Consider the following 230,686-nt stretch of genomic DNA (forward strand, 5'->3'; position numbering starts at 1 on the left):
TCCCGCAACTTGGTTTTGGTCTTTGGGAGGTTCCCAAGGACATGACCGGCGATGTCGTTCAGCAGGCCTTGAAGACCGGCTATCGGTTGCTTGATGGCGCGGCGATCTATGGCAATGAAGTCGGGCAGGGCGAGGGACTGCGCGCGTCCGGCCTGCCGCGCGACGATGTGTTTGTCACCACCAAGGTGTGGAACGACAACCAGGGCCTCGACAGCACGTTGCGGGCCATCGATGCGAGTCTGGATCGTCTCGGTATGGATGCCGTCGATCTCTGTCTCATCCATTGGCCCTGCCCGGAAAAGGGGCTCTATGTCGACACGTGGAAAGCCTTCATTCGTGCCAAGGAGGAGGGCAAGCTGCGCTCCATCGGTGTGTCGAATTTCGCGCCGGACCATCTTGAGCGGATCATCGGCGAAACCGGCGTGACGCCGGTTCTCAACCAGATTGAGCTGCATCCACGGTTTCAGCAGACTGAGCTGCGTGCGTTCCACGCCGAGCACGCCATCATCACGCAGAGCTGGACGCCGCTGGGCAAATCCAAAAGCTTTGATGATCCGGTGATCACATCCATCGCTGACCGTCTTGGCAAAACACCCGCGCAGGTCATTCTGCGTTGGCATGTTCAGCTTGGCTGCTCGGTCATTCCGCGCTCCACAAACGCCGACCGCATGGCGCAGAACATGGCGCTGTTTGATTTCGAACTTACCACCGATGATATGGCGGCCATTGCTGGTCTTGATGCTGGCGATCGGTTGGGTCCCGATCCGGCGACCTTCGCCTAAGGAGGTCGCGCGATGCAGGGCTTTGGCATCCACTCTTCGATCTGGACCATGCGCTGGACGCCGGAAGCTGCCGAGAAGGCCGTCGGTGAGGCGGTGCGCAATGGTTTTGATTTTGTCGAAGTGGCGCTGCTGGACCCAGCCATTGTCGATGCCACCCACAGCGCCAAACTGTTCGAGACGTCAGGCGTGAAAGCCGTCTGTTCGCTGGGCCTGCCGGAGGCGTGCTGGCCATCGCGTGATCCCCAGCCGGGCATCGACTTTCTGAAAGTGGCGCTCGACAAAACCGCTGCCATGGGCGCTGAGGCGCTGACCGGGGTCACCTATGGCGGGATCGGCGAGCGCAGTGGTGAGCCACCTACCGAACGGGAATTGGACAATGTGGCGCGCTGCTTGGAGGCCACCGCCAAGCACGCCAAATCGTTGGGCATCGCCTTTGGAATCGAACCGGTGAACCGTTATGAAACGCACCTGATCAACACCGGCTGGCAGGCGGTGGAAATGTTGGATCGGGTGGGGGCCGAAAGCCTCTTCATTCACCTCGACACCTACCACATGAACATCGAGGAGAAGGGTGCAGCCAACGGCATATTGGCGGCGCGCGACCACCTCCGTTACATCCACTTGTCGGAATCCGATCGCGGCGTGCCCGGCAAAGGCACCTGCGACTGGGACGAGATCTACGCAACGCTTGCTGCCATCGAGTTCAAGGGCGGCCTTGCGATGGAAAGCTTCATGAACATGCCGCCGGAAATCGCCTTTGGGCTTTCGGTCTGGCGGCCCGTTGCCGACAGCACCGAAGAGGTGATCGGCGAAGGGCTGCCGTTCTTGCGCGGCAAAGCACGCCAATACGGCTTGATCGATTAACCGGCAGATGCCTTGAATTTCATTGACTTAGGCCTGGCGATGGTCCACCAGTCGCGCAAGCCTAGCTTGACGTTTCACCGGCGCATCGCCAGATAGACATCAACGCCACGGCGTTTTGCCCAAAGATTTAATGGTTCTTGGGCATAATCCCCCTGAAGCATACAGACGATCCGTATGCGAGCACCGGCTGCGCTTGAGATTTCGATCCTTGGCGCACTTTTCGTGCTCACCAACGAGTACGACCCGGTGTTCCACGCGCTGTTTGCCCGACTCAAGGCGCAGCGGCGCCAACCCACTTGAAAGAACAGATTTGACACAGTTTTCGGACCTCGGCCTCGCCGAGCCCATCCTTCATGCCGTTTCGGGTGAAGGATATTCCACCGCAACGCCCATCCAGGGCCAGGTGATCCCCTCTATGTTGGCCGGGCGCGATGTGCTTGGCATTGCCCAGACCGGCACCGGCAAGACGGCGGCGTTTGTGCTGCCGCTGCTGCACGCGCTGGCGCTTGAAAAAGCCGAGTTGAAGCAAGGTGAATTGAACGATAAGCGCGTTCACAAAGCCTTTGTGCCGCGCAAACCTAAAACCGCCAAGGCACTGATCCTGGTGCCGACGCGTGAATTGGCCCAGCAGATTTCCGTCGCGGTGAAAACGTATGGACGCAATCTGAAGCCCGTTGTGGCTGTGATTGTTGGCGGCGCCAGCGCCTCGGTGCAGGCCAAAGCCATGGCCGATGGCGTCGATATTCTTGTCGCCACGCCGGGTCGTTTGGAAGACCATATGCGCACCGGTGCGGTTCGCCTCAACGACACCGATCTGGTGGTGCTTGATGAAGCCGATCAGATGCTCGACATGGGCTTCATTCCCGCCATGCGCCGCATTTTGGGTGCCGTGGCAAGCCCGCGTCAGACAGTGCTGCTCTCGGCCACCATGCCCAAACCGCTCGCGGCTCTGGCCAAAGATTTCCAGGAGAACCCTGAGAAAATTTCGGTTGCGCCACAGTCCAAACCGATCGACCGAATCGCGCAGTCGGTGCTGCATATTCCTGCAGCGCAGAAGCGCGACAAACTGCTCGATCTTCTGGCCCCCCTGGATGTTGAGCGTGCGATCGTTTTCACGCGCACCAAGCATGGCGCCGACAAGGTGGCGAAGTTTCTGACCTCCTATGGGCTGAAGAACGCCGTCATCCACGGCAACCGCAGCCAGGGTCAGCGCGAAAAGGCATTGCAGGCGTTCAAGCGCGGCGACGTCAAAGCGCTGATTGCCACCGATGTGGCAGCGCGCGGCATCGATATCGATGGCGTGTCCCACGTGGTGAACTTCGAGCTGCCCAATGTGCCTGAAGCCTATGTGCACCGCATCGGACGTACCGCACGGGCTGGCGCCAGCGGCATTGCGATCTCGCTGGTTGATCCGGCCGAGCGCAAATTGCTGCGCGACATTGAGCGTCTCATCAAACAGAGCGTGCCAGTGCATGGCGATGTGGATGAGGTGGAGCGCGTGAAGGTTGAGGTTGCCACGCAGCCGCAGGCCGAAAGAGGCGGGAAGAAAAAAGACCGTCATCGTGATCGCGTGAACCCGAAGGACAAAGGTAAGCGCCGGGTTGCAAGCGATGAAAACCGTCGCGATGCTCAGGTGACCAAGCCGTCGATGAAAAAAGGCGGCAAGCGGGAAACCTTTGGCTTTGATCCGCTGAACCCGACCGAAGTGGCCGCTCAGGGCAAAAAGCCATCTCGTCAGGAGCGCAAAGCCAGTGGTCCAGCTGGCCGTGCTGGCGATGGGTCATCCGGTGCGGTGAAATGGTTCAACAACCGCAAGGGCTACGGCTTCTTGGCGCAGGATAATGGCGGCCCGGACGTGTTCGTCCATATCAGCGCCGTGGAAAAAGCGGGCCTCAAAGCCGTCAATGAAGGTCAGACGTTCCATTATGAACTGGCCGAAGAAAAGCGCGGTAAGCTCACAGCCGTGAATTTGCGCGCCGCCTAATCGGCGTCTCAAAAAAGCTGGGTCGCCATCAAGATGGCGGCCCCGCCCAACCCCGTATAGAGCGCGCACCAGAGCACCGTGCGGGCGAGCACGCTCCCCTCTTTACCGACAAGTCCGACCGTCGCCGCCCCTGCAATGATGTTGTGGGGCGCGATGATGTTGCCGATAGCCGAGCCAAAACCCTGGGCCGCGACCATGGTCGTGATCGGCAGGCTGAGAGCCTCTGCCGCCGAAGCCTGAAGCTCGGTGAAGAGAATGTTCGACGTCGTTGCTGACCCCGTGATGAACGTGCCGAGCACGCCGACGGCAGGCGCAAAGAGCGGCCAGAACGTGCCGGTGGTCGCTGCCGCATCGGCCAGCGTGGTGATCATGCCCGATTGCACCATCAGACGCGACAGGGCGAGCATTACGAACAACGCCATGGCAACAGCGATCAATCGCTTCAAAGCCTCGCGCGTTGCAGGCCATATCGCGCCGGTCCGGCTCGTAATCAGTGCTCCGAGGACAAGCCCGCCCCAGAGCAGCGTGCCAGGATGATAGAGCGGTGCGAAGCTTCCGGAAAATTGGCCGAATAGCGACCAGGAGAGCGCTGCCTCGCTGGTCGCGGCGCGCAGTGGCTCGATCAATCGCGTCGCAAGAACCAATCCGACAATAATGAGATAAGGCGTGAGGTCAGCGGACAAAGACCGCAGATCGATGGACGCCTTGGCGCCGCGTCTGCGCAACAGCGTGACAAAGACTGCCGTGCCGATCAGGGCGCCTGCCAATGAGGGCAGTTCCGGCCCGGCCAAAAAGGCAAGCGCCAAAAAGGGCAGGAAGAAGCAGATACCGGCCAGCAGCGTCCAGCCGATTTCGGAGCGGGTCACCGGCCCATCATCGGCAAGTCGCACCATGGCAAAAAGCAGGATCCAGCCAAGGCAGGCATGGAGAAGCGCGACATGGCCTGCCAGCGCTTCGGCACCGATACCGGTTAACTCCAATTGTGCCAGGGTCGGTGTCCCGACCGCGCCGAAGGAAACACCCGCCGCATGGCCCAGCAGTGCCAGCGTGACGGCGCGGATGGGCGAGTATCCAATGCCGAGCAGCAAGGGTGCCGCGAGCGCTACAGGTGTTCCGAACCCCGCTGCGCCTTCGATGAAAAGACCGAAAAACCAAGCGATTAGCAGCGCCTGGATGCGCTTGTTGTCGGTGAGACCGGCCAGCGCATCGCGAATACGATCAATGGCGCCGACGCGGCTTTGATAAGCGTAAAGCGCAAGCGCTGGGAAGATGATCCAGAGGATGGTGCCGGTCGAATGCGCGGCTTCGGCGAGTGTCCCCGCCGCGGCCGACCCCAAGGGAAGGCCCAGGGCGTCGGCCAGATTGAAAGGCCCGAAAAGCGCCAATCCGGCGGCGATTGCAAAACCCGCCAGCCCGGCAAGGATCGCCGAAGTGTGCAGCACCGCCATGCCGATGAGCACGCAGACAAGGGGCAGGGCAGCAAGCAAAACAGGCACGGGCAAACTCTATGGCCGGGGGGATAGGGCCCAGCGATAGCGCAGCCACGCCCCGCCCATCAAGCAACCTTCGATGGCAGCGCGAGGAGCGAGGCGAGTTCGGACAACCGAAAGCTCAGACCCAGGGACGGTCTGCTTCCATCTGGCCTTCAAAGCTGTCGATGTGCGGCGCTTTTTCCATCGTCAGGCCGATATCATCCAGACCGTTCATCAGGCAGTGTTTGCGGAACGGATCGATTTCAAAATTGATCGTACCACCATCTGGGCCTTTGATGGTCTGGCCTTCAAGGTCGATGCTCAGCGTTGCGTTGGAGCCGCGCTGCGCATCGTCCATGAGCTTATCCAGCTCCTCCGGCGTGACCACGATGGGCAGAATGCCGTTCTTGAAGCAGTTGTTGTAGAAAATATCGGCGAAGCTGGTGGAGATCACGCAGCGAATGCCATAGTCGAGCAGTGCCCATGGCGCGTGCTCACGGCTTGACCCACAACCGAAATTGTCGCCGGCGACCAAAATGTTGGCGTCGCGATAGGCGGGCTTGTTGAGCACGAAATCGGCGTTTTCGGTGCCGTCCTCGTTGAAGCGCATTTCGTAGAAAAGGCTTTTGCCAAGGCCGGTGCGCTTGATGGTCTTCAAGAACTGTTTGGGGATGATCATGTCGGTGTCGACATTGATCACGGGCATGGGCGCGGCGACCGAGGTCAGCGTTGTGAACTTTTCCATTAGACGCAAATTCTCCTGATAGGCCGTCCTGTTAGCAAGGCCGACACGGCGCCACAAGACTGTACCGTAGGTTGCTTGACCGGGCCTCACGTCTCTGACACTGGCACTGTATGTCCGATGCTTCTTCGACTGCTGGAAATGGTCTGCGTTTCACCGCCCATGGTTTGGTGCGTGGGGGGCAAAGACTGTTGCCTGTTTCGGTGTTTGTTTTGCCGTTTGGCGTTGCCTATGGGGCCGCCGCGATTGAGAGCGGTCTTTCGGCTGATCAGGCTATCGTCATGAGCCTGGTGGTGTTTGCAGGTGCCTCCCAGTTTGCTGCGCTCGATCTCTGGCAAAGCCCGCTACCGTTCCTCTCGCTGGCGCTGGTGGTGCTTGCGGTGAATGCGCGCCATTTCATCCTGGGCGCGGCGATCTCGCCCTATGTGAACCCTTTGCCGGCGCGCCACTGGTTTGGGTCTTTGATGATGTTGTCCGACGTCAATTTCGCCGACAGCTATCAGGCCATGAAGGACGGTGAGCGCGACGCTGCTCATATTCTCGGTGGTGGGCTGGTGCTCTGGGCCGTCTGGGCGGTGGCCACGACCGTCGGCGTTTTCGCCGGCACGCTGCTTGGCGAGTTGGAGCGTTTCGGCGTCGATGTTGTTATGGCAGCGTTTTTCGGCGCACTGGCCGTTGGGATGGTGCCGAATTTGAAGGCCGCTCTGCCGGTGGCTGTTGCCTGCGTTGTCGCCTTTGTCACGCTGCCGATCCTACCGACCGGCTGGAATATCATCGCTGCTGCGTTGGCGGGCGGCCTGATTGGCGCGGCCTTTCCCGCCAAGAGCAAGGCGATGCCCTGATGGTTGATGCGCCCACCGCCTATCTTGCAATCGCCATGATGGCCCTGGTCACGCTCGGCACCCGGCTTGGCGGCGCTTTCGTTATGAGGTTCGTGACCCTATCGCCACGTGTGACAAGCTTTCTGGAAGCGATGTCGGCGTCGGTACTCGCGGCGATTGTTGTGACGTTTATCGTCAATAACGGGGCGCGCGAAGCGATCGCCGTCGGCGTTGCCATTCTGGTGATGTTGGCAACCCGCAGCGCGGTGTGGGCGATGTTCGCTGCGATGGCGTTTGCCGCCGGATTTACGGTGTTCTTGGCCTAAGGGCTCTCCGCCTCGATGCGATCCATATCGTCATCGGACAGGCCTATATGATGTCCCATCTCATGAATGAAGACGTGGCGGACGACGGCTCCCAGCGTCTCTTCATGTTCAGCCCAATAATCGAGAATCGGGCGGCGGTAGAGCCAGATAGCATTGTCCAATTGTCCGGACTGCGTCAGCGCACCACCTTGCGCGATGCCCTCGCCGACGAAAAGGCCGAGCAGTTCAAAGGGCGACTCCATGTCGAAATGGGCAAGCGTTTCGGCGTCGGCGAAATCATCGATGCGCACGGCCACCTGCTGAGCCAAATCGGCAAACGGTGCCGGAAGCTCTCGCAGCGCATCGCGGGCCATCGCCGCAAAATCATCCAGGGTCGGCGCCATGGCATCGGCCCAGCGATTGGCAGGGAAATCTGGAAGCTTCTGGCCCATGACGGTTCCGATGTTGGCGGTCAAACAGACTGATAGGCCAGCAGGCTATCAGTGCGATCAGCTGTTTACGCCTCACAAGGCTACATAAAGACGTGATTGGGGCGCTTCAACCGCACTTCAACTGCGCTGTGAGGAACTTGGCGTCTCGACAGGGTTCGCGGCTTCGTCAATAGTCGCGACCAGGAACCAGCGCCGAGGGAATCAAAGCGGTGCAAAAGACAACAACAAAGCGTTCCCCATGCCCGCGGCGGGCAGAAACGTGACGCTCGGCAAATCGGGAGGGGATGTGCCATGAGCCAATCCGCGCAAGTGCAAAAACGCAAACTCATCGAAGGCGCGATCAAAGTGCTCGGCGAAGAGGGCGACGTTGGTGAGGCGCTTTCCAAGTTCGCCGCCGCTTTGTTCCGTGAAGGCGCAGCGGAGGATCTCGTCACCTACTCGGCAGCGGAGCTAGCGTCGATCGCGCGCGACGCGTTTGAGCGCATGGCCGACCGGCGATCAGGCCAGGCGTTTGTGCGGGTGTTCAATCCCAAGCCGGTCGCCTCTGACGGCGTGTTGAGCGACGTTTCTGCTGTTGAGATCGTCAACGACAATATGCCGTTTCTCGTCGACTCGGTGATGAGTGAATTGCAGGGCGCGAGCGTTGATCTGCGCCTTGTGCTGCACCCGGTGCTCTGGGTAACCCGCGACGGCAATGGGCATCTGAGCGAGGTGCATGGGCATCAGCGGCCGGAAGGCGATGAAACGGCGATCCGCGAAAGCGTGATTTTGTTCCATGTCGAGCAGATGGACAGTGTTTCCGATCGCGACGCCCTGGAAGAGGGCATTCACGCGGTGCTGCGTGATGTGCGTGTGGCAGTGCGCGATTGGAAAGCGATGCGCCACCGCGTCAATCAAGTGGTGATGGGTTACAAGTCCGACCCGCCGTCACTGCCGGTGGATGAGTTGGCCGAAGGCATTCAGTTCATCGACTGGGTGCTCGACGATAACTTCACCTTCCTTGGCATGCGCGACTACAAGTTCGTCGATGATGGTGAAGGCGGGTCGCTGGAACGGGTCGATGTGCCGGGCCTTGGCCTTCTGTCCGACCCGGATCTGATGGTGCTGCGCAAGGGCGCGACCTTTGTCACGCACACGCCGGAACTCTTAGATTTCATGCGGCGTCCCGAGCCGCTTCTGGTCACCAAGGCGAACATTCGCAGCCGCGTCCACCGACGCACCTACATGGATTATATCGGTCTGAAGACCTACGCCGAGGATGGCACGCTGTTTGGCGAGCTGCGCATCGTCGGGCTCTTTTCGGCAACGGCATACACCCGTTCGACACGCAACATTCCCTATCTGCGACGCAAGACCGATCAGGTGATGGAGCGGGCCGGTTACGATCCCGACAGCCATTCGGGTCGCGCGCTGGCCAACGTCCTGGAAAGCTATCCGCGCGATGAGCTGTTCCAACTCGATCTTGAAACCCTGCACCGGTTCTCCACCGCAATCCTGCAGCTTGGTGAGCGGCCGCGCGTGCGCGTTCTGTCGCGTATCGATAAGTTTGATCGCTTTGTGTCCTCGCTCGTCTATGTGCCGCGCGAGCGCTACTCCACCAGTATGCGCATGAAGATTGGCGAGTGGCTGGCCGAGCAATATCAGGGCCGGGTGTCGGCCTGGTACGTCGCCTATCCCGAAGGTCCCTTGGCGCGGGTGCATTTCATCATCGGGCGTTCTGAAGGCGAGACGCCGGAGATCGCGCAAGAGGTGCTGGAAGAGGGTGTTTCGGAGATCGTGCGCACCTGGGCGGATGCCTTCCGGTCGGCGGTGCGGGCGAGCCAGGACAGCGTGCGCGGCGCCCTGCTTCTGACGCGCTATTCCGATGCCTTCACGGGCGCTTACCGTGAAGCGTTCTCCGGCGAAGCGGCGCTCGATGATGCGCTGATGATGGAGAGCCTCGGCGAGAACCGCAGCCTACAACTTGCCTTTCGCGGGCGCGAGGAAACCGATGGTAAGCGCATCGATCTAAAGCTCTATCATGTCGGCAAGCCGATCGCGCTGTCGGACCGCATGCCCATCATCGAAGCCATGGGCTTCCGGGCGATCAATGAGCGAACCTATCGCGTGGAGCGCCGCGATGCGGAGGCGGTCTGGATCCACGATATTCTGTTGGAACGCGCCAATGGCGAGGCCATCGACCTGGAGGCGCTCGCCGAGCCGCTGAAAGCCGGGTTCCTGGCGGTCTGGTACGGCCAGGCGGAAAACGACGGGTTCAACACGCTGATCGCCAGTGCAACTTTGCCTTGGCGCGATGTGGCGATGCTGCGCGCGCTGGCCCGTTATCTGCGCCAAGCACTGCTTGCCTTTAGCCCGGACTATGTTTGGGCAACGCTGATCAAGCATGAGCCGATCACGACGTCGCTGGTCGATCTCTTCCATGCCCGTCTTGATCCGCGCAAGACGGAGGCGGAACGCGATCAGCAATCGGAGAAGATCGCCGCTGCCATCACGATGGCGCTGGAAGACGTTTCAAGCCTTGACGAAGACACGATCCTTCGCCGGTTCCTGAACCTCATTCAATCGATCCTACGGACCAACTTCTTTCAACCGGACCAGGATGGAAAACCGAAGCCGACATTCGCGTTCAAAATCGACTCGAAGAATGTCGATGGGCTGCCTGAACCACGTCCTTTGCGCGAGATTTCGGTCTATTCGCCGCGCGTGGAAGGCGTGCATCTGCGCGGTGGGATGATCGCCCGCGGTGGTCTGCGTTGGTCGGACCGTCCGCAGGATTTCCGCACCGAGGTTCTTGGCTTGGCCAAGGCGCAGCAGGTGAAGAACGCCGTCATCGTGCCGTTCGGTGCGAAGGGCGGGTTTGTGCCCAAACAGTTGCCGCCGCGCGATGATCGTGAGGCCTGGTTCGCTGAAGGCACCGAGGCCTACAAGATTTTCATTTCCTCACTGCTCGACGTGACCGACAATTTGACCCTCGACGGTATTGAACCGCCTGACGCGGTGGTGCGGCTCGATGGCGATGACCCCTACCTGGTTGTTGCGGCTGACAAAGGCACGGCGACGTTCTCCGACACCGCCAACAGCATTTCTGAAGCGCGCGGCTTCTGGCTCGGCGATGCGTTTGCCTCAGGCGGGAGCCAGGGCTACGACCACAAAAAAATGGGCATCACGGCCCGCGGTGGCTGGGAAGCGGTCAAGCGCCACTTCCGTGAGATGGATGTCGATATCCAGACCGAGCCGTTCACCGTGGTGGGTGTCGGCGACATGTCGGGCGACGTGTTCGGCAATGGCATGCTGCTCTCGCCAGCGATCAAACTGATCGCCGCGTTTGATCATCGCGATATCTTCATCGACCCCGATCCCGATCCGTCGATGAGCTTTGCCGAACGCCAACGTCTGTTCGACCTGGGCCGCTCCAGTTGGCAGGACTACAATCCCGATTTGATTTCCAAAGGCGGCGGCATTTTCCCACGGTCGTCGAAGTCGATCACGCTGTCGAGCGAGGCCCAAGCTGTGTTGGGGCTGGAATCTGCGACCGTAACGCCAAACGCGCTGATGACAGCGATCCTCAAGGCTGAGGCCGATCTTCTCTGGTTCGGCGGTATCGGCACCTACATCAAGGCGACCGGCGAAAGCCAGGCCGAAGCTGGTGACCGCGCCAATGATGCGATCCGCATCAATGCGCCGGAACTGCGTGTGAAGGTGATCGGCGAGGGCGCCAATCTTGGCATCACCCAGAAGGCGCGGATCGAAGCGGGCCTGCATGGCGTGCGGCTTAACACCGATGCCATCGATAACTCCGCCGGCGTGAACTCTTCCGACCTTGAGGTGAACATCAAGATCGCGCTCGGCGCGGCCGAGGCGACCGGCAAGCTGACGCGCGAGGACCGTAACACGCTGCTCGTCGATATGACCGAAGAGGTGGCGGCGCTTGTCTTGCGCAACAACTATCTGCAGACGTTGTCGGTCTCGCTGACGGAAGCCAAAAACGAGAACGATTTCGGCTATCAGGCCCGGTTGATGAACACGCTGGAGGCGTCAGGTCTGCTGGACCGTGAGGTTGAGTTCCTGCCCGATGCCTTGGCGCTAACCGAACGCCGTGAGGCGGGCCAGTGGCTGACGCGGCCGGAGCTGGCGGTGTTGCTCGCCTATGCCAAGATCGACCTCTTTTCCTCGCTGCTGGAAAGCGGTGTGCCCGATGACCCCTATCTCGGTCGGGAGATGTACCGATATTTCCCGACGCCCATGCACGAGCCGTTTAGCGAGGAGATCGAGAACCATCGGCTGCGTCGGGAGATCATTGCCACACAGCTTTCAAACTCGATGATCAATCGTGGTGGCGCGACGCTCATTCAGATCGTCTCCGACACCACGGGCGCGTCGAAGGCCGATATTGCTTGCGCCTTTGCGATCGTCCGCGATGCTTATCAGTTGACGGCGCTGAACGAAGAGATCGATGCGCTCGACACCAAGATCGGCGGGGCTCTGCAACTCTCGCTCTACAGCGCGGTTCAGCGTCTGGTGATCGACCGGATCGGTTGGTTCCTGACGAATGTCGATTTCAGCGACGGTCTTGCTGGCGTTGTCGATCATTACCGCGATGGCATTGCCGCCTTTGCGCCGGTGCTCGAGCGCACCATGGCCCGCCCGGTGGCTGAACGCATCGCAGGGGACACCCAGGAACTGGTTGAACGCGGCGTTCCGGAAGACCTTTCAGCGCGCATTGCGTCGATGGCGGTCTATTCCATTCTGCCCGATATGATCCTTGTGCGCGATGCTTCTTGTCTTGAGACCGAAGAGGTCGCCAAAACCTATTTCGAGCTTGGTGCGATCTTCGGTTTGGGCCGTCTGGATGCTGCCGCGCGCGATCTGCAGGTCACCGATTATTACGATGCTTTGGCGCTTGACCGAGCGCGACAATCGCTGGCGTCGGTGCGCCGCCGTTTGACCATCGATATCCTGCAACATGAAGGCGGGCTGGACGCGTGGAAGGCCGAGCGGGCTAGCAAGATCCATCGTGTCGCGCACGCCATGGGCGACATCATTGATGGTGGGGCATTGACGGTGTCCAAGCTCTCGGTGGCGGGCGGGCTGCTTGACGACCTCTCCTGAACCTCACTTGGACCACATGGCTGAAGTGGCCGACAGCCTTTCCGATCCTCCTGCGGACCGGAAAGGCGTCTTTGGCTGGATCTTTTTCGATGCGGCCATGCAGCCTTGGTTCACGCTGGTCACCACCTTCGTGTTCGGGCCCTATGTGGTGTCAGCGCTCGCCGCTTCGCCGGCTGAGGGCCAAGCCATGTGGGGCTATGCGGCTGGTTTCGCCGGGCTAACGATCGCGCTTCTTTCACCGCCTCTTGGCGCCATTGCTGACGCAGCCGGTCCGCGCAAACCCTGGATTGCGCTGCTCGGCTTGATCATGGCGGTTTGCGCTTGCGGCCTTTGGTTTGCTGAGCCGCGGGTGCCCTATGGGCTGACGTTGGCGCTTGTCTTGTTCGCGGTCGGCACGGTCGCTGCTGAAATGGCCGGCGTGTTCAACAATGCGATGATGCCAAGCCTTGTTCCCCCCGACCGGCTCGGCCGCTTGTCGGCTCATGGTTGGGCGTCGGGGTATGTGGCGGCGGTGGTTTCGATCCTCATTGCGCTTGGCCTCTTGGTCGGCGCGCCCGACACTGGACTGACGATCCTTGGTCTGGAACCGCTGTTCGGTCTCGACCCGACCACGCGCGAGGGGGACCGGGCGGTTGGGCCGATGACGGCGATCTGGTTTGCGCTCCTCGTGCTCCCCTTGATGCATTTCACGCCCGACCGACCGGTGATGATGCCGATACGTCAGGCTGTCGGCCAAGGGCTTGCCGATTTGCGCGCCGGGCTGGCGGCGCTGAAGGGTGACAAGCCGCTGACAACCTTTCTCATCGCGCACATGATCTATGCCGATGGGTTGGTGGCGCTGTTTGCCTTTGGCGGCATCTATGGCACCGGCGTCTTTGGCTGGACGATCACCGAGGTTGGTTTGTTCGGCATTCTATTGACGTTGACTGGCACAGTAGGCGCGCTCGTCGGCGGTCCGCTTGAGGATAGGGTCGGCGCCAAGCCGGTTATTCTGACCAGCCTTGTGGTGCTGACGCTTGCCAGCCTTTCGGTGGTGAGCCTCAGTGCCGACCGCATGTTTTTCGTCATCCCAGTCGCACCAGCCGAGGGACTTTTTGCGACAACGCCGGAGAAACTCTACCTGTTGCTCGGGGGTCTGATGGGCGCGGCGGCTGGGCCCTTGCAAGCCTCTTCGCGGACCTTGCTTGCTCGCCTGGCTCCTGTTGAGGCGCGGGCGCGAACGTTCGGCCTGTTCGCCCTCTCCGGCAAGGTGACGAGTTTTATTGGGCCGTGGGCCGTCGCGACGATGACGGCTCTGACGCTTGATCAACGCGCCGGTATTTCGGTGCTTATCCTGTTTTTCGTCGCCGGTGGCCTGCTGCTTTTGCGGGTCAATGTGCGTGGTGTAAGCCAATAGAGGCTTGATCCGCGACGGTTTTTGGCCAAATCTTTGTATCAGGGCCGAAGCAGGGGATTCCGTTTGATGATCTTTCAGCGCTCGATTGCCACACTCCTTGGAGCGATGGTGTTCGGTTTTGCTCCGGTCGCCAGCACGGCCGTGGCCCAGGAGCAACTGCCACAACCGCTTCAGCCCATGCGGTTTTTGCTCGTCGAAGATGATGTCGATTGTGACACGTGCCGCTACATTCGCGCCGTGGGTGACATCGAAGATTTCACCGCTGCCCAGTTCCGCGACTTCATCAAAGCCTACCGGTTAGAAGGCCAAGGGCTGACAGTGGTTTTTAGCTCTCCTGGCGGTGATGTGATTGCTGGTCTCCGTCTTGGCCGTGAAATCCGCGAACAGGGGTTCAACACTCAGGTCGGCTTTCCCCAGCGCTTGCCGCGCGGTGGCTACTCAATGCGCCCTGGCGATTGCGCATCCGCCTGCACGTTCGCTTTCCTGGGTGGCGTTGAACGCTATGCCGAGGACGATGTGATTGGCGTCCACCGGTTCTATCCGGGCAATCTTGAGCCGGACAATCGCGTAATCATGCGCCCCGGCGATGAGGCCGTGGCGGCGATGATCAAGGTCTACGCGATCGATATGGGCGTGGACGATGGCTTCATTGATATGTCGCTTGATGTCCCGCCTGCCGACATGCGTTACCTCTCCAATGATGAGCTGCGCGGCTATGCGGTGGTGAACGCCGAAGGGCCGATCCCGTTGGTTGCCCAGTTTCTTGAGGCGGACGCCAAAGGCGGCAACTGACAGGCGCTAGTGCCGGAAGTGGCGCACGCCGGTTAGAACCATCGCCAGACCGGCCTCATCGGCGGCTTGGATCACAGCATCGTCGCGCATCGACCCACCCGGCTGGATGACGGCTGTCGCACCAGCTTTAGCGGCAGCAAGCAGCCCGTCGGGAAACGGGAAGAAAGCGTCGGAGGCAACGACAGAACCGATGGCGAGCGACTGATCGAGCCCTGCGGTCTCCGCGGCCTCGGCTGCTTTCATCGCGGCGATGCGCGAGGAATCCAGGCGGTTCATTTGTCCCGCGCCGACGCCCACCGTGGCGCCATCCTTGGCGTAGACGATGGCGTTGGATTTCACATGTTTGGCGACCTTGAAGGCAAAGCGCAGATCTCGCATTTGATGCTCGTTGGGTGCGATCTTGGTGGCAACCGTCAGCTCCAGATCCTCGGCCTCCAAGGTGTCGCGACCTTGGACCAAGAACCCGCCTGCAACGGTACGAATGGTAAGACCAGAAGCCCGCGGATCGGCCAATCCGCCCGTCAGCAATAGGCGAAGGTTCTTCTTTTTGGCAATCAACGCCTTGGCTTCGTCATCGGCAGCAGGCGCGACGATGACCTCGGTGAAGATGTCGGTGATTTTGGCTGCCGCCGCACCTGTCAGCGTCGTGTTCATGGCGACGATACCGCCAAAGGCCGAGACGGGGTCGCAGCGCAGCGCTAACGCATAGGCCTCTTCCAGCGATGACGCCTGGGCGACGCCGCACGGGTTGGCGTGTTTGATGATCGCGATTGCCGGTCCGTCTTTGGGATCAAAGCTTGAGGCAAGTTCAAACGCCGCGTCGGCATCATTGATGTTGTTGAAAGAAAGCGGCTTGCCCTGCACCAGTTCAGCACGCGCGACGCCGGGCCGCTTTTCGCCGGTCAGATAGAGCGCGGCGGACTGATGCGGGTTTTCGCCATAGCGCATGTCCAGCGCCTTGGTGCCGCCGATCGTGACATGGTTTGGCAGTGCGTCGGGCGTGTCGCGGGCGAACCATGCGGCCACGGCAGCGTCATAGGCGGCGGTGCGCGCATAGGCCTTGCCGGCAAGCGCGGTGCGCGTGGCGAGGCTTGTATGCCCATCATGGTTGGCCAACTGGTCGAGGATGGTTTGATAATCCTCCGGCGCGGTGACCACGGTGACGTCGCCATGGTTCTTCGCCGCTGCCCGGATCATCGCTGGGCCGCCAATGTCGATGTTTTCGATCACGGTTGCCTCGTTGGCCTCCGCAGCGACCGTGGCCTCGAATGGGTAGAGGTTCACGACCAGAAGGTCGATGGGTTCTATGCCTTGCTCGCCCATCGCTTTTTGGTGATCGGCGTTGTCGCGCACTGCGAGCAAACCGCCATGGACATTCGGGTGTAGGGTCTTCACCCGACCATCCATGATCTCTGGAAAGCCAGTTATGTCCGAAACATCAGTGACGGCGATCCCGGCGTCCTTCAGCGTGCGTGCCGTGCCGCCGGTGGAGAGGATCGCGATGCCGCGCTCAGCGAGCTCTTGTGCAAACGGCACCAGTCCCTCTTTGTCGGAAACAGACAGGAGGGCGCGGCGGATGGGGGCGAGGTCGCTCATCGCGGGGCACTTTCAATCGCTTGTGGCTGCACGGCATGTTTCGCGTCAGGCGCTAACACGCGCACCGCCCTCGGCGGAAGCTGGCCGGATGCCTAATCTGGGGACGAGGCTGGTGTTTCGGTCTCGGCCGGTGCGCTTGAAGCGGTCTCGTAGCCACCGCCCAGTTGAACGATGAAGCGCCAGTGCACCTCGGTCGGACCGGACACCGGTCCATCAACGACGATGCGTCTGGCGCGGCTTGGACCGCGATAGGTTGGCCGGTCGGTCGGATCAATCACCGAAACCGTGCCGGCCTCGGTCTCAAACATGATCGTGTGATGACGCAGAGTGATCCGCAAACGCCGTTCCCCCTCACTGCGCACACGCGCACCTGGTTGCAGTTGGAAGGCAAGCGCAAAGGGGCTGCGATTGTTCGAGGCGAGGGCGCCCGACGGCAGGAGCAATTGATCGTAACCTTCGATCACGCGTCCGTTGTCCGACAGGGTGATGGATCGTGTGTGATCGACGCCGAACTTTTGGCGATAGCCGGTATGGCGCGCGCGCAGGCTGCGGGTCGGCGCCTCTTGCGATTTTTCTGCCGTGACACCCAAGCTGTCGGCCATCATGACGCTGTCGGGGCGGCTGTCGGGAAAATTGGCCGATGATACGCCGCCCACTGAAAGCGTCGATTGCGCGCTGGTGCGCCGTTGCTCCAAGAGATCGGCATCGACAGTGTAACCGATCTCCGGCGCACTGGTGATGATCTTGGTGGCGTCGAAACTCCATTCAAAGGCCAGCGTCGACGCGTGGGCCTGGCGGCTCGCGTCGGGTGGCGGGGCTATGCCGCAATCCAGCAACACCACGGAGCCAGGCGCTTCCAGGCGGGCGTAGCCGGTGTCCGGTGCGAGGATCGGTAGCGGCCCGCGCTCGGTATCGAAAAAGAGGATCGTTGCGACAAGGTCGGTTTCTAGGCCGATAATGCTATCGGTGCCTTGGAAGCGCGCTAGCGTGCCATCGGGATGACGGAGCATGCGCAGCAAGCGCAGCCCGTTTTCGATCGATTGCAGCAGCCTTTGCGGCACCGGCATGTCGCGGGCTTGCATCAGCGCCTTCAGCGACAGCATGGTCGCCAGCAGCGGTGGCAAATCACCGGGGCGGCGGGTGCGCGGTCCGCCATCGGCGTGGAAGGCATTTTTTAAAGCCGATGTCAGCGCGTCTCGAGTCAATTGGCGCAGCGCAAGGTGTTCGCGCAGCGCGTGTGCCACGGACGCACACGCTAGCACCAACAGGCAATGGTCGGTTGGATCGCTGACTTCCGCCCGGTGGATGAAGGCAAAGCGCGCATCGTCAAGAATGCTTGCCATGATGGTGCGATAATCCTGCGGATCGGCTTCATCGAGCAGAAACGCGGCATGTTGGGTGAGCGCCAGGGCACGGTTTGCCGCCATCATTGGCGTCCGCGCTAGGGCAGGGAGTTTGCGGCGGTTGGCAATCCAATCGAGCACATGACCGCGAGCATGGTCGGCGGCAATCGCCTGGGCCTGCTTGGCGGTTGTTGAGGACAGCTCATAGGCGCGCAAATGGTGGAGCCAGCCGAATGAATGGAGTTCGCGTGCAAACGCATCGCTGGGCGGTTCGATGGAAAAGAGCTTGCGACCATTGAGCTCAATAATCCCGTCGGCCAGTGCGATGTAGCCTTCGATCCATTCGCTGGCGCGGGTAGGATCGGCGGTGCGCATGTCGCGTGGGACGAGCTGGAAACAGGCGCGCCTAGCCGACCATGTGCCGACCATGAGTGTCGAAAAACCGGCACTGATGGCCCGTTGCCGGCTCGTCAAAGACGCACCAGCGTGCCGGAATCCTTCAAAGAGTGGTCGGAAGGTCGATGCCAACGCCACTGTTAAGCCCCCAAATCACACCAAGTGCATCGTTGTGATGTCGTTTGGACTCACGATCTGTGATGAGGGGCACGCAATAGCTCAAATTCGAGCTAAGCGGTTAAGAAAGTTGAATTTCCGGTTAATGCCCCGCCCGACTTGCCTTTACGTCGGTTTGGCAGACTGGATCAATGCGGGGCGCGCAAACAGGCGGCAAAAAACCCGTCCATGCCATTGGCCGAACCATCGGCGTTGGCCGCCATGTGCGGCAAGGTGCGAAGCGTTTCGTCTCGTTGTACCGAGTCAGGCGGTGCGAGGTTCGGATCGACCGGCACGAGTGCCCAGCCCTCATGGTTGCGCAAGAACCGTTTGATTTGCGCTTCGCCCTCTTCTGGTTCGAGCGAGCAAGTGGCAAAAACCAGAACACCGCCCGGCGTTACCAGAGTGGCGGCATGGGTGAGCAAGTCCGCTTGCAGCTTGGCCAAGGCGCGCACGTCGCCTTCCTGTCGCAGATACCCGATATCGGGGTTGCGGCGCAGAGTCCCGGTGGCAGAACACGGCGCATCGAGCAGCACCGCGTCGAATGGCTTGTTCGCGGTGTACGCCAAAGCGTCCGCCACCTGCGTGTCAGCAGTCAGTTGCAGGCGGGTCATATTGGAGGCGAGCCGTTTCATCCGCGGGGCTGATTGATCGACACTGGTGACCTTGCATCCTGCGCTCGCCAGCTGCGCAGTCTTGCCGCCTGGCGCTGCACACAGGTCGAGAACCCTGGCTTCGCCCGGTTTGGCCAGCGTTTCGAGCAGGATGCGCGCGGGTAGCGTGGCGGCAATATCCTGAACCCACCAAACGCCATCGTAATAGCCGGGCAGGCGCTCAATGCCACCGGGTTTGGTGAGGCGGATCGACCGGTCATTAAGGGCGACCGGGTCATGGTCTGCGAATGCCTCAAGCCATTTGTTGATATCGGCATCGGGCTTAAGCGTCAGATCAATCGCTGGTTGGTAGCGCATGGCGCCGGCGATCCTCTGAACGGTCTCTGTTCCATAGGTTCGCGTCCACCGCTCGGTGAGCCAGACCGGTAGATCGGAGGCCGGGGTACCCGCGAGAAGCGTATCTTTTTCGCGCACCATGCGCCGACCGACAGCGTTGATGAGGCCTTTCAGCTTGCGCGCGTCTTTGCGGCGGGCGGCATCCTCCACCGCCAACGTGACGGCGGCATGATCGGCCATGTCGAGCACCAGCAATTGTGCCGCCATAACCCGCAAGATTGCCATGGCCTTGGCCGCGCTGGCGTGCAGCGGTTTGTCCAGGCAGGCATTGATCGCGTGGTCGAGCGTCGGCAAGCGCCGCAAGGTGGTGAGCACCAGGGCCTGGGTCAGTGCGCGGTCAGCGGCGGCGTGGTCGTCTGCGCTGAGTTTTCCCTGAAACGCACCGTCGAGCGCCTCGCCCTCGACCAGAACGCCAAAAACCAGATCCGCCGCACGTTGCCGCGCGGCCAGTCCTGGTATCGGCTTTTTGTTTTCAGCCGGTGGTGGCTGGCGACGTTTGGCTTTGTTGGCGGCCTGGCGCGCGTTTTGCGCGCTCAACCCCAAGGGCCTTTGGTGTCGCGAAACGTAGCGCCGCCGGATCGGTTCTGTTCGCCACCCAACGAGAAAGGATCATCACCCCAGCTCATGCCGAGCTCGTTGAGTTTGGCGATACGCTGTTCCATGGGCGGGTGTGTCGCGAACAGGCCAGCGAAGCGCGAGCCAGAAAGCGGGTTGGCGATGAACAAATGCGCCGTGGCGGGGTTGCGTTCAGCGCTTTCGATCCGGCCACGCTGAGAAAGTTGGCCAATGCGCGCCAGGGCCGAGGCAAGCCAATCCGGCCGTCCGCAGATTTCAGCGGCCAGTTTGTCGGCGGCAAATTCGCGGGTTCGTGAAATCGCCATTTGCACCATCATGGCCGCCATCGGGGCGACGATCATAGCTGCCAACACGCCGACAATGCCGAGCGGGTTGTTGCGGTTGTTGCCGAAGAACAGCGCGAAATTGCCCAGCATGGAGATTGCACCGGCCAGCGTGGCGGTGATTGTCATGGTCAAGGTGTCGCGGTTCTTCACATGCGCTAGCTCGTGCGCCATCACGCCGACGACCTCTTCTTGGGTCAGCGTTTCAAGCAGCCCCGTGGTCGCGGCGACTGCAGCATTTTCAGGATTGCGGCCCGTGGCAAACGCGTTCGGCTGCGGTGTGTTGATCACGTACACCTTGGGCATCGGCAAGTTGGCATGCTCGGCGAGTTGGCGCACCATGGCCACAAGCTGCGGGGCGGAGCGATCATCCACCTCCTGCGCGTTGTGCATGCGCAGCACCATTTTGTCGGCGTTCCAATAGCTGAACAGGTTCATGCCGGCTGCAATGACGAAGGCGATCGCCATGCCGCTTGTGCCGCCGATGAGAAAGCCGACCCCCATGAAAAGGGCGGTGAGGCCGGCGAGAAGGATACCAGTGCGCATAACGCTCATTGAAAGGCTGTCCGTCATGATTGATGGGTCTGTCTTCCCATTTATGGGGTGCGACACAGCCACTCACAAGGTTTGACCTGCCAGAGGTGCAGCCCTAAACCCAGTCCTATCCGCGTTGGAGAGCTGATTGATGAGCGATCAAAAGGACGAAAAGGCCAAGCGCCGCAAGGCTGCTGCGGCGCGCGCCAAAGCCGAGGCCGAGGCGCGCCGCGCTCAGATCACCAAGAAGGCTGAAGAAGCGCCCAAGGAAATCGATGGTCGCGGTGGGCTTGACCCAGTCCGTTATGACGATTGGGAGATCAAAGGCCTGACGTCAGACTTCTGAGAGTTTGAGGTATCAGTGCTTGCCGGCCCCAGCACAGGTTCGGCATAGCGGCGTATGGGGCACTGCTTCAAGGCGTTCGGCCGAAATCTCCTCGCCGCAGGATACGCAGGTGCCATAGGTCCCTTCATCCAGCCGCTTCAGCGCGGCTTCGATCATGCGCACTTCCATCAGGCCAACGGAGCCCAGCTCTTCGAGCATTTCGTCGCCCTCGCGGTCGCTGGCCGCTTCCTCAAAGTCGGCGGGCTTGGCTTCGTCCAGATCATGTTCGATGTCGACCAGGCGATGATCAAGCTCCGCCAAGCGGGATTTCAGGCGTTTACGGGCGTCGTCGAATGCGATCATCAGGGTTCCTCAAGGCAATTGGGTTTCTGCAGCGTGCCCGATTAACAAGCCGTTTGCTTTGCGTTTGATCATGGGCCCTAGCTGCTGGGCGCGTCGACTTGATCATCGTCCTCAAGCAGACGGCGCAGGCGGCCGAAGGCGAGGCGAATACGCGATTTGACCGTGCCCAGCGGCAAGCCGGTTTCTTCGGCGATTTGGCTATGAGAAAGCTCGGTGAAAAAGGCGAGTTCCACCAATTGCAACTGCTGCTCTGGCAGTTCGGCGAGCGCTTGGCGGATGCGTTTTTGCCGTTTTTCTTCGTCCAGTGTTTCGTTGGGATCAGGAAGATTTTCGTCCTCAATCACCATCGTCTCAGTATCGACATTGATGGTGCGCTTGCGCCGCAGCACATCGATGCGGCGATTGCGGGCGATGCGAAAAAGCCAGGTTGCCGCCGAGCTTTTTGACCGATCGAACAATGCCGCCTTGCGCCAGACCGTGACCATCACGTCTTGGGCGACCTCTTCGGCCATCGCATCGTCAGCCCCTAGCCGCATCAAATAGGCTTTTACGCGCGGTCCGAAATGGTTGAACAAGTCGGCGAACGCAGCGCGATCCTGCCGCTGCGCCACCGCTTCGAGCCACGCCGCATGGCGTTGCGCGTCGGCCTTTGCGGCTTCAGATCGGGTGTCAGGCTGCGAGGAACGCGGCATTCAAAGGTCCGTTTGGTGTTGTCTGGATTTCGGATCGGCAGAGGGGATGGTGAAGATAGGACTTTTGAACGCTTTGTCCTTAGGTCGAACGCCTAACACTACCTCTAGGAACATCCCAAATCTGATTGATTTGTTCTGGCAGGTAAACAGCTGGCTTCTCCCTCGGCATTTTGACGCACTTACTGGGCGGGCGGCGACACAAGTGCTTGGTCACACTCTTGCCCCACTCGCCGCTAGGGATGCGCTCGGGCGGTAGCCCGGAGAAGTGCGGCGGCGCGTGCGGCAGTCCTTAACCGGCATTTAACGACCTTTGACGCAATATCATGGTGAATTGGACCTTGTGGACCAGCTTCGCCTTTGATGGTGTGCCTTAGGCATGTGTTAACCGTCAGGAGCCATCCCGAACTGGCCCAGAACTGACAAGCGACCGAGCGAGTTTCCCGATGTCTGTTTTTCCGCTTTCTTTCTCCCCCGCACGCCGTGCCTTGATGGCTGTCGCGCTTGCCTTTGGCATGATGGTCCCAGGCGTTGTTTTGGCGCAGGAGCCGACCTTTGTTGAGCAGTCCCGCGATTGGGACGTCTTCACCACAACGATTGAGGGTTCGCAGGCGTGTTTCATCGTCTCCAAACCACGCTCCTATGACCCGATGCCTGAAAGCCGCCACGGCGATGTGTTCTTTTATTTGACCCGTCGTCCGGCGGCGAGCGTCACGGCTGAGCCGTTGATCCTGGTTGGCTATTCCTTTGCTGAAGGTTCGCAGGTCACCACGACCGTTGGATCGTCGAGCTTCACCTTCCTCACTCAGGGACCGCGAGCGTTTCTCAACAACCCTGCCGAGGGGCCGAACCTGCTGGCTGCCATGCGCGCGGGCAGTGATATGCGCGTGTCGGGAACATCCTCGCGTGGCACCAACGTGACCTATGTGTTTTCGCTGTCTGGCGTGACCGCTGGCACCAACCGCACAGCGGCCGACTGTCCATCCTAACGGCCTATCCCATGCCGAATCGAAGCCGTCGTCCGGTTTGCCGGGCGGCGGTTTTTGCGTTATGGACGCGGTCTTCTGCCCCCGCGCCCCCTGACCGCATGAAAGCTGCCCGCTATGGCCGCCACTCTTGACCTTGCCCGCCAGAATCCCAATGCGCCGATGATCGACGCGGTGGCCGAATTCGTGCCGCCCAAGCCCCAGCTTGTCGGGCTCGACCGGGCCGATCTTCTGACGACGCTGGAATCGCTTGATGTGCCGGAGAAGCAGCGGCGCATGCGGGCGCGTCAGCTGTGGAACTGGCTCTATGTCCGCGGTGTCCATGACTATGATGCCATGACCAACATCGCCAAGGATGTGCGGCAGGCATTGGCCGATACCCATTCGATTGCCAGGCCGCAGATCGTCGCCGAACAGATCAGCGATGATGGCACGGCGAAATGGCTGATGCGGTTCCCCGCGCGTGATGCCACCGAGCAGCCGGTGGATGTGGAAACGGTCTACATCCCCGAAAGCGATCGCGGCACCTTGTGTGTGTCGAGCCAGGTCGGCTGCACACTGACCTGCACCTTTTGCCACACGGGTACGCAGAAACTGGTGCGCAACCTGACCGCTGACGAGGTCTTGGCGCAGATTTTGGTGGCTCGCGACCGTCTCGGTGACTGGCCCGATCAGGAAACCCCAGCCGGTATGACCGCGCCGCGCGATGGCGGGCGGGCGATTTCCAATGTCGTGATGATGGGCATGGGCGAGCCGCTCTACAATTTCGACAATGTGAAGAAGGCCCTTTTGATCGCCTCGGACGGTGAGGGCATTTCGCTGTCCAAGCGTCGCATCACACTGTCAACGTCCGGTGTTGTTCCGGAGATTACCCGCTGCGGTGACGAGATCGGCGTAATGCTGGCAATCAGCTTGCACGCGGTGCGCGATGAGTTGCGCAACGAGCTGGTTCCGCTGAACAAAAAGTACCCGATCGCCGAGTTGCTCGAAGCTTGCAGGACCTATCCTGGTGTTTCCAATGCTAAACGCATCACGTTTGAGTACGTCATGCTGAAGGGCGTTAACGACAGTTTGGCCGATGCCAAAGAGCTGGTGCGATTGCTGAAAGGCATTCCGGCGAAGATCAATCTCATTCCGTTCAACCCTTGGCCGGGCACGCGTTATGAATGCTCCAACTGGGATCAGATCGAGCGCTTTGCCGATGTTGTGAACCGAGCAGGCTACGCCTCGCCGGTGCGTACCCCGCGGGGCCGGGATATTCTGGCGGCCTGCGGCCAGCTGAAATCAGAATCCGAACGCATTCCAGCTTGGAAAAAACGAGCCATGAGCGCAGCCCTGGCTGGTGAGGCGCCGGATCCGCATGACGCGGCGCACCTCGATGCTGAGCGTTTGGCAGCGCAGCAGGCTATTGCCGAAAATGGCTGATCAGCCGCCAGCCTTGCCGTCGGGCACGGTTGAAGGACGGGTATCCTTCACGCTTGTTTTCTTGCGGTCTTTGCTGTGTCTGTTTGCTTTTTTGGTCGCCGTCCTCGCCGCCGGATTGGTGGGCACCTTCGCGCTCTATCGCGGACTTGAAGGCGATGAGGCTTATGAAGCGTTTTACTGGGGCACGGCAATCTTGGCCGTCTTCGCCATAGCCCACACAGCCTTCCTGCCCTCAGTGATTGTTGTCCTTGCCACCGAGGTTTTTCGTCTTCGCAGCATGGTGATCTTCGGCGTGGCAGGTGGTCTCGTCGGGCTCTATAGCGCGACCTTTGCGCTTGGTTCGCAGGTCTATCTTGCCGATCGCCGGGTTCTGATCGCCGCTGCCGTCGGGATTGTCGGTGGATTTGTCTACTGGCTGATCGCCGGACGCACCGCCGGGGCCTATCGCGAGCGCCGCTATTCTATCCCAGCTTCGGTCAACGCGCCTGGGTCGCCAGAAGCTTAAGGGCAAAGCCGCCCATCACACCTGCAAACAGCCAATCGAAGATGCGTGTTGCACGTTTCGAGCGCCGCAGAAAGCCTGAGATGCGTTCGGCGCCCAAGATCATCGGGATGACCATTGGGATCGCGATCACTAAAAAGAACAGCCCCAAAAACATCAGCTTGCCGGATGCGTGGGGATCGGTCGGCGACACGAATTGCGGCAGGAATGTCACGAAGAACAAGATGATCTTCGGGTTGAGCAGATTGATCGTCAGGCCCTTCATATAGGCTTTTCGCAGCGAGTTGGACTTCGGTGGTCCGTCGCCGGTCAGCCCCGAACCATGACGCAGCACCTCATAGGCAAGATAAGCCAGATAGGCCGCGCCGACCCATTTGAGCACCTCAAAGGCCTGCGGCGAAGCGGCGATGAGCGCCGACAATCCGATGGCGGCGGCCAGCGAGTGAACGACGATCCCACTCGATGCGCCGGCCATGGACGCAAACCCGGCGCGACGTCCATTGGCCACCGTCTGGCCAAGGAACAATGTCATGTCAGGGCCAGGCGTTAGGGTGAGCGCGATGGCGGCGAGCGAAAACGCCGCAAGGGTTGCCAATGATGGGATGAACTCAAGCATGTTTGGCCTTTACCGCAGGGCGTTCCCTAGAGCCACCCGGAAACAAACCTACTCGTCCGGTCCTTCGGCTAGGAACAAATAGCTGTTGGAGCGGAAGGGTGCGGCGCCATCGTCGGCCTCGACAACGCCGACCAACCGCGCGCCGCGCACTGGGCTTATGTTGCCGGGCGAAATGATAACCGCCCGTTCGCCGACCGATGGTCCGCTCCACGGCGCGGTGAACTCAAAATGGTTGCGCGCCGGGCTGCCTTGATGGCGGAAGGCGCGCAGCGGTTCCTCGCGGTCGCGCAGATAGTAGGAAAACCCTGCCGCATAGCGCCGGCCGACCGTGATGATCGTGTCGGCTTCCAAGCGGTCAAGCCGTTTGCTGAGTTCGTCTGCATGTTCCGCCCAGCCGAACATATCCTCAAGATTGGTCCGCGCGATCACCGGATGATCGGGACGCACGGTCAGCGCCGCGAGGGCGCCGGCAAGCATGATCCCAGCCAGGGCAAAGCAAATGATCAAGTTCCAGCGCACCCATTGCCAGCGTGCGCGATCCATCAGGATAGCCGTGGTGACGATGATGAGAGCCGGATAGGCGGTGGCGGCCCAGTTGTAATTGGCGCTCGATTGAAAGGCTTGCAGGCTCAACAGCACGAGAATGGGGAGTGAGAAGAAGAGCAGCAATCGGTCAGCGGACGGCGTGTCGCTGCGCCTGCGTTTGGCGAGCATATAAAACAACGCTGCGAAGAGGATCGGCCCGGCGACCGCAAACTGGCTACCGAAAAACTCCAAAAAGCTCGCTGGATCGAAGGTAAGCCCGCCGCCTGATATGTTCTCACCGGTGTGGCTGAAGGTGATGAACTCATGCTGGATGTTCCAGATGAGGTTGGGCAAGAAGCCAAGCATGCCCACTACGATGCCAAGCCAAAGGTCACCGCGTTTGAGCAAGTGGCGCGCATCTCGGGTGAAGGCGAGATAGGCCAACGCGCAGAGCGGAAAATAGATCATCGCGTATTTGGCATTGAGCCCGATGGCGATGGCGACGCCAAAACCAGCAGCCAACATGGCGCTCGGCGTTCGGGTGTAGTGCACGAAGGCCCAAAGCCCGGCTACCCAACAGACGAGCAGCGGAACGTCTGTGGAGATCAAAAGAGAGGAGGCCGAAACGGCGATGGCGAAAAGATAGCCGAGCGCGGCAAAGAAGGCTGTGCGTGGGGCGTAGAGCGTGGCGGCGAGGCCAAACACCAGCATGGTTGTCACGCCATGGAACAGCGGCGCGGCGGAGCGGATGCAGCCTTCGGTGTCGCCGCAGATGGCCGTGGTCGCCGCGATCAGCCAGCCGATCAGCGGCGGTTTGGAAAAGTAGCCAAGAGCCGGATCCTGCGCCCAATACCAATACTGCGCCTCGTCGTAGAAGAGATCGAGCGGCGTCAGGAGCAGCACGACAAAGCGCACCACGACGACGGCAACAACGATGGCTGCCAGGCGCTGGGCATAGTGCGCTTTGGTCATGTCGGCAGGTGAGGTGGTGGGTGTTGCCATTGCGGCGAGGGACGTCCTATGTGGCTTTGGCCCGCCGGGAGCGGGCGTTCATCCAGAGCAAGTTGTTGTGACCGCATCAAGCCCGACGCGCCAGCCTTTTTCCATCCGACCTTTGGTTCCGGACGATCACGAGGCGTGGCTGCCGCTCTGGCAGGGCTATCTGACCTTCTATAGGGCGACCCTTGATCCGGCGGTGACGGAGGTCACGTGGCAGCGGTTTCACGATGCTGGCGAGCCAGTGTATGCGCTTGGTGCGTTTGAGGGTGAGGCGCTGATCGGCATCGTCCATTGCGTGAAGCATCGCGCGACCTGGACCGATGGCTGGTACCTTTATCTAGAAGACCTCTTCACTTTACCCGAAGCGCGGGGACGTGGTGCCGGTCGGGCGTTGATCGAAGCGGTCTATGAATTGGCCGATGATCTGGGTGCTGCACGGGTCTATTGGCACACCCATGAGACGAACGCGGCTGGCCGCGCGCTCTACGACAGAGTGGGGCACAATGCCGGGTTCCTCCAATATCGCAGGCCGTGATAGGCAGGCCCCAAACCGTTAGAAGGACACATTGATGGACGCTGCGTTCGCCGCCCACCTTGCGCTTTATTCGGCGCTTTTCTTCACCGCGCTCACCGCCGGTGCGATGGTGCTGTTTGCCGCTGCCGTTGCTCCGCTGGTGCACAAGGTGCTGGATAAAGAGCGCGCCCGCACGCTGACCCGTGCGATCTTTCCGGTCTACTATCTGGTCTTGGCCATCATGGCCGGTCTGGCAGCCATCGCCGGGTTCCTGGTCAATGTTGCCGCCGGCTTAGTGCTGGCGGTGATCGCCGGCGGTTTTCTCTTCGCCCGTCAGGTGATGACGCCGCGGATCAACGCTCTCAACGACGAGGTCGCGCGCGGGTCTACGATCCAGGCGGGACCGGCAAAAATGCTGCATGCCTGGTCGGTACGGATGAACATGTTGCAGCTCTTCGTGCTTCTGGTCGTGTTCTGGTTTTTCGCGCTGAGCGCAGGATAGGCAGCGCGCCCATTTTCCACGCTTGCAAGCACGCGGCGCGCGCGCTTAAACGCAAGCCTCTCATTGATTTCTCGTATTGGAGTGCATGTCATGGCCCACAAGGGTGACGTCAACAAAGTCGTGCTTGCCTATTCCGGCGGCCTCGACACCTCGATCATCCTGAAATGGCTGCAGACCGAGTATGACGCCGAGGTGGTCACCTTCACCGCCGATCTTGGCCAGGGCGAAGAGCTGGAGCCGGCGCGCAAAAAGGCCGAGATGCTGGGCATCAAGGAAATCTACATTGATGATCTGCGCGAAGAGTTTGTGCGCGATTTCGTGTTTCCGATGTTCCGCGCCAACGCAGTCTATGAGGGCGTCTATCTGCTCGGCACCTCCATCGCCCGGCCGTTGATCTCCAAACGGCTTGTCGAAATTGCCCGCGAAACCGGCGCTGATGCAGTGGCGCATGGTGCGACCGGCAAGGGCAATGATCAGATCCGGTTCGAACTCAATGCCTATGCGCTCGACCCCGACATTAAAGTGATCGCGCCATGGCGTGAGTGGGATTTCAAATCCCGTGAAGCTCTTCTCGATTTTGCCGAGAAGCATCAGATCCCCGTGCCGAAGGATAAGCGCGGCGAAGCGCCGTTCTCAGTCGACGCGAACCTTTTGCACTCCTCCTCGGAAGGCAAAGTGCTGGAAGATCCGAACGTGGATGCACCGGAATATGTCCATATGCGCACCGTTTCGCCGATGGATGCGCCGGATGTACCAACCAAAATCACGATTGGCTTTGAAAAAGGCGATGCGGTTTCAATCAATGGCGAGCGCCTGTCGCCGGCAACGCTTTTGGCGCGGCTCAACGACCTCGGTCGCGACAATGGCATTGGACGCCTGGATCTTGTGGAGAACCGCTTTGTCGGCATGAAGTCCCGCGGCGTCTATGAAACGCCAGGCGGTACGATCCTGCTTGAAGCGCACCGGGCGATGGAGTCGATCACACTGGATCGTGGCGCCGCGCATCTGAAAGACGAGCTCATGCCGCGTTATGCGGAACTGATCTATTACGGTTTCTGGTTCTCACCGGAGCGCGAAATGCTGCAGGCGGCCATTGATCACAGTCAGGCCCATGTGGAAGGCGAGGTCTCGCTGACGCTTTACAAAGGCAATGTGATCGTCACGGGTCGCGCGTCCGACAAGTCGCTCTATTCTGAAGAGCTTGTGACGTTCGAAGACGATCAGGGCGCCTACGATCAGACTGACGCGCAAGGCTTCATCAAGCTGAATGCTCTTCGATTGCGAACGCTGGCCGCTCGCACCAAAAAATTCGGCGGGTAGCACCTCATGCCAAGTCCTGTTCCCGTCGCGCAATCCACCATCAAGCACACGCCGCTGGAGGATGCGCAGGGGCTGGCGACCGGCGTTGTCATGTGCACGATGGGTCTGGTTATCCTGACCCATTTGGGTTTGATCACAGGCCAAACGGCGGGCCTGGCGGTGGTTATTTCCTATCTCACCGGCGGCTCGTTCGGGCTGATCTTCTTTCTGATCAACATCCCGTTCTACCTTTTTGCCATCAAGGCGATGGGGTGGGAGTTCACGCTCAAATCGATGGCCTGTGTGGCGGCGCTATCGCTGGGCACCGAGTTGGTGCCGCTGGGCTTTGCCATTGAGCGGCTCGACCCAACACTGGGTGCAATCATGTTCGGTGTCGTGACCGGGATTGGGCTGCTCGCCATCTTCCGCCACAAAAGCTCACTCGGCGGGTTGGGCGTGGTGGCGATTTGGATTCAAGACAAGTTCGGCATTCGCGCCGGCTACATTCAGCTCGGCTTTGACGCCGTGCTGTTCGCGGTGGCGGCGTTCCTGTTCCCGCTTTCGGTGGTGATGTTTTCGCTGCTTGGTGCCGTGGTGCTCAACGGTCTCATCGCCTTCAACCACCGGCGCGACTGGTACATTCCGCGCTAGCGGGTGCCAGAGCGTCAGTTGACCGTTGATGCCACGCGGATGGTGGCGCCGCGATCACGCTCCATCAATTCGTCGATCCGATTGCGCTCACGCTCAAAATCGACCAGGCGCTGGCCGGACAGCGTTTCTTCGCGCGCGACGCGAATGCCCATCGGGTCCACATTGCGGCCATTCACCAGCACCTCATAGTGAAGGTGTGGACCGGTGGAAAGGCCGGTTGAGCCGACATAACCGATCACCTGACCCTGGCGAACTTCAACGCCCGGCGCGATACCGTCGGCGAAGCGTGTCTGGTGGGAATAGGTCGTTACATACCCATTGGCGTGCTCGATACGAACCCAGCGCCCGAAGCCGGAATTCCAGCGCGCATCAGTGACCGTTCCATTGCCGGCGGCGATGATGGGCGTGCCGCGCGGAGCCGACCAATCAACGCCGTTGTGCATACGGTTGTAGCCGAGGATCGGGTGGCGACGCATGCCGAAGGCGGAGCGAAAGCGGCCGTTGGGAACGGGGTTGCGGATGAGGAATTTGTTGGCCGAGACACCTTCTTCATCGAAGTAGAGCAGGGAGCCGTCTTCGGCGGTGAACCGGTAGAATTTATGCGTAGTCGAGCCGGTGGTGATGGAGGCAAACACGACATCGCCAGAAGCGTCGCCATCGCCGTCAAGCTCGTAAAGAACTTCCATCGTGTCGCTCGGTTGGACGACGCGCTGATAGTCCAAATCATAGGCGAAGATCTGGATTAGCTCGTTGGCAACATCCATCGGGATTTCGTTGGCGAGCGCCGTCTCGTAAATTGAGGAATAAAGGCGGGCTGAGCCCTGCGCTTCCTGCTCAACCGCCGCGAAGGCGTTGAGATCGACGATGCGCGGCTCTTCATCGACCTGATAGCGCCCGTTCTCGGTCAGCGCGATGGTCAGAAGATGCGAGCGTTGATCGTAGAGGCTGACGCGGATGGGATCGGATGTCTCGCCGGTCTCATCGGCCGGTGCCATGGCGATGCGCAGGCGGTGGCCTTCGCGCATCTGCGTGGTGTTGAGGAAGGTCTCAAAGGCGGATTCAACCGGTGCGACTGAGCCTTCGCGCGCGCCGTTGGCAAGAAGAACTGAGCCAAGCGTGTCGCCGTCGCGCAACGCGACAATCACTTCATCCAAACCGTCAGATTGGTCCACCGGCTGGTCTTCAACCTTGCCGATGACAGAGAAGTTTTCCGGAATCACGCGAACGGTGGCGAAGCTTTCCAGGGCATTGAGGGCTGCCTGCGCATCGGCTTCGGCGGCGTTGAGCGAGGCGAAGGCCGTTGACGCGCGGGTTGGATCAGCAAAGGCGAGCGCGGACTGTGCGCCGAAATCCAGGGAGGGTGAGAAGCCTGCGGCGACAGCCTGCGGTGCGCTCTCGCCAATCGTGAAGCGTGCGATGTCGGCAACTTCGAAGGCCACCTGCTCGGGCGCCGGAACGGCGTTCTGATCGAGCGCGGCATAATCGTAGGGGAAGGCCGTCTCACGCACCGCGATCTCGCCTTCGACGTCGGCGTCGTAAATCAGCGAGGCCGCGTCGGCGCTGATGATGTCGTTGTTGCCGGCAAAAAGGTTCAGCGGGTTGAACGGTGGGCGCTCGGCACTGATCTCGGTTGATTCAAGCGCCAGCGTCGCGATCACGCGCGCGAACGGCTGCAGACGCACCACATCCATATCGCCCTCGCGGTGGATGGTGGACACGTCGATCAGCTGGCGGTTGGCAATCGGTTCGGCGATCCGGGTCAGGCGGTCGCCCTTGGCAATGCGACCATCTTCATCGACCAGGCTTGCCAGCAGTTCGGTCTGGGCAACGTTGGGCGGCACGGCGACCTGTTGGCGACCATCGACGGCGGCATAAAGCGCGCCAATCATCAGGCCGGTTGAGGCAAGACCGGTGACGACCGTGCTGAAAAGCCATTTGAAGCTGACGCCGCGATGCTCGACGCCCGAAGGCTTTTGCGGCTCAAGATTGAGCGCAGGGTCTTTGCCGACCTTGATCCGTCTGAGGGAACGCCGAAGTGGTGCCATCCGTGGGGTGTATCGCGCCAAGTACGTGCCGGTAAAGCACAATTATCAATCCCAAGCACAAGGCGCTGACAGCCAAATGTGGTGCGAATATGAAACCGCCTCACTAGGCTGTGTGCTCGCTGGCTTGAACCTGGTTTGTCGATTGCCCGAATCGCGCGTTGCATGGCAATACAAACAGCATGGTGTTCTTCAAAGCGCGAAGTTCGGCACGTGACAAAACCAGCGATCAAGCGCGGGTGGCGGCGCTGGTTCGGCAGATCAACGAGGTGCGCACCGGCGTGATGAAGGAGCGCCGCGGGCTGGAACGGCGCTACGCCGACTTCGTTGGCCAGGCCTCGCAGCTTGTCGATACCGGCTATGAAGGCGAGCGCGACGAGGGCGCCGAACAGCAACTGACGAAAGTGGAAAGCGATGCGCTCTACGCCCGCCAGCGGATGGCCGAGCTGGATCGCCACCTAGAGTCGCTTGATGCGCTGACCGAGCGCGTGAAGGTTATGTTCGATCCCATCGACGAGATCGAGCGTCTGCGCAAGCGATAGCGTCACCGTCGTGATAGGATGGCCTTCGAAAAGGAGGTCATCATGTCTTATGTCGATGGATTTGTTTTCACCGTTCCCACCGCGCGCAAGGATGATTTTCGCGCTCAGGCGCGAGCTCTTGCCGATGTTTTCCGGGAGTACGGGGCTCTCTCGGTTTGCGAGTGCTGGGGCGTCGATGTGCCCGACGGGGAGATCACCAGTTTTCCGATGGCCGTGAAGAAAGCTGCGGATGAGACGGTGGTGTTTTCCTGGATCGTCTGGCCGGACAAAGCCACCCGTGACAAAGGCAATGCGGATGTCTTTGAAGACCCCCGTATGGAGCAGCAGTTCACCGCTCTGCCCTTAGATGGCAAGCGCATGATCATGGGTGGGTTTGAGCCGATCGTCGCCGTTGGTTCCGCTGGCCCGACAGCTGCCTAGCGGATGCTTCGCAGCATGGCCCGGGCGATCAATTTGTGAAACGGAATGATCACCGCCAGATAGCCTGCGCCCAATGCGTTGTTGCGCTTGACCAGCGTTGACAGGCTCACCTGCTGACCTTGGTCATCAGCGTGAAGATCAACCGCCACACGGAAGTTGAGGTGCCGGTCATCCTCGCCAAGCAGGATGCGGTCTGGTGACTTGGCGATCACAGGGAAGAAGCCGACGCATTCCACGTCCGGCGCCGCCATCATGGCCTTGCCGGTTTTCAAGCCCAAAGGGCTGACGACCCTGTCACGCATATCCATAAGCCCGCTTGCCCAGGCGGGCAGCGAGTTCATGATGGTGCGGGCCGCATGTTCGGCGTCATCAAAATGGCGATTGGTGCGCATCTCAAACGTGTCGCCCCAGTCGGCTTCCGGGAAGGCCGGATGGGGCAAAGCGAGTGCGATTTCATGAACGGTGCCGGAAAGCATCGCTGGTTCCTTGCCCGCCCGCTAGAGATGGATCTGGCGTTTTTCGACGGCCATCGCCGCCTCTTTGACCGCCTCTGACATGGTCGGATGCGCATGGCAGGTGCGCGCCATATCTTCCGACGAGCCGCCGAACTCCATCAAGACGGCGGCCTCGTGGATGAGGTCGCCAGCGCCCTTACCGACGATATGGACGCCCAAGACCTTGTCGCTCTTGGCATCGGCCAGCACTTTGGCAAAGCCGTCCGTTGCGTTCATCGCGCGGGCGCGGCCATTGGCGGAGAAGGGGAACTTGCCCGACTTGTACTCAATGCCAGCGGCTTTCAGTTCTTCTTCGGTCTTGCCGACAGAGGCGACTTCCGGCTCTGTGTAAACGACCGAGGGAATGACGTCATAGTTCACATGGCCTGCCTTGCCGGCGATCAGTTCGGCCAAAGCCAAGCCTTCATCTTCGGCCTTGTGGGCCAGCATCGGTCCGTCGATCACGTCGCCGATGGCGTAAATGCCCTCAACATTGGTTTTGAAGTGGCCGTCGGTTTTCACCCGGCCACGCTCGTCCAGTTCCACGCCGACCTCTTCCAGACCAAGCCCCTTGGTGTAGGGCGCACGTCCGGTCGAAACCAGCACGACGTCTGCGGTCAGTGTTTCGGCATCGGCCTCGCCGCCGGCATGTTCGACGGTGACGGCCAGTTTGCCACGTGCTTTCTTCTCCACGGCGGTGACCTTGGAGGAGAGCATGAATTCCATGCCCTGCTTTTTCAGAATGCGAAGGAACTGTTTGGAGGTGTCGAGGTCCATGGCGCCGAGAATATGATCCAGGAACTCGACCACGGTGACCTTTGAACCGAGGCGCCGCCAGACCGAGCCAAGCTCCAGACCGATCACGCCGCCGCCGACCACGACCACATGGCCGGGTACCTTGTCGAGTTCCAACGCGCCGGTGGAGGTGACGATGGTTTTTTCGTCGATGTCGAGGGCGACACCCGGGATGCCGGCCGAATCCGAACCGGTGGCGATCACAACGTGCTTGGCCTCAAGCTCTGTTGTCTTGCCATCGTCTGCCGTCACCGTGACCTTGCCGGGCGCGGTGATCGCGCCGCTGCCGATATAGTCGGTGATCTTGTTCTTTTTGAACAGGTAGGCAATGCCGTTGACATTGTCCTTTACCACATCGTCCTTGAAGCCCATCATCTTGTCGAGTTCGAGCTTGGGCTTGGTGACCTTGATGCCGAGCGTCTCGAAGGTGTGACCGGCTTCCTCAAATACCTCTGAGGCATGCAGCAGGGCCTTGGAGGGGATACAGCCAATGTTGAGGCAGGTACCGCCATGGGTGGCGCGCTTTTCAACCACGGCAACCTTCATGCCGAGCTGCGCAGCGCGAATGGCGCAGACATAGCCGCCGGGGCCTGTTCCGATGACGATGAGATCGTAAGCGTCAGCCATGGTGCGTTTTCCTTTGCTTTACCGGCCGCCGGTCACATCAAGAATTATGCCGGTGGTGTATGATGAATCCGAAGAAACCAGAAACCCAATGGCCTGGGCAACTTCCTCGGCTGTTCCACTGCGTTTCATTGGCACCGTTGGTGCCAAATCCTTTGCCCGATCAGGCAAACCACCTGAGGCATGGATCTCCGTCTCGATGATGCCCGGACTGACAGCATTCACCCGGATGCCATCATCGGCGACTTCGAGCGCCAGGCCTTTGGTGAAGCTATCGATCGCGCCTTTGCTCGCGGCATAGTCGACATATTGGTTCGGCGAACCAAGCCGTGCGGCTGCGGAGGACAGGTTAATGATAGAGCCTCCAACACCGCCTTTGCTCAATGCCATGCGGTTCACCGCTTCGCGGGCGCAGATGATGCTGCCGATGACGTTGGTGCGCATCATACGCTCCAGACGGTCGAAGCTGATGTCAGCTATGGTGGTGGGGCTGCCCACTATTCCGGCGTTGTTGATCAGCACTGTGAGCTTGTCGCCGATTTGATCCACCAGTGCAAAGAGACGCAGTGTGTCATCCTCGCTTGCCACATCCGCCTGCACGGCGCGAGCTTGCCCACCGCCCCTGGTGATCTGGTCAACGACCTGATCGGCGGCCTCTTTATTCGACTGATAGCTCAGCACAATCGTAAAGCCGCGTGCCGCCAACAGGCGCGCTGTCGCTGCGCCGATCCCCCGGCTGCCGCCGGTAATCACCGCGACCTCGGATGGTGCTGAAGACATGCGTTTTGCCGTCCTAGGGGGCGAAGGTCAGTGTTTCGGAGGCTTCGCCGTTGGCCCAAGTGCCAAACAGGTCGCCATTGCGCTGAACCGTGTAAATGACAGGGCTTGATTGCCCCCAATCGACAATGAACTCGCCGCCGATCAATGGGCCGCGCCCCGAGAACCGCTGACCGGCAATTTGCCAGTCGACGGACAGATCGCCGCTTTGGGGATCGAAGCTCAAATATGCGGTGCCGCGATAGGTGCTGCCATCGGTGTTGGTGCCAACCACATCAAAGCTGTTGGGCAGCACTGAGATGAAGTCTTCCAGAAGGTTGGCATACTCCTCATCGTGGATCGATGCGCGGTCGGACTTCTGCGCCAAGGAAACAGATGGAGACGTCATCAGATAGGCAAGCGCCAATCCGATCGCTGCAATGGCTGCAAAAGCTGTGCGCATCGTCAGGCCTCCTTAAAGGTCGAGCACCAGGCGCTGCACGTCTTCCAGGCTTTCTTTCACGCGCACCAGGAAGGTGACCGCCTCTTTGCCATCGACGATGCGGTGATCGTAGGAGAGCGCCAGATACATCATCGGACGGATCACGACCTGGCCATTCACCGCCATGGGACGCTCTTGGATTTTGTGCATGCCCAGAATGCCCGATTGCGGTGCGTTCAAGATTGGTGAGGACATCAGCGAGCCGTAAACGCCGCCATTGGAGATGGTGAACGTGCCGCCCTGCATGGCATCCATGCCGAGTTTGCCGTCGCGCGCGGCCAGACCTAGGCGACCGATTTCTTTTTCGATCTCGGCAATCGACATCTGGTCGGCATCGCGAACCACGGGGACAACCAAGCCCTTGTCGGTGCCGACAGCCACGCCGATATGCGCGAAGTTTTTGTAGATGATGTCGGTGCCATCGATCTCAGCGTTCACCGCCGGGATTTCCTTCAGCGCGTGGCAGACCGCCTTGGTGAAAAAGCCCATGAAGCCAAGCTTCACGCCATGCTTTTTCTCAAACAGTTCCTTGTACTGTTTGCGGATGTCCATCACCGGGCCCATGTCCACCTCGTTGTAGGTGGTGAGCATGGCGGCTGTGTTTTGCGCGTCTTTCAGGCGGCGGGCGATGGTCTGGCGCAGACGGGTCATGCGCACGCGATCTTCGCGCGCTTCGTCATCAGCGCTGGAGGGCGCGCGGGCGCTGGCTGGGGCGGACGCCGCCGGCGCAGCGGTCTGACCGGAGTTGATAGCGTTGATGACATCGCCCTTGAGAACCTGACCGCGCTTGCCGGTGCCCGCCGCCACGCTGACGCCGGTCTCGGCCATCATGCGGCTGGCCGACGGCGAGGGCGGCATTTCGGTGACGGAGGGCGGCACGGCGGTATCGGGCTGTGGCGCCTCATTCGGGATCGCCGGACTGATGGCATCGGCGCTTTTCGCGCTCGATCCGGCGGCACCTTCTTCGATCTTCAACAAAAGGTTGCCTGGCTCGACGATGTCGCCCGTCTTCACCGCGATCTCGGCAATCGTGCCGGAGACGGGCGCCGGAATTTCCTGAGCTGCCTTGTCGGTTTCCAATTCCAGCAGCACATCATCGGCTTTTACTGAATCGCCGACTTTGACCGAGATTTCGCCAACCTCGGCCTCAGTGACGGATTCACCGGCGCTCGGCGTGATCACGTCGACCAGTTTGCCGCTGGAGGCAGCCGGTGCCGCCGCAGCCGGAGCGGCTTCCATTTTGGCGGCAGGTGCAGGAGCTGCCCCGTCACCGGCCTCCAGCATGCCGAGCAGCGTTCCCACTTCGACGGTTTCGCCTTCTTTCACCAGGATTTCACCGAGTGCACCGGAGGCCGGGGCAGGGACCTCAACGGTCACCTTGTCGGTCTCCAGTTCCACCAAAGGTTCATCGGCGTTCACCGCATCGCCAGATTTTTTGTACCAACTGGCCACGGTGGCTTCGGTGACGGACTCACCCAGGGTCGGAACGCGGATTTCACTCGCCATTTTCGGTCTCCATGCAGCCGGTCACATCCGGCGCGATTGCCCGGCTTGACGCCGGAGATAGAATTACTCGCCCAAGGCTTCGTCGAGGAAGGCTTTGAGCTGCGCCTGGTGTTTGGACATCAAGCCGGTTGCCGTGGCCGCGGCTGCCGAACGACCGGCATAACGCGGACGGGTGTGCTTGGCGTCGATCTTGTTCAGCACCCACTCGATGTTGGGTTCGATAAAGGTCCACGAGCCCATGTTTTTCGGCTCTTCCTGACACCAAACCACTTCCGCCTGCTTGAAGCGCGACAGCTCGGTAATCAGCGCGCGGGCCGGGAACGGATAGAGCTGCTCGACGCGCAGGAGCTGGACATCGTTGACGCCACGTTTTTCGCGTTCTTCGTAAAGGTCGAAATAGACCTTGCCCGAACACAGAACGACGCGACGGATCTTATCGTCCTTCACCAATTGGATCGGCTCGTCCTTCAGAACCTCTGCGTCATCCCACAGTACGCGGTGGAAGGTTGAATCCGGTCCCATCTCATCAAGGCGCGAGGTGGCGCGCTTGTTACGCAGCAGGCTTTTGGGCGTCATCAGGATGAGCGGCTTGCGGAAATCACGTTTCAACTGGCGGCGCAGAATGTGGAAATAGTTGGCCGGCGTCGTGCAGTTGGCGATCTGCATATTGTCCTCAGCGCACATTTGCAGAAAGCGCTCCAGCCGGGCCGAGGAGTGTTCCGGTCCCTGGCCCTCGTAACCGTGCGGCAATAGGCAGACGAGACCGGACATGCGCAGCCATTTGCGCTCGCCAGAGGAAATGAACTGGTCGAACAGGACCTGCGCGCCATTGGCAAAGTCGCCAAATTGCGCTTCCCAAAGAGTGAGCGCGTTCGGCTCAGCCATGGAGTAGCCGTACTCGAAGCCGAGCACCGCTTCTTCCGACAACATCGAGTTGATGACCTCGTAGCGTGCCTGACCGTCTTCGAGACTGTTCAACGGTATGAAGCGTTTCTCATCGCGCTGATCGTAAAGCACCGAGTGGCGCTGCGAGAACGTGCCGCGCTCGCAATCCTGACCGGACAGGCGGATCGGATGGCCTTCCACTGCCAGAGAGCCAAAGGCCAGCGCTTCGCCGGTTGCCCAGTCGATGCCTTCGCCGGAATCGATCATCGCTTTGCGGTTGGCCAGAAAGCGTTTGATCGTGCGGTGGGCCTCAAAACCCTCCGGCACGCTTGTCAGTTTCGCGCCAATGTCTTTGAGGACATCCATGTCAACGCCGGTCTTGCCCTTGCGCGGGTCGTCATCGACCTTGGCCTGCGAAAGACCAGCCCATTTGCCATCCAACCAGTCGGCTTTGTTGGGTTTATAGGCCTGGCCAATCTCGAACTCTTTGTCGAGGTCAGCCCGGTATGCGCCGCGCATCGCCTCAAGATCAGCCTCGGTGACCACGCCCTCTTTGACGAGCTTCTCGGCATAGAGCGTCAGGGTCGTCGGGTGCGAGCGGATTTTCTTGTACATGAGCGGCTGCGTGAACGCCGGCTCATCGCCTTCATTGTGGCCGTAGCGGCGGTAGCAGATCATGTCGATCACGACCGGCTTGTGGAATTTCTGCCGAAACTCGATGGCGATCTTGGCGGCGTAGACGACCGATTCCGGATCATCGCCATTGCAATGGAACACCGGTGCCTCGACCATCTTGGCGACGTCCGAGGGGTAGGGCGAGGACCGCGAGAACCGTGGATTGGTGGTGAAGCCAATCTGGTTGTTAATGATGAAGTGGATCGAGCCGGCCGTGCGATGACCGCGCAGGCCTGACAGGCCAAAACACTCTGCCACCACGCCCTGGCCAGCAAAGGCCGCATCGCCATGCAGCAGCAGCGGTAAAACCTTGGCGCGCTCGTCGAGCGGCACGACTTCGGTTTGCTCGTCGAATTCGCCCACTTGGTCTTGTTTGGCGCGCACTTTGCCGAGCACTACCGGATTGACGATTTCAAGGTGCGAGGGGTTGGCGGTCAGCGACAGGTGAACATTGTTGCCGTCGAACTCGCGATCGGACGAAGCGCCGAGGTGGTATTTCACATCGCCGGAGCCTTCCACATCGTCAGGCGCATACGAGCCGCCCTTGAACTCGTGGAAGATGGCCCGGTGCGGTTTTTCCATGACCTGGGAGAGCACATTGAGGCGTCCGCGGTGGGCCATGCCCAGCACAATATCTTCAACGCCAAGCTGACCGCCGCGCTTGATGATCTGCTCCAGCGCGGGAACCAGCGACTCGCCGCCATCCAGGCCGAAGCGCTTGGTGCCGGTGTATTTGACGTCGAGGAACTTCTCAAAGCCTTCGGCCTCGATCAACTTGTTGAGGATCGCTTTCTTGCCGTTCTCGGTGAATGCAATGCCCTTGTCCGGGCCCTCGATGCGCTGCTGGATCCAGCTTTTTTCTTCGCCATCGGAGATGTGCATGAACTCCACGCCGAGTGTGGAGCAATAGGTGCGTTTCAAGATTTCGAGCATCTCGGGGATGGTCGCGAAATCAAGACCCAGCACCTTGTCGAGGAAAATCTTGCGGCTGAAATCGTCTTCCGTCCAGCCATAGCTGCGCGGGTCAAGCTCAGGATGATCTTCGGGCTCTTTGAGCTCCAACGGATCAAGGTCGGCGGCCAGGTGACCGCGCATGCGATAGGCGCGGATCATCATGATTGCGCGAACCGAGTCCCGCGTTGCCTGCTGCACCTGTTCGGCGGAGACCTCAACGCCTGCAACTTGGGCATTGGCTTTCAGCTTCTCGCCAACGGCTTTAGCGGCGGCCTTCTCGTCCACGCCCCAATGGCTGTCGAGTGCGGAGACCAGTTCGCCATTGCCGGCAATTGGCCAGTCTGAGCGTTTCCACGAGGCGCCGCGCGCATTGTCGGCGACATCGCCCGCCTCATCGCCTAGCTCGGCGAAGAACGCGGCCCATTCTGCGCCGAATTGGGAAGGGTCTTTCTGGTAATCGGCGTAAAGCTGATCCAGATAAGCGGCGTTGCCGCCATAAAGGAATGACGTGGCGGCGAAAGCCGCGTTCGCATCCTGCCGTGCCATCGGCTCATTTCGCGGGGGGTGTCCCCGTGCTCCCTATGTCGGCCGCATGCCTGTCACGCGGCCTGATTGTCGGTTCGTTCAGCCCAGATAGGAATGAACGAAACCGTTTTCACTATCCGTTGAGAATCTTGACCAAAGTCTTGCCAAGTTGGGCCGGTGACGGCGAAACGGCAATGCCCACTTCTTCCATAGCGGCGATTTTGTCTTCCGCACCGCCCTTGCCGCCGGAAATCACCGCTCCGGCATGGCCCATGGTCCGCCCTGGAGGTGCCGTGCGCCCGGCGATGAAGCCAACAGTCGGCTTCCAACGGCCCTTCTTCTTTTCGTCCGCCAAGAACTGCGCGGCGTCTTCTTCTGCCGAGCCGCCGATCTCTCCGATCATGATGATGGAGGTGGTTTCATCATCGCCATGGAACATTTCGAGCACGTCGATGAACTCGGTGCCCTTCACCGGGTCGCCGCCAATACCGACAGCCGTCGACTGACCAAGACCCTCATTGGTTGTCTGGAACACCGCCTCATAGGTCAGCGTTCCGGAACGCGAGACGATGCCGACATTGCCTTTCTTGAAGATGGATCCCGGCATGATGCCGATCTTGCACTCATCCGGCGTCATGATGCCCGGGCAGTTTGGCCCAAGCAGACGTGAGTTGGATTTTTCAAGCCGCGCCTTCACCTTCACCATATCGAGCACCGGGATGCCCTCGGTGATGCAGGTGATGAAGGGGATCTCGGCGTCAATGGCTTCGATGATCGCTGCCGCGGCGCCCGCCGGCGGAACGTAAACAACCGAGGCATTGGCGCCGGTGGCTTCCTTGGCTTCAGCGACCGTGGCGTAGATCGGCAGCTCTTTGCCAGCAACCGGGCCAGCGCCCTCACCAGCCGTCCAGTGGGTACCGCCCTTTTTGGGGTGGATGCCAGCGACCATCTGCGTGCCGTGATAGGCCAACGCCTGTTCGGTGTGGAAGGTACCGGTCTTGCCGGTCAGGCCCTGCACGATGATCTTGGTGTTCTTGTCGACAATGATGGACATGAAAAGGAACGCTCCGAGGGTTGGGAGAAGTTGCGTCGAGTCTAATGCTTCGTTGGCGAGAAAAAATCACGTCGCCATCGCGCGAAACGATGGCTTGCCTGAACGGCCCATTTGCCGCTGAAGACAAAGGCCGCAGGGGAATTGTCTGGGTAGCTTTCGACCAGATACTGCGCCCGTTGGCGATTGCGAATCGGAAGATCATCAAGTGTTGCGTGGCTGCTAGCGGGTTTCGCGAATAGGCCACTTGTCGTGACTAGATGGTTTTCAACTGGCGCAAGACCGGCCTTAAGCGCCGCTGCCTCCAGTGTCTCGCCGATGAACCCGTGCACATGGGCGAAATGAAATCGGTCGAAGGATGGTTTGTGGTTGGGTCGCATATCCGGCACGGCGATGTGCACGACGCCTTCATCGTCTAGCCATTTCGCCATTTGAGAAATCGCTTCGACGGGCTTGCGAAGATGTTCGACAACGTGAAAGCAGGTGATGATATCAAATGATCCAGCTTCGAGGTCAGCATCTTCCCAACGCGAGGAAAACGCATCCACGCCGTACTCCTGCTTGGCAAAATCCAGGTAATCACTGCCGGGATCAAATGCGGTGACACTGCAGCCCGCCTCCTGGGCCAGATAGGCAAACTCCCCGCTTCCACAGCCAAAATCGAGCAGCCTTGCTCCCGGCCTAATCCAAGGTTCCAGCTCCGCCATTCGGGCCTCTGCGATCCGCATCGAGTTGGCAATGTGGGCTCTGGGCGGTCTTGACCCTGCGAACTGATAGTCCTTGCGATACCCGGACGAGTAGTACGCGTTCAGTTCATCATCTGTGGGCATTGGGTCGGTTCGCATCAAACCACATTCGACGCAAGCAACCGTGTTCAACGGCTTCAAGCGCCTGTCAGTCGAGCAAATCAAAACCTTTTCCGCACTGCCGCACAGGTCGCAAGCTTCATCGCTTCCGACAAACGGGTATGGTACAAAGGGGAGAAGGTTCTGAAGCACTGCGTTTTGCTCTTCTCAGGCCTTAGCCAACGGCCTTGACGATTTTCTGGGCGGCGTCGTCGAGATCATCGGCGGCGATGACGTTGAGCCCGGAAGAGTTGATGATGGCCTTGCCTTCCTCAACCTTGGTACCTTCCAAGCGCACAACCAGCGGCACTTGCAGGCCGACATCTTTGACCGCCTGCACCACGCCCTCGGCGATCACATCGCAGCGCATGATGCCGCCGAAAATGTTCACCAGAATGCCCTTCACATTGGGATCAGCCGTGATGATCTTGAAGGCTGCCGTAACCTTTTCGGTGGTCGCGCCGCCCCCAACATCAAGGAAGTTGGCAGGCTCTTTGCCGTAAAGCTTGATGATGTCCATGGTTGCCATGGCAAGGCCTGCGCCATTGACCATGCAGCCGATATCGCCATCCAGCGCGACATAGGCGAGGTCATATTTCGAGGCTTCGATTTCCTTCTCGTCTTCCTCGGTCTTGTCGCGCAGCTCCATCACATCGGGGTGGCGGAAGAGGGCATTACCGTCGAAGGAGACCTTGGCATCGAGCACCCGCAAATGCCCGTCTTTCATGACGATCAGCGGATTGATCTCAAGCAGGCTCATGTCCTTCTCGGTGAAGGCCTTGTAGAGGATCGGGAACAGCGACTTGCCGTCTTCGGCTGCTGCACCATCGAGCTCGAAGGCCGCGTTTAGCTTGGCCGCCGTCGCATCATCGACACCAGCATCCACGTCCACGTCGATGGTGTGGATCTTGTCCGGGGTCTCTTCGGCCACCGCTTCAATGTCCATGCCGCCTTCGGTGGAGGCAACAAAGGAGACCTTGCCGGTTTCACGGTTCACCAGGATCGAGCAGTAGAGTTCGCGGTCGATGTCGGCGCCATCTTCCAAATAGAGACGATTGACCTGTTTGCCCGCCTCGCCGGTCTGTTTGGTGACCAGCGTGTTGCCGAGCATCTCTCCAACATGGGAGAGCACTTCATCCTTGGAGAAGGCCAGGCGCACGCCACCTTTGGCGTCCGGGCCGAGCTCTTTGAATTTGCCCTTGCCGCGACCGCCGGCATGGATTTGGCTTTTCACAACCCAGACCGGGCCGCCCAGCTTGTCGGCGGCGGCAGGCGCGTCGGCGGCATCAAGCAGCGGGACGCCATCGGCGACCGGAGCGCCAAAACTCTTCAGCAGGGCCTTGGCCTGATATTCATGGATGTTCATGTCATATCCTAGGTTGGATGCGTATCAGTTGGGTTAGTTCAGAAGAAAGGGGAAGAAGCCGCGCCCGCGGCCAACAAGGGTTTCGAAGCTGCGCCAATTGGCGTCGCTGATGAGGGTGCCTTCTTCGACGGCGTAGAGAATGCCGGCGCCCTGGATGATGCCGAGCAGGTTATAGGATTGCGGCGCGTCGAGCATGGTGCGGATATTGATGCCGTGTGTTCCGCCTCGTGTGCCGAGCCGCCAGTGGGGGGCGAGAAGCTCCCCTTCAAGCAGCGCTTCCAGATCATCGAGAACGGCCAGCCAGGCAGGACCTGTGCCGCCTGGAAAGTCGATGCCGAGACCTGAGGTTTGACCGTCGTTGGGTATCCATTCGCGCGTTTGATCGGTTTCCGCCCCGACGCGCTGCCAAAAGGTTCGGTTTTCCTCGACCATCGCCAGCATATGAAGACGTGCACTTTGCGTGCGCTCCGCGTCGGGTTGTTGCTCGAGCACGCGGATGACGGTGGCGGCAAGATCCACCCAAAGCGCATCGTCCCCGGTGAAGCCAGGGTTGTTTCGGCGGCTCCAGGCGTCGAGTTGCGCCCCGGCGCCCAAAACCTCGTCGATTGTCGCGGCGGGCGCAAACGCCAGAACCATGTCGCTGGTGGTGGACAGTAGGTGGGTGTAGGCGGCGAGCCAGGCGGCATCGGATTGGTCGAAGTCGATCACCAAGGCGCCAGGACTATCGTTGACCCCAGCGAGCGCTCCACGTCCGCCAATCGCCACAGCGCCAATTGCGAGCAATTGTTCAGCGTCCTGGCGTACGCCATCGGCGTTTGCGTCCATCCAGACACTGGAAAGATCGATGGTGGCGGTGAACTCTGCCCCATCGTCAATCCGGCCGAGCGTTTCGCGCGCAGCGACCATCTGTGAATCAAGGTCGGCGAAGATCGTTTCAATGAAGGCACCGGAAAATGGTTCCGGCGCTGGATTGGTCGGAAGCTCCAGACGCAGCACGGGCAAAAGGTCCAGACCGTCGGTCACGCCCAGGCGATACCGCGTTTGCAGCGCCAGTTCGACGCCGCGCAGGAACTGCGCACCTGCGAGGGTGAAGCGATCGGCGTCGCTGAGATCTTCCTGCGCATGCAACCGTTCGATCATCGGCTGCAAACCTTCGGCGAACGAGATGGCATTCTCATCGACAAGAACCGGGGTTTCTGTCGGCGATTCTGCCGGTGCGGGCGATTGCGTGGATGGCCCCTTTTGCGCCAGCGCCGCTCCATTGCCTGCGAACAGCATTACTCCCAACGCCAGGGCGCAAGCCGCTGGCGCTGGGACTGATCTGCGCTGCGCAGGGAGAGGCGATGGCATGCGAGCCGTCCTTTAAGGCCGTGGCGGGCTGGAGTTAGACCAGCGAGGCGTCGATGGATTTGCAGGCGTCCATCAAGCTCTTTACGGAGTTCACCGATTTGTCGAACTCCTCGCGCTCGGCGATGTCGAGATCGATCTCAATGACCTTCTCCACGCCGTTCTCGCCGATGATGGTCGGCACGCCGACATACATGTCGTCCAAGCCATACTCGCCTTTCAGCGCGGCGGCGCAGGGCAGAACGCGCTTTTTGTCTTTCAGATAGCTTTCGGCCATCATGATCGCGGAGGCTGCCGGCGCGTAGAAGGCCGAGCCGGTTTTCAGAAGGCCAACGATTTCGGCGCCACCATCACGGGTGCGCTGCACGATCTGATCGAGCTTGTCCTGGCTCATCCAGCCCATGGAAACAACGTCATCCAAGCTGATGCCGCCAACGGAGGAATAGCGGGTGAGCGGTACCATCGTGTCGCCGTGGCCGCCGAGCACGAACGCGGTGACATCTTCGACCGACACGTTCAGTTCCTCAGCGATGAAATAGCGGAAGCGCGCGGAGTCCAGAACACCGGCCATGCCGCACACCTTGTTGCGCGGTAAACCAGAGAACTTCTGCAGCGCCCACACCATGGCGTCCAGCGGGTTGGTGATGCAGATGACAAATGCGTTCGGGGCGTATTTGGCGATGCCCGCGCCCACCTGCTGCATGACCTTCAGATTGATGCCCAGCAGATCATCGCGGCTCATGCCGGGTTTGCGCGGAACGCCAGCTGTGACGATGCACACGTCAGCGCCTTCGATCGCTTCATAACCCGTTGTGCCGGACAGCTTGGAATCAAAACCATCGACCGGTGAGCTCTCTGCAATGTCCAATGATTTGCCCTGGGGGATACCATCGGCGATGTCGAACATCACGATGTCGCCAAGTTCTTTCAGGCCTGCCAAATGGGCCAGCGTTCCGCCAATCTGGCCGGAACCGATCATTGCAAGTTTCTTACGAGCCATTCATTCCCCCTGGGACGCTCGTCCCGTTAGGACGCTTCACGCTTCAAACCGATTGCGGAAGCGCCGCGTCAGGCGCCGATTTCGCGCCGATAGAACACAGGTGACGTTAAGGTAAGGAGCCTCGTTGCCGTCGTTTGGGTCGTATACCCAAGGTTCGCCCAAGGCAAGTTGGGCAAACGCATAAGATCGCTGACTTCTCAATAGCTTACGTTAAGGTAAGGTCGAAGTGTGTTCGATTGGGCTTTGAGAGAGGGTGCGTTAGGCCGCCATGGCGCGCCGCTGAGCCCGCAGATAGTCCTCTGAGCGCATGTCGATGAGCCGGGATGCGGTCCGATCAAAGGCGAAGGCTTCATTTCCGTTCGGCGCCGAGTAGAGCTCATGGGGTTCGCCATCGGCCGAGGCGATCAATTTGGTGCGTGTGTCGTACATGGCATCGATCAACGTGATGAAGCGTTTGGCCTCGTTGCGCTTGTCGACACCCATGCGGGGAATGCCGTCGATCATCAGCGTGTGGAAGTGGTGACAAAGCGCCAAGTAATCCTCGGCGCCGAGTGGCTGAGCGCACAATTGGTCGAAGGTGAAGCGCGCCACGCCATGGGCCTGATGCGGGACCGCCACTTCACGGCCTTTGACTTTAATCGCATAGGCCTCGCCTTCATGGTGATTGGTAAGACGGCCCCAGGCGTCATCCATCGCATGATCGGAAACCGGGCCAAGCGGATTGTACCAGGTCGGCGCGGCACCCAGCTTGTCGATGCGATAGTCCTTGTCAGCATCCAGTTCGAAGATATCGACATGGCGATGCAGCATCTCGACGAATGGCATGAACAGGGCGCGGTTGAGACCGTCCTTGTAGAGTTCGGAGGGGATAACGTTGGACGTGGCAACCAGAACGACGCCGCGTTGAAACAGTTGGGTAAACAGACGGCCGAGGATCATGGCGTCGGCTATATCGACGACGTGAAACTCGTCGAAACAGATGAGCATGGATTCGTTTGCAATGGCCTGGGCCACGGGCGGAATAGGGTCGTCCTGCTTCGTGGTGCCGGCCTTCAGCGCCTGCCTGTGGGCGTGGATGCGGTCGTGCACATCGGCCATGAAGGTGTGGAAGTGCGAGCGGCGTTTGCGTTTGATGGCGGCGACATCGAAAAAGAGATCCATCAGCATGGTCTTGCCACGCCCGACGCCGCCCCAAAGATAAAGGCCTTTGATGGGCGGGGCGGCCGCCTTGCGCTTGGCAAACAGCCAGCCCAGCGCGCTGGATTTGCGCGCCAGGCGCAGCTCGGCCAGTTCGGCATTGAGTTGATCAAGCGCGGCGGCGGCGCGCCGTTGAACAGGATCGTCGCTGAGTTCCTTGGCCTGGATCAACGCCTGGTAACGCTCGATGACCTGCAAATGCGCCGGAAGCAGCGGGGCGGCTGGTTTGGGATCGGACAGGCGGTTGGAAGCCAAGGTCGCGCGCCTAGCGGAACAGGGTCAGAGCGCCGCCGGTATCAAGTTGACCGGCGTAGCGGGTCGGGCCAGTGCGGAACAGGCGGCCGATGGGCGCGCCTTCGGTATCGCGCAGCAGCACCTGCTGACCTTCGATCGACCAGGCGGTCAGGCCGCTCAATTGCACATCGCCACAGTTGCGGGTCGAGGCGCGATAGCCGCCCTGCCAGGTGGTCAGCGAAAGGTTGATCGAGCAGGTGGCTACGGGCGTTGCCGCGGACCAAGCGCCGATAAGATCGTCTTCGCTTACCTCTGAGGCGCCGCCCGGTGGCTCGGGAAGCGGGGCGCTTGCCAAACCAGCTGCATCCAAGGGGGCATTGGGATCCAAGGGCGCGTTGGGATCAAAAGGTGCGTTGGGGTCGGTCCCGGCAACATCCTCAAGCGACTGGCTTTCAATCGTCGGTTCTTGGCCGAATGTTATCGGTTGCGGCAGGCTATTGGCGGTGACGGTCGTCGTTGGCACCGGTGGAAGCGGACGCAGCTGATTGCCACCGCTCATGCAGCCGGCGAGCAGCAAGGCTGACGCGCATGTGAACATTAGGGGTGTAAGCGCGGGTTTGGCTGAGGGCGTCGCCGCCTTTGCGCGCGCTGAAAATACCATTGGGGCCAATCCTCTGCCATTGCAGCAATGTGTCGGGGCTCGGGTCGAGCCCAACAGGCGCTTTATAGCCATCGGCTTAAACAATGCACAACACGCCATCTGACCAAGCGTTACAGACGCCCGGGCAATTCGCATCCGCAGCGCGTCAGCAGGATGTCTAGGCAGAGTTGGCGAAAGGATTGTCGGCAACGGCGTCCATCGCCGTCAGTTCAGCCACCAAGTCCTTGACCGGGCCGCCCAGCTCTTCGGCAAGACGCAAAAAGTCCAGATAGCGCGTGCCGGGGGCATCGCTGTTATCAGTAGCTGTCGGTGGCGTGATGTCCCAGTGGCGCACATCAACACCTTCGCCGAGGGCGAGTTTGGTGGCGGTCGGCAGTTTGGCACCCAGGAGTACGACATGGTCGATGCGCGGGGCACCGGCAAACGCATAGAGCGCCAATGGTTTCAAAGACAGGCCGGATGTGTCGAGCTTCAGCCGCTGCATGGCGCGCAGCATCACAGGGTCGGAATTGGCTGCATCGCTGGTCGTTGCCGAATAGACGCGCAGCGGCATCGGGCCAGCAGCATTGCGCGCGCAATCAAGCGCCAACGCTTCTGCCAACATGCCCAAACCAACGCCTTCAGCGCCGACAAACAAAACACTGCGATCAAACATATTCCGCCTTCTGTGCTCCCGGTGGTTGCGTCACGATAAGCGCGGTTGATTGGGGTCTTCTGCCCCGAATCGGTTGACCGAATCTTGCCGCGCTGGACGCCTTTGATGAGCGGGTCGTAGGTCCCAATCTCAACAAAAGTATGACACGACCGATACCGGTTTCTGCTCAGTCCTGCAAGGTGCCGACAAGGGAAGCCACAGTGGATTCATCCTCCAACTGCATGGCCGCCGCCACCAGGGCCACGGCACGCGGATGCAGCGGTATATCGCCGTCGGGAATGGCGATGGACACGACACCGTCGGCACTGACACTGACGCAAACCTGGTCGGCCGGCACATGGGTGCCGTCAGCATGTGTCGCAGTGATCAGCCGGATCGGCTTATCTTTTTTTGGTGTCGTCGTGGCCATGCCATTACCGTCTCACGGGCCGCCGCGCGGTGCAAGCAAGAGGCCAAAGCATGCCTAACGCGCAGCCTATCTGGATCAGTGATCGACGCCAGCATAGGCGTCTTCACCCCACCGCGCTTCGACTGTGCGGTCGCGGCGGCAAGAGGCGCGGTAGAACTGATAGCGCAGCGGGTTCTTCTGATAATAGTTCTGATGGTACTCCTCGGCCGGCCAGAAGCGTGGTGCATCGACGATCTCGGTTGCGACGGCCTCTCCAAGCGCTTCTGAGGCGGCAGCGGCAGCGGCTTCAGCGATCGCGCGCTGGTCCTCGTCCAAAACGTAGATGGCGGTCGAATAGGAGTGACCCCGGTCGCAGAATTGACCGCCGCCATCGAGTGGATCGACCGTGCGGAAAAAACTGTGGGTCAGTTCCTCATAGGTCACTACAGATGGATCGTAGGTGATCTCGACGGCTTCACGGTCGCCTGCGCCGACATGGGTTTGATAGGTCGGGTTGGGCAATCGCCCACCGATGTAACCCGACACGGTCTGGAGCACGCCTTCAACGTGATCAAAATCCTTTTCAACACACCAGAAACAGCCGCCGGCGAAGATGGCGGTTTGTGTTTCACCGGCAGCACTGACGGGCTGTTCGGTGGTGGACGACTGGCTGTGTGCGCCGGTGGCCAAGGCAAGGGCGCCCAGGGCAGCCAGAGCAGCTGAGCCCAGGGCGAGGGCGGTGCGGCGGGAGAAGTGGGCCATGATGGTCTCCATCGGTTTGTTCGATGCGGCCTATATGGTCGCTTTGCTCCCACCGCGCCAATCGCAATGCATCACGGCTGCGTTAGCGGTTCGTCAGGTAGGTGCGGCGGTTGATCCTTCGGAGCGCGACCGGACCAGTCAATTTTCTGGGTGGTGAACATGGTCACTGCCAAAACACCGAAAGCGAAGAGAGATCCTGCAAGCAGGGCGTAATCTTCGAGCCGGAGGAAGAGGTAGAGCACGCCGAAGATCGAGGCGATCAGAGCAACAACCAGCGCTCCATATTTGGCGCTTTCCAGCGAGCGTGCGCAATAGGTGCCGATCAGCAGAGCGGTGGCCGTTCCGGCGAGCACATAGGCGATCAGGAAGCCCAGATGCTCGGCGAGCGAGAGCAGCAAAATGTAGAACAGCACCAAAGCCAGGCCGACAAAAACATATTGCACCACGTGCACACGTTTGCCGGTGCGCACCTCGATCACGAAAACGGAAAGAAAGACGACGCCGATGAAAAGGATCGCATATTTCAATGCGCGGTCGACGAGGGCGTAATAATCCACCGGCTGGAAGAAGCGTACGCCAAAGGCATCTTGGTTGAGCTGGCTGAGATAGGCGTTGCTGCCAAGCGTGAAAGCAAGCGGCACGGCGCGGGCCAGATGCGGCACCTGCCACTGAGCGGAAAAGCCCACATCCTCCCGGATGGTCGAGGCTTCGGGAAGAGCCGCGCCGGTGAAGGATGGGTGTGGCCAGTTGCTGACAATAGAAGCTGTCGTGTCGCGCGCCGTCGGGGTGATGAACAGCGAGTCCGAGCCATTGAGTGCCAGATCGATGCGAAACTGAAAGCCGCGCGGGTTGACCAGAAAGAGGTTTGGCACGTGAATGCCCGTCAGAGCGTTGCTTTGAACGGACCGTGGACCGGCATAGTCCGCTTGGTTGGGCGGCGGCCCATCGATGCCGAGACTGGGCTCGAAGGGGCGGGGCTCGCCTTCCATTTGCAGCGTCACCGCGTTGCGGATGGCGCGGACTGACGATATGGCCAGCGACAGCCGCGCCTCAGACCAGCGGAACCTGGCATTTTGGCCGGTGATCGCCTCGCCTGAGGGTTCGGCGAAGCTGCCCTCAAAGGCAATGTCGGCGCCGTAAACGGTGACGTCGAAGATACCGCGTGATCGCACCTCGGTGGTCGCATCGGCGGTGATGGTGAGATCATCGGGTAGAAAAACGGCCTCGCGGCGCACTGTGATCGTGGTTTCTTCATTGTCGACGATGCGCGTTTCATCCACCTCGTAGGGCACCGTGATGAATGGGCCAATGAGCCGCTGCGAGCCGCCCCAGGTTTGGGCGATTTCGCGGGCGACGTCGCGGGCCCTGTCTTCGCGTTCGGAGACCAAAAGCCAGATCAGCGAGGCTGGAATGAGCAGCAGCAGAGAGAGCACGCCAAGCGTGAAAAACTTGAAGCCCGGCGAGCGCATGAAGCGTCCGGAAGCATCAACGAAGGAAGTTGCCATGAAGAGTGCCGCCTAGAAATCGTGCGCGGATTTGATCCGCGTTTGCGCCCCGGCGTGACTGGCTAGGGGCCAATTGTGGCAGAGGTTGGCGTTACGTGAGGAGACAATTGGGTTTGGTTTGGGCGCGCCGCGTTCGGTCGTTTGAATGGACAATGCCCGCTTGGTCGATAGAGTGGCGTGACAAGGAGTATGCCCATGCGCTGTGAACATCGCGACCAGATAAAGCTCGATAGGCCCAGCGATGATGCCAAACAGGGCGCAGTTTGCGAAGCCTGCCAGGAGATCGGCGGGACCTGGCTGCACCTGCGCATGTGTTTGACCTGCGGCACGATCGGGTGCTGCGATGATAGCCCGAACCGCCACGCCCGCGCCCACGCAGAAACCGAAACCCATCCAATTATCACGTCCTATGAGGTCGGTGAGCGCTGGCGCTACTGCTTTATCGACAACACATTGGTTTGATCTCTGGCAGCCGGACACGGCCGAAGCTGGATGGCCGGATCAAGTCCGGCCATGACAACTATGGGGCCGGAGTCAATTCAGACGACAAAAAGTGGTCGTTCCGCAGGCACGGAACGATTGTCGAAAAGCAAGTTGGAAGCGGGGTGCCGTGAAGCATCGCCGTGTCTGGTAGTAGAGTTTCGATGCTACACGGTTGAGCCGAAGGCTCAGAGCAAACTGCCATGAGCCGAAACGGCGCAGCACAGAGCATGATGCTCGCGGGTCGTGACCCCGACAGCGACGATGGGCGCTTCACCCTTCCACCGGCCCGGGCACGACCCCGAGCTTCCCTAGGTAACATGACGGAAGGTGGAATGATGATGCAGGAGGATTTGGGGGCGGGGATAAGGGCAGGCGTTGTGCTCAGGTTATCGTTCGACCTGGCTATGTCGATAACTGGGGTTTTGCCAGCGCAGAAGGGCAGCTTTGCGGACAAAATGACCGTTCGCAGCAAAAATCAGACGGCCGATTTCCGAGATCCGTGCAACTTAATTGTAGACCCTCACACGTTTACAAGCGCATTAGCAGGCCGCCCATGACCAGAGCCAAATTGTCGTTCACTAGCTTCTCGATATCCAGAGGGCCTTCATCTTCGAAGAGATTATGCCAGACGGCGGCATAAACGTGTGCGCCTACAAAAACCAAGGGGTCCATGTCTGCCGCCTCGGGCCGGAACTCGCCGCTTTCTGCGCCAGACTTCAGCGTTGAACGGATCAAATCCAACCCCTCCTGAACGACATGCTCATGGAAGAATTGGATGATGGGGCGATGCTGCTCCGGAGCCGAGATCATCAGCCGTATCAACATTTTCATTTCAGGTGAGGCCTGACGGGCCGCCATGATACGGACCTGACTTTCCAGCAGGGCCTGTGCGCTGCCAGTGTGGGTCTTGGCCGCCGCGCCAATCTGTTCAAGGGCGGGAAGAATGACCGTTTGGATCACCCCTTCCAGCAAAGCCGCCTTGGTCTCGAAATAGAGATAAAGAGTACCCTTCGCGACCTCGGCCTCGTTGGCCACATCCGCCATCTTCGCCGCCTCATAGCCGTCGCGCTCAAATACTTTGAGGGCCGCTTGAACGATGTCATCTCGGCGACGGCGCTGCGAACGCGATAGCTCTTTCGGTGCATTTGTTACCGTGTTCGCGGTGCTTTCCATAGCTTCAGTGCCTCTCCCAAAGACTTTTGTTGCCACCTCTTCTTGACACGCGATGACTCCTCGGTCAATCAATGAACTATCGGTCATTTATTGACCGAGGAGTCATTTTAATTGTGTGACCTCGTACCCTCAATAGGAGCAAACCATGTCTAACATCCGCATCTACACCCGCCCGCAATGTCACTTTTGCCAAAAACTCAAAGGCTTCCTCGATGAGAAGGGACTGTCCTACGAAGAATTAAACGTGGCCGCATCGCCTGAGCTTCAGGCCGAGATGGAGAGCAAAACAAACGGGGTCGGCTCTGTTCCGCAGTTGTTCGTTGGTGACCAGCACATTGGTGACTGTTTCACGGTCCTGTCCGATGCCGGTCAGGAAAAACTGGCGCTAGCGCTTGCTGGCTAAGCCACACAACCCGTCTCGAAAAGGACGCCATCCATGACCCTCCTCATTCTTTACCTGCTAGCTTTAACGGCCTTGGTTGTAAGTTTGGTTTTTATCCCGCTGATCCTGGTCACCGCCATTCCGCTTAGCGCAGTCTACTATCATTCGCTCATCCGAAAGCCGGTTGTCTGGGGCATCGTCCTATGTACCGTTGCCTGGCAGGTTTGGTCTGTTTCCCAAACTGGCACCTTTCCGCTTGCCCATATCGGCCCCTTGGTGCTGATGGCTCTGGCGGTGTTCATCATCTACAACCTGTACCCGTCGGTCGCTTTTCCGGCCGTGGATTACCCTAAGATGTCGGCCGATCCGTTGACACTGCCGATCAAAGATGAAGCACAGATGGCAATCATCGAGCATAATGGCATCACCAAGGCTTATCCCTTGGATTACCTCATCCACGGACACATCATTAACGACTGGTTTGGCGACCGGTTGGTCTCTCTGACCTACTGTGCGCTCTGCCGCGGCGTCATTCCCTTCGACGTGACGGACATTGGGCCGCTTTACGTAGGTGCTATGAAGAACGGCAATATGGTGCTGGCGGATCGCAAGACCGGAACGTTCTTTCAGCAAGGCACGTTTGAGTCCTCCATCGGTCCGCTCCATCCGCGTACCCTCGACATGGTGATGTTCCAGTTCCTCACCTGGAAGCAGGTCAAGGAACTCGATGAGATGCCGCAAATCCCGCACGTAACAGAGGATGATTTTCGACCCTTTGCTCTCCCTATCCCGGGTGCTTGGGAAAAGCTGACCAGCGGCGACCTAACCCCAGGCCTATCAGCAGCCAAGCGCGATAAGTCCTTCCCTGCGCGAACTTCCGTCATTGGCGTCACGGATCCGTCTGTCACGCCGAAAATCGTGTACTTGAAGGATGAAGTTCTCAAGCAGGGAGTGGTCAGCAACGAGGCAAACGACCTCATCCTTGTAGCGCGTGACAAGGCGGTGAATGCCTTTCGTGCTACGGTCGATGGAACGTTGATCAGTCTTGTTCAAGGCGAGGGAAATGACCTTCGTGATCAAGCCACCGGTACCGTCTGGGACATCCGCGGAAAGCACAAGCAAGGCCCCATCCAGGCTAACCTCCAAATGCTGATGACATCCGATGAGTATTGGTATTCTTGGAAGCTGTTTCATCCGCGCAGCGAGTTGATACGACTGTAACTCGCAGACCCCAAAATAGGCGGGCGCGATGTGTCCGCCTCAGGCATTTGCGCATTTATGTTTAGCGCTTGAAGAGACCGCAAAGCGGCCATTCGAACCCAGCTCAGTATTCACTACTTTGGGCTCGAAGCGGACTACGACTACGGCTGGTTGCACAGCCATTTTGGTGGCAACGTTCGCCGCCAATGTTGTCTCGCCTGGCGACACTTGGGGCGAGCCAGACCGTGAACCGCTGTTTACGCCGCGTCGCGCCAGCGGTTCTCTCGCACGAAGTCAATCAGCTTCTCCGACGGCATTGGGGCGGCAAAAGCAAAGCCCTGCAACACGTCGCAGCCAAGGTCGCGCAGAACGGCCACATGTTCGAAGGTCTCAACGCCTTCGGCGACCACGCTGATGCCGAGCGACTTACCGATCTCGATGATGGAGGCGACAAGTTGGCGCTGGCTGGTGGAGGTAGCGATCGGCGCGATCAGTCGGCGTTCGATTTTGAGCCGGGCTGGGCGCAGCTGTAGCAGGCTGATGATGGACGCATAGCCAGTGCCAAAATCGTCGATCTCGATCGCGATGCCGCGCTTGGTCAGCTGGTCGATGTTGCTGGCGACGGTCGTGTTCTGATCGTCGAGAAAGATAGATTCCAGCAGCTCAAACGATAGCTCACCGCGTTTGATCGGCAGATCGTCGAGGCGATCGATCAATTCCGGGTCCTGCAACTGGCCGGCCGACACGTTGACGGACTTCTTCGGAATGTGAATGCCTGCGGCTTGCCAGCGGGCCGCCTGCCAAAGCGTTTCTTCCAAGATCGCCCGATCGATCAGCGGCACGACGTTAAGTTCATCGGCGGTGTCGAGAAAACTGTCGGGTGCTAGCACACCACGGATCGGATGATGCCAGCGCGCCAGCGCTTCCACGCCGACAATATCAAGGCTTTGCGTGTCGAACTGCGGTTGGAAATAGGGCAGGAACTCGCGCCGTTCCAAACCGGTCAAAATCTCGTCGGCGAGCATCTTGTTGGAAACGATCTCGGCCTTCAGCGACGCATCGAAGAACTCGTAGCGATTGCGCCCGCGTTTTTTGGCGCGGTAAAGCGCGAGGTCAGCATCGACCAGCAATTGGCTTGGCGCCGCCTTACCGCCGCCGCCATTGATTGCGATCCCAATGCTCGCACCGAAGCGGCACTTGTGGTCCTTGTAGGGCACCGGCTGACGCATTTGTTCGATGACGCGGCTGGCAAGCTTGGCCAGCGAGCCCTGATCCACCGGCTGCGTGGTCGCGATCACGAACTCATCGCCACCGACCCGCGCGACGAAATCGCCCTCGCGGGTGTTCTCGCGCAGCACGTTGGCCGCATGCACCAGCATCGCGTCGCCAGCGGCGTGGCCCAATGTGTCGTTGATGTGCTTGAAGCGATCAAGGTCGATATGAATAAGTGCCGTGGGCGGATTGTCGACGTCGTCGTTCAAGACGCGGTCGTCGAGGAACCGCCGGTTCGGCAGGTTGGTCAGGCTGTCATGGAGCGAGTTGTGCTCCATCTGCACGCGCGCTTCTTCAAGTTCGCGGTTGCGGATTTTGGCGTCCTTGTTGGCTTGGATGAGCTTGGTCTTGAGCTCAACGTCAGCAGAGATATCCCAGTTGACTCCAAGGATCCTTTGATGGCCGGAGGCATCGATGTGCGAGGCCCCGATGGTGCGGATCCAGCGTTCCTGGCTCTCGCCTTCCATGACGCGGAAAACCGAGTGGTACGTGCCACGTGAGGCGATGGCCTGTTGAAACTCTTTGATCGCTTGCTCGCGATCTTTCGGATGGAGTTTTTCCTCCCAATGGTCGACTGCGTTCGGCGTCACGTCGGAAGGAATGCCGTAAAGCTCTTTCATGCGGTCATCCCAGCGCAGTTCGCCGGTGGTGAGGTTGAGCTCCCAGACACCGATTTTCGAGGTTTCGAGTGCTAGTTCTAAACGCTGGGAGAGTAGCCGCATATCGTTTTCTCGGCGTCCCAGTTCGCGCACATGGTCGCGGTGTTGATCGTAGAAATGTCCGGCCATGGCGATGGGCACGAGGACAAGAAACGCGGCCAAAACAATCAGTCCACGAAACCGTGCTGCGTTGGGCGGCGTCTCTTTCCAGCCACCGCGCGGGATGGCGGCGATGCGCCAGGCACCGTTGGGAAGCGAGACTTCGGTGAACACCGGATTTTGGCCCAAAATCTGCGCATCGCCGAAGAACACGGACGTGTCAGAGAGATCCGCGTCACGGCCCATCAAGACCAGATCAATCGGTCGCTCCTCATCGAACAGCCCGCTGGCCGCATAAAGGCGATCGACATCGATGACGGCCGAAATCAGACCCCATACGCGCTCATCAACCTCACCGCTGTTGACGAACACTGGGAAGCGACCAATGAAACCGCGCCCGCCTTGGACCAGGTCAACCGGGCCAGCGAGCATCATCTGCCGGGCTTCCAGCGCGGCCAAGGCGCCGTCGCGCTGGGTCGGGTGGGTCGCATAATTGAGGCCGAGGGCGCGTTCGTTGCCTGCCAGCGGATACATCATCTGGATGACCAGATCGGGCGCGGCGGCAATGTTGCGCAGCTGCGAGTGCTCCCCGATCAGCGCCGAGGCGATGCGTTCAAACCGCGCCTGATCGATGTCGGGGTCCATGGCGATAACGGCCACCAGACCGCGCACCAGCTGGATATTGCTGTTGATGTTGCTTTCCAGCTCGGCGCGAACCTGACCCAAGCTTTCGGCCACGTCGGCGCGCGCCTGTTCTCGGTAGACGGCGCGGTTTTGATGGTCGGCAAAGTAACCAACGGCCACGGTCACGAGAAATGCGATACCCGCTGCAATCAATCCCGGTCGGAATGATGTCTGGTTCACTGCGTTGTCCCCAACAACTCGCGACACGTATCTCTTTTCGGTGCGCGGTTTCTCAATAGAAAGCCGGCTATCCGTCAGGCAGTGCACCAAGAAAAGGCTAAGAAAGCGTGAGTTTGCGGGCCTTGAACCCTGGCTTGAAGGTAGGTTGCCTAGAAAAGAGGTCAGATGCTGACGTCACCGTAGCGTGAACTTGTCTGCGTCTTTGGCCAGCTATTTTTGTTTCCTTGCTGGACCCATCACAACGGCCAGACGACAAGGATGGTCGGAACGGCCACCGCGATGACGATCACTTCCAGCGCCAGCCCCATGCGCCAATAGTCACCGAACTGGTAGCCGCCCGGCCCCATGATGATGGTGTTGTTCTTGTGGCCGATGGGGGTGAGGAAGGCGCAGGAGGCGGCCACCGCCACGCCCATCAAGAACGGATCGGGGTTGGCGCCGATGGATTGGGCGATCGAGACGCCGATCGGGGCGGCTATCAGCGCCGTGGCGACATTGTTCAAAAAGTCGCTGAGCGTCATGGTCACCACCATCAGCACCAAGAGGATCGCCCAGGCCGGCCAGCCTTGCGTGCCGCCGACGATGCCATCGGCGATCAGCTGTGTGCCGCCGGAGGCTTCCAGCGCAGCCGATAGTGGAATCAGCGAGGCGAGCAGCACGATCACCTTCCACTCGATCATGGCGTAAAAGTCTTCCCCGCCCAGCAAGCCCATCGCGATGTAGGCGACCACGCAGGCGCCCAGCGCAATGGCGAGCGTGGTGACCCCCATGACGGCAAGTGCGATGGCAATCGCAAACGCGCCGATCGCGGCAAAGGCTTTGCGGCGTTGGATGACGTTGGTTTTGCGGTCGGCAATCGGATAGACGCCGAGCCAGGAGGCGACCTGATCCATCCGGTCATCCGGGCCGAGCAGCAAAAGCACGTCGCCAGGCTTTATCGTCAGCCGACGGACGCGGTCGCGGAAACGCTTGCCCTCGCGAGAGACGCCGAGCAGCGTGACACCGTGGCGCGAAAGCAGGCGTACCTCCATCTCCGAGCGATTGGCGATGCGTGCGCCGTCGGGCACGATGGCTTCGATGAGCTTCAGGTTGGCGCCGCGCAGGCCGCCATGGCGTTCGGACCCGGCGAAATCGAGACCTGCCGCGCCCATGAACGCCTCAATGGCCTTGGGGTCGCCTTCGAGCACCAGATAATCGCCCTTGCGTACTTCCTGGGTGCGCGAAAAGCCCGGGAGCCGCTTGCCGCGCCGGACCAGACCTAGGATCTGCACATCCTTCTCCACCGCGTCGGGATAAAGATCGCGCACCATCTGCCCGATGGTCTTGGAGTCTTCCTTCACCCGCGCCTCAGCAACGTAGAGCCCGGCGTCCTCGTCCAGCGATTGGGTGCCATCGCGGGCCGGTATCAGCCGCCAGCCGATGAGTGCGACAAAGGCGATGCCAATGATCGAGACAACCAGCCCGACCGGGGTGAAGTCGAACATCGAAAACGCCTCGCCCAGCGCGTCCTGGCGGTATTGCGCAATCACGATGTTGGGCGGCGTGCCGATCAGCGTGATCATGCCGCCTAGAATGGTGGCGAAGGACAGCGGCATCAGCGTCAGCGACACGGCGCGCTTTGCCTTGCGGGCGACGTCCATATCAAGCGTCATCAGCAGCGCCAGCGCGGCGACATTGTTGATCACCGCCGAGAGCGCTGCGCCCGCCACCGCCATGATGGAAATATGGGTCGGGAGTGCTCTGTCGGGGGCGACCACGAAGCGGGCGATCAGTTCCACCGCGCCGGAGTTGACCAGACCGCGCGAGACGATCAGCACCAGCGCGATGATGACAACAGCTGGATGGCCGAAGCCGGCAAAGGCATCGGCTGGCGCGACATAACCGGCAAACACCGCGATCAGAAGGGCGGTGAAGGCCACCAGATCATAACGGACCCGGCCCCAAATGAGGAACGCGAACAGCACGCCGAACAGCGCGAACAGAGCAATTTGATCACCGGTCATCGCCAGCGGGATCGCATGGCAGGCGGGCAAAGGGAAGGGGGCGGGCTTGGCCCTGCCGCCGTCAGGCGGCCGTCGAGGCCGTTTGCATGGCGGCCGCCGGGTAATCCTGAAGGTCCAGGTCCACCGCCTCATGCATGCGCATCAACAACTCACGATCGGCAGCGTAAACGCGGTTCCAGGTGGGAATGAACGGCGTCTCATGTGGGTTGTCGAGAAAGACGTTGCCGGCCGTGATGATGTTTTCTGCGAACAGCTCGATAGCCCGCTCTTCCTTGTGACGATCGAGCGCAAGACCGTTCATCATCGCATCGTTGTAATAGCCATCCAGGAGGTCGAGGGCGGAGCGGTAATAGGTTGCCTTGAGCGTTCGGAAGGTGTTGGCGGTGAACACCGTGCCATCGGCGGCAAGCTTACGGAACAGCGCCTTGCAGATGTCGATGGACATGCGGCTAAGGCCCGTTTTGGCGTCTTCCTCAGAAAGGCTTTGGTGCTTGTGATCGTAATTGTCGGCGATCTCCACCTGGCAAACCGATTTAGGGGCGAGATTGCGCCAGGCTTCCGAAAGAACGCCGATTTCCAGGCCCCAATCCGATGGGATGCGCAGATCGGGTAGGATCGGCGTGCGAATCGCGAACTCGCCGGAAAGTGGGTAACGAAAGCTGCGCAGATAATCGATGTAGCTGCGGTCGCCGATGACGCGTTTGAGCGCGATCAGGAGCGGGCTAACAAGCAGACGGGTGACGCGGCCATTGAGCTTGCCGTCGCCGATACGCGGATAAAACCCTTTGGCCATCTGGTAGGGGAAAGCAGGATTGACGACGGGGTAGACGAGCTTGTCGAGCATCGAGCGTTTGTAGGTGAGGATATCGCAATCATGGATCGCCATCACCGAGCTATCGGCGCAGGCGAGCAGATAGCCGATGCAGGACCAAACGTTCTTGCCTTTGCCCTTTTCCTTCGGCGCAAGGCCCAGCGCTTGCAGCTGCTCCTGGACCGCCGTCATGCGCGGGCCGTCGTTCCAGATCACCACATGGTTTTGTGGCAGGACGCTGAAAAAGGCGCGGGCGGTGCGGTATTGCGCTTCGTCGGCAGCATCCAGACCGATGATGATGCGATGCAGATAGTTCACCTTGCTGAGTTGGGCGAGGATGCCTGGCAGGGCTGAGCCTTCCAGCTCGGAGTAAAGGCACGGCAAGATCAGCGTCACCTTACGCGAGCCTGCCAGCACCGACACCTCGTGAGCCAGGTTGTCGTCGCTGCGGTGCCGCAAATCGTGCAGCGTGGTGATGTTTCCGTTCTGGTGAAAATCGGCCATGCGGGGGGTCTCTGGCGTTAGCGGTCTTTCAGGCGGGCGATGAGCAAAATGGTGGCGTCCGCCCATCCGGAAGGGCCGACGCCCTTGGTGCGGATGATCCGCCCGGTAACCTCGCCGCGCAAGGGCGGGAGCGGGTTCAGGTGTGGATTGCGCACGATGACGCCCCAATCCGCCGCCTCGATCATTTCGATGTCGTTGGGCGCATCGCCCAGTGCAATCGTGGTTTGCGGGCGATGGGTTTTGATGATCGATGCCATTGCATCGGCCTTGGTGCGCCCGAAGGAAAGGGTGAGGAACCGTCCGCCGCGCTGGGCCCGGACGCCGTGCTCGGCCAAAGCGGTCTGGAAAGCCTCAAGCTCCTGCGGCGTGCCCGTCCAAATACCGGGTTCGCTGAACTGGCGTTGCTTGGCGAGCTTGGCCTGTCCGAGATCGAGCTCGGTGCGTTCAGCAACCTCTTGCACGCTCATGTCGCCAAAACCGCGAAAGCCGGGGTGTGTACCTTCTAGGGTGGCAAGGGCGCCGCGTAGCTTTTGATAGGAACCGGTAGCGCTGCCCGGTTCCTCTTGCGGTAAGAGGATGCCAGCGCCGTTCTCCACAATGGCGGGCCAGAGGCCAATGCCGGTGGCGGCATCGATGGCGGTTTGGAGCGGACGGATTTCGGCCGTCGTCTTGCTGCTGGCAAGCACCAAGCCGGCGCCCAGTTCAGCTAGCCGATCCAACGCCGGTTTGGCCGGCAACCAATCATAGTTTTCATGGTCGAGCAGCGTGCCATCAAGATCGGAGAAGACGAGGAAGTTCAGGGCGATCGCTTCCTGTTTGGTCTTAAACCCTTCTCTCCACCATCATCTTCTTGATTTCTGCGATCGCAAGCGCCGGGTTCAGCCCCTTCGGGCAGGCCTGGGCGCAGTTCATGATCGTGTGGCAGCGATAGAGCCGGAACGGGTCTTCCAGGTTGTCGAGCCGCTTGCCGGTTTCTTCATCGCGCGAGTCGATCAGCCAGCGATAGGCTTGGAGAAGAACCGCCGGGCCAAGATAGCGGTCGCCGTTCCACCAGTAGCTGGGGCAACTTGTCGAGCAGCAGGCGCAGAGGATGCACTCGTAGAGCCCATCCAGCTTGGCGCGGTCCTCATGGCTCTGCTTCCATTCACTTTGCGGCTGAGGCGTTGCCGTCTGCAGCCAGGGTTCGATGCTTGCGTGCTGGGCGTAAAAGTTCGACAGGTCCGGCACCAGATCCTTGATCACCTGCATGTGCGGCAGCGGATAAATCTTCACCGCGCCATTCACCTCGTCCATGCCCTTGGTGCAGGCGAGCGTGTTGGTGCCGTCAATGTTCATCGCGCAGGAGCCGCAAATCCCCTCGCGGCAGGAGCGGCGGAAGGTCAGCGTCGGATCGACATTGTTTTTGATCCAGATGAGCGCGTCGAGCACCATCGGCCCGCAGTCGTCCATGTCGACATAATAGGTGTCGATGGCTGGGTTGTCCTCGTCATCCGGGCTCCAGCGATAGATGCGGAACTCGCGCACATTGCTCGCGCCCTCAGGCTTCGGCCAGGTTTTGCCCGTGCCCATCTGCGAGTTTTTCGGAAGTGTCAGTTGAACCATGGTGGTGTCCGTCTCGGTCCTTTGAAAGGTCTAGCTCAGGCAGCTCAGGCCGGCATTGACCATCTGATTTTGCACCATCTGGGCATCTTCATTGGTGAAACCGTCAAGCGTGCGCACCAGCGCCTCATCCTCGGTCAGCAGGGCCAGCAAGAAGGTCTGCTGATCGGTTGTCAGAGTGGCTGCCGCATCTTCTTCGATGCAGGCGCAGATGGTTTCGGTCTCGCCCATGGCCTGCATGCAGGCGGCCGTGATCTCACCGGACATTGGGCCAGATTGAGCCAAAGTCGATGTCGCGGCGCTGGCAAACAAGATAGCGGCAAGAGTGCAAACCCCTATTCTGAGGTTTGCTCCGTTCCGTTCGTGCCGAACGACCACTGTGCTCACAGTGTTTTTCGCTCCGCTCTGTGCGTCCCGCGCAACCGCGCCGTTCACTAGTACACCCTCGCCTTGGGCTCGATATACGCAATGTCGTTGGACATGGTGTAGGTGTGCACCGGACGGTCATCCAGCTTCACCTGCTTCTCGTCCACATCGACAAAAGCCAGCGTGTGCTTCATCCAGTCTTTGTCGTCGCGCTCGGAGAAATCCTCGCGGGCGTGGGCGCCACGGGACTCTTTGCGGTTGGCCGCCGATTCCACCGTTACGACGGCTTGGGAGATAAGGTTCTCATACTCGAGCGTCTCGATGAGATCGGTGTTCCAGATCAGCGAGCGGTCGGTGGTTTTGATATCGTCCGAGGCGGCCCAGGTGGCGTTGATCAGTTTCACGCCTTCATCGAGCACGTCGCCGGTGCGGAACACCGCGCAGTTGTTCTGCATGACGCGCTGCATTTCCAGGCGCAGGTCGGCGGTGGAACGCGATCCGTTGGCATAGCGCGCGGCGTCAAGGCGCGAGAGCGACATGTCGGCGCTGTCGCTTGGCAATTCAGGATGCTTCTCGCCGCCTTCCAGCGTTTCAGCACAGCGGGCGCCGGCCGCGCGGCCAAACACCACCAAGTCGATGAGGGAATTCGAGCCTAGACGGTTGGCGCCGTGCACGGAGACGCAGGCCGCCTCACCGATGGCCATGAGGCCGGGCACCACCGTGTCGGCGTCGCCACCGACCTTGGTCAGCACTTCGCCGTGATAGTTGGTCGGAATGCCGCCCATATTGTAGTGCACCGTCGGCAGCACGGGGATTGGTTCCTTGGTGACATCGACGCCTGCAAAAATGCGGGCGCTCTCGGAGATACCCGGAAGACGCTCATGCAGAATGTCCGGGTCCAAATGGTCCAGATGCAGGAAGATGTGATCGCCGTTTTTGCCGACGCCACGACCCTCGCGGATCTCCATGGTCATCGACCTTGAAACAACGTCGCGCGAGGCGAGGTCTTTGGCCGATGGCGCATAGCGCTCCATGAAGCGCTCGCCCTCGGAGTTCACCAGATAACCGCCTTCGCCACGCGCACCCTCGGTGATCAGGCAGCCCGCGCCGTAAATCCCGGTCGGGTGGAACTGCACGAACTCCATATCTTGCAGGGGCAAGCCAGCGCGCAACACCATGGCATTGCCGTCACCGGTGCAGGTGTGGGCCGACGTCGCCGAGAAATAGGCGCGGCCGTAACCGCCGGTTGCGAGCACGGTCTTGTGGGCGCGGAAACGGTGGATCGAACCATCTTCCATGCACATGGCGACCACGCCGCGGCAGGCGCCTTCATCCATGATGAGGTCGATGGCGAAATACTCGATGAAGAACTCAGAGCTGTTGCGCAGCGCCTGGCCATAGAGCGTGTGCAGGATGGCGTGGCCGGTGCGGTCAGCGGCGGCGCAGGTGCGTTGCGCAGCGGGACCTTCGCCATATTTGGTGGTCATGCCGCCGAACGGGCGCTGATAGATCTTGCCTTCTTCGGTGCGGGAGAAGGGCACACCCCAATGTTCCAGCTCGTAGACGGCTTCAGGCGCGTTCTTGCAGAGATATTCGATGGCGTCTTGGTCGCCCAGCCAGTCAGACCCTTTGACGGTGTCGTACATGTGCCAGCGCCAATCATCCTTGCCCATATTACCAAGGGCCGCCGAAATGCCGCCCTGTGCCGCGACCGTGTGCGAGCGAGTGGGAAAGACTTTGGAAATGCAGGCGACTTTGAGCCCGGCTTGTGAGGCGCCAACAACGGCGCGCAGGCCAGCGCCACCGGCGCCGACAACGACCACATCATAGGTGTGATCGGTGATGGGGTAGGCAGACCCGTTGGTAGCCGGTGCAGCAGAACCGTTTGCGGTTTCAGTTGCCATGAAGCGTTAGCCTCCGAAGCTCATTTTCAAGATCGCGTAGATAGATGCCGCCGCGATGAGAATGGTGAAAAAGGTGTTGGCGAGAAGCGCCAGAATCTTGGTCAGTTCATTGTGCACATAGTCTTCGATGATGACCTGCATACCCAAGCGCATGTGGATTGCGCCGGAGATGATGACCAAAAGCATAATAATCGCGACCAGCGGCGAACCCATGATGGCAACAAAGCTGGCGTGACTTGCATCCTGCAGGCCGATGACCATCACCACGAAAAACAAAAGCAGCGGCACGTTGGCGAGCGCGGTGACGCGCTGACGCCAGAAATGATCGGTGCCTTCCTTGGCTGATCCAAGGCCGCGAACGCGGGAGAGGGGGGTGCGCATATCGCCCATGTGAATGCCTCCTTTTAAACCGCGTAGCCGATGATCCAGAGGATCAGCGTGAGAGAAAGAGACCCGGCGAGCGTCGCACGGGCGAGCCAATTGCGGCTCTTGGCATCCAGGCCGCGCCCGGTGTCCCAGATGAAATGGCGGATGCCGCCAAGCATGTGGTGCATCAGGGCCCAAGTGAAGCCGAACAGGATAAGCCGCCCAAGGAAGGAGCCGAACAGGTCCATCGCCGTGTTGTAGGCTTCCGGTCCGGATGCCCCGGCGAGTAGCCAATAGACCATCAAGATGGTGCCGAAATAGAGCGCCGACCCGGTGATGCGATGCACGATCGACATCAGCATCGTGAACAGCATCTTGTAGACCTGGAGATGGGGAGAAAGCGGCCGATTGGCCCGCGTATCAGTGTTTGCCATGGCGCGTTGACGTCTACCTTGCTGGCGGTTGCCTGGAACCTGTTGAAAGTTGCCTGCGCTGGTGGGCCATGATGGCCAAGCGCACGACGTGGCAATGTCGCAATTCACGCGAATTGCATCACAGGTTGTAGCGTCGATACCGGAGTCGGTCGAGCCGACCAAGGTCGAAACCGGGCGGGGTTTTTCGTCGCGCAGATATTACGTTGACGTAAACGTTAGGTTTTTGGCTTGCCGGGATGAGAACAGACGGCTTCGGGTGTTTCGTCCGCGCTGCGGAACGCGGCGGTTAGAGCGTTGTCCAAAGCTGGAAAAGCAGGCCGATGGTGAGCGATCCTGACAGGGCGATCATCAGGTAGAGTGCAAAGACCTGGCGTTTCACCAAGGCCCAAACGGCAATGGCCGCCGGAAGTGACGTCACGCCGCCCGCCACCAGGAAGGCAAGCCCGGCGCCGGGCGCCATGCCCTGGTCCATCAGGCCGCCGACCAGAGGCAACGCCGCATAACCATTCAAATAGGCCGGCACACCCACGAGCGTGGCGATGGCGATGGGCGCAATGCCGGTGCCGCCGACCGATTGTGCGACCAGATCAGCCGGCAACCAGGCCAGCATCAGGCTTTCGAGCAGGAAGGCGAGGGTCAGCCATTTGGCTAGAAACAGGGTGGTCTTGATGCCTTCGCGTACGAATTTTGAAATGCGTTCCTCGTCCTGCCAGAAGGTCCAGACGACCGGCTTGGCGGTGCGCACCTTTGCGCCGCCGCATCCACCATTGCCGACGCCTTCGCGCAGCGGGTCGGTGAGGCCGCCGGTTTTGGCGAGGCCATGCACCACGAAGCCGCCGAACAGGCCAAGACCAATGGCGGCCAGTGTTTTGGCGACCGCGAACTCAAAGCCCAACACACCCGTGGTCAGAACGAACATGGACGGGTCCATAACAGGCGAGGCCAGCCAAAACGCCATGACGGCCGATAACGGCACGCCCATCGCCAAAAGCGCGGCGATCAGCGGGATCACGCCGCAGGAGCAGAATGGCGAAAGCCCGCCGGCGGCAGCCGCGATCAAGATCATCAAGGCGGGCGAACCGGTGAAGGCGCGAGCGATCAAGCCATCAGCACCTGTGGCGCCGGCATAGGCAGCAATGGCGATCGACAACACCAGGAAGGGCGCCACATCGACGAGGTTTTGCAGCGTGAACCGCGCACTTTCCACGCCTTGCTCGGGCAGAACAACGAGCAGTGCCATCAGAAGGCCGGCGGAGACAAGCCAGACCTTTTCCTTGGCCCAAAGCCGCTGCGCCAATTCGGCGGTTGCGGAGCGAACGTTGAGGACGAGATCAGTCACGGGGCTATCCAGACCACATAGGCGAGAGAGATGACGCTTTGGGTCATCACGCGGCGTCCTGATCGGTGTTGTCATGATCGGCCAGCGTGACGCCGACGCAGCACTCGGCCGTCAAGAAATCCACGGTCTGGCGCATCGCCTCATAATCAACCCGGTTGATGATCTGACGCCCGCGACGTTCCTGAATCACCAGGCCGGCATCAACCAAGGTTCCCAAATGGTGGGCAAGCGTGGAGGCTGCCTGATCGAGATGGATCCCGATTTCGCCGACATTCAACCCCTCATCGCCGGCGCGCACCAACAGCCTGAAAATGGCCAGACGCGTTTCGTGGCCAAGTGCGGCAAGAGAGGCGGCGGTGGCAGCGTGGTCGGTCATGCATTCACTTATAACTATAAAACTAGTTATGTCAAAATAGTGTAACGCCGTGTCGATGTCTTGGTTCAGGCGAACGGCAAACATTGACGGGCTGTGTTCGTTCTTTGTTGGTGAAATGCCCGCATCCTGCCAGGTATGAATCCCTGGAAACGACCTGCCGACATCATCGCTTTGGAGCCAGCGCTGGCCCGACGGCGCCGTCGGACTACCGACCGGTTGCTCCTTTGGGCGATCGTGGGCCTGATCGTGGGCGCGATGATCGTGTCAGCCGTGGTCAACCGTGAGGTTGTTTTTGATCATCTGAACAACGCGGTCGATTCAGTCCTGGAATGGCAGGCTTCGTTTCAACCGCCGCTGGAGCGCTTGGACATGGCGATCTGCGTCCGGTCGCCGCAGCCAACATGCGTTGTTGACGGTGACACGATCCGTTTGGATGGCGAGCGCATCCGGTTGTTGGCCATTGACGCACCGGAACTGTTCAGTCCGCAATGCGCAGCGGAGCAGCAGCTAGCCATCCATGCGCGCGATCGATTAGCGGACGTCTTGTCGGCGGAACCGTGGCGTGTGGTCCGCGATGGCACCGATCGCTATGGCCGAACGCTTGCCAAGCTGCGTTTGGAGCATGGATGGGCGGGTACCGTTCTGGTGCGCGAAGGTTTGGCGGTTTGGTGGGAGGACCGTCGCAGTTGGTGTTGAGGCATCACGACACAGGCTCTGGCGCTCGGCGTTACGTCGCTTACATGGTGGGATGGCATGATCGTGCCGTGTCTTTGATTTCTGACCCTTAGGACAACCCATGGCTGACCCCGCTCTCTGGCTCGTTATCGGCGCGACCTCCGGCATAGGGCGCGAGGTTGTGCGTCAGGCGGCCGAAGCAGGCCTGCGCGTGCGGGCCTTTGGGCGCAGCGCTGAGGAAGTCGCGTTCGAGGACGGTATCGAGCCGTTTAAGGGCGATGCGCTCAACGCCGACGATGTGGCGCGCGCCTTGGAAGGCGTGGATGTGGTCGTCCAGGCGCTGGGCGTGCGCGAACGACCGGCCATGATCTGGGAAGAGGAAACGCTTTTCTCCCAGGCGACGGCAATCCTTCTGCCGGCCATGGAAGCGGCGGGCGTGCGCCGCCTGATCACTGTTACCGGTATCGGTGCCGGCGAAGGGCTGAACCATATGAGCCTGCCAGCACGGATGGCGCAGCAGGCGGTGCTCGGCCGGGTCTATGACGACAAGACGCGCCAGGAAGAGATGATCAAGGCCAGCGACCTTGATTGGACGCTGGCCCGCCCCGGGCTTCTAACCGGAGGCAGTCTCACCGGCCGTTACAAGGCCCTCACCGACCCGGCCTCTTGGCGTATGGGGATGATTTCGCGTGCTGACGTCGCCCATTTCATCCTGCGTGTGGGGCAGGACAATGCCTGTCATCGCGAAACCGTGGTGCTGATCTGAGGCTGCTCTGGCCGGACCTCACCAGCGCGGTTTGGGGATGAATTTGCAGGTGAAGTGGCGCATCTGTTTCGGTTCCCAGCTGATCGCAAAGCCACGCAGGCGGTCCAGTTCCTCTTTCAGCAGTTCAAACGCTTCGACGATGTAGTCGGCATGCGATTGGGTGTAGGTGCGTCGCGGGAAGGCCAGCCGAACCAGTTCCATGGCGGCAGGTTTTTCTGAGCCGTCGGTCTGCCGGCCGAACATAACGCTGCCGATTTCGCAGGAGCGGACGCCGGCGATTTCGTAGAGTTTGCAAGCGATGGCGTGCGCCGGGTAATCCAGCGGGTTCATATCGGGCAGCCATTTCTTGGCATCGATGAACACAGCGTGGCCGCCGGCGGGTTTCACCACCGGCACGCCCATCGCGTCGAGCCGCTCGACAATGTATTCGTTGGTGCGGATGCGATACTGCAAATAATGCTCATCGACGATCTCCGTGAGGCCCTCTGCGAGGGCATCCAGATCGCGTCCGGCAAGGCCACCATAGGTGGGGAAACCTTCGGTCTGGATGAGCTTGACCCGTGCTTGTTCAGCCCAGTCATCGTCATTAAGCGCCAGCCAACCACCGATATTGCCGAAGGCGTCTTTCTTGGCGCTCATCGTCATCCCATCGGCGCAGGCAAAGCAGTCGCGGACGATGTCGGGGATGGATCGGTCAGCTTGGCCTTGCTCGCGCTGCTTGATGAACCAGGCGTTCTCGGCAAAGCGGCACCCATCAATGATGAACGGTTTGCCATGCTTGCGCGCCAGATCTGCGGTCGCGCGGATGTTCTCCAAACTCACCGGTTGGCCACCGCCGGCATTGTTGGTGATCGTGATCATCACCGCCGGGACGGCATCGCCGTTTTCAGCCAAGAAGCGGTCGAGCGCTTCCAAATCCATGTTGCCCTTGAACGGGTGCAGCGACTGGCTGTCGCGTCCCTCGGCGATGTTGAGATCGACGGCCTGTGCGCCGCTGGCCTCGATGTTGCCGCGTGTCGTGTCGAAATGGGTGTTGGACGGGATCGTGCGCCCGGGCCCACCGATCAGCGCCATGAGGATCGCTTCGGCGGCGCGGCCCTGGTGGGTCGGGATGATGTGCTTGAACGGCATCAAGGTCTGCACGGCGGCCTTGAAGCGATCGAACGAGGGTGAGCCGGCATAGCTCTCATCGCCCTGCATGACAGCGGCCCATTGCTTGGCGCTCATCGCGCCGGTGCCGCTGTCGGTGAGCAAATCGATCAGTACGTCATCGGATTTCAGGGCGAACAGATTGTAATGCGCGGCGGCGAGCTTCCCCTCGCGCTCGGCGCGCGTCGTCAGGCGGATCGGCTCGACCGATTTGATGCGGAAGGGTTCAATGATGGTTTTCATCTGGGTTCTCCGGTTTACTTGACCCGAAAATCCACAGCGTCGCTTTCCGGGTAGCGCCGCGGTTGCCCCCCTGGAATGGATTGCCGCGCTCAACGCCGAAAAATCATTGCGGCTTCTGGCTATAAGCCTTTTTGAAAGGTGTAAAGGGAGCGCTTTGCCTTTGGCGCCGTCGTCTCCCTGGCGCTGTTTCGTTACGTCGGATTTGCCTTATGGACCTTGCCGCCTACGGCTTGATGTTTGCCTCTGCCTTTCTGGCGGCGACCGTTTTTCCGGCGCAATCGGAGCTGGTGCTGATCGGTTTTCTGACCACCGGTGAGCAGTCGGTGGTTGCGATGTTAGTGGTTGCCAGCATCGGCAATGTGCTCGGTTCGGTGGTGAACTATTATCTGGGGATCGGCATCCAAACCTTTCGTGACCGGCGTTGGTTTCCAGCCAATGAGGCTCAGCTATCGCGGGCGCGGGCCTTCTATCATCGCTGGGGGCGCTGGTCGCTGTTGCTCGCCTGGATGCCGATTATCGGTGACCCGCTGACGGTCGTTGCGGGTGTCATGCGTGAACCGCTGTGGAGTTTTTTGGTGCTGGTTACGATCTCCAAGGTCAGCCGGTATCTGGCCCTGGCGGCGATCACACTGCAGCTGGTGTGAGCGTTAGATCGGCAGCAGAAAGTGTTTGATGAAGCGGATGATGCCCGTCGTCGTCCCGCCTTCGCGGGTGGGGGAGGTGTCGCGAAGATAATGGCCGCTCTTGTCCCAGCACAAATTGTAGCTGCTTAGAAACGTGTTGCGGATGTCGAGCTTGGCGTCGACGAAGAATCGGATGGGCGCCGTCCAAGCCACAAGCAGCGCTGGATCGAAAGGCCGGTTGCCGGAACGCTCGGCGCTCGTCACCGGTTTGGCTTTGGTCTTGAAGTAAAGCGTGCCCGGACCTTTGGCATAGTAATGGAAGATGCGCCCGAAATAGAGGGTTGTTACGCTCATTGAGACCAGTCGACCAAAGGTGACCGTCTCTGAAAACCCCACCAGATCAGGGAAGCGGAAGAACACACGTTCGCCAGGCTTCAAAGTCCATTCGATCAACTGGTTGGGTGCCTCGACATTCAGCTTCACCGAATGGTCGGTTCGCGCGGTGCGTTTGCCGGGCACATGCAGGAACGAGAAACGGCGCGACAGCAATCGGGTGATCAAAAACCGAAAGCCCAAGACGAAGCTGCGTGCCTTCTTCGGTCCTGAGATTTGAACGCTTCGGTAGACGTAATACCGATCGTCGCGGACGTCCTTGCGGACCAGAATTTCGGTCTTCTTGACCTTCAATGTGCCTTGACCAGGCTTGGTTGGACCGTCGGTGAAGGGCGCCGACAGGCTGTGCTTGCCCGCCGGATCAAACAGCACGCGCGCGAAGACCATGAGGAAGGTCTTCAACAAGATGATGCCGCTGTAGAGCAGCAGGAGGTACGAGGCAAAGCGGTAAATGGCGAATGCGCCATTGTTGGCCGTTTGCGTCGCGCGCTTGGCTCGTTCCAATCGGCTTGTCACCAGCGCGCGAGCAGCGTTTTCATAGCCCTCGACATCCCCTTCGAACTCGGCAGCCAGATCGTTCAATTCTTGATCGAGGTCGCGGATCGCTGCCGTGCGCGACTTTTGGTAGGACGAATTGGCCATGGAGCGCAGGCCATTGGCAATTGGACAGACGATGATGTCCACGCCACAGCGCTTGTGGCGCGTGCCCGGAAGGCGACCGGAGGTACTTTCATCGATACGTCCAACAATGGCGTCAGGCGCATTCGCCGTGGCATCGTTTGTGCCGCGAACAGCCTGGTCGATGGCTTGATTGAGTTGGTCCTCCATCTGGGCGTATTGCGCGTCGAGGTAGGTTTGCAGCGTGCTTTCCAGCGTCGCGTCACCGCGTGGTAGGCAGCGCTGCTCGATCTCGGTCCCAGAGCTTGTAAGGATCTCAACTTCGAGGACGAAGTCTGGCTCAAGTTGACACATGAGCGCGTGCTCGGCGCGGTCCGCCAGCAGGGAGTAGAGGATTGTCATCACGCCGAAGACGGCCAACACTGGCCACCACAACAGGACAGTTGGCTTGAAGATTTCCCAGACGCGTTTGGGCCCCAGCGCCTTAGCCATCGTGCGGTTGTCGCGATAGGCCATGAAGAGGAGCCGCATCAGCGCGACGGCGAAGACGAACACGGCTGCCTTGCCAAAGGACGGCGCGTAGCCGTTCAGCACCTGTCCAAGCACGGTGAACGGCTCGCCGGGCCAAGGGGCATCGGCCGGTAGGCTCGCCATCCAATAAACTTCAGTGATGCTGTACATGGTCGCATCGGCGAACAGCAGCGCGGTGAACACCAGGAAGGATGGCGACAGGATGCGCCCGAAGCCGACAAAGAGCAGGCTCATGGCCGTGCACAACGCGACGTAAGCGTAGTAGAGCGGCAGGTGGCGGAAGTCGGCTGCGCTGTTGTCACTGAAAAGAAATAAGAAACAGCTGATCGCCAGCGGCACAGTCGCAAGCGCAAAGACCTTGGATCGGAGTGTCCAGGCCAGTGTGACCATCACCACTGTGCAGACGGCGTAGAGACCCAATGGATCGATAAAGACGCTGCGATGTTCGGCCAGCAAATAGTTCGAGCCGTCCGACAGGCCCAGCCATCCGAGTATCGGATGAGAACTGGTTCCCGTGATAATCGGTACCCAGGATAAGAACGTCAGGAACCAGGCGATCTCTGTCAGGGTTTCGCGGTTCGCAAAAGGCTCTGTTCGTCGGCTGAGCTTAGACGCCTGTGCCGATGTCGCCTCTTGCATGCTCTACACCTTCGCGGAGAGTGTGGTCACCGATCGAGGCACCATGCCCGGCCGGTGCCCTGTGGTGCCAGCACGATGATGGGCAAAGGTTAGCGCGATGTCGATGAGATACAGCGCTTTTTCAAAGATGCAGCGTTGATTGGCTCTGAATTGGAAGCCCACAACAAAAAGCCCGGCTGGTGAGCCGGGCTTTTGATTGTCTTGAGATGGAGGAGCCGGGCTAAAGAACCGCTTTGACTTCTTCCAGCTGGGCCAGCCTGGTTTCCGCAGCCGTTTTAGCGGCATCGTCCTTAGCGTCGGCGACGTCCTCGCGGGCGTCCTGAATGGCCTGGTCCAGCGAGTTCATGTCCATATCGGCCACATGCTGCGCTTCTTCGGCGAGCAGCGTTAGGCCATCGGGATTGGCATCGGCGAAACCGCCGCGCACAAAGATGCGGTCGGAGGAGCCGTCGGCCATTGTCACTTCCAGCACGCCAGGTTTCAGCGTCGACAGAAACGGCGCATGGTTGGCGAGCACGGTGAACTGGCCTTCAGCGCCAGGCACGACGACCTGGGTCGCCTCACCGGACACCAGCTGGCGCTCCGGTGATACAAGCTCGAAAGGAAAGGCGTCTGCCATAGGAGTCTTTCTGCTTTGCTTGCGTCGTTAGGCTGCTTCGGCGAGTTGCTGTGCCTTGGCGACCGCATCGTCGATGGTGCCGACCATGTAGAAGGCAGCTTCCGGCAGGTGATCATATTCGCCGTCGACCACCGCTTTGAACGAGCGGATCGTGTCTTCCAGCGAAACGAACAGACCGGGCGAGCCGGTGAACACTTCGGCCACGAAGAAGGGCTGCGAGAGGAAGCGCTCGATCTTACGGGCGCGTGCAACGGTCAGCTTATCTTCTTCCGACAGTTCATCCATGCCGAGAATAGCGATGATGTCCTGCAGCGACTTGTAGCGCTGGAGCGTTTCCTGCACCTGGCGGGCCACATTGTAGTGTTCTTCGCCAATGATGGCCGGGTCGAGCATACGCGACGTGGAGTCGAGTGGATCCACAGCCGGGTAGATGCCTTTTTCCGAAATCGCGCGGTTCAGCACGGTGGTCGCATCCAAGTGGGCAAACGAGGTGGCTGGCGCCGGATCGGTCAAGTCATCGGCGGGCACGTAGATAGCCTGCACCGAAGTCACCGACCCTTTGGTGGTGGTGGTGATGCGCTCTTGCAGGGCGCCCATATCGGTGGCGAGCGTTGGCTGATAGCCCACAGCCGATGGGATACGGCCAAGAAGCGCCGACACCTCAGAACCCGCCTGGGTAAAGCGGAAGATGTTGTCGACAAAGAACAGCACATCCTGGCCCTCATCGCGGAACTGCTCAGCGATGGTCAGACCTGAGAGCGCCACACGGGCACGGGCACCAGGAGGCTCGTTCATCTGGCCGAACACGAGGGCCGCTTTGGAGCCTTCGCCGCCGCCTTCCTTGTTCACGCCGGACTCGATCATTTCCCAGTAGAGATCGTTGCCTTCACGGGTGCGTTCACCCACGCCGGCGAACACCGAGTAACCACCATGGGCCTTGGCAACGTTGTTGATGAGTTCCTGAATGAGAACGGTTTTGCCGACGCCGGCACCACCGAACAGGCCGATCTTACCGCCACGGGCGTAAGGGGCCAGAAGGTCCACGACCTTGATGCCGGTGACCAGAATTTCCGCTTCCGTCGACTGCTCAGCAAAGGAAGGAGCCGGGGCGTGGATCGGGCGCTTGGCATCGTGCGGCACGGGGCCAGCATCATCGATGGGCTCGCCAATCACATTCATGATGCGGCCAAGGGTGCCAGCACCCACAGGCATCATGATGGGCGAACCGGTGTCGGTCACCGGCTGGCCGCGAACCAGACCTTCGGACGTGTCCATGGCGATGCAGCGCACGGCGCTTTCGCCAAGGTGCTGCGCCACTTCCAGAACGAGGCGGTTGCCATTGTTGTCGGTTTCCAGCGCGTTGAGGATCGGCGGCAGTTCACCGTCGAACTGCACGTCAACGACGGCCCCGATCACCTGATATACGCGCCCTGTTGCATCTGCCATGAGAAGCTCCACTAAGGTAGTTGTTTAGAGCGCTTCAGCGCCCGAAATAATTTCGATCAGTTCTTTGGTAATCTGCGCCTGGCGCTGCCTGTTGTAGGACAGCGTGAGCGCATCAATCATTTCACCGGCATTGCGGGTGGCGTTGTCCATCGCGGCCATGCGCGCGCCTTGCTCCGAAGCCGCGTTTTCCAGCAGCGCCTTGAACACTTGGACCGTCAAATTGCGCGGCAAGAGGTCGTCCAAAATGGCGTTCTCGTCTGGCTCATACTCATAGAAGACAGGATCCTCAGACACTTCGAACTTGGCCGGGATCAACTGGTGCGCCGTTGGCACCTGAGAAATCACCGATTTGAAGGCTGCATAGTAAAGCGTGCAGACATCGAACTCACCGGCTTCGAACATTTCCATGATCTTGGCCGACACTTCTTCGGCCTGCGCATAGCCAACCGATTTGACGCCGCGAAACTCGATGCGGTCCTCGATGCGCGAGGACATGTCGCGTTTCAACTGGTCATAGCCCTTTTTGCCGACGGTGAGGAGTTTGACCTCTTTGCCGTCTGCAATCAGCTCGCGTGCCTGCTTGCGGGCGAGCCGCACGATGGATGAGTTGAAACCGCCGCACAGGCCACGCTCGGCGGTGGCGACCACGAGCAGGTGAACCTTGTCGCTGCCGGTGCCGGCAATCAGCGGGCTGGCGCCTTCACCGCCACCGGACATCTGTCCCGCGGCGAGGTTGGAGAGAACCGCACTCATTTTTTCGGCATAGGGCCGAGCGGCCTCAGCAGAAGACTGGGCGCGGCGCAATTTGGCGGCCGCGACCATCTGCATGGCCTTGGTGATCTTGCGCGTCGCGGTCACAGAGGCGATGCGATTGCGCAGGTCCTTCAACGATGGCATTGGGCTTTAAGCCTCCGGCGTTCGTCTGTGTCGGCTTTAAGCGAAGTTCTTCAGGAACTCGTCGAGGATCGAGCGCAATTTTGCATCGATCTCGTCGGACACCTTGCCTTCATCGCGAATGGTGTTGAGCAGGTCGGTGTGCTTGTCGCGCACCAGGCTCAGGAACTTCTGTTCGAAGTCGCCAACCTGATCGACGTCGATCTTGTCGAGATAGCCGTTCACACCTGCGAAGATGACCACCACCTGCTCTTCGGTCTTAAGCGGCGAGAACTGCGGCTGCTTCAAGAGTTCGGTCAGGCGGGCACCGCGCGCCAGCAATTGCTGGGTGGTGGCATCAAGGTCTGAGCCGAACTGCGCGAAGGCGGCCATTTCGCGGTACTGCGCGAGTTCACCCTTAATCTTACCTGCGACCTGCTTCATGGCTTTGACCTGAGCGGCAGAGCCCACACGCGACACCGACAGACCAACGTTCACGGCCGGGCGGATGCCTTGGAAGAAGAGATCGGATTCCAGGAAGATCTGACCGTCGGTAATCGAAATCACGTTGGTTGGAATAAACGCCGACACGTCGTTGCCCTGCGTCTCAATGACGGGCAGTGCGGTCAACGAACCTGAGCCGAAATCATCGTTCATCTTCGCGGCGCGCTCAAGCAGGCGGGAGTGAAGATAGAAAACATCGCCAGGGAACGCTTCGCGGCCCGGTGGGCGACGCAGAAGCAAGGACATCTGACGATAGGAGACGGCCTGTTTGGACAGATCGTCATAAGCGATCACAGCGTGCATGCCGTTGTCGCGGAAATACTCTCCCATCGCGCAACCAGCGAACGGTGCGATGAACTGCATCGGCGCTGGGTCGGAGGCGGTGGCAGCGATGATGACGGAGTATTCCATCGCGCCGCGCTCTTCGAGAATTTTCACCAGCTGCGCAACGGTGGAGCGCTTCTGGCCGACAGCGACATAGACGCAGTAGAGCTTTTTGCTCTCATCGTCGCCGTCGTTGAGCGGTTTCTGGTTCAGGAAGGTGTCGAGAATGATGGCCGTCTTACCGGTCTGGCGGTCACCAATGATCAGCTCACGCTGGCCACGGCCAATCGGGATCAAAGCATCAACGGCTTTCAAGCCGGTGGACATCGGCTCATGCACCGATTTACGCGGGATGATGCCCGGCGCCTTCACGTCAACCTGGCGCATTTCAGCGCCTTCGATCGGGCCTTTGCCATCGATCGGGTTGCCAAGACCGTCAACGACGCGGCCAAGCAGGCCTTTGCCGACCGGCACTTCCACAATGTTGCCGGTACGCTTGACGGTGTCGCCTTCTTTAATGCCGCGGTCATCGCCGAACAGCACGACGCCGACATTGTCGCTTTCCAGGTTCAGAGCCATGCCCTGAACACCGCCTGGGAATTCGACCATTTCACCGGCCTGCACCTGGTCCAGACCGTACACGCGGGCGATACCGTCGCCGACGGACAGCACCTGACCAACTTCGGTGACTTCGGCCTCTTGGCCAAAGCTCGCGATCTGTTCCTTTAGGATCGCGGATATTTCAGCGGCGCGAAGTTCCATCAGCCAGCCTCTTTCATAGCGTATTTGAGTGCGTTGAGTTTCGTCTTAAGCGACGTATCGATCATCCGTGAGCCGACCTTCACAACGAGGCCGCCAAGGATGGAGGGGTCAACGGTCTCGCTGAGCGTGACCTTGCTGCCCAATTTTTCTTTCAAGGATTCCGACAGCGCCTTGCGCTGTGCGGCGGTCAAAGCAATCGCCGATGTTACCTGCGCGGCGATTTCGCCACGGCCCTCGGCTGCCATCTGCTTGAAGGCTTTGATCATGCCCGGCAGGGCAAATAGGCGGCGATTGTCGGCCACGACGCCGATGAACTGTGCGGTCAGGCCTTCGATGCCGGCTTTATCAAGAACGGCGGCCAGCGCCTTGCCTTGCGCTTCCTTGGTGAAGGCCGGGCTTTCGACCAAACGGCGAAGATCATCGCTCTCGTCGAGCAGGCCTTGAAGGCCCTCTAGATCGGATTCAACGGCGTCGATTGCTTTGGCGCCACCCTTGGCGTTTGCGGCAAGCTCATACAGCGCAGCAGCGTAACGTCCTGCAACACCGGAAGTCAGGGATGATGACGACAATGGAGCCCCAGCTGGTAGGTCGGAGTTGACGTGGTTAGCGAGGGGCTCGACAAGCCCAACGTAACGCATTGAAATTGTTTAAAATTTCCGCGGCCAAGCCTTTGTGAAAAAGGCGCTTTTCCCGGAAAGCGCGTGGGAATTAACACACGGTTTCATGGGACGCAACCAAGCCAAAAGGGCAAACATGTCGCGGGCTGGATGACTTATGTCTAAAGCAGCGCAGGCACGTTGATCGCCAGCAGCACCGCCGCAAAGACTGCTTCAACCACGAAGAAGACAACCGGCTGACCCTTGTTGGCGCCATCGGCGATGATGGCCGTCAACCGTCCGACGCTGGCGCCGAGCCAAACTGCGGCCAACATGACAAAGGCCGTTGGCGAGAAAAGCAGCAGCGCAAAGACGCCCGAGCCGACCCAAAGGCCGCCGGAGGCGGCGCGGATTTCTGATTTGCCCAGGCCCGTGTCGTCCGTCGATTTCAGACCAAGAACGTCCATCGTGAAATTTGGACGCACCCATCCGAACAGGCCGAGCCCGATTGTGGCGAGCGCGAGGACGATGTTGAGCCCGTTGACGATCATGTCCATGGGTCTGCTCCAAAGAGAGCGCGCCAGGGTGGGGGGAGACATGCGGGAATATGCATGGAGTGCATGGGGGGAACGCGCTTGTTAGAAACATTTACGCGCACCTGCCCGCGCTGGTTCACACAAAGCTTTGGGGATCGACATCGATATCAATGCGCATGTCGCCGCGCGTGCGCTCAGCCTTGGCGAGCCAGGCTTTGACGAAGCTTTGGGTTTCACGCCCCCTTGGTCCACGCACCAAAAGCCGTTGCCGATGGCGTCCACGCAACATCGCGAGCGGTGCATCTACTGGGCCGAGCACATCAATGGTGTCGGGCGGGCGGGCGATGGCTTTCAGATGATTGGCGTGTTTCTTGACCGCGATCCCATCGGTGCCGGAGACAATGACGGCGACGAACCGCACGAAAGGCGGCAGATGCGCCCGTCGCCGCGCCTCCTCCTCGAGCGCGTAAAATCGCTCGGTGTCGTGGGCAAGCAGCGCCTGCAACACCGGATGGTCGGGCATGTGGGTCTGAATGAGGCCAATGCCTGGTTTGTCGGCGCGCCCTGCTCGACCGGTGACCTGGGTGAGAAGCTGGAAGGTGCGTTCGGAGGCACGCGGGTCGCCCTGGCCGAAACCGACATCGGCATCCACCACGCCGACCAAGGTTAGGCCGGGGAAGTTGTGGCCCTTGGCGACAAGCTGCGTGCCAACGACAATATCGACTTCGCCATTGGCGACCGCTTCCAGCTCGGCTTTCAAGCGTTTGGGTCCGCCCATCATATCGGACGAGAGCACCAGCGTGCGGGCATCCGGGAACCGCGTCGCCACCTCTTCGGCGATGCGTTCCACGCCAGGCCCGGACGGCACCAGCGTGTCGGCGTTGCCGCATTCAGGGCAGGCTTTGGGCATCGGCTCGACATGGCCGCAATGGTGACAGTTCAGTGTCTGGGTAAAGCGGTGCTGGACAAGCCATGCCGAGCAGAGCGCGCATTCGAAACGATGACCGCAGGTTCGGCAGAGCGTTAGCGGGGCGTAACCGCGCCGGTTAAGGAACAGCAGGCTTTGCTCGCCACGCGCCAAGGTGTCGTTGACCGCCTCGATCAAGGGGGGAGCAAGCCAGGTGCCGCGCTCTGGCGGTGTGCGACGCAGATCGATGGCCGCCAGCGAAGGCAGGGGGCGCGAGGCATAGCGCGCCGGAAGCGGGATATGGCGATACCGGCCCGCCTTGGCGTTGATGCGGCTTTCCACCGACGGCGTGGCGGACGCCAAGATCACCTGCGCCTTTTCAAACCGCGCTCTGACAATCGCCATATCGCGGGCGTTGTAGCTGACCCATTCCTCCTGCTTGTAGGCGGCCTCGTGCTCCTCATCGATGATGATGAGGCCAAGGTCCTCGAATGGCAGATAAAGCGCCGAGCGGGCGCCGATCACCACCTTGATCTTGCCTTCGGCCGTGCCGCGCCAGACCTGACGACGGGTTTTGGGCGTGATGCCGGAATGCCATTCGCCAGGCATGGCGCCAAAGCGTTCGGCGAAGCGATCGAGCAGAGCGGCGGTCAAAGCGATTTCGGGCAGCAAGATGAGAGCCTGCCGGCCTCCTCTCAACGCGTCGGCGATGGCCTCGAAATAGACTTCGGTTTTGCCAGACCCGGTGACGCCTTCCAGCAGTGCGACATCCAGAGAGCCGTCCTTCGGCCCTTCGGCGATCAGCGCATGGACGGCATCGGCCTGACCCTCAGTAAGCGTGCGCGGGTCAAAATCCGGGTTGGGTTCAATACGGCCCGGCTCGCGCTGGACTTGGATGGTTTCCAGCGTCCCGGCCTTCACCAATCCATCGATGACAGCAGTCGAGACGCCAGCCAGATCGGCCAGACCCGGTTTGGTGTAGGCGGCATCCGGCCCGCCTTGGCTTTCCATGATCTCCAGCACCTTGGTGCGTGCTGGGGTCATGCGCTCCGGCGGCGCGCCGACTTTGCGCACGGCGGTCACCGGCGGGTCGCGCTGCATCAGCTCTTCGCCACGCGTCACCATGCGCGCCACCATGCCCGGCGCGGCCAAGGTCCAGTCGGCGACCCAATCGATGAACCCCCGCAACGGCGCCCGGATCGGCGGCGCGTCGACCACCTGCTCAATGGGCTTCAGACGTTTGGGGTTCACCGCATCCTGGCTCTTGCCCCAAACCGTGCCGAGCACGAGCCGTTTGCCGAGCGGCACTTTGACGATGGATCCATCGACGATGTGTTGGCCGTCTGCGACCTGATAGGTCAGCGCGGTCGGCATCGGCGCTGGCACCATGACGGCGACATTGGTCCCAGGCGCGTGTGTCAGCAAGGCCCGGTTCCCTCGGGCAAGGTCCTGCGGCGAATCAATCGGCGGGGAAGGGGATGACGAGAGCATTGAGACAGGTTAGAGCACCGGCAAAGTTGCGGGTAGTCCGCAAACCCTCCGGTTAGCAGCGTAAGGATCAAAGCCTATGAAGTTTTTCGTGGATACCGCCGACACCGCCGACATTGCCGAGCTCAATGATCTGGGCCTTTTGGATGGCGTTACAACCAATCCTTCGCTGATCGCCAAATCGGGCCGCGACTTCAAGGAAGTCATCGCGGAAATCTGCGGCTTGGTCGAAGGCCCCGTGTCTGCGGAAGTGACGGCGCTGGACGCCGAGGGCATGATCAAGGAAGGCAAGGAGCTTGCCAAGATCGCCAACAATGTGACCGTGAAGGTGCCTCTGACGCTGGATGGTTTGAAAGCCTGCAAAGCGCTGTCGGGCGAGGGCACGATGGTCAACGTCACGCTTTGCTTTTCCGCCAACCAAGCGCTGCTTGCGGCCAAATGCGGCGCGACATTTATCTCGCCGTTTATCGGGCGCCTGGACGATATCAACATTGATGGCATGGAACTGATCGCTGACATTCGCGCGATCTACGACAACTACCCGGCGCTGGAGACGGAAATCCTCGCTGCCTCGATCCGTACCGCCAACCATGTGAAACAGGCGGCGATCATTGGCGCTGATGTGGCGACCATCCCGCCTGCGGTTTTGAAGGGCCTGGCCAAGCATCCACTGACCGATAAGGGCATCGATGCGTTCATGGCCGATTGGGCAAAAACCGGCCAGAGCATTCTTTAATCGCTACTTCATGGCCGGGCTTCACCCGGCCATCCAGCTCGCTGGCAGTGTTGGTCAATGCTGCTGGCTCTATGCCCGCTGGAAAATCTGTTCGGTAACGGGCTGCCCCCAGGACGTTCCGGTTTGCTCGTGCACCAGAGTGAAACCTGCTTCTTCATAAAGCCCGCGTGCGGCATCCAGTCCAGCAAAGGTTGAGAGTTCGACCTGCGGGAATCCATGGCCATCGCAAAAGGCCATCGCCGAAGCCATCAGTCGATGGCCGATGCCGCAACCTTGCAGCCTCGGATCGACGATGAACCAGTGAAGGACAGCCGGTTTTTCGGGTGTGCTCTGTCCATCAATGGCAATGCTGGCAGCGATTGTGCCATCGATCGCGGCCCACCATATCGCGTTGTGAGGGTGGCACAGTCGATCGGTAAAAGAGGCCAGTTCGCTGGCCACTTTGATCTCGAAAGCCGCCCCGAAGCCTACCAGATCTGCATAGTAGGACGCGTGCATCGAGACGATCTGCCCGATCAACGTTGGGGTGTAACCGTCGCCAAAGGTTAGGCCCTCGCTCATAGCACCTTCGTCATGAAGACCGAGTTTGGGTCGAGCACATAGTCGCCGAACGGCTCGCAATAGCCGAAGCCGCGTTTCTCGTAGAGTTTGCGGGCTGGTTCGAAATAGTCGAACGAGCCGGTTTCTAGCGACAGACGTTCAATCCCATTGATCCGCGCATGGTCCATCAAATGGTCAAGCATCACAGCGCCGAGACCATTGCCGCGGTGGGCTTCGACTGTGCGCATCGATTTGATCTCGCCATGGCGGCGCCCGTCAGCCTCGGGCGCGATCTCCTTAACCGCGCCGATGACCAGCAGGTCTTTGGTCGAATCACCGTTTTTCCAGCCTGCAAAAAACGCTACGTCGGGCACCTTTAAACCGTCCAAATCAAGCGCATGAACGCTGCCCGGCGGCGTGACGGCGATGTTGGTGTCGAGATGGAATTTCAGAAGGTCGATGATGGCCGGATGATCGAGATCGCCAGGAACAATCTGCATGGGGGGCTCCGTCTGGTGCAGGCTAGTTGCGAGCCAGGGCGACGATGTAGGTGCACGGCTCATTGGTCGGGTTATGAAAGGTCACCTCGGCGGTTTTTGACAGGCCGTAGCTGTCGCCTGTCTCCAGGTGATGATTGATGCCGGCGTCGGTGATCGATAGGCGGCCATCAAGCACATAAATGACCTCGCGCATGATCTCGAAGGCGGTGGCGGGCAGAGTGACCGAGGCGCCGGCCGGGAGGTAGATCTTGGCCATCTCCACCGGGATATTAGGCGCGCGAAAGATCTGCCGACGCACATAGCTGGTTTCAGGATCTTGCCACATGGGTTGATCGGCGGCGCGCTGGACGGCGCCTTCTTCCTGCTCGGCGCGCATCAAAAGGCCAGCCAATGTCATGTCGAAGGCGTGGGCCAGACGCACGAGCACCGAGGCCGTGGGGCTCATTTCGCCGCGCTCGATTTTCGAGATCGCCGCTTTAGAAATATCGGAACGGGCGGCGAGGTCGGACATCGACCATTTGCGCGCTTTGCGCTCCAATTGGATGCGCCGCGCTATGGCCTGACCGGATGTGTCTACTAAAGTGTCCATTTGTCACTGATAGTAGACATGCGGGGCGCGCGTCAAGCCAAAGGCGAGACAATCACAGGGATCCACTCCAGCGGGCTTTCCTGAAGCGGTGCACGGCCGATCATCAGGTGGAATGGACCCCCGCCCCAAGGGCGAGGGTGACGGATGGAGAAGACAGCTTCGCTAAGGGCAGACGTTGGGACGCTGCATGTGCAGTTCGTTGATTGCCTTATCGAGATCGTCGTCCCAGGGCATCTCCCAAGCGGCAATGTCATGCTTCAACTGGTCCATCGACGTTGCGCCGATGATGGACGAGGCAACGAACGGTTTGGACGTCGTGAAGCGGATGGCGGTCTGCGAGTAATCGAGGCCCCGTGCATCGCAGAGGTCGAAATAGGCCTCCAAGGCCGCTTCGGCGCCAGGCGTCTGGTATCGACCCAAGCGCCCGAACAGGGTGCCGCGGGCACCTGCCGGTTGAGCGCCGTTTCGGTATTTACCGGTCAGGTAGCCTTGGCCGAGTGGCGAATAGGCGAGCAAGCTGACCTCTTCGCGCGTGCCGACTTCGGCAAGGTTCACCTCATAGGTGCGGTTCACGATGTTGTAGGCGTTTTGGATCGAGGCGATCCGCTCTTTGCCTGATTTTTCCGACTCGGTGATCCAGCGCATCGCCCCCCAGGAGCTTTCGTTGGACAGGCCAATGGCGCGCACCTTGCCGGATTTCACCAGCTCATCGAACGCATCGAGGGTTTCGGCTACTGCGACCTCAGGCCCGTCGGTCGGCTCCCAGACGATTGGATTGGTGCCGAAAATCGAGAAGGGCCGGCCAGGCCAGTGGAGCTGGTAGAGATCGATGTAATCGGTCTGGAGCCGTTTCAGCGAGGCATCGACCGCTTCAAAGACGTTTTTCTTGGAAGGAAGGGCGACGCCCTCTTCCTGGCCGCGGAACCATTTGTTGGTCGTGGCACCGACGACCTTGGACGCGAGAATCACCTTGTCGCGATTCTTGCGGTTGGCAAACCAAGAGCCGATGATGCGCTCCGTTGAGCCCTGGGTCTCGGCCTTGGGCGGGATTGCGTACAACTCGGCGGTGTCGAAGAAATTGATGCCCTGATCCAGGGCGTAATCCATTTGTTCATGGCCATCAGCTTCGGTGTTCTGCTGGCCCCAGGTCATGGTGCCAAGGCAGATCACCGACACATCCATGCCGGTGCGTCCCAGTGGGCGCTTTTCCATGGGTGAATTCCTTTGGTGTTTTTAAAAGTGGGGGACCTAGCCGCCGGTCTCATCGTTGGCGGCAACGCGGGAGAGGAGGTCTTCAACGTAGGGCATGATGCGCTCCACGATCAAGGCAATGCCTTCAGCGGTTGGATGGATGCCGTCATCAAGGTTGAGGTCGCGTTCGCCAGCGACGCCATCGAGGAAGAACGGGTAGTAAACCGCGTCATAGGTTTGCGCGAGGCGGCCATAGATTGGATTGAAGGCTGCGCCATAGGCTTCGCCCATATTGGGTGGGGCGATCATGCCGGCAAGCAAAACCGGTAAGCCGCGCTCGGCCAGGTTGGCCATGATCCCATCGAGTGACGCTTCAGTGACGCTTGGGTCGATGCCCCGCAGGGCATCATTGGCGCCAAGCTCGACGATCACCGCATCGGTGGCCGGGTCGAGCGACCAGTCCAGGCGGGCCAGTCCACCGGAGCTTGTGTCGCCGGAAACGCCGGCGTCGAGAACACGCACATCATGGCCGCGATCGATCAGGGCGGCCTCCAACTGGGCGGGAAAACCCTCGCCCGGCGCCAGACCGAAGCCGGCCGTCAGGCTGTCGCCGAGGGCGAGAAGGGTCACCGGTTCGGCGCGCGCCGGGGCTGCCATCAACAGGAAAGCTGCCAAGATGACAGAGAGTTTAGAAACGGGGCGCAGGAAGGGCGGTATGACATTCGCCAGCATTTTGCCTTGGAGCATGGGCTCGGCATTCCTATTTGATCGGGCACGATAGAAGCGACGTAAGGCGCATACCCCCCTTTTTCCAGCTTGAACGGAAACTCTTGTGACTTCTTCCTCCACCGATCCGATCATCGCGCTTGATGATGTGCATCTTTCTCTGGGCTCAGGCGCGGCGCGTGTCGACATTCTGAAGGGTGCCTCCCTTGCCGTTGCGGCTGGCACATCGGTCGGTCTGGTGGGACCTTCGGGCTCGGGTAAATCGACGCTTTTGATGGTGCTTGCCGGGCTGGAGCGACCCACGGCTGGGTCCGTCCGCGTCGCTGATGCGATGCTGACCGATTTGTCAGAGGATAAGCTGGCGGCGTTCCGGGGGCGGGAGATCGGCATCGTCTTCCAGTCTTTCCATCTGATCCCAACGATGACAGCGCTGGAAAATGTCGCCGTGCCGCTTGAGTTGGCCGGCCATGACGATCCGTTTGACACGGCGCGCGCTGAGCTTGAAGCGGTGGGCCTCGGCGAACGCACATCGCATTACCCGACGCAGCTTTCCGGCGGCGAACAGCAAAGGGTGGCCGTTGCCCGCGCTTTGGCACCCAAACCGGCGATCCTTGTTGCCGATGAGCCGACGGGCAATTTGGACGGTCCGACGGGCCGCCAGATTGCTGATCTGTTGTTCGAAGCACCGGCCAAGCGCGGCACGACCTTGATGCTGGTTACGCATGATTTGGACCTTGCCCGGCGCTGTGATCGGCAGGTCCATCTGGAAGCTGGCTGCATCGTTGAGGATACGCAGGACAAGACGCTGCCGGAGGCGGCGGAATGACCGACATCGCGGCGTCCAGCCATCATCGTGCGCCCTCGACGCTGGCCTTGAGCTTCATCTACGCCATGCGCGAGCTGCGCGGCGGACTGCGCGGCTTCGCGATTTTCCTCGCCTGTATTGCGCTCGGCGTTGCTTCGATTGCCGGCGTCAACGCGCTCGCCCAGTCGATGACAGGTGGCCTCGCCAATGAAGGGCGCGCCATCTTGGGCGGCGACGTTTCGCTGGAACTGATCCAACGCGAAGTGACCGAAGACGAACTCACCTTTCTCTCCACACGCGGCGCGACCTTGAATGTGCGTGCCGATCTGCGCGGCATGGCGCGCACGGGCGATGAACAGAACCAGACCGTGGTCGAGATCAAGGCGGTCGACGACCCCTATCCGATGGTTTCTGAGCTCATATTTGTGGATGGTGATGGCATTAAGTCTGCTTCCGTCCATCTGGCCTTGGAGGAGCGCGACGGTGCGTTCGGTTTGCTGGCCGAGGGCACCCTTGCCGCGCGGCTTGCTATTGAGATTGGCGACACGATCCGCCTTGGCGAACATACCTTCCAGCTGCGCGGTATCATCGAGCGCGAGCCCGATCGCCTGTCCTCCGGTTTTGGGTTCGGTCCCCGCGCGATGATTTCATCAGAGGGCCTTGCGGCCAGTGAACTGGTCCAGCCGGGTAGCCTTGTGGAATGGGAGTACACCTTAGCGTTTCCCGAACCACTCGATGAGGAAGGATTGGCGGCCTTTGAATTGGAGGCCAACGAGGCGCACCCCGACGCGGGGTGGCGCATTCGCGACCGTACCGAGGCGAGCCCGCGGCTTTCCAGCGCGATCGATCAATTCGCCCAGTTCTTGACGCTTGTCGGTCTGACCGCGCTGGTGGTCGGCGGCGTCGGCGTGGCCAATGCTGTGCGTGCCTTTGTGGAGGCCAAGCGCAAGGTGATCGCGACCTTCAAGTCGCTGGGTGCGGCGGGGCCGTTCGTGTTTCGCGTGCAATTTTTCCAGGTGATGGCCATTGCCTTCCTCGGGATTGCCATTGGTCTTGTCATAGGCGCGTTGGTGCCCTGGGCGGTGCAACTATTCTTTGGCGGCTTCCTGCCAGTACCTCTTGAAACCCGTCTCTATCCTGACGCTCTGGGGCTTGCCGCGCTTTACGGCATCTTGGTCGCGTTGGCCTTTGCCCTTTGGCCGCTTGGCACAGTGCGCGATGTCCCGGCGACGGCGCTCTTCCGTGACATTGGCGGCAATTCCAGACGCTTCCCGCGCTGGATTTATCTGCTTGGCGCAGCCGCCGCGATGATTGGGCTCGGCGTGGTGGCGTTTCTGGTCTCCGACAGCCGGTTTATCGCTGCGATCTATCTGGCAGCAGCGGGCGTCAGCTTCGTTATCCTGCGGCTGGTCGGATGGGCTGTCATGGCGATTGCCAAACGCAGTCCGCGACCGAAATCGACGGCGGCCAAACTGGCGCTCGGCAACATTCATCGACCTGGCGCGCTGACGCCCTCGGTCATCCTCTCGCTTGGTCTCGGCCTGACCCTGCTGGTCGCGCTGGCGCTGATCGATGCGAATTTGCGCCGCCAGCTCACCGGCTCGATCCCGGAGGTCGCGCCGAGTTTCTTCTTCCTCGACATTCAGAACAACCAGCTTGATGCCTTCACCAGCCTGGTGGCCGATCAGGCGCCCAATGCAACGCTGGAGAGCGTGCCGATGCTACGCGGGCGCTTGGTCTCCCTGCAGGGCATTCCGGCTGGCGAATTCGACGCGCCACCCGAAGCGGCCTGGGTGCTCAGCGGTGATCGCGGCATCACCTATGAGGCCGAAGCGCCCGAGGGCACCGAGCTGACTGAAGGTGAATGGTGGCTCGCCGACTATGCTGGCGAACCGTTGGTTTCGTTCATCGATGAGGAGGGCCGGCAGCTTGGCCTTGAGATCGGCGATGAACTGACCGTCAATGTTCTGGGCCGTGAGATCACTGCGCGGATTGCCAATTTCCGCGACGTGGAATGGCAATCGCTGGCGATCAACTTCGCCATGGTTTTTTCGCCCAACGCCTTTGCCGGCGCGCCACACGCCCATCTGGCGACGGTGACCTATGACAGCGAACAGAGCGATGAGACCGAGTTGGCATTGTTGCGCGACGTCACGGCGGCCTTTCCTGGCATCACCTCGGTGCGCATTTCCGATGCGCTCGATGAGGTGAACGCGCTGGTGGAGGATTTGGCGCTTGCAGTGCGCGGCGCAGCCTCTGTCACGCTCATCGCCTCGATCCTGGTACTTGCCGGCGCCTTGGCCGCCGGACATCGCCACCGGCTCTATGACGCTGTGATCCTGAAGACGCTTGGCGCGACGCGCGGTCGGATTCTAGGGGCATTTCTGCTGGAATATGCCCTGCTTGGGCTTGCGGCAGCCGTTTTCGGCCTGGCGGCAGGCTCATTCGCGGCTTTTGCCGTGCTTGAATATGTGATGACAGCCGGCTTCACCTTCCTGCCATCGGTGGCCTTTGGCGCGGTCGGCGTGGCGCTTCTGCTGACCGTCGGCTTGGGCTTGATCGGAACGTGGCAGATATTGGGTCAGAAACCGGCACCTGTGCTGCGGAATTTGTGACGCTTGGTCAAAAGGGCATGAGTATCAATTAGCTTTCTCTTGAGGATCAAGCGATTCCGCCCCGATTCCTCTTGAGATTGTTGCCATTCATATCCATATTCACGCCACTACCGAGTTTTACGGGGCCAGACACCGTGTTTGGCCTCACTTTTTGGCCGTTTACGACCATTTGGAGAGTGAAAACATGAACAACCCGCTTCGCGACGGTTACGTCCAACAGGGCGCACAAACAGCCGCAGGCATTGATGAAGGCCTTCGCGCCTACATGCTGAAGGTCTACAACTACATGGCCATCGGCCTTGCCATCACTGGCATCGCCGCGATGGGCATGTTCCAGCTGGCCGTGGTGCAAGACGCATCTGGCTCAGTCATCGGACTGACAGCCATTGGTGAAGCCATTTACACTTCGCCTTTGCGCTGGGTGATCATGCTGGCGCCGCTGGGTGCTGTGTTCTTCCTAAGCTTCCGCATCTCGAAGATGAGTGTGCCGGCTGCGCAGTTCACCTTCTGGGCCTTTGCGGCCGTGATGGGCTTGTCCCTGTCGTCGATCTTCCTGGTCTACACTGCTGAATCGATCACTCGGGTGTTCTTCATCACCGCCGCTGCCTTCGGCTCGCTGAGCCTTTGGGGTTACACAACCAAGCGGGACATTTCCGGTTGGGGTTCGTTCCTCTTCATGGGCTTGATCGGCATCATCATTGCCTCGATCGTGAACATCTTCCTGGGCTCGTCGGCCCTGCAGTTCGCGATCTCCGTGATCGGTGTTCTGGTGTTCGCTGGCCTCACCGCCTACGACACGCAGCGCATCAAGACGATGTACTATGAAGGCGACAGCGTTGAAGCCTCGGGCCGCAAGGCCATCATGGGTGCGCTCAGCCTCTACCTGAACTTCATCAACATGTTCATCATGTTGCTGCAGCTGTTCGGTCAGCGCGAATAGGCGCAAGCCAAATCGCTTGAAGATCAAACCCCGGTGGAAACACCGGGGTTTTTTGTTGCGCTCGAGTTTTCCATCAATTAATCATGATATATGGATATATTGGATGCGACCCAAGCCTTCGCCGCACTGAGTCAACCATCTCGGCTCGACGCGTACCGTCTGCTGGTCAAGGCCGGCGAAAGCGGGCTGATGGCCGGTCAGATCTCCGATTCACTGGGCGTGCGACAGAATACTATGTCGGCCAATCTGGCCGTGCTCCTCCACGCTGGACTGGTGCGCCGCGAGCGTCATGGTCGGACCATCCGTTACTTTGCAAACTTTGAGGTGATGCGCGCGCTGATGCAGTTCATGATCGAGGATTGCTGCAATGGCGAGCCGCAGATTTGTGCGCCGCTTATGGACGTTTTGACGGCGTGCGATGCCTGTGCCGCTGTCGCGCCTGAGCCCGCGATCGAAGGTGCAAAATCGTGAGCGCTTTCGACTTTGTCATGTTCGTTGACGTGGAGTTTGCCTGATGGGGCTTTTTGAACGCTGGCTCACCGTCTGGGTGGCGCTGGCCATGCTGGCTGGCATCGCACTGGGCTTCATTGCACCTGGCCTGGTGACCGCCGTGGCCGCCGCGGAGGTTGCATCAATCAATCTGGTTGTGGCCGTACTCATTTGGGCGATGGTCTATCCGATGATGGTGGGGGTCGATCTTGGATCCGTCAGCGGCGTGGCCCGCGCACCGCGTGGCCTTGTGGTGACGCTTGTTGTCAATTGGCTGATCAAGCCATTTACGATGGCAGGCTTTGCGGTCTTATTCTTCGAGGTCATTTTCGCCGACTTGATCCAGCCTGCCGATGCTCAGCAATACATCGCCGGCCTTATCCTACTGGGAGCAGCGCCGTGCACGGCGATGGTTTTTGTGTGGTCGCAGCTCACCAAGGGCGACGAGACCTACACGCTTGTCCAGGTCTCGGTGAACGATGTCATCATGATTTTCGCATTCGCGCCGATCGTGGCCTTTCTGCTTGGCGTCACGGATATTGTCGTTCCCTGGCAGACGCTGTTGCTGGCGACGGTGCTCTATGTCGTGCTCCCGCTGCTTGCTGGACTTGCCACGCGAAAGATTTTGGGGACGCCAGAGCGAATTGACCGCTTCAAGGCCGTCGTTAAGCCATGGTCGATTGTCGGGCTGATTGTCACCGTCGCAATTTTGTTCAGCTTGCAGGGCCGGGTTATCATCGAACGGCCGCAGACCATTGTGCTGATTGCGATCCCGATCATCCTGCAAAGCTACGCGATATTTGCCGTGGCATATGGCGCAGCGTGGGCGCTGAAGGTGCCTCATCGCATTGCCGCGCCGTGTGCGATGATTGGAACATCCAATTTTTTTGAGCTTGCCGTTGCTGTCGCCATCAGCCTGTTCGGGCTGAACTCCGGGGCAGCCTTGGCAACGGTCGTTGGCGTTCTTGTGGAAGTTCCTGTCATGCTTTCGCTGGTTGCGATCGCCAATAGGACTCGCGGCCGTTTTGCAAGACGTTCGGGCGCTGCTTTCGACCGCGGCTCATGAGCCCTCGTCCATTTGCCGGCGATGGTCGATTTTTGCTTATTTCCGGACCGTCAAAACGCCGGCCAGCACAATCAGCGCTAGCCCGGCGAGCGTCAGCAGGTCAGGCCGTTCGGCGAAAAAAAGGATGCCCCAGAGCACCGCGAAACCGACATAGGCGAACTCGAACGTGCCGATGATCGACGTCGGTGCTTTCTGATAGGCGATGGCCGTTCCGACCGAGGCGATGAGGATCGATAGGGCGAGCAGCCCCATGATCTGCCATTCCGCGCCGGTCAGGCTGTGCCAGGTGTCCGATAGAAAACTGTCGCCCGCGAGGCCGGGCACCAACGCCAAGACCAAGAGCCCGATGGCGCCGGCTAGAATGAAGGCGAGGTGCAGACCGACAACCATCGCCAAAGGATGTTCGTGTTGGCAGCGCGTGCGTGTGAGCACCATGGCGCCGGCAAACAGCATCGCGGCCAGGACCGGCAGCAGCGCATAGGGTGAGAACGCCTCGGTGCCCGGCCGCAGCACTAAGGCGACGCCGATGAAGCCAAGGGCGGCTGCCACGCCATGCAGCGGCGTCACCCGGTCATGGGTCCAGAGCGCGGAAAAACCGACGATGAATAGGGGCAAGGTGTAAAGCGCGGCGGCGGCGGCTGACAGAGGCAGGTTCGGCAGCGCGGCGTAATAGGCGATCCAGACCATGACCAGCAAAGCTGCGCGCAGGCCGACCCAGATGATCGATCGGGGCAGAAGGGCACCGATGCCGAAATACAGCCCAGCGGCCAGCAACACCGGCAGCACCAGCAGAGAGCGCAGGGCAAACAGCTGCCAGAGGCCAACGGTGGACGCCGCGCCCATGCTTTTGACGAGCGCGTCACCAGCCGACATGGCAAAAACGGTGAAGAGGATCGTGCTGACGGCAAGTGGCAGATTATCGGGTTTTGGCGAGGTCATGATGGGTGCAGCTAGGCGTTCTGAGCAGGCTTCAGCAAGGCCCTTTCGGTCGAATTGGGTTCGGTGACCTAAGGTTCTCTCGCTCTTGAAGTTCTGCCCGTTGATGTCATGTTTTGCCTATGAGCGGTTCGGGGAAAAGCAAAGAGATTGGGCCGCCAGTGCGCGCCGCGCGGCTGGAGACGCCCGCTGGCGGTGGCGCTTTCGATTTGCCCAATCTTTCCATCGGCGTCTTTTTGACCGATCAACCGGCCCACCAAATCTCGGTCGGTTCAGATCGTACGGTACACACCCCGCTGCAAAAGGATGAGGGGTTCATCCTGCCTGCCGGGTCGAGTGGGCTTTGCCATTATGAGGATGATCACAGCTATCTGGCGGTAGAGCTCGACGCCTCATTGCTGCGCGAAGTGGGGCTTGATGATCCGGGCGCTGTTGCGCCGACCTTTGGTACCTTCGATCCGCTGACCTTGCAGATGGCCAAAGCAACCCTTGAGGTGGCGGATGCGCCGAGCGCGCTCTACCGCGAAACCATGCATCGGGCCCTGGCGGCGCATTTGGCGCAGAGCGTCCAATCCACCCATCCAGACGTTGCGGCGCTTGATGATGCGCGCATGCGACGCGCGGCGGCCTACATCCATGATCATTTAGCCGAGGACATTTCATTGGATGTTCTGGCCAGCGAAGCGGCGATGAGCGCTTACCATTTTGCCCGCGCGTTCAAGGCCGCGCTCGGGGCTTCACCGCTGCAATATGTGATCGGCGAGCGGATGCGGGTGGCCGGTGTTCTGTTGAAGACAACGGGTTTGCCGGTTGCCGAGATTGCGCTGCGCGTTGGCTATGACGACACGTCGCGTTTCGGCAAACACTTCAAGCGCGCCTTTGGCGCGACCCCGGCGCAGCACCGCGCGGACTGACCTCTTCACATCAGCAAGAATGACCTAACCGACGGCAAGAATCGCGCCTGTGGGCCGGCCGGGCATTCGGCATTGTCTCCTCATCGCACTGACCAAACCGGACGGTGCTTCCGACAGGAGACAGACCCATGAACAATACGACCAAATCACTTGCTTCGACAGCCCTTGCTTCGGCGCTGATGACCGGTACGGCGCTGGCCGACATTCAAACCCGCACCGTCACGTTTGAAAGCAACGGCACACAGATGGCCGGCACGCTTTTCCTGCCTGCCGATCATGATGGTTCGGCTTTGCCCACGGTCGTTGTGACCGGCGCCTGGACCTCGGTTCAGCAGCAAATGCCAGCGACCTACGCCCGTGAAATGGCGACACGCGGTCTTGCTGCTTTCACCTTTGACTTCCGTGGTTGGGGCCAGTCCGGCGACTTGCCGCAGAATGTGCGCTTTGAAGAAAACCCAGCGGCCAAGATTGAAGATATTGAAGCGGCCATCACGTTCATCGCCGATCTTCCCGAAGTGGACGCCGCCAACATCCATGGCCTGGGTATCTGTGCTTCGGCCGGCTATATGATCGATGCCGTTGCCGGTAACCCGGTGATCAACCGCGTTGGCCTCGTCGCGCCCTGGCTTCAGAATGAAACGCTGGTGAATGCCGTCTATGGCGGTGAGGAAGGCGTGAATGGTTTGATCGACCTTGGCCGCCAAGCGCAAGCCGACGGTGGAATGATCATCCCGGCAGCTGGCCCGGAAGGCGCCGAAGGCGTGCTGATGCCGATCGGTGGCTATTATTATGAAGCCGACCGCGGTGCGATCCCTGAATATGACAATCAGTGGAACCAGACGAGCTGGGAAGGGTGGCTGACCTATCACCCGGCTGACCACGGCGCCGCGCTCGATAAGCCCTTGGCCATCGTGCACTCCGAAGCGGCCGCCATCCCGCAGGGTGTGCGTGACTTCCTGGGCGGGTTTGCCGGCGAGGCAACGCTGCAATGGTTGGAAGATGTCAGCCAGTTCGACTTTTACGACAACCCAGAAGACGTGACGCGCGCCGCCGACACCATGGCCGCCCACTTCGCTTCTTAACCCCCCAATTTCGTGGCGCGCTGGCTTCGGTCAGCGCGTCCAGAAAGGATCAACCCCATGAAACTGACCGCAACCACAATCGCCGCGCTTGCCATGAGCGCTTCTGCCACTCTCGCCAGCGACGTCACGCTTGGCGGCTCACCCATCACCCAGACCAATCTGGTCGATCAAGCCGAGATGATCCGCATCGCCGATGCCATCGATGCCGGTGTCGATGCCAAAGACTGGGAGACGACCCGCAGCTTTTTCACCGACGAGATCACCGTCGATTTCACATCCCTGGTTGGCGGCGAGCCTGCCACCATTCCTGCCGACGGATTGATCGCCGGTTGGTCGGGGAATTTGACCGAGGAGAAGTCATCTTTCCATCTACGCGGCAACCACCGCGTGACGTTCCACAGCGCCGACAGCGCGACGATGGTCTCGCATGGCTATGCGTGGAACCAGATGGAGCGAGGCGCGCTGGCGGAGAATGGCAGTGAGGCCCTTTGGGAGGTGTGGGGCACCTATGTGCACGGCTTTGAGCGCACCGAGGACGGCTGGAAAGTGAATGCCATGACCTTCACGGCCACAGCCCAGCGCGGGAACTTCTTTGTCCGTGACACGCCAGGGTCTTAAGGGCTCTGTTTCCCCACTAACCAAACAAGCAAAACCCCGGCCGATCGGTCGGGGTTTTTTCTTGGCTGTCAGACGTCAACAACTGTCTCAAACCCGCCGTAGATCAGGCGTTTGCCGTCGAAGGGCATTGGGTTGGTGTCTTGGCTCATCGATGGATCAGCCATGGCTTTTTCCATCCCGGCATTGCGCGCCTCACGCGATGGCCAGACGATCCAGGAGAAGACGACCACCTCATCGTCCTTGCATTGCACAGCCATCGGCAAAGAGGTGACCTTGCCGTCCGGCACATCATCGCCCCAGTTTTCGACGACCTTCAACGCGCCGTGTTGTTTGAAGCTCGCGGCCGATTGTTCCGCATGGTCGATGAAATCCTGCTCACGGGCCTTGGGAACAGCGGCGACAAATCCGTCAATGTAGGTCATTCGATCCTCCTTCGAACTGCTTGTGACTTGCAATCGGTTGAAGATCGCCTATCTGATTGTAAAATGCAAGCAGTTTATGATTCGAGGTGGTGTCGCGTGAAGCTACGGTCCGGGTGTCCGATCAATTTGTCGGTGGAATTGCTGGGTGACGGTTGGACGATGGTCATCATGCGCGACATCATGTTCGGCAATTTCCGCACCTATCGCGATCTGCTCACCAACTCGCTGGAAGGCATTGCTTCGAACATTCTGGCTGACCGGCTGAAAAGTATGGTCGCCGAAGGGCTTCTTACTAAAGCGCCAGACCCCGGCCACAAGCAACGCGCGATTTTCAGCCTCACCGAAAAGGCAATCCAGCTTGTGCCGCTGATCGTCCAGCTTGGCGCTTGGGGCAGGCGCCATCTGCCCGCTACCGAAGAACTGAGCATCCGCGCGCAGGTGTTGGAGGAAGGTGGGCCGGCCATGTGGGAGGATTTCATGGCCTATCTGCGCGCGATCCATCTCGGTGCGCCTCAGGCCCCGGACCGGCCGCTGGTAATGGAGCAGCTATAGGCGGCTTATGACGCCAAAGTGTCGGGCGCCTAAACCAGTTCCAACTTCGGCTTTTTGTCGAAGACTTTGAGGACCTGTTTCAGATCGTGGCCGCGCTTCAAAATCTGACCGGAGGCTGCCACCACTTTGTAGGCGCCTTGGCGGCGAGCCATTTTTGGGTCTTTTTCGATGGTGTAGAGCGGTACTTCCGCGGCGCGGCGAAACACCGAAAACACCGCGCGGTCCTTGAGCAGATCAATGGCGTAGTCGCGCCACTCGCCCTCAGCGACCATGCGCCCATAGACATTGAGGATCATGTCCAGCTCGCGCCGGTTGAAGCTTATCTGCGGTGGCTGGCTGGCCGATGGGGGCGCGTTGTTGGAAGTGACGATGCGGACGATGTCGTCAGAAGGGTGGGTGCTTTGATCGGCTTTGGTGCGCTTGTCATCGCGATGAGCAGGTGATCGTGCCTGTCGGTGAGCGTCCAGTTCGACAGGAAGCGATGGGTCCGTGGTGTCCGTCATACGATCTCAGTGTTCGTGTGATCTTGAACGAACGAGTCTTTCAGGCAGTTTGGCCCTTGGCAAGCCGACAATTCGCGCTGGCTGGACCGAGAGATTGGGAACCAGCGAGGGCAAACGGCGCTGGTCGTTTCCTCTGTGTTATCCACAGCGCCACATTATTGCCCAGAAACAGCCCCGATCGCGCCCTTTACCGAACAAACTGGCGGGTTCCATTGCCCATGTTGCTTGGTAGCGCGGCGCTGGGTCATCAGACCCTCCAGCCCCCAGCCCCTGATTTCTCGGCGTCGTGCACCATAGCAGCGCATACGTAGCGCCGTTCCTTTGGAGCGACCGCTATGCGAGCCAGACACCCGCGGCATGCACAAAGGTGGGGCGGCTCTGATCAGGCCAGACTGACTGTTTTCCAAACCCGCCTTGGCGCCTGTCGCCCTGGCGGGTTTTTTGGTTGGCGTTTGCAATTGGAGAAGGGACCGGACGGCAATGGAGGTTGCGGTCCGCTTCGACCCTGACCTAAGAGTCCCAACATGGTCGTTCAGTTGATCCTTGGCAGTGGCCTTATCATCCTCACCGCTATCGTGGCCGCACTTTCCTGGTGGGGGCTGGAGGCTTTTTTGAACCACACCCATAGCTGGGTGGAGCGCCAACCGCACGGTCCTAAGCTCACCGTTGTGCTCTGTCTGGCGATGCTTTGGAGCGTGGCCATGGTGACGGCTTCGGTTTGGATTTGGGCGCTCACGCTTCGGGTGCTGGAAATTTTCCCGACCACCGAAGCCTCGGTCTACTTTTCGTTGGTCGTCTTCACCACGCTTGGCTTTGGCGATGTACTGCTGCCCGTGGAGTGGCGCCTACTCGGCGGACTTGCAGCGGCCAACGGATTGTTGGTGTTTGGCCTGCTGACAGCGATGCTGGTGGAGACACTGCGTCAAACGCGGATGCGCCAGCGCGGACGGTTCCAGTAACCGGCTGACGCCTAGGCCGCCACGCTGGGGTCTGTGGACATGGCTTTGTGGGATTCGACCACGGTTCGGAACGAGCGCAACAGCTCTTCGTCGATCTTACCCTTCATGGACACCAAGATCTGGTAGGCCTCATCGGGGCTCATCGCGCGCTTGTAGGCGCGGGTATCGACCAGCGCGCTGTAGATATCGATGATGGTCATGCAGCGCACGACATCGCTGATATCAGCGCCTCTGATGCCGCGTGGATAACCCGAACCATCCAGGAACTCATGGTGAGAATGGATGATGTCTTTGACAATCGGACTCACATCGAGCTCCTGATTGACGATCTCCAGACCGTCGTCAGGATGGCGGTCGATGATGGCGCGCTCTTCGTCGGTCAGCTTCGTTGGCTTGTCGAGGATCGAAAGCGGCACGTTCATCTTGCCGATGTCGTGCAGGAGACCAGCCTGTGTGAATAGTTTTTGGTCGTCGTCACTGAACTTGAGCTTGTGGGCCCAATCGGCGGCAAAGCCTGCAACGCTCATGCAGTGACGCGCGGTATAGGAATGATGCAGTCCAACGGCTGCCATCCAGCTTTCAAGCCCGTGGGTGCGCACGACCTTGCTGACGTCGGACCCGGCCTCCGCAATCTGGTCGACGGTGCCCTTAGCTGGAGGTCTTTTTCCGCTGAGCACGGAAGCAAAGCTGCTGGCCAGCGTCTGGACCGACCGGGCGGCCGGTGAAGAAGCTTGGCGGCGGAAACCGCGAAATGGCCGATAGCACTTTTCGACCGCGTCGAGCAGCGTGTCCGACGTGGCAGGCACGGAGACGATGGTCGCCGAAATCTGCCGCATGGCACTGGAAAAACGGGCGACCTCCTCAGCCGTCAGGCACAACACCACCGGCGCGCGCCGTAGGCCCTGGTCGCGCAGCCAATCGAACAGTTTTTCCAGCGAGCGCGTCGGGAAATGGTCAAAGGCAAGCACGATGACTTCGGCGCGCTTGATCTCATTGGGAATCGGATGCGGCAAGACATGCATGTCGATCGGCACGATGCCGTTGAGCGGCTCGATAATGTCGAGCGCTGCAATCGATCCATCAGTAATGGCCAAAATTCTCATTGGACGTGCCTCCAACCCAGGGTTGTACGTCCAGGCTGTTAATAAGTGATAAAACGGAACGGGTTGCGCCCTTGGACCAGACACGAAAACGCCGGAGCTTTCGCCCCGGCGCTTATCGTTTCAGCGTTGATCGCGGGTCTTAGGCGGCGAGGTTGCGCAGCACATAGTGCAGCACGCCGCCATGCTCGACATATTCGATCTCAACTTCGGTATCGATCCGGCAGAGCAGCTCGATCTCCTTGGTCGAGCCATCGGTGTACTCGATCGTGGCTTTGACGTTCTGACGCGGTTTCAACTCGCCGGAGAGACCATCGACGGAGATGATCTCTTCGCCGGTGATGTTCAGCGACTCGCGGCTATCATCGCCGGTGAACTGCAGCGGCACAACGCCCATGCCGACCAGATTGGAGCGGTGGATGCGCTCAAAGCTCTCGGCGATCACGGCTTTCACGCCAAGAAGCGCGGTGCCTTTGGCCGCCCAGTCACGCGAGGAGCCGGTGCCATACTCCTTGCCGGCGATGACGACGAGGGGTGTGCCCTCTTCCTTGTACTTCATCGCCGCATCGAAGATCGGCATCTGCTCGCCCGACGGGATGTGCTTGGTGTAGCCACCCTCAACGCCTGGCACCATCTGGTTCTTGATGCGGATGTTAGCGAACGTGCCGCGCATCATCACCTGGTGGTTGCCCCGACGGGCACCGTAGGAGTTGAACTCGCGCGCAGGAACCTGGCGTTCGGTCAAATAGGTGCCGGCTGGCGTTTCAGAGGTGAAGGATCCGGCCGGAGAAATGTGGTCGGTGGTGATGGAATCCGCCAGAACCGCCAAGATGCGGGCCTTCTCGACATTGTCGATCGAACCAGCTTCCTTACCCATGCCCTCGAAGTAAGGCGGGTTCTGCACATAGGTTGAGGCGGACGGCCAGGTGTAGGTGAGGCCACCGGAGGTTTCCACGCCCTGCCAGGCTTCATCGCCGGCAAACACGTCGGCATACTTTTCCTGGAAGCTTTCGCGCGTCACGGTCTGCTCAACCAGATGGGCGATTTCAGCCTGGGTCGGCCAGATGTCTTTCAGATAGACGTCATTGCCGTCCTTATCCTGGCCGAGCGGCTCGCGGGTGACATCCTTGAGCATCGTGCCAGCGATGGCATAGGCGACGACCAGCGGCGGTGAGGCCAGATAGTTGGCCTTCACATGCGGGTTCACGCGGCCTTCGAAGTTGCGATTGCCCGACAGCACGGAGGCCGCGACCAGATCGCCTTCATTGATCGCGTCGGAAATCGGCTCATCCAGCGGGCCGGAGTTTCCGATACAGGTCGTGCAGCCATAGCCGACCAGATTGAAGCCGAGGGCGTCCAAATCCTCTTGCAGACCGGCAGCTTCCAGATAGGCCGAGACGACCTTGGATCCCGGTGCCAAAGAGGTTTTCACCCAAGGCTGGCTGGCTAGGCCTTTCTCGCGCGCCTTGCGGGCGACGAGACCGGCGGCAACCATGACATAGGGGTTGGAGGTGTTGGTGCAGGAGGTGATCGCGGCGATCACCACATTGCCGTGGCTGATGCTGTAATCGGCATCCTTGACGGCAATCTCTGGCGTGTCGGATTTTTCAAACTCGCCTGCCAGCGACTTTTTGAAATCGGAGGTGGCGTTGGTCAGCAGCACGCGATCTTGCGGGCGCTTGGGACCGGCGAGCGAGGCAACGACGGTGCCCATATCGAGTTCCAGCGTCGCGGTGAACACCGGTTCGGCGCTGTCATCGCGCCAGAAACCACAGGTCTTGGCGTACTCTTCGACCAACGCGATGCGGTCTTCATCGCGGCCCGAGACGCGCATGTAGCGCAGCGTTTCATCATCGATCGGGAAGAAGCCGCAGGTCGCGCCATATTCCGGCGCCATGTTGGCGATGGTGGCGCGGTCAGCCAGCGGCAGATCAGCCAGGCCTGGGCCATAGAACTCTACGAACTTGCCGACGACGCCCTGCTTGCGCAACATCTGCGTGACGGTGAGCACGAGGTCGGTGGCGGTAACGCCTTCGCGCAGCTTGCCGTTCAGTTTGAAGCCGACAACTTCTGGGATCAGCATCGAGATCGGCTGACCGAGCATGGCAGCTTCAGCTTCGATGCCGCCAACACCCCAGCCAAGCACGGCAAGGCCATTGACCATGGTGGTGTGGGAGTCGGTGCCGACCAGCGTGTCGGGATAGGCGACCGTTTCGCCATTCTCGTCCTTGGTCCAGACGACCTGGGCGAGATATTCCAGGTTCACCTGGTGGCAAATGCCGGTGCCGGGAGGGACGACGCGGAAATTGTCGAACGCGTCCTGGCCCCATTTCAGGAACTCATAACGCTCGCCATTGCGCTCATACTCGCGCGTCACATTGGCCTGGAAGGCGCGTGGATTGCCGTATTCATCCACCATCACCGAGTGGTCGATGACCAGATCGACTGGTGACAGCGGGTTAATCTTTTCCGGGTCGCCACCAAGCGAAACCATCGCGTCGCGCATCGCGGCCAAATCGACGACGGCCGGCACGCCGGTGAAATCCTGCATCAACACGCGGGCGGGGCGGTAGGCAATTTCCTGGGTCGAGGTCTTGGCCTCAACCCAGGTGCTCATCGCTTCGATGTCGGCCTTGGTGACGGTCTTGTCGTCTTCATTGCGCAGAAGGTTTTCCAAGAGCACCCTTAGCGAATAGGGCAGCTTGGAAACACCTGTAAGCCCATTCTTTTCGGCTTCCAGCGGGTTGTAGACGGTGACCGTCTGACCGCCTGCGGTCAGGGTCTGGCGAGACTTGAAGCTATCGAGCGACATCGGCGTCCTATCGTGTCAAAAAACTGTGTCTGGCGGGTTTTCACCGGCGCTGCCATGGATAATCCGGCTTGTCGATCCGGTTTGTTGGTCTGCACCTGGTTCCTGCGTTCCCGATTTTGGCAGGTTGCGCTTGAGATAGCCGGTTTTATAAGGCTTTCAAAGGGCAACAAAGGTCGCGGCCATTCCGGCGCGATGGTCGGGAGATGCTGTGTGGGTTGACGCACGATTGGTGATGGACGCGCTGGCGCTTTCGCGCGGCGAGCGGGCGCTGGTGGCCGGGCTTTGCCTGTCACTGATTGGCGGCGACGCCGTGGCGTTGGTTGGGCCGAATGGCTCGGGTAAAACCTCGCTCCTGCGCGTGTTGGCAGGACTTGCCGAACCGACGGCGGGGGACCTCACCGTTTCGATGCAAGGTGGCGATGCTGATTTACCGCGCAATGCGTTGGTGCATTTGGGCGGCCATCAGGATGGGCTGAAGGGTGCGCTTACGGTCCGGCAGAATCTTGGGTTTTGGATCGACTATTTCGGCGGTGGCCATGGCGCAAGCATTCCGGACGCGCTCGACCAACTTGATGTTAAGCACGTGATCGACTTGCCGGCCGCTATTCTCTCACAGGGGCAAAAACGGAGGGTCGCCTTGGCTCGTCTGCTGGTCGCGCCGCGTCCGATCTGGTTGCTCGATGAACCAACGGCAGCGTTGGACACCGCATCGACGGCGCGGTTCTTGGCCTTGGTTGAAGCGCATCGCCAAGCCGGCGGGATCGTGATGGCGGCCACGCACACCAAGCTCGATCTGGCGGACCTCAAGACACTCGATCTTGGCGACTATCCAGCGCACCAGTCCGACGGCGCCCACATCGTTCAAGATGGCGAGAGCTATTGGCTGGACGGCGTTTCATGAGCGCGTTTCGAGCTCTAATCGCCCGCGACGTGCGGCTTTCGACCCGCGTTGGCGGCGGCGCGCTGACGGGCACGCTGTTCTTTCTGGCGGTGATCGTCACCATCCCGTTTGGCGTTGGGCCCGATCTCAATCTGCTATCGCGTATCGGTCCGGCGATCATGTGGATTGCGGCGCTGCTTGCCACGCTGATCGGGCTGGAGCGGCTTTTTCAATCGGACAAGGATGATGGTGCGCTCGATCTGTTGCGCCTCACCGATAGCCCTGTTTCCACCTTGGTCATCGCCAAGGTGATTGCGCACTGGCTGGGGTCGAGCTTGCCGCTCGTTTTGGTGACGCCGCTGCTCTCGCTGCTCTTGGCGCTGGAACCGCGCGCCATCCTCGCGCTGACGGCGACCCTTGCCGTTGGCACGCCCGCGCTGTCGTTCCTGGGCGCAGTCGGTGCGGCGCTTGCTGTGACCTTGCGTCGCGGCGCGCTTTTGATGGCGGTCATCATTCTACCCTTTTCCATTCCGGTACTTATCTTCGGTGTCGCTGCCACCCGTGCTGCCATCGTTGAGCCTGATCCGTTTTGGCCGCCTTTTGCGCTACTGACGGCAACCAGCCTCATCTATGCGGTGATCGGCACGTTGGGCGCGGCAGCCACATTGAAGATCGGGGACGGTTAGCCCCAACTGGATAGCCCGCCACTGGCATGCTAAGCGCCTTGGCAGATCACAGGATGAGACGGCTCTTATGGGCATTCTGGACTATGCCAATCCAACGCGGGTGATGCGCTTTTCGCGTGCTGTGAAGCCCTGGCTTCTCGGACTCGGTCTGATTACGCTGGCCGCCGGGCTCTATGGCGCGTTCGTCACGGCGCCGGCGGATTATCAGCAGGGCGAGACGATCCGCATCATGTATCTGCATGTGCCGATGGCCTGGCTTGCGATGATGGCCTATTCGATGATGGCGCTTTCAGCGATCGGCACGCTTGGGTTCAAACATCCCATGGCCGATGTGTCGGCCAAGGCCTTGGCGCCGATTGGCGCGACGTTCACTGCGATTTGCCTTATCACCGGATCCCTCTGGGGCAAGCCGATGTGGAACACTTGGTGGGTGTGGGATGCGCGGCTGACCAGCGTGCTTATCCTGTTCCTGGTTTATCTCGGCATCATCGCGCTTTGGCAGGCGATTGAAGAACCAATCAAGGCTGGCAAGGTAACCGCGATCATCACGCTGGTGGGCGCGATCAATCTGCCGATTATCAAATTCTCCGTCGATTGGTGGTACACGCTGCACCAGCCAGCCTCGGTGTTCCGCGTGGATGGGCCGACCATCTATCCGGCGATGCTCTATCCGCTGCTCATCTGCGCAGTTGGGTTCATGTTGATCTTCTTCTACCTGCACTTTGCCGCGATGGAGAATGAGCTGAAGCGTCGCCGTATCCGGGCCATGCAGATGCGTGCCGCGCGCCGCGTTGATCCCTCCAGCGCCGTGCCAGGTGGTCATACTGCTGGAGGTGCAGCCTGATGGTGATCGATCATCATTTTGGGTTCATCGCTTTTGCCTGGTTGTCCGGCATTATTGGTTTTGCGGGCTTGGCGATTTGGATTTGGCGTGACCGCAAGACACTGGACGCTCAGCTTGTTGAGCTGGAAGCCAAGGGCTTGGATGTCTCACGCGCCAAGGATGCCTCATGAGCGACCAAACCGTCGAGCAGACGCCGCCGCAGAAACCCCGACAAACGCCCTCAAAAACGCCCCCTGCGCCCAAGCGCAAGGTCAGTTGGCTGGCGCTGTCGCCGCTGCTGGTGTTTCTCGCGCTCGGTGGCGTGTTTGGGTATCAACTTCTGTTTGGTAATCCGGCCAATGAAATCCCTTCGGTGTTGATCGGCCAAGAGGCACCGGCCGTGATCTTGGCGCCGCTGGAAGACAGCGGTGTTCCCGGCTTCGGTCCGGCAGATTTCGAGGGGCAGGTGACGCTGCTTAACGTCTTTGCAAGCTGGTGCGCACCCTGTCGCCAGGAGCATCCGATGTTGATGCAATTGTCGCGCGATGATCGGTTTCAAATTATCGGTATCAACCAGAAGGATCAGCCGGCGGATGCGCGTCGTTTTCTCGCGACACTCGGCAATCCCTATGATCGCATTGGCGTCGATCCCAACGGTCGCGCGTCAATCGAATGGGGCGTTTACGGCGTGCCGGAGACGTTCATTGTCGGGCCCGATGGTGTGATCCTGCACAAGCATATCGGCGTTTTTGATGCACGCCACGTTGAAGAAGATTTTCTGCCCATCATCGAAGAGGCGCTTGCGGGCGCAGCGCCCGCGTCCTAAGCCGCTGGCATGAACGCCAAGCTGAACAAAAAACCATCGCAAGACAAGGTCACTGAACTTTACGTGTCGCCCATCAAAGGCGGCGTGCTTGCGGTGTTTTTGATCACATTGGGCTTGGCGCTGGCTGCGCTGCCGCACTATCTGATGTTCATCACGCCCAGTGCTCAGGCGACTCCGCTGACCGCGATTTTGGCGCTGGTGTTTCTGGCCTTGGGCGCGGTATTCATCTGGCCGGGCTATAAGTTCGCCAAGGCGATCTTTCTGCGGACACCGCTGGCGACGACCGACGGCGTGACCATATACCGGATGCGGCTTGGGCTCGGCACGACCGAGTTTAAGTGGGAACATGTTGGCGAGTTGGTGGTGCGCGGCGTCTGGCTGATCCTGCTGGACGGCCGCATTCCGCAGAGCCGGTTCACCCGTTTCATGTTCGGCGCTAAGGGGCTCTGGATCCCATCTCTGTTCGTCTATGGCGGTGGGCGTAAGGTGATGCAATTTATCATGGATCACAGGCCGGACTTGATCGATCCGATGCTCAAGCGCCTCAATCGGGGCAAAAAGTGACACGTTGGCTGGCCGCCGCACTGATGCTTTGGCCAGGCGTTGCAGTGGCCGAGGATCGGCTGGGCTGGCCGGTTCGGTGCACACTCGGCGAGACCTGTTTCATTCAGCAGTTTGTGGACCTTGATCCTGGACCGGACGCGCGCGATGCGGCCTGCGGCTTCGCCTCCTATGAAGGTCACACCGGCACCGATATTCGCACGCCCCAGATCGTTGATCTTGGCAACGCTGGGACCGTTGTGGCAGCTTTGGCGGGCACCGTGCGAGCGATCCGCAACGATAGCGCTGATCGGCTGACACTGTCGCCCGACGACCGCGCGGCGGTTGGCGATCAGCAATGCGGCAATGGTGTCGTGATCGACCATGCTGGCGGCCTGCAAACGCAATATTGCCATCTGGCACGCAGCAGCGTTTCGGTATTGCCCGGTGATGCCGTTGAGGCGGGGCAGGCAATTGGTGCCATCGGTCTTTCCGGCAATACGCAATTCCCGCATCTGGAGTTCATCGTCCGAAAAGATGGCGTGGTGGTGGATCCGTTTTCCGGGCACCAAGCCGGTGGCGGTTGCGAGGCCGCTGGCGCCTCTTTGTGGGCTGACCCAGAACTGTTGGACGCAGCGCAATCATCGACGCAATTGATTGGGGCCGGCCTTTCTTCTGCCCCGATCGACCATGCGACCTTGATGCAGGCCGATCCATTGCCGCTTTTTGCTGGCGCGGATGCCGTGGTCGCGTGGGGATGGGCGATCAATGTACGGACTGGCGACCGGTTCGCACTGATGTTCACCACGCCCGATGGCAGTCGGTTCGACCACGCCAGCGATCCCTTCGCGCGCAATCAGGCCAGTCGATCGGCTTTTGCCGGTGAGCGGCGAATGGTGGTGCCCGGCCTATACCGTGGACAAGTTCAGTTGATCCGCGATGGCGTTGCGATCGATACGCTTACCTTTGAGGTTCTGGTCGACTAGCCTCGCCGGCGTTTGGCAGTGACTTCGATTTCAACCAGCATCGCCTCTTCAAGCAAATCGCAGATGATGAGCGTTGCGGCGGGCCTAATGTCGCCGAGCACCTCGCCGGCGACGGCCATAAGCGCTGCGGCATCCTCGCGCTTGGTGATGTAATAATGCACCCGCACAATGTCGGCCATCGATGCGCCGGCTTCCTGGAGCGCGGTTTCAATGGTGGCGAAGGTGTTGCGCGCCTGCGCATCCACGCCCTCAGCCATGGTCATGGTCTCATAATCGTAGCCGGTGGTGCCGGAGACAAACACCCAATCGCCATCGACCAGGGCCCGGGAATAACCAGCCTGTTTTTCGAACGGCGAGCCGGATGATATCAGTTTGCGGGTCATCGAAATTCGCCTGCCGCCCAGCGTTCATAGAGTGCCTGCGCCGCAGGGCTCCACTCGTCAAGCGGTGGGCGAATGGCGGGTGCGCCTTCATTGAGGAGGGCCGAATAGACCACCTCCTGCGCGGGATCGACGGCGAGCATGCCGATGGCAAACGCGCACTGTCCCGGCAGGCAGCCAGTCTGCAGCAACAAATCGCCTTCGATCACCGGAATGGTGCGAATGCCCAGATGGCGGGCAAAGACGGCCAGCTCATCTTGCCACTCGACCCATAGTGCGTCGTGGACAGGTTGTGCCGCATAAAGATCGAGTGTCGAGAGATCATTGTAGCCGCCGACTTCGCCACCCAAGGCATCCCAGCCGCGACCTGCTTGCGGGGCGTAGACAATTGGTCCCAAACGCACGATTTGTTCGTCGATGGCGAAGGTGATGGCATCGCCCGGCTGCGCCAAATCGGGTTGGCTGACAAAGGTGACCATGCCCGGACGGGCGGTTGCCACATAAGGCAGGCATGGGTCGCCAATCGGGCCGCGCGCCCAGGGTGTGCCAAACTCGACGGTGACGACCCAGGCGGCGGGCGCACAGCCGGCTTCATCATTGTCGGCGTAGAGCACGACGGCGGCCGGTTCCCCGTCCATATTGGTCACGATCAGATCGCGGGTGATCACCGGGGCGCTGAGCAGCGTCGTCTCGCCGGCCACCAACGCCTGCGTGCCGGTTTGTCCGTCGCGGGTAATCGTCAGGTCGATGCCGTCGGGTAGCGCGATGACGTCCAGCGTTTGCGCGAGCGCCGGTGAAGCGCTGAGCGCGAGAAGCAAGGCGGCGGTCCGGATCATTATGGGGCTCTCCAAAGCGTCATGAGGTTGTTGGCGGGCATGGCGAGTGTATCGTGTTTGATCATGAGGTGGCCGGACAGTTCAGTTTCCACCCAACCAATGTCCTTATACCCAGCATCAGGATGTTCGGCGCGGATGGCCGCATCGAACCTTGCATCGCCCTCGCTGGCATAGTCCGCACCGCGTTTGAACGGCCCATAGATCGCAAGAACCCCGCCAGGCACCAGAGCGCCTGCTACATGGGTGAGAAGCTGTTTGGCCGCCCCCTCCGAGATCAAATGGATGAGGTTTGAGAGGAAAAGCACATTCATCGGTGCGCCCGGCCAGGCCTCCTCAACCGCGTTGTAGGCGAGCGGGGCCTGGATGTTTGTAGCGCCGCTATGCGCCGTCCAGGCGGCAATGCTGGTTAGCCGCTCAGGATCGATGTCGGTGGGCTGCCAAACCAGGCGAGGGGTGGCTTTGGCCAGGCGTATGACATGCTCGCCCGTGCCAGACGCAACCTCCAACGCAATGCCGGACGTTGGCAGGTGCGGCACCAAGGCCGCGAGAATGGCATCGGCGTTGCGTGCGGCTGCGGGCGCAAATAGGCGGCCATCACCATCGTCGCCGGATGTCGCGAAGGAGATCTTCTCAGTTGCCATCCTCTACACGTCCCCGGTCCACGCCACTCTAAAGTCGCCCTTGCCGCAGTGCAGCATGGCGGTTCACATCAGCCCAACTGATGGCACAGCTTGGGAGTTGGCAGAAGCATGTCGAAGACGAATGCGGGCAATTTCTTTGAGGATTTCACCGTCGGGCGTGTGCTCAACCACGCCACGCCGCTGACGCTGACCACCGGGGACGCGAGCCTCTATCGCGCGCTCTACGGCACGCGCTATGCTGTGCAATCGGCTGACAGCTTTGCTCAGGCGATTGGCTACCCCCAGGCGCCGCTTGATGATCTGCTCGTTTTTCATGCCGTGTTTGGCAAAACGGTGCCCGACATTTCGCTCAATGCCGTGGCCAATCTCGGCTATGCCGAAGGTGTGTTCCACGCTGCGGTTTATCCCAGGGACACGGTGGCCTCAGTTAGCGAGGTCATCGGCGTCAAGGAGAACTCCAACGGCAAGACCGGCACAGTCTATGTGCGCACGACCGGCACCAACCAGCGTGGCGAAATGGTGCTTTCCTATGTGCGCTGGGTGATGGTGCGGAAGCGTGATGCAACCAGTGTCGCGCCCGAGCCGCAGGTGCCGGACCTGGCAAGCGCGGTCGATGCATCTGCTCTGGGTAAGGCCGTGCCGGCGTTGGATAGTGCCAAGTGGGATGCCGCGTTGTCAGGATCTGACTTTTTCTGGGACGACTACCTAGTTGGCGAAAAGATCGACCATGTCGACGGCATGACGGTGGAAGAAAGCGACCACATGCTCGCCACCCGGCTCTACCAGAACACCGCCAAGGTGCATTTCAATCAGCATACCGAAGGGCAAGGCCGCTTTGGGCGGCGGTTGATCTACGGCGGGCATGTGATCTCGCTCGCGCGGGCGCTGGCGTTCAATGGCTGCGGCAACGCGTTTCATTTGGCGGCGATCAATGGCGGGCGGCATGTTGCGCCGCTGTTTGCCGGTGATACGGTCTATGGCTGGAGCGAGGTATTGGATCGGTCTGAGATTGCTGGGCGTTCGGATATCGCCGCAACCCGCATGCGACTGGTGGCCACCAAGGATCGCTCTTGCGCTGATTTTCCGTACAAGAGCGATGATGGCTATGACGACGGCGTGATTTTGGACTTTGATGCGTGGTTTGCGCTGCCGCGGCGAGGATAACGTCAGTGGGTGGTGCTAATTTCTACCCGTCCCAAACCGCTTCTCAATATAGTCCTCAACTAAACCCTTAAAATCATCGGCAAGGTTGGGGCCACGCAGGGTCATGGCTTTTTTGCCATCAATGAACACAGGCGCGGCGGGTTGCTCGCCGGTGCCGGGTAGGGAGATGCCGATATCGGCGTGCTTGCTCTCGCCCGGGCCGTTCACGATGCAACCCATGACAGCAAAGGTGAGCTGCTCAACGCCCGGATAGCGCTCTTTCCAGCTTGGCATCTTGTCGCGGATCATGGTCTGCACGTCCTGCGCCAGCTCTTGGAACGTGGTGCTTGTTGTGCGCCCACAACCCGGGCAGGCGGCGACCACCGGCACGAACGAACGGATGCCCATGGTCTGCAAAAGCTCTTGGGCGACCTGCACCTCTTTGGTGCGATCCCCGCCAGGTTCGGGCGTCAGTGAGATGCGGATTGTGTCGCCAATGCCTTGTTGAAGCAGGATGCCAAGCGCCGCGGACGAGGCGACGATGCCTTTCGAGCCCATGCCCGCTTCGGTCAGCCCCAGATGCAGCGCGTAGTCGGAGCGGGCGGCAAGCGCCGTGTAGCAGGCCACCAAATCCTGCACTTGGCTGACCTTGGCCGACAGGATGATCTTGTCGCGGCCCATCCCTAGCTTTTCGGCGTATTCGGCCGAGAGCAGCGCGGATTGGACCATCGCTTCGTGCGTCACCTGGCGGGCGGTCAGCGGTGAGCCATTGTCAGCGTTTTCGTCCATCAGCTTGGTCAGGAGAACCTGATCAAGCGAGCCCCAATTGACCCCGATCCGCACGGCCTTGTCGCGCTTCATCGCCTCTTCGATGATCGCGCCGAACTGCACGTCTTTCTTCGCCTTAAAGCCGACATTGCCGGGATTGATACGGTATTTGGCTAGCGCGTCGGCGCAGGCAGGATGATCCTGCAAAAGCTGGTGGCCGATATAGTGAAAATCGCCGACCAATGGGACGTCGACGCCCCACTTATCGAGCTTCTCCTTTACATGCGGAACGGCGGCGGCGGCTTCATCGCGATCCACAGTGATGCGCACCAGTTCCGACCCGGCTTTTGCCAGGGCTGCCACCTGGATCGCGGTGGCGCGGATGTCGGCGGTGTCGGTGTTGGTCATCGATTGGACGACAACCGGCGCATCGCCGCCGACAACAACGCCGCCAACGCTGACGGGCACGCTCTTGCGGCGCGGCAGGATGGTGGAGAGATAACCGGTCAAACCGGGCTGTGGTGCGGGTCGATCAAGCATGGTTTAGGTATAGGGATGGTCTGATGGCATCGCAACCAAGAGACAAGGTGATCTGAGCGAATGGGCATGCTGATTGATGGCCGATGGCAAGAAGATGCTGATCGGACCATGCAGAACGGGGCATACAGGCGGGAGGCGAGCGCGCTGCCCTCGCGGTTGGGCCAAGAGGTCCTGGCGGCACTTGCGCAGACGCCGGAGCGTTTCGTGCTGGTGGCGTCGTCGAGCTGCCCGTGGTCGCATGGCGCGATGCTTGCCTGGCAACTGAAAGGGTTCGCCGATCGCATGCCGCTGCAGATGGCTGGCGGGCCGCGCGTGGAAGGTTATGCGATCCTGCCTCGCGGGCCGCTTTCTGTCGATTTTCGCCATATTCACCAGCTCTATGCGGCGACAGACAAGGTCTATACCGGGCGCGCAACGGTTCCCGTGCTTTGGGACGCGCATGAGCGGATCGTTCTTTCCAACTCCTCCGACGACATCATGCAAGCGTTCGATGCAGCGGGGACAGAACCAAGGCTTTTTCCCACTGAGCTGGCCGAGGAGATGGCCGCATTCCTGCCAAGGCTGTTTAATGGTCTTTCAAACGCCGTTTACCGGGCAGGGAAAGCTCAGCGGCAGGATGAGTATGAACACGCAACGGCGTCCGTCTATGCCACGTTGCACGCGCTTGAAGAGCGCTTGTCGAACCAGACCTATCTTTTTGGCGAGGCAATCACGGCAGCTGATTTGCGCCTGTTTGCCACGTTGGTGCGTTACGACACGGTGTATGCCACGCATTTCCGCTGCACCCGTTACCGGCTGACGGATTTTCCTGCTCTGTGGCGTTTCACGCGGCGCATTTTCCAGATACCGGGCATCGCGCAGACTGTCGATTTTGATGAGATCCGGCGGGGTTACTACCTCAATGATGGCTCGCACAATCCGTTTGGTCTCGTCGCCGACCAACCCGAGATCGATTGGCTGGACCGGTCGGGCCTGTGACGATGAGATTGTGATGTGTGATCGGGCTTGAAGCGAAATTACGCCGCGCCATCTTCGCCCCCATGCCCAAACGCTCGCACGCCGTCACCGCCACCCGTTTGCTCACCGAAGAGGAGGTGGAGGCCGTTTATCGCGCGCTTGAAGCAGCCATGCCCGGTCGTACGGCGACTGCCAAAGGCCCAAAAGGTCAGCCGGACGCGTTTCGCTCCTGCATCTCGTGCATGCTGTCGGCGCAAAGCCGCGATGCCAACACAGCCAAGGCGGCGCGGCAATTGTTTGCCTTGGCCCAAACACCGCAGGCGATGCTGGCGCTGGAGGATGAGGCCATCGCACAGGCCATCAAACCGGCCGGCCTCTACAATATGAAGGCGCGGAACATCCGCAAATTTTGCGCAGCCTTGTTGGAGGAGCATGATGGCATGGTGCCGTCCACCCGCGCGGGCCTTTTGAGTCTGCCGGGCATTGGGCGCAAATGCGCGGACATCGTGATGAGTTTTACTTTTGGCGAGGATGTCATCGCCGTTGATACCCATGTGCATCGTGTGGCCAACCGGATGGGTATGGCGCGTGGCAAGACCGAGGCGCAAACCGCGCAAAGCCTAGAAGAGCGCTCGCCGGATTGGGCCAAGCGCGATGGGCATTTTTGGCTGTTGCAGTTTGGCAAACAGGTTTGCATCGCCCGCGCACCCAAGTGTCATGCCTGCGTGGTGCGGGGCTGGTGCGCGTATCCGGCGAAGAGTTGAGGTTTGCCGACACACGTCATCTCTGTGCCTGTCACAGAGATCCATTCCAATGAATGTTCGGCAGACATTGGCGGGCCGGACTCCATTTGTTGGAATAGATCCCCGCCATGGAAGCGAGGCTCGCGGCTCGCGGACCGGCGAGGATGACGCGAATGACGGATCAATGCTGCATTGCAAAATGAAGCCAGGCGCGTATGGTCCGGCCAAACCTATCTCATGAATTTGGAGGCCATCATGGCTTTGACCCTCGATCTTTCCGGCCACGTCGCGGTCGTCACTGGTTCCACCTCCGGCATTGGCCTTGGTATCGCGAAAAGCCTGGCGCAGGCGGGCGCGAAGGTGGCTCTGAACAGCCATCTGGATCGCGAGGAAGACTATAAGATCGCCGCCGATCTTGCTGAAGAAACCGGCACCGAAGTGATCTATGTCCAAGCCGATATGTCGAACGGCGAAGCCTGCGTGAAGCTGGTCGAAACGGCCACTGAAAAGCTCGGCACGGTGGATATTCTGGTTAACAATGCCGGCATTCAATATGTCGCGCCGGTGGAAGACTTCCCGGTGTCGAAATGGGATGCCATCATGGCGATCAATTTGTCGTCGGCCTTCCACACCATCCGCGCCGCTGTGCCCGGCATGAAGGAAAAGAAGTGGGGCCGGATCATCAACATCGCGTCGGCGCACGGCCTGACCGCATCGCCCTATAAGAGCGCTTATGTCTCGGCCAAGCATGGCCTGGTGGGTCTCACCAAGACGATTGCACTGGAACTGGCCGAATGCGGCGGCACCTGCAATGCGATCTGCCCTGGTTATGTGCTCACGCCGTTGGTTGAGGGCCAAATTCCCGACCAGATGAAGGCGCACAACATGTCGCGCGAGGACGTGATCAAGAATGTCATGCTCGACCGTCAGCCGACCAAAGAGTTCGTGACGGTGGAGCAGATGGGCACGTTTGCGGTGTTCCTCGCCTCCGACATGGGCGCGCAGATCACCGGCGCGGCGCTGCCCGCCGATGGCGGCTGGACGGCAATGTAATGGCGAAGATGTAGGCCCGGCACGTGGCGCAATCGAAAAAAATGGTCAATCTCGCCCTGCAAGGCGGTGGTGCGCATGGGGCGTTCACTTGGGGCGTGCTCGACAAATTGTTGGAAGATGGGCGTCTGGGCTTTGAGGGCATTTCCGGGACCAGCGCCGGTGCGATGAACGCGGTCGCGCTCGCCGATGGTTGGTACGGCGGAGCCGACGGCAAGGGTGGCGCGGATGGCGCCCGCGAGAAACTGGAAACCTTCTGGCGTGCCATCTCGCGCAACGGCTCGTTTTCGGTCACCGACCAGCAGCAGGAAGTGCTTGATCGGTTTTTGAGTTTTTGGATGTGGCCGATGCGCAATGGTGGCGGCGCGCAGGCCTTTGCCAAGCTTTTTCCGCTCGCGCCATGGGCGAACCCCTTCACCTCGCAGCTGACCAGTCCCTATGAGGTGAACCCGCTCAACATCAATCCGCTGCGCGATGTGGTGGAGCGGTTGGTGGATTTTGAGCGCGTTGCCAAATGCAATGATTTCAAGCTCTTCATTGCGGCGACCAAGGTCCATTCAGGCAAGATCCGGCTTTTTCGACGGGATGATGTGACCGCCGATGCCGTGCTGGCCTCGGCCTGCCTTCCTTATGCCTTCCAGGCGGTGGAGGTTGAGGGTGAACCTTATTGGGATGGCGGCTACACCGGTAATCCGGCGCTCTATCCCTTTTTCACCGAGACGGAATGCGAGGATATTGTGCTCATCCAGATCAATCCGATTGAGCGCAAGGAAACCCCGAAAACCAGCCAAGAGATTCTGGAGCGGGTTTCTGAGATCACTTTCAATGCCTCGCTGCTGCGCGAGTTTCGTGCCATCGATTTCGTCAATCGCCTGATCGATGACGGCAAGCTTGAGGCTGGCGAGTATCAGCGCAACCGGGTGCACCGCATCGATGCCAGCGAGGAGTTGGCTGCGCTGGGTGCCGGATCGAAGTTCAACACCAGTTGGGCGTTTTTCGCCCGCTTGCGTGACATTGGACGCGAGGCGGCAACGCAGTTCTTGGATGCCCATTACAGCGATATTGGTAAGCGCGGCACGCTCGATTTGCGCGAGGCTTTCTCGTAAGCTCTCCTGATGATGGATCGCGCCGCCTTTGACGCCTTGTGCGATAGCCTGCCGGCCACCTTTATGGTGGTGCAGTGGGGCGATGCGCATGTGTGGAAGGTTGGCGATCAGACCGCCAAGGGCAAGAACAAAGTTTTTGCCATGTCCACCTTCTGGCTTGGCAAAGATGGTGGCCCTGACGATCCGAAAAATGGGCAGCATGGCATTGTGCTCAAGGTCGCGCCGATGAGCTTTGAGTTGCTGACCCAAGAGGCGGGCATTGCCCAAGCGCCTTACATGGCCAAGGGTCAATGGATCCGCGTTGTCGAGGACAACCCTCTGAGCGATGAAGATCTTTCCGCCTATATCCGCGAAGCGCACCGGATCATGGCGGGCGGACTGACCAAGAAGCTGCAAGCTGAGCTTGGCTTGACTGATTGGGTCGCAGGGACCGCGTGATGCGCGCGGTCGCAGCGATTGTATTTGCGGCCATGATGGTGCTGCCCCTGCGCGCCGAACCGCTGACCGTGTTTGCGGCGGCAAGCCTGAAAAATGCCTTTGACGCGATCGGTGAGGCATTTACGCGAGAAACTGGCGTTGAGGTGGTGTTTTCCTACGCCGGCACGTCGGTTCTCGCCCGCCAAATCGAGCAAGGGGCGCCAGCGGACGTGTTCGTTTCCGCCCACTCCATCTGGATGGACTATCTGGACGAGCGCGGGCTGATCAACGCCGACACGCGCGGCACAATCGCTGGCAACCGTTTGGTGCTGATCGCGCCGCAATCCATGATGTTCGAGATGCCGCCCGATCTCACCTCCGCCAATGATCTGCTGGCGATCTTGGGCGAGGATGGTCGCCTTGCCGTTGCTCTGGTGGATGCCGTGCCCGCCGGTATCTATGCCCGCGAGGCCATGCAAAATCTCGGCGTTTGGGAGGTGTTGGAGCCGCGTTTGGCGCAGTCTGACAATGTGCGTTCGGCCCTGTTTCTGGTTGCGCGCGGCGAAGCACCGCTCGGAATTGTTTATGCCAGTGATGCGCAGGTTGATGAGGCAGTATTTGTGGCTCAAACCTTCCCCTCCGATAGCCATTCCGCCATTCAGTACGCCGCATCGAGTGTTGCGCAATCCGATAACGGAGCAGCAGCACCTTTTTTGGCGTTTTTGGTGGGCCATGACGCGCAGCAAATTTTGACTGAGAACGGTTTCTCACCCCTCCCATCGGGTGAGGGCGGCTAATGGGAATCACAGACTGGCTCGGTCCGCAGGAATGGCAAGCAGTTGTCCTGTCGCTCCAGGTGGCGTTGGTGGCGACACTGGCAAGCCTGCCGCTCGGCCTGTTCATCGCCTATGCACTCGCGCGCTGGCGGTTTTTTGGCCATGGGCTACTCAATGCTGTGGTGCATCTGCCGCTGGTTCTGCCGCCTGTGGTCACCGGTTATCTGCTGCTCATCGGCTTTGGCCGCCAAGGGCCGATTGGTGGGTTTTTGGATGAGACCTTCGGCATCCGCTTTGCCTTTGAATGGACTGGCGCGGCGCTCGCCAGTGCCGTCATGGGGTTTCCGCTCATGGTGCGGGCGATCCGCCTGGCATTTGAGTCCATCGACCCAAAGCTGGAACAGGCTGCCTCCACTTTGGGCGCTAACCGTTTCATGGTGCTGTGGACTGTGACACTTCCTCTGGCGCTGCCCGGCATCATCGCGGGCATGGTGCTCGCGTTTGCCAAGGCAATGGGCGAGTTCGGCGCGACGATCACATTTGTTTCCAACATTCCTGGCCGCACGCAGACTATTCCCTCGGCGATCTATGCGTTCCTGCAAGTGCCCGGTGGTGAAGAAAGCGCGTTTCGTCTGATCCTGGTTTCCATCGCCGTTTCGATCGGTGCCGTGCTGATCGCTGAGCTTCTGGCCCGCCGAGTAACCGCAGCGCGGGTGGATCGGCCATGACGCTTCAGATCGCCATCAAGAAACAGCAGGGCGATTTCACGCTGGATCTCGATCTTACTGCTGGTGACGGGGTCACTGCTTTGTTCGGTCGCTCAGGCGCTGGAAAGAGCACGGTGATCAAGGCGGTTGCTGGGCTGGTCACACCCGACAGCGGGCATATTCAGCTCGGTGACCAAGTCCTGTTCGACAATGCCAGCCACACCAATCAGCCGGTCCACAAACGGCGCATTGGTCTTGTTTTTCAAGATGCCAGGCTCTTCCCGCATCTGTCTGTACTGAGAAACTTGCTCTATGGCGCGCGTTTTTCCGATGGGTCAGTGAAACGGGCCGACGCGGTGGCGATGGCGGAACTGTTGGGGCTGGACGGGTTGCTCAGCCGTAAGCCGTCTGGACTGTCCGGCGGTGAGGCGCAGCGGGTAGCGATTGGTCGGGCGCTGCTCTCCAAACCGAAACTTCTGATGATGGACGAGCCATTGGCCGGGCTTGATCAGGCGCGCAAAGCTGATGTGCTCGCCCTCATTGAGAAGGTCCGCGACGTGGTCGGCGTGCCAATCCTTTATGTGAGCCATGCCCGCGAGGAAGTTCTGCGGCTGGCCAATCAGGTGGCGATCATCGCCGACGGGAGATGTGTGGATCAGGGCCCGCCGGATGCGCTGCTCGGCGGCAGTGGGACTGGGCTGGCCCGTACGGTCTGTGCACGTCTGGTGATGAAAAACAGCTCCGATGGTCTGTCAGAACTGGCACTGGCCAGCGGGCGGCTCTTCGTACCGCAGGTGGATGCGCCGCTCGGCTGGGTGCTGCAAGTCGAGATCGCGGCGCGCGATGTGATGCTCTCGCTGCGTCTGCCGGAGGGTCTCAGCGCACTGAATGTGCTCGCCTGTCAGATCACCGAACTGCGCGCATCGGGCACCAACCCGTCGGCGATTGATGTGATGCTCGCCTGTGGCGAGGACAGTTTGGTTGCGCAGGTCACCCGTCGCTCGGTGGAGCAGATGGGTTTGCAGCAAGGCATCGGTGTCTATGCGGTCATCAAATCTGTGGCATTGGCGCAGACATCCGGGGCCGTTGATACCGTGGATGTTTAGGCAGGCTCGATCAGGATCGCACGGAAATCGTTGACGTTGGTGAGTGTCGGGCCGGTGATGACTTGATCGCCAATGCTGGCGAAGAAATTGTGCGTGTCATTGTTGGTGAGAGAGGCTTGCGGGTCGATACCTTCGGTCCGCGCCTTGGCGAGTGTTTCCGGCGTCACCATTGCGCCGGCCACCTCCGCCGCGCCGTCCACGCCATCGGTATCGCAGGCAAGCGCATGAATGCCTGGCGCGCCATCAAGCGCAACAGTGAGCGATAGAGCGTATTCAGCATTGGGGCCGCCGACACCGTCGCCGGTGCGGGTGACGGTGCATTCGCCGCCGGAGAGAAGTAGGAGCGGTTGGTTGATCTCACTTTGCAGTTTGAGTGCGAGAGCGGCCTGTTGACGAGCGAGGTCGCGGGCCTCGCCTTCCAGCGCATCGCCAAGAATGGTGACCTCGATGCCCTCGCTTTCCGCGATCTTCTTGGCAGCGTCTAGGGACTGGGAGGGTGCGGCGATGATGGTGTTGGTCGTCGTCGACAGGTGTTCATCGCCTGGTGGAATGACACCAGTTTCACCATCGAGAACGGCTTTGGCCGAAGCAGGCAGGTCAATGGCGTAGCGCGTGATGATGGCCAGCGCATCGGCAGGCGTCGAGCTGTCGCCGACGGTTGGCCCAGAGGCGATGTAGGCCGGATCATCGCCCGGGACATCGGAGATCATCAGGGCATGAAGCGTGGCAGGGTAAGCGGCGGCTGCGAGTTGCCCCCCCTTGATGCGCGAGAGGTGTTTGCGCACCACGTTCATCTCATCGATCGGCGCGCCTGAGGCAAGCAAGGCGGCGTTGACGGCCATCTTGTCCTCCAGCGTCATGTCGCCCGCCGGGTCGATCATCAGCGAGGATCCGCCGCCAGAGATGAGGGCGAGGATGAAGGTGTTCTTGTCAGCCTGCTCAAGCATGGCGCGGAGGTCTCGGGTGGCCAGCAAACCGGCCTCATCTGGCACGGGATGCGAGGCGCTTTTGAGTGTGATGCCCTGCAGCGGGCGTTCATAGCCGTAGCGGGTGATGATTAGGCCGTCGCACGGCCCCCAGGCGCTTTCCAGCGCTTCGCCCATCCGCGCCGATGCCTTACCGGCGCCGATGACGAGCAGCTCGCCGTCGGGCTTGGGTGGCAGGTGGGCGGGCACGCAGATCATCGGGTCGGCGACCCGAACGGCTTCGTCAAAGAGCGAGCGGAGGAGGTTTTGCTGGTTCATGGCCGCTTGTTAGCAGCGCTCTTACCGCCAGGGAAGCGTGCCCTTTGGAAGCCTAGGATGCAGGCTGTCGAGCGCGATCACTAGCGCCAGAACGACCAGCACCGTGACCACGGCAACAGCCGATGCCAGCGTGGTGTAGCCGCCATCTTCAAAGTTGAAGAGAACAACGCCGAGCGTTTCGGTACCCGAGGACCAGAGCAGCGCCGAAACGGTGAGCTCGTTGAAAGCGGTCAGGAACACAAGTACCGCGCCGGCCGCAGCTGCCGGCAGGACACCGGGAACCAGAACCAAGTTGAAACGCTGCCAGAAGCCAGCACCACACATGGCCGCTGCTTCCTCAAGCCGTGGATCCAATTGGCTGAAGGCGGCGGTCACCGGGCGCAGCGCAAGAATGTAGAAGCTCGACAGGTAAGCGATCAGAATGATGCCGTAAGTGCCGTAAAGGCTGACGCCAATCACCGGCAGAGGGCGGATGAAAAGCAGGATCATCGCGATGGCAAGCACGATGCCGGGCAGGGCGTAAGGCGTTTCCACCAGCGCTTCGAACAACACGCGGCGGCGCCCTGATAGCCGAGAGAGCGCGTAACCTGACGGCAGCGAAAGCGCCATCAGGATCAGCGCCGCGCTGCCAGCGAGCATGAATGAGTTCATATACGCCCGCGTTGTCACGTCCTGGCGGAACAGCACTTCGACATAATTGTTGAGCGTGAACGTCTCAGCGTTGAGTGCCATGCCGTAGGACGGTAGCAGCGAAGCGGCGATGAGCGCGGTTAGTGGGGCCACCAGCAAGAGGGCGTTGAGTGTCCACACCCCGATTTCGGCTGGCAGGCGAAAGCGACCTAAAGCGAACGGGGTCAGCGGTTTGTCGGCCTCAATGCGCGTGGCGTAGCGGGCGAGCACGAACGCGGTGATCATGGTGCCGATGCCAGCGATGAATGACACCAAAACCGCCAGCGTCGCGACGCGTGGGATCATGCCGGTGCCGAAGCTTGCCAGGCGTTGATAGATGAGGGTGGGCAGCGTCAGATAGTTTTCCGGCATGCCGAGCAGGGCCGGGATGCCGAAGTTGCCGATCGAAGAAACAAAACAGAGCGCGAACGCAGCGGCCAGAAACGGCGCCAGCATCGGCAGACCAACAAAGGAAAACGCGCGCCATGAACTGGCGCCACAGGCGCGGGCGGCTTCGATCACGTCGCCGGGGATAGCGCGCAGGCCGGCGCGCAAGGTGATGAAGGCGAGCGCGGTGTGCTGAACCCCAAGCAGCAAGATGATGCCTTCGCGGCCATACATCGGATTGGCAGAGCCGGGCGGTGGGGCAAGGCCAAACGTCTGGAGCAAGGCCGAGGATGGGCCAAACAGTTGGAGCCAGGCCAGAGCCGTGACCTGCGGGGCGATCATCAGCGGTAAAAGGAATGCCACCGACAGCAGCCGTTTGCTGCGCATATCGGTGGCGCCAACCAGAAAGGCGAGCAAGCCGCCCAAACCAAGTGACAAGAAGGATGACCAAAGCGCGACGTCAAACGTATTGAGGGTGGCGCGCGCGGAGGCCGTACGGCTGATCTCTGTCCAGAAAGCTTCCAGTCCCGGCGCGAAAGCTGCGATCAGCAGGCGCGCGATCGGCACAAGGGCAAGCAACAGCACAGCAATGCCCAGGACCAGATAGGGCGTGAAAGCATCCATGCGCGAGAGCGCGAAGGGGACGCGTTGGCTTAGGCTTCTGGCCGGGTCTTTGGGTTCCACATGGTGGCGTGTGCGGGGCAGTACTGGCGCGCCTATCGTTTGGTCACTCATGATAGGTCTTTCATGGAGCGATCTTGCGATCTGTTTGAAGTGGCGCGCCTGCCCATGTCAATGTCGGTCTCTTTGGTTGGGTCTACTGGCCAAACAAATCAGCGAAACGGATGCGGTTTTCTTCTGAGCTTGCCAGCGCCTGCGCCGGATCAAAGTCCATCACTGTGATCTCGTCGCGGGGCGGAAAACCGGCAGGCAGTTCGATGTCTGGATGGGCAGGTACATAGCCCTGGTCAGCGGCAAGCTGCTGACCAGCCGGTGAGAGCAGAAAATCCACAAAGGCTTTGGCCGCTTCCGGGTTTTGCGCGGTCGAGAGAATGGCAACCGGTTCGGTCACAGCCGACACGCCTTCGCTTGGGAAGACAAACTCCACTGGGGCGCCATTGGCCTTTTCGCGGATGGCCAGGAAATCAACGACCATGCCGAACAGTTGCTCGCCGCCGGCCACGGCATTGAACGTGCCGCCATTGCCGCCAGCAGCGATCGTGTCGCGGGCGGCGAGCAACTCATAATATTCCCAGCCCATGTCGAGGTTGCTGGTCAGGGTTTCCAAGTGGATGAGCGCAGCGCCTGACGTCAGTGGTGAGGGGATGCGTACCTGGCCAATGGCCTCATCGCGCAACAGATCAAGCCAGTTGTCCGGTTGGAACGGAGCGGCGGTATTGTAGACGATGCCGGTGGTGATGAGTTTGGTGGAGAAGTAATAGCCTTCTGGATCCATCAGGCCCTCGTCATAGGCTGATGTGTCGGCATCGGGATGCGCCATCAGACGGCCTTCCTGTTTCAGGCCCTCCATGGTCACCATGTCAGCGATCAGAAGCACGTCAGGCTGCGGGCTGCCGGCTTCAAATTCGGTGGCGAGACGGGCCATCATTTGGGTGGTGCCATCGCGCACCCATTCCACCTCGACGTCTGGATGGGCAGCGGTGAACGCGTCCACGGTTGCCTGCGCGTCGGCGTTGGGCTGAGAGGTGTAAAGTACCAGACGGCCTTCGGCGGCCTGAACTGCCAGCGGCGCGGCGATGGTCAGCGCGAGTGCGGCTGCCAAGGATTTCAAGGGACGCAAAGCGGACATGTCAAACTCCAAAGATGGGAAAGATGATTGGTGCGGTGCCTAGTATGGCTTGATCACAGGGCTATGACGTTAGCTCGGTTTCCTTTGGGACATCTTTAGGGCGCCAAGACTCGCGGCGTTTCAGATGTGAGGTCAAGCCGGGTGGTGTCGCCCGCCTCAAGCGATGTGTCGGGCGACGTGTCGACGATGATCGGTGGGCCATTATCAAGCGTGATGTGCAGTCGCTTGCGGTCGCCGAAATAGGTCGCCGCCGTCACTTCGCCTTGCAGAGGACCATCGCTGGCCGGGGTCAGGTCTTCCGGGCGGGCGACGAGAAAGACATCGCCGCGCTTGTCGGGATAGGCGGCGATGCGCTGGCCTTGGACGTGGATGCTGCCATCGTGGGCGTGGGCCGGGATCAATGCCGCTGCGCCGATGAATTTGGCGACAAAGGGCGAGGCGGGTTGCTCGTAAATCTCAAAGGGCGTGCCGACTTGGGCGATGGCGCCTCGGTCCATGACCACGATCCTGTCGGCCAACGCCATCGCCTCGGCTTGGTCGTGGGTGACATAGATCGCCGTGACGCCGAGCTTTTCGAGCAGTCCCGATAGCTCGGCGCGCAACCGCTCGCGTAGGCTGGCGTCAAGGGCGGTCAGCGGTTCGTCGAGCAGAAGGATGCGTGGCTCAACTGCGAGCGCCCTGGCCAGCGCGACGCGTTGTTTTTGCCCGCCGGACAGTTCGTGCACCTGCCGATGTTCGAGGCCCTCGATCCCGACAAAGGATGCCAGCTGCGCGAGCCGCTCTGCCTGCTCGGATTTGGGCACTTTTTTAAGATGCAGCGGAAAGAGGATGTTGCCGGCCACGGTGAGCGTGGGAAACAGCGCATAGGATTGAAAGACCATGCCGACCCGACGGGCTTCGATGGGCAGGCCGGTAACGTCGTCCTGGTCGAAATGAACCGAGCCTTCAAGGTCGGGCGTTTCGAGGCCAGCGATTAGGCGAAGCAGGGTGGTCTTGCCGCAGCCGGACGGGCCGAGGATCACCATCTTCTCTTGTGGGGCAATGTGAAGCGAGAGCGGCAGCAGGGCCCGCGTGCCATCGGGAAAGGTCTTTGCGCAGTCTGTCAGCGTGATCCCGGCGCCGCCGTTCATTGCGGTAAGGCTGTCTTGCGGACGTGTCTGTGCTGAGGCGGCGCCTGTCATACTTGTCGCTTATGTCTGGTGTGTGAAGGATCAATGACATCCTATCCACCATACACACTACAATGCCATGACCGCCCTGCGGACGGCCACGGCATAGGTGGCCTTAAAGAATTTGATTGAGAAATTCTTTGGTGCGCTCGTTCTGCGGGTTGTCGAAGAAGGCGTTCGGCTCGTTCTGCTCAACGATCTCGCCCTGATCCATGAAGATCACCCGGTCGGCAACAGCTTTGGCGAAGCCCATCTCGTGGGTCACGCACAGCATCGTCATGCCTTCTTTGGCGAGGTCGACCATGGTGTCGAGCACCTCCTTGACCATCTCTGGATCAAGCGCCGAGGTCGGCTCGTCGAAGAGCATGATTTTCGGTGTCATGCACAGGGCGCGGGCGATGGCCACGCGCTGTTGCTGGCCACCGGAGAGCTGGCCTGGATACTTCAGCGCTTGCTCGCCAATGCGCACACGTTCCAGATATTTCATGCCCAGCGCTTCAGCCTCGGCCTTGGGCGTTTTCTTCACCCAGATCGGTGCGAGCGTGCAGTTGTCGAGCACCGAGAGGTGCGGGAACAGGTTGAAGTGCTGGAACACCATGCCGACTTCGGCGCGAACCGCGTCGATGTTCTTGATGTTGTCGGTCAGCTCGATGCCATCAACGCTGATGTCGCCTTCCTGATGCTCTTCCAGGCGGTTGATGCAGCGAATAAGCGTTGATTTGCCGGAGCCCGACGGTCCGCACACAACGATGCGTTCGCCGGATTTCACCGACAGGTTGATGTCCTTCAAGACGTGGAAATCGCCATACCATTTGTTGACGCCCGACATGGTGATGACGTCGGCGGCGCCCATGGTGGAGGCGGCGGTTGAAGCGGGTGCGGTGGTTGCCATTGTCTGGTGTCCTTACGCAAAAACGGTTGAGGGCTGTTGGCGCTTAGGTGCGCTTGTGGCCGCGATGCAATTCGTGCTCCAGCCATTGGCTGTATTTCGACATGGAGAAGCAGAACAGGAAGTAGAGTATGGCGACGAACACCATGCCCTCGATGTAATAGGCGCGCCATTCCAGATCGTTGATGGCCACGCGCATCGTGAACATGAGATCGAATATACCCACGATGAGCACCAGCGAGGTGTCCTTGAACATGCCGATGAAGGTGTTGACCTGCGGCGGAATGGTGATCTTCAGCGCCTGTGGCAGGACGATGAAGGTCATCGACTGCCAATAGGACAGGCCCATCGCATCTGCGGCCTCGTACTGACCTTTTGGAATGGCCTGAAGACCGCCGCGCACGACTTCTGCAAGATAGGCAGCGGCAAACATGATGATCGCGACCTGCGCCCGCAGCAGCTTATCGATGGTGATGCCTTCGGGCATAAACAGCGGGAACATGACCGAAGCCATGAAGAGCACCGTGATCAGCGGGACGCCGCGGATCAGTTCGATGTAGCCGACGCAGAACGCCTTGACGATCGGCATTTTGGAGCGACGGCCAAGCGCCAAGGCGATGGAGATCGGGAAGGCCAGGCCACAGCCGATCACGGCCAGCATCAGGGTGATGGGCAGACCGCCCCAGAGGTTGTTGGGCACATAGTCCAAACCGAAGATGCCGCCTGAGAGTAGGATCCAGCAAACGATCAGGCCAACTGGCCAGATGACCAAAAGGCTCTTGTTCCACATCGGCTTGAAGCAGGAGATGATGACCAGGCCGATGAAGATCGTGACCGCCGCGCCGGGCCGCCATTGCTGCTCAAACGGGTAGGTGCCGAACAGGATAAAGCGCCATTTTTCGTAGACAAAGGCCCAGCAAGCGCCGGCCACTTCGCGGCAGGCGTCAGCCGGTGCGGCTTCCCAAAGGGCGCTGGTGACGAACCAGTCAAACAGGGCTGGAATCCAGTTGGCCAACGCCCAAATGGCAAGCAGTGTGAAAAGGGCGTTGTACCAAGTGTTGAAGAGGTTTTCCTTCAGCCACGTCATCGGGCCAGGGCGGATGTAGGCCGGCGCCGGACGGGCTTGGGCTGGTACAAAATTGGCCGCGTCGGCGAACGGTGCCGAGGTTGTCGGGCGGTCGTTGACGGCGGAGCTTGTTGTATCGGTCATGTCTTACGTCCTCGCCCTAGCGCTCTGTCAGCGCGATGCGCCCGTTGTACCAATTCATGAACAACGAGGTGATCAGCGACAGTGAGAGATAAACAGTCATGAAGACGGCGATGATTTCGATCGCCTGGCCTGACTGGTTGAGCGCGGTGTTGCCGACGGAAACGAGATCGGGATAGCCGATCGCGATCGCCAGCGAGGAGTTTTTGGTGAGGTTCAAATACTGGCTGGTGATCGGTGGAATGATCACCCGCAGGGCCTGCGGCAGAATCACCAAACGCAGCGTGTTGCCGGGGTTGAGGCCAACGGCCTTGGCCGCTTCGGTTTGGCCGTAGTTCACCGCCTGGATGCCTGAACGCACGATCTCGGCGATGAAGGCGCTGGTGTAGATGGTGAGGCCGAGCAGCAGGGCCAAGAACTCCGGTGACAGCGACTGCCCACCGGCGAAGTTGAAGCCGCGCAGTTCAGGTGCGTTGACTTCGGTCGGTGCGCCACCGATGAGCCAGACTGCGGCACCTAGACCGAAGATGAGACCCAGCGAAGGCAGAAGCGTCTTGGGTCGAACGCCTGTATCGGCCTGAATCCGATCGGCTCGTCGCGCCAGGAAATAGGCGCCGACGGCACCGGCAAGCATGGCCAGAAGGACCCAGGTCCAGATCTGGTGGTCCGCCATGACGGGGTATTTCAGGCCGCGGTTGGAGAGGAACACGCCAGGCAGCAGCGTCCAGCTGTCGCGCGGCCGCGGCAGAATGTTGATGAGCAGCCCGTAGAGAAAGAACAGGTGCAAGAGCAGCGGGATGTTGCGCAACACCTCCACATAGATCGAGGCGAATTTCGCGATCAAGAAGTTCGATGACAGTCGGGCGATGCCCATGATGACGCCGACGATGGTCGCCAGAATGATGCCGAAGAACGCAACCTTGACCGTGTTCAGGATCCCGACCAGCAGTGCGCGGCCATAGGTGTCGTCATTGGTGTATTCGATAATGGCTTCGCCGATATCGAAACCGGCGCGCACATCAAGAAAACCGTAGCCAGACTGAATGCCGCGTGCGGCAAGATTGGCCAGCGTGTTGGAAACCAGAAAGAAGCCAACGCCGATGACAACGGCGATCAGGACGACCTGATAGATGATGGCCCGAAATTTCTCGCTGTAGAGGAGATTTGTCTTTGGTGCGGCCTTAGGTTGCGGAGCTGACGGCTCCGGAAATCCTGCTCCGCTATGCGCGTGATCAGTCATGCGTGATCTCGAACCTGTTCCCTGTGCGCGCTGTTGAAAATTGCGAACGTTTTTCCGTTCGTCGTATCAGCGCTGGACGCATTGGCCGTTGGAAAGGTGCGGGTGCCATGGTGCGCTCATGGTAGCGCATCGCAGCCCCGGTTCCCCGCAGGCTTGAAACGGAAACGGGCCACAATGCGTGTGCACCATGGCCCGTCCTTAGTTGCCGTCTTAGCGAACCGGCGGAGCGTACTGGATGCCCCCTTCGGTCCACAGCGCGTTCAGGCCGCGCGGCAGGCCGAGCGGCGTGATGTTACGCTCATACATTTCGCCGTAGTTGCCGAGTTCGGTGATGATGTCCAGCGCCCAGTCGTTGCGCAGGCCAAGCAAGGAACCCATTTCACCGGAACCGCCAAGCAAACGCTGAACGGTTGGATCGGAAGAGTTGGCGAGCATGTCAGCAGCATTTTCTGACGTCACGCCCTTTTCTTCAGCTTCCAGTGTTGCAAACAGAATCCAGCGAGCGATGGCATAGAGCTCATCGTCGCCGCGGCGCAGCATTGGGCCAAGCGGTTCTTTGGAGATGAGATCCGGAAGGATCACATAATCATCCGGGTTTGGCGCGTTGGCCGTACGCACAGCGGCCAGAGCCGAAGCGTCTGTCGTGTAGACGTCGCAACGACCTTCGAAGAAGGCGGTCAGAACTTCCTGAAGCGCTTCAAACAGGACTGGCTCATAATCGATGCCGCGTGCTGCAAAAACGTCTGCCAGGTTCAGCTCGGTGGTGGTGCCGGATTCGACACAGACCGAAGCGCCGTTCATGTCTTCAAGCGACTCGATGCCGTCTTCAGCACGAACCATGAAGCCCTGGCCATCATAGAACCATGTGCCGGCAAAAGTTGCGCCAAGCGAAGCGTCACGGGTCAGAGTCCAGGTGGTGTTGCGCGAAAGAATGTCGACTTCACCGGCCTGCAGGGCGGGGAAACGTTGCACCGATGAAAGCGGAACATATTGCACAGCGCTGGAATCGTCGAAGAGCGCGATTGCCATGGCTTTACAGTAATCGACGTCGAAGCCAGTCCAAACGCCTTGGCTGTCTGCGATGCCGAAACCAGCCAGGCCGGTGTTCACGCCGCAGATCAGTTCACCGCGATCAAGGATCGCATCAAGCTGCTCACCAGCCTGGGCCGGCATTGCCGATACGGTCAGCGCGATGGCCGATGCTGCTGTTGCAGCAATCGTAAGTTTTTTCATTGTTGGTCCTTCCCTTGTTTACGCAGACACGCGTCAGGAGCATTGGCGAGCAACAGAGATTAACCCGTCAGTTTCGCCCAACCCCTCAGCGGACACGTGCCACCCTCGCGTCAGAGGCCGAGTGTTCTCGGTCCGTCCTGACAAAAGGATAGGAAGGGCTAACACAGGGGTTGGGGGTGCTCAAGGTCTGTGCACCGCACAAAATGCAGGCGCATTGCTGCGTTATTGCGCATTGTCAGCACTGGGCCGGCGGGGTGGAGTCCTCGACCTACGCTGGAATCGATTGATAGGCGCCGTTGCTGGTGAGGCTCAGTAGGGCAGGACCTTGCCATCATAGGCGACAAGCTGTCCCGATTGCGCGGTGCTTGCGTTGTTGATGACCTGCAGCATTGACGCTGCGGACTCCTGCGGCGTTTGCAGGCGAATACCGTTTTTGGCGAATGGATCGGACAGAGGCGTAGCAACCGTTCCGGGATGCAACGCCAGGCAGATCGCCTCTGGTCGCTTGCGGGCCAACTCAATTGATGCCGTTTTGACGATTTGGTTGAGGGCTGCTTTGGCAGATCGGTAGCCGTACCATCCGCCAAGTTGATTGTCGGAAATCGAGCCGACTTTGGCGGAAATTGTTGCAAACACGGCTTTGCCGTCACGCGAGAAGAGCGGCAGCAGATGCTTGATCAAGAGAGCCGGGCCGATTGTGTTGACGGCAAACTGATGCGCCAAGGCAGCAGGGTCGATGGCCGACCAGCTCTTCTCCGGCCCGCCTTGAGCGCCATGCAGATACCCGGTCGCATCGAAAGCCAGCCTCAGATCATGACCTGATGCTTTGACCTTTTCGGCGAGGGCAGCGACATGGTCCTCGCGGGTGATGTCATAAGATGGCTGGCCGCTGCGCGATGCCTCGATGACATGCGCAAACCGCCCGCTCGACCCAATGGCTGCCGCAACCGCTGCGCCAATGCCGCCGCTCGCTCCGACCACGACTGCCAGGCCGCCTGAAGGAAACGAGGTGAGCCTCATCTCATCGGTCATAGGTGAACAAACTCATTCTTGCTGCGGTGCGGTCTCGGTAGCTGTCGCGAAGGCCGCGTTTGGCAAGGGCCGGCCCGAATGGCTACCGTCGCTCGTGTGACAAATGTCACAAACCGATTGTGGAGCCTGTGCTTGGCTGGCCATGTAAAGGAACCCGCCAAATGGCGCGGTTTGACATGCTGCCCAGCAGGATTTTCAATGCGGGCATCGGGGACTGGTGGATCGAAGACGGTCTGTCGGAAAGTTAGGGGTTTAACACAATGAAACGAACATTTTTGTCCATGCTGGGTGGTGCAATGGCTGTTGCGCTAGTGGCCGTCGGCGGCTCTTTGTCCTTCGTGAGTGACGCCAATGCGGCTTGCCCGACTTACCAAGGCAACCCCCATTTCGGGACCGTCAATCTGACGGAAGGTTTTTTGCCAGATCCCTGGAACCGCAGCGTGACGGCGGGCGGACAGAACGAAATCTCCAACTGCGGCATTGGCGCGTGGGGATGGGTAGCGCGCCGTCCAGACTATCGCGTTCAATATCGCACCTCGGGTGCGTCGGCGCTGACCTTCATCATTCAGTCGAACGTGGACACGGTGCTTTTGGTCAACGATCCGTTCGGCAACTGGTACTTTGATGATGATGGTGGTGTCGATCTTGGCGCTCAGTTGCGGATCGCCAATGCGCCGGCAGGCCAATATGACATCTGGATCGGGTCCTACAATCGCGGCAGCGGCATCCCGGCAACGCTGCAAATTTCCGAGCGCTACTAAGCTTCCCTCTACTGAAGGCTTGCTTTTCCAACTCCGCCCTCTCGGGCGGAGTTTTTTGCATTGAACGGGTCATCCCGCTTGCTCAGGTGAACTGCGCAACGCCCTTTATCAACCCAAAATGGGACACCTGCATTTCAGCAGAACTAACTGTTTCCTAAGGGTCTTTTTAGGGAACGTTAAGGTTAATGATGTCTGATCTGAACCCGAAGCAGCGTGTTCTTGCTGCGATGTTTTGCGTTTCGGGGTGGGTGTCGTGTTTCGTTCGGTCGTTAACAGGCGTTCGGCATGGGTATTGCCGATGGTCGCCGCCTTTGCCCTTGCCGGGTGTATGACCCGCCCGCCTGCTGGCGCCGGCCTTTCCTGTCCCGTCACAGTCCCGCAATGCCATGGACCGGTCTATTCGGTCGGCGGCTTTAATGATGATGCCACCCTAACAACGGGTTCGATCGGCAATGCCGCCACGGCCGCCGTCGCGCCAGATGCCATTGAGGACGCAGGCGAGGACCCGATGGGCTTGGCTGCGCAGGCTTTGCCAGATCGCGTTGACCCAGGAGATGAGCCAACAGCCGAGCTAGCCCTCGGTCCGGCCTTGCGCTTAACACCGCTCACCGCCAGCGATGCGTCGGAGTTGCCAGCTGCAACCAGCGATCCGCTGGAGCTCAACCAGGCACCTGAATCGCCCTCTGCCACATCACCGATGGCCAATGCCGATGAGTTGGAGCTGCGGGCCAGCGACTCGCCTCTGACGCTCGATCCGCCGGTCCAGGATGCCTCGTTCGCCGCGCCGCAACTGGCCGGGCAAGGAGAGGGCACTGACGAAAGCAATGTCGAACTGGCTGGCGCGGATGGTTTCGACAGCAATGATCCCCTGCCGCCCGCCCGACAGTTCGATGGCGATATCTCGGTCTCAGCCGATCCGGGTGATGGACCGCGCATGACGCTTGCGGATGTGGTAACGCGCGCGGCGACCATGCACCCAGAGATCACGCTTGCATTGGCGCGAGTCGATGAGGCGCGTGCCGGTGTGCAACGCGCGCGATCCGGTCTTGGACCGCAGGTCGATCTGACCTTGGCGGCCGGGCAGACCGCATCCGGCACTTATGACCCGACGGATTTCGACCTCAACAATCGCACCGCTGACGCGGAAGCGCGTTTGGACGGCACGGTGCGCCTGCGCCAGTTGCTGTTCGATTTCAACGTAACGCGCGACCAGGTGCTGTCGACGCTTGCAACGTCCGATGCAGCGCGATTGCGCACCATCGATGTCACCGAAGATTTGGCCTTGCGCACAGCGCAGGCTTATCTGCGGATCTTCCAGCAACGGCAACTGCTGGCGCTCATCGATCGCAACATCGTCGAGCATGAACGGCTGCTTGAGATTGTTGAGCTCAATGAAGCCGATGGCAACTCGACCATGGCGGACGTCAATCGTGTGGCGGCGCGGCTTAGCGAAGTGCGCTCGGCGCGTACCGATCTGGCCGCCGGCCTCGATGCCGCTGAGGATGCGTTTGAACGGTTGGCGCGCATCGCTCCAGGCCGGCTTCAGCCGCCAGCGCCGGTGGTTTCCAACCTTGCGCCGTCTGCCGATGACGCCATCGATCGGGCCTTGTCCGGTAACCCTCGACTGCTCTCATTGGCCTATACGGTTCGTGCCGCCCAGCACGAGCTTGATGTGGTCAATGGCGATGGTCGCGCGCGAATCGACTTGGAACTTGAGGCCAACTCCAAGACCTATATCTCCTCCGACACACGCACCGAGAACGATGCCCGCGGGATGGTGGTGTTCTCCTACTCCTTGTTTGATGCCGGCAACGCCGAAGGCGAGCAACGCGAAGTCGAGGCGCGCATTCGCCAGGCGCGGGCCCGCTACACCGACACCCGCGACCAGGTTGAGGCTGACATCCGCCAGGCCTACCGCGCTATTGCCTCGGCGCGACGCAAATTGGGTGACCTGCGGTCCGGTCTGCAATCGAGCCGCCAAGTTCAGTCGCTTTACACCGAGCAGTTCCAAGCCGGCGAACGGACGATTTTCGAACTGCTCGACGCGCAAAACGCGTTGTTCTCGGCTGAGCAAGAGCTGATCATGAGCCAGTTCTCCGAGTTGGAAGCCGCTTACAGCGTGTTGCGCTCAACAGGCAGACTGACCTCGACGATCCTCAATCAGGGCGGTTGAACTCTATTGGGCCGGCGGCCAATGTTTTTCCAAGCTTTTCGGGCACTTGCCGCAGCGCGTTAACCGCTTGGTTAGGGGCCTGTGATTCCATGGTTAATGGGGAATTACGCCCGGAAACCAGAGGCTCTCGTCAGAGCCATTTCTTTCCCCATCTGGTGACCGGCGCGTTGGAGTATCGCGTTCGATCATGACCAATGATGATGAGACCAATGACATAGCCGTTGAGGAGCTCGATCCGTCGGCTGCCGACGAGGCTATCGAGGTCGCGCAAGCTCAGGTTCCCGGGTTACCAGGTAACGAAGACGACGACGAAGCCGGTGAAGGCGAGGCAGCGGTTGTTCAAGTCGCTGATGGTGCTGGCCGGATTGTCGTCAACAAACCTGAGGCTGGCGAGGTTGAGGTTGTCGATACCCAACGCGCCTCCGACATTGAGTTCGCCTTCAATGTTGAAGATGCGCAGATCGTTATTCTCGACGTCGATGTCTTGATGCTTTTCCCCGACGGCTCGCGGATCATCCTGCCGGGCTTTGCCATGTCGGTGGTCAGCCCCAATCCGCCAGCGGTGCATTTCCCAGAAATGTCCCTTGATCCTCAAGGGTTTATGGCGCTGATCGAAGATGTCCGCCTGGTCGAAGACGTGCCCGCCCTTCAGATCACATCGATCGATTCCAATGAATCGGAGAGTGAGTCCGAGGCGCAGGACGAGGCCCAAGATCAAGCGCAGGCTCAAGCCCAGGCGACACCGACGGCCACCAACACGCCCGTTCAGCAACAGGGTGCGGCGGCGTCGACCGCCGAGGACGACAACATCAATACCTCAACGCTTGATGGCGTGGCCGAGTTCGACACGACGGCGCCGTTGACGACCCCTGGAACGCCGCAACAGCAAGAGGAAGTCGAAACCAACACCAATACCAGCAACAACGAAGCCAACGTTCCCCAGGCGGATTTGATTATCGAGCTTTTGTCGCTGGTCACGCCAACCGTTTCGGTGTTGCCATCGGGTGGGCTGGAAATTCGCGGTATGGGCGCGGCCGTTCCGGCCGATACCGATCCGGCCTATTCCGTGCAGGCCGGTGTGGAAACGCTGACCGGATCGTCGGGCAATGACGTCATCTACGCCGAAGACCCCGATATCTTCGCGGCGGGCACCTTTGTGCGTGTCCTCGACATCGATATCGAGATGCCGGAGGACGATTACCTGGCGCTGGCAGCACGGATAAGCGTGCCGCTCGGCTATTCGGTCACCAACGCCGTTCTTGAGGACGGCGTCTATGTGATGGATCTGGATGAAGACGCCGAGCCAAACGAGATGCGGCTCGAACTCGCCTACTCCCTGCCGGATGAGGGAGACGCAGTCGGCGCAGAAGACTTCTACAGTCGTAACTCTTTCACGATCGATTTTGTCACCGAAACGCCGACAGGAACGAGCACCGTCGCGGGCACCGTTTACACCGGCGTGCGGGACGTCGACAGCGCAGATGACGCGTTCTACGAAAACCCACTCACGCTCGACATGGTCCAAGTGCTCTGGGCCGATCCGACGGGCAACATCATCGAGGCTGGCGATGGCGACGATCTGGTCTATGCCGGTGCGGGCTCTGACAGCCTGACCGGTGGGGCAGGAATAGACACGCTGTCCTATGCCTATTCGCACATTGGCGTTGATGTGAATCTGAGCACAAACAGCGCGTCAGGCGGCTATGCCAAGAACGACACGATCACTGGGTTCGAAAACCTCACGGGGTCAGCCCATGACGATACGTTGACAGGTGACGGCGGCGCCAACGTTTTGGAAGGTGGCGCTGGCGCCGACACGCTTGACGGGTTGGGCGGAACCGACCGTCTGGAATTTGAAAATGCCGCCAGCGGTGTTGGCGTTGACCTTTCCACTGGTTCGGGCACTGCCGGCGATGCGCTTGGCGACAGCTATGCGAACATTGAAGATGTTGGCGGTTCAGCCTTCGATGACACGCTGCGCGGTGATGCCAGCACCAACGTTTTACAGGGTCGCGACGGGTCGGATCGCCTGTTCGGCGGTGGTGCGGCCGACATGCTAAGCGGTGGTGATGGCGATGATCGGTTGGAAGGCGGTGCTGGAGGCGACACCCTGCAAGGCGGTGACGGCCGCGACATCGCCTCTTACAGCGAGGCTGGCTCGGGCGTGGTGGTGTCGCTCGTCACCAACACTGGCACCGGCGGCGATGCCGATGGCGACACGTTTTCCAGCATCGAAGGTGTGGCCGGCACGGCGTTCGATGACACGCTGACGCTGAACGATGATGACAATGGCATTCTGGAAGGCCTTGGCGGCAATGACACGCTGACCGGTGGTGCTGGCATCGACACGCTTGAAGGAGGCGATGACGATGATGATCTGATCGCTGGCGCCTCGGCCGATACGCTGCGCGGCGGCGCCGGGAACGATACATTGGATGGCGGCGCGGCTGGCGATGTGATCGACGGTGGCGAGGGCTATGACGCAGCCACCTATGCGTCCTCGGCGACGGCAGTCGATATCGATCTGGCCGCTGGAACATCAACTGGCGGTGATGCCGAAGGCGATACGCTGACCGGCATCGAACAGCTGATCGGCTCCTCGCACAATGACAGGCTCGCCGGTGATGCCAATGACAATGATTTGGCTGGCGGCGCGGGAAACGATGTTCTGATTGGTCGTGGCGGTGCTGATCGTTTGGATGGCGGCGATGACGTCGACACCGTCGATTACGCCGAGTCGTTCCAGGCCGTGCGCGTCGATCTTGAGGCGGAAACCGGCGAGAACGGTGACGCGCAGGGCGACACGATCTTAAACGTTGAGAACGTCACTGGCACCGGTCGCAACGACATTCTGCGTGGTGACGATCAAGCCAACACTCTGCGCGGCGGTGAGGGCGACGACACGCTGGAAGGGCGTGGCGCTGGCGACACGCTTGATGGCGGCGATGGCACCGATGTGGCGACCTATGAAAGCTCAACCGTCGGCGTGAACGTTGATCTGGCCCTCGGCGGCAACACGTCTGGCGATGCGGCTAGCGACTCATTGATCGACATCGAGAATCTTACCGGTTCCGGTCAAGGCGATACCTTATCGGGCGATGAGTTCGTCAACCGGCTGGATGGCGGGGCGGGTGATGATACGCTGCTTGGCCGAGGCGGTTCAGACACGCTGGTAGGTGGCGATGGCACCGACACGGCAGCTTACACAGGCTCGACGGCTGGTGTTTCTGTTGACCTGCAATCGGGTTTTGGAACCGGCGGCGATGCGGACGGCGACACGCTTTCCAGCATTGAAAACCTGACCGGCTCGGCGCAATCCGACACGCTGACCGGCGATGCCTCGGTCAACACGCTGTCCGGCGCGGCGGGAGATGATGTGCTTGTCGGGCGCGGTGGCGGTGACACGCTTGATGGCGGCATTGGGCTGGATACGGCCGACTACACCTCCTCGTCCGACGCGATCACGATCGACCTGGATGCAGGAACAAGCAGCGGTGGGCACGCCGATGGCGATACGCTTGTGTCGATTGAGCGTATCATTGGCTCGGCCTATGACGACACGATCACCGGGGATGGCCAGACCAACCGCTTCGATGGTGGCGATGGTGTTGACACGCTGTCTGGTGGCGATGCGGATGATGATCTTCGGGGTGGCAGCGGCAACGACGTTCTGGAAGGCGGCGCGGGGTCGGATGCTCTGGCTGGTGGCGATGGCCTGGATACGGCGAGTTACACCGGGTCGACCTTTGCAGTTGCCATCGATCTGCAGGCTGGCACGGCCTCAGGCGGTGATGCTGATGGCGACACGCTGAGCAGCATTGAAAACCTGCTTGGGTCGGCTGAAGGCGACAGTCTCACCGGCAACAGCTCAGCCAACTTGCTTGAAGGTGGTGCGGGCAACGACACGTTGGTCGGACGCGATGGTCAGGACACGCTGCGCGGTGGTGCAGGCGATGACACGCTGGAAGGTGGCGCCAACGAAGACATAATGGATGGCGGCGATGATTATGACATCGCCACCTATGCCGGATCGGGCACCGGCGTCACGATCGACCTGCAATCGGGCATCGGCCAAGGCGGCGATGCGCAAGGGGATCAGCTCTTCTCCATCGAGGAAGTTGTCGGCTCGGGGCTCGCGGACACGCTGCGCGGTTCAGCCAATGATGATGTGCTTTCGGGCGGTGGTGGCAATGATGTCATTGAAGGGCGCGCGGGTGCGGACACCTTGCGTGGTGATGGCGCGAATGATCGCATCGTCGGTGGCGAAGGCGGCGACAATATGGATGGCGGCGCCGGCCTCGATACTTTGGATTATTCAGGGTCGAACGCCGCCGTCACGGTGGATTTGGATGCCGACACGGCCTCTGGTGGCCATGCCGATGGCGACACAATCGCGAATTTTGAGAACGTTATCGGTTCGGCCCACAATGATGATCTGACGGGAACCGACAGCGCCAATGTGCTGACCGGTGGCGTCGGTGATGATGTGCTCGATGGGCGCGGCGGTGGCGACGAACTGCGTGGCGAAGGCGGTCTCGACACAGCCGATTACGGGCTTTCGACCGGGGCGGTCACGGTCAATCTGCAACTTGGCACCGGACTTGGCGGGCATGCTGAAGGCGACCAGCTGTTTGACGTTGAAAATGTCATTGGATCAGGCTTCAGCGACACACTGACTGGCACCTCTGGCACGAACCAGCTGTTTGGCGGTGCGCTCAACGACACGCTGATCGGGGCTGGCGGGGCTGACGCGCTGGATGGCGGCTCCGGCGTTGACGTTGCGGATTATTCAGCGTCCGTCTCCGGCGTTCAGATCGACCTTACCAGTGTGACGGGAACCGGGGTCGGCGGTGATGCCGACGGCGATACGCTGACGGCTATTGAAGACCTGATCGGCTCCTCGCAATCCGATACGCTCATCGGTAGCGGAGACAACAATGCGTTTTGGGGCGGTGGCTCCAGCGATATTTTGCGTGGTGCCGGCGGCAACGACACGCTGCGCGGTGAGGGCGGCGATGATGTTCTGGAGGGCGGTCTTGGATCAGATGCGCTGATCGGTGGCACTGGCCAGGACACCGCAGACTATACCAATTCCAACGATGCAGTCGTTGTCGATTTGCAGGTGCCATCGGCTTCAGGCGGACATGCCGATGGCGATACCCTTTCGTCCATTGAAAACGTTACCGGGTCAGCGCTTGGCGATACGCTGACCGGTGATGGGCAGGCCAATGTGCTGCGTGGTCTGGCAGGTGATGATCTTCTGACAGGCGGCGCCGGTGGGGACACGCTGGATGGCGGCGATGGGTTCGACACCGCCAATTACGCCGGGTCGAGCGTTGGGGTCACGGTGCATTTGGATACCGGGCTTGGCTCGGACGGCGACGCACAAGGCGACAGCTACACCGACATCGAGCGGGTGATCGGTTCAAACCATGATGATCGGCTTTACGGTGATGCGGCTGCCAACACGCTGGAAGGCGGGCTTGGACAAGACCTGCTGGAAGGCGGTGATGGCGACGATCAGCTGCTGGGTGGCGGTGAAAACGATACGCTTATCGGCGGAGCTGGCGGTGACACACTAACGGGCGGTGATGGTACCGACACGATCGATTATTCCACCGCTGGTGCTGGCGTCACGATCGATCTGGAGAACAACACCGCCGCGGGCAGCGATGCCGATGGCGACAGCTTTTCGGGCATTGAAAACATTTCAGGTTCCGGCTTTGCCGACACATTGACCGGCGACGACAGCGCAAATGTTCTGTCGGGCTTGGCCGGTGATGATGCGCTTGCTGGCGGCCTGGGGGCTGACACGCTGGAAGGCGGCGACGGCGACGACACCTTGTCCGGTGGTGCAGGTGCCGACAGCTTGGTCGGTGGCGATGGCATCGACACGGCTTCCTACACCGATGCCACGGGTGCTGTAACCGTTGATTTGTCGGCGCCTTCGGCGAGCGGAGATATTGCCGCTGGCGATACGTTTTCGAGCATTGAGAACATCACCGGCGGTGATTATGCCGACACGCTGACCGGCAGCGGCCAGGCCAACCGGTTGGTCGGCGGCGATGACAACGACACGTTGATCGGGCTTGGCGGCGCCGATGTGCTGCAGGGTGGCGCTGGCGATGACACGCTGGAAGGTGGCGCGGGCAGCGACACGATGGAAGGCGGCGATGGTACCGATACGCTGTCTTATCTGAATTCCTCTGGTGCCGTGACGGTCAACCTTGAGACCGGCACCGGCTCGGGCGGGCACGCCGATGGCGACAGCTACTCCGACATCGAGATCGTTGAAGGCTCGGGCTTTGCTGACCTTCTGATTGGTGATGAATTCGTCAATGTCTTCGATGGCGGCGTCGGTAACGACACGTTGGTTGGCGGTGATGGCGGTGACTCGCTCACCGGCGGCGCCGGGTCTGATACGGTCAGCTATGCGGATTCCGATGCGGCAGTCACTGTCTCGCTCTTGGCCGGGTCAGCCACGGGCGGCCATGCTGATGGCGACGTGCTTGCCGGCATCGAAAACCTCACCGGATCGATCCATGCCGACACGCTCACCGGCGATGCGACCGGCAACGCTCTGCGCGGCGGCGATGGCGGCGACGTTCTTGATGGTGGGGATGGCGTCGACGCGCTGTTTGGCGAAGGCGGCGATGATCGTTTGATCGGCGGCGATGGCGGCGACGGGATCTATGGCGGTCTTGGCGAGGACACCGTGGATTACTCCTCGTCGGGCTCCGGGGTGACGGTCGATCTTGCCAGCGGCACCGCATCGGGCGGTCACGCGCAAGGCGACACGTTAAGCTCGATCGAGCGCGCCATCGGCTCGATCTATGCCGACAATCTGTCCGGAACGGCTGACGCTAATCTTCTGCAAGGCGGGCTTGATGCCGACCAGCTCTACGGTCGCGATGGCGATGATACGTTGGAGGGCGGTGCAGGCGACGACAATCTGTTCGGGGGCGTCGGTGCCGACACCTTGGATGGTGGTACGGGCTTCGACACCGCCGATTACACCGTTTCATCAGCGTCAGTTCAGATTGACCTTGCAGTCGGCAGCGGGACGGGCGGGGATGCGGATGGCGATACCTTCATCGACATTGAACGCATTCTCGGATCTGGCTTTGCTGACACGATCATCGGCAATGCGCTGGACAATGATTTCGCCGGTGGCGCCGGTGACGACATTCTACGCGGCGGTGACGGCGCCGATCGTCTCGATGGCGGTCTTGATGATGACACGCTGGAAGGCGGACTTGGCGCCGACACGTTGATCGGTGGCTTTGGCACCGACCGTGTGACCTATGAGAACTCGAACGCCGCCGTCACGATCAACCTTGAGGATGAGCTTTACTCAGGTGGCCATGCTGATGGCGACAGTCTGAACTCCATTGAAGAAGTCACCGGCTCCGGCTTTGCCGATATCTTGATCGGTGATGGCGAGACCAACCGGCTGGATGGCGGTTTGGGGGATGATCAGCTGACCGGCGGCGGTAACGCTGACTTCCTGTTTGGCGGTGATGGCGAAGACACCGCGCTCTATTCCGATTCACTCTCCGGCGTCACAGTCAACCTTTCCACCGGCACCGGCAGTGGCGGCTCCGCCGACGGTGATCAGCTGACCGATATTGAGAATGTTGTCGGTTCCGCGCAGGCGGACACTTTGACCGGCGATGCGGCTGACAATGACCTGACTGGCGGTGCTGGAAACGACACACTGGCCGGTTTGGCGGGCGCCGACCAGTTGATCGGCGGCGATGGCGAAGATCGCGCCGATTACTCCGCGTCCAACGCGGCAATCTCGATCAACCTCACCTCAGGCACGACCACTGGCGGCCACGCAGAAGGCGACGTGCTTTCCAGCATTGAGATCATCGCCGGCACCACATTTGCCGACACAATGATCGGCGATGCGAATGCCAATATCTTCGAAGGTGGATTGGAGACGGACGCGCTGTCGGGCCTGGCTGGCAATGACGTTCTTTACGGTCAAGCTGGCGACGATGTTCTGATCGGCGGCGCCGGTGCCGATGAGTTGCGCGGTGATGCCGGATTGGACACCGCCTCCTATGCCGGCTCGACCGCGGTGACCGTGAATTTGGGCAATGGGTTCGTCAGTGGCGGGGACGCTGTCGGCGACACATTCTTCAACATTGAAAATCTGATCGGCTCGGACCAAGCCGATACGCTGACTGGCGATGAGTTCGCCAATGTCCTTGATGGCGCATTGGGCGATGATGTCCTCACCGGCGGAATTGGCGCCGATAGTCTTATTGGTGGCGATGGCTTTGACACCGCCAGCTACGCCACCGCGCTAGGCGCCGTGTCGATCGACTTGGCGGCCGGCACTGGTTCGGGCGCGGATGCTGCGGGCGACACGCTGACCTCGATTGAGCGGGTGATCGGCACTTTCTTCGGCGACACGCTGACCGGCGATGATGCTGACAACACGCTGGAAGGCCGCGGCGGTGCTGACACTTTGATCGGCGGCCTTGGCACCGACACATTGCTTGGCGGCGACGCCGATGACCAGCTGACCGGTGGCGCCGGGGCCGACACGCTTGATGGCGGGCTCGGGGACGACACCGCCGACTATAGCGGCTCCGATGCTGCGGTTAACGTGGACTTGCTCAATGGCACGGCGACCGGCGGCCATGCTGAAAGCGACGTTCTGACCTCCATTGAGGATCTGCGCGGTTCGGCCTTCGCCGACACGTTGCAAGGCAACAATGACGCCAACGAACTGAGCGGCGGTGATGAAGCCGACACGCTGACCGGCCTGGATGGCGATGATCGTCTCGACGGGGATGCTGGCGATGACACGCTCATTGGTGGCGATGGCTCTGACGCGTTGCGTGGCGGTACCGGCACCGACACCGCCGACTATTCAGGTTCCTTGGGTGGCGTGACCGTCGATCTTGATGGCGGGTTCGGCATTGGTGGCGACGCGCAGGGCGACACATTCAACTCGATTGAGAATGTCATCGGTTCGGCGGCTGGCGACACGCTGATCGGGGATATTGCCGACAATGTGCTGACCGGTGGTGGGTCGAACGATGATCTGCGCGGCGGCGTCGGTGCCGATACGCTGGTTGGGGGTCTTGGCGATGACACGCTGCTCGGCGGTGCCGATGGCGACACCCTTCAGGGCGGCGATGGTGTCGATACGGCCAGCTACGCCGGAACGTCGACCGGCGTGACGGTGGACCTTGACGCCGGTACGGGTGCCGATGGTCATGCGCAAGGCGACACGCTGAGCGACATCGAAAACCTCATCGGATCCGACGGCAACGATACGTTGAGCGGCGATGCGGGTGGCAACCAGTTGGAAGGCGGTCTTGGCGCCGACACGCTGTCGGGCGGCGATGGTGTCGATACGCTGATCGGTGACAATGGCGCCGACGTTTTGCGCGGGGGCGCCGGGGCCGACAGCTTGCAAGGTGGCCTGGGATCCGACACCGCCGATTACACCGGATCAACAGCCGTGGTTGTCGATCTTGCTGCCGGGTCCGCTTCTGGCGGCGATGCCGATGGCGACAGCCTGGATGACATTGAAAATGTCACCGGCACGGTTGGGGATGACACGCTGCGTGGCGATGTGCAGGCCAACCGGCTGGTTGGTGCAGCAGGTGCGGACATTTTGGTTGGGCGCGACGGCGACGACACGCTGGAAGGCGGCGACGGTGACGACACCGTTCAGGGCGGCGCTGGGGCCGATGATCTGCAAGGTGGCGATGGCCTGGATACCGCCGACTACACCGGATCAGACACCGGCGTTGATGTTGATCTTGGGACAGGCACGGGTCTCGGCGGCGATGCCGCCGGGGATAGCTACTCCAGCATTGAGAACGTGACCGGCTCAGGGCAGATCGATACGCTGACCGGTGATGGCGGCAGCAATGTTCTCTTCGGTGCTGGCGGTGATGATGTTCTGGAAGGGGCTGGTGGTGCAGACACGCTTCAGGGCGGCACTGGCGAGGATGCTGCTGACTACAGCAATTCCACCAATGCGGTAACGGTCGATCTTTCGGGCGGTCCCGGTGTCGGCGGCGATGCAGAAGGCGACACGTTCGACAGCATTGAAAACCTGATCGGGTCGGCCAATGGCGACACCCTGACTGGCGATGGCGCCGACAACACGATCAATGCCGGGCTTGGCGATGACACTGTGCGCGGCCTTGGCGGCGATGATCAATTGTTCGGCGAAGCGGGCGATGACACGCTGGAAGGCGGGCAGGGCAATGATCTGCTCAATGGTGGCGATGGCACCGGTGACACGGCGTCCTATCTGAACTCCTCGGCTTCGGTCGAAGTCAATCTTGGCACCGGCCAAGGCTCCGGCGGCGACGCTCAAGGCGACACGCTGGTCGATATCGAGAATGTCGATGGGTCGGCACAAAACGATACGTTGATCGGCTCCAACGGCGCCAACGTTCTGCGCGGCCTCGGCGGCACTGATTTGCTTCAAGGCGGTTTGGGTGATGACACGCTGGAAGGTGGCGATGGCATCGACACGCTGGAAGGCGGCGGTGGTGCTGACGATCTTGATGGTGGCGATGGGGTTGATACCGCCAGCTATGACGATGCCGGTGCGGCCGTTGATGTCAGCCTGACGACCGGCGCTGGTCTGGGCGATGTCGCGGAAGGCGATACGCTCACCAACATTGAGAACCTGATCGGTTCAGATTTCGCCGACACGCTGACCGGTGATGCAGGCGCCAACACGCTGCTCGGTGGTCTGGAAAACGACACCCTTGATGGTGCGGCGGGCGATGATCGTCTGGAAGGTGGGTCGGGCGGTGATGTCCTGGAAGGCGGTGCGGGATCCGATACGCTGCGCGGCGACGGTGGTACGGACACCGCGTCCTATGTCAACTCCGATGCGGGTGTCTCCGTCAACTTGGCGACTGGCGATGTGAGCGGCGGCCATGCGGTTGGCGACACGTTCGACAGCATCGAGAACCTCACCGGCTCTGATCACGACGATGTGCTGGTTGGCACGTTGGGCATCAACGCTCTGTCGGGTGGCGCGCTGAACGACACGCTGGAAGGCGGTGGTGCGGGCGATACGCTTGATGGCGGCGGCGGGATCGACACGGCCAGCTACGCCTCCTCGTCCAGCGGTGTGACGGTCAATCTTGGAACCGGCGCGACCAGTGGCGGCGATGCCGGTGGCGATACGTTCACCAGCATTGAAAACCTCACCGGGTCATCGAACGCCGATAGCCTGACCGGGGATGGCAACGCCAATGTGCTTGATGGTGGCGCCAACAATGACCAGCTCTTTGGTGGCGGCGGTGTCGACACGCTGATCGGCGGATCAGGCGATGACACGCTGCAAGGTGGTGCGCTCGGCGACAGCCTGTCGGGTGGCGATGGTATCGATACGGTTGATTATGGCGGCAGCCTTGTCGGTGTGACCATCGATTTGGATGCCAATACGGCCAGCGGCGGCGACGCCACGGGCGACACGTTCACCGGCATTGAGAACGTTACGGGCAGTGACCAGGATGACGTGCTGACCGGTGATGCCGCTGACAATGTGCTCCTTGGCGGTGTTGGCAATGACACGCTGCGTGGTCTGGCTGGTGCTGACACGCTCACCGGCGGTGATGGTTTCGACACGGTTAGCTATGATGGGTCCGACACGGCCGTCAGCATCAATCTGCTAACATCGACCGCATCGGGCGGACACGCTGGCGGCGACGTTCTCAGCGGTATCGAAGGCGTTATCGGTTCAACTCACAACGACCTTCTGACCGGCAACAATCTCGACAACACGCTCACCGGCGGTGCCGGCAACGACACGCTGTCGGGGCTTGGCGGCGCAGACTCCCTTAATGGCGGCCTTGGCGACGACACCTTGGTCGGTGGCGCTGACGGCGATGCGATCGATGGCGGTGACGGCATTGACACGCTGGACTTTACCACGAGCACCTCGGCGATCGCGCTCAGCCTGACAGCGGGCACTGGCACGGCTGGCGACGCCGACGGCGACACCTACACATCGATTGAAAACATCATTGGAACGGCGGAAGCCGACACTCTCATCGGTGATGCGAGCGCCAATGAGATCAGCGGACGTGGTGGCGACGACACGATCGAAGGCGCTGGCGGTGGTGACACGCTGCTTGGCGGTGATGGCGTCGATACAGTGTCTTACGCACTGTCGGATGCTGCAGTCACGGTGAACCTTGCCACCGGTGCGGCTTCCGGCGGTCATGCCGATGGCGATACGGTCACCGGTTTTGAACGGGTGATCGGCTCCGATCATGCCGACACGCTGATCGGGTCAGAAGGTGCCAACCAACTGACTGGCGGTGCGGATGACGACACGTTGATCGGGGCCGGCGGCGCGGATGCGCTGTTCGGCGGCACCGGCGATGACACGGCCAGCTACACGCTGTCCACCTCCGGTGTTGAAGTCAATCTGACGGTCGGCACCGGCACCGGCGGCGATGCAACAGGCGATACCTTTGATTCCATCGAACGCATTCTTGGTTCGAACCATGCCGATACACTCATCGGCAGCGCCGCGGCCAACCTTTTTGATGGTGGCGCGGGCGATGACATCCTCGATGGCCGTGCTGGCGGTGACACGCTAATCGGTGGCGATGGCCTGGATACCGTTCGCTACACGCAATCGAATGCCGGTGTGACGGTGACGCTTGGCGGGGGGGCGGGTGCCGGTGGGCACGCTGAAGGTGACATCATCACCGAGGTGGAGAACATTGAAGGATCCAACCTTGCCGATGTCTTGGGCGGTGATGGCAACGCCAATGTGCTGAGCGGTGCACTAGGCAATGACCAGCTCTCTGGCGGTGGAGGTGCTGACCAGCTTTTTGGTGAAGGTGACGATGATACGCTCGACGGTGGTGCGGGCGCCGATGTGCTCAATGGTGGCGGTGGCACCGACACTGTGACCTATGCCGGCGCTGCCTCGGCAGTGACGGTCAACCTGACCACAAACAGCGCGTCTGGCGATATCGCCGATGGCGACACCTTCACCTCGATTGAGCGGGTGGTAGGCTCCGACCACGCAGACACAATCACCGGCGGAACGGCTGGTGAGGAATTGCTCGGCGGCGCAGAAAACGACACGCTTTTCGGCATGGCTGGTGCGGATACGCTGCGCGGTGAAGCTGGTGATGATGTTCTGGAAGGCGGTGCTGGCGCCGACCAATTGATTGGCGGCGATGGCAGCGATACCGCGTCCTATTCTCTGTCGGGCGATGGGGTCACGGTTGACCTTGCCAGTGGTCCTGGGGCCAACGGTGACGCGCAAGGCGACACCTACACTGGCATAGAAAACGTCACCGGTTCGACGCGGGCCGATACGCTGTCCGGGGATGCCAATGCCAACCGGTTGGACGGTGGCGACAGCAACGACGTTCTCGTCGGTCGCGGTGGTGGTGACCAACTGATCGGTGGTGCTGGCGAAGACACGATCGATTACACCGGATCGGCCGCCGTCACGGTTGATCTAGGTGCCAACAGCGCCTCCGGCGGCGACGCGGATGGGGACACCTTCTCCTCTATCGAGCGTGTGATCGGCACGGCCAACAATGACACGCTGACCGGCGACGTTGAGAACAATGTGCTGCGCGGTGCAGGTGGCGATGACACACTTGCCGGCCTGGGTGGTTCTGATCTGCTTGATGGCGGCGATGGCACCGATACGATCACCTATGCTGACTCATCGGTCGGCGTAACCGTTGATCTCGACCAGGGCCTTGGCAGCAATGGTGACGCGCAAGGCGACAGCTATCTGGACATTGAAAACGTCATCGGTTCCAACCAGGCCGACACGCTGATTGGTGAAGCTGGGGCGAACCGACTAGAGGGCGGTGGTAGCAACGATACGCTGTCCGGTCTTGGCGGAGCCGATGAATTGATCGGCGGCGATGGCCTGGACACCGCCGACTACAGCGACTCCGCTGCCGGGGTCACCGTCGCGCTTGGCGCGACCGGCCAAGATGGCGATGCGCAAGGCGACACCTACGCTAGTATCGAGAACCTCACCGGTTCAGGCCAAGCTGACAGTTTAACTGGCGATGCCGGTGCCAACAGGCTTGTAGGCGGTGGCGGCGACGACACGCTTATCGGGCTTGCTGGTGGCGATGATCTGGTCGGCGGAACCGGCACCGACACAGTCGATTACACGGCATCGGATGCTGCCGTGACGATCGATCTTTCCAATGGCGATGCCAGTGGCGGTCACGCGACAGCGGACACGCTGACAAGCATCGAAAATGTCACCGGTTCGACGCTTGGCGATACTCTGACCGGTTCGGCGGGCGTCAATGTGCTGGCCGGTGGAACAGGCGATGATGTGCTGTCTGGCGGTGATAGCGACGACACGCTGCAAGGCGGCGCCGATGACGACACTTTGGAAGGCGGCGCTGGCGCCGACACGCTTGACGGGGGCACTGGCACCAACACAGCCGTTTACACAGGTTCGGCGGCTGGCGTGGATGTCACCATTGGCGGCGTCAACACCGGTGGGGATGCGGAAGGCGATACGCTCACCAACATTCAAAACGTGGTGGGCTCGAACAGCGATGACACGCTGACTGGCGATGCAACCGCCAACGAGCTTTCCGGTGGTGGCGCCAACGACACCTTGATCGGACTGGGCGGTGCCGACCGTTTGGACGGCGGCGCCGGCCTCGATACCGCCGACTATAGTGGATCGACAGCGGTCCAGATCGACCTGCAGGTGGGCACGGCGACGGGCGGGGATGCCGAAGGCGACACGCTGATCAATGTGGAGCGGATCGTCGGCTCGGCGCAGGCCGACACGCTGCGCGGCAACGCTCAAGACAATATTCTGGTTGGTGGCGCGCAGAACGATGTTCTCGAAGGTCGCGGCGGCGCCGATGCGCTGACCGGCGGCGACGGGATCGATACGGCTGACTACTCAAGCTCGGTGCAAGGCGTGAGTGTTGACCTTGAGGGCGGGACCGCTGGTGGCGGTGACGCGCAAGGCGACACGCTGACCGAGATTGAGAACATCGTCGGTTCCAACGCGGGCGACACGCTGACCGGTGATGATGCTGTCAACGTGTTGGAAGGCGGCCTTGGCAATGACACGCTCGATGGCGCTCTGGGCGCGGATTCGCTGGATGGCGGCGACGGGATTGATACCGCCGATTATCGCAACTCTGATGCAGCGGTTCAAGTCAGCTTGGCGAGTAACTCCGGCACTGGCGGTGACGCTGAAGGTGACACGCTGGTCAGCATTGAGACCGTGCGTGGCTCGGGCCTTGGTGACACACTGACCGGCGGTGCGGACGCGGAAAGCCTATTTGGCGAAGGTGGCAACGACACGATCGTGAGCTCGGCGGGTGCCGACTCGCTTGATGGCGGAACCGGGTCGGACACGGTCACCTACGATTCCTCCGGCCAGGCGGTGCAGGTCAATCTTGATACCGGTGACACGGCTGGCGGCGAAGCGACGGGCGACACGCTGACCAGCATTGAGAATCTGATCGGCACCGATTTTGCCGATACGCTCACGGGATCCTCGCAGGTCAATCAGCTGGATGGTGGCGCGGAAGCCGACACGCTGCTTGGCCTTGGCGGTGACGACACGCTCAATGGCGATGCTGGCGATGATATTCTAATCGGTGGCGCGGGATCGGATGATCTGGATGGCGGCACCGGCAACGACACCGCCAGTTATGCGACCGCCTCGTCGGCTGTTTCAGCAAGCCTGTTCACCGGCATCGGCTCATCGGGCGATGCGGCGGGCGATACCTTTACCAACATCCAAAACCTCACCGGGTCGGTGCAAGGTGACACGCTGTTCGGCGACAACAATGCCAACATCTTAGATGGCGGCGATGGCAATGACACGCTCGATGGCTGGGTCGGCGCTGACACTCTGATCGGTGGCGGAGGCGAGGACACCGCCCAGTACACGGCCTCCGACGCTGGCGTGACGGTCAATCTTGCCCTTGGCACTGGCCTTGGTGGGTATGCTGAGGGCGACACGCTCAGCCAGATCGAGCGGATCACTGGGTCTGGCCACAACGATGTTCTGACCGGCGATGCCAATGTCAACGAACTGCGCGGCGGCGGGCTCGATGACGTTCTGGACGGCGGCGCTGGTGGCGATACGCTCGACGGTGGAACGGGGACAGACACGGTCACCTATGCCAATTCTTTGGCAGCCGTTACCGTCGATCTTGGCAGCGGCTCGGGCTCAGGTGGCGATGCGCAGGGAGACTCGCTCATCGCAATCGAAAACGTCATCGGGTCAGACCGTTCCGACACGATCACTGGGTCGGATGGTGTCAATGATCTACAAGGTGGCATCGGCGATGATCGCCTCGAAGGCGGTGCTGGCGGCGATGCGCTGGATGGCGGCACCGGCAATGATATAGCCGATTACACCAACTCCGATGCCGGCATCACCATCGACCTTGCCAACAATGCCAACAATGCTGGCGGGCATGCAGCCGGTGACACGCTGACGTCTATCGAAGAGGTGATCGGCTCAACCTTCGCCGACGCTCTCAATGGCGATGCCAATGCCAACATTCTGCGCGGCGGCGCCAATGATGACACGCTGATCGGTCTTGGCGGCGCGGACACGTTAGACGGAGGTGCCGGTTTCGACACCGCCGACTACTCGGGCAGTGCTGCCGGCGTCACGGTCACGCTCGATCCGGGCACCGGCGCTGACGGCGATGCGGCAGGCGACACCTTGATTTCGATCGAGCGTGTTCTCGGCTCGCTGACGCAGGCTGATACCCTGACTGGCGATACCTTTGCCAACACGCTTGAGGGCCAAGGCGGCAATGACACGCTGCGCGGTGGCGGCGGTGCCGACACGCTGCTCGGCGGTGACAATGATGATCTGCTCTATGGTGGCGCGCTGGGTGATGTGCTGACCGGCGGCGCGGGCAATGACACGATTGCCTATGATGACAGCTCGGTTTCGGTGACGGTTTCGTTGACCACGAACAGTGGTACCGGCGGCGAAGCGGATGGCGACACGTTCAGCGGTATTGAGAACGTTATCGGCTCGACTGGCAACGACACCATCGATGGCGATGGGGGTGCCAACCGTCTCGACGGATCCAGCGGCGATGACGTTCTCGAAGGTCTTGGCGGCGCCGACCAATTGGTTGGCGGTGCCGGTTTCGATACGGCCGATTACCGCAACTCGGCCGCGGTGACGATCGATCTTGCAAACAACACGGGGACCGGCGGCGAGGCTGAAGGCGACACGTTCGACTCCATCGAACGTCTGCTAGGCTCGGCTAACAATGACAGCCTGACCGGCGACACCGGTCAAAACACGCTGGAAGGCAATGCCGGTGACGATACGCTGATCGGTGGCGATGGTGGTGATAGCCTGATCGGCGGCGATGGCATCGATACCGCCGACTACACCGCCTCCAACAACGCCGTTCAGATCGATCTGTCGCAAGGGATCGGCTCTGGCGGACACGCGCTCGGCGACACGTTCTCAACGATTGAGAACATCATTGGCTCGACCTTTGCCGACACGATTGAAGGCGATGACGCGGTCAATGTTCTGACTGGCGGTGATGCTGATGATGTCCTGATCGGCAATGGCGGGGCTGACCAGCTTGTCGGCGGCGATGGCAATGACACGGCGGACTATTCGTTCTCCACGACAGCCGTCACGATCGATATGGGCACCGGTGTCCATGTGGGTGCCGATGCGGTCGGCGATGTCTACACGTCTATTGAGCGGGTCCGCGGATCGAACCTTTCTGACAGCCTGACGGGCGATGACAATGCCAACCGGCTGGACGGTCATGGCGGCGATGACACGCTGCTCGGTTCACTCGGCGCCGACGAAATGTGGGGTGGTACCGGTTTCGACACGGCCGACTACTCTGCCCAAACGGTCACCGGCATTTCGGTCAATCTGGACATCGGGTCGGCCACGGGTGGGCTGGCAGAAGGCGACACGTTCCAGGATGTGGAGCGCATTGTCGGCACCGACTTCAATGACACGCTGATCGGCAACGCAGCCGCCAACACGCTGGAAGGCGGTGCGCTGGACGACGTCCTGCAAGGGCTGGTCGGAGACGACACGCTGCGTGGCGGCACGGGCGATGATGAACTGCGCGGTGGCGATGGCGCCGACCGTTTGGAAGGCGGCGATGGCACGGACACGGCCGTCTATCTGGATGCCGAGGCCGCTGTCACGATCAATCTGGCGACCAACACGGCCAGCGGTTCGTTCGCCGCAGGCGACACGTTCGACAGCGTCGAAAACGTCATTGGCTCCAGCTACTCCGATACACTGACCGGGGACGATAACGACAACACGCTGGAAGGCCGCGCATCAAACGATGCTCTGTATGGAGGCCTCGGCAATGACACCATGCTTGGTGGCGATGGCGTCGACAGCTTCTACAGCGATGTCGGCAATGACCATCATGATGGCGGCGCAAGCACGGACACAATCTACTACACCGATTCCGATGCGGCGGTGACGGTGGACCTGGAAGCCGGGACCGGTTCGGGCGGCCACGCCGACGGTGACACCTACACCTCCGTTGAGCGCGCTGAAGGCTCGGCGCACAACGATACCATCCGAGGCACCGATGGTGGCCATGCCCTATGGGGTCTTGCTGGTGACGATACGATCGAAGGTCGTGGCGGCGCAGATGCGATTGATGGTGGTGATGGCACCGACACGATCGTCTTCGATAGCGCGACAGCGCGGGTCGTGTTGTCGCTGGACTCCGGTAGCGGCACCGATGGCGATGCCAATGGAGACACTTACACCAGCATTGAAAATGCCATCGGCACCCAATGGGACGACATTATTGATGGGGATGCTGGCGAGAATGTCATTGAACTTGGCAGCGGCGACGACACCGCCCGCGGCAATGGGGGCAATGACACGCTAAGGGGCGATGCGGGCGACGACAATTTGATTGGTGGGTGGACCACCGGCGCCAGCGGCGACGATGTTTTGGAAGGCGGCGCGGGCGATGATCTCCTGCGTGGTGGTGATGGTGCCGATACACTGGATGGTGGGTCAAACAGTGGCAACTACCGCAACAACTCAGCGTTTCTCGGCGACACCGCGGACTATTACTATTCAACCTCCGCTGTGACCGTGAACCTGTCGACCGGTGTGCACAGTGGCGGGTATGCCGAAGGCGACACGCTGATCGACATTGAATCGATCCGCGGGTCGCTGAACCATGCCGACACGCTGACCGGCGATGACAATGCCAATGATCTTCAAGGCCTTGGCGGCAATGATGTGCTCTATGGTCTTGGCGGCAATGACGACATGTACGGTGGCAACGGCGCCGATACCCTGTGGGGTGGTGACGGGGCTGACACGCTGCGTGGTGAGAACTCCAACGACACGATCTATGGCGAGGCGGGCAATGACAGCGTCTATGGCGGCAGTGGATCAGACGTCATTGACGGCGGTGATGGCGACGATGTGTTGCGTGGTGAAAACAACGACGACCGGTTCGTTGGCTCGGCGGGTAGCGATCAAAACATCGGCGGCTCGGGCACCGATACTGTGGACTACACCGGCTCCGCCGCCATCACAATCAACCTGACCGCCAACACGGGCAGCGGCGATCAGGCGCAAGGCGATACCTTCAGCTCCATTGAGCGCGTTCTTGGTGGAACCGGCGACGACATGGTGACCGGCACAGTTGGCGCGGAGACGTTTGAAGGCGGCGACGGCGATGACAGCTTTGATGGCTTTGCCGGTGGCGACACCTTCCTGGGTGGTGATGGTAGTGACACCATTATCTACCAGCTCTCCTCCAGCGCGGTAACGATCGATTTGCAAAACGGCACGGCGACTGGCGGTGATGCGACAGGCGATCTGCTCAACTCGGTTGAAAACGTTCGCGGGTCCAACCATGCCGATACGATAAGTGGCAATTTGGACGCCAACGTTCTGGAAGGCGAGGCGGATAATGACATCTTGCAAGGCTATGCCGGCGATGATCGCCTTGAGGGCGATGGCGGCAATGACACCCTGATCGGTGACGAGGGTGTGGATACGCTTCTGGGCGGTAATAATGACGATGTGCTCGATGGTGGTTCGGGCGGCGATACCCTCGATGGCGGCGCTGATACCGACACGGTGACCTTTGCATCAGCGACGAGTGCGGTGACGGCCAGCCTTGCGACAGGCACCGGGACACAGGGCGATGCCGTTGGCGATACCTATACAAGCATTGAAAACCTGACCGGGTCGGATTTCGATGACACGTTGACCGGTGATACTGGCCGCAACGCGCTTGATGGGGGTGCCGGTGCCGATACGCTGTTTGGCGGCGATGATGTCGACACGCTGAGCGGCGGCGCTGGCGATGATGTTCTTGATGGTGGTGCCGGTGCTGATTCCTTCGATGGCGGCGCTGACACCGACACGGTGACCTACCTCAATGCCGGTGGAGCCGTGACCGTGAACCTCACCACGGGCGGGACCGTCGGCGAGGCTGCTGGCGACACCTACGTTTCGATTGAGAACCTTACCGGCAGCAACAGTGGTGATGATCTGACCGGTGATGGCGCTGCCAACATCATTCGCGGCGAAGGTGGCGGTGACACGATCGATGGCGGGTTGGGCGCCGACACGCTTTACGGCGGCGCTGGCGCCGACGTCATCGATGGTGGTGACAATGACGACATCATCTATGGTGGTGCCGACGGCGACACCATCGATGGTGGGGCCGGCACGGACACCGTGCGGTTCACTTCGGCGAGCCTCGTCAGCTTGGTCAATCCTGCGGCCAACACCGGTGAGGCGGCTGGCGATACTTACACCAACATCGAGCGCTATGAAGGGTCGGGCGACGATGATTACTTCATCGGTGATACGAATGCCAATGTCTTCCTGGGTGAAGGTGGCAATGATCAGCTGAGCGGCGATGCTGGGACCGACACGCTTGATGGTGGAGCCGGCGATGACACGCTGACCGGTGGTGCCGATGCCGATACGCTCATCGGGGGCAGCGGTACCGACGTGGCAAGCTATGCTGGGTCGGCTGGATTGACCGCTGATCTCTCCAATTCGGCCAACAACACTGGCGATGCGCTGGGCGATACCTATTCGGGCATTGAAAACCTGATCGGCTCGTCCTTTGCAGACACGCTGCGCGGGGATGCCGGTGCCAACATGCTGTCCGGTGGCAATGGCGATGACACGCTCGATGGTGGTCTCGGCGGCGATTTTCTCGTCGGTGGCGGCGGTACCGATACTGTTACCTATGCTAATGCGGCAAGTGGTGTGACCGCGAACCTTTCAAGTTCAGGTGGCAACACTGGCGAAGCTGCTGGCGATACCTATAACAGCGTTGAGAACATTATCGGGTCGAGCCAAGGCGATACGTTGACCGGCGACGGCAGTGCCAACGTTCTGACCGGTGGTCTTGGCGATGACACGCTGACCGGTGGCGGTGGCGCCGATAATCTGTTCGGGGGTGACAATGATGATGTCCTGGTCGGTGGATCGGGTGGCGACGATCTGGACGGCGGGTCGGGCACCGACACCGCGAGCTATGTGAGCTCGAGTGCTGGGATCAACATTACGGTCGGGTCGGGCACGGGGAGCGGCGGCGATGCGGCCGGTGACACGCTGACCAATATCGAAACCGTGCTTGGCTCCTCCCATGGTGATGTGATCGATGCGTCCTCGACTGCGGTGCGTCTTGAAGGCAATGCCGGCAACGACACGCTGACCGGCTCCGCGCAAGCTGATACGCTTTTGGGTGGCGCCGATGATGACACGCTGCAAGGCGGTGCAGGTGCCGACACGCTGGACGGCGGTGCTGGCAACAACGACACGGTCTCCTATGCCGGTGACGGCAGCGCGGTGACCATCGATCTGGGCGCGAGCACGGTCAGCGGCGTGGGCGATGCCAATGGCGACACGATCACAGGTTTTGAAAGCGCAATCGGCACCGCGCAGGCCGACAACCTCACCGGGTCTGGCGCGGCCAACAGCTTGGATGGCGGAGCCGGCGGCGATACTCTGGTTGGCCTAGGCGGTGCTGACGATATTGATGGCGGTGCAAACAACGACACCATCACTGGCGGGTCGGGCAACGACACGATCGACGGCGGAACCGGCACTGACCGCGCGATCTACACCGCAACCGCCAGCCAGATAAGTGCCTCTGCGTCCGCCGATGGTGCCACCGTCACTCTTGATGCGTCGGCCACGGGCGAAGGTTCGGACACGCTGTCCAATGTCGAGGAACTCGATCTTGGGGGCACGGTCCACACACTTACAACAGGCAATGCTGGCAACGACACGCTGACCGGCGGGTCCGGCGCTGACGTGATGTTTGGTGCCAATGGCGACGATGCGATCGAAGGCGGTGGCTCCGACGATCTGATTGATGGCGGTACTGGCAGCGACACGGCGGTTTATGCCGGCAATCGCGCCGACTACACCATCACCGATTTGGGCGGCGGCGTGTACACGGTTCAAGACGATGTGACCGCAGGTGGTGATGAGGGCACGGACCGGCTGGAAAATGTCGAGTTCGTTCAGTTCGACGATGTGCGGCTTAACCTTGCCACTGGCGCGGTTTCCATCACTGGCACGTCCGGCCCGGACACCATGACCGGCTCGGCCAATGACGACACGTTCAATGGTCTTGGTGGCAATGATACGATCACCGGCGGCGGCGGTAATGACGTTATCGATGGCGGCGCGGACACCGACGTCGCCGTCTATGCGCAGGCCGTTGGTGAGTATTCGGTCGATGCGTCCGGCGGCACGATTACGGTGGTCGATACGGTCACCGGCAATGGCGATGAAGGTACGGACACGCTCACCAATGTTGAGACGCTGCGTTTCAACGGCGTCGATTTCGATGTGTCGAGTTTTGTCACCAGCGGCACGGCGGCGTCCGAAACCATCATCGGCACGAGCGGCGATGATTCCATCATCACGGTTGATGGTAGCGACGTGGTGTTCACCGGCGCCGGCGCCGACACGATCGATATGAGCTCCAATGACAGCTCGCAGATCTATGCCGGTACTGGTGATGACATCTTGATCAACTCCTGGGACACTGGATCGTCTTACCTGCCGGTGTTCGATGGGGGAGCAGGCACAGACACGTTCCGCTATACCGGCGGAACAGCTCCGAACCCGCGCATTTGGGACCTCACCACCGGCGAGATCACCTATCAGGGCAATCCGCGCGGCACGATTGCCAACATCGAGAACGTTGAGATCCTGACCGATGGCGGCACTGTGATCGGCGATGGTAACGACAATGTCCTGACCGGCGGCTCAGGATCGTTCACGCATACGTTCAGCGGTGGCGGCGGCAACGACACGTTGAGCGGTGGCGGTGGCGACGACACGCTGGATGGCGATGCCGGCGATGATATCATCTACACCGGCTCTGGGTCTGACACGGTCGATGGCGGCGAGGGCAGCGACACGATCTACTTCGATGGAACCGGAATATCCAACGAAAAAGACATCACCGATTCAGGCACCACCGGCTCTGACACGATGATCTTGAATGGCGGCAATGGCGACTACTATCTGCAGCACACGTTCAACGACACGTCGGGCATTGAGGTCATCAATGGCGTTTTGGCCAGCGGCGAAACGATCGGTTCGACGTCATCCAGTGCAATGAACTGGGACCTCACCAATGTCACCCTCATTGGTGTCGATATGGTGGAGGGTAGCAACAACGGCGATACCATCACTGGTAGTGCGGGTGACGACACCATCGATGGCGACTTTGGCGTCGATACGGTCGATGGCGGGGCAGGCAACGACACGCTGATCCTGCGCGATGATGGTGATGACGACAATTATGCAGGCGGTTCGGGCAACGACACGTTCCTGGTCGATGCCGACCAGATGGTGAACTTGAACGCTGACTCCATTGATGGTGGGGCTGATACCGACACGGTCTCGTTTGACGCCAATTCCGGCAGCCTGACCGAAAGCCAACTCGTAAGCGTGGTCAGCAACGTTGAAGTGATTGATTTCAGCAATGCCGGCATCAACGAGACACTCAGCCTGGAAGGCTCGCAGGTTCAACAGATGACCGATGGCAACAATGTGCTGCGGATCAATGTCAACGCAGTCGGTGATGATGTCACCGGTGTGGCCGGTGGCGGTGAGTTCATGCAGAGCAACACCAGCGGCTCTGAAACCATCTACACCTTCTATTCCGATGCCGGGTTTACCAACCAGATCGCCCAACTCATCGTCGACGAGGTGGCTTAAAGCGCTGGCGTCTATTGGCGCAGCGCGTTGTCGGCGATGTTGCGCACCGGCGAAAGGATTGTGTCCAGCACTGTGCGCTCGCCGGTGATGATGTCGATATCGGCTGTCATGCCCGGCACAATGGGCAAGTCGGGACCAAAGCCGCCGGCCTCCGCTTCAAGGCGTACGCGGAAATAGGGCTCGCTGTTTTCGTCGGTCAACGCGTCCGGTGAGATTTCCACGATGCGTCCCTGAAGCCCGCCATAGACGGAATACTCGTAGGCGGTGATCTTGATGACCGCTGGCAGGCCCGGCCAAATCTCGGCCCGATCTGAGGGAGAGAGCCGTGCCTCGACCACGACGGCGGCGTCGGCGGGCACGAGCTCGATCAGCGGTTCGGCAGGGCGGACGACGCCACCAAGCGTGTTGACATAGATGCGGTTGACGATACCGGCGACCGGCGCGGTGACATCGGTGCGCGCGGAGCGGTCCTGCATCGCGTTGGCCGCTTCCTGGAGTTGCGCCATTTCGAACGCTGCAACGATCAAATCCTCTTGCGCGGCTTCCCGGAAACCGAGGCGAGATTCCTCCATGCGCTGGCGGATTTCTTCGACGGCCGACTCGGTGCGCGGAACGGCGAACAAGAGATCAGAAAGACGGGTTTCGATCTGCTGCAAGATGCGCTCTTCGTCGAGAAGAGCATTGTTGGAGACGGCGCCGCGTTCGGCCAAGCGGCGCATGCTTTCCACGCGTTCGCGCACAAGTTCGCGCTCGCGCTGCGTGTTGGTCCAGCGGGTTTCAAGCTCAGACAGTTCCAGCTCTTTTTGCTGGAGTTGCGAGGCGAGGATCTGCATTTCCGCCACATGGCTCTGGCGGCGGCTGGCAAACAGTTCGCGTTCCCGGCGCACAATGTCGGGAATGGTTGTCTCCAGCCCAGGCTCGAACACCACCTGTTCAAGCCCGGCCACTTCGGCTTCCAGGCGTTGTGAACGGGCGCGGATCGCAGTGATCTCAAGGCGGGTCTGCGAGAGTTCGGCTGACGAGAACGAGTTCTCCACCCGCATCAGCGTCTGGCCGGCTTCGACCAGCTCGCCCTCGCGCACCAGAATGTCAGCAACGATCCCGCCCTCGAGATGCTGAATGAGCTGGTTCTGCAATTGCGGCACCACGCGTCCGGCGCCGCGCGTCACCTGATCGACTGTGGCGAAGGTCGCCCACAAAAGAATAGCCGACAGGGCACAGCTGACCGCGACCAAAAGCATCGTGTCGGCGCGCTTGGCGAGTGTGTCGCACCGGCGGGGAAAGGGAAGGGCACGGTTGTGTGTCGCGGCAACGGACATGGGCGCGGACCTGGTGGACTGGCGAATGGTGCAAAGCGTCTGCCAATGACCATGCACGCCTGCCGGTTCATGAAGTGTTAAGCATAAAGGCGCCATTTCTTAAGGCGGGTTTACCGACCTTCCGTCCCGGCGTTTCCACGTTTGATCGACACCTATGACTATTGAACGCATCCAACGTGTGCTCGGGCGTTCCAGCCAGCCAGATGATGTTGATCTGTCCAGTCGGCGCGTGCCGCCCGGCGAGCATGTCTTCGCAGCCTTGGAGCGGATCGCGGGCAGTTGGTTCGGCGATAACGCAGTGCGTCGCAGTGGCCTCGCGCCATCGACGCCAGGCGTGCCAACGCCGGAAGAGTTACGGCGTCGCGCCGCCGATTGCGACATGGCGCTGTCCTATGAAGAACGTGCGCTGCGCTCGCTGACCGACGATGAGTTCCCCTGCATCCTCCTGTTGGACGATGGGACGAGCCTCACGGTGACCGAACGCGGAGAAGGCGCCTTGTTCGTTGAGGACGGGTCGCGATCAGCCAAACCGGTCGCGATTGACGCGCTCGAGGCGCGCTATGCCGGCGTTGTGTTCCATGTTCGCCCGAAGTCGCACGCCGATGATCGTTCCGGCGGCGGCGTGCATCCGGCCGACGGTCAATTGGCCGACGACACAATAGGTGATGCCGTCGGGCTCTACCGCCGCGTGCTGCACCTGGCCACGACCAGCCACCAGTCGGCGCTCGGCAAGCTGGCTCTGGCGGCAGGTCTCTCCAATCTTTTGATGCTCGCGCTGCCGCTTTTCACCATGGCCGTTTATGACAGGGTGATCCCGCACGGCGCGATGGAAACGTTGTGGGCGCTGTCGATCGGCGTCATGATCGCACTGGCCGTCGACCTCTCCTTGCGCTTCGTGCGCAGCCGGTTTTCCGATGCCGTCTCGCTCAAGGTCGGGCTTGAGCTTCAAGCCAAACTCTATGGCCGGATGATGGGCGCCAAGCTCAGCGATGCACCGCGCGCGCCAGGCGGACTTTCGCGGCTGGCGCAAGAAATCGATGCCGTCGCTCAAGCTGTGCCCCAGCTGGTCGTCTCCCTGATGATCGATGTGCCGTTTTTCGTGCTGCTGCTGGTTTTGCTCTACTCGATCGGCGGGCCGATCCTGGCGGCGCCCTTGCTCGGCCTCTGCCTGCTCAGCCTTTTGCATATCTACGCGCACACGCAGGCGCGGCATGCGATCGAGGCCGGCGCGGAGTTTTCCCGCTATCAATCTAATCAGCTTGTCGAGACCTTGGCCGGCCTGCCGATGGTCAAGACGTCCGGCGCGGCGGGTTCCTTGATGCGGTCATGGGAACGGGTCGGTGATGATGCCGCCTATGAAAGTCACACCGCCCGGCTTTGGCTTGGCCTCACGCAAAACGCGCAGATGATCATCACCCAATTCGTGATCGTGCTGACGTTGATGATCGGCGCTTACCAGGTGAGCAGTGGTCTGATGAGTGTCGGTGCGCTTGCTGCTTCCACGCTGCTGGTCGGTCGGGCGCTGACGCCGATCGCGCAGATGATTGGCCATGCGGTGCGGCTGTTGCACTTGAAGCCCTCCGCCGATGTCATTGCCCGGTTGCTTGACAGCGCCCAGGAGGAAGCCGGCGAAGACATCGGCGCGCGGCGCAAGCCACTGACCGGGTCTGTCGACTTTCAGGCGGTGAGTTTTGCCTATCCCGGCGCGGCGCGACCGAGCCTCAACGACGTCTCGTTTTCGATCAAACGCGGCGAGCGGGTTGCACTGATCGGCCGGATCGGATCGGGCAAATCGACCTTGCTGCACACCATGTTGCGGCTCAACGATGTGGCCAGCGGTTCGGTGCGCTTCGATGGTGCCGATGCCCGTCAGTTTGCGCCGGAGCATATTCGCCGATCCTTCGGGTATATGACGCAAGACAGCGTGCTTTTCGACGTGACCTTACGTGATGCGATCACGCTTGGCCTTGGCACGGTCTCGGACGATGATTTTGAGCGCGCAGTGAAGCTTTCCGGCGTCCATGGGTTCGCCGCGCATCTGCCGCAAGGTTACGCGACGCCGGTCGGTCCACGCGGCAGTTATCTCTCCGGCGGTGAGCGGCAGGCGGTGGCTTTGGCCCGTGTCCTGGCGATGAACCCGGCTGCTCTACTGCTCGATGAGCCAACGGCCTCGATGGACAACACGCTGGAAGCGCAGCTGATCGATAATCTTCGGCAGTATCTTGGTGGGCGCACTTTGATAGTGGCGACCCACCGGGCCGCGCTTCTGACGTTGTGTGATCGGATCATCTGGCTCGATCAGGGAACAGTCATGGCTGATGGGCCGCGTGAAGAGGTCTTGGCACGCATCAATGGCGGCGGCGCGTCCTCGACCCAATCAGAGCCTGCACCGGCGGCGCGCAGACAGGCTTAACGAAAGCCTAACGCCTGAAGCGCTAGGGTCTGGCCAACGACCTCCTGAACAGGCATTTGCCCGATGGCCGACGACGCCGAAGAAGAAGAGAACTACTGGCCGGGCTATGTCGACGCGCTGTCGACGATGACCATGGTACTGACCTTCGTGATGATGATCCTTGTGGTTGTTGTCTTCATGCTCATCCAAAACACCAGCCAGGCGATCATCCAAGAGCGTGTCGCGCAGGCCAATGTGGGTGGCGGCGCCGGGTCGAGCCAAATCCTGCGCATGTCGCAGTCCGATGCTGATGCGACGACGACGGCGACCAATGAGGGCACGCCACCGATTGTGACGGTGGATGAGGAAGCAACCCAGGAACAGAACGTCCAGTCGATTGCGGTCGATGAGGAAGATGAGACCCGCGCGATTGAGGCCGCTGAAGTGCGTGATCGCGGCGCGCAAGAGGCCGTCACCATCAGCCAGGAAGGTCTGACGGTTGCGTTTGCCGACGGCGATAGCGGGCTTGATGAAACAGCGATGGAGGTTGTGCGCGATTTTGGAACCAATCACGAACTGGCACAATCTGATCGCACGCTGGAAATCATCGCCTTTGCCCACACCTTACAGGGCAATGCGACCGATGTGCGCCGCGTTGCCTACTATCGGGCGATGCTGATCCGCAACCAGTTGCTAGAAGCCGGCGTGCCGGCAAGCCGCATCTCGGTCGGCGTGCGCGATGTGCGCACGCCTGAAGACGGTACCGAGGTCAAGGTCTTCGGACGGTAGACCAGCCGTTTCGCCTGCGCCTCGGGGTTTAGGATGCCCGTTTGGTGCGACCGCGTTTTGCCCGTAGAGGCTTGTTGGCAGATCTGGCAGGCAAGGTGCGTCGCAACTGCGCGACCAGGCCGTCGGTCGTTGCCTGCATTTGACCCATGGCGGCAAGCACCGCGTCCGGCGCCGTGCGTTGCAGGCTTGCCAGCGGTGCCGGGCGACCGACCAGGAAACCCTGGATTTCATCACAGCCATGTTTGACCAGCGTTTCCAGCTCTTCAACATGCTCAACGCCTTCGGCAACAATGCTCATATTGGTGGCGCGGCCGAGGCGGATGATGGTTTCCACGATGGCGCCGGCATTGTCCGTGGTGTGCATCGCCTGCACGAAGGAGCGGTCGATCTTGATGCAGTCGAAGGGGAAACGGCTAAGATAGCCCAGCGAGGAATAGCCGGTTCCGAAATCATCCAGCGCAACGCGACAGCCGATTTTCTTCAACGCGCGTAGCGCCGTAAGCGCGCGCTCATCATCGTCGATCAGCACGTTTTCGGTGATCTCAATTTCCAGCTGATGCGCTGGCAGGCCGGTTTTTTCTAAGATCGCAGCGATGTTGTCGACAAGGTTCTTTTCACGGAACTGCAGTGGACTGACATTGACGCTGACACGGGCGGCACCAAGCTTTTGCTTGGCGATCCGACAGGCTTCCTCGATCACCCAAGTACCGATGGCGACGATCTTGCCGGATTGCTCGGCCACCGGAATAAAGCTGCCAGGGCCGATCATACACTTTTGTGGGTGCTGCCAACGAATGAGCGCCTCGTAGCTATCGATGACCCCATTTGAGGCGGTCATGCGCGGCTGGAAGAACAGCTCGAACTGTCCCTCGTCGAGGGCCACCGCGAGGTCAGCTTCCAATACGCGGCGGCGGTGATCTTCCTCGCCCATGCCGCGCTCGAATACGCAATAGGTGTTGCGGCCCATCTGTTTGGCTTTGTAAAGCGCGGTGTCGGCGCGGGAGAGGATTTCGGCAGACTCGTTGCCATGTTCGGGACAGACAACAATGCCAATGCTGGCGCCCGTGTGTAGCACCAAGCCCTCTTCGCTGACGATGGGTTTAGAGAGCTCGACCGTTAAACGGTGAGCAAAATCAGCGGCCTGGTTGGTGAACTCAGCCTGATTGAGGATGATCGCGAACTCGTCGCCGCCGAGGCGCGCGACATGGCCCTGGTCACCGGTGCAGGATTTCAGCCGATCGGCGGTTTGGCAGATCACCAAATCGCCAGCGGCGTGGCCGTGCAAGTCGTTGATGTCCTTGAAGTGATCCAGGTCGACAAGCAACAGCGCCCAGCAGCGTTCGCCGCGCGCGGCCTGCTGGACCAAATCTTGGAGATGGTGCGAGAACACCGCGCGATTGGGCAAGCCGGTCAGCGGGTCGTGCTGCGCCAGATAACGGATCTTCTCTTCGGCGATCTTGCGGTCGCGAAGATCGACGATGGCGGCCACTTTGGTTCGTTGTCCGCGATAGGTGATCTCGCGTGAACGCACCTCGACTGGGATCAGCGTTCCATTGGCATGGACGATTTGAATCTCGTAAGGGTCACCGGCTGAGGTCTGGAAGTTGGCGGCAAAGATCGCCGTATCTTCCTCATGCACAACGTCGCCAAGTTTCCGGTTCTTCAACTCGGTAAGCGGTGCGCCAACCAGTTCTTCCAGCGCCGCATTGCCGTCAACGATCTTGCCCTCGACGGAAATTACGATGGCTTCAAAAGTCGCGTTGGCAAGCGCGGAGAGCCGTTCTGCTTCTTCTTCGGCACGTTGTTTGTCGGCAACAGCGCTTTTGGCTGTCTCTTCGTCCTCGATGGTTTCCATCAAGGCGTTGAACAGGCGTGCCAGGCGTTCGGCCTCATCACCCTCATCTATGTCCAGACGCAGCGACAGGTCGGCCCGCCCTTCGACCAGACGATCGAAGGCATCTTCGACGTGGCCAATACCAATGCGGGTGCCGTGCTCGGCATCGTTCAGGCCGATTTCCTCGCTGGTATGGGCAACCCGCAGGCGCATGAACTTGGCGATACCAAGAAAAGCGAGATAGCCAAGACCGAAGGCCCACACGAAGTTGAGCCCAACGCCGGAGGCTTGCACGATGACCTGGTCCCAACGGTTGCCAAGCGGTAGCGCCGCGATGGGTGCGAGCAGCGCCAAGCCAATTGTGCCGACAACGCCGGCAAAGCCGTGCACCCCGATGGCGCCGACGGCATCATCGACGCGCAGGTAACGTTCCAAGGCGCCAACGCTCCAGACGGCAATGGCGCCGCCGGCTGCGCCAATGATCAAGGCGCCTTGGACCTCAAGAACCGAGGCACCGGCGGTGACGGCGACCAACCCGCCCAAAAGCCCGGTGATTGATTTTTCTGGAAGCAGAACACGATCCTGCCACCACCCCATCAGGTGTCCGGCAGCGGTACCGGTTGCGGCGGCAAGCACGGTGTTGGCGATAATCGCTGCGATGTCCGGCGAAGCTTCCAGCGTCGAGCCGCCATTGAAGCCAATCCAACCGACGAACAGCAAAAATGCCCCGCCGGTGGCGAGCACCGGACTATGCCCTTGAATGCGCACCGCCTTGCCGTTCTCGTCGAACCGGCCATTGCGTGGTCCGATCAAAAGGCAGGCGGCCAAGGCCACCCAAGCACCAGTGCCGTGCACCACGGTCGAGCCGGCAAAATCGACAAAACCCATATTGGCGAGGAACGCGCTGTCGTTCTCGACAAGGGCTGATCCCCAGGCCCAATGGACAAAGACCGGATAGATGAAGGCCGCGATGATGATCGAGCCAAGCACATAGGCGCCAAGCGGCATGCGTTCGGCGACTGCGCCAGAGACAATGGTCGCGGCGGTGCCGCAAAACATCACTTGGAACGTGAAGAAGGCCAAACCCCAGGCGTCCATCCCTGCCAAGAACGCGAACGATGTGTCGATGCCAAACCAGAACCCATTGGACGCGCCAAAGGCGAACATGAAGCCGACGCAGGCGAACAGCATCACCGTGAAGGTGAAATCGAGCATGTTCTTTTGCGCGACGTTGATGGAGTTTTTCGACCGCACCATCCCGGCTTCCAGCAGCATGAAGCCGACTTGCATCAGCAGCACCAGGCCGGCGGCCACCAATACCCAGACCATGTCGATGTTGGATTTGGCGGCTGTCAGTGCTGCACTGTTGGCGTCAATCGCGGCAACAATGGCCGGATCAGTGTTTTGCGCCGCTGCAAACGGGGCCGTTCCCGCCAACATCGTCACGCTCGCCAGCAGGCTGGCGATCGGTTTCCAAGACATGGTGTTTTGCATCCCCGTTCCATCGAACGGAACCAACTCTGTCCCATCACCGGTAAAAAGGTGATGAATCTCTGCTGCAGTGCAGCGATCGCCTTGCGGGACAGGGCACAAACCCGAGTGGCGACCCAAGACTGTATGGTTAACCCAATCTTATCGTCTGCTCGGCAGGGTGCGTGAGACGGGGGCGGTCGCTCTGCGCCCGCGTGTGAGTATGGCAGCAGGCTTTTCGCGTTATGCGCAAACGCATCCAACGACAAATCCTGAAGATGATGATTGTCTTCCTGGGCACCTTAGGCCTGGTGAGCTGGCAATTTGAGTTCATTTGGACGGGTATCACGTCCAACATTTATCTCAACTCGATCATCATCTCGCTGTTCTTCTTCGGCATCACGCTTGCCTTTTCCAGCGCTTTTCGCCTGAAAAACGAAGAGCTTGCTTTTGTTGCGCTGCAAGAATCCTATGACGACATCAAGTTTGAGGAAGAGCGCTCGAAGAACGCGCCCTATTGGCGCCACTACCGCTGCCTTGAACCCGGCATCGTGTTCACCAAGCCGCGCCTGCTTGGCCATGTTTTCGACCTTACTTACGAAAAAATGATGCGCACCCGGCAGATCACGATCTCGATCGGGACCATGCAGAGCCTGGTGTCGGAGTTTAAGACCAAGATCGTCGAAGACCGGGCGATGCTGCAATATGTGACCGGCATCCTGGTTTTCCTCGGCCTTATCGGGACCTTTATCGGCCTGATGGACATGGTTGGTTCGGTCGGCGGGATTATCGGATCGATCGCCAATATGGATATGAGCGATCCGACGGCGGCGTTCACCAAGCTCATCCAGGATCTACAGGCGCCACTGGTCGGTATGGCGACGGGCTTCTCCTCCTCGCTGTTCGGGCTGTTCGGGTCGCTCATTCTCGGACTGCTCGGCCGGTTCCTGGCCGAGGCGACCGGTATTTTGCGCGGCGGCTTGGAGTCTTGGCTCTCCAGCATGGCCGATCTTGATGGTGACCGGGACGAAGCTGAGCACCGCGAGGCCGTCCTCGATCTATTGGAAGCGCAGCATGAGCAGTTGGCGGCGATGCACCATTCCATGCAGCAATTGGCGCAAGTGGCGGCGCATGGCGCCCACGCCCAGCGCGAAGCTTTGAGCGTGCTGCAAGGCATGGCGGGTCCGGAAGGTGTAAAACGCCTGACGGCCAAAAAGGATGGCGAACAAGCCAGCGAAGAAGGTTTGGAGCAGGCGGTCAGTGCCGGCTTTTCGGATATGTCACGGGCGATGGAATCAGCCTTTATCGGCTATGCTCAGTTGCTTCATCGTTCCATGGCGATGCACGACAAGTCTGCTTCTTCACCAGAGGTTGGCGCGCGCGAGGGAACCAACGGATGACCCCTGACGAAGCGATGCAAGTCGGCGGCCTGCCGCCAAGCCATGAAGTCTATCGGCGCAGCCCGCGCTCGCTTCTGTCGAAGCTGAAGCCGAGCTTTGGCCGGAAAAAGACGTTTTCGCGGCGTCACAAGCGCTACCCCTGCTGCGTGATCGCCTCCATGCACGTGATATCGCGCGGCTATGTGCTCGACGGAACGGTCTTGGAGATGAGCCAGGGCGGGCTGATGTTTCGCGTCGCCTCCAACTATGTGCTCGATCGGACCGGCGAGAAGGTCATCATTTACATCGATGGGCTGGAGCTCAATGCGCAGATCATGGCCTCGCGCCCTGAGGGCTACGGCCTTCGTCTGTTCGATGACCTTGATCTGACGACAGTGTCGTCGCTGGTCGAGGAGTTTGGCTACGAAGAGTTGGCGTCGGACGACGACAGCTAGGCTCTGGCTGACATTCCCGCATCAGGTAACGCCGCGACTGGAAGGTCGGACGGCGTCGTACTAGTCTGCCGCCAAGCAAGTTAGTAGAAAGGCGCCCTTTGATGCGCGGGATTACCCAGCAGGGCGCCGTCGCCGCGCCTGCCGATATCAGCCATGTGGCGTGTTCGAAACGCCAGCAGCTCATTGTGCTGGTGGTGGCGATCCTCGGCTCAACGCTCGGTTTCATCGATGGCACGATCGTTGCCATCATCGCCCCGGACATCCGCGCCGATCTGGATGCGTCGCTCGCCACGATCAGTTGGGTGGTGAACGGCTACACGCTGGTGCTGACGGCTTTCATTCTGGTTGGCGGTAGCGCTGGAGACGTGTTTGGCCGGCGCCGGGTTTTTGGCTTGGGCATTGCGATCTTTGCTCTCGCCTCGTTGGCCTGCGCGATCGCGCTTAATGGTGGTCAGCTCATTGGTGCGCGTGTCGTGCAGGGTTTGGGTGCGGCTTTGATGGTGCCGTCGTCGTTGGCGCTGATCGCCACTTATTACCCGCGCGAGGAACGCGGGCGCGCGGTCGGCATCTGGGCGGCAGCATCCGGGGTTTCGGCGGCCATCGGCCCGATTTTGGGCGGCGCGCTGGTCGATGCGTTCGGGTGGCGGTCGACTTTTTACATCAATTTGCCCATCGCCGCTGTCACGCTGTGGCTGCTCTGGACGCGCGTGCCGGACGATGCGCATCGCACGGTGACCCAGAAGCTTGATTGGATCGGCGCGTTTCTGGCGGTTGCTGCGCTGGGGTTGCTTGCCTTTTCGCTGACATTGATGGGTGAGGGTGGTGAACTGGGCGAGACCATTGCCCTTGGAACACCGATGCTTGTCGGCATGGTGGCGCTTGGCCTCTTGGCCTGCGCTCTCTTTCTTTGGCATGAGGGGCGGACCGGCGACCCAATGATGCCGCTCGGCATGTTTTCCGCGCCGGGTTTCTCAGCGGTCAACGCGGCGACCTTTTTGCTATATGCGGCGCTTGGCGGCCTGCTCTTCTTCCTGCCGGTCACGCTGCTCAGCGCCTATAACTTTTCGGCTTTGGCGGTCGGATCGGTGTTCCTGCCGTTCACCGCTGTTATGGCGCTGATCACGCCGCGCGTCGGCACTTTGGTCGACTCGATCGGCGTGCGGCTTCCTCTGGCGATCGGTGCGGGCATTGCCGGTCTCTCGTTCTGGCTGACCAGTCTAGCGGCGGGAACCGGTTCGCTGATCTTGGTTGGCGGATCGCTGGTGGTGCTCGGCGTCGGTATGGGTCTGTGTATCCCACCGCTTTCGACGGCCATCATCAATGCGGTCAGTGACGCCCAGTCTGGCGCAGCGTCGGGCATCAACAATGCCGTCTCGCGCGCCGGCGGGCTATTCGCGGTGGCGGCCTTCGCGCCGCTCGGCGCGTTTGCCTATGGCAATGCCGACGGCTTGCCAGGTTTTGCGGTGCCTGGTGCGCCCGGCCTCAGCGTCGACGATCAGACATTGCACCAGCTTGCCTCGTTGCAGGCTTATGCAACGCTGGCTTGGATCGCCTTGGCATTGGCTTTGCTGAGCGCTGTTCTCGTCCTCGTCTTCGTTAAGTCTGAACGCAAGTCCGCCGATGAGGACAACTAGGCAAGTGCTGAGAAGACCAGCATAATTGGGCCATGGCAGAACACTCTCTTCGGCGCCGGATTTTAAAAACCGATAGCGGGCGGCTGGCGCTTGGCTTGCTGGTCGTGATTGCGCTTGGTCTTGCCGCCTTGCCAAGTGTTGAACGCCTGTTTCTGATCCGTGCGGGTGACCAGGGTCTGGCTACGCTGCGCCTGTCAGTCGAAGGCTTGCGCGGCGCGTTGCAGCGCTTTGAGCCGCTGCCAGGCCTGATCGGCGAACGCCCAATCCTGGCCGAGCTGTTGGCAGCGCCCGGTGATGGTGAATTGCAGGCGGAGGTCAACGAGCAACTGCGCGTGACGGCTGATGATCTCGGCGCTTCGGACGTTTATCTTCTCGATGCCAGCGGGCTGACCATTGCCACCAGCAACTACCTCAAGGAGCGGTCCTTCATGGGCCGGCGGTTTGCGTTCCGGCCCTATTTCACTCAAGCGATCGCCGGCGGGATCGGGCGCTACTTCGCGCTCGGCACGACATCGCTGGAACGCGGCTACTTTTATGCCGCACCGGTTTTGAACAATGACCAGATCGTTGGCGCGCTGACCCTGAAATTCACCGTCGATGCCTTTGAAGATGCCTGGCGTGGCGGGTCCAGCGACATTATCGTCAGCGATCTCAATGATATCGTCTTTATGTCCAGCCGCGAGGATTGGCATTTTCGCACGCTCTCCGATTTGAGCCCAGAAGTCCTGGCGGAGGTTGCCGATACGCAGCAATACCCGCTCGATGAATTGGTGCCGCTCAACAACACCCGCAATCGGTTGACCGACACGCTGAGTTTTTTGCGCATCGATGATGGTGGCGCGCGACAAGACTTCGTGACGTCATCGACCTTGCTTGAAGACGTCGGATGGCGGGTGTCGATCCTCGTCCCAGCCGGTCCGGCCAAAGCGCAGGCGCTGACGGCGCTCTTGGTTTTTGTGCTCTTTGTGCTGTTTGTCGGCCTGGTGCTGATGAGCCTGTTGCAACGCCGTGCCAGGATCATGGAGCGGTTGGAAGCCCAGCGCGCCGCGCAGGATATGCTGGAGCGGCGGGTCGATGAGCGCACGGCCGACCTTAATGCCGCCAACGCCAATCTACTTGTCGAGGTCGAGGAGCGGCGCGCCGCCGAACAACGCCTGCGCAAGACGCAGAACGAGCTGGTCCAGGCCGGGAAGCTGGCGGCCCTTGGCCAGATGTCGGCGGCACTGTCGCACGAGATCAACCAGCCGCTGGCGGCGGTGAAGACCTATGCCGATAACGCCCAAACTTTGCTCGACCGCGATCGCGTGCCGGATGCGCGCGAGAACATCGCGCGCATCTCCAAGATGGCTGACCGTATGGCAGCGATTTCCGGTCATCTGCGCAATTTCGCCCGCCGTCCTCAGGAAGATGTCGGGCCGGTGGAAGTGCGCCAGGCTATCGATGATGCGCTGGCCTTGATGGAAGCGCGGTTCAAAAAAACCGGCGCCGATGTTGCCTATGATCGTCGTGATACGCCAGTCTGGGTGATCGGTGGGCAGTTGCGTCTGCAACAGGTGATCATCAATCTCTTAAACAACGCGCTCGATGCGATGGAGAACCAAACGAAGCCATCACTGGAGATTGCTGTCGATGCTGAGGGCGCGAAACATGTGCTGATCCATGTGCGCGATCGCGGTGAGGGACTGGAGGAGCAAGCGCTGGCGCAGCTTTTCGACCCGTTCTTCACGACCAAGAGCCCGGGTAAGGGGCTGGGGCTCGGCCTTTCCATCTCCTACAACATTGTTGAGGATTTCGGCGGACGCTTGCGGGCACGCAACCGCGAGGATGGCGGCGCGGAGTTTTCAATCGTATTGCGGGTTGCCGATGCGCCAGCGACGACCGGGGTTGCGGCCGAGTGAGCGAAGAAACGGTACTTTTTGTCGATGACGAAGAGCATCTGCGACTGGCGGCGGCGCAGACGCTTGATCTTGCCGATTTGAAGGCGCGATGCTTTGCCGATGCGGAGGCCGCGCTCGCCCATGTGGGACGCGCCTTTCCCGGCGTTCTTGTGACCGACATTCGCATGGCCGGCATGGACGGACTGACGTTGATGAAGCGGTCCTTGGACATCGATCCAGAATTTCCGGTGATCCTGGTGACCGGTCACGGCGACGTGGAACTGGCGGTGCAATCGATGCGTGATGGTGCGTACGACTTCATTGAGAAGCCGTTCGCGCCAGCGGTTTTGGTCGACTCCGTTCATCGCGCGCTCGACAAGCGCCGGTTGACGTTGGAAAACCGCTTGCTGCGCAATCAGGTTGTTGGCCGAGGACCAATCGAGGCGCGTTTGGCCGGGCGCAGTGCCGCCATGGTGGCGGTGCGTGCACAAGTGCGCGCCGTTGCTCAAACCGATGCTGATGTTTTGATCGTGGGGGAAACCGGCACCGGCAAGGAGGTCGCGGCGCGGGCGTTGCAAATGGCCAGCGAACGGGCCAGTGGACCGTTTGTGCATATCAATTGCGCGGCGTTGCCATCAGAGTTGATCGACAGCGAATTGTTTGGCCATGAGGCAGGAGCCTTTCCCGGCGCGACGCGCGCACGCTATGGGCGCTTTGAACATGCGCGGGGCGGCACGGTTTTTCTCGATGAGATCGATAGCCTGCCGATGCGTTTGCAGGCCAAGTTGCTGCATGCAATCCAGAACCGCATCATAACCCGTCTTGGTTCCAATGATCCGGTCGAGCTCGATGTCCGCTTCATCGCTGCCAGCAAGAGCGATCTGGAAAAGGCCGTCGACGCGGGCACGTTCCGCGACGATCTCTATTACCGCCTCAATGTCCTGCACATCCGCATGCCACCGCTGGACGAACGCCGCGAGGACATTCCGCGATTGTTCATTCAGCTCGTTCACGATGCCAGCGTGCGTTACAAGCGCCCGGTGCGCGTGGTGCCAGATCGGCTTCTGGCGTCCCTTGCCCGCCGATCTTGGCCCGGTAATGTGCGCGAGTTGCGTAACGCTGCCGACCGGTTTGTGCTCGATCTCGATCTTGATCTGGACCTTGAGCCTGGTGGCGAGGAAACGGTCGATGGGCTGCCCATCTCGTCGGGAGGCTTGTCGCAGCAAGTGGCAACTTATGAGAAAAGCCTGATTGCGGCGACCATCGCTGCGCATGCCGGAAACCTGAAAGCGACCTATGAGGCGCTCGGCATTTCGCGCAAGTCGCTCTACGAAAAGATGCGCAAATACGATCTTTCCCGCGAAGACTTTCGTCATCGCGATGCGCCTGAAAGGGTGGATGGGTAGATAGCGACCCATGAAAATCGGGTGATGTTACCGATTCCACCCATCTTTTGAAAAAGCTTCGCCAGGCGCGCCAGGATTCGCAAGCAACAGTTGCGTGGTGCATAGCTGCCATGCAGAAAAGCGACGCCTTTGACGCGCCTGCTTTTTTGGTGGTTGCCGCATATCAGTGTTGGCCCAAGTTAAGAGCATGCGTGACAACGCGCACGAAAAGCCGAAAACATCGGCTTAACGGGAGGATTATCTTAGATGAAACTTGCTACTTTTCTTGCCACCACTGCAGCCCTTTCGGTTGCCATTGCTGGCGCGGCCTATGCCGACAATCATGCTGATCGCGAAGGCTGGCCGGAAAGCTTCACAGTGGGCACTGCCTCGCAGGGCGGCACCTACTTCGCTTACGGTTCGGGCTGGGCCAACCTTGTTGCTGAGGAGCTTGGCATTTCCGGCGGCGGTGAAGTCACCGGCGGCCCAATGCAGAACATGGCACTTGTGCACACGGGCGATGCCCAGTTCGGGATGACCACGATGGGTCCGGCGGCCGAGTCGATCAACGGCACCAACCCGATCGCGCCAGGTCTGCAGATGACCAATGCCTGCGCGATGTTCCCCATGTACCAGACGCCGTTTTCTGTGACGGCGCTATCATCGTCGGGCATCGAGTCCGTCGCTGACATTCCTGATGGCGCACGCATCGGCTTCGGCCCTGCCGGGTCGACCTCCGACACCTACTTCCCGCGCATGATGGAAGAGCTTGGCGTTAACTTCGATCGTCGCAATGGCGGTTGGTCGGACCTTGGTTCGCAGCTTCAGGATGGCCTGCTTGATGTGATTGCGTTTGCTGCTGGTGTTCCTGTGCCTGCCGTGTCGCAGCTTGAAGTTCAGACCGACGTGAACATCATTGAGTTCACCGAAGAAGAACAGGCCGCGATTATGGAGGCGTTCCCTGTCTCACAATTCGACATTGCTGCTGACACCTACACCACGCTGGAAAGCGATGCGCGTTCGGTTTCCATGTGGAACTTTGCCATCGCCAACTGCGATCTGCCGGCAAGCTTTGTCTATGCCGTGGTCGACACCGTGATGTCCGACAATGAGCGCATGGTGAACATCCACCGCGCGGCCCGTTCGACACTGCCCGAGAACTGGGACAAGAACACCGTGATGATGTGGCACCCAGGTGCTGCCCAGTGGTTTGAAGAAAACGCCGGCGCCGATATTGCCGACGACATGATCCACTCGGCCATGTAATCGGCGGATGTGAACACGCTTTACGGGCCGCCTGACATCAGGCGGCCCGTATCGTTTCGAGCAGACCCATGCTTTACTTGGGTGACTCAGCATAGGGCCGAACAAGAAGCCCGTGCCATTGGGGGGATAGACATGAGCGATCAGGACAAGCCGGGCAAAGTTGATGCGCCGCAGGCTGCCGAAAGTGGTGGTGAGCGCCAAGCGGACCTGCCGCCGCACGATCCGCGCGTGAGCGATGATGCCATTCGCGAGGCCGCTATGATCCGCGAGCCGGTTATGTCCGACCCGATCGTTCTGGCCGAAGGCGTCGATGAGGAGGCTGTCGAGCCGAACCGTCGCCTTTATGCCGGCTGGGCGCTTGCCCTGATCGGCTTTATCTCGGTTGTCTACGCCTCCTTCCACATGATCGCGCTGAACGGCATTTCGATCTCCGGCATCACCGGGATTGAACTTCCGTTGCTGCCGCAACTGCCGCTTGAAACCTGGAACTTCCGCATCGTCCATATTGCCGGTGCGCTTGGACTTGGATTCCTGCTGTTTGCCGCCTATCCGTTCAACAGCGCCAATCATGGCAAGCGCACGCCAGCGATCAGTGTCGCTGCGCTGCTTCTCTTGATTCCGGCGCTGATTTCGCTCGTGACCGCGCTGGATTTTGCTCGCACCGTCGCCTCCGGCACGCTGCCTGAAATGGGTGGCCTGCCGACGTGGGCCTCGTTTGAGGGAACGCCGCTTTATGAGCGCGAAGTCATGTGGTTCGGCGTGCCTTTGCTGATCGCCTCGCTGGGCGGCATCGCGCTAAGCTGGGTGGAACGGCGCGGCCGTGAGCATTTTGCCGCCAGTGATCTTGTGCTGGCACTGACTGGCATTGTCGCCGCAATTTATCTGCTTGCCATCTACGGTACTGCCGCCCGTAACTCGGTCGGCACCCCCTTCGTGCCAATCGGCGTGGCCTTTGCCGCGACCGCTGGCGCAGCGCTGATCCTGGAGCTGACGCGCCGCGTGGCCGGTCTCGCGCTGGTCGCGATCACCTTCATATTCCTCGCCTACACCTTCACCGCGCACCTGCTGCCGGGCATCCTTGCGGTGCAGAACGCCTACACCTGGCAGCGGTTCTTCGGCCACGTTTATTCGGATGCCGGTATCCTCGGGCCAACCACCGCGGTGTCCTCGACCTACATCATCCTCTTCATCATCTTTGCTGCGTTCCTTCAGGCCTCCAAGGTCGGCGATTACTTCGTCAACTTCGCTTTTGCTGCTGCTGGTCGCACGCGCGGTGGACCGGCGAAGGTTGCCATCTTTGCGTCCGGCCTGATGGGCATGATCAACGGCACATCGGCCGGTAACGTTGTGGCCACCGGGTCGCTGACCATCCCGCTGATGAAGAAGATCGGCTATCCGCCCAAATCGGCCGGTGCCATTGAGGCTGGCGCGTCGACCGGTGGTCAGATCATGCCGCCGATTATGGGCGCTGGCGCGTTCATCATGGCCGAGATCACGGGCATTCCTTACACCGAGATCGCGGTGGCTGCGATCATCCCGGCGGTGCTCTATTTCGGCTCGATCTTCTTCATGGTCGATTTTGAGGCGCGCAAGCTTGGCATGCGCGGCATGCGCGAGGACGAGCTGCCGAAGTTCAAGGAACTGGCCAAGCACGTCTATCTGTTCCTGCCGATCATCATCTTGATCGTGGCGCTGTTCATGGGCTATTCGGTGATCCGGGCTGGTACGTTGGCAACCGCTGCCGCTGCCGTGGTCTCCTGGCTTTCGCCTAACAAGATGACCCCGCGCGACATCTATCGGGCCTTCAATCTGGCCGGAACCATGTCGATCCAGATCATCGCCGTCTGTGCCTGTGCGGGCATCATTGTTGGCGTGATTTCATTGACCGGTGTTGGTGCACGGTTCTCCTCCTTGCTCCTCGGTCTGGCCGACACCAGCCAGTTGCTGGCACTGTTTTTCGCCATGTGCATCTCCATTCTGCTCGGCATGGGCATGCCGACGACGGCAGCCTATGCGGTGGCCGCCTCGGTGGTGGCACCGGGCCTTATTCAGCTTGGCATCAATCCGCTGACCGCCCACTTCTTCGTGTTCTATTATGCGGTGGTCTCGGCGATCACGCCGCCAGTGGCGCTAGCCAGTTACGCGGCAGCGGGGATATCCGGCGCCAATCCGATGGGCACATCGGTGACCTCGTTCAAGATCGGTCTGGCCGCGTTCATCGTGCCATTCATGTTCTTCTACAACCCGGCGCTTCTGGCTGACGGGACATGGCTGGAGATCACGCGCGCTTTGGTCACGGCCTCCATCGGAGTGTGTCTGCTTTCGGGCGGCGTGCAGGGCTACTTCTTCACCGGTCGGTTGCCGCAGGTGCCACGGGTCATGTTCCTGATCGCGGCGCTGTTCCTGATCGAAGGCAGCCTGATTTCTGATGTTGTCGGCGCGGTGCTCACCGGCGGCGGTATCTTCCTGGCGCGCTTGACGGCGGGCAAGGATGTACCAAGCCCGTCGAGCGATCCGGCCAAAGACGAAGCGCCTAAGCCTGCGGAGTGAATTTCTGACGCCGTCCAACGCCCGGCTTCTTGTTCGCGTCGATGACGCCGGCACGAGCCTCGCGGCCAATCAGGGCTGCGAGCGTGCGGTGCGCGATGGGGTCGCGCGCTCCATAGAGGTGATGATGCCGGGCGCCTGGGTGTGTGACGCGGCGGATCGATTTTCCAATCTGCCGGGTGTCGACATTGGCATCCATCTGACGCTGACCAGTGAGTGGGACCGGGTGAAATGGCGACCGCTGACGCATGCGCCAACGCTGGCGGATGACCATGGGTTCTTTCGCCCTCGTTTCGAAGCGAGCGCATGGAACCTTGCCGAGGTGGAAGCGGAGTTCCGCGCCCAGATTGAGCTCGGAACAAGGCTGTTTCCGCAGGCAAGCCACATCAGCTCCCACATGACCCGGCATTTTGAGGATGTCGATCCGCGTTTGGGGGAGATGGTTCGATCTCTGGCAGAGCATTTCGATCTGCGTGATGACCCGCTCGGAACCGATGGCTTGCCGCGTGTCGCCGGGTATTCGCCCTTCCCACGCGATGCTGAGGCGCGGGTCGCGTCCTTTGTCGAGATGGTATCGAACCTGGCGTCAGGCGCGTCGATCTTTGTCGATCACCCCGCTGTGCTTTCCGACGAAATGCGCGCGCAAGGTCATGACGGCTATGAAGACGTCGCCGAGGACCGCGCGGCCTGTCTTGCGGTTTTGACCGATCCGCGCGTGGTGGACGCCGTCAAGAACCTTGGCGTTGAACTCATCAGCTATCGCGATCTGGACTGACTGTCATTGATCGTCTTGCCGCTTGAATAGCAGCCATGCTCGGCCGGGCATGGTGCTGGCCCTGGCCATGATGGTAAGAGTTCCGGCGCATGCCTCTCTGGATTCCCATCGTCATCGCCGCTGCCTTTTTGCAGAACCTGCGCTCGCTGTTGCAAAAGCGATTGACGGGGCGGCTCTCGACGGGAGGCGCAACCTTCTCGCGCTTCGTGTTCGCTTTTCCGTTGGCGCTTGCCTACGCATTGCTGGTCTCAAGCTTGACCGGTTGGGTGCCTGGCGTGCCTTCCCACACTTTCATGACGTTCTTGATCGCAGGTGCCGTGGCGCAGATCGGTGCGACCTATCTGCTGCTTGCCAGTTTCGCCCATGGACCGTTCGCCATCGGCACGGCCTATTCGAAAACCGAAGCCCTTCAGGCGGCGGTGTTCGCGGCGGTTGTCTTGGGTGAGCTGTTATCGTTCTGGGGGTTGATCGCCGTTTTGATCGGCATCGCTGGTGTGGCCTTGATGGCCTTCAAGCGTCGTGAAGATGGTCTGCGCGCCCTCAACTTGGCCGACAAGGCGGTGCTGTTTGGGGTGGGCGCTGGTGCCGCCTTCGCCATGGCCTCGGTAAGCTACCGCGGCGCGTCTTTGTCTTTGGGCGACTCCAGTGCCTTTGTGCGGGCCGGTTGGACGTTGGCGTCGGCGACGCTGGTCCAGACGATCATCATGGGCACATGGCTGCGCTGGCGTGAGCCGGGACAGGTCACCAAGACACTTGGGCTTTGGCGCGAAAGCGGGCTCGTCGCCTTGGCGGGTGTCGCCGGGTCCATCGGCTGGTTCACCGCGCTCACCTTGCAGACGGCGGCGCTGGTGAAGGCACTGGCGCAGGTGGAGCTGATTTTTTCAACGCTCACCAGCTGGCTCTATTTCAAAGAGCCGGTCAGTACGCGTGAGGTTGCTGGCATTGCCCTGATTGGCCTGTCGATCATCCTCATCGTGTTGGTGGCCTGATGGCAGGACCAAAACGCCAGCCGCTGCACAAAGACATTGGGTTTTTGTTCATTCTGGTGCTGTCCGTGGGCGCGGCGCTGGGCGTCTTTCTGCGCGATGGGTGGGAGCGGTTCGCCCAAATCCTGCGCGACGATGCCGTGCTCTGGTTGACGGTGTTGCCGAAGGTTGCTGCAGGCGTCCTGGTCGCGGCTTTTCTGCGCATTCTTTTGCCCAAAGAGGTGGTAGCGCGCTGGATCGGTGAGCGCTCCGGCTTGCGCGGTTTGTTCGTGGCGACGTTGGCGGGGGCGATCATTCCCGGCGGGCCAATGACGATCTTTCCGATTGCCACGGCGCTCTACCTCTCGGGTGCCGATCGCGGCTCCACGATCGCGTTCATCACCGCTTGGCTGACCATTGGGATCAACCGCGCGATCGTATGGGAATTGTCGTTTTTCGGCGCGGAGTTCGTGATCCTGCGCACGCTGATCTCCCTACCGGTGCCGATCCTTTGCGGGCTGGCTGCACGCATGCTGCCTGGCCGCACCGAGGAGGAAAGAGAGGCAGACAAGGCCAAGCCAAAGCCGGAGATCGAAGAATGATCGTCCTTGGTTTCGCCGTGGTGCTCTACCTGGTTGCTGCCGTCATGGTCATCATGGCCGCGCGGCGCGATCGCGCTTCAGTCGGTGTGGGGTTCCGCGAGGCATGGGACCAGCTTCTCGCGGTTCTGCCAGCTCTGACGGTCGGCATCTTGGGTGCCGGATTTGTCGCCGCACTGATGCCGCCGGAACTGGCCGAGACGTATCTTGGCGAGGGGTCTGGTGCGGCAGGTTACGCCATTGCCTATGTGATCGGCGCGTTGACGCCCGGCGGGCCGGTGGTTGGATTTGCGCTCGGTGCAGCGGCCATTAAGGCCGGTGCCTCGGTGCCCATCGTGGTCGTCTATGTGACGGCTTGGGCGCTGGTCAGTCTCAACCGGTTGTTGATCTGGGAACTGGCAACGGTGCCGAAAAAGGTGATTGTCGAACGGCTCATCGTCTCAGCGCCGATCCCGATCCTCACCGGGTTGGTCATGGAATTGCTGGTTTAGGCTAGCGCCTTTTCAAGATGATCGAGCAGCCAGGCCCATCCCTTTTCGCGCCCTTCGATTCCGTCGGAACCTTGGAAGTAGGCGCCTTGCTCACAATAGGTGAGCTGCGTGCCCGCATCGTCAGCTAGGAACTGGATGGTTGCCAGTGAGGCGGAGTGGACAACGCCGTCCATCGCCATGGTGTAGGCATAGACGATGCGCTCGTTGTCAACGATGTCCAGATAGGTCGTTTCATTGGTATGGGCGATACGGTCCGGTCCGACCCATTCGCCATGTTCCCTGCCACCGACAGTGAAGTCCAAGCCGTAGCGCTTCGTCGTCCATTCCGGGCCGTCGCTGGCAACGAACCAATGATGTTTCTTGTCTTGCTCAGCGAAGGCCTCAAAGACCTTGGCTGGCGGATGTTTGAACGTGCGTTTGATGGAGAAGCTGGCGTGCGCAATGGCCATCATCAATCCTCCAAGCCTGACGCCAACTCGTCGAGCTGGCTGATCATCGTGTTCCAGCCGTCGAAGAATCCCATCTCTTCATGCTGCTTCCTGTCCGCTTCACTCGCATGCAGCACATGAGCGGTGTAGCGGCTCCCCGATCCTTGATCCTCCATGGTGATCGTCGCCGTCATTGGAAAGCCCGGCTCGGCGACGGGCCGCCAGCCTTCCTCCAGAACGGAGGTGAAAACGATGACCCGCCCGGGCTCGACATGAATGAAGGCGCCTGGCCCCTCGTGGCGCTCGCCGTCCGGACCTTTCATAACAGTATTGAACGCGCCGCCTGGGCGCACATCGAGCGCTTTGACTTCCGTGGTCCAGGGCGCGGGTGTCCACCATTGGGCAAGCAGATCGGCCTCTGTCCATGCACGCCAAAGCTTGGCTCGCGGAGCTTTGAGCTCGCGGGTAATGATGAGATCGAGTTGGTCATCATGCGTCATCGGAAGTCTCCCCATCCAGATAGGTTTCCAAGCGGTCGAAGCGGGCATTCCAGGCCGAGCGTTGACGGCTGAGCCAGTTTTCCACATCAGTCAGGGCGTCGGGCTCTAGGCTGCAGATGCGGGTGCGACCCTGCTTTTGCGTCGTCACCAATCCGGCGTCTTCGAGCAGGCGCACATGCTGCATGAAGGAGGGCAGGGCCATGTCGAACGGCGCCGCTAGGTCCGTTACCGGTGCGGGCCCGCTGGTCAGACGGATGAGCACGGCTCGCCGCGTGGGGTCGGCGAGTGTCTTGAAGGTGAGATCGAGATTGTTAGGCATTTGCCTAACTAAAAGCAATCGAAAAGTTAGGTCAAGGCCTAAGTTTCTAGAAAGCTTTTCATTCGGCCCAGCGCTTCCTCGATTTGTTCAGCCGAGGCGGCGTAGGACACGCGGATGAAGCCTTCGCCCAGGGTGCCGAAATCCGGCCCGCCGATAAGGGCCACGCCGGTCTGATCAAGCAGGGCGTTGGCGAGCGGCTTGGCTTGCCAACCGGTCTTGGAGATGTCGGGAAAGGCGTAGAAAGCACCTTCTGGCTCGATGCAGGACACGTTTGGCAGATCGTTCAACCCATCCACGACCAGCCGCCGGCGGGCGGCAAAGGCCCTCATCATGGCGTCCACGGCATCTTGCGGGCCATCGAGCGCGGCGAGCCCTGCCCATTGCGCCGGGGCGTTGACACAAGACCAGCAGTTGACCGCCAGCTTGCGCGCTTTGTCGTAAAGCCCATTGGGCCAGATGGACCAACCCATGCGCCATCCGGTCATCGCCCAAGTCTTCGACCAGCCATTCAACAAGATGAGGCGGTCGCGGATCGAGGGATAGGTGAGCAGCGATACATGATTGTCGGCGGGGCTGTCTGGGCCATAGGTCATGCGCTCGTAGATTTCATCAGACAGGATTGCGACATTGGGGTGGGCTTCGAGACCCTTCACCAGGGCATCGATCTCCGCCTTCGGTGTGACGCCGCCGGTTGGGTTGGCTGGCGAATTGACGATGATAAGGCGCGTCGCCGGTGTGATGCGGGCGAGCACATCGTCGGTTTTGAACGCGAACCCATTCTCCTGCGTGATCGGAATGGGTATTGGCGTCGCGCCCGTGAACTCAATCATTGAGCGGTAGATGGGAAAACCTGGATCGGGATAGAGGATTTCCGCGCCTGGCTCGCCAAACATCAAGATCGCCGCGAACATGGTCACCTTGCCGCCGGGCACAATCAGCACGCTTTCCGGCGAAACTTCAACGCCCGTCCGATCCAAGGTGTAACGGGCGACACCCTCGCGTACAGCCGGGACGCCGCGGGCATCGGTGTAGCCATGATGGCCCTCTTTGAGCGCCTTGACTGCGGCTTCGACGATATGGCCCGGTGTCTGAAAGTCCGGTTGCCCAATGCCGAGATTGATCACTGAGCGTCCGGTTGTGGCCAAGGCATGGGCACGGGCGAGCACGGCGAAAGCATTTTCCTCGCCAATTCGGTCAAAAGCTTTGATGGTCTGCATCATGGTGAGCCTGCATCAGGTTGGAAGGTCTCTTGAGGTTGTCGTGCCTGCGCCTGAATGCGCCTTGGCCCGGCGCCGCACCACCTCTTCGCGATAGAGCAAGTAAAGCCCGGACCCGATGATGATCGAGGCACCGAGGATCGTCCAGAGGGTCGGAATGTCGGCGAACACCAGCCAGCCGAGGAGCACCATCCAAACGATCTGGGTGTACATAAACGGTGCCAACGTCGAGGCGCCCGCGCCTTGATGGGCTTTGATGAGAAGCCAATGGCCTCCGCCACCCAAGATGCCGGTGAGTAGCATCAACGCCCAGGTCAAAGTGTCGCTCGGCCACTGCCAGACCGCGATGGCCCATGGTGCGAGCGCCAGCGCCGGGATCAGGGCCGTGAAGAGAACCAAACCGGCTTCATTTTCGGTTTGGGCTAGGACTCTGGTGGCCAGCGAGTAGAGGGCGAAGCTCACCATCGCGCCGACGGAGATCAGCGCCGGCCAGCCGAGACCATCCAGGCCGGGGCGGGTAACCACGAGAACGCCGATGAAGCCGACCAAGATGGCCGCCCAGCGGCGCGGTCCAACCTTTTCGCCAAGCAAGGGGACGGCCAGCGCGGCCACCACAATCGGCCCGGCGAACATGATCGAGGCGGTTTCGGCCAGTTGGAGATATTGTAGGGCCCAGAAATTGAAAATGGTCGTGCCGAGCAAGAAAAGCCCGCGACCGATCTGGAGCAATGGCCGTGTCGTGCGGAACCGGTCAAAACCCTGCCAAATCTGCAAGAACCCGATCGCCAAGACCAGATGCATGACGAAGCGCATCCAGACGACCTGGATGACCGGCAGGCTTTCGGATAGGAACTTCGCCGTCGCATCCAGAAAACCGAACATGCCAACGGCCACCACCATCAGCGCAATGGCGCCAACGGTGGAGGTAGTTTTTGGCGATGGGGTCGAAACAGTGTCAGCCGAAGGCGGGGTCATGGGCGGTGCGTATCACCGCCATAGGACGAGGTCTATTGCGGGGTGGAATCGGAAGTGCCGCTAGCGACGTCCTTGTCGCTATCAAAGCTTGCATCGGCGATATCATCCCCAACAACGGTCTCTTGATCGAGATCGGCGTTGAGATTGCCTTCCAGCTGTCGGAGCGCTTTGCGTAACCGTTTCCGCTCCTTGTCCGAAAAACCCTTCAGCGCGTCCCGCTCCATACGTTTCAGGCGCGAATCAAGATCGTCGATGAGACTGCGCCCCTTATCGGTGAGGAAGACGCGCGAGGATCGGCCATCCTCCACGCTCGGGCGCCGGTCGACCAGGCCTTGTGCGCCCAGCCGGGCCACCATTTTGGTGATCGTCGGCGGTTGCACAGACAGCGCTTGCGCCAGCGATCCCATCGTTTGACCGTCCTGATCGGCGAGCGCCTTGAGGATCTGATCCTGACCGGGATGCAGGCTCAATTCGGCAAGCACATTTGCGGATCGCTGGCGATAAGCTTTGGAAGCTTGTACCAAGCGAAATGTTACAGTCTTTAGGTGGTTAAACAATAAAAAGCCCCCACAATGCCCAGTAAATTCAGTATATCGCCTGCATCGATAATATTGTGCAAGCGCAACCAAAGGCTCGTGCAGAAAAATCCGTACTTGCCAGGACCGAAAAAGGAATGGTCATGATGCGGAGTGCCCCCTCCAACAGTGAGACCTACGATGGTTGTCCGGTATTGGACCCAAACACCCTTCAACGCCTTTGATGCAGGTCAGTTCCATGACCATGTGGCGGTTCTTCCCTTGGGTGCCACCGAACAGCACGGCCCGCACCTGCCGCTGAGCACCGATACGGCGATCGCTGATGGGATGGTGGAGGCTGTCGTCGCTCGCTTGTCAGAGGATGCGAAGGTGGTGGTTTTGCCTACGCTGGCGGTCACCAATTCGGTCGAACACACAAACCGTGCCGGCACCCTATCGCTTGGTCGCGATCTGACGTTCCGGCTGATCATGGAGATCGCGCGCGGGGTTGCGCGGGCCCGGCTGCGCAAACTGGTGATCATCAACGCTCATGGCGGCAATGTCGGCGTCATGGTCGATGCAAGCCATGCCATTCGCGCCGAGTTGGGCATGCTGTGCGTGGCGACCAATTGGATGCGGCTTGGCCTGCCGGACGGGGTCATCGCGTCCGATGAACGGGCGGTCGATATTCACGGCGGGCAGTTGGAAACGGCGATCATGTTGGCGCTGAGGCCTGATTTGGTCGATCGCGAGCAAACGGGAAAGTTTCTGTCCCTGCAAAGCGAGCTGGCGGCGGAGTTCTCTCTCCTGCGCGCCTACGGTCCGGTGGGGATGGGCTGGATGGGCGATGATCTCAACGCCTCCGGCGCTGTCGGCAATGCTGCTGCTGCCAGCGAAGAGGATGGCCGAGCGATCATTGATCATCAGGCAGAGCAGGTGGTGCTTCTGCTCGCCGAGGTCGAACGCTTTATTCCCAATTGGTGGGATGACCCGGAGGCAGGGTCGGCGCGCTGACGCTACGTGGCCAACGTTCGGCTGCTGAAAAAGACATCGCTGCCTCTTCCTTGAGCGCTTGGCGTTGATTGTGCACAGCGAACATAGGTGACAAGCCCTACGCCATGCGTTTAGATGCAGGCCTCCATCGCACGCAGGTCACAAAGATCGCGGCGATGCAACAGGGAGTTACATACATGAAATCCACACTCATCCGCTCCGCTGCGGTGCTCATGGGCGCAACGATGCTCGCCGGTGCTGCCAACGCAGAGACGCTGCGCTGGGCGCGTGTCGGCGATTCGCTGACCCTTGATCCGCATGCGCAAAATGAGGGTCCGACTCATACGCTCGCTCACCAGATGTATGAAGGTCTTCTGCAGCGTGACATGTCCGGCGCGATCATTCCGGCGCTTGCCACCGATTGGGCGCCGCTGGACAGCGATCCGACTATCTGGGAATTCAACCTGCGCGAGGGCGTGACCTTCCACGACGGTGCCGAGTTCAACGCCGACGACGTCGTGTTCTCACTGAACCGCGCCATGTCCGAAACATCGGCGATGAAAGAGCTGCTCGCTTCGGTCGCTGAAGTGATCAAGGTTGACGACTACACGGTGCACATCCGCACCGAAGGGCCGAACCCGCTGTTCCCGAACAACCTGACCAACCTGTTCATGATGGATCAGGGCTGGGCTGAGGCGAACAACGTCGTTGCCGTTCAGGACATCGCCAATGGCGAGGACAGCTTCGCCGCCCGCAATGCCAACGGCACAGGCGCTTTCAGCCTGACAAGTCGTGAGCCGGAGGTGCGCACCGTGCTGACCGCCAACCCGGATTATTGGGGTATTGGCGAGTTCCCGCTGGAAGTGTCAGAGATCATCTACACCCCGATCCAGAACCAGGCGACACGCGTTGCCGCTCTTCTCTCGGGTGAAGTGGATCTCATCCAGGATATCCCAGTGCAGGATCTTGATCGCGTGGGCAGCACGGATGGGCTGAAGGTTGTGACGGCGGCACAGAACCGCGTCATCTTCCTGGGCATGCAACAGGGCGAGGATGATCTGGAGACCGATAACGTCGAAGGCGCCAACCCATTCGCCGATGTGCGCGTGCGCCAAGCGGTCAACACCGCCGTGAACCGCGATGCGATCCGTCAGGTTGTGATGCGTGGTCAGTCTGACCCAACAGGCGTCATCATGCCTCCGTTCGTCAACGGTTGGACCGAAGAGCTGAACACTGTTCCCGAAACGGACGTCGACGCGGCGCGCGCTCTGATGGCTGAGGCGGGCTACGAGGATGGCTTTGAAATCATCTTCAACTGCCCGAACGACCGCTACATCAACGATGAAGCGATCTGCCAGGCTGTTGTCGGTATGCTCGCGCAGATTGGCATCACGGCGAACTTGGAAGCACAGACTCGTGCCAACCACTTCCCGCTGATCCAGAACCAGGAAACAGAATTCTATCTGCTCGGTTGGGGCGTTCCGACGTTCGACTCTGAGTATGTGTTCAACTTCCTCGTTCACTCGACCACGGATGAGTACGGGTCCTGGAATAACACCGGCTACAGCAATCCTGAGGTTGATGAGATGATCGTCTCACTGGCGTCGGAGACCAACCTGGAAGCCCGCAATGCCACCATTGGCGAGATTTGGGCGCAGGTGCAGGAGGATGTTCTTTACATCCCCATCCACAACCAGGTGCTGAACTGGGGCATGCGCGAGAACATCGACTTCCCCGTGCAGCCTGAAGATCAGCCGCACTTCAAGTTCCTCACGTTCAATTGATGACCGCGTAGAACACGATGTCGCTAAGGTGGCGGGGTTTGCAAGGTTATGGCTTGCCCCGCCACCCTGTCCGTCCACTATCCGGGCCAGGGTCTGAGGCTTCCAAAGCCTTGCCCGTATTTGGATAGAACGGCCCCGCATCCTCGCGCTGCGGCCGTATTTTGGAGGAAACCAATCATGTCCCACTCAAAAACGCGTCTGGCAGTTTCTGCGCTGGCGCTTGCCGTTGCGCTCGGAGCGGCAGTGCCCGCATCGGCGGAAACGTTCCGCTGGGCAACGACGTCCGACCCCAACACCATGGACCCGCATGCGGCGTCTTCCGCGCCGGTGCTTGGCTTCCTCAACAATGTCTATGAAGGCCTGGTGCGCCGCGACCGCACGATGGCTGTCGAACCGGCACTGGCCGTGCGCTGGGAAGCGCTTGGCGATGAAGGCTGGCGGTTCCATTTGCGTGAAGGTGTGACATTCCACAATGGCGCGGATTTCACTGCCGATGACGTGCTTTTTTCCTATGAGCGCGCTTCTGGCGAAACCTCCGACGTGCGTTCCTGGTTTGCGACTGTGACCGAAGTGAATGTGGTTGATGATTACACCATCGATTTCATGACCTCAGCGCCGAACCCTATCTTTCCTGGCTCGATTGCCAACTTCATGATCATGGACCGCGATTGGGCGGTCGAGAATGGCGCCGAAACCCCTGCGACCGACGAAGAGCGCTACACCACGCTCAACACCAATGGCACGGCCGCTTTTGCGATGGTCCAGCGCTCGCCGGGCGTGCGCACCGTGCTTGAGCCGTTTGACGGTTGGTGGGGCGATGTTGAGCATAATATCACTGAGGCGATCTATACGCCGATCCAGTCCGATGCGACGATGCTTGCGGCGTTGATCGCTGGCGACGTTGATTTCATCAATCCGGTGCCGATCCAGAACGTCGAGCGCCTGCAAAACACCGATGGCATGAACGTCATGGTCGGCAAGGAAGCCCGCGTCATGATGCTGGGCTTTCCGCACGAAGCTGAAACGCTGACCTATGACGGTTCGCCCAATCCATTTGCCGATGAACGTGTGCGCCGCGCGGTCTATCACGCGGTTAATGTCGACGCGATCAACACCACCATCATGCGCGGTTCGGTTGAGCCGGTGGCGCAACTGGTGACGCCCGACATGCGCGGCTTCTCCGATGCCAATGCTGACCGTCTGGACTACAATCCCGATGGCGCGCGGGCGCTGCTTGCTGAAGCAGGCTACGAGGACGGCTTTACGTTCTCGCTGATGTGCCCGAACGATCGCTACATCAATGATGCTGCCGTCTGTCAGGCCGTGGTCGGCATGTTGGCGCAGGTTGGCATCACGGTTGATCTCAACACGATGCCGGTTGCCAATTACTGGCCGGAACTGCGGGCTGATAATTTCGATATGTATCTGCTCGGCTGGTCGCCCGGCACCTTCGATCACGAGCACCCTATCCGCTTCCTGGTCTCAACGCCCAATGAAGAGCGTCGCCTGGGTTCCTGGAACTTTGGTGGCTTCTCCAACGCTCGGGTCGATGAGCTTTTGCCCGCCGTTCAGTCGGAGGTCGATGAAGGCGTTCGTCAAGGCATGCTCGATGAGATAACGGCGATTTATCAGGATGAAGTGGCCTATGTGCCGCTCTATTCGCAGCCGATCCTTTGGGGCGTGCGTGACGGCGTCGATGTCTCTCCGCGTTCGGACAATTTCTTCATTCTGCGGTGGGTCACCGTCAATTAACGAAACCTGGTGGCGGGCCGCTCTAGTGGCCCGCCATCATCATATGAGGGTCGCGCATGATTGCCTTCGTCATCCGCCGTGTCTTCCAGTCGGTCGTTGTTCTTCTGATCGTTGGATTGATCGCGTTCTTGATGTTCCGCTATGTCGGCGACCCCATCGAGAGCCTGCTTGGGCAGGAACGCACGTTTGAGGACATCGCGAATTTGCGCGAACGCCTCGGTCTCAACGACCCCTTTGTGGTTCAATATTTCAATTTCCTTTGGGGTGCGGTTCAAGGCGAGTTTGGTATCTCCTACCGTGCCGGTGTTCCGGTTTCGCAGCTTATTGGTGAGCGGTTGCCAGCCACACTGGAACTGGCCTTTGTGTCGGGCCTGTTCGCACTGATCGGCGGATTGGCGCTGGGTGTCTACACCGCGTTGCGCCGGAAGGGCTTCATTGCCACGGCGATCATGACGACCTCGCTGATAGGCGTATCGCTTCCAACCTTTTTGATCGGCATTGCGCTGATCTGGATTTTCGCTGTTGAGCTGCAATGGCTGCCTTCCAACGGGCGTGGCGAAGTGGTTCAGATTGGGGGGTGGACGACCGGTTTTCTGACCAGTTCAGGCCTACAATCACTGATCCTGCCGGCCATTACGCTGGGGCTCTATCAGCTGACGCTCATCATGCGCCTGGTGCGTTCGGAAATGTTAGAGGTGCTGCGCACCGATTACATCAAGTTTGCACGGGCGCGCGGGTTGTCGGCACGCGCGGTGAACTTCGGTCATGCACTGAAAAACACCATGATCCCGGTGATCACGATCACTGGCTTGCAACTGGGCTCGATTGTTGCGTTCGCCATCATCACTGAGACGGTGTTCCAGTGGCCAGGCGTTGGCCTGATGTTCATCAACGCCATCAACTTCGTCGATATCCCGGTCATGGCGACCTATCTGATGCTGATCGCCGTGTTCTTCGTGCTGGTCAATCTCATCGTTGACCTTCTCTATTTTGCTGTGGATCCGCGTTTGCGGGTCGAGCGCCGTACATCGAAGTAGGAGCGCTGAGCATGAGCGATACATCCATCGACAAATCCGAAAGCCTGGTTGACGCCAAGGCGGTCGCCGAGAAGATCGAAGCCGCCAAGGCCGAAGCACCCTCTTTGATTACGCGCATCAAGCGTTCCGACGTTTGGTACTCCTTCACCCGTTCGCCGGTTGCGATCGTCGCGGCTGTCGTCGTTTTGATCATCGTGCTGGCCTCGATTTTCGCGCCGTTGATCTCGCCGCAAAATCCGTTCAATCCGGCAGAGCTCAATTTGATGGATGGGTTCACTGCGCCTTTGGAGCCCAACCAGTTCACCGGAAGTGTGTACTGGCTGGGCACTGACGATCAGGGCCGCGATATCTTTTCCACCATCCTTTACGGCTCGCGGATTTCGCTTTTCGTGGGCGTGTCGGCGGTGGCGCTGGCGATGGTGATCGGCATCGTCTTAGGCCTGATCGCCGGTTATCGCGGCGGCTGGGCCGATGTGGTGATCATGCGCATCGCCGATGTGCAGTTGACCTTCCCGTCGATCCTCATCGCCTTGCTCGTGTTCGGCGTTGTGCGCGGGCTGGTGCCTCCGGACATGCGCAACGATCTGGCGGTGTGGATATTGATCGTCTCCATCGCGCTGTCGGACTGGGTGCAATATGCCCGAACCGTGCGCGGGGCGACGCTGGTGGAGCGCAACAAGGAATATGTGCAGGCTGCGCGGGTGATCGGCGTCAAACCGTTCACGATCATGCTCCGCCATGTACTACCCAATGTGATGGGGCCGGTACTGGTGATCGCGACCATCGGCCTGGCGCTGGCGATCATTGCCGAGGCGACCTTGTCCTTCCTGGGTGTTGGCATGCCGAAAACCACGCCGTCGCTTGGCACACTGATCAACACCGGTCAGGACTTCCTGTTCTCCGGCGAGTGGTGGATCCTGTTGTTCCCGGCAATCACGCTGCTGGCGCTCGCGCTATCGGTGAACCTTCTGGGTGACTGGCTGCGCGACGCGCTGAACCCGAAACTGCGCTAGGGGCTGAGTGTTATGAGTGAATCCGAAACCCTCACGCCAGCCGCTTCCTCACCAGAGGCATTGCTTCAAGTGCGCGACCTGGTGGTGGAGTTTCCCACGCGCCATGCGCTTTTGCGCGCCATCGACGGTGTGTCTTTTGACGTGCATCGTGGCGAAGTTCTTGGTCTTGTCGGCGAATCCGGGGCGGGCAAGTCGATTACAGGCGCGGCGATCATCGGTCTTTTGGAACCGCCTGGGCGCATCGGCGGCGGGACGGTTACGCTGGACGGCCAGCGCATTGACGGTTTGCCGCTTGAAGAGATGCGCAAGATCCGCGGCAAGAAAATCGCCATGATCTTCCAGGATCCGCTGACCAGTTTGAACCCGCTCTACTCCATCGGGCGGCAGCTGACGGAGACCATCCAGACGCATCTGAGCATGAGCGATTCCCAGGCCCGCGAGCGGGCGGTTTCGCTGCTGGAAGATGTCGGTATTCCGGCCGCATCTGAGCGCCTTGATGCCTTCCCGCATGAATTCTCCGGGGGGATGCGACAACGGGTGGTGATCGCGCTGGCGCTGGCCGCCGAACCGGAACTGATCATCGCTGACGAGCCGACGACGGCGCTCGATGTGTCGGTGCAGGCGCAGGTGATCGCTCTGCTCAAACGCCTGTGCGCCGAGCGCGGTACAGCGGTCATTCTGGTAACCCATGATATGGGCGTGATCGCTGAAACCGCGCACCGTGTGGCCGTCATGTATTCCGGTCGGATCGCCGAGATCGGACCGGTCAATGACGTCGTGCATAACCCGCACCACCCCTACACGGTTGGTTTGATGGGGGCGATCCCCGACCTTGAGACGGAAGGCGATCGGTTGGCGCAGATCCACGGATCGATGCCTCGCCTTGACCGGCTGCCCGAAGGCTGCGCCTTCAATCCGCGCTGCCCGCGACGGTTCGAGCCCTGCGCCACCAAGCGCCCGGATTTGATGCCGGTTGATCAGTCCCATGCCGCCTGCTTCCTGCATGATCCGGCCTACACCCATCTTGCCACCAAGGAGGCGGCTGAATGAGTTCTTTCGTCGAAGTCGAAGGGCTGGTGAAAAAATTCAACGTCTCCAAACCCTGGCTCAACCGCGTTATCGAGCGCTTGCCGGAGCAGATGCTGACGGCCGTTTCCGGTGTCTCGTTCGACATCAAGAAGGGTGAAACCTTTGCCCTGGTCGGCGAATCCGGGTCGGGCAAATCCACGGTCGCCAAAATGGTTATTGGCCTGCTCAACCCGACCGACGGGCTTATCCGTGTTGATGGTCAGTTGGTGCACGGCAACGCCGATGAAGCCGCGCGGGCGTCGCTAAGGCGCCGCATGCAAATGATCTTTCAGGATCCCTATGCCAGTCTCAATCCGCGTTGGCGGATCGACCGGATCATCTCCGAGCCCATTCGGGTTTTTGGCCTGATCGATGATGAAGCGGCGATCAACCGGCGGGTCGGCGAATTGTTGGAGCTTGTTGGCCTGGATGCGCGCGACGCAGTGAAGTACCCACACGAGTTTTCTGGCGGTCAGCGCCAGCGTCTTTGTATCGCCAGGGCCCTATCGTCCAACCCGGAGTTTCTGGTTTGCGATGAGCCAACATCGGCGCTTGATGTGTCGGTGCAGGCGCAGATCTTGAACCTGATGCGTGACCTGCAGGATGAGCTTGGCCTCACCTATCTTTTCATCAGCCACAATCTGGCCGTGGTGCGTTACATGGCCAACCGTATTGGCGTCATGTATCTCGGCGGCCTGGTGGAAGTCTCTGATACGCAAGACCTTTTTTCCAATCCCGCGCACCCCTATACGCGCATGCTGCTTGATGCGGTGCCCTCCATCGCCCAGGTGGGCCGTGAACGGCAGCCGGTGCAGGGTGAGATCCCCAATCCGATCAACCCGCCGTCCGGCTGCGTGTTTCACCCACGGTGTCCGTTCGCCAATGATCGCTGCAAAGCCGAGGTTCCCCAAAGCATCACGGTCGCTGGGCGCTCGGTCGCGTGCCATGCCGTGGAAGAGGGTCGGTTGGACGTGGAGCAGGCAGCCTAAGCGATCAGCCCTGTCTGGCTGAGCAGCTTGGGAATTTTCTTCTTCAGCTTGAAAAATCCGGCCGTCGCATGCGGCCAGGCGTGATCGTCCCACGTCCGTTTCACCTCGTGGATGGCGATGCCCTCCTGCGGCAAATCAACCAGAACATCGTTCAAAAACGCTCGACTTGTTCCGGAACAACAGTAGGGAACGGCCAGAACGTTCAGGACTTTCTCGCCCATTAGTCGCGACAAAGCCGTTTTAGTCGCGACACTTTTGGCGCTTGGGCGATCAAGGCGCTCGATCGTGTGTTCGATCGCTTCGCGTGTGAAGCCTGCGGCGATGGTCCCGCTGTTGAGCTCGGCCTCCTGCGGCAATTGCCCGACATGGATGACAAGAGCGGGCGGGTTGGTGTCATAGCCCGGCCAGCTTTCCGGATGCAGATCATCCGACGTAAGAAGCAGCGCATAGGGTCCATCGGGCACGCGGGTCTCGGCCTGTCTTGGCGGCAGCAGATCGGGGATTTCATACCCGTCAATCACCGGTTCGGCATAGGGCGCAAGATCGGTCGGCCGGAAACGGCCTTGGGTGTGCTTTTCGATGTTGTCGGGCCGCGCCAGATAAGTCTTGCTCTTGGTGTGGAGGCCAGCCACCCAGCGCCAGGAGAGCGTATTGGAAGCTGGGTCGGCATCGACGAGGTGCTGGTAGAAAAAATCCGCGCCGAGCACCCAGGGCAGCCTCAGCGTAAAGATCCAAATGGACGCGAACCACATGCGCGCATGGTTGTGCAGCCAGCCGGTTTGGACCAATTCGCGCGCCCAATCATCGAACCCTTCTATGCCGGTGCGACCTTCAATGGCGGCCCGATATCCCTCCGGTGGGCCGGCGAGCGCCACCTCGCGTTCGGCGAGATAGTGGTTCCAAACGGCGGGCCGCAGTTCGAGCCACCCTTTCCAATAGGTGCGCCAAAACACCTCCTGGATGAACTTCTCGGCGGCCTCCGGCGCATGATGCTTCAACACTTCGGCCACCACCTCGCGCTCGGTGATCATCCGTCGGCGCAGATAGGGCGACAGCATGGAGACGGCCTGCTGGTCCGGCGCGCCAAAATCTGTGTTGCGGCCCGCGGCATAGGCGCGGCCGGCCCTGGGCGCGAAAGCGCGCAGCCGATCCAGTGCAGCCTGCCGGGAAGCGGGAAACTCAGGCATCGTTGCGTGGTTTGGTCTTCGGTGCGGGGACGATGCGTTTCAGGGCCGGGCGCAGGGGCAAGAAGAGCCTGTAGGCGCCCTCCGCAATCCAGGGGATCGGCGGCACGGACAGCATATGACCCAGCCAGCGCAGGCGCGGGATCGTCTTCATCACTTCGAAGAACCCGCGCGCGTCGGACACCAACGTTCCGTCAGCACGGCGGACATGGAAGCGAGCCATGGCATCGCTGGTCGCCAGATCTTCAGCGCCCGTGCCGTCGGTGCTGACATCATGCCAGCGGATGGCCTCGGATCCATCCATGCCCTGGTACATGGCGATCTCGCGCTGACAGAGCGGGCAGGCGCCATCGTAGTAGACCGTGCAAGCCGGTTCGACCTTTTCGGTTTCCGCCGTATCGATTGGGGATGAAGTTGTGCTCATCGCTCGCTATATGGGAAGCATCGAAGTAATGGCGAGGCCCCGTTCATGACCCTTGATGTCGCAGTGATTGGCGCTGGTATGGCCGGCCTTGCGGCCGCCCGCACCTTGGCGGCGGCGGGCCATGCCGTGCAGGTTTTCGACAAGGGGCGCGGTATTGGCGGGCGTTTGTCGACACGGCGGACCGAGTTCGGGGCCTTCGATCATGGCGCGCAGTACGCCACCGTCCGCGATCCGGCTTTCTCGCAATACATTGCCGAGCTCCACGAAAAGGGCGCGGTGCACGTCTGGGACAGCGTCAGAGATGGCGCGATGATCGGCAAGCCGGGCATGGCGGCTTTGGTGAAGGCCGGTTTTGAAGGCCAGGATGGAATTGCCGTCGCTACGGGTTTCGAGGTCGCCCATATCGGCAAAGTGGCCGAAGGCTATGTGCTCTCTGACAAGGACGGCACCCATCATGGACCGTTCGACAAAGTGATTGTGACAGCGCCCGCGCCGCAAGCGCTCAACCTTCTGGAAGCTTTTGGCGAGGTATTTCAGCGCCTTGGCGATATTTCCTATGCGCCAAGTTACACGCTGCTTGCCGCTTTCGACAAACCGCTTGATCTGATCGATGTGCCGGAGCTTGGCGAGGCGAGCCAGCTTTCCATGGTTTGCCGCCAGTCAGCGCGTGGGCCTGATCGAACGAGCGATCATGATCTGTGGGTGGTGCAGGCTTCGGCTGCTTATTCAGCAACCAACATTGAAGAAGAGCGAGATGCCATGGTGCCGGTTCTTCTGCGCCTTTTTCAGGATGAGATGGGCGTTGATGTGCCCCAGCCGATCTACGGCGCCGGTCATCGCTGGCGCTATGCGCTGGTCGAGGAAGCGTTGGGCGAACCCTTCCTGCTCAGCGCAGATGGCTCGCTTGGCGTTGCCGGCGATGGTCTGCTTGGGCCGCGCATCGAGTTGGCGTTTCTTTCCGGCGCCCATTGTGGCCAGGCGATGGCTTAGGCCAGAGCCATTTTTGGTTTTTCACTGCTGAACTAAATTGCCAGACACAAAAAAGCGGCACGCCGAAGCGTGCCGCTTTTGATTTTGTTTCCAGTCTGGGCCCGGCTACTCTGCCGGAGCAGGGGCCGATGCTGCACCTTCGTCGTCTTCGCTGACAAAGGTGGTTGGCAGACCGTGCTTTTCGCGCTGGCCATCTTTGTAAATGGCGCGGATCAGCGACAGGCCCATCAGCACCATAACAAGGCTGAACGGTAGAGCTCCGATGACCATTGCGGTCTGGATGGCGCCCAGCCCACCAGCAATGATCAGGCCACCGACCACGAAGGCAAGCGCTGCACCCCAGAAGAGGATGTGTGGACGTGCCTTGGGCCCTTCATCGCCGGCTGCGTTGATCGTGTTGATGATCAACACCGCGCTGTCGGCCGAGGTGACCAGATAGGTCAGCAGCAAGATCACGACAACGACCGACATGATGTAGGCCAGGCCATCACTGAGCATCACGGAAAGCATCGCGAACAACTGATCGGCTTGGCCCGCGCCAGCGATGGCGCCATCGGCAACGCCGGTAAGTTCCAGATCGATGGCAGTACCGCCGACCAAAGCGAACCAGACGAAGCACATGACCGCTGGGATCATCATGGCGCCCAGCACATACTCACGGATCGTGCGGCCTTTGGAGATGCGGGCGAGGAACACGCCGACGAATGGTGCGAATGCGATCCACCAGGCCCAGTAGAAGATGGTCCAGCCACCCTGCCACCCAGCAAGCGCATCGCCGGTTTCGGTGCCGTCAGCCGACCAAACCGTCAGGAAATTGCCTGGGATCGACACCAGATAGTCGAAGATGCCGAGGATCAGCGCCTGTGCGCCGAAGAAGGTGGAACCAAACAGCAGGAAGAAGGCGAGGATAAAGAAGCTGAGGCCCATATTGATGTTGGACAGCCACTTGATGCCTTTGCCGACGCCCGATAGGGCCGAAAGCGTGGATGCACCCATGATGACCAAGAGTGCAAAGATGATGCCGAGGGTGGATGAAGACCGCTCACCAGCCTCGTTGACGCTGTAGAGCCAATCACCAAAGCCGATGCGCGACAGTCCGGAGATGAACTGCTCCACACCGAAACCAAGTGTTTGGGATACACCCAAAACGGTCGCAACAACGGCGACGATATCGACCACGTGTCCGACCGGACCGGACAGTTTCTGACCGAAGATTGGGGTGAGCGCCGAGCGGATCGTCAGCGGTAGGCCGCGCCGGTAGGAGAAAAACGCCAGCGCCAAGCCGACGATCGCGTAGCAGGCCCAGGCGGCCAAACCCCAATGGGTGAACGACCAAATATAGGCATCGCGGACATTACCTGCCGTGCTGCCTTCGGTGATGCCCTGAATGGTCGCCGGGTTAGCGGCGAAATGGTACATCGGCTCGGCGGTCGCAAAGGTCAGCATACCGATGCCAATACCTGCGCCGAACATCATGGAGAACCAAGAGAAGTTGGTGAACTCCGGCTTGTCCTCTTCAACGCCGAGCTTCATGCGCCCGGCTGTTGGCCAAAGCGCGAGGACGAAACAGAGAATCAGAAAGAAGGCGACGGAATAGACGTACCAATAGTTGAACGACGCAAGAATGATGCTGTTCAACGCGCCAAGCACAGAGGCTGCCTGGTCGGGAAAGGCGATAGCCCAGAGGATCAAGCCACCCACAAGGATTTTGGCTGTGATCGTGACGTCTTTGGTGAAGCCACGATAAAAGCCGGACTTGGCAACGCGGATGGGAAGGTCGGTAATGGGTGGTTTAATGGGCATGAATCCTCAAAGGTCTGCCGACCAACCGCAAGTCTGGCTGACCGTGTAAAATCTGTTTGAGCTTGGTTTCGTCGAGTGACGTTGACGACCTAGGGTAGCAAGCGCTCTATGCAATTGCAAAAAAGCCCCAAAAACCGGGCCAAAGGCGCGTGAGTTCGCCTGACACACACCGGCGATTTTTCCTGCTGGACCAGACGTTTCGCACGATTTCCGCCTTGTGGATGAGTTGCCCTGGCGGAGGGCTTTTAACTTGTGCGATTACAAAGTCGGCCGCCAGCCTTGACGCGAGGCGTCATGGCCCGACGAATCGTCCTCAAGCCTTCATTGGCGCCTCGGCGGCGCTTGTTTTTTCAACTGTTTGTAGCGGTTAGGCGACGCGCAATTGCGAGCAGAGCGTCTGCTTTGTGCCCGCCGACAAGAGCCCGAACAGGACATCGCTGGTGAGGTGGTAGGGATTGAGGTCCGAGGTCGGATCCTCATAGCCGTACAGTGCCTGATTGATCGACTGGATATAGACCACATTCATCGACCAATCTGGAAATTGGCGCTCGTCCAGGGTCGAGGACCGACGCAGCTTGACGTTGTAATGCGCCTTGTCCTTCTGGATTTTGTCGAACAGATCGAGCGTTGTCTGCTCTTTGCCCTCAATGAACTGAATGTAGTGGTTCTTGGTGCAAAGCAGCACGCCAGTGACGCCAAGATCTGGATTGTTGCGCACCGATTGCTGGTGAATTCTGCGCAGTTCTTCCAGTGGATCTGTTTCGGGCTTATGCCGGCGAATGCTAACATAGGTCAGTCCAATCAAATCCATTTTTGATTTCTTTCCACGTTTAAAAGAGCGGATGCCGCTTCTTTCCGTTAGGTAAGTAAATCTACATAATCCGCGTTGCATAAGTATTAACTGGCAAACTTTTTTCGTTTTGCTTGCCCAGTTTCGATGGTTTCTTGCGCGGAAAAGATGTTGTTCGATGTTTTTGCAACCAGTTGCAAAATCAGCGAAGACCCGTTGATAGGGGCGTGACAAACACCCCGGACCTATGCCCTATTGCCGAGCAAGCCCTGCGACAGGGCTTAAGCAAGACGCGGGAAACGCCGCGCTGATAGATGGTTAGGGAGACCAACATGACCAAGACACTCAAACGGGCCCTTTTGGGCACGGCTGCTGCTGCCATGCTTGCCGGAGGCGCGTTCACTGCTGCGCAGGCCGACCACCATGTGGTGAGCGAACTGCACTTTCTCATTCCAGGCGGCGCAGGCGGCGGCTGGGACGGCACGGCACGCGGCACCGGCGAAGCACTGACCGAAGCCGGCCTTTTGGAGTCCGCATCCTATGAAAACATGTCCGGCGGCGGCGGCGGTGTGGCGATTGCCCACCTGATCGAAACCGCTGAACAGCAGCAGGGCACGCTTATGGTGAACTCCACACCGATCGTGATCCGCTCGCTGCAGGGCGTGTTCCCGCAATCGTTCCGCGACCTGACGCCGGTCGCCGGCACGATCGGCGACTATGCGGCGATCGTTGTGCACAATGACTCTGAATATCAGTCGTTCGAAGAGCTCCTGGCCGACTACAACGCCGATCCACGCTCGGTGGGCATTGCCGGCGGTTCGGTTGCCGGCGGCATGGACCATCTGGTGGCGGCGCTGGTGATGCGCGCTGCCGGTGGTGACCCGACCGAAGTCAAGTACATCCCTTATGATGCTGGTGGCGACGCCATGGCGGGTCTTCTGTCAGGCGAAGCGCAGGCGCTTTCAACCGGTTTCTCGGAAGCCGTTGAGATGGCGCGCCAAGATCAGGTGCGCATTCTCTGCGTGACCTCGCTTGAGCCGGTGGCGGCTGCTCCGGACGCGCCAACCTGCGACAGCGCCGGCGCACCGGGCGCTGAGTTCGTCAACTGGCGTGGGTTCTTTGGTGCCCCCGACCTGCCGGCCGAACTGTCGCAGGCTTATCAGAACAAGCTGGCGGCGATGTACGAGACCGACGCCTGGGCCGAAGTGCGCGATCGCAACGGCTGGGTTGAAATCTTCAATCCGGGCGACGAGTTCACCGGCTTCTTGGAAGAGCAGGAGCAGATCATTGGGGATCTGATGCGCGAGCTCGGGTTCCTTTGATCGATTGATCAAGCATTTTCTGGCGCCGGCTACCCAGTCGGCGCCAGTTTTCCATGTCGGGTGACATCGACGGGTGACATCAAGGCGAGGGCGGGGGATTTCATGTCGCGTGACCGCATAGGCGCATTGCTGCTGCTGGTGTTCTTCGTGGCCTATGGCTATTTGAGCACGAGCATCACGCTGCTTCCCTTTCAGTTGAACCAGGCTTTTCACGCGCGCACCGCGCCGCAGTTCCTCACCTTTGCCGGCATTGTGTTGGGGCTCTTTTTGCTGGTGAAGCCTGGCGATGATCGGCCCGTCGATACCAGCGGCATGACATTCAAGCGCGTGGCGGTGCTGTGCGGCCTGATGATCTTTTACGGGCTCACGGTGCGGCTGCTCGGGTTCATTCTTTCCACCAGCATTTTCTTGATGGGCGGCTTCTGGGTCATGGGCGAGCGGCGCTGGTTGGTGCTGATCGGCGCGTCGATCCCCGTCGTCATCGGGTTCTGGCTGTTGATGACGCAGGGGCTCGATGTTTTCGTTGAACCGCTGCCAGAGTTTTTGAGGTGATGGGCGATGCTTGAAGGGATTCTCTCCGGCGTCGGCGTCGCTGCCCAGCCGATCAACCTTTTGATGGTGATGGTCGGCTGCTTTGCCGGCACCTTTATCGGCATGCTGCCGGGCCTTGGTCCAATTTCAGCCATCGCGCTGATGATCCCGATCACCTATGGCTTTGATCCTTCCACCGGCCTCATCCTGATGGCGGGTGTCTATTATGGCGCGATTTTTGGCGGCTCGACCTCCTCGATCCTGATCAATGCGCCGGGCGTTGCCGGCACGGTGGCGTCCTCCTTCGATGGTTATCCGCTGGCCAAAGCCGGGCACGCCGGCAAGGCGCTGGCGATTGCAGCCTACTCGTCGTTTTCCGGCGGCACGATCGCTGCTATCTTTTTGCTGATCGCCGCCCCGGCGCTGGCGCAGGTATCACTATCCTTCCAGTCGACCGACTACTTCGCACTGATGGTGCTCGGGCTGACCGCTGTGGCCGCCTTTGCCGGTAAGGGCAATCTGGTCAAAGCCCTGCTCATGACCATTCTCGGGCTGATGCTCTCGACCGTCGGCACCGACCAGGCGCAGGGCGTGCCGCGATTCACCCTTGGCATGCTCGATCTCATCGACGGCATCTCCTTCCTCCTCTTGGCGATGGCGACCTTCGCGCTGTCAGAGGCTCTGATGGCCGTGCTGCGTCCAAAATCGGCGGCCGATCAGGCCAAGGAGTTGGAGGCACAGAAAAACCTTGGCTCGATGCGGCTTTCGAAAAGCGAGGTGAAAGAGATCGCTCCCGTTGTCGGGCGGTCGTCGGTGCTTGGTTTCTTCATTGGGGTGTTGCCGGGGGCCGGTGCGACCATCGCCTCGTTCCTCGCCTATGGCGTCGAGCAGCGTTTGGCCGGTCCGAAAAAGGGCAAGGAATTCGGCAAAGGTTCGGTACGCGGGCTTGCTGCGCCAGAAACGGCCAACAACGCGGCTTGCTCAGGCTCGTTCGTGCCGCTTCTGACGCTGGGCATTCCGGGTTCGGGCACCACGGCGATCATGCTTGGGGCGCTGCTCTCCTACGGCATTCAGCCGGGGCCGCGCCTCTTCATCGACAATCCGGAAGTCTTCTGGTCGGTGATCATTTCCATGTACATCGGCAACATCGTGCTCCTGGTGCTAAACCTACCGCTGATCCCTTACATTGCCCGCGTGCTGGCGCTGCCGAGCGCGGTGCTGGTGCCCTACATCCTCTTCTTCTCGCTGATCGGCGTCTATTTCGTTTCCTTTAATACCTTCGACATTCATTTGATGGTGTTGTTCGCCATCGTCGCCTTGGTGTTGCGCCTGCTTGATTTTCCGATGGCGCCGATGCTGCTCGGCTTCATTCTGGGCGGGATGATGGAAGAGAACTTGCGCCGAGCGCTCATTATCTCCGATGATAGCTGGGCGTTCCTGTGGGAGCGGCCTCTGACGGCTTCGATCCTGGCGATCGCGATCCTGATCCTTTTCGTTCCGATCCTCACGCCCTACATCGCCCGGATGAAAGACAAGGTCTACGACAAGGCCGGCGAAGGCGGGTAAGCCGCGTTCGTCAGTCAGTGGTTTTTTACCGGCCAGGCGATCATTCATGCGCTCAGACGATGCGGTTCTGCCGGTTCGTCAAGCAGTTCCTGTGCCTCTTCAATGTCCAAACCGTAGAGCATGCCCTGGGCCACCTGGGCGCCAAGCATGGCCACATGGGCGGCCTGCTCCAGGCGCTCAACCCCTTCGGCGACGACAGTTTTGTCCAAGGATCGCGCCAGCTTGATGATATGGGCAAGCAGCACCGAGCGTTCGCTGTCCTCATCCAGATTGCGCAAGAAGGTTCGATCGACCTTGATGATGTCGAAGGAGAATTGCGTCAGGTAGGACAGGGAGGAATAGCCGGTACCGAAATCGTCCAGTGCGATCTTGATGCCCATTGCACGCAGCTGCTCAAGACGTTGGCTGACGGCAGTCCAGTCCGATAGCAAAGCCGTTTCAGTGATCTCAACGGTCAAGAGTTTCGGATCGAACCCTGACGCCAGAATCGCGTCCGACAACCGATCGACAATGCGGTCGCTGCGCAGGTCATAGGTGCTGACATTGACCGAAAGCCGGAATGGACGACCGGATCGAGTTGTCAATTGCTGGACGAGATGGGTTGCCTGCTCCAGGATCGCCATGTCCAGTTCACTGATGAGGCCATGCTCTTCAGCGATGGGGATGAACTCAACCGGCGAGACGGCGCGGCCCTGAAACGTCCATCGCGCAAGTGCCTCGAATCCGACCACCGCATTGGTGTGGACATCGACTTGCGGTTGGAGGATGGCTTTTACCTCACCGAAGCGAATGGCGGCAGGCATAGCCGCCGCCAGCGTTAGCCGACGGCCGATCTTGCTGCGCAGCGTGTCGTCAAAAATGTGACAGCGCTGTTTGCCGCATTCCTTAGCGGCGTACAGCGCAACATCAGCGGCCTTCAAGAGCTGAGACGGACCGACCTCGTCGAGATCCAGCAGGCCAGCCAACCCAATGGAGACCTTCGGCTCAATACTCACGCCATTGTGCTGCAAAGGTTCTGTGAGCGCGGCGATCAATTGATTGCCGAGATGCTTTGCGTCCACACTTTCCATTGTGAGTGGAATAAAAGCGGCGAACTCATCGCCGCCAAGCCGTGCGGCCATGCCCTTGTGGTGTTGAACCTGATCGCTTAGCCGTGCCGCGACTTGCTTAAGCACGGCATCGCCCGCGTCATGTCCAAGCGTGTCATTGATGAGCTTGAAATCATCCACGTCGACAATCAGTGCCAGCACATTGCTGACTGTGCCAGCGAGGAAGCTGTCCACCTCCTTGTCCAAACGGTCGCGGAAAAGCTTGCGGTTTGCCAGCCCGGTCAAGGCGTCATGCGAGGCAAGAAAATTGGCATAGCTCTCCGCTTCGACCTTTTGGGTGAGCGCCTCGACGACATGATTCAGGCGAGTGCGTTCACGACGCGCCAAGGCGAGCCCGCCACAAAAGACAAGGCAGAAAGCGCCCACGGTAAAAAACGCATTGACCGCAATCGCGCCGGTGAGGTCCGTCTCAACGACAAAGGCGCCCATCACATCGCCCGGCGCAAAGACTTCTTCGCCCAAGGCCGTGTTGTGACAGGTCGCACAGGATTGGTTCGAGGCAATGGAAGGGACAATTGTTCTTGCAACAAGTCTCTGGTCTTCAACGCGAACCTCTTCGATGCGCGTCGATGCATCAGCTTGGCTCAGACTGGTGATGTAGGCGCGTATCCGCTCATTGTCTTCGACGGTCTCGAGCTCAAACCCAGGGATGCCTGGCATCCGCATGGAGGTGGTGGACTCGCCAGTGCCGGTAGATTGTCCTGCGCCAGCCGTGAAATGATCCATCCCAATTCGGCGGAACGTCGCAGGCACGACCGTGTCGGCGGACCGCTCTTCAGCGTAGGCTTGGGTGAACGCGTTGGTGAGGTCGATCAAATGCTGTTGTTCGACACGTTCGATGCGTAAAATCTGATTGGTCGAAATTGCAAAATAACCCGACGCAACAACCGCCGCACCAATAGCTGCGAAGATAAAGTTCTTTTGCAGTTGGAAGGGCAAAGGCAATGCGCGCACCAAGTTTGACTAGGTAAAAACCCTAATACAACTACTGGGTGAAGATTAAGCGTTGGTTTCAGGCCCTGGTTGAAAAGGGATAAGCTTGGTCAGCACTTTCGCCGCAATGTCGCCTGGCAATGTGCGCTGCCTGCTAGGCCACCGTGGATGGCCTAGGCGACTCACATGGAAAAACGGACTGTCATGCCTTAAATCGAGCCTATGATTCTCGCGGAGACGCCCCCATGGACACCTTAACCCGCATGCGCTCGTTCGTGGATGTGGTGCGCGAGGGCGGCTATTCGGCGGCCGCGCGGGCGACCGGACGCTCCAAGGCGATCCTGTCGAAAGACGTGCGCGAGCTTGAAGACTTTCTCGGCGTTCGTCTGCTCACTCGAACAACGCGCTCCGTCGCCGCGACGGAGGCCGGTCAAACCTATTTTGAAGAAGCGCTCGATCTGCTCGCTGGGATCGACGGCCTGCAAGAGCGTATGCGCGAGCAAGGCGATACACCGCGCGGGCCGCTGCGCGTTTCAGCGCCGCGCACCCATTCCGACGGACTGATTGGGCATGCCATCATGGCTTTCGCTGCTGCCTATCCGCAGGTGCAGTTGGACGTGGTGTTCGAGGATCGGTTCATCGACATGGTCGCCGAGCGCTTCGATGTGGCGATCCGCATATCCGAGCTGGCGGACTCCAGCCTGATCGCCAAGAAACTGGCGCCCTACCGTGTGGTGATCTGCGCAACGCCGGAGCTGATCGCTGAGCATGGCGCCCCCAAGGCGCCGGAAGACATGAGCCATCTGCCGACCATCGCCGACAGCAATCACCGGGTGAAGCGGGCTTACACCTTCGACACGCCGGAGGGGCGACGCTCGGTTCGTATCCATCCGGTGATGAGCATCAATGCGCCGCATGCCATTCGGATGGCGGCGTTGTCGGGGCTTGGGTTCTGTCAGGTTCCTTATCTGACGGTGCAAGAGGATGTAGACGCCGGGCGGCTCGTGCCAGTGCTCGAAGAGTTCGAGCTAAAGGGTGTTGGGGTCTATGTCGTCTACGCCGAGCGTCGCCACATGACGCAAAAGCAGCGGGCGTTCATCGACTTTATCGCCGAGCGCTTTGCCAGCCGTGGTGGCGATTGTTGATCACGGCCATGCCCCAGCGTTCTCGGCTTGCCACACTCCTGCCTAGCTCGCTTCTTAAGGGCGAGCTTATGGTTCGGCTGGTTTTGCTCTCCTGTCTGCTGGCGCTGATGGGGACGTTGCGTGCGTCCGCGCATCCGCATGTCTGGGTGGATGCGGCTGCCGAGGTGATGTTCGACGAGGCCGGGTCGATTGTTGCCATTCGCCATGCGTGGCGGTTCGATGAGGCGTTTTCCTCCTATTTGATGCTCGGGCTCGATCTGAATGGAGACGGCGTCTACTCGCGCGAAGAAACCGCCGAGCTTGCCGAAACCAATGTCACGTCATTGGCCGATTTCCATTTCTTCACCAGCATGGCTGGTGCGGCTACGACCGATCGGCTGGGCGATCTTTACTCTGAAACATTTGGCACGCCGGTCGACTATTATCTGGAGCATGATGGCGTCCACACGACGCTTCACTTCACCCTTCCGCTCGATCAGCCGGTGGAAGCGCAGGCGCATGATTTGGTGATCCTCGACATCTTCGATCCGGAGTATTTCGTTGCCTTCTCGCTGGTTGAGACCGACCCCATTCAAATGGCCAATGCGCCGGCGGGCTGCGGCCTGACCGTCGATGAGCCGCCACCGCTGGATGATAGCTATGCTAGTATTCTGTCGATGATCCCGGCCGAAGAAGCGGTGCCGGAAGAACTGCTGTCGGTGACGACGCAGCTGGCCAATCGCGCGCGGATCGTCTGCACATGAGCCGCCGCTTCATGCTGGTTTTGCTGATCGTGCTCGCCGTTGCGATTTTTGCCGCGACGGCGGTCAGTGGCGTCTCGGCCAATCCGTTTGGTCCAGTGGTCCCGACCGAGCCGGTGCCAGGGTTTGGTTTCGATCGTTTGATTGCGTGGACGGCGCAAACTCAAGGTGCTTTCTATGACGGGCTGACCAGCGCGCTGCGTCAGGTTTCAGAATCCTCTGCTGCGCTCTGGACGCTGCTTGGCCTGTCCTTTGCCTATGGCGTTGCGCACGCGGCCGGGCCGGGCCACGGCAAGGTGGTGATCAGCTCCTACATGTTGGCAAACGGAGATACCGCGCGCCGTGGCGCGATGCTGGCCATTGGCGCCGCTCTTGTGCAAGCCACCGTCGCAGTTGTCTTGGTGGCGGTGCTCGCCGGTGCGTTCGGGCTGTCACGCACCTTTTTAACCGATGCAACGATTACGCTGGAGCGATTTTCCTATGGGTTGATCGTGGTGCTTGGGCTCTATCTGGTTTGGCGCACGGTGAAAGGCTTGCTGCCGCAACCGGCTCAGCCCGCGGTTCTGGCGGCTGCCGGTCACCATCATTCCCATTCTGATGCGCACCCTGATCCCCACCATGTGCACGATGCCCATTGCGGCTGCGATCATGTCCACATGCCTGATGCCGGTGCGGTGTCGCGGACGGCTGGGCTCGGCCAATCGCTGATGTTGATCCTAGGTGCCGGCGCGCGGCCGTGCACCGGCGCGCTCCTGGTCTTGGTGCTTGCCATGTCGCAAGGGCTGCTCTGGGCCGGCACGCTGTCTGCCTATGCGATGGGGGTGGGAACCGCGCTCACCGTCGGCACATTGGCGGTGTTTGCCAGCGGGTTGTCTGGATTGTTCCAGCGCAGCGGTGAGACCTCGCCGGTGATGCGTTACGCGCCGCTGGTTCTCAGCCTTCTTGGCGGCCTTATCGTGGTTGCTTTCGGTGCGCTCTTGTTGCTCGCCTCCCTTAGCCGCTAGCCGAACTTGTCAGCATGGTAGGCGCGGGCGGCATCGCCAAATGCCCTGAAGATTTTCGTTGATGGCGCGTCGGCATCGTCTGACTGGCTCGCCCAATATTCCGGATGCCACTGAACGCCCAGCGCGAAGCTTTGCGCGTCGCGCACGCTTATCGCTTCAATCGTGCCATCGTCGGCCTTGGCTTCCACGGTGAGTCCGTCGCCCAATCTTCCGATCGCTTGCCGATGAACGGAGTTGACGGTCAACGCGCGCGTTCCAAGAAGACCGTTGAGCACGCCGTCCGGCGTGATGGCGATGCTGTGGTTGTGTGCGAAGCGCTCATGCTGGGGCGCGTCGCTCGGTCCGCCGCGGTGGTCGTCTCGGCCTTCTTCCTCCTGAATTTCGGTTTCCAGCGTGCCGCCCATGGCAACGTTCAGCTCCTGATGACCGCGGCAGATGGCGAGCAGTGGCAGGCCCTGATTCAGCGCAGCGCGGATTAAAGGCAGTGAGGTGGAATCGCGCGCCGGGTCGTAGGGCTCATGGGCTTCGCTGGGGTCTTCATCATAGAGGTCAGGGTGCACATTGGTGCGCGAACCGGTCACCAAAACGCCGCTCGCCGCTCTCATCAATTCGTCGTTGATCATAGCATCGCCAAGCGAGGGCACGATGATCGGCGTCACACCGGCAGGACCGGCGAGCGCCTTCAAATAGGTGTCGATGGCGGCATGCCAGGTGAAGCCGTGAAGCTCGCGTTCATCTGAAGAAACGAGGACCAGGGGGCGGGATGTCTGCATACGTATGTCCGAGGTGCTGGGGAATCAGGCAATGACCAAATATGCCTCATCATTGGGCATAAAGGTCTGATATACCATGCAATTTGGTTAAAGGTCTTTCGCCCTTTGGTGCATAGTCATTGACCCTTGTGCTCCGATGGGGTTTGCGGTTTAAGTGCACGCAGCTGCATGGGGGTTATGCGTAGAACGCATAGCTGTTTGTGTTTGGCTGCAAAAAGCTATCCGCTGAAAGAAGTTCGGGAGGAACTCTATATGGATCGTCGTTCATTTATCAAAAAAGCTGGTCTTGTTGGTGCAGGCGCTGCCGCGTCGACAACACTGGCCGCACCTGCCATCGCGCAGGGCAACCGTACCTTGACCATGGTCACCTCGGTGCCCGATGGTTTCGCCATCTTCGATGATGCTGCCTCGCTTGCTGCGCAGTACATCACCGAAATGACAGATGGTCAGCTGACCATCAACAAAATGCCCGCTGGCAGCCTTGTGGGCGCCTTCGAGGTGTTTGACGCCGTGTCATCCGGCCAGGCCGACATGTATCACTCGGCTGACTACTACTTCCTCAACCAGCACCCAGCTTTCGCCTTCTTCACCGCCGTGCCGTTCGGCATGACCGGTCAGGAACTGGCAAACTGGTACTACCATCGCGGTGGTATGGAGCATCACCATGAGCTGGCTGGCCTGTTCAACCTGAAGTCCTTCATTTGCGGCAACACCGCTATGCAGCCGGGCGGTTGGTTCAACAGCGAAATCAACTCCGCTGACGACCTTCAGGGCCTGCGCTTCCGTATGCCTGGCCAGGGTGGTCAGGTTCTCGGTCGCCTTGGCGCCTCGGTGCAGAACATTCCTGGCGGCGAAATCTACCAGGCTCTGGCGTCGCGTCAGATCGATGGTGCCGAGTGGATCGGTCCGTTCGCCGATGAGCGTCTTGGCTTCCAGGAAATCACCAACATCTACTACGCTGCGGGCTTCCATGAGCCAGGTTCGGCTCTGACGCTGTCGATGAACCTTGAAGTGTTCGACAGCCTTTCGCCGGCGCACCAGCGCATTGTTGAAGTGGCAGCCCAGGCCGTGCACGCGCACAACCTGTCGCTCTCATTGGCTGAAAACGGCGCGGCTCTGGCCCGTCTGCAGGCTGGTGGCGTTCAGGTTCGCCAGTTCCCTGAAGATGTCTGGGATGCCTTCGGTTCGGCTGCTGCGGAAATCCGCGCTGAAAACATGTCCGATCCGATCTATGCCGACATTGCCAACAGCTACTTCGCCTCAATGGACGAGTCCGCTGGTTGGTACGAGCAGGCCGACGGCGAGTACATGCGTCAGCGCAACCGCGTCAACGCCAACATGTAAATCCAGGAGTCCCGCCCGGCATTTGCCGGGCGGGATTTCTTTCACCGCCCCGCTCTATGCGGGGTGACGCGCGAGGACGTCCTTTCGAGGATCGCGCACGGGGTGCACTGGTATGATCGATTTCATCGTCTGGGTTCTGACCAACATAGCGTTGGCGCCGTATCACCTGTTTCTTGCGATCATCAATCCGCAGGCCTGGCTGAACTGGGGCGACCCGGAAGCGCTGGTGCGGTTCATCTATTACGGTGGATCGATCGAATTTTTCTTTGTCATGCTGACCCTGTTCCTGGTGATCACCGCGCTGGGCATTTTCTGGAAGCGTGAATTCCTTTGGGGCTGGGTTCGCGGCCTGGAATGGTTTGCCAACACGGTTGGCCGCGCGGCCGCCTGGGTCGGCCTTCTGATGGTGCTGCAGCAGGTGATGATCGTCTTCCTGCAGCGCATTTTTCGCGTCGCCGAAATTCAACTCGGCCCGCTCGGTACGGCCTTCAGCCAGGATCTATCCTGGTGGTCGGAGGAGCTGAAACTCTACAACGCGATGATCGTGTGCCTGTGCTGCACCTACACGTTCGTGCAGGGCGGCCATGTCCGCGTTGACCTTATTTATTCGGCGGTGTCCCACCGCACCAAGAAGATCATCGATATGGCGGGCTGCCTGCTGTTCATGATCCCAGCCACGCTGATCACCTATCTCTACGCCTGGTTCTTCATGTGGCGGCACCTTGTTGTGCCCAACCCCTCCGCCACAACCCCGCTTGACCGCATGTTGATGCAGGCGCGGGTGCTGCGCTGGAACGTGGAAACCATCGGCTTCAGCCCCAACGGGTTCAACGCCTACTTCCTGTTCAAGGTGCTGCTGGTTGCGTTCTGCGTGATGGTGCTGATCCACGGGATGGCGTTCTTTTGGCGCTCCTACCTTGAATATGTCGAGGGTGAGGAAAGCGCTGGCAAATATCTCGACAAAGATGTGATGGGTGACGAGGCCGAAGAGTTCGCGCACGAAGCCCATTCTGGCTCGACTTAAGCGAGCGACTTAGTTTTTTCGGTCGCTCGCAAGCGGCCAGGGGGTAAGGCAACACCATGCTTTTCGGATTGGACGGGGTCGAAGTCGGCCTAATCATCGTCTTCCTTACATTGTTCGCGTCGATCCTGACCGGCTTCCCAGTGGCGTTTTCCATCGCCGGGGCCGGCGTGATTTCCTTTGCGATCATTGCAGGGTTGGATTCTGCAGGCCTGCTGATTCATCAGGCCATCGATACCACCACGGACGAATATCGCGCCCTCTTGGCAGAGGGGGTGGTGCGAGAATCAATATCCACCTTCCGATACCCGGACTTACCCAGATACGAAGAACCGGTGTTCCCGGGCGGCTGGCAGTTGGCGATGGAGCGCAACATCTCCTTTATCGTCAATCGGATGAACGAGCGCGTCATCGCCGGTCAGTCGATTGAAACCCTGCTTGCCGTGGCGATGTTCGTCATGATGGGCATCACGCTGGAGCGCTCGCGGATCGCAGAAGATCTGCTGACCACGATGGCCCGCGTGTTTGGCCCGTTGCCTGGCGGTCTTGCCGTTTCCATCGTGATGGTTGGCGCGTTCCTGGCCGCTTCCACCGGCATCGTCGGCGCCACTGTGGTCACCATGGGCCTGCTCGCCCTACCGACCATGCTGCGCAACAATTACTCCCCTGAGCTTGCCACCGGCGTTATCGCCGCCTCCGGCACGCTCGGGCAGATCATTCCTCCGTCGATCGTGATCGTTCTGCTCGGCACGCTGGTGGGCGACCTTTATGCAGCGGGCCAAGAAACCCGTGCGCAACTGGCTGGTTGTACTGACGCGTTGACGTTCCTCGGCGAGCCGGCGGTTCTGTCAGTCGGCACGCTGTTCCAGGCGGCGCTGCTGCCGGGCATCTTTATCGCCATGCTTTATGGTGCCTATGCCTTTGGCTTTGCGCTGGTGAATCCCGACAAGGCGCCTGCGGTCGATCTCGGCGCAGGCAGCGGCTCAGAGCCAATAGGGCGCAATCGCGGCCTCACCTGGTTCGTCGCCGCACCGATCGGTCTGATCTTCGCCGTCGTGCTCGCTGTTAGCGGCGGCATCATTGGCAGCCAGTCGTTCACGGTGTCGAACTTCTCTGACGGTGGCGAAGTAGCGAGCCTGCGCACCAACGTCTCCGAGCAGTGCCAAGCCTCGATGATCGAACTGCACGGCCAGGATGCTTGGGATCAGGCTGTTGCCGAACGTGCCGCCATCCAGGCCTCGGGCGGCGGTGAAGAAGCCCATGAACGCACTGAAGAGGAAATGGTCGAAGCGCGGGCGCAAGCGCTGGCCGACACCGCGCCGATTGGCTCGGGCGTCACCACCATCTTCGTGCTGCTTGCGCTCATCCTGTTGATCGCACGCGGCGTGTCAGCCAGTGCCAGTGCGACGCCGCTTCTCATTGGCGGGGCAGGGGTGGTTCTTGCCTTTGTCTTCGATGCACTCTTTATCGGACCGCTCACCGGGCCCGGTGCGAAATTCATGATCCTGGCGCTGCCGATGCTGCTTGCCCTTTACGGGGTTCGCGAGGCGATGGGCCGGTTGGCGCAGAACGAGCTTTTGCGCGTTGTGTTCCCGCCGCTGGTCCTGATCGTCGCCGTGCTTGGCTCGATCCTTGGCGGCATCACCAACCCAACGCCTGCTGCGGCGCTCGGTGCGGCCGGCGCGATCATGCTCGCGGCTTTCCGAAAGCTGAAGGAAGAAGACGGCAAGTCGAAAATCGTTATCTATTCCAGTCTTGCGCTGGTGATCATGATCCTGCTTGGCGTCAATTTTGATCTGCGCATCACCCGTGAGTCCGTCGCCTTTGAAGATTGGGTTGCCTATGTGATCGCGCAAGGCGCCTACCACTTTGCGTTCCTTGGACTGCTTTACAGCTGTTGGGTGCTGTTCCGCGGCAATGTGCTTTCGCCAGTGGTGCGCGAGACGGCCAAAGTCACCTCGATGGTGTTCACCATCCTGATCGGCAGTCAGTTGCTCAACCTGGTGCTGATCTCCTTCGGTGGCGAGCACTACATCCAGCAATTCCTGCGTGCCTTTGACAATGAGCTTGTGGTGTTCCTCATCGTGATGCTCATTCTGTTCATCCTGGGGTTCGTGCTCGACTTCCTGGAGATCATATACATCGTGATTCCGATCGTCGGACCGGTGATCTATGGCGGCACGCTTGATCCTGCCTGGGTGACGATCATGATTGCGGTGAACTTGCAGACCTCGTTCCTGACACCGCCGTTCGGATTTGCGCTGTTCTATCTGCGTGGTGTAGCGCCGCCCTCGGTGACGACGGGCAACATCTATCGTGGCGTGCTGCCGTTTGTGGGCATCCAGGTGCTGGCGCTGGGGCTGTTATGGCTCTTCCCAGGCATCGTCACGATCCTGCCGGATCTATTGAACTAGGCACTCTGAATTTACCTGACAAAAAGCCCGCGGATCGGACCGATCTGCGGGCTTTCTCGTTGTCGATGCCTGTCAGATGTCGTTGCGCGGGATGCGCAGCACCTGCCCGGCGAAGATCACATTGGGATCGCTGAGCATGTTCTGATTGGCCTGGAAGATCGGTTGGAAGTTGCCATTGCCGTACTGATCCTGGGAGATGCTCGTCAGCGTATCGCCTGGTTGCACCGTGTAAGGACGCCAGCCGCCATAGCCCGGCAGGATTTTCGGTCCAAACAGGATGGGGATCACGACCGAGGGACCGTTTTCATTGCCGGTATCGTCGGCCAGCGTCAGAAAAAGGCGGTTGAGTTTGAAGCTGTTCGTGTCCGGTATGTCGATCTCGCCTTGGAACTGCTTGAGCCCGAGAGCACCAACGGTGGTGAACGAGCTGTACTCGTCGTGACCGTCGGAGACGCGAATGCTGAGCGTGCCTTCAAAGGCGGTGGCATTGCCCGCAATCAGGATTTTGGACCCAACTAGATCGAAGGGCTGGGGTTGTTGGATGTCGAGCGTGATGGTCATTGCACGTTTCCTTGGTTGCCAGCCCACGACCAGTATACGCCGGTTTAGGCAAGAAGCGTATGCAATGATTTTCGGCGGGCCGTCCTGACGATGATCGGCAGGGCGTGCGCGATTTTCCGCTAAGGCGTTATCGTTTCGCACTGCTTGGTGAAGGCCCGCAGCATGTCCCAGTCGATAGGTTGATCTGGATAGATTTTTACATGCTTACTCGGGTCGCCGGATCCTTTGAGGATGTCGTCCGGGTCGGACAGTTCAGCGCTTTTGAGAAACCCGAAATTGACATGATCGCGCGCGCCATAAAGGTAGATCACGGCCGCACCCTTGGCGTTGAAGAAGTAGGGCGCCCCATACTTCATGCCTTCCGTCGAGCCCGGCAGAGTTTTGGCGATGAAAGCGCGTAGCTCCCTGATCAGCGGAACAACAGCCGCAGGACAGGCATCAATGTAGGCGTCGATCGTTTTGGGGCTCGGCATAGTTCAACGCTCCTGTTTCGGCGCTCACCGATCTCCAGTGGCCTGCGGTGCATCGGCTAGAGTGTAAGCGGAAGGAAAATCCCAGACCTCGACAATACGCCCTTCCACAATCCGCCACACGACCACCGCGTGGATGGCAAATGTGTCGCCATCCATGGTCATGGTGTTCTTGGTGTGGGTAACCACCAGCTCATCGCCATGGGCGGTCGCGGAGATTGGTTCGATCTTGAACGTGCCGCCAGACTTGCTGCCAAGGCTCTGGAAAAACGAACGGATACCATCAAGCCCGACATACTTACCCTCAAATTCGGGCAGGTTGGGGTTGACGTAGTTGAAGGTGACCTCGGGCGAGAAGAGCTCTTCAGTGGCGGCTAGGTCTCTGGAGTCCAACTTCTCGATCAGAGCGACATTGGGGTGTTTGGCGGTCACTCGACCCCTCCTTGTTTTCGGCCACCCTTAATGCCAACCATGACCGAGACTGGGGTTGACCGCCGTCAATGGTGGCACTGACCTGCTGACAATCCGGAGTGCTTTTCATGAATCGCACAGCCCTCGTGACCGGTGCCAATCGCGGTATCGGTAAAGCAATCACACAAGGCCTCGCATCGCTTGGCTTGAATGTCGTGCTCGCTGGACGGGATGGCGCAACGCTTGGCGAACTGGCCATTGGTCTCCACCAACGGCATGGCGTCGAAACGCGGTCGCTGACCCTTAACGTTGCTGACCCGGTGTCCATTGAGCAAGGCCTTGCTAAATTGGAGCGCAATCAAGTCACCATCGATGTTCTTGTGAACAATGCCGGCATTCTGCCCGACGGCGACATGCTGACCATGCCTTGGGAAGACATCGAAGCCTCCACGCGCGTCAACGCGCTTGGGCCGCTTCAGTTGATGCGGTTGCTGATGCCTGGCATGGCGGCGCGCGGCTATGGCCGTGTGGTCAATGTGTCGTCCGGCTGGGGCTCATTGAATGGGCTTGGGCCAGGTGCTTATGGCATCACCAAAGCGTTCTTGAATGCAATCACCATCAAAGGCGCGCGCGAAGCTGGGCGCGGCGTTCTGGTCAACGCCATGTGCCCAGGCTGGGTGCGCACCGATATGGGTGGCGCTGGCGCCAATCGCACGCCGGAAGAGGGCGCCGAAACCGCGCTGTTCTTGGCGACTCTCCCCGACGGCGCGCCGTCAGGCCGTATCTTCCGGGACCGCCAGCCAATCCCCTGGGACGAGTGACGCTTGGCGACAGAGAAACGCCATTAGCCATCGCGCGCCCGCAGGCCTATAGGTAATTGGCGCGGGAACCTTGCGCGTCTCGTGCCGTTGTCTCCAAGCATTTCTCTTCCTGGCCAGAATCCACCTAGGTGGATTCTGGCCCATGTTTCTGCGCCACCTTTCTAGCGCCTCATGAAAGCCGAAGCTTTGGACCAAGCAATCGATATCCACCTTGCTTATCGGGTTGCAGGGCCAACCGACCTGTTGCTGCAGATCGAGGTTGCCGACCTTGCCGACCAGCAGGTTCGGTCAAGCGATTTGCAGCTCTCGACCACCAGTCATTTTGCCCGTGTCGCTGCCGAAGAGGGATTAGGCGATCGTATCTGGCTGCGAACCGACGAACCGTTCCGCTGTCATTACACCGCGCAGGTCCATATCGATCGTCCGGTGCTCGATATCTCGGCCTTGGCACAAGTGCCGCCTCATCTGCTGCCCGGTGATACCGTGCGCTACCTCATGCCCTCGCGTTTCTGTCCGTCCGACCAGTTTCAAAGCTTTGCGGCGGCCGAGTTTGGCTTCTTGGAAGCGGGGGCAAAGATCGTCGCGATGCGCGACTGGGTGAACCAATCCATCGCCTACGTCCCGGGGGCGAGCAACGCGCAGACGTCGGCCACCGACACGTTCGTCGAACGTCAGGGCGTGTGCCGGGACTTTGCGCATTTGATGATCACCTTGGCGCGCGCTGCGACGATCCCGGCGCGATTTGTCAGCGTCTATGCTCCGGGCGTCACGCCGCAGGATTTTCACGCGGTGGCGGAGATTTTTCTCGATGGCACCTGGCACCTGGTGGACGCCACCGGCATGGCGCCGGCCGACAGCATCGCCCGGATCGGCGTCGGCACCGATGCCTCTGAGGTGGCCTTTCTAACATCTTTTGGCCCGATCGAGCTGGAAACGCAGACCGTCAATGTCACAGTCATGGACGGCTAGGCGGTCGCGCGCCGCTGGCAAAGGTTAATTTCAGTCCACCACTTGGTAAGGCTTTGCGGCGACACTGGACGCTGAGTAAGCGTTGCGTTGTGTTGGAGTGAAGCGTTTCATGATTGAGGACCTCCTTGACCAAAGCGAAGCATTGGCTGGACCGCCGTTGCCTGGCGCCGTGGAGCGCATGACGGCCGCTCTTGAACGCGCAGATATCGGCGAGGGCATGGTCGTGCTCAACGGGTTTGGGCCAGCCTATGGATCGCTGCAGGCCATGGCCGAAGAGGCGCTGAATGCGCTTGGCGCAAGATCTGTCAGTGGTGAAGACATGCTCGAAGACGAGAGCTTGGTTGCCACCTGTTTCGTTGGCTCGCCGGATCGGCTTTTCGCGCTTTGCCAGGCTGGCTATGCCCCGGTCTTGACCCATGCGCTGGTCGGTGGAGGCGCAGTGTTTCCCATCGTTCACACTGTCATGGGGCAGCATCAAATTGCGCTCTGCGACATGTTGACGGACCCTGTCTTCGGACCCTATGCCACGCGCAGCAATCGCGAGGACGCCTACGCGTTGCTGGAGGGTGTCGAGGTATCGGTGCTTCGCCCCGGTGGCGAAAACCCGGTTCCGCACGGCATGATCGGCGAGGTGGTTCTTGGCGACGAGTCCGACGCACCTTTGCGCACCGGCGTGCTTTCGGCTTTCGAGCAGGTGCCGCATCGCTATCGTGCGCCTGGTCTGCAAGGGTGGATGGGCTTTGCCCAGCCGGTGGCCACGGTGCAGGAGCATGCGGTGAAGGCGAGCGACATTGCCGCTCTGGTCAGTGAGCATGAGGATGTGCTCGACGCCCGTCTGATCGCCCATTCCAAGGATGAGGCAGAGCCCATTCTTCAAGTCGAAACCGAAGCTGGCGATTGGATTGAAGATGACGTGCTTGCGCGCTTCGAGGCCCTAACCGGCTTGCGACCGGTGCTGGAGCGTGTCGCACCTGGTCAGTTCGGCAATACGGGTCGGACCTTTGCCGTGATGGCGGCTTAAGCAGCCGTCGGTGCCGTCATCTCTGTCCTGGTCACAGAGATCCATTCCCATGATTGTCACTGCGACTGCGATGCTACGAAACGCTCATTGGGATGGATCCCCGCCACAGGGGCGAGGATGACAAGCGGCAAAAAAGGCCGGGATTGCTCCCGGCCTTTCGTTGTTCTGATCGGCGTCGGCGTTAGCGCGTCAGCATGATCCGGCCGTCGATGGCCGGGGCGAATTCGCCCAACTCGCGGACATGCACCATCACGTCATTGGCCATCAGCTTGGCGTCTTCCTCGCGCACAACGCGGGGCGCTTCGGCGAACATGGTGTATCCGTCGCCGCCGCGACCCATGAAGTCGTTGGTCGCCACGGTGTAGGTTGCGCCAATGTCGAGCGGCTCACCGCCAACCATGACGGACGTGACGCGGTCGCCCGGCTCACGCGTGATGTCGGCTTCGATGGTCATGCCGGAGACCTGTGGGAACCGACCCGACACATCTTCAACCCGGCTGAAGCCGTTTTCCAAAGCGGCCAGAACTTCGGCACCGGACAGCTCGATCATGATGTTGACGTTGCCGAACGGCAGCTCGGTCAGGATATCGCGACGGGTAATTTCGGTGCCTGGATCGTAGACCTTGTCGGCGCGGATGCCGCCACCATTGGTGATCGCGATATCGGCACCAACCGCAGCGCGCATGCCATCGGCGACGAGGTTGCCCATCGTGGCCTCTTGCGTGCGCACCGTCGCGCGGCGGGAGTCGAGTTCAGCGGTGATCGTGCCGAGCGCAACGTCGAGTTCGGCATCGAGCAGGGCGTTCAGTTCATCGACACGCGCAGCAACCTCCGCGTCGCCTTCCATGCCAAGGGTCGACATGGGGCGGAAGGCCAGCGTGTAATCGACGTCGCGATCATCGCCTTCCACCTCGATGGTGGCGGAGACATCGATGGCGGTGACATATTCAGCTTCCTCGCTGGATTCCACCAAGGCCGTGCGTCCATCGTACATCAGGCGCAAATCGTGATCATCGCCGGACAGGATGATGTCGAACTCGCCAGTTGCGTACATCGCATTGTCGACAGCGATGTTGGCGTGAGCGACGGCGACGATGATGTCAGCACCGGCATCGCGCAGCGCGTCGGCTTGCGCCAGACCGGTTTCCAAGGCGCTGGAAATCTGGATCGTGCCGGGGCTCGATTTTTCATCGGAATCATCGGCAGCCAGACCGATGATGCCAATCATCAGCCCGTCGACATCCATCATCATGGTGTCGGAGAAACCATCAAGCACGGTGCCGTCTTCGTTGCGCATGTTGGCGGCCAGAAGGTTGGATCCTTCGACCTCGGCCATGCGGGCGCGGAACACCTCTTCGCCAAAGTCAAACTCATGGTTGCCAGGCACGATGACGTCCGGCGGCGTCATGTTGAACAGTTCAACGATGTGCTCGCCCTGATCGAATGACGACAGCAGGGATGGCGAAAGGAAGTCACCGGCGACGGCATAGATGACGTTGTCGTTGGCTTCGCGCTCGGCCTGAACAACGGCCGATAGGCGGGCAAAACCGCCTTGATCGGAGCGATTGTCAATCGAGTAGATATCGTTGACGAGCAGGAGCGTCACATCGACGTTGGTAACCTCCTGCGCAAGGGCAGGGGCGGTCAGCAGCGCGGTCGATAGACCGAGCGCAGCCAACAAACGGGTTGGAGTATGGTGCATGAAAAGCCTCCCTCAAGGCACGTGGGTATGGTTGATTGGTGATTTCTTGCCAGAGCTGTCCCGCTCCGGTGTGACGGTACCATGACAGATTTATGGCAGGTCGCAAGCGTGGCGATTGCTTGATATCAATGGCAGCCTGCGGCGATTGATCCATCCAAATGCCTTGCTGCCACGTATGGGACTATGCTTATGCACCCGACACAGATTGCCCGGACAGGCCGTGAGGAGTTTTCCAAGGTGAACACGCAGGATTACAAGGCTTTTTCCAAGGCAACCATTGCGCCTGCCGCTCCCAATCGCTCGCTGGAACTGTCGGTGTTGCCCGAAGACCATCCGCCAGTGAAATTTGGCAAAGTCGGTGTCCTGCTGGTCAATCTGGGCACGCCGGATGCGACCGATTACTGGCCGATGCGGCGTTATCTCGCAGAGTTTCTCACTGATCGTCGCGTCATCGAATGGCCGAAGGCGCTCTGGTATCCGATCCTTTACGGCATCGTTTTGATGGTGCGCCCGGGGCGCAAGGGCAAAGACTATGCGACCATCTGGAACGAAGAGCTGGATGAAAGCTATTTGCGCACCTACACGCGCTCCCAGTCGGATTTGCTCGGCGAAGCGCTGGCCGACCATGAAAACGTCGTGGTCGATTGGGGCATGCGTTATGGCAATCCGTCGATCGCTTCACGGTTGGAAGCCTTACGGGCCGAAGGCTGCGACCGCATTCTTCTTTTCCCGCTTTATCCGCAATATGCCTCGGCAACGACCGCGACGGTCAACGACAAGGCGTTTGAACATCTGATGTCGCTGCGTTGGCAGCCGGCGATCCGCACGGTGCCCGCCTATCATGACGAGCCGGTCTATATCGACGCGCTCGCTCGTTCGATCGAGGAGCATCTGGCCGGGCTCGACTTTGAGCCGGAAAAAGTGATCGCCTCCTATCACGGCATTCCGGAGAGCTACTTTAAAAAGGGTGACCCCTATCACTGCCACTGCCACAAGACGACGCGACTCTTAGAAGAGCGGCTTGGTTGGGAAAAAGGCCGTTTGATGACCTGTTTCCAGTCGCGCTTCGGCCCGGAAGAGTGGCTTCAGCCCTACACTGACAAGACAGTGGAAAAGCTCGCCAGCGAGGGCGTGAAAAACATCGCGGTGTTCAACCCTGGTTTCGTGTCCGACTGCCTGGAGACCCTGGAAGAGATCGCCATGGAGGCCCATGAGATTTTCGAAGAGCATGGCGGCGAGAACTTCAGTTACATTCCGTGCCTCAACGACAGCGAGAACGGCATGCGGGTGATCGAAGCGCTAACGCGGCGCGAACTGCAAGGTTGGGTGAAGTAACCGCGCCCGCGTGCATTCAGACCGAGAGCTCTTGCGGTGTCACTCCTCTGACGCCAATCGCTCGCCAACCCAGGGCAAAACAACTGTCTCAAGGCGCTCGCTAACTTGTTGGCGATGATCGCCGTCGTAAACGTCCAGGCGGTGGGGGATTCGCTCCTCGCCAAGCTGTTGCGATAGCGCAAGCGTTCCTGCGGGGATGTGCAAAAACTGATCACCTAGGCCCACGTCGAGCGCTAAGCCTCGTAGGTCACGAAGACTGTCACGCGCTTGGCGAACCTGGCGGACTGGGAACGCGTCCAGGTAGCGATCATAGGCCGGTTCATCGAGAACAACTTCGCCCCTCACAATGTCGAAGGGGAAGTCAGCATAAATTGGCATCGCATCGCGGTCTGGGCTGAAGGCGGTGATGAGACCCAAGAAGGCGATGGGGAAGAAGTCATTGCTGTCGATGAGCGATTGCACGTCTTCTGGCGAGGACACCGATGCACTGCGTTTCCAGGCATCGTTGCCGAAACCCAGATCATCATCGGCGGCCAGGCAGCAAGGGCTCATGGACCAGACCGTTGAGAACAAGCCGTGGCGCGTTAAGGCGAGATTGATAGCCCCATAGCCACCCATTGAGTGGCCAATGATCGCCCGGCTTAACTCGCCTGCAAGGGTGCGGAAATTCTCATCGATAAAGCCGAGAAGATCATCTGCGATATAGTCGGCCCAATTCCCGCTGACCGACGAGTTGCGATAGAATCCACCGCCGTACCGATTGCCGCCGTTGGGCATGACCACAATCAGTTCGGGTATCTCTTCTGCCTGAATCAGGCGGTCAAGAATGGTTGGTACGCCGAATTGCTCCAGCCAAACACCATAATCATCGAAAATGCCGTGCAACAGCACGACCACTGGGTATCTCCGGTCGGGCTGCTGATCTTAACTTGGCGGCAGATAGACCGCGGCGCTCTGGGTGTCTGGGGTTCTAAGCAGGTTGCCTGTCAAAGACGGTGCGGAAACTTCGACCTCCATCACTTGACCGGTTGGTTGGGCATTCGCTGTGTTGGACGCAAAAATGGCTGCTGCCAACAGCAGCACCGGTGCAAGACTGACGTTGGCATGGTGGACGCTCCCGTTCTTTCCATAAGGAGAAGTGGGAACTGCAACATGTTGTCTCAAGGCTTTGCGTGCTTTGAACAAGTTTTGCCGCTCGCGCAAACTACGTTGCGCTGTAGTGTGGCGTGCGGTCCGCGATCCACGTTCCCAATCCGTCCTTAAGGCTCGAACGAGGAGCCCCGTTGAAACTCGGCTCCGGCGGGCGCATGTAAAGTATTCCGGTCGTTCCACGGCGAATCAAGCGCGAGGCACCCATGTTTCTGGATTTTCAGGTCGGCGGTTTTGATATCGTGATCATCGCGCTCTTGCTGCTTGTCGTTGCGCTCATTTTTCTGGGCGTCAAACAGGTGCCGCAAGGCTTCAACTTCACCGTCGAACGGTTTGGCCGTTACACCAAAACTCTGCGCCCAGGCCTCAATTTGATCGTGCCGTTTTTTGATCAGATCGGCGCGCGTCTTAACATGATGGAGCAGGTTCTGGACGTGCCAAGCCAAGAGGTCATCACCAAGGACAACGCCACGGTCACGGTCAATGGCGTCACGTTCTACCAGGTTCTTGATGCGCCGCGCGCGGCCTATGAAGTTCTCGGTCTGCAGAACGCGATCATGAATCTCACGCTGACGAACATTCGCACCGTGATGGGCTCCATGCAGCTTGATGAGCTGTTGTCGAACCGCGATGAGATCAATGCCCGTCTTCTGCGCGTGGTCGATGCTGCCGTCGAGCCTTGGGGTGTGAAGATCACTCGCATCGAGATCAAGGACATCGATCCGCCGCGCGATCTGGTGGATTCCATGGCTCGGCAGATGAAGGCTGAACGCGACAAACGCGCGGCTGTTCTCGAAGCCGAAGGTTTGCGGCAGGCTGAAGTGCTGCGTGCTGATGGCGAAAAACAGGCGTTGGTGCTGGAAGCCGAAGGCCGTCGTGAGGCGGCGTTCCGTGATGCTGAGGCGCGCGAGCGGTTGGCCCAGGCCGACGCCAAAGCAACCGAGATGCTGTCGGTGGCCATCGAGAATGGCTCGGCCCAGGCGGTGAACTATTTCGTCGCGGAAAAATACGTCAAAGTGCTTGGCGAAATCGCGGCCTCGCCGAACCAAAAAACGCTGATGATCCCGCTTGAAGCGGCTTCGGTCATCGGCTCAGTGGCCGGTATCGGCGAAATCGCCAAGGCGGCGCTGGGTGACCAGAGCGATAAGAAATCGGGAGGGGCATGATCATGGAATCCTTTTCTCAGTTTGGAGAATGGACCTGGATCACGCTTGGCATCGCCCTTTTGGGTCTGGAACTGCTGGCGCCAGGCACGTTTTTCATGTGGCTGGGGTTGGCTGCCCTTGGCGTCGGCGCAATCGCCTTTTTCACGGACCTATCCTGGCAAACAGAATTTGTCCTATTCGGTGTTCTGGCGCTGGTGTTCGTGATCGCGGGACGCCGGTTCTTTGCGCGCCAAGGCGATGAGACCACCGATACCCCGGGGCTGAACGAGCGCGGCAAGTCGCATCTTGGCCGCGAGATCACCTTGGCCGAGCCGCTTGTTGGCGGCACCGGCCGGGTCAAAATCGGTGATACGATGTGGCGGATTGAAGGACCGGATTTACCGGCTGGCGCGCGAGTTCGGGTGTCGGCGGTGCGTGGCGCGATGCTCGAAGTTGAGCACGTCCAACCGGAGTGATCAGCTGCGCCGATCCTTAGGGCACGTGGTCGTGCGGGATCGGCGGCTCTTCACGCATCAACAAGATGCTGACGCGCCGATTGGCCGGCAGCTGCGGATCGTTGGTGAACAACGGCTCGCTGTCGGCGCGACCGATGACACCGGCGAACCGTTCCGGCGGAACACCATGATCCTGCAGAATGCGGCGTGCGGCGTTGGCGCGATCGGCTGAGAGTTCCCAATCGGTGTAGGCGGCGTTCAGCGGCGGCGCAGTGGACGCGGAGGTGTGCCCGGTGATCTGCACCCGGTAGGGGAACTGGCGCAGCGTCGGCGCCATCTGGGCGAGCAGCAGGCGCGTTGTCTCATAGGGATATTTCGATCCTTCAGGGAACATGGACCGGCCATCCTGGTCGATCAAAGAGACGTGCAGGCCGTCCTCATCTTCTTCCAGAATGATGTGCTGCGACAGCTCAGTTATCTCCGGCAGTGCCTGCCAAGCCTGGCGCAAGGATGCGGCGGCGGTCGCGAAGCGACGCGGAATTTCCGTTTCGGCTTGCTCAATCGTGTGGGTGTTCGCTTCGGGACCCTGCAAGGGGCGCATATCGTGGCGCTCATTGGCGAACTCGGAGTCTTCCGGTGTTTCAATGATGCCAACGCGGCGCACGAAATCGCGTAACGGCGCGCCTTCGATCTCGATCATGCCGGACCGGCGGATGATCTCCTGGCTGCCGAACGCATCCCGCATCGAACCGGCGACGATCTGAAGTTTCTGCTGATCCTGGATCGAGAAGGAAATGATAAGCACGAAGAAGCACACCAGAATGGACATGAGGTCAGCAAATGTGACCAGCCATTCTGGGACGCCGCCGCCTGATGCCTTTTTGCGTGCCATCGTTCGCCGCTCCGCCTAGGCGGCCTCTGCCGCTTCGACCAGCTCGGCGCGGGCTTTCTCGGGCAGATAGGCCAGCAGCATTTCGCGGATCAGCGTCGGGCTCTTGTTCTCGCGAATCTGTGTGACACCGTCGATGACGAGCGAGAGATTCACCTCGTCGACGGCGAACTTAGATTCCAGCTTGTCGGCAATCGGCAAGCAGACAAGGTTGGCAAGGATCGCACCGTACATGGTGGTGAGAAGCGCGATTGCCATGGCCGGGCCGATGGTCGATGGATCGTCCATGTTGGCCAGCAACTGCACCAGACCGACCAGCGTTCCGATCATCCCGAATGCTGGGGCGGCATCGCCGAGCGATTTGAAGACGCGCTGACCTTCGGACAGGCGTTCCAGCGACAGGTCGCGTTCGCGCTCTAGGCTTTCACGGATGAACGCTGGCTCGAAACCGTCAGTGACATACTGCGCTCCCTTTTGCAGGAGCGGGTGCGAGACCTCGACATTCTCCAGCCCGAGCGGACCATTTTTGCGCACGACATCGCCAAGGTTAGCGATTTCTTCGACCAACTCGCCGGGGGATACCTTCTTATGGGTGAAGGCTGCTTTGCCGCCCATGATGAGCGCTTGGCCGATGCCGGACAGCGGGAAGCGGATCAAGGTGGCGGCAAACCCGCCACCGATCACGATAAGGATCGAAGGGAGATCGACGAACTGCCCGATGCTGCCGCCCAGAAGCATGGCGACGACAACAACGACGGTGCCCGCCAGAATGCCGATAATCGTTGCTAAATCCATGGGTTCACCCAGGCCTTGCGTTGGTTTGCGCGTCGCCGAACACGGCGCCTCAATCGGCAACGCTACGCCAAAGGTGGGAAACGAGAGCTAAATGCGATGGCCGAAAAACTCGGGCATCGGCGAAAGCTCACTTTAGGGTTAGGGGGGGGTTAACGGCGCGGAAACGGCTCGTTAACCGTGCCGGTTTAAGGTTGCTTAACCCTTTTTGGAGCGCGCCTGTCGGTGTTGCGCGCCTGGTAGAGCAACCGTGCCGGTATGAGCTTGCGTCCCTATATTCTCGTTCTGTGTGCTCCGGTTCTGGCGGTCGTCGGTCTGTCTGGTGGAGCCTTGCCGGTGCCATTGGCGCAGGCGCAAGATCAAGCAAGCAATGATGATGGCAGGGGCCTTGTCGCGCTGCGTCCAACCGTTGGGCTAGCCGATGGCGGTGATGCGCGACCCGATGTGCGGCCAACCGGCGGTCTGCCGGCTATGCCTGAGGAAACAGAACCTGGCGCGCGGTTTTTCACGGCCTCGCAGCCTGGAAGCGACGGATTTCAAGCGGCCAATCAGCAAATTGTCAGCGAAGCGGACCTGCGCGGGTTTGCTGTGGCGGACGATGAACTCCTGACCGGTTCGGTGGACGGCGTTCCCGATCCAGTTGAGACGCAAGGCATTGATGCGGTTGATCCCTACGCACCGATCGGCATTCGAAGCGGACCGCTCACATGGTTTCCGGCCATCGATCTGGCTTTCGGCTATGACAGCAACACCGACAGCGATGTGGACGCGCGCGAGGTCCGCACGGTGCGCTTGTCGCCAGAGCTGCGGGTGGAAAGCGATTGGCGTCGCCACGCCTGGACCGGCAGCCTGCGTGGCACGTTGGAGTATGTCTATGATGGTCGCGATCTTGGGCGCTCACTTGAGATTGATAGCGAGCTTCGCCTTGATCTTGGGTTGGAAACGACCGCTACGCTTCGCGGTGGTTACACGTTGACCGGCGAGCCGGACAGCGATCCCAATGCCGTGACGGGTGCGGATGGCAGCACCGACACCCATGATTTCGAAGCAGGCGCGACGGTTGCTCGCCGGATCGGTCCAATCGAGGTGAGCCTTGGCGCCGATGTGTCGCGCAGCCTGTTCAGCGACACGAGCCTCGCCGGCGGTGGCGTGCAATCCAACGAGGACCGCAATCGCTGGGACGGAGGTGTGAGCTTGCGGCTGTCCCAGGCGTCGGGTCCGGTGTTCCGGCCTTTTGTGGAAGGGTCTGTCGGTCTTCGGCGTTTCGATGAGCGGCTTGATCGTAATGGTTTTGAGCGCAACAGCATCAATTATGGCCTCCGCGGCGGCTTGACGATTTCCGATGATGGTCCGTTGCGCGGCGAGGCCTCGGTCGGCATTGCGGGTGAGCAATTCGCCGATGATCAGCTCGACGATGCCTTGGAGGTCACCGCTGCCGCATCGCTCACCTGGGACGTGACCGCGCTGACCAGTGTTACTTTGGATGTGGAAACCTCGCTTGATCCGACGACCCAGGCTGGGTCCGGCGTTGGCGTCAATCGCTCTGCGGACCTTGGCCTCACCCATGCACTGCGCCGTAACGTTGATCTGCGGCTTGGCGTCGGTGTCGACGACACCGTTTTCAGCGGCATCGACGCTGATACGCGCACCTACACCGGCCGGGCTGGCCTGACGTGGCGGGCGTCGCCCATCGTGGCGTTCCGGCTTGATACGGCGTTTGAGCACGAGCCGGATGCGGCTGGTGATATCAATCGGTTTACCGCTGAGGCCGGCGTCACGCTGCGCCGCTAGGGGTTGAGGTCGCTGCGCCACCGCGTCTGGAATCAGGTCGGTTTGACCACCATCAGCCATGTGGCGGCAACCAGTGGGACAGTGGCGATCAACCCCCAGACGAGCCATCGCCGGGAGAGCGCGCGATAGTCCTCGCCAACGCCATTGGCCGGGAAGGTTTTAGCGAGGCGTGCCTGCTTCACCTGGATCGGCACGATCACCAAGAGCCAGATCATACCGGCCAAAACGAAGAGAACCTGGCTCCAGAGAAGCCAGCCCTCGTACAAGGGAAACCCTGCCGAGTAGGCCATGAAATAACCGCTGCCCATAAGCAGGACGACACCCCATACCGTCATCGACCAGTCGGTGTAGGTCACCAGTTTTTGCGCAAAACCCAAAACCTCCGAGCGCCCATCGCGATCGGCATAGAACTTCCAGATCGCCGTGACCGTAATGTTGCCCATCAGCATCGCAACGCCGGTCACATGCAGAAACTTAGCAGTGTCGTAGAGCATCTGATCGCTGCCGAGAGGTCAGGCGCGCCGGGAAATGATGTCGCGCAGTGCTTCTTGAAAGCCTGGCGCGATGTCGGGGCGTGACAGGGCGAAGGCGACGTTGGCGGCCAAGAACCCTGATTTCGCGCCGCAGTCATAGGTCGAGCCGGTGAATGGCATGGCAAAAAACGGGCTGCTCTCATGAAGGGCGAGCATCGCATCAGTGAGCTGGATTTCGCCGCCCGCACCGGCCGCTTGATTTTCCAAAATGCCCATCACCTCCGGCTGCAAGATGTACCGCCCTGAAATGTAGAAGTTCGATGGCGCTTCGCCGGGAACAGGTTTTTCAACCATGGCGGTCACTTCAAAACCACCGGCCACATCTTCGCCCTTGCCGACAATGCCATATTTGGAAGTTTCTTCGGGCGCGCATTCTTCAACCGAAACAATGTTGCCGCCGGTCTTTTCGTAGACCTCCATCATCTGTGACAGGCAGCCTTTGGGCGCCTGCATGATCATGTCGGGCAGGAGCACGGCGAATGGTTCCTCGCCGACCATCTCGCGGGCACACCAGATCGCATGACCAAGACCGAGCGGCTCCTGCTGACGGGTGTAGCTGACGCTGCCGGCCTGAGGCGTTTGGTTGTCCAAAGTCTCCAGTTCGGCGAATTTGCCGCGCTTGCCGAGCGTGTCGCGCAACTCGACCTGAACGTCGAAATGGTCCTCGATGACCGACTTGTTGCGCCCTGTGACGAAGATGAAATGCTCGATGCCAGCGTCGCGGGCCTCTTCGAACACATATTGAATGACGGGACGGTCGACGACGGTCAGCATTTCTTTGGGCATGGCCTTGGTGGCCGGAAGAAACCTTGTGCCAAGCCCAGCAACGGGGAAAACGGCCTTACGAATGCGACGCGTCATGCTTCATTTACCTTATGTGTTCATGAATCGTTGAGATGAGTCCTAGGGCATCAGGCCCTTTTTTGGAAACCAGGTATGATGGCCAGGGTTCCAAAACAAAGACCGGAGCGTTTGCGATACCATGACTGTTCTTGTGACCGGTGGTGCCGGCTATATCGGATCGCACATGGTCTATGCGCTTGCCGATCGCGGTGAACCGCTGGTGGTGATTGACAATATGACCACCGGCTACCGGCCAAATCTGCCGGACGACGTATCGCTGGTGATTGGCGACATTGGTGATCAGATTCTGGTCGAGAAAGTGATGCGCGAGCATGGCGTTGACGCAGTGGTGCATTTTGCCGGGTCAATCGTGGTGCCCGATTCGGTGGCCGATCCGCTTGGCTACTATGCCAACAACACGGTGAAGTCGCGCACCCTGATGGCTGCTGCCATCAATTGCGGTGTGAAGCATTTCATCTTTTCCTCTACGGCGGCGGTCTATGGCATGCCTGATCAGCCCATGATCGCAGAAGACGCGCCGACGATCCCGATTTCTCCCTACGGGTCATCGAAGCTGATGACCGAGATGATGCTCGCCGATACGGCACGAGCGCATGATTTTGCCTACACCGCGCTGCGCTATTTCAATGTTGCCGGCGCTGATCCCGACGGGCGAACAGGGCAAAGTTCACCGCGTGCCACGCACCTTATTAAGGTGGCGAGCCAGGCCGCGCTTGGGCAACGCAGCCACATGGAAATCTATGGCACCGATTATGACACCGAGGACGGGACTGGGGTGCGTGACTATATCCATGTAAGCGATCTTATTGCCGCCCATGTTCTTGCGCTTGATCGGCTTCGGGCAGGTGGTGACAGCCAGGTGATGAATTGCGGCTATGGACGTGGCTACACTGTACGCCAAGTTGTGGAGGCGGTGCGGCGTGTGTCTGGTATTGAGTTCGAGGCACGCGAAACCGGGCGTCGCGCCGGTGATCCGGCGACGCTGGTGGCGGTCGCCGAGCGTGCGCGTTCTGAGTTGGGCTGGGTGCCAGCCTATGATGATTTGGATGTGATCGTCGGCCATGCCTATGCCTGGGAAACCAGGATGGCGGGTCGCAACACTGCTGGGGCATAGACTGTTGCGTGCGGCCGGATGGCTGTACGGTTAAACGAGGAATCGACCATGATCCGCTTTGTTTTTGCTGGTTTTTTGGCCGTTTGTGCCGGTTTGAGTTTTGCGCCGTCCACGGCGCGGGCCGATGCGGCATTTCAGAATTGGGTTGCCCAATATCAGGCTGAGGCGCGCCAGGCCGGCATCGCTGATGCCGTTCTTGCCCAAGCCTTCGCAGGCGTCACCGCGCCGGATGAAAGCGTGTTGCGCTCGGCGCGTTACCAGCCGGAGTTCGTGCGCCCCATATGGGAATATTTGGACAGCGCCGTGTCATCCAGGCGGATAACCAACGGTCAGGAGATGTTGCGCGAACATGCGGTGGCGCTTGAGCGAATCGAAGAAGCGACCGGCGTCTCCAAGTTTATCGTCGTGGCCATTTGGGGGATGGAATCCTCCTACGGCGAGGTGCTGCAGAACCAGAACATCGTGAAACCGGTGATCCGGTCGCTTGCCACGCTTGCCTATGCCGATGAAAACCGCCGGCGCTTTGGGCGCGAACAGTTGTTGGCCGCGCTGCAAATCCTGCAACGTGGCGACACAACCGCCGACCAGATGTATGGCAGTTGGGCCGGCGCGATGGGCCACACACAGTTTATCCCGACCACCTACCTTGCCCATTCGGCTGATTATGACGGCGATCGGCGATCCGACATCTGGCAAAACGTCCCCGATGCGCTTTACTCGACCGCCAACTATCTGCGCGCATCCGGTTGGGTGCCCGGCCACACTTGGGGCTATGAGGTGCGCATCCCGCCAGGGTTCGATTGGCGCTATGTCGACGAAACCACGCAGCGCTCCTTGGCGCAGTGGCAGCAAATGGGGATCGTGCGCACCGGCGATCGACAGTTTCCGCGCCCGAATGACCAGGCCAGGCTAATCGCGCCTGCGGGGTCCGGCGGGCCAGCTTTCTTGATGCTGCGCAACTTCGAAGTCATCAAGCGCTACAACAATGCTGACAGCTATGCGCTGGCGGTTGGTCATCTTGCCGATCGCTTGAAAGGCCTGGGTGGCTTTCAGAACGATTGGCCGCGCGACTCGCAGCCGCTGACCCGCGCGCAAGTGGAGCAAATGCAGCGCCTCCTGGCACAGCGCGGCTTCTCCACCGGTGGCATTGATGGCCGTATCGGCCCGAACACGCGCGGCGCGATCCGTGCTTTCCAGGCCTCTCTTGGCCTGGTGCCTGATGGTTATGCCTCAACGGCTTTGCTGGCGCGTTTGAGCGGGTAGCCGATACGCCTTTTTCTCGCCGAAAGGCCTGTGCTAAGGGGAGACCATGTCGATGGTTCTCCCCTTTCGCGTTTTGGCGGCTTTTGTGATTGCCGCGCCGCTCCTTTGGGCAGGCAGCGCCGAGGCGCAGAGTTGGCGCCAGGAAGATCCCAGCGCCATCGTCTTGCCGAGCCAGCCGGATGGGTCGGGTGCGCGATCAGGCGGCAATCGCGGCGGCATTTTCCGCATTTTCCGTTTCGAGCCACAGCGCCAAACCCGGCGTCAGCCTCTTCCCCAGGTCGAGGTGGCGCCGATCATCAACCTGCCGCCGCCCAAGGATCCTGACGCCATCACAGTCGTCACGTTTGGCGATGAGTTTGCCGATCAGTTGCGTGAGGGGCTGATTGATCGGTTTGACGGCGACCGGTTGATCGAGGCGCAGGGGGATTCCATTCCCGGCAGCGGGCTCACCGACCTGGACGATTTCAACTGGAATATTGAGGCGCTGCGGCGGCTCGATGATTACACCCAGGTCGGCGCGATCGCCGTTGCGATCGGTTACAGTGATCGGCGGCCTCTGATTGAAGGCGATCGGTCCTATGCGTTTGGTTCCAATGCGTGGCAGGACATTTACCGCAATCGCGTGTCGAGCTTCGCGCTGACCTTGGTGACCGAGGGGCATCCGGTGATCTTTGTCGGCTTGCCGCCGATGGGCGATCCGGCGCTGAATGAAGATATCCGGCTGATCAATCAGGTGATCGAAGAGGCCGTGGCGCCGACGCGGGCGCGGTTCGTGAGCGTCTATTCCGGGTTTGCCGACCTAGCGGGAAACTACACCCGCGCCGGGCCGAACATGGCTGGTCAGGTAGAGAACCTGCGGCGGTCCGACGGCATCTTTTTCAACCGTGCGGGACGCGAGAAATTCGCGCATTTTGTCGAACGGTTCGTACCCCGCGATGGCCAGATTGGCCCCGAGCCGGAAGTCTCGTCGGTGGTGTTTGAGGGTAGCAATCTGTCAGCTGATGGGATTGGCCCGGTTATCCTGATGACGTCAGGGTTTGCCGATCCAACGGCCACGCTCGCCCGAAGCCCGAGCGAGGTTTTGCCGGAAGAACCAGAGACACGCGAGCGGCTTCTGCGAGGGGCAGCGTTGCCAGCGCCGGAAGGGCGCGCCGACAATTTCGCCTGGCCGGAAAGCCCTGATAGCTAGCCGACTGACCGGCGACTAGCGCGGCAGCGTCGTCTCGCCCATCAGGTCAAGGTCGATGGCGCGCGCGGCCTGACGACCTTCACGGATCGCCCAGACCACCAGCGATTGACCGCGGCGGATATCGCCAGCAACATACAAGCCATCGATCGATGTCTTGTAGTCGTCGTCATTGGCCAAGATGTTTTGCCGGCGGTCACGGGCAAGCTCGGCGCCGAACGCATCGGCAATGCCGTTCTTTTTCGGGCCGGAGAAGCCAATGGCGATCAACACCAGATCAGCGCGGAGCACAAACTCGGTCCCGGCGATCGGGACGCGCTTTTCATCCACGCGGGCGCATTCCACACCCACCACTTTGCCGTCTTCGTCGCCCTTAATGCCCAGTGTGGCGGCGGAGAATTCGCGCTCTGCGCCCTCGGCCTGTGACGAGGATGTGCGGAACTTGGTCGGCCAATAGGGCCAGACGGAAAGCTTGTCCTCAAGCACCGGCGGAATTGGGCGGATGTCGAGCTGTGTCACCGATAAGCAGCCCTGGCGGATCGAGGTGCCGATGCAGTCCGACGCCGTGTCACCACCACCGATCACCACGACGTGCTTGCCAGCAGCGTGGATCGGCGGTTCTGGGATCGTCTTTTCTTTGTTTACCCGGCGGTTCTGCTGCACCAGATAGGGCATCGCATAATGACAGCCGGTGAGGTCCATGCCCGGTAGTTCCGGATCGCGCGGATGCTCGGCGCCGGCAGCGATGAGCACGGCGTCATGCTTCTCCATTAGCTCGCTTGGCGGGATGCTCTTACCGCGGCTGTCGTCGCCAATCGAGGCGTTGTAATGGAAGGTGACGCCTTCGGCTTCCATCTGATCTACGCGCCGCTGGATGTGAATTTTTTCCATTTTGAAGTCGGGAATGCCGTAGCGCATCAGACCGCCAGCATCGGGCTCGCGCTCATAAACATGCACATCGTGGCCGACGCGGGCGAGCTGCTGGGCAGCCGCCATGCCGGCGGGGCCAGACCCGATGACGGCGATGGATTTGCCGGTCTTGGTTTCGGGCGGCTCAGGCACAACCCAACCATTCTCAAATGCCTTGTCGGCAATCGCCTGTTCGACCGTCTTGATGGCGACCGGCGTGTTCTCCAGGTTCAGCACACAAGCTTCTTCGCACGGCGCCGGGCAGATGCGGCCGGTAAATTCGGGGAAGTTGTTGGTGGAGTGCAGATCGCGGATCGCACTTTCCCAGTCGCCCTGGTAGACCAGATCGTTCCAGTCAGGGATCTGGTTGTTCACCGGACAGCCGGTGGGGCCGTGGCAATAAGGGATGCCGCAGTCCATGCACCGTGCAGCCTGTTTCTTGACGTCGGCTTCCGACATGGGGAGCGTGAACTCCTTGAAATGCCGGATGCGATCGCCCGCTGGCTGATACTTTGAATCCTGGCGGTCGATTTCCAGAAAGCCAGTGACTTTACCCATCAGTGTTCCTTACTACCGATAAAATTGACGAGGAGTCGATCAAGTCCACACCATGCTCATTTCTGCACAGAGTCCAGTCTCGGTTTATGAAAATGCTATCGCAGATCCTCTGGGATTCCGCATTCAGCATTGTGATCCTTAGGTCATTGTTTTCGTTTAAAAAAACCTGGGCTTCTCGAACTCCGATTACTGTTCCGGCCAGGGAGATAACCAGAATTCCAGTGCCTATGAATCCGTAAGCTGCTTTTGGTCCTTCGGTTCCTCGGAGAGCCAAGCCAAAACAAATCGGTGTTGCAATCATCACAATAGTTCCAACCAACATCATCCAAGACCCTGACGATCCAAAAATGAATTTATCTCCTTGGCTTTCTACGGCAGTGAAAAAAACTACTATCAGAAATGTTACTAGAACTAAAAAATAATATTCTTTGCTGATGCCATATTTGCTTCTTAATGCAGCAATATAAACGGTCGAACAAAAAAACAGATTTATAGAAATAAAGACAGATGAGTTTAGTCCAATTAGGAGAAAATCTTGAATAGTGAGAAAGCCACTCCGAATTTCGAATTGGTTCTGAATTGTTTGATTGAGCGCAAAAAAGTACCCTGACGCGTATACAACGCCCAGTGTTGGAAGTGACGCCAAAACAACCGGCACTGTTAGTGGTATTGGCTGCATGGTCGATCGACTCACTCTGCTGCCACGCCTTGCAGTTGCATGGCTTCCATCTCTTCCAGTGCACGTCGGTATTCCACCGGCATCACCTTCACGAACATCGGGCGATAGTGTTCCCAATCCTCCAGGATCTTCTGTGCGCGGGCCGAGCCAGTGTAGCGGGCGTGGTTGGTGACAAGCTGGAACAGGCGCTCATCATCAAAGCGGGTCATGTCGGAGGAGAGGTCCACACGACCCTTGCTCTCCAGATCGCCGCCATGGTGGTGCAGCTTTTCCATCAGATCATCTTCTTCTGGCACCGGTTCCAGCTCAACCATGGCAAGGTTACAGCGTGCGGCAAACAGCTTATGTTCATCGAGCACGTAGGCGATGCCGCCTGACATACCGGCTGCAAAGTTGCGACCTGTTTCGCCGAGGACGACGATGACGCCGCCAGTCATGTATTCGCAGCCATGGTCGCCGCAGCCTTCGACCACCGCAACGGCGCCTGAGTTGCGCACGCCGAAACGCTCGCCTGCGATGCCTTGGAAGTAGCATTCGCCTTTGATCGCGCCATAAAGCGCGGTGTTGCCGATGATGATCGACTTGTCCGGCGTGATCTTGGTGTCTTCCGGTGGGCGAACGATCAGGCGGCCGCCGCAAAGGCCCTTGCCGACATAGTCGTTGCCGTCGCCGACCAGATCGATGGTGACGCCGTTGGCGACAAACGCGCCGAAGCTTTGCCCGGCGGTACCGGTAAGCTTGATGGCGATGGTGTCGTCGGGCAGGCCTTTATAGCCGTAGCGCTTGGCGACTTCACCGGAAAGCATGGCGCCAACGGAACGGTCGACATTCTTGACCGGCAGATCGATCTGCACCGGCGTCTTAGACTCAAGTGCTGGCTGCGCCAGTTCGATCAATTTGCGGTCAAGCACATCGTCGATCGGATGCTTCTGAAGCTGCGTCCAGCGAATGTCGTCCGGCCCGGCGTCCGGCTTCCAGAACAGACGTGTGAAGTCGAGGCCCTGGGCCTTCCAGTGGTCAATCGCCGCTTCCTTGTCGAGCCAGTCGGACCGGCCGATCAGATCGTCGAACTTGGTGATGCCAAGCTCGGCCATCATGGCGCGGACCTCTTCGGCGACGAAGAAGAAGAAGTTGATCACATGCTCCGGCGTGCCCTTGAAGCGCTTGCGCAAAACCGGGTCTTGTGTCGCGATGCCGACCGGGCAGGTGTTGAGGTGGCACTTGCGCATCATGATGCAACCCGCGGCGATCAGTGGCGCAGTGGAGAAACCGAACTCGTCGGCGCCAAGCAGCGCGCCGATGACCACGTCGCGACCTGTGCGCAATCCGCCATCGACCTGCAAGGCGATACGCGAGCGCAGGCCGTTGGTGATCAGCGTCTGCTGGGTTTCGGCAAGGCCGAGCTCCCACGGTGCACCGGCATGCTTGATCGAGGTCAGCGGTGAGGCGCCCGTGCCGCCCTCAAAGCCAGAAATGGTGATGTGATCGGCACGCGCCTTGGCAACGCCTGCTGCAACGGTGCCGACGCCCACTTCGGACACCAGCTTCACCGAGATGTCAGCGGCGGGGTTGGTGTTCTTCAGATCGTAGATCAGCTGCGCCAGATCTTCGATCGAATAGATGTCATGGTGCGGCGGTGGCGAGATAAGCCCGACGCCCGGCGTCGAGTGGCGCACCTTGGCGATCACCGCATCCACCTTGTGGCCAGGAAGCTGACCGCCTTCGCCGGGCTTGGCGCCTTGGGCGACCTTAATCTGGATCATGTCGGCGTTGACCAGGTATTCGGTCGTAACGCCAAAGCGGCCGGAGGCGACCTGCTTGATCGCCGAGCGTTTCGAG

Annotated in this window: 193 protein-coding genes (2 of these 193 cut by a window edge); 94 read left to right on the plus strand and 99 right to left on the minus strand. The window is 60.3% G+C overall.

Going from position 1 to position 230,686, the window contains the following annotated elements:
* From JJ917_14205 to JJ917_14215, 3 genes are all read left to right on the plus strand, one after another.
* Window positions 1-782 carry the 3' portion of an aldo/keto reductase gene (locus tag JJ917_14205; protein MBO6699975.1) on the plus strand. It extends 43 nt beyond the left edge of the window, so 782 of the gene's 825 nt are visible here — the last part of the coding sequence; its start codon lies off the left edge, out of view; its stop codon occupies window positions 780-782.
* A 12-nt stretch (window positions 783-794) separates the two neighbouring features.
* Window positions 795-1,646: a sugar phosphate isomerase/epimerase gene (locus JJ917_14210; protein ID MBO6699976.1), complete on the plus strand. Its 852-nt coding sequence runs from the start codon at window positions 795-797 to the stop codon at window positions 1,644-1,646.
* Window positions 1,647-1,956: 310 nt separating this feature from the next.
* Window positions 1,957-3,630, plus strand: a complete 1,674-nt coding sequence (locus JJ917_14215; protein MBO6699977.1) for a DEAD/DEAH box helicase — start codon at window positions 1,957-1,959, stop codon at window positions 3,628-3,630.
* A gap of 8 nt (window positions 3,631-3,638) precedes the next feature.
* Here the strand turns inward: JJ917_14215 and JJ917_14220 are convergent, their stop codons facing one another.
* Complete coding sequence (locus tag JJ917_14220) at window positions 3,639-5,126, minus strand: L-lactate permease (GenBank protein ID MBO6699978.1); 1,488 nt, start codon at window positions 5,124-5,126, stop codon at window positions 3,639-3,641.
* Between the two features lie 115 nt (window positions 5,127-5,241).
* Window positions 5,242-5,847, minus strand: coding sequence for a 3-isopropylmalate dehydratase small subunit (leuD, locus tag JJ917_14225; protein MBO6699979.1), 606 nt, complete (start codon window positions 5,845-5,847; stop codon window positions 5,242-5,244).
* Window positions 5,848-5,957: 110 nt separating this feature from the next.
* Between leuD and JJ917_14230 the strand changes: the two genes are divergently transcribed.
* Together JJ917_14230 and JJ917_14235 are read left to right on the plus strand one after the other, a co-directional pair.
* The gene (locus JJ917_14230; GenBank protein MBO6699980.1) at window positions 5,958-6,686 is read left to right on the plus strand and encodes an AzlC family ABC transporter permease; all 729 of its coding nucleotides are present in this window, start codon (window positions 5,958-5,960) and stop codon (window positions 6,684-6,686) included.
* Window positions 6,686-6,991: an AzlD domain-containing protein gene (locus JJ917_14235; protein ID MBO6699981.1), complete on the plus strand. Its 306-nt coding sequence runs from the start codon at window positions 6,686-6,688 to the stop codon at window positions 6,989-6,991. Before JJ917_14230 ends, JJ917_14235 begins: the two co-directional genes overlap by 1 nt.
* Here the strand turns inward: JJ917_14235 and JJ917_14240 are convergent.
* Window positions 6,988-7,422, minus strand: a complete 435-nt coding sequence (locus tag JJ917_14240) for a metallopeptidase family protein (protein ID MBO6699982.1) — start codon at window positions 7,420-7,422, stop codon at window positions 6,988-6,990. The genes JJ917_14235 and JJ917_14240 overlap by 4 nt on opposite strands.
* Before the next feature lie 291 nt (window positions 7,423-7,713).
* Between JJ917_14240 and JJ917_14245 the strand changes: the two genes are divergently transcribed.
* The 3 genes from JJ917_14245 to JJ917_14255 all read left to right on the plus strand — a co-directional run bounded on the left by JJ917_14245 (window position 7,714) and on the right by JJ917_14255 (window position 14,719).
* Window positions 7,714-12,531, plus strand: coding sequence for an NAD-glutamate dehydrogenase (locus tag JJ917_14245; protein MBO6699983.1), 4,818 nt, complete (start codon window positions 7,714-7,716; stop codon window positions 12,529-12,531).
* Between the two features lie 16 nt (window positions 12,532-12,547).
* Window positions 12,548-13,927: an MFS transporter gene (locus JJ917_14250; protein ID MBO6699984.1), complete on the plus strand. Its 1,380-nt coding sequence runs from the start codon at window positions 12,548-12,550 to the stop codon at window positions 13,925-13,927.
* Between the two features lie 66 nt (window positions 13,928-13,993).
* Window positions 13,994-14,719, plus strand: a complete 726-nt coding sequence (locus tag JJ917_14255) for a hypothetical protein (protein ID MBO6699985.1) — start codon at window positions 13,994-13,996, stop codon at window positions 14,717-14,719.
* 6 nt (window positions 14,720-14,725) lie between these two features.
* On the opposite strand, the gene purH is transcribed toward JJ917_14255, so the two are convergent.
* The 4 genes from purH to htpX form a co-directional block, all read right to left on the minus strand.
* Entirely contained in the window at window positions 14,726-16,315 is a 1,590-nt protein-coding gene (purH, locus tag JJ917_14260) for a bifunctional phosphoribosylaminoimidazolecarboxamide formyltransferase/IMP cyclohydrolase (protein MBO6699986.1), read from the minus strand.
* 92 nt (window positions 16,316-16,407) lie between these two features.
* A complete protein-coding gene (locus JJ917_14265; GenBank protein ID MBO6699987.1) occupies window positions 16,408-18,132 on the minus strand; it encodes a heparinase II/III family protein in 1,725 nt (574 codons plus the stop codon).
* A 227-nt stretch (window positions 18,133-18,359) separates the two neighbouring features.
* Window positions 18,360-19,757: an RsmB/NOP family class I SAM-dependent RNA methyltransferase gene (locus JJ917_14270; protein ID MBO6699988.1), complete on the minus strand. Its 1,398-nt coding sequence runs from the start codon at window positions 19,755-19,757 to the stop codon at window positions 18,360-18,362.
* Window positions 19,754-20,674: a zinc metalloprotease HtpX gene (gene htpX / locus JJ917_14275; GenBank protein ID MBO6699989.1), complete on the minus strand. Its 921-nt coding sequence runs from the start codon at window positions 20,672-20,674 to the stop codon at window positions 19,754-19,756. Before htpX ends, JJ917_14270 begins: the two co-directional genes overlap by 4 nt.
* A gap of 130 nt (window positions 20,675-20,804) precedes the next feature.
* On the opposite strand from htpX, the gene JJ917_14280 reads away from it, so the two are divergent.
* Entirely contained in the window at window positions 20,805-20,999 is a 195-nt protein-coding gene (locus JJ917_14280) for a DUF1674 domain-containing protein (GenBank protein MBO6699990.1), read from the plus strand.
* 12 nt (window positions 21,000-21,011) lie between these two features.
* On the opposite strand, the gene JJ917_14285 is transcribed toward JJ917_14280, so the two are convergent.
* A complete protein-coding gene (locus tag JJ917_14285; GenBank protein MBO6699991.1) occupies window positions 21,012-21,341 on the minus strand; it encodes a TraR/DksA family transcriptional regulator in 330 nt (109 codons plus the stop codon).
* 77 nt (window positions 21,342-21,418) lie between these two features.
* Window positions 21,419-22,033: a sigma-70 family RNA polymerase sigma factor gene (locus tag JJ917_14290; GenBank protein ID MBO6699992.1), complete on the minus strand. Its 615-nt coding sequence runs from the start codon at window positions 22,031-22,033 to the stop codon at window positions 21,419-21,421.
* 443 nt (window positions 22,034-22,476) lie between these two features.
* Here JJ917_14290 and JJ917_14295 point away from each other — a divergent pair, with 443 nt between their 5' ends.
* From JJ917_14295 to JJ917_14305, 3 genes are all read left to right on the plus strand, one after another.
* The gene (locus JJ917_14295) at window positions 22,477-23,019 is read left to right on the plus strand and encodes a hypothetical protein (protein ID MBO6699993.1); all 543 of its coding nucleotides are present in this window, start codon (window positions 22,477-22,479) and stop codon (window positions 23,017-23,019) included.
* A gap of 114 nt (window positions 23,020-23,133) precedes the next feature.
* Window positions 23,134-24,441, plus strand: a complete 1,308-nt coding sequence (rlmN, locus tag JJ917_14300) for a 23S rRNA (adenine(2503)-C(2))-methyltransferase RlmN (protein MBO6699994.1) — start codon at window positions 23,134-23,136, stop codon at window positions 24,439-24,441.
* Entirely contained in the window at window positions 24,434-24,946 is a 513-nt protein-coding gene (locus JJ917_14305; protein ID MBO6699995.1) for a hypothetical protein, read from the plus strand. The genes rlmN and JJ917_14305 overlap by 8 nt, the downstream gene beginning before the upstream one ends.
* Here the strand turns inward: JJ917_14305 and JJ917_14310 are convergent.
* Together JJ917_14310 and JJ917_14315 are read right to left on the minus strand one after the other, a co-directional pair.
* Window positions 24,918-25,559, minus strand: a complete 642-nt coding sequence (locus JJ917_14310) for a LysE family translocator (GenBank protein MBO6699996.1) — start codon at window positions 25,557-25,559, stop codon at window positions 24,918-24,920. The two genes, JJ917_14305 and JJ917_14310, sit on opposite strands and share 29 nt — an antisense overlap.
* A 48-nt stretch (window positions 25,560-25,607) precedes the next feature.
* On the minus strand, window positions 25,608-27,086 hold the full coding sequence (locus tag JJ917_14315) for a glycosyltransferase family 39 protein (GenBank protein ID MBO6699997.1): 1,479 nt from the start codon (window positions 27,084-27,086) through the stop codon (window positions 25,608-25,610).
* On the opposite strand from JJ917_14315, the gene JJ917_14320 reads away from it, so the two are divergent.
* From JJ917_14320 to JJ917_14335, 4 genes are all read left to right on the plus strand, one after another.
* Window positions 27,055-27,618, plus strand: a complete 564-nt coding sequence (locus tag JJ917_14320; protein MBO6699998.1) for a GNAT family N-acetyltransferase — start codon at window positions 27,055-27,057, stop codon at window positions 27,616-27,618. The genes JJ917_14315 and JJ917_14320 overlap by 32 nt on opposite strands.
* A 34-nt stretch (window positions 27,619-27,652) precedes the next feature.
* On the plus strand, window positions 27,653-28,099 hold the full coding sequence (locus tag JJ917_14325) for a DUF4149 domain-containing protein (protein MBO6699999.1): 447 nt from the start codon (window positions 27,653-27,655) through the stop codon (window positions 28,097-28,099).
* A 90-nt stretch (window positions 28,100-28,189) separates the two neighbouring features.
* Window positions 28,190-29,419 carry an argininosuccinate synthase gene (locus JJ917_14330; protein MBO6700000.1) on the plus strand — a complete coding sequence of 410 codons (1,230 nt, stop codon included), beginning with the start codon at window positions 28,190-28,192 and terminating at the stop codon, window positions 29,417-29,419.
* Between the two features lie 6 nt (window positions 29,420-29,425).
* Window positions 29,426-30,049, plus strand: a complete 624-nt coding sequence (locus tag JJ917_14335) for a YitT family protein (GenBank protein ID MBO6700001.1) — start codon at window positions 29,426-29,428, stop codon at window positions 30,047-30,049.
* A 14-nt stretch (window positions 30,050-30,063) separates the two neighbouring features.
* On the opposite strand, the gene JJ917_14340 is transcribed toward JJ917_14335, so the two are convergent.
* Window positions 30,064-32,094: a M23 family metallopeptidase gene (locus JJ917_14340; GenBank protein MBO6700002.1), complete on the minus strand. Its 2,031-nt coding sequence runs from the start codon at window positions 32,092-32,094 to the stop codon at window positions 30,064-30,066.
* Window positions 32,095-32,273: 179 nt separating this feature from the next.
* Between JJ917_14340 and JJ917_14345 the strand changes: the two genes are divergently transcribed.
* The gene (locus JJ917_14345) at window positions 32,274-32,633 is read left to right on the plus strand and encodes a hypothetical protein (protein ID MBO6700003.1); all 360 of its coding nucleotides are present in this window, start codon (window positions 32,274-32,276) and stop codon (window positions 32,631-32,633) included.
* A 42-nt stretch (window positions 32,634-32,675) separates the two neighbouring features.
* A complete protein-coding gene (locus JJ917_14350) occupies window positions 32,676-33,053 on the plus strand; it encodes a DUF1428 domain-containing protein (protein MBO6700004.1) in 378 nt (125 codons plus the stop codon).
* Here JJ917_14350 and JJ917_14355 read toward each other — a convergent pair.
* From JJ917_14355 to creD, 17 genes are all read right to left on the minus strand, one after another.
* Window positions 33,050-33,529 (minus strand): DUF2867 domain-containing protein, encoded by a 480-nt coding sequence (locus JJ917_14355; protein ID MBO6700005.1) that lies wholly within the window; start codon window positions 33,527-33,529, stop codon window positions 33,050-33,052. The two genes, JJ917_14350 and JJ917_14355, sit on opposite strands and share 4 nt — an antisense overlap.
* A 21-nt stretch (window positions 33,530-33,550) precedes the next feature.
* Complete coding sequence (locus tag JJ917_14360; protein MBO6700006.1) at window positions 33,551-34,969, minus strand: dihydrolipoyl dehydrogenase; 1,419 nt, start codon at window positions 34,967-34,969, stop codon at window positions 33,551-33,553.
* Window positions 34,970-34,987: 18 nt separating this feature from the next.
* Window positions 34,988-35,746: an SDR family oxidoreductase gene (locus JJ917_14365; protein MBO6700007.1), complete on the minus strand. Its 759-nt coding sequence runs from the start codon at window positions 35,744-35,746 to the stop codon at window positions 34,988-34,990.
* 13 nt (window positions 35,747-35,759) lie between these two features.
* Window positions 35,760-36,185, minus strand: a complete 426-nt coding sequence (locus JJ917_14370; GenBank protein ID MBO6700008.1) for a hypothetical protein — start codon at window positions 36,183-36,185, stop codon at window positions 35,760-35,762.
* Between the two features lie 12 nt (window positions 36,186-36,197).
* Complete coding sequence (gene odhB / locus JJ917_14375) at window positions 36,198-37,730, minus strand: 2-oxoglutarate dehydrogenase complex dihydrolipoyllysine-residue succinyltransferase (GenBank protein MBO6700009.1); 1,533 nt, start codon at window positions 37,728-37,730, stop codon at window positions 36,198-36,200.
* Window positions 37,731-37,793: 63 nt separating this feature from the next.
* A complete protein-coding gene (locus JJ917_14380) occupies window positions 37,794-40,790 on the minus strand; it encodes a 2-oxoglutarate dehydrogenase E1 component (protein MBO6700010.1) in 2,997 nt (998 codons plus the stop codon).
* 112 nt (window positions 40,791-40,902) lie between these two features.
* Window positions 40,903-41,823, minus strand: coding sequence for a succinate--CoA ligase subunit alpha (sucD, locus tag JJ917_14385; protein MBO6700011.1), 921 nt, complete (start codon window positions 41,821-41,823; stop codon window positions 40,903-40,905).
* 41 nt (window positions 41,824-41,864) lie between these two features.
* Window positions 41,865-42,650, minus strand: a complete 786-nt coding sequence (locus tag JJ917_14390; GenBank protein MBO6700012.1) for a class I SAM-dependent methyltransferase — start codon at window positions 42,648-42,650, stop codon at window positions 41,865-41,867.
* A 190-nt stretch (window positions 42,651-42,840) separates the two neighbouring features.
* Window positions 42,841-44,031, minus strand: coding sequence for an ADP-forming succinate--CoA ligase subunit beta (gene sucC / locus JJ917_14395; GenBank protein ID MBO6700013.1), 1,191 nt, complete (start codon window positions 44,029-44,031; stop codon window positions 42,841-42,843).
* Window positions 44,032-44,064: 33 nt separating this feature from the next.
* Entirely contained in the window at window positions 44,065-45,381 is a 1,317-nt protein-coding gene (locus JJ917_14400; protein MBO6700014.1) for a hypothetical protein, read from the minus strand.
* Between the two features lie 34 nt (window positions 45,382-45,415).
* Entirely contained in the window at window positions 45,416-46,378 is a 963-nt protein-coding gene (mdh, locus tag JJ917_14405) for a malate dehydrogenase (protein ID MBO6700015.1), read from the minus strand.
* 258 nt (window positions 46,379-46,636) lie between these two features.
* On the minus strand, window positions 46,637-47,788 hold the full coding sequence (locus JJ917_14410) for an AFG1 family ATPase (GenBank protein MBO6700016.1): 1,152 nt from the start codon (window positions 47,786-47,788) through the stop codon (window positions 46,637-46,639).
* 52 nt (window positions 47,789-47,840) lie between these two features.
* Window positions 47,841-48,470: an AprI/Inh family metalloprotease inhibitor gene (locus JJ917_14415; protein ID MBO6700017.1), complete on the minus strand. Its 630-nt coding sequence runs from the start codon at window positions 48,468-48,470 to the stop codon at window positions 47,841-47,843.
* Window positions 48,471-48,627: 157 nt separating this feature from the next.
* Window positions 48,628-49,125, minus strand: coding sequence for a hypothetical protein (locus JJ917_14420; protein ID MBO6700018.1), 498 nt, complete (start codon window positions 49,123-49,125; stop codon window positions 48,628-48,630).
* A 166-nt stretch (window positions 49,126-49,291) separates the two neighbouring features.
* The gene (locus JJ917_14425) at window positions 49,292-49,534 is read right to left on the minus strand and encodes a hypothetical protein (protein ID MBO6700019.1); all 243 of its coding nucleotides are present in this window, start codon (window positions 49,532-49,534) and stop codon (window positions 49,292-49,294) included.
* A 75-nt stretch (window positions 49,535-49,609) separates the two neighbouring features.
* Entirely contained in the window at window positions 49,610-50,275 is a 666-nt protein-coding gene (gene msrA / locus JJ917_14430) for a peptide-methionine (S)-S-oxide reductase MsrA (protein MBO6700020.1), read from the minus strand.
* A gap of 71 nt (window positions 50,276-50,346) precedes the next feature.
* Window positions 50,347-51,780 carry a cell envelope integrity protein CreD gene (gene creD / locus JJ917_14435; protein ID MBO6700021.1) on the minus strand — a complete coding sequence of 478 codons (1,434 nt, stop codon included), beginning with the start codon at window positions 51,778-51,780 and terminating at the stop codon, window positions 50,347-50,349.
* A 195-nt stretch (window positions 51,781-51,975) separates the two neighbouring features.
* Between creD and JJ917_14440 the strand changes: the two genes are divergently transcribed.
* Window positions 51,976-52,242 (plus strand): UBP-type zinc finger domain-containing protein, encoded by a 267-nt coding sequence (locus JJ917_14440; GenBank protein ID MBO6700022.1) that lies wholly within the window; start codon window positions 51,976-51,978, stop codon window positions 52,240-52,242.
* Window positions 52,243-52,791: 549 nt separating this feature from the next.
* Here the strand turns inward: JJ917_14440 and JJ917_14445 are convergent.
* Entirely contained in the window at window positions 52,792-53,523 is a 732-nt protein-coding gene (locus JJ917_14445) for a TetR/AcrR family transcriptional regulator (GenBank protein MBO6700023.1), read from the minus strand.
* Window positions 53,524-53,581: 58 nt separating this feature from the next.
* Here JJ917_14445 and JJ917_14450 point away from each other — a divergent pair, with 58 nt between their 5' ends.
* Complete coding sequence (locus JJ917_14450; protein ID MBO6700024.1) at window positions 53,582-53,839, plus strand: glutathione S-transferase N-terminal domain-containing protein; 258 nt, start codon at window positions 53,582-53,584, stop codon at window positions 53,837-53,839.
* Window positions 53,840-53,872: 33 nt separating this feature from the next.
* Window positions 53,873-55,039: a DUF3179 domain-containing protein gene (locus tag JJ917_14455; protein MBO6700025.1), complete on the plus strand. Its 1,167-nt coding sequence runs from the start codon at window positions 53,873-53,875 to the stop codon at window positions 55,037-55,039.
* A gap of 236 nt (window positions 55,040-55,275) precedes the next feature.
* Here JJ917_14455 and JJ917_14460 read toward each other — a convergent pair whose 3' ends face one another.
* The 11 genes from JJ917_14460 to JJ917_14510 all read right to left on the minus strand — a co-directional run bounded on the left by JJ917_14460 (window position 55,276) and on the right by JJ917_14510 (window position 67,614).
* A complete protein-coding gene (locus JJ917_14460; GenBank protein MBO6700026.1) occupies window positions 55,276-57,912 on the minus strand; it encodes an EAL domain-containing protein in 2,637 nt (878 codons plus the stop codon).
* Between the two features lie 236 nt (window positions 57,913-58,148).
* Complete coding sequence (locus JJ917_14465) at window positions 58,149-59,915, minus strand: SLC13 family permease (GenBank protein MBO6700027.1); 1,767 nt, start codon at window positions 59,913-59,915, stop codon at window positions 58,149-58,151.
* Window positions 59,916-59,976: 61 nt separating this feature from the next.
* On the minus strand, window positions 59,977-61,230 hold the full coding sequence (locus JJ917_14470; GenBank protein ID MBO6700028.1) for a glycosyl transferase: 1,254 nt from the start codon (window positions 61,228-61,230) through the stop codon (window positions 59,977-59,979).
* A 17-nt stretch (window positions 61,231-61,247) separates the two neighbouring features.
* Complete coding sequence (locus tag JJ917_14475) at window positions 61,248-62,036, minus strand: HAD-IIB family hydrolase (protein ID MBO6700029.1); 789 nt, start codon at window positions 62,034-62,036, stop codon at window positions 61,248-61,250.
* A 16-nt stretch (window positions 62,037-62,052) separates the two neighbouring features.
* On the minus strand, window positions 62,053-62,832 hold the full coding sequence (locus JJ917_14480; GenBank protein ID MBO6700030.1) for a succinate dehydrogenase iron-sulfur subunit: 780 nt from the start codon (window positions 62,830-62,832) through the stop codon (window positions 62,053-62,055).
* Window positions 62,833-62,862: 30 nt separating this feature from the next.
* On the minus strand, window positions 62,863-63,096 hold the full coding sequence (locus tag JJ917_14485) for a hypothetical protein (protein MBO6700031.1): 234 nt from the start codon (window positions 63,094-63,096) through the stop codon (window positions 62,863-62,865).
* Window positions 63,097-63,263: 167 nt separating this feature from the next.
* Window positions 63,264-65,099 (minus strand): succinate dehydrogenase flavoprotein subunit, encoded by a 1,836-nt coding sequence (locus tag JJ917_14490; protein MBO6700032.1) that lies wholly within the window; start codon window positions 65,097-65,099, stop codon window positions 63,264-63,266.
* 6 nt (window positions 65,100-65,105) lie between these two features.
* The gene (gene sdhD, locus JJ917_14495) at window positions 65,106-65,489 is read right to left on the minus strand and encodes a succinate dehydrogenase, hydrophobic membrane anchor protein (GenBank protein ID MBO6700033.1); all 384 of its coding nucleotides are present in this window, start codon (window positions 65,487-65,489) and stop codon (window positions 65,106-65,108) included.
* Between the two features lie 14 nt (window positions 65,490-65,503).
* The gene (gene sdhC / locus JJ917_14500) at window positions 65,504-65,899 is read right to left on the minus strand and encodes a succinate dehydrogenase, cytochrome b556 subunit (protein MBO6700034.1); all 396 of its coding nucleotides are present in this window, start codon (window positions 65,897-65,899) and stop codon (window positions 65,504-65,506) included.
* 286 nt (window positions 65,900-66,185) lie between these two features.
* Window positions 66,186-67,238, minus strand: coding sequence for a permease (locus tag JJ917_14505; GenBank protein MBO6700035.1), 1,053 nt, complete (start codon window positions 67,236-67,238; stop codon window positions 66,186-66,188).
* Window positions 67,239-67,284: 46 nt separating this feature from the next.
* A complete protein-coding gene (locus tag JJ917_14510; GenBank protein MBO6700036.1) occupies window positions 67,285-67,614 on the minus strand; it encodes a helix-turn-helix transcriptional regulator in 330 nt (109 codons plus the stop codon).
* A 135-nt stretch (window positions 67,615-67,749) separates the two neighbouring features.
* Here JJ917_14510 and JJ917_14515 point away from each other — a divergent pair, with 135 nt between their 5' ends.
* Together JJ917_14515 and JJ917_14520 are read left to right on the plus strand one after the other, a co-directional pair.
* Window positions 67,750-68,310 carry a thermonuclease family protein gene (locus JJ917_14515; GenBank protein MBO6700037.1) on the plus strand — a complete coding sequence of 187 codons (561 nt, stop codon included), beginning with the start codon at window positions 67,750-67,752 and terminating at the stop codon, window positions 68,308-68,310.
* A gap of 100 nt (window positions 68,311-68,410) precedes the next feature.
* Window positions 68,411-69,055 carry an SDR family oxidoreductase gene (locus JJ917_14520; protein ID MBO6700038.1) on the plus strand — a complete coding sequence of 215 codons (645 nt, stop codon included), beginning with the start codon at window positions 68,411-68,413 and terminating at the stop codon, window positions 69,053-69,055.
* Between the two features lie 18 nt (window positions 69,056-69,073).
* Here JJ917_14520 and JJ917_14525 read toward each other — a convergent pair whose 3' ends face one another.
* Window positions 69,074-70,447, minus strand: a complete 1,374-nt coding sequence (locus JJ917_14525; protein MBO6700039.1) for a tryptophanase — start codon at window positions 70,445-70,447, stop codon at window positions 69,074-69,076.
* 209 nt (window positions 70,448-70,656) lie between these two features.
* Between JJ917_14525 and JJ917_14530 the strand changes: the two genes are divergently transcribed.
* Window positions 70,657-71,091 carry a DedA family protein gene (locus JJ917_14530; protein MBO6700040.1) on the plus strand — a complete coding sequence of 145 codons (435 nt, stop codon included), beginning with the start codon at window positions 70,657-70,659 and terminating at the stop codon, window positions 71,089-71,091.
* A gap of 3 nt (window positions 71,092-71,094) precedes the next feature.
* On the opposite strand, the gene JJ917_14535 is transcribed toward JJ917_14530, so the two are convergent.
* The 8 genes from JJ917_14535 to JJ917_14570 all read right to left on the minus strand — a co-directional run bounded on the left by JJ917_14535 (window position 71,095) and on the right by JJ917_14570 (window position 81,309).
* On the minus strand, window positions 71,095-73,251 hold the full coding sequence (locus tag JJ917_14535) for a hypothetical protein (GenBank protein ID MBO6700041.1): 2,157 nt from the start codon (window positions 73,249-73,251) through the stop codon (window positions 71,095-71,097).
* A 220-nt stretch (window positions 73,252-73,471) separates the two neighbouring features.
* Window positions 73,472-73,870 carry a F0F1 ATP synthase subunit epsilon gene (locus tag JJ917_14540; protein ID MBO6700042.1) on the minus strand — a complete coding sequence of 133 codons (399 nt, stop codon included), beginning with the start codon at window positions 73,868-73,870 and terminating at the stop codon, window positions 73,472-73,474.
* Between the two features lie 27 nt (window positions 73,871-73,897).
* On the minus strand, window positions 73,898-75,316 hold the full coding sequence (gene atpD / locus JJ917_14545) for a F0F1 ATP synthase subunit beta (GenBank protein MBO6700043.1): 1,419 nt from the start codon (window positions 75,314-75,316) through the stop codon (window positions 73,898-73,900).
* 24 nt (window positions 75,317-75,340) lie between these two features.
* Window positions 75,341-76,213, minus strand: a complete 873-nt coding sequence (locus JJ917_14550; protein MBO6700044.1) for a F0F1 ATP synthase subunit gamma — start codon at window positions 76,211-76,213, stop codon at window positions 75,341-75,343.
* A 36-nt stretch (window positions 76,214-76,249) separates the two neighbouring features.
* Window positions 76,250-77,779 carry a F0F1 ATP synthase subunit alpha gene (locus JJ917_14555; GenBank protein MBO6700045.1) on the minus strand — a complete coding sequence of 510 codons (1,530 nt, stop codon included), beginning with the start codon at window positions 77,777-77,779 and terminating at the stop codon, window positions 76,250-76,252.
* Window positions 77,779-78,417, minus strand: a complete 639-nt coding sequence (locus tag JJ917_14560; GenBank protein ID MBO6700046.1) for a F0F1 ATP synthase subunit delta — start codon at window positions 78,415-78,417, stop codon at window positions 77,779-77,781. The genes JJ917_14555 and JJ917_14560 overlap by 1 nt, the downstream gene beginning before the upstream one ends.
* A gap of 140 nt (window positions 78,418-78,557) precedes the next feature.
* Window positions 78,558-78,932 carry a DUF4345 family protein gene (locus JJ917_14565; GenBank protein ID MBO6700047.1) on the minus strand — a complete coding sequence of 125 codons (375 nt, stop codon included), beginning with the start codon at window positions 78,930-78,932 and terminating at the stop codon, window positions 78,558-78,560.
* A 115-nt stretch (window positions 78,933-79,047) separates the two neighbouring features.
* Window positions 79,048-81,309, minus strand: coding sequence for a primosomal protein N' (locus JJ917_14570; GenBank protein ID MBO6700048.1), 2,262 nt, complete (start codon window positions 81,307-81,309; stop codon window positions 79,048-79,050).
* Window positions 81,310-81,385: 76 nt separating this feature from the next.
* On the opposite strand from JJ917_14570, the gene fsa reads away from it, so the two are divergent.
* Window positions 81,386-82,042: a fructose-6-phosphate aldolase gene (gene fsa, locus JJ917_14575; GenBank protein MBO6700049.1), complete on the plus strand. Its 657-nt coding sequence runs from the start codon at window positions 81,386-81,388 to the stop codon at window positions 82,040-82,042.
* A 69-nt stretch (window positions 82,043-82,111) separates the two neighbouring features.
* On the opposite strand, the gene JJ917_14580 is transcribed toward fsa, so the two are convergent.
* The 5 genes from JJ917_14580 to JJ917_14600 all read right to left on the minus strand — a co-directional run bounded on the left by JJ917_14580 (window position 82,112) and on the right by JJ917_14600 (window position 85,594).
* Entirely contained in the window at window positions 82,112-82,603 is a 492-nt protein-coding gene (locus tag JJ917_14580) for a GNAT family N-acetyltransferase (protein ID MBO6700050.1), read from the minus strand.
* Entirely contained in the window at window positions 82,600-83,082 is a 483-nt protein-coding gene (locus JJ917_14585) for a GNAT family N-acetyltransferase (protein ID MBO6700051.1), read from the minus strand. The genes JJ917_14580 and JJ917_14585 overlap by 4 nt, the downstream gene beginning before the upstream one ends.
* A 22-nt stretch (window positions 83,083-83,104) precedes the next feature.
* Window positions 83,105-83,671, minus strand: a complete 567-nt coding sequence (locus JJ917_14590) for a helix-turn-helix domain-containing protein (protein ID MBO6700052.1) — start codon at window positions 83,669-83,671, stop codon at window positions 83,105-83,107.
* Window positions 83,672-83,833: 162 nt separating this feature from the next.
* Window positions 83,834-84,883, minus strand: coding sequence for an aldo/keto reductase (locus JJ917_14595; GenBank protein ID MBO6700053.1), 1,050 nt, complete (start codon window positions 84,881-84,883; stop codon window positions 83,834-83,836).
* A 36-nt stretch (window positions 84,884-84,919) separates the two neighbouring features.
* The gene (locus JJ917_14600; GenBank protein MBO6700054.1) at window positions 84,920-85,594 is read right to left on the minus strand and encodes an arylesterase; all 675 of its coding nucleotides are present in this window, start codon (window positions 85,592-85,594) and stop codon (window positions 84,920-84,922) included.
* 100 nt (window positions 85,595-85,694) lie between these two features.
* On the opposite strand from JJ917_14600, the gene JJ917_14605 reads away from it, so the two are divergent.
* From JJ917_14605 to arsB, 5 genes are all read left to right on the plus strand, one after another.
* Complete coding sequence (locus tag JJ917_14605; GenBank protein MBO6700055.1) at window positions 85,695-86,414, plus strand: ABC transporter ATP-binding protein; 720 nt, start codon at window positions 85,695-85,697, stop codon at window positions 86,412-86,414.
* Window positions 86,411-89,008 (plus strand): ABC transporter permease, encoded by a 2,598-nt coding sequence (locus tag JJ917_14610; GenBank protein MBO6700056.1) that lies wholly within the window; start codon window positions 86,411-86,413, stop codon window positions 89,006-89,008. Before JJ917_14605 ends, JJ917_14610 begins: the two co-directional genes overlap by 4 nt.
* 184 nt (window positions 89,009-89,192) lie before the next feature.
* The gene (locus JJ917_14615) at window positions 89,193-89,948 is read left to right on the plus strand and encodes a Bax inhibitor-1/YccA family protein (protein ID MBO6700057.1); all 756 of its coding nucleotides are present in this window, start codon (window positions 89,193-89,195) and stop codon (window positions 89,946-89,948) included.
* Window positions 89,949-90,038: 90 nt separating this feature from the next.
* Window positions 90,039-90,419: a helix-turn-helix transcriptional regulator gene (locus tag JJ917_14620; protein ID MBO6700058.1), complete on the plus strand. Its 381-nt coding sequence runs from the start codon at window positions 90,039-90,041 to the stop codon at window positions 90,417-90,419.
* Window positions 90,420-90,462: 43 nt separating this feature from the next.
* Window positions 90,463-91,503, plus strand: a complete 1,041-nt coding sequence (arsB, locus tag JJ917_14625) for an ACR3 family arsenite efflux transporter (GenBank protein ID MBO6700059.1) — start codon at window positions 90,463-90,465, stop codon at window positions 91,501-91,503.
* A gap of 36 nt (window positions 91,504-91,539) precedes the next feature.
* On the opposite strand, the gene JJ917_14630 is transcribed toward arsB, so the two are convergent.
* Window positions 91,540-92,442, minus strand: coding sequence for a DMT family transporter (locus JJ917_14630; protein ID MBO6700060.1), 903 nt, complete (start codon window positions 92,440-92,442; stop codon window positions 91,540-91,542).
* Between the two features lie 158 nt (window positions 92,443-92,600).
* On the opposite strand from JJ917_14630, the gene JJ917_14635 reads away from it, so the two are divergent.
* From JJ917_14635 to JJ917_14645, 3 genes are all read left to right on the plus strand, one after another.
* Window positions 92,601-93,353, plus strand: coding sequence for a helix-turn-helix transcriptional regulator (locus JJ917_14635; protein MBO6700061.1), 753 nt, complete (start codon window positions 92,601-92,603; stop codon window positions 93,351-93,353).
* Window positions 93,354-93,532: 179 nt separating this feature from the next.
* Window positions 93,533-94,435: an alpha/beta hydrolase gene (locus JJ917_14640; protein MBO6700062.1), complete on the plus strand. Its 903-nt coding sequence runs from the start codon at window positions 93,533-93,535 to the stop codon at window positions 94,433-94,435.
* Between the two features lie 57 nt (window positions 94,436-94,492).
* Complete coding sequence (locus tag JJ917_14645; protein MBO6700063.1) at window positions 94,493-95,053, plus strand: nuclear transport factor 2 family protein; 561 nt, start codon at window positions 94,493-94,495, stop codon at window positions 95,051-95,053.
* A 68-nt stretch (window positions 95,054-95,121) separates the two neighbouring features.
* On the opposite strand, the gene JJ917_14650 is transcribed toward JJ917_14645, so the two are convergent.
* Window positions 95,122-95,475 carry a DUF1428 domain-containing protein gene (locus JJ917_14650; GenBank protein ID MBO6700064.1) on the minus strand — a complete coding sequence of 118 codons (354 nt, stop codon included), beginning with the start codon at window positions 95,473-95,475 and terminating at the stop codon, window positions 95,122-95,124.
* Between the two features lie 63 nt (window positions 95,476-95,538).
* Here JJ917_14650 and JJ917_14655 point away from each other — a divergent pair, with 63 nt between their 5' ends.
* Window positions 95,539-96,027, plus strand: a complete 489-nt coding sequence (locus JJ917_14655) for a helix-turn-helix transcriptional regulator (protein MBO6700065.1) — start codon at window positions 95,539-95,541, stop codon at window positions 96,025-96,027.
* 29 nt (window positions 96,028-96,056) lie between these two features.
* On the opposite strand, the gene JJ917_14660 is transcribed toward JJ917_14655, so the two are convergent.
* Window positions 96,057-96,530 (minus strand): DUF2794 domain-containing protein, encoded by a 474-nt coding sequence (locus JJ917_14660; protein ID MBO6700066.1) that lies wholly within the window; start codon window positions 96,528-96,530, stop codon window positions 96,057-96,059.
* Between the two features lie 524 nt (window positions 96,531-97,054).
* Between JJ917_14660 and JJ917_14665 the strand changes: the two genes are divergently transcribed.
* A complete protein-coding gene (locus JJ917_14665) occupies window positions 97,055-97,489 on the plus strand; it encodes a hypothetical protein (protein ID MBO6700067.1) in 435 nt (144 codons plus the stop codon).
* A gap of 11 nt (window positions 97,490-97,500) precedes the next feature.
* Here JJ917_14665 and JJ917_14670 read toward each other — a convergent pair whose 3' ends face one another.
* Both JJ917_14670 and acnA read right to left on the minus strand, forming a co-directional pair.
* A complete protein-coding gene (locus JJ917_14670; protein MBO6700068.1) occupies window positions 97,501-98,592 on the minus strand; it encodes an HD domain-containing protein in 1,092 nt (363 codons plus the stop codon).
* Between the two features lie 139 nt (window positions 98,593-98,731).
* A complete protein-coding gene (acnA, locus tag JJ917_14675; protein ID MBO6700069.1) occupies window positions 98,732-101,401 on the minus strand; it encodes an aconitate hydratase AcnA in 2,670 nt (889 codons plus the stop codon).
* A gap of 232 nt (window positions 101,402-101,633) precedes the next feature.
* Between acnA and ccmA the strand changes: the two genes are divergently transcribed.
* The 7 genes from ccmA to JJ917_14710 all read left to right on the plus strand — a co-directional run bounded on the left by ccmA (window position 101,634) and on the right by JJ917_14710 (window position 106,142).
* Window positions 101,634-102,302, plus strand: a complete 669-nt coding sequence (gene ccmA / locus JJ917_14680) for a heme ABC exporter ATP-binding protein CcmA (GenBank protein ID MBO6700070.1) — start codon at window positions 101,634-101,636, stop codon at window positions 102,300-102,302.
* On the plus strand, window positions 102,299-102,967 hold the full coding sequence (gene ccmB / locus JJ917_14685; GenBank protein MBO6700071.1) for a heme exporter protein CcmB: 669 nt from the start codon (window positions 102,299-102,301) through the stop codon (window positions 102,965-102,967). The genes ccmA and ccmB overlap by 4 nt, the downstream gene beginning before the upstream one ends.
* Before the next feature lie 67 nt (window positions 102,968-103,034).
* Window positions 103,035-103,811, plus strand: a complete 777-nt coding sequence (locus JJ917_14690) for a heme ABC transporter permease (GenBank protein ID MBO6700072.1) — start codon at window positions 103,035-103,037, stop codon at window positions 103,809-103,811.
* Window positions 103,811-103,981: a hypothetical protein gene (locus JJ917_14695; GenBank protein ID MBO6700073.1), complete on the plus strand. Its 171-nt coding sequence runs from the start codon at window positions 103,811-103,813 to the stop codon at window positions 103,979-103,981. Before JJ917_14690 ends, JJ917_14695 begins: the two co-directional genes overlap by 1 nt.
* Entirely contained in the window at window positions 103,978-104,616 is a 639-nt protein-coding gene (locus JJ917_14700; protein MBO6700074.1) for a DsbE family thiol:disulfide interchange protein, read from the plus strand. The genes JJ917_14695 and JJ917_14700 overlap by 4 nt, the downstream gene beginning before the upstream one ends.
* Window positions 104,617-104,625: 9 nt before the next feature.
* Window positions 104,626-105,180 carry a hypothetical protein gene (locus JJ917_14705; GenBank protein ID MBO6700075.1) on the plus strand — a complete coding sequence of 185 codons (555 nt, stop codon included), beginning with the start codon at window positions 104,626-104,628 and terminating at the stop codon, window positions 105,178-105,180.
* Window positions 105,177-106,142, plus strand: coding sequence for a M23 family metallopeptidase (locus JJ917_14710; protein MBO6700076.1), 966 nt, complete (start codon window positions 105,177-105,179; stop codon window positions 106,140-106,142). The genes JJ917_14705 and JJ917_14710 overlap by 4 nt, the downstream gene beginning before the upstream one ends.
* Here the strand turns inward: JJ917_14710 and JJ917_14715 are convergent.
* Genes JJ917_14715 through JJ917_14725 form a run of 3 tightly spaced genes read right to left on the minus strand, consistent with a single transcriptional unit; the run spans window position 106,139 to window position 107,999 of the window.
* Complete coding sequence (locus JJ917_14715) at window positions 106,139-106,525, minus strand: RidA family protein (GenBank protein MBO6700077.1); 387 nt, start codon at window positions 106,523-106,525, stop codon at window positions 106,139-106,141. The two genes, JJ917_14710 and JJ917_14715, sit on opposite strands and share 4 nt — an antisense overlap.
* On the minus strand, window positions 106,522-107,358 hold the full coding sequence (locus JJ917_14720; GenBank protein ID MBO6700078.1) for a hypothetical protein: 837 nt from the start codon (window positions 107,356-107,358) through the stop codon (window positions 106,522-106,524). The genes JJ917_14715 and JJ917_14720 overlap by 4 nt, the downstream gene beginning before the upstream one ends.
* On the minus strand, window positions 107,358-107,999 hold the full coding sequence (locus tag JJ917_14725) for a DUF938 domain-containing protein (protein MBO6700079.1): 642 nt from the start codon (window positions 107,997-107,999) through the stop codon (window positions 107,358-107,360). Before JJ917_14725 ends, JJ917_14720 begins: the two co-directional genes overlap by 1 nt.
* Before the next feature lie 108 nt (window positions 108,000-108,107).
* Here JJ917_14725 and JJ917_14730 point away from each other — a divergent pair, with 108 nt between their 5' ends.
* Window positions 108,108-109,163 (plus strand): MaoC family dehydratase, encoded by a 1,056-nt coding sequence (locus JJ917_14730; protein MBO6700080.1) that lies wholly within the window; start codon window positions 108,108-108,110, stop codon window positions 109,161-109,163.
* A gap of 15 nt (window positions 109,164-109,178) precedes the next feature.
* Here the strand turns inward: JJ917_14730 and ispG are convergent, their stop codons facing one another.
* Window positions 109,179-110,420, minus strand: a complete 1,242-nt coding sequence (gene ispG / locus JJ917_14735) for a flavodoxin-dependent (E)-4-hydroxy-3-methylbut-2-enyl-diphosphate synthase (GenBank protein MBO6700081.1) — start codon at window positions 110,418-110,420, stop codon at window positions 109,179-109,181.
* A 90-nt stretch (window positions 110,421-110,510) separates the two neighbouring features.
* Here ispG and JJ917_14740 point away from each other — a divergent pair, with 90 nt between their 5' ends.
* The 8 genes from JJ917_14740 to modC all read left to right on the plus strand — a co-directional run bounded on the left by JJ917_14740 (window position 110,511) and on the right by modC (window position 117,312).
* Window positions 110,511-111,428 carry a glutathione S-transferase C-terminal domain-containing protein gene (locus JJ917_14740; GenBank protein MBO6700082.1) on the plus strand — a complete coding sequence of 306 codons (918 nt, stop codon included), beginning with the start codon at window positions 110,511-110,513 and terminating at the stop codon, window positions 111,426-111,428.
* Window positions 111,429-111,490: 62 nt separating this feature from the next.
* Window positions 111,491-112,171, plus strand: coding sequence for an endonuclease III (locus JJ917_14745; protein ID MBO6700083.1), 681 nt, complete (start codon window positions 111,491-111,493; stop codon window positions 112,169-112,171).
* A gap of 234 nt (window positions 112,172-112,405) precedes the next feature.
* Window positions 112,406-113,203: a 3-hydroxybutyrate dehydrogenase gene (locus JJ917_14750; protein ID MBO6700084.1), complete on the plus strand. Its 798-nt coding sequence runs from the start codon at window positions 112,406-112,408 to the stop codon at window positions 113,201-113,203.
* Between the two features lie 41 nt (window positions 113,204-113,244).
* Window positions 113,245-114,306, plus strand: coding sequence for a patatin-like phospholipase family protein (locus JJ917_14755; GenBank protein ID MBO6700085.1), 1,062 nt, complete (start codon window positions 113,245-113,247; stop codon window positions 114,304-114,306).
* A 12-nt stretch (window positions 114,307-114,318) separates the two neighbouring features.
* Window positions 114,319-114,744, plus strand: a complete 426-nt coding sequence (locus JJ917_14760; protein MBO6700086.1) for an MmcQ/YjbR family DNA-binding protein — start codon at window positions 114,319-114,321, stop codon at window positions 114,742-114,744.
* Window positions 114,744-115,520: a molybdate ABC transporter substrate-binding protein gene (modA, locus tag JJ917_14765; protein ID MBO6700087.1), complete on the plus strand. Its 777-nt coding sequence runs from the start codon at window positions 114,744-114,746 to the stop codon at window positions 115,518-115,520. The genes JJ917_14760 and modA overlap by 1 nt, the downstream gene beginning before the upstream one ends.
* Window positions 115,520-116,227, plus strand: coding sequence for a molybdate ABC transporter permease subunit (gene modB, locus JJ917_14770; GenBank protein MBO6700088.1), 708 nt, complete (start codon window positions 115,520-115,522; stop codon window positions 116,225-116,227). Before modA ends, modB begins: the two co-directional genes overlap by 1 nt.
* Window positions 116,224-117,312 (plus strand): molybdenum ABC transporter ATP-binding protein, encoded by a 1,089-nt coding sequence (modC, locus tag JJ917_14775; protein ID MBO6700089.1) that lies wholly within the window; start codon window positions 116,224-116,226, stop codon window positions 117,310-117,312. The genes modB and modC overlap by 4 nt, the downstream gene beginning before the upstream one ends.
* Here modC and JJ917_14780 read toward each other — a convergent pair.
* The 9 genes from JJ917_14780 to JJ917_14820 all read right to left on the minus strand — a co-directional run bounded on the left by JJ917_14780 (window position 117,309) and on the right by JJ917_14820 (window position 128,180).
* Window positions 117,309-118,556 (minus strand): glycerate kinase, encoded by a 1,248-nt coding sequence (locus tag JJ917_14780; GenBank protein MBO6700090.1) that lies wholly within the window; start codon window positions 118,554-118,556, stop codon window positions 117,309-117,311. The genes modC and JJ917_14780 overlap by 4 nt on opposite strands.
* A gap of 21 nt (window positions 118,557-118,577) precedes the next feature.
* The gene (locus JJ917_14785; GenBank protein ID MBO6700091.1) at window positions 118,578-120,236 is read right to left on the minus strand and encodes an iron ABC transporter permease; all 1,659 of its coding nucleotides are present in this window, start codon (window positions 120,234-120,236) and stop codon (window positions 118,578-118,580) included.
* A gap of 193 nt (window positions 120,237-120,429) precedes the next feature.
* Window positions 120,430-121,422, minus strand: coding sequence for an ABC transporter substrate-binding protein (locus JJ917_14790; protein ID MBO6700092.1), 993 nt, complete (start codon window positions 121,420-121,422; stop codon window positions 120,430-120,432).
* A 95-nt stretch (window positions 121,423-121,517) separates the two neighbouring features.
* Window positions 121,518-122,603 carry an ABC transporter ATP-binding protein gene (locus JJ917_14795; GenBank protein MBO6700093.1) on the minus strand — a complete coding sequence of 362 codons (1,086 nt, stop codon included), beginning with the start codon at window positions 122,601-122,603 and terminating at the stop codon, window positions 121,518-121,520.
* A gap of 103 nt (window positions 122,604-122,706) precedes the next feature.
* Entirely contained in the window at window positions 122,707-123,483 is a 777-nt protein-coding gene (locus JJ917_14800; protein MBO6700094.1) for an amino acid ABC transporter ATP-binding protein, read from the minus strand.
* A gap of 43 nt (window positions 123,484-123,526) precedes the next feature.
* Window positions 123,527-124,690 carry an amino acid ABC transporter permease gene (locus JJ917_14805; GenBank protein MBO6700095.1) on the minus strand — a complete coding sequence of 388 codons (1,164 nt, stop codon included), beginning with the start codon at window positions 124,688-124,690 and terminating at the stop codon, window positions 123,527-123,529.
* A gap of 16 nt (window positions 124,691-124,706) precedes the next feature.
* Window positions 124,707-125,927 (minus strand): amino acid ABC transporter permease, encoded by a 1,221-nt coding sequence (locus JJ917_14810; protein ID MBO6700096.1) that lies wholly within the window; start codon window positions 125,925-125,927, stop codon window positions 124,707-124,709.
* Between the two features lie 210 nt (window positions 125,928-126,137).
* Window positions 126,138-127,160 (minus strand): amino acid ABC transporter substrate-binding protein, encoded by a 1,023-nt coding sequence (locus JJ917_14815; GenBank protein ID MBO6700097.1) that lies wholly within the window; start codon window positions 127,158-127,160, stop codon window positions 126,138-126,140.
* 309 nt (window positions 127,161-127,469) lie between these two features.
* Window positions 127,470-128,180, minus strand: a complete 711-nt coding sequence (locus JJ917_14820; protein MBO6700098.1) for an SDR family NAD(P)-dependent oxidoreductase — start codon at window positions 128,178-128,180, stop codon at window positions 127,470-127,472.
* Window positions 128,181-128,452: 272 nt separating this feature from the next.
* On the opposite strand from JJ917_14820, the gene JJ917_14825 reads away from it, so the two are divergent.
* The 3 genes from JJ917_14825 (at window position 128,453) to JJ917_14835 (ending at window position 155,370) form a co-directional block, all read left to right on the plus strand.
* Window positions 128,453-128,953: a hypothetical protein gene (locus tag JJ917_14825; protein MBO6700099.1), complete on the plus strand. Its 501-nt coding sequence runs from the start codon at window positions 128,453-128,455 to the stop codon at window positions 128,951-128,953.
* Between the two features lie 328 nt (window positions 128,954-129,281).
* Window positions 129,282-131,126, plus strand: a complete 1,845-nt coding sequence (locus JJ917_14830) for a TolC family protein (protein MBO6700100.1) — start codon at window positions 129,282-129,284, stop codon at window positions 131,124-131,126.
* Between the two features lie 187 nt (window positions 131,127-131,313).
* Complete coding sequence (locus tag JJ917_14835) at window positions 131,314-155,370, plus strand: hypothetical protein (GenBank protein MBO6700101.1); 24,057 nt, start codon at window positions 131,314-131,316, stop codon at window positions 155,368-155,370.
* An 11-nt stretch (window positions 155,371-155,381) separates the two neighbouring features.
* Here the strand turns inward: JJ917_14835 and JJ917_14840 are convergent, their stop codons facing one another.
* Window positions 155,382-156,689, minus strand: a complete 1,308-nt coding sequence (locus tag JJ917_14840) for an HlyD family type I secretion periplasmic adaptor subunit (GenBank protein MBO6700102.1) — start codon at window positions 156,687-156,689, stop codon at window positions 155,382-155,384.
* A 154-nt stretch (window positions 156,690-156,843) separates the two neighbouring features.
* On the opposite strand from JJ917_14840, the gene JJ917_14845 reads away from it, so the two are divergent.
* Window positions 156,844-159,102 (plus strand): ATP-binding cassette domain-containing protein, encoded by a 2,259-nt coding sequence (locus JJ917_14845; GenBank protein MBO6700103.1) that lies wholly within the window; start codon window positions 156,844-156,846, stop codon window positions 159,100-159,102.
* Window positions 159,103-159,165: 63 nt separating this feature from the next.
* On the plus strand, window positions 159,166-159,870 hold the full coding sequence (locus JJ917_14850; protein ID MBO6700104.1) for a hypothetical protein: 705 nt from the start codon (window positions 159,166-159,168) through the stop codon (window positions 159,868-159,870).
* Between the two features lie 28 nt (window positions 159,871-159,898).
* Here the strand turns inward: JJ917_14850 and JJ917_14855 are convergent, their stop codons facing one another.
* Entirely contained in the window at window positions 159,899-163,186 is a 3,288-nt protein-coding gene (locus JJ917_14855; protein ID MBO6700105.1) for an EAL domain-containing protein, read from the minus strand.
* A gap of 233 nt (window positions 163,187-163,419) precedes the next feature.
* On the opposite strand from JJ917_14855, the gene JJ917_14860 reads away from it, so the two are divergent.
* The 11 genes from JJ917_14860 to JJ917_14910 all read left to right on the plus strand — a co-directional run bounded on the left by JJ917_14860 (window position 163,420) and on the right by JJ917_14910 (window position 176,547).
* On the plus strand, window positions 163,420-164,574 hold the full coding sequence (locus JJ917_14860; GenBank protein MBO6700106.1) for a hypothetical protein: 1,155 nt from the start codon (window positions 163,420-163,422) through the stop codon (window positions 164,572-164,574).
* A complete protein-coding gene (locus JJ917_14865; GenBank protein ID MBO6700107.1) occupies window positions 164,571-165,008 on the plus strand; it encodes a PilZ domain-containing protein in 438 nt (145 codons plus the stop codon). The genes JJ917_14860 and JJ917_14865 overlap by 4 nt, the downstream gene beginning before the upstream one ends.
* A gap of 101 nt (window positions 165,009-165,109) precedes the next feature.
* Window positions 165,110-166,642, plus strand: coding sequence for an MFS transporter (locus JJ917_14870; protein ID MBO6700108.1), 1,533 nt, complete (start codon window positions 165,110-165,112; stop codon window positions 166,640-166,642).
* 32 nt (window positions 166,643-166,674) lie between these two features.
* Window positions 166,675-168,540 (plus strand): sensor histidine kinase, encoded by a 1,866-nt coding sequence (locus JJ917_14875; GenBank protein ID MBO6700109.1) that lies wholly within the window; start codon window positions 166,675-166,677, stop codon window positions 168,538-168,540.
* Complete coding sequence (locus tag JJ917_14880; protein ID MBO6700110.1) at window positions 168,537-169,925, plus strand: sigma-54-dependent Fis family transcriptional regulator; 1,389 nt, start codon at window positions 168,537-168,539, stop codon at window positions 169,923-169,925. Before JJ917_14875 ends, JJ917_14880 begins: the two co-directional genes overlap by 4 nt.
* A gap of 246 nt (window positions 169,926-170,171) precedes the next feature.
* Window positions 170,172-171,170: a TAXI family TRAP transporter solute-binding subunit gene (locus JJ917_14885; GenBank protein MBO6700111.1), complete on the plus strand. Its 999-nt coding sequence runs from the start codon at window positions 170,172-170,174 to the stop codon at window positions 171,168-171,170.
* Window positions 171,171-171,428: 258 nt separating this feature from the next.
* Window positions 171,429-173,720 carry a TRAP transporter permease gene (locus JJ917_14890; protein MBO6700112.1) on the plus strand — a complete coding sequence of 764 codons (2,292 nt, stop codon included), beginning with the start codon at window positions 171,429-171,431 and terminating at the stop codon, window positions 173,718-173,720.
* A complete protein-coding gene (locus JJ917_14895; GenBank protein MBO6700113.1) occupies window positions 173,662-174,492 on the plus strand; it encodes a ChbG/HpnK family deacetylase in 831 nt (276 codons plus the stop codon). The genes JJ917_14890 and JJ917_14895 overlap by 59 nt, the downstream gene beginning before the upstream one ends.
* A gap of 89 nt (window positions 174,493-174,581) precedes the next feature.
* The gene (locus JJ917_14900; protein ID MBO6700114.1) at window positions 174,582-175,481 is read left to right on the plus strand and encodes a DMT family transporter; all 900 of its coding nucleotides are present in this window, start codon (window positions 174,582-174,584) and stop codon (window positions 175,479-175,481) included.
* Window positions 175,481-176,059: a permease gene (locus JJ917_14905; GenBank protein ID MBO6700115.1), complete on the plus strand. Its 579-nt coding sequence runs from the start codon at window positions 175,481-175,483 to the stop codon at window positions 176,057-176,059. Before JJ917_14900 ends, JJ917_14905 begins: the two co-directional genes overlap by 1 nt.
* A complete protein-coding gene (locus tag JJ917_14910) occupies window positions 176,056-176,547 on the plus strand; it encodes a hypothetical protein (protein ID MBO6700116.1) in 492 nt (163 codons plus the stop codon). Before JJ917_14905 ends, JJ917_14910 begins: the two co-directional genes overlap by 4 nt.
* On the opposite strand, the gene JJ917_14915 is transcribed toward JJ917_14910, so the two are convergent.
* From JJ917_14915 to JJ917_14940, 6 genes are read right to left on the minus strand one after another with little or no spacing between them, the layout of a single operon-like run.
* Window positions 176,544-176,999: an SRPBCC family protein gene (locus JJ917_14915; protein MBO6700117.1), complete on the minus strand. Its 456-nt coding sequence runs from the start codon at window positions 176,997-176,999 to the stop codon at window positions 176,544-176,546. The two genes, JJ917_14910 and JJ917_14915, sit on opposite strands and share 4 nt — an antisense overlap.
* The gene (locus tag JJ917_14920; GenBank protein ID MBO6700118.1) at window positions 176,999-177,475 is read right to left on the minus strand and encodes an SRPBCC family protein; all 477 of its coding nucleotides are present in this window, start codon (window positions 177,473-177,475) and stop codon (window positions 176,999-177,001) included. Before JJ917_14920 ends, JJ917_14915 begins: the two co-directional genes overlap by 1 nt.
* Window positions 177,465-177,794, minus strand: coding sequence for a helix-turn-helix transcriptional regulator (locus tag JJ917_14925; GenBank protein ID MBO6700119.1), 330 nt, complete (start codon window positions 177,792-177,794; stop codon window positions 177,465-177,467). Before JJ917_14925 ends, JJ917_14920 begins: the two co-directional genes overlap by 11 nt.
* Window positions 177,795-177,832: 38 nt before the next feature.
* Window positions 177,833-179,014 (minus strand): pyridoxal phosphate-dependent aminotransferase, encoded by a 1,182-nt coding sequence (locus JJ917_14930; protein MBO6700120.1) that lies wholly within the window; start codon window positions 179,012-179,014, stop codon window positions 177,833-177,835.
* Between the two features lie 12 nt (window positions 179,015-179,026).
* A complete protein-coding gene (locus JJ917_14935; protein ID MBO6700121.1) occupies window positions 179,027-179,986 on the minus strand; it encodes a DMT family transporter in 960 nt (319 codons plus the stop codon).
* Between the two features lie 32 nt (window positions 179,987-180,018).
* Complete coding sequence (locus tag JJ917_14940) at window positions 180,019-180,615, minus strand: MarR family transcriptional regulator (protein ID MBO6700122.1); 597 nt, start codon at window positions 180,613-180,615, stop codon at window positions 180,019-180,021.
* 87 nt (window positions 180,616-180,702) lie between these two features.
* Between JJ917_14940 and JJ917_14945 the strand changes: the two genes are divergently transcribed.
* The 7 genes from JJ917_14945 (at window position 180,703) to JJ917_14975 (ending at window position 189,137) form a co-directional block, all read left to right on the plus strand.
* Window positions 180,703-181,515 carry a creatininase family protein gene (locus JJ917_14945; protein ID MBO6700123.1) on the plus strand — a complete coding sequence of 271 codons (813 nt, stop codon included), beginning with the start codon at window positions 180,703-180,705 and terminating at the stop codon, window positions 181,513-181,515.
* A gap of 176 nt (window positions 181,516-181,691) precedes the next feature.
* Window positions 181,692-183,278, plus strand: a complete 1,587-nt coding sequence (locus tag JJ917_14950; GenBank protein MBO6700124.1) for an ABC transporter substrate-binding protein — start codon at window positions 181,692-181,694, stop codon at window positions 183,276-183,278.
* A 177-nt stretch (window positions 183,279-183,455) separates the two neighbouring features.
* Window positions 183,456-185,030, plus strand: coding sequence for an ABC transporter substrate-binding protein (locus JJ917_14955; protein MBO6700125.1), 1,575 nt, complete (start codon window positions 183,456-183,458; stop codon window positions 185,028-185,030).
* 56 nt (window positions 185,031-185,086) lie between these two features.
* Entirely contained in the window at window positions 185,087-186,067 is a 981-nt protein-coding gene (locus JJ917_14960; protein MBO6700126.1) for an ABC transporter permease, read from the plus strand.
* Between the two features lie 11 nt (window positions 186,068-186,078).
* On the plus strand, window positions 186,079-187,080 hold the full coding sequence (locus JJ917_14965) for an ABC transporter permease (GenBank protein MBO6700127.1): 1,002 nt from the start codon (window positions 186,079-186,081) through the stop codon (window positions 187,078-187,080).
* Between the two features lie 12 nt (window positions 187,081-187,092).
* Window positions 187,093-188,130 carry an ABC transporter ATP-binding protein gene (locus JJ917_14970; protein MBO6700128.1) on the plus strand — a complete coding sequence of 346 codons (1,038 nt, stop codon included), beginning with the start codon at window positions 187,093-187,095 and terminating at the stop codon, window positions 188,128-188,130.
* The gene (locus JJ917_14975) at window positions 188,127-189,137 is read left to right on the plus strand and encodes an ATP-binding cassette domain-containing protein (GenBank protein MBO6700129.1); all 1,011 of its coding nucleotides are present in this window, start codon (window positions 188,127-188,129) and stop codon (window positions 189,135-189,137) included. The genes JJ917_14970 and JJ917_14975 overlap by 4 nt, the downstream gene beginning before the upstream one ends.
* Here the strand turns inward: JJ917_14975 and JJ917_14980 are convergent.
* Together JJ917_14980 and JJ917_14985 are read right to left on the minus strand one after the other, a co-directional pair.
* Window positions 189,134-190,324, minus strand: coding sequence for a deoxyribodipyrimidine photolyase (locus tag JJ917_14980; protein ID MBO6700130.1), 1,191 nt, complete (start codon window positions 190,322-190,324; stop codon window positions 189,134-189,136). The two genes, JJ917_14975 and JJ917_14980, sit on opposite strands and share 4 nt — an antisense overlap.
* Window positions 190,317-190,745: a DUF393 domain-containing protein gene (locus JJ917_14985; GenBank protein MBO6700131.1), complete on the minus strand. Its 429-nt coding sequence runs from the start codon at window positions 190,743-190,745 to the stop codon at window positions 190,317-190,319. Before JJ917_14985 ends, JJ917_14980 begins: the two co-directional genes overlap by 8 nt.
* A gap of 45 nt (window positions 190,746-190,790) precedes the next feature.
* Here JJ917_14985 and JJ917_14990 point away from each other — a divergent pair, with 45 nt between their 5' ends.
* Window positions 190,791-191,735, plus strand: coding sequence for an FAD-dependent oxidoreductase (locus tag JJ917_14990; protein ID MBO6700132.1), 945 nt, complete (start codon window positions 190,791-190,793; stop codon window positions 191,733-191,735).
* Between the two features lie 105 nt (window positions 191,736-191,840).
* Here the strand turns inward: JJ917_14990 and JJ917_14995 are convergent, their stop codons facing one another.
* On the minus strand, window positions 191,841-193,538 hold the full coding sequence (locus tag JJ917_14995; protein MBO6700133.1) for a BCCT family transporter: 1,698 nt from the start codon (window positions 193,536-193,538) through the stop codon (window positions 191,841-191,843).
* Window positions 193,539-193,905: 367 nt separating this feature from the next.
* Window positions 193,906-194,349: a BLUF domain-containing protein gene (locus JJ917_15000; GenBank protein ID MBO6700134.1), complete on the minus strand. Its 444-nt coding sequence runs from the start codon at window positions 194,347-194,349 to the stop codon at window positions 193,906-193,908.
* A gap of 311 nt (window positions 194,350-194,660) precedes the next feature.
* Here JJ917_15000 and JJ917_15005 point away from each other — a divergent pair, with 311 nt between their 5' ends.
* The 3 genes from JJ917_15005 (at window position 194,661) to JJ917_15015 (ending at window position 197,747) form a co-directional block, all read left to right on the plus strand.
* Window positions 194,661-195,650, plus strand: a complete 990-nt coding sequence (locus tag JJ917_15005) for a tripartite tricarboxylate transporter substrate binding protein (GenBank protein MBO6700135.1) — start codon at window positions 194,661-194,663, stop codon at window positions 195,648-195,650.
* Between the two features lie 102 nt (window positions 195,651-195,752).
* Window positions 195,753-196,202, plus strand: a complete 450-nt coding sequence (locus tag JJ917_15010; GenBank protein ID MBO6700136.1) for a tripartite tricarboxylate transporter TctB family protein — start codon at window positions 195,753-195,755, stop codon at window positions 196,200-196,202.
* A gap of 6 nt (window positions 196,203-196,208) precedes the next feature.
* The gene (locus tag JJ917_15015; GenBank protein ID MBO6700137.1) at window positions 196,209-197,747 is read left to right on the plus strand and encodes a tripartite tricarboxylate transporter permease; all 1,539 of its coding nucleotides are present in this window, start codon (window positions 196,209-196,211) and stop codon (window positions 197,745-197,747) included.
* 44 nt (window positions 197,748-197,791) lie between these two features.
* Here the strand turns inward: JJ917_15015 and JJ917_15020 are convergent, their stop codons facing one another.
* Window positions 197,792-199,801 carry an EAL domain-containing protein gene (locus tag JJ917_15020; GenBank protein MBO6700138.1) on the minus strand — a complete coding sequence of 670 codons (2,010 nt, stop codon included), beginning with the start codon at window positions 199,799-199,801 and terminating at the stop codon, window positions 197,792-197,794.
* A 233-nt stretch (window positions 199,802-200,034) separates the two neighbouring features.
* On the opposite strand from JJ917_15020, the gene JJ917_15025 reads away from it, so the two are divergent.
* The 3 genes from JJ917_15025 to JJ917_15035 are packed head-to-tail and all read left to right on the plus strand — an operon-like array spanning window position 200,035 to window position 202,678.
* Window positions 200,035-200,934 (plus strand): LysR family transcriptional regulator, encoded by a 900-nt coding sequence (locus JJ917_15025; protein ID MBO6700139.1) that lies wholly within the window; start codon window positions 200,035-200,037, stop codon window positions 200,932-200,934.
* A gap of 8 nt (window positions 200,935-200,942) precedes the next feature.
* The gene (locus JJ917_15030; GenBank protein MBO6700140.1) at window positions 200,943-201,677 is read left to right on the plus strand and encodes a DUF1007 family protein; all 735 of its coding nucleotides are present in this window, start codon (window positions 200,943-200,945) and stop codon (window positions 201,675-201,677) included.
* Window positions 201,674-202,678, plus strand: coding sequence for a nickel/cobalt transporter (locus JJ917_15035; protein MBO6700141.1), 1,005 nt, complete (start codon window positions 201,674-201,676; stop codon window positions 202,676-202,678). Before JJ917_15030 ends, JJ917_15035 begins: the two co-directional genes overlap by 4 nt.
* On the opposite strand, the gene JJ917_15040 is transcribed toward JJ917_15035, so the two are convergent.
* Window positions 202,675-203,451 carry a gamma-glutamyl-gamma-aminobutyrate hydrolase family protein gene (locus JJ917_15040; GenBank protein MBO6700142.1) on the minus strand — a complete coding sequence of 259 codons (777 nt, stop codon included), beginning with the start codon at window positions 203,449-203,451 and terminating at the stop codon, window positions 202,675-202,677. The genes JJ917_15035 and JJ917_15040 overlap by 4 nt on opposite strands.
* A gap of 252 nt (window positions 203,452-203,703) precedes the next feature.
* Between JJ917_15040 and JJ917_15045 the strand changes: the two genes are divergently transcribed.
* The 3 genes from JJ917_15045 to JJ917_15055 all read left to right on the plus strand — a co-directional run bounded on the left by JJ917_15045 (window position 203,704) and on the right by JJ917_15055 (window position 208,230).
* Window positions 203,704-204,795, plus strand: a complete 1,092-nt coding sequence (locus JJ917_15045; GenBank protein MBO6700143.1) for an ABC transporter substrate-binding protein — start codon at window positions 203,704-203,706, stop codon at window positions 204,793-204,795.
* Between the two features lie 112 nt (window positions 204,796-204,907).
* Entirely contained in the window at window positions 204,908-205,819 is a 912-nt protein-coding gene (locus JJ917_15050) for a hypothetical protein (GenBank protein MBO6700144.1), read from the plus strand.
* Window positions 205,820-205,875: 56 nt separating this feature from the next.
* The gene (locus JJ917_15055) at window positions 205,876-208,230 is read left to right on the plus strand and encodes a TRAP transporter large permease subunit (protein ID MBO6700145.1); all 2,355 of its coding nucleotides are present in this window, start codon (window positions 205,876-205,878) and stop codon (window positions 208,228-208,230) included.
* A gap of 72 nt (window positions 208,231-208,302) precedes the next feature.
* Here the strand turns inward: JJ917_15055 and JJ917_15060 are convergent, their stop codons facing one another.
* The 3 genes from JJ917_15060 to JJ917_15070 form a co-directional block, all read right to left on the minus strand.
* Window positions 208,303-208,785 (minus strand): LysM peptidoglycan-binding domain-containing protein, encoded by a 483-nt coding sequence (locus JJ917_15060; protein MBO6700146.1) that lies wholly within the window; start codon window positions 208,783-208,785, stop codon window positions 208,303-208,305.
* A 125-nt stretch (window positions 208,786-208,910) separates the two neighbouring features.
* Window positions 208,911-209,264: a DUF1801 domain-containing protein gene (locus JJ917_15065; GenBank protein MBO6700147.1), complete on the minus strand. Its 354-nt coding sequence runs from the start codon at window positions 209,262-209,264 to the stop codon at window positions 208,911-208,913.
* 24 nt (window positions 209,265-209,288) lie between these two features.
* Window positions 209,289-209,693, minus strand: coding sequence for a nuclear transport factor 2 family protein (locus JJ917_15070; GenBank protein ID MBO6700148.1), 405 nt, complete (start codon window positions 209,691-209,693; stop codon window positions 209,289-209,291).
* 107 nt (window positions 209,694-209,800) lie between these two features.
* On the opposite strand from JJ917_15070, the gene JJ917_15075 reads away from it, so the two are divergent.
* From JJ917_15075 to JJ917_15085, 3 genes are all read left to right on the plus strand, one after another.
* Window positions 209,801-210,493: an SDR family NAD(P)-dependent oxidoreductase gene (locus tag JJ917_15075; GenBank protein MBO6700149.1), complete on the plus strand. Its 693-nt coding sequence runs from the start codon at window positions 209,801-209,803 to the stop codon at window positions 210,491-210,493.
* Window positions 210,494-210,664: 171 nt separating this feature from the next.
* Window positions 210,665-211,462, plus strand: coding sequence for a transglutaminase family protein (locus JJ917_15080; protein ID MBO6700150.1), 798 nt, complete (start codon window positions 210,665-210,667; stop codon window positions 211,460-211,462).
* Window positions 211,463-211,571: 109 nt separating this feature from the next.
* The gene (locus JJ917_15085; GenBank protein MBO6700151.1) at window positions 211,572-212,483 is read left to right on the plus strand and encodes a hypothetical protein; all 912 of its coding nucleotides are present in this window, start codon (window positions 211,572-211,574) and stop codon (window positions 212,481-212,483) included.
* A gap of 181 nt (window positions 212,484-212,664) precedes the next feature.
* Here JJ917_15085 and JJ917_15090 read toward each other — a convergent pair whose 3' ends face one another.
* On the minus strand, window positions 212,665-214,185 hold the full coding sequence (locus tag JJ917_15090; GenBank protein MBO6700152.1) for a 5'-nucleotidase C-terminal domain-containing protein: 1,521 nt from the start codon (window positions 214,183-214,185) through the stop codon (window positions 212,665-212,667).
* 189 nt (window positions 214,186-214,374) lie between these two features.
* On the opposite strand from JJ917_15090, the gene JJ917_15095 reads away from it, so the two are divergent.
* Window positions 214,375-215,520, plus strand: a complete 1,146-nt coding sequence (locus tag JJ917_15095) for a ferrochelatase (GenBank protein ID MBO6700153.1) — start codon at window positions 214,375-214,377, stop codon at window positions 215,518-215,520.
* A gap of 39 nt (window positions 215,521-215,559) precedes the next feature.
* On the opposite strand, the gene JJ917_15100 is transcribed toward JJ917_15095, so the two are convergent.
* Window positions 215,560-216,417 (minus strand): alpha/beta fold hydrolase, encoded by an 858-nt coding sequence (locus tag JJ917_15100; GenBank protein ID MBO6700154.1) that lies wholly within the window; start codon window positions 216,415-216,417, stop codon window positions 215,560-215,562.
* 458 nt (window positions 216,418-216,875) lie between these two features.
* Here JJ917_15100 and JJ917_15105 point away from each other — a divergent pair, with 458 nt between their 5' ends.
* Together JJ917_15105 and JJ917_15110 are read left to right on the plus strand one after the other, a co-directional pair.
* On the plus strand, window positions 216,876-217,835 hold the full coding sequence (locus JJ917_15105) for an SPFH/Band 7/PHB domain protein (protein ID MBO6700155.1): 960 nt from the start codon (window positions 216,876-216,878) through the stop codon (window positions 217,833-217,835).
* Window positions 217,832-218,290, plus strand: a complete 459-nt coding sequence (locus JJ917_15110) for an NfeD family protein (protein ID MBO6700156.1) — start codon at window positions 217,832-217,834, stop codon at window positions 218,288-218,290. The genes JJ917_15105 and JJ917_15110 overlap by 4 nt, the downstream gene beginning before the upstream one ends.
* 16 nt (window positions 218,291-218,306) lie before the next feature.
* On the opposite strand, the gene JJ917_15115 is transcribed toward JJ917_15110, so the two are convergent.
* Both JJ917_15115 and JJ917_15120 read right to left on the minus strand, forming a co-directional pair.
* A complete protein-coding gene (locus JJ917_15115) occupies window positions 218,307-219,161 on the minus strand; it encodes a flagellar motor protein MotB (protein MBO6700157.1) in 855 nt (284 codons plus the stop codon).
* A gap of 15 nt (window positions 219,162-219,176) precedes the next feature.
* Window positions 219,177-219,953 carry a MotA/TolQ/ExbB proton channel family protein gene (locus tag JJ917_15120; GenBank protein ID MBO6700158.1) on the minus strand — a complete coding sequence of 259 codons (777 nt, stop codon included), beginning with the start codon at window positions 219,951-219,953 and terminating at the stop codon, window positions 219,177-219,179.
* A 255-nt stretch (window positions 219,954-220,208) separates the two neighbouring features.
* Between JJ917_15120 and JJ917_15125 the strand changes: the two genes are divergently transcribed.
* Window positions 220,209-221,741 carry an outer membrane beta-barrel protein gene (locus tag JJ917_15125; protein MBO6700159.1) on the plus strand — a complete coding sequence of 511 codons (1,533 nt, stop codon included), beginning with the start codon at window positions 220,209-220,211 and terminating at the stop codon, window positions 221,739-221,741.
* A 32-nt stretch (window positions 221,742-221,773) separates the two neighbouring features.
* Here JJ917_15125 and JJ917_15130 read toward each other — a convergent pair whose 3' ends face one another.
* Both JJ917_15130 and galU read right to left on the minus strand, forming a co-directional pair.
* Entirely contained in the window at window positions 221,774-222,235 is a 462-nt protein-coding gene (locus JJ917_15130; GenBank protein MBO6700160.1) for a DUF2269 domain-containing protein, read from the minus strand.
* Window positions 222,236-222,253: 18 nt separating this feature from the next.
* Window positions 222,254-223,135, minus strand: a complete 882-nt coding sequence (galU, locus tag JJ917_15135) for a UTP--glucose-1-phosphate uridylyltransferase GalU (GenBank protein MBO6700161.1) — start codon at window positions 223,133-223,135, stop codon at window positions 222,254-222,256.
* A gap of 121 nt (window positions 223,136-223,256) precedes the next feature.
* On the opposite strand from galU, the gene galE reads away from it, so the two are divergent.
* Genes galE through JJ917_15150 form a run of 3 tightly spaced genes read left to right on the plus strand, consistent with a single transcriptional unit; the run spans window position 223,257 to window position 226,704 of the window.
* A complete protein-coding gene (gene galE / locus JJ917_15140; protein MBO6700162.1) occupies window positions 223,257-224,252 on the plus strand; it encodes a UDP-glucose 4-epimerase GalE in 996 nt (331 codons plus the stop codon).
* An 18-nt stretch (window positions 224,253-224,270) separates the two neighbouring features.
* Window positions 224,271-225,515, plus strand: a complete 1,245-nt coding sequence (locus JJ917_15145; GenBank protein MBO6700163.1) for a lytic murein transglycosylase — start codon at window positions 224,271-224,273, stop codon at window positions 225,513-225,515.
* A gap of 46 nt (window positions 225,516-225,561) precedes the next feature.
* Window positions 225,562-226,704, plus strand: a complete 1,143-nt coding sequence (locus JJ917_15150; GenBank protein ID MBO6700164.1) for a DUF459 domain-containing protein — start codon at window positions 225,562-225,564, stop codon at window positions 226,702-226,704.
* Between the two features lie 15 nt (window positions 226,705-226,719).
* Here the strand turns inward: JJ917_15150 and JJ917_15155 are convergent, their stop codons facing one another.
* The 3 genes in view from JJ917_15155 to gltB are tightly spaced (each overlapping or abutting the next) and all read right to left on the minus strand, a layout consistent with a single transcriptional unit that may run on beyond the window.
* The gene (locus tag JJ917_15155; protein ID MBO6700165.1) at window positions 226,720-228,168 is read right to left on the minus strand and encodes a glutamate synthase subunit beta; all 1,449 of its coding nucleotides are present in this window, start codon (window positions 228,166-228,168) and stop codon (window positions 226,720-226,722) included.
* A complete protein-coding gene (locus JJ917_15160; protein ID MBO6700166.1) occupies window positions 228,161-228,862 on the minus strand; it encodes a hypothetical protein in 702 nt (233 codons plus the stop codon). The genes JJ917_15155 and JJ917_15160 overlap by 8 nt, the downstream gene beginning before the upstream one ends.
* Window positions 228,859-230,686, minus strand: the 3' portion of a protein-coding gene (gltB, locus tag JJ917_15165; GenBank protein MBO6700167.1) for a glutamate synthase large subunit. Its footprint extends 2,912 nt past the window's final position; 1,828 of the gene's 4,740 nt are visible here — the last part of the coding sequence; its start codon lies off the right edge, out of view — the gene reads right to left on this strand; the stop codon is at window positions 228,859-228,861. The genes JJ917_15160 and gltB overlap by 4 nt, the downstream gene beginning before the upstream one ends.

Source organism: Hyphomicrobiales bacterium (genome assembly GCA_017642935.1).
GTDB lineage: Bacteria > Pseudomonadota > Alphaproteobacteria > Rhizobiales > MH13 > MH13.

Bases quoted from the DNA above. Each gene is read 5' to 3' on its own strand.
- JJ917_14980 (MBO6700130.1), bottom strand. From the start codon at position 190,324: ATGCCTGAGTTTCCCGCTTCCCGGCAGGCTGCACTGGATCGGCTGCGC.
- JJ917_15095 (MBO6700153.1), top strand. From the start codon at position 214,375: ATGCACCCGACACAGATTGCCCGGACAGGCCGTGAGGAGTTTTCCAAG.
- JJ917_14425 (MBO6700019.1), bottom strand. From the start codon at position 49,534: ATGGCCACGACGACACCAAAAAAAGATAAGCCGATCCGGCTGATCACT.
- JJ917_14550 (MBO6700044.1), bottom strand. From the start codon at position 76,213: ATGCCATCGTTGAAGGACCTGCGCAATCGCATCGCCTCTGTGACCGCG.
- JJ917_14580 (MBO6700050.1), bottom strand. From the start codon at position 82,603: ATGAGCGAGGGCCTAACCTTTGGCGACGGTTACACCCCAACGTTGATC.
- JJ917_14345 (MBO6700003.1), top strand. From the start codon at position 32,274: ATGGTGTTCTTCAAAGCGCGAAGTTCGGCACGTGACAAAACCAGCGAT.
- JJ917_15085 (MBO6700151.1), top strand. From the start codon at position 211,572: ATGATTGAGGACCTCCTTGACCAAAGCGAAGCATTGGCTGGACCGCCG.
- JJ917_14250 (MBO6699984.1), top strand. From the start codon at position 12,548: ATGGCTGAAGTGGCCGACAGCCTTTCCGATCCTCCTGCGGACCGGAAA.
- JJ917_14900 (MBO6700114.1), top strand. From the start codon at position 174,582: ATGCCTCTCTGGATTCCCATCGTCATCGCCGCTGCCTTTTTGCAGAAC.
- JJ917_14745 (MBO6700083.1), top strand. From the start codon at position 111,491: ATGCCCAAACGCTCGCACGCCGTCACCGCCACCCGTTTGCTCACCGAA.
- JJ917_14610 (MBO6700056.1), top strand. From the start codon at position 86,411: ATGACCGACATCGCGGCGTCCAGCCATCATCGTGCGCCCTCGACGCTG.
- JJ917_15090 (MBO6700152.1), bottom strand. From the start codon at position 214,185: ATGCACCATACTCCAACCCGTTTGTTGGCTGCGCTCGGTCTATCGACC.
- JJ917_14930 (MBO6700120.1), bottom strand. From the start codon at position 179,014: ATGATGCAGACCATCAAAGCTTTTGACCGAATTGGCGAGGAAAATGCT.
- JJ917_14560 (MBO6700046.1), bottom strand. From the start codon at position 78,417: ATGCGTTACGTTGGGCTTGTCGAGCCCCTCGCTAACCACGTCAACTCC.
- JJ917_14660 (MBO6700066.1), bottom strand. From the start codon at position 96,530: ATGACGGACACCACGGACCCATCGCTTCCTGTCGAACTGGACGCTCAC.
- JJ917_15130 (MBO6700160.1), bottom strand. From the start codon at position 222,235: ATGCTCTACGACACTGCTAAGTTTCTGCATGTGACCGGCGTTGCGATG.
- JJ917_14355 (MBO6700005.1), bottom strand. From the start codon at position 33,529: ATGCTTTCCGGCACCGTTCATGAAATCGCACTCGCTTTGCCCCATCCG.
- JJ917_14420 (MBO6700018.1), bottom strand. From the start codon at position 49,125: ATGTTTGATCGCAGTGTTTTGTTTGTCGGCGCTGAAGGCGTTGGTTTG.
- JJ917_14480 (MBO6700030.1), bottom strand. From the start codon at position 62,832: ATGGTTCAACTGACACTTCCGAAAAACTCGCAGATGGGCACGGGCAAA.
- JJ917_14965 (MBO6700127.1), top strand. From the start codon at position 186,079: ATGAGCGATACATCCATCGACAAATCCGAAAGCCTGGTTGACGCCAAG.
- JJ917_15120 (MBO6700158.1), bottom strand. From the start codon at position 219,953: ATGGATTTAGCAACGATTATCGGCATTCTGGCGGGCACCGTCGTTGTT.
- JJ917_14255 (MBO6699985.1), top strand. From the start codon at position 13,994: ATGATCTTTCAGCGCTCGATTGCCACACTCCTTGGAGCGATGGTGTTC.
- JJ917_14835 (MBO6700101.1), top strand. From the start codon at position 131,314: ATGACCAATGATGATGAGACCAATGACATAGCCGTTGAGGAGCTCGAT.
- JJ917_14305 (MBO6699995.1), top strand. From the start codon at position 24,434: ATGGCTGATCAGCCGCCAGCCTTGCCGTCGGGCACGGTTGAAGGACGG.
- JJ917_14845 (MBO6700103.1), top strand. From the start codon at position 156,844: ATGACTATTGAACGCATCCAACGTGTGCTCGGGCGTTCCAGCCAGCCA.
- JJ917_14455 (MBO6700025.1), top strand. From the start codon at position 53,873: ATGACCCTCCTCATTCTTTACCTGCTAGCTTTAACGGCCTTGGTTGTA.
- JJ917_14950 (MBO6700124.1), top strand. From the start codon at position 181,692: ATGAAATCCACACTCATCCGCTCCGCTGCGGTGCTCATGGGCGCAACG.
- JJ917_14640 (MBO6700062.1), top strand. From the start codon at position 93,533: ATGACCGGTACGGCGCTGGCCGACATTCAAACCCGCACCGTCACGTTT.
- JJ917_14240 (MBO6699982.1), bottom strand. From the start codon at position 7,422: ATGGGCCAGAAGCTTCCAGATTTCCCTGCCAATCGCTGGGCCGATGCC.
- JJ917_15105 (MBO6700155.1), top strand. From the start codon at position 216,876: ATGTTTCTGGATTTTCAGGTCGGCGGTTTTGATATCGTGATCATCGCG.
- JJ917_15155 (MBO6700165.1), bottom strand. From the start codon at position 228,168: ATGGGTAAAGTCACTGGCTTTCTGGAAATCGACCGCCAGGATTCAAAG.
- JJ917_14790 (MBO6700092.1), bottom strand. From the start codon at position 121,422: ATGTCCGCTTTGCGTCCCTTGAAATCCTTGGCAGCCGCACTCGCGCTG.
- JJ917_14705 (MBO6700075.1), top strand. From the start codon at position 104,626: ATGAACGCCAAGCTGAACAAAAAACCATCGCAAGACAAGGTCACTGAA.
- JJ917_14815 (MBO6700097.1), bottom strand. From the start codon at position 127,160: ATGAAAAAACTTACGATTGCTGCAACAGCAGCATCGGCCATCGCGCTG.
- JJ917_14670 (MBO6700068.1), bottom strand. From the start codon at position 98,592: ATGAGAATTTTGGCCATTACTGATGGATCGATTGCAGCGCTCGACATT.
- JJ917_14565 (MBO6700047.1), bottom strand. From the start codon at position 78,932: ATGGACATGATCGTCAACGGGCTCAACATCGTCCTCGCGCTCGCCACA.
- ccmA (MBO6700070.1), top strand. From the start codon at position 101,634: ATGGACGCGCTGGCGCTTTCGCGCGGCGAGCGGGCGCTGGTGGCCGGG.
- JJ917_14320 (MBO6699998.1), top strand. From the start codon at position 27,055: ATGTCGGCAGGTGAGGTGGTGGGTGTTGCCATTGCGGCGAGGGACGTC.
- JJ917_14485 (MBO6700031.1), bottom strand. From the start codon at position 63,096: ATGTCCGGTGAGATCACGGCCGCCTGCATGCAGGCCATGGGCGAGACC.
- JJ917_14800 (MBO6700094.1), bottom strand. From the start codon at position 123,483: ATGGCAACCACCGCACCCGCTTCAACCGCCGCCTCCACCATGGGCGCC.
- JJ917_14510 (MBO6700036.1), bottom strand. From the start codon at position 67,614: ATGACCGACCACGCTGCCACCGCCGCCTCTCTTGCCGCACTTGGCCAC.
- JJ917_14380 (MBO6700010.1), bottom strand. From the start codon at position 40,790: ATGGCACGGCAGGATGCGAACGCGGCTTTCGCCGCCACGTCATTCCTT.
- JJ917_14230 (MBO6699980.1), top strand. From the start codon at position 5,958: ATGTCCGATGCTTCTTCGACTGCTGGAAATGGTCTGCGTTTCACCGCC.
- rlmN (MBO6699994.1), top strand. From the start codon at position 23,134: ATGGCCGCCACTCTTGACCTTGCCCGCCAGAATCCCAATGCGCCGATG.
- purH (MBO6699986.1), bottom strand. From the start codon at position 16,315: ATGAGCGACCTCGCCCCCATCCGCCGCGCCCTCCTGTCTGTTTCCGAC.
- JJ917_14720 (MBO6700078.1), bottom strand. From the start codon at position 107,358: ATGATCCGGACCGCCGCCTTGCTTCTCGCGCTCAGCGCTTCACCGGCG.
- JJ917_14285 (MBO6699991.1), bottom strand. From the start codon at position 21,341: ATGATCGCATTCGACGACGCCCGTAAACGCCTGAAATCCCGCTTGGCG.
- JJ917_14885 (MBO6700111.1), top strand. From the start codon at position 170,172: ATGAAACTTGCTACTTTTCTTGCCACCACTGCAGCCCTTTCGGTTGCC.
- modA (MBO6700087.1), top strand. From the start codon at position 114,744: ATGCGCGCGGTCGCAGCGATTGTATTTGCGGCCATGATGGTGCTGCCC.
- JJ917_14365 (MBO6700007.1), bottom strand. From the start codon at position 35,746: ATGTCTTCAGCACCATCCGAGGTCGCGGTGATTACCGGCGGCAGCCGG.
- JJ917_14650 (MBO6700064.1), bottom strand. From the start codon at position 95,475: ATGACCTACATTGACGGATTTGTCGCCGCTGTTCCCAAGGCCCGTGAG.
- leuD (MBO6699979.1), bottom strand. From the start codon at position 5,847: ATGGAAAAGTTCACAACGCTGACCTCGGTCGCCGCGCCCATGCCCGTG.
- JJ917_14595 (MBO6700053.1), bottom strand. From the start codon at position 84,883: ATGGAAAAGCGCCCACTGGGACGCACCGGCATGGATGTGTCGGTGATC.
- JJ917_14985 (MBO6700131.1), bottom strand. From the start codon at position 190,745: ATGAGCACAACTTCATCCCCAATCGATACGGCGGAAACCGAAAAGGTC.
- msrA (MBO6700020.1), bottom strand. From the start codon at position 50,275: ATGGCCCACTTCTCCCGCCGCACCGCCCTCGCCCTGGGCTCAGCTGCT.
- JJ917_14740 (MBO6700082.1), top strand. From the start codon at position 110,511: ATGGGCATGCTGATTGATGGCCGATGGCAAGAAGATGCTGATCGGACC.
- JJ917_15075 (MBO6700149.1), top strand. From the start codon at position 209,801: ATGAATCGCACAGCCCTCGTGACCGGTGCCAATCGCGGTATCGGTAAA.
- JJ917_14795 (MBO6700093.1), bottom strand. From the start codon at position 122,603: ATGACAGGCGCCGCCTCAGCACAGACACGTCCGCAAGACAGCCTTACC.
- arsB (MBO6700059.1), top strand. From the start codon at position 90,463: ATGGGGCTTTTTGAACGCTGGCTCACCGTCTGGGTGGCGCTGGCCATG.
- JJ917_14920 (MBO6700118.1), bottom strand. From the start codon at position 177,475: ATGACGCATGATGACCAACTCGATCTCATCATTACCCGCGAGCTCAAA.
- JJ917_14810 (MBO6700096.1), bottom strand. From the start codon at position 125,927: ATGACTGATCACGCGCATAGCGGAGCAGGATTTCCGGAGCCGTCAGCT.
- JJ917_14830 (MBO6700100.1), top strand. From the start codon at position 129,282: ATGACCCGCCCGCCTGCTGGCGCCGGCCTTTCCTGTCCCGTCACAGTC.
- JJ917_14905 (MBO6700115.1), top strand. From the start codon at position 175,481: ATGGCAGGACCAAAACGCCAGCCGCTGCACAAAGACATTGGGTTTTTG.
- JJ917_14785 (MBO6700091.1), bottom strand. From the start codon at position 120,236: ATGGATGCTTTCACGCCCTATCTGGTCCTGGGCATTGCTGTGCTGTTG.
- JJ917_14530 (MBO6700040.1), top strand. From the start codon at position 70,657: ATGGACCTTGCCGCCTACGGCTTGATGTTTGCCTCTGCCTTTCTGGCG.
- JJ917_14210 (MBO6699976.1), top strand. From the start codon at position 795: ATGCAGGGCTTTGGCATCCACTCTTCGATCTGGACCATGCGCTGGACG.
- JJ917_14960 (MBO6700126.1), top strand. From the start codon at position 185,087: ATGATTGCCTTCGTCATCCGCCGTGTCTTCCAGTCGGTCGTTGTTCTT.
- JJ917_14515 (MBO6700037.1), top strand. From the start codon at position 67,750: ATGAATCCCTGGAAACGACCTGCCGACATCATCGCTTTGGAGCCAGCG.
- JJ917_15045 (MBO6700143.1), top strand. From the start codon at position 203,704: ATGGATCGTCGTTCATTTATCAAAAAAGCTGGTCTTGTTGGTGCAGGC.
- JJ917_14535 (MBO6700041.1), bottom strand. From the start codon at position 73,251: ATGCAAGAGGCGACATCGGCACAGGCGTCTAAGCTCAGCCGACGAACA.
- JJ917_14935 (MBO6700121.1), bottom strand. From the start codon at position 179,986: ATGACCCCGCCTTCGGCTGACACTGTTTCGACCCCATCGCCAAAAACT.
- JJ917_14690 (MBO6700072.1), top strand. From the start codon at position 103,035: ATGGGCATTCTGGACTATGCCAATCCAACGCGGGTGATGCGCTTTTCG.
- JJ917_14330 (MBO6700000.1), top strand. From the start codon at position 28,190: ATGGCCCACAAGGGTGACGTCAACAAAGTCGTGCTTGCCTATTCCGGC.
- JJ917_14600 (MBO6700054.1), bottom strand. From the start codon at position 85,594: ATGCTGGCGAATGTCATACCGCCCTTCCTGCGCCCCGTTTCTAAACTC.
- JJ917_14840 (MBO6700102.1), bottom strand. From the start codon at position 156,689: ATGTCCGTTGCCGCGACACACAACCGTGCCCTTCCCTTTCCCCGCCGG.
- JJ917_14695 (MBO6700073.1), top strand. From the start codon at position 103,811: ATGGTGATCGATCATCATTTTGGGTTCATCGCTTTTGCCTGGTTGTCC.
- JJ917_14860 (MBO6700106.1), top strand. From the start codon at position 163,420: ATGCGCAAACGCATCCAACGACAAATCCTGAAGATGATGATTGTCTTC.
- creD (MBO6700021.1), bottom strand. From the start codon at position 51,780: ATGGCAACTTCCTTCGTTGATGCTTCCGGACGCTTCATGCGCTCGCCG.
- JJ917_14970 (MBO6700128.1), top strand. From the start codon at position 187,093: ATGAGTGAATCCGAAACCCTCACGCCAGCCGCTTCCTCACCAGAGGCA.
- modC (MBO6700089.1), top strand. From the start codon at position 116,224: ATGACGCTTCAGATCGCCATCAAGAAACAGCAGGGCGATTTCACGCTG.
- JJ917_14655 (MBO6700065.1), top strand. From the start codon at position 95,539: ATGCAAGCAGTTTATGATTCGAGGTGGTGTCGCGTGAAGCTACGGTCC.
- JJ917_14315 (MBO6699997.1), bottom strand. From the start codon at position 27,086: ATGGCAACACCCACCACCTCACCTGCCGACATGACCAAAGCGCACTAT.
- modB (MBO6700088.1), top strand. From the start codon at position 115,520: ATGGGAATCACAGACTGGCTCGGTCCGCAGGAATGGCAAGCAGTTGTC.
- JJ917_14540 (MBO6700042.1), bottom strand. From the start codon at position 73,870: ATGGCAGACGCCTTTCCTTTCGAGCTTGTATCACCGGAGCGCCAGCTG.
- odhB (MBO6700009.1), bottom strand. From the start codon at position 37,730: ATGGCGAGTGAAATCCGCGTTCCGACCCTGGGTGAGTCCGTCACCGAA.
- JJ917_14465 (MBO6700027.1), bottom strand. From the start codon at position 59,915: ATGACCGGTGATCAAATTGCTCTGTTCGCGCTGTTCGGCGTGCTGTTC.
- atpD (MBO6700043.1), bottom strand. From the start codon at position 75,316: ATGGCAGATGCAACAGGGCGCGTATATCAGGTGATCGGGGCCGTCGTT.
- JJ917_15065 (MBO6700147.1), bottom strand. From the start codon at position 209,264: ATGCCGAGCCCCAAAACGATCGACGCCTACATTGATGCCTGTCCTGCG.
- JJ917_14280 (MBO6699990.1), top strand. From the start codon at position 20,805: ATGAGCGATCAAAAGGACGAAAAGGCCAAGCGCCGCAAGGCTGCTGCG.
- JJ917_15145 (MBO6700163.1), top strand. From the start codon at position 224,271: ATGGCTGTACGGTTAAACGAGGAATCGACCATGATCCGCTTTGTTTTT.
- JJ917_14855 (MBO6700105.1), bottom strand. From the start codon at position 163,186: ATGTCTTGGAAACCGATCGCCAGCCTGCTGGCGAGCGTGACGATGTTG.
- JJ917_14630 (MBO6700060.1), bottom strand. From the start codon at position 92,442: ATGACCTCGCCAAAACCCGATAATCTGCCACTTGCCGTCAGCACGATC.
- JJ917_14995 (MBO6700133.1), bottom strand. From the start codon at position 193,538: ATGCCCATTAAACCACCCATTACCGACCTTCCCATCCGCGTTGCCAAG.
- acnA (MBO6700069.1), bottom strand. From the start codon at position 101,401: ATGTCGCTCGATAGCTTCAAGTCTCGCCAGACCCTGACCGCAGGCGGT.
- JJ917_14295 (MBO6699993.1), top strand. From the start codon at position 22,477: ATGTCTGTTTTTCCGCTTTCTTTCTCCCCCGCACGCCGTGCCTTGATG.
- JJ917_15040 (MBO6700142.1), bottom strand. From the start codon at position 203,451: ATGCAGACATCCCGCCCCCTGGTCCTCGTTTCTTCAGATGAACGCGAG.
- JJ917_14525 (MBO6700039.1), bottom strand. From the start codon at position 70,447: ATGAAAACCATCATTGAACCCTTCCGCATCAAATCGGTCGAGCCGATC.
- JJ917_14955 (MBO6700125.1), top strand. From the start codon at position 183,456: ATGTCCCACTCAAAAACGCGTCTGGCAGTTTCTGCGCTGGCGCTTGCC.
- JJ917_15150 (MBO6700164.1), top strand. From the start codon at position 225,562: ATGTCGATGGTTCTCCCCTTTCGCGTTTTGGCGGCTTTTGTGATTGCC.
- JJ917_14445 (MBO6700023.1), bottom strand. From the start codon at position 53,523: ATGACCGATAGTTCATTGATTGACCGAGGAGTCATCGCGTGTCAAGAA.
- JJ917_14915 (MBO6700117.1), bottom strand. From the start codon at position 176,999: ATGATGGCCATTGCGCACGCCAGCTTCTCCATCAAACGCACGTTCAAA.
- fsa (MBO6700049.1), top strand. From the start codon at position 81,386: ATGAAGTTTTTCGTGGATACCGCCGACACCGCCGACATTGCCGAGCTC.
- galE (MBO6700162.1), top strand. From the start codon at position 223,257: ATGACTGTTCTTGTGACCGGTGGTGCCGGCTATATCGGATCGCACATG.
- JJ917_14520 (MBO6700038.1), top strand. From the start codon at position 68,411: ATGGCTGACCCCGCTCTCTGGCTCGTTATCGGCGCGACCTCCGGCATA.
- sucC (MBO6700013.1), bottom strand. From the start codon at position 44,031: ATGAACATCCATGAATATCAGGCCAAGGCCCTGCTGAAGAGTTTTGGC.
- JJ917_14875 (MBO6700109.1), top strand. From the start codon at position 166,675: ATGGCAGAACACTCTCTTCGGCGCCGGATTTTAAAAACCGATAGCGGG.
- JJ917_14440 (MBO6700022.1), top strand. From the start codon at position 51,976: ATGCGCTGTGAACATCGCGACCAGATAAAGCTCGATAGGCCCAGCGAT.
- JJ917_14870 (MBO6700108.1), top strand. From the start codon at position 165,110: ATGCGCGGGATTACCCAGCAGGGCGCCGTCGCCGCGCCTGCCGATATC.
- JJ917_14975 (MBO6700129.1), top strand. From the start codon at position 188,127: ATGAGTTCTTTCGTCGAAGTCGAAGGGCTGGTGAAAAAATTCAACGTC.
- JJ917_14235 (MBO6699981.1), top strand. From the start codon at position 6,686: ATGGTTGATGCGCCCACCGCCTATCTTGCAATCGCCATGATGGCCCTG.
- JJ917_14335 (MBO6700001.1), top strand. From the start codon at position 29,426: ATGCCAAGTCCTGTTCCCGTCGCGCAATCCACCATCAAGCACACGCCG.
- JJ917_14760 (MBO6700086.1), top strand. From the start codon at position 114,319: ATGGATCGCGCCGCCTTTGACGCCTTGTGCGATAGCCTGCCGGCCACC.
- JJ917_14325 (MBO6699999.1), top strand. From the start codon at position 27,653: ATGGACGCTGCGTTCGCCGCCCACCTTGCGCTTTATTCGGCGCTTTTC.
- JJ917_14805 (MBO6700095.1), bottom strand. From the start codon at position 124,690: ATGACCGATACAACAAGCTCCGCCGTCAACGACCGCCCGACAACCTCG.
- JJ917_15055 (MBO6700145.1), top strand. From the start codon at position 205,876: ATGCTTTTCGGATTGGACGGGGTCGAAGTCGGCCTAATCATCGTCTTC.
- JJ917_14780 (MBO6700090.1), bottom strand. From the start codon at position 118,556: ATGAACCAGCAAAACCTCCTCCGCTCGCTCTTTGACGAAGCCGTTCGG.
- JJ917_14360 (MBO6700006.1), bottom strand. From the start codon at position 34,969: ATGGCTGACGCTTACGATCTCATCGTCATCGGAACAGGCCCCGGCGGC.
- JJ917_14390 (MBO6700012.1), bottom strand. From the start codon at position 42,650: ATGCCCACAGATGATGAACTGAACGCGTACTACTCGTCCGGGTATCGC.
- JJ917_14665 (MBO6700067.1), top strand. From the start codon at position 97,055: ATGGTCGTTCAGTTGATCCTTGGCAGTGGCCTTATCATCCTCACCGCT.
- JJ917_14725 (MBO6700079.1), bottom strand. From the start codon at position 107,999: ATGGCAACTGAGAAGATCTCCTTCGCGACATCCGGCGACGATGGTGAT.
- JJ917_15050 (MBO6700144.1), top strand. From the start codon at position 204,908: ATGATCGATTTCATCGTCTGGGTTCTGACCAACATAGCGTTGGCGCCG.
- JJ917_14755 (MBO6700085.1), top strand. From the start codon at position 113,245: ATGGTCAATCTCGCCCTGCAAGGCGGTGGTGCGCATGGGGCGTTCACT.
- JJ917_15000 (MBO6700134.1), bottom strand. From the start codon at position 194,349: ATGGATTTGATTGGACTGACCTATGTTAGCATTCGCCGGCATAAGCCC.
- JJ917_15025 (MBO6700139.1), top strand. From the start codon at position 200,035: ATGGACACCTTAACCCGCATGCGCTCGTTCGTGGATGTGGTGCGCGAG.
- JJ917_14925 (MBO6700119.1), bottom strand. From the start codon at position 177,794: ATGCCTAACAATCTCGATCTCACCTTCAAGACACTCGCCGACCCCACG.
- JJ917_14590 (MBO6700052.1), bottom strand. From the start codon at position 83,671: ATGGACACTTTAGTAGACACATCCGGTCAGGCCATAGCGCGGCGCATC.
- JJ917_15005 (MBO6700135.1), top strand. From the start codon at position 194,661: ATGACCAAGACACTCAAACGGGCCCTTTTGGGCACGGCTGCTGCTGCC.
- JJ917_14750 (MBO6700084.1), top strand. From the start codon at position 112,406: ATGGCTTTGACCCTCGATCTTTCCGGCCACGTCGCGGTCGTCACTGGT.
- JJ917_15115 (MBO6700157.1), bottom strand. From the start codon at position 219,161: ATGGCACGCAAAAAGGCATCAGGCGGCGGCGTCCCAGAATGGCTGGTC.
- JJ917_14895 (MBO6700113.1), top strand. From the start codon at position 173,662: ATGTACCAAGCCCGTCGAGCGATCCGGCCAAAGACGAAGCGCCTAAGC.
- JJ917_14825 (MBO6700099.1), top strand. From the start codon at position 128,453: ATGAAACGAACATTTTTGTCCATGCTGGGTGGTGCAATGGCTGTTGCG.
- galU (MBO6700161.1), bottom strand. From the start codon at position 223,135: ATGACGCGTCGCATTCGTAAGGCCGTTTTCCCCGTTGCTGGGCTTGGC.
- JJ917_14370 (MBO6700008.1), bottom strand. From the start codon at position 36,185: ATGCGCACAGCTTTTGCAGCCATTGCAGCGATCGGATTGGCGCTTGCC.
- JJ917_14350 (MBO6700004.1), top strand. From the start codon at position 32,676: ATGTCTTATGTCGATGGATTTGTTTTCACCGTTCCCACCGCGCGCAAG.
- JJ917_14865 (MBO6700107.1), top strand. From the start codon at position 164,571: ATGACCCCTGACGAAGCGATGCAAGTCGGCGGCCTGCCGCCAAGCCAT.
- JJ917_14450 (MBO6700024.1), top strand. From the start codon at position 53,582: ATGTCTAACATCCGCATCTACACCCGCCCGCAATGTCACTTTTGCCAA.
- JJ917_14910 (MBO6700116.1), top strand. From the start codon at position 176,056: ATGATCGTCCTTGGTTTCGCCGTGGTGCTCTACCTGGTTGCTGCCGTC.
- JJ917_15030 (MBO6700140.1), top strand. From the start codon at position 200,943: ATGCCCCAGCGTTCTCGGCTTGCCACACTCCTGCCTAGCTCGCTTCTT.
- JJ917_14400 (MBO6700014.1), bottom strand. From the start codon at position 45,381: ATGCCATCGCCTCTCCCTGCGCAGCGCAGATCAGTCCCAGCGCCAGCG.
- ccmB (MBO6700071.1), top strand. From the start codon at position 102,299: ATGAGCGCGTTTCGAGCTCTAATCGCCCGCGACGTGCGGCTTTCGACC.
- JJ917_14570 (MBO6700048.1), bottom strand. From the start codon at position 81,309: ATGCTCTCGTCATCCCCTTCCCCGCCGATTGATTCGCCGCAGGACCTT.
- JJ917_14850 (MBO6700104.1), top strand. From the start codon at position 159,166: ATGGCCGACGACGCCGAAGAAGAAGAGAACTACTGGCCGGGCTATGTC.
- JJ917_14585 (MBO6700051.1), bottom strand. From the start codon at position 83,082: ATGCAGATTGTTCCTGGCGATCTCGATCATCCGGCCATCATCGACCTT.
- JJ917_15080 (MBO6700150.1), top strand. From the start codon at position 210,665: ATGAAAGCCGAAGCTTTGGACCAAGCAATCGATATCCACCTTGCTTAT.
- JJ917_14310 (MBO6699996.1), bottom strand. From the start codon at position 25,559: ATGCTTGAGTTCATCCCATCATTGGCAACCCTTGCGGCGTTTTCGCTC.
- JJ917_14245 (MBO6699983.1), top strand. From the start codon at position 7,714: ATGAGCCAATCCGCGCAAGTGCAAAAACGCAAACTCATCGAAGGCGCG.
- mdh (MBO6700015.1), bottom strand. From the start codon at position 46,378: ATGGCTCGTAAGAAACTTGCAATGATCGGTTCCGGCCAGATTGGCGGA.
- JJ917_14470 (MBO6700028.1), bottom strand. From the start codon at position 61,230: ATGGCCGATTTTCACCAGAACGGAAACATCACCACGCTGCACGATTTG.
- JJ917_14945 (MBO6700123.1), top strand. From the start codon at position 180,703: ATGGTTGTCCGGTATTGGACCCAAACACCCTTCAACGCCTTTGATGCA.
- JJ917_14715 (MBO6700077.1), bottom strand. From the start codon at position 106,525: ATGACCCGCAAACTGATATCATCCGGCTCGCCGTTCGAAAAACAGGCT.
- JJ917_14340 (MBO6700002.1), bottom strand. From the start codon at position 32,094: ATGGCACCACTTCGGCGTTCCCTCAGACGGATCAAGGTCGGCAAAGAC.
- JJ917_14990 (MBO6700132.1), top strand. From the start codon at position 190,791: ATGACCCTTGATGTCGCAGTGATTGGCGCTGGTATGGCCGGCCTTGCG.
- sdhC (MBO6700034.1), bottom strand. From the start codon at position 65,899: ATGGCAAACACTGATACGCGGGCCAATCGGCCGCTTTCTCCCCATCTC.
- JJ917_15035 (MBO6700141.1), top strand. From the start codon at position 201,674: ATGAGCCGCCGCTTCATGCTGGTTTTGCTGATCGTGCTCGCCGTTGCG.
- JJ917_14730 (MBO6700080.1), top strand. From the start codon at position 108,108: ATGTCGAAGACGAATGCGGGCAATTTCTTTGAGGATTTCACCGTCGGG.
- JJ917_14615 (MBO6700057.1), top strand. From the start codon at position 89,193: ATGAACAACCCGCTTCGCGACGGTTACGTCCAACAGGGCGCACAAACA.
- JJ917_14490 (MBO6700032.1), bottom strand. From the start codon at position 65,099: ATGGCAACTGAAACCGCAAACGGTTCTGCTGCACCGGCTACCAACGGG.
- JJ917_14820 (MBO6700098.1), bottom strand. From the start codon at position 128,180: ATGAGGCTCACCTCGTTTCCTTCAGGCGGCCTGGCAGTCGTGGTCGGA.
- JJ917_14290 (MBO6699992.1), bottom strand. From the start codon at position 22,033: ATGCCGCGTTCCTCGCAGCCTGACACCCGATCTGAAGCCGCAAAGGCC.
- htpX (MBO6699989.1), bottom strand. From the start codon at position 20,674: ATGAGCGTTATGCGCACTGGTATCCTTCTCGCCGGCCTCACCGCCCTT.
- JJ917_15010 (MBO6700136.1), top strand. From the start codon at position 195,753: ATGTCGCGTGACCGCATAGGCGCATTGCTGCTGCTGGTGTTCTTCGTG.
- JJ917_14620 (MBO6700058.1), top strand. From the start codon at position 90,039: ATGGATATATTGGATGCGACCCAAGCCTTCGCCGCACTGAGTCAACCA.
- JJ917_15125 (MBO6700159.1), top strand. From the start codon at position 220,209: ATGAGCTTGCGTCCCTATATTCTCGTTCTGTGTGCTCCGGTTCTGGCG.
- JJ917_14890 (MBO6700112.1), top strand. From the start codon at position 171,429: ATGATCCGCGAGCCGGTTATGTCCGACCCGATCGTTCTGGCCGAAGGC.
- JJ917_14700 (MBO6700074.1), top strand. From the start codon at position 103,978: ATGAGCGACCAAACCGTCGAGCAGACGCCGCCGCAGAAACCCCGACAA.
- JJ917_14555 (MBO6700045.1), bottom strand. From the start codon at position 77,779: ATGGAACTTCGCGCCGCTGAAATATCCGCGATCCTAAAGGAACAGATC.
- JJ917_14645 (MBO6700063.1), top strand. From the start codon at position 94,493: ATGAAACTGACCGCAACCACAATCGCCGCGCTTGCCATGAGCGCTTCT.
- JJ917_15015 (MBO6700137.1), top strand. From the start codon at position 196,209: ATGCTTGAAGGGATTCTCTCCGGCGTCGGCGTCGCTGCCCAGCCGATC.
- JJ917_15110 (MBO6700156.1), top strand. From the start codon at position 217,832: ATGATCATGGAATCCTTTTCTCAGTTTGGAGAATGGACCTGGATCACG.
- sdhD (MBO6700033.1), bottom strand. From the start codon at position 65,489: ATGGGCGATATGCGCACCCCCCTCTCCCGCGTTCGCGGCCTTGGATCA.
- JJ917_14415 (MBO6700017.1), bottom strand. From the start codon at position 48,470: ATGGTATTTTCAGCGCGCGCAAAGGCGGCGACGCCCTCAGCCAAACCC.
- sucD (MBO6700011.1), bottom strand. From the start codon at position 41,823: ATGTCCATCATTGTCGACAAGAACACCAAGATCATCGTGCAGGGCCTG.